Source organism: Thermocrispum municipale DSM 44069 (genome assembly GCF_000427825.1).
Classification (GTDB): Bacteria; Actinomycetota; Actinomycetes; order Mycobacteriales; family Pseudonocardiaceae; genus Thermocrispum; species Thermocrispum municipale.
In genome coordinates, this window is the sequence record NZ_ATYT01000003.1 from 403,529 (window position 1) to 633,499 (window position 229,971).

Annotated in this window: 211 protein-coding genes and 1 pseudogene (2 of these 212 only partly in view); 115 read left to right on the forward strand and 97 right to left on the reverse strand. The window is 69.2% G+C overall.

The genetic code is table 11. The features are described 5' to 3' along the window. The 6 genes from gap to YWM_RS21750 all read left to right on the forward strand — a co-directional run. Positions 1–735 carry the 3' portion of a type I glyceraldehyde-3-phosphate dehydrogenase gene (gene gap, locus YWM_RS0101870; RefSeq protein ID WP_028849280.1) on the forward strand. 270 nt of this gene lie to the left of the window's left edge, so the window shows 735 of its 1,005 coding nt (coding positions 271–1,005); its start codon lies beyond the left edge, outside the window; its stop codon occupies positions 733–735. 16 nt (positions 736–751) lie between these two features. Continuing rightward, positions 752–1,954 carry a phosphoglycerate kinase gene (locus tag YWM_RS0101875; protein WP_028849281.1) on the forward strand — a complete coding sequence of 401 codons (1,203 nt, stop codon included), beginning with the start codon at positions 752–754 and terminating at the stop codon, positions 1,952–1,954. Continuing rightward, positions 1,951–2,736 carry a triose-phosphate isomerase gene (gene tpiA, locus YWM_RS0101880; protein WP_028849282.1) on the forward strand — a complete coding sequence of 262 codons (786 nt, stop codon included), beginning with the start codon at positions 1,951–1,953 and terminating at the stop codon, positions 2,734–2,736. The genes YWM_RS0101875 and tpiA overlap by 4 nt, the downstream gene beginning before the upstream one ends. A gap of 71 nt (positions 2,737–2,807) precedes the next feature. Continuing rightward, entirely contained in the window at positions 2,808–3,038 is a 231-nt protein-coding gene (secG, locus tag YWM_RS0101885) for a preprotein translocase subunit SecG (RefSeq protein WP_028849283.1), read from the forward strand. 61 nt (positions 3,039–3,099) lie between these two features. Next, entirely contained in the window at positions 3,100–3,444 is a 345-nt protein-coding gene (locus YWM_RS0101890; protein ID WP_028849284.1) for an RNA polymerase-binding protein RbpA, read from the forward strand. After that, positions 3,441–4,145, forward strand: coding sequence for a hypothetical protein (locus tag YWM_RS21750; protein ID WP_052344450.1), 705 nt, complete (start codon positions 3,441–3,443; stop codon positions 4,143–4,145). Before YWM_RS0101890 ends, YWM_RS21750 begins: the two co-directional genes overlap by 4 nt. A 62-nt stretch (positions 4,146–4,207) precedes the next feature. Here YWM_RS21750 and YWM_RS0101900 read toward each other — a convergent pair whose 3' ends face one another. From YWM_RS0101900 to tkt, 7 genes are all read right to left on the reverse strand, one after another. Then, entirely contained in the window at positions 4,208–5,320 is a 1,113-nt protein-coding gene (locus YWM_RS0101900) for a sensor histidine kinase (RefSeq protein ID WP_028849285.1), read from the reverse strand. A 607-nt stretch (positions 5,321–5,927) separates the two neighbouring features. Continuing rightward, entirely contained in the window at positions 5,928–6,704 is a 777-nt protein-coding gene (pgl, locus tag YWM_RS0101905) for a 6-phosphogluconolactonase (protein ID WP_043659086.1), read from the reverse strand. Beyond that, the gene (gene opcA, locus YWM_RS21755) at positions 6,701–7,642 is read right to left on the reverse strand and encodes a glucose-6-phosphate dehydrogenase assembly protein OpcA (protein ID WP_052344451.1); all 942 of its coding nucleotides are present in this window, start codon (positions 7,640–7,642) and stop codon (positions 6,701–6,703) included. Before opcA ends, pgl begins: the two co-directional genes overlap by 4 nt. Beyond that, a complete protein-coding gene (zwf, locus tag YWM_RS0101915) occupies positions 7,639–9,177 on the reverse strand; it encodes a glucose-6-phosphate dehydrogenase (RefSeq protein WP_028849287.1) in 1,539 nt (512 codons plus the stop codon). The genes opcA and zwf overlap by 4 nt, the downstream gene beginning before the upstream one ends. Beyond that, the gene (locus YWM_RS0101920) at positions 9,174–10,769 is read right to left on the reverse strand and encodes a glucose-6-phosphate isomerase (protein WP_052344452.1); all 1,596 of its coding nucleotides are present in this window, start codon (positions 10,767–10,769) and stop codon (positions 9,174–9,176) included. Before YWM_RS0101920 ends, zwf begins: the two co-directional genes overlap by 4 nt. A 2-nt stretch (positions 10,770–10,771) precedes the next feature. After that, complete coding sequence (gene tal, locus YWM_RS0101925; protein WP_245565881.1) at positions 10,772–11,896, reverse strand: transaldolase; 1,125 nt, start codon at positions 11,894–11,896, stop codon at positions 10,772–10,774. Continuing rightward, positions 11,893–14,010, reverse strand: coding sequence for a transketolase (gene tkt, locus YWM_RS0101930; protein ID WP_028849290.1), 2,118 nt, complete (start codon positions 14,008–14,010; stop codon positions 11,893–11,895). The genes tal and tkt overlap by 4 nt, the downstream gene beginning before the upstream one ends. A gap of 323 nt (positions 14,011–14,333) precedes the next feature. Between tkt and YWM_RS0101935 the strand changes: the two genes are divergently transcribed. From YWM_RS0101935 to YWM_RS0101945, 3 genes are all read left to right on the forward strand, one after another. Continuing rightward, positions 14,334–15,284, forward strand: coding sequence for a heme o synthase (locus tag YWM_RS0101935; RefSeq protein WP_084612132.1), 951 nt, complete (start codon positions 14,334–14,336; stop codon positions 15,282–15,284). A 152-nt stretch (positions 15,285–15,436) separates the two neighbouring features. Continuing rightward, positions 15,437–17,725: a UvrD-helicase domain-containing protein gene (locus YWM_RS0101940; protein ID WP_084612133.1), complete on the forward strand. Its 2,289-nt coding sequence runs from the start codon at positions 15,437–15,439 to the stop codon at positions 17,723–17,725. 49 nt (positions 17,726–17,774) lie between these two features. Then, positions 17,775–18,347, forward strand: a complete 573-nt coding sequence (locus tag YWM_RS0101945; protein ID WP_028849293.1) for an FKBP-type peptidyl-prolyl cis-trans isomerase — start codon at positions 17,775–17,777, stop codon at positions 18,345–18,347. A 5-nt stretch (positions 18,348–18,352) separates the two neighbouring features. On the opposite strand, the gene YWM_RS0101950 is transcribed toward YWM_RS0101945, so the two are convergent. Beyond that, positions 18,353–19,315, reverse strand: a complete 963-nt coding sequence (locus YWM_RS0101950; protein ID WP_028849294.1) for a quinone oxidoreductase family protein — start codon at positions 19,313–19,315, stop codon at positions 18,353–18,355. 100 nt (positions 19,316–19,415) lie between these two features. On the opposite strand from YWM_RS0101950, the gene YWM_RS0101955 reads away from it, so the two are divergent. Further along, positions 19,416–20,291 (forward strand): ATP-grasp domain-containing protein, encoded by an 876-nt coding sequence (locus YWM_RS0101955; protein WP_043659089.1) that lies wholly within the window; start codon positions 19,416–19,418, stop codon positions 20,289–20,291. A 3-nt stretch (positions 20,292–20,294) separates the two neighbouring features. Here the strand turns inward: YWM_RS0101955 and YWM_RS0101960 are convergent, their stop codons facing one another. From YWM_RS0101960 to mptB (YWM_RS21760), 4 genes are all read right to left on the reverse strand, one after another. Further along, entirely contained in the window at positions 20,295–21,278 is a 984-nt protein-coding gene (locus YWM_RS0101960) for a COX15/CtaA family protein (protein ID WP_028849296.1), read from the reverse strand. A gap of 67 nt (positions 21,279–21,345) precedes the next feature. Further along, positions 21,346–22,131, reverse strand: a complete 786-nt coding sequence (locus YWM_RS0101965) for an ABC transporter permease (RefSeq protein ID WP_028849297.1) — start codon at positions 22,129–22,131, stop codon at positions 21,346–21,348. Beyond that, a complete protein-coding gene (locus YWM_RS0101970; RefSeq protein WP_028849298.1) occupies positions 22,128–23,054 on the reverse strand; it encodes an ABC transporter ATP-binding protein in 927 nt (308 codons plus the stop codon). Before YWM_RS0101970 ends, YWM_RS0101965 begins: the two co-directional genes overlap by 4 nt. Continuing rightward, entirely contained in the window at positions 23,047–24,669 is a 1,623-nt protein-coding gene (gene mptB / locus YWM_RS21760) for a polyprenol phosphomannose-dependent alpha 1,6 mannosyltransferase MptB (protein ID WP_211232419.1), read from the reverse strand. Before mptB (YWM_RS21760) ends, YWM_RS0101970 begins: the two co-directional genes overlap by 8 nt. A 190-nt stretch (positions 24,670–24,859) precedes the next feature. On the opposite strand from mptB (YWM_RS21760), the gene YWM_RS21765 reads away from it, so the two are divergent. From YWM_RS21765 to YWM_RS0102040, 13 genes are all read left to right on the forward strand, one after another. Further along, positions 24,860–25,597, forward strand: coding sequence for a helix-turn-helix transcriptional regulator (locus tag YWM_RS21765; protein WP_052344453.1), 738 nt, complete (start codon positions 24,860–24,862; stop codon positions 25,595–25,597). Continuing rightward, positions 25,594–27,042, forward strand: coding sequence for a Fe-S cluster assembly protein SufB (sufB, locus tag YWM_RS0101985; RefSeq protein ID WP_028849299.1), 1,449 nt, complete (start codon positions 25,594–25,596; stop codon positions 27,040–27,042). The genes YWM_RS21765 and sufB overlap by 4 nt, the downstream gene beginning before the upstream one ends. After that, positions 27,042–28,232 carry a Fe-S cluster assembly protein SufD gene (gene sufD, locus YWM_RS0101990; RefSeq protein WP_028849300.1) on the forward strand — a complete coding sequence of 397 codons (1,191 nt, stop codon included), beginning with the start codon at positions 27,042–27,044 and terminating at the stop codon, positions 28,230–28,232. The genes sufB and sufD overlap by 1 nt, the downstream gene beginning before the upstream one ends. A gap of 61 nt (positions 28,233–28,293) precedes the next feature. Beyond that, positions 28,294–29,064 carry a Fe-S cluster assembly ATPase SufC gene (gene sufC / locus YWM_RS0101995; RefSeq protein WP_028849301.1) on the forward strand — a complete coding sequence of 257 codons (771 nt, stop codon included), beginning with the start codon at positions 28,294–28,296 and terminating at the stop codon, positions 29,062–29,064. A 33-nt stretch (positions 29,065–29,097) separates the two neighbouring features. Further along, complete coding sequence (locus tag YWM_RS0102000; RefSeq protein ID WP_028849302.1) at positions 29,098–30,384, forward strand: cysteine desulfurase; 1,287 nt, start codon at positions 29,098–29,100, stop codon at positions 30,382–30,384. Positions 30,385–30,431: 47 nt separating this feature from the next. Next, positions 30,432–30,896 (forward strand): Fe-S cluster assembly sulfur transfer protein SufU, encoded by a 465-nt coding sequence (gene sufU / locus YWM_RS0102005; protein ID WP_028849303.1) that lies wholly within the window; start codon positions 30,432–30,434, stop codon positions 30,894–30,896. Beyond that, the gene (locus tag YWM_RS0102010; protein WP_028849304.1) at positions 30,893–31,285 is read left to right on the forward strand and encodes a metal-sulfur cluster assembly factor; all 393 of its coding nucleotides are present in this window, start codon (positions 30,893–30,895) and stop codon (positions 31,283–31,285) included. The genes sufU and YWM_RS0102010 overlap by 4 nt, the downstream gene beginning before the upstream one ends. A 488-nt stretch (positions 31,286–31,773) precedes the next feature. Further along, entirely contained in the window at positions 31,774–32,373 is a 600-nt protein-coding gene (locus tag YWM_RS0102015) for a LemA family protein (RefSeq protein ID WP_211232404.1), read from the forward strand. Between the two features lie 44 nt (positions 32,374–32,417). Beyond that, positions 32,418–34,511, forward strand: a complete 2,094-nt coding sequence (locus tag YWM_RS21770; protein ID WP_052344454.1) for a M48 family metallopeptidase — start codon at positions 32,418–32,420, stop codon at positions 34,509–34,511. Between the two features lie 169 nt (positions 34,512–34,680). Further along, entirely contained in the window at positions 34,681–36,240 is a 1,560-nt protein-coding gene (locus tag YWM_RS0102025) for a deoxyguanosinetriphosphate triphosphohydrolase family protein (protein WP_043659391.1), read from the forward strand. Continuing rightward, on the forward strand, positions 36,237–36,914 hold the full coding sequence (locus YWM_RS0102030) for an acVLRF1 family peptidyl-tRNA hydrolase (protein ID WP_028849307.1): 678 nt from the start codon (positions 36,237–36,239) through the stop codon (positions 36,912–36,914). The genes YWM_RS0102025 and YWM_RS0102030 overlap by 4 nt, the downstream gene beginning before the upstream one ends. 180 nt (positions 36,915–37,094) lie before the next feature. After that, entirely contained in the window at positions 37,095–38,723 is a 1,629-nt protein-coding gene (locus YWM_RS0102035) for an ABC-F family ATP-binding cassette domain-containing protein (RefSeq protein WP_028849308.1), read from the forward strand. 409 nt (positions 38,724–39,132) lie between these two features. Continuing rightward, positions 39,133–39,342 (forward strand): helix-turn-helix domain-containing protein, encoded by a 210-nt coding sequence (locus YWM_RS0102040; RefSeq protein ID WP_028849309.1) that lies wholly within the window; start codon positions 39,133–39,135, stop codon positions 39,340–39,342. On the opposite strand, the gene YWM_RS21775 is transcribed toward YWM_RS0102040, so the two are convergent. Continuing rightward, the gene (locus tag YWM_RS21775) at positions 39,323–40,597 is read right to left on the reverse strand and encodes a glycosyltransferase family 87 protein (protein WP_052344455.1); all 1,275 of its coding nucleotides are present in this window, start codon (positions 40,595–40,597) and stop codon (positions 39,323–39,325) included. The genes YWM_RS0102040 and YWM_RS21775 overlap by 20 nt on opposite strands. A gap of 172 nt (positions 40,598–40,769) precedes the next feature. Between YWM_RS21775 and YWM_RS0102050 the strand changes: the two genes are divergently transcribed. From YWM_RS0102050 to YWM_RS21780, 3 genes are all read left to right on the forward strand, one after another. Further along, positions 40,770–42,635, forward strand: coding sequence for an ABC transporter ATP-binding protein (locus YWM_RS0102050; RefSeq protein ID WP_028849310.1), 1,866 nt, complete (start codon positions 40,770–40,772; stop codon positions 42,633–42,635). A 7-nt stretch (positions 42,636–42,642) separates the two neighbouring features. After that, positions 42,643–43,344: an alpha/beta hydrolase gene (locus YWM_RS0102055; protein ID WP_084612135.1), complete on the forward strand. Its 702-nt coding sequence runs from the start codon at positions 42,643–42,645 to the stop codon at positions 43,342–43,344. Positions 43,345–43,644: 300 nt separating this feature from the next. Next, positions 43,645–44,694, forward strand: a complete 1,050-nt coding sequence (locus YWM_RS21780; RefSeq protein ID WP_245565882.1) for an LCP family protein — start codon at positions 43,645–43,647, stop codon at positions 44,692–44,694. A gap of 183 nt (positions 44,695–44,877) precedes the next feature. Here the strand turns inward: YWM_RS21780 and YWM_RS0102065 are convergent, their stop codons facing one another. The 3 genes from YWM_RS0102065 to YWM_RS0102075 all read right to left on the reverse strand — a co-directional run bounded on the left by YWM_RS0102065 (position 44,878) and on the right by YWM_RS0102075 (position 48,777). Then, positions 44,878–45,339: a peroxiredoxin gene (locus YWM_RS0102065; protein ID WP_028849313.1), complete on the reverse strand. Its 462-nt coding sequence runs from the start codon at positions 45,337–45,339 to the stop codon at positions 44,878–44,880. A gap of 14 nt (positions 45,340–45,353) precedes the next feature. After that, positions 45,354–47,174, reverse strand: a complete 1,821-nt coding sequence (locus tag YWM_RS21785) for a diguanylate cyclase domain-containing protein (protein ID WP_043659092.1) — start codon at positions 47,172–47,174, stop codon at positions 45,354–45,356. Between the two features lie 181 nt (positions 47,175–47,355). Beyond that, entirely contained in the window at positions 47,356–48,777 is a 1,422-nt protein-coding gene (locus tag YWM_RS0102075; protein WP_028849314.1) for a cytochrome P450, read from the reverse strand. Between the two features lie 141 nt (positions 48,778–48,918). Between YWM_RS0102075 and YWM_RS0102080 the strand changes: the two genes are divergently transcribed. The 9 genes and pseudogenes from YWM_RS0102080 (at position 48,919) to YWM_RS21790 (ending at position 59,315) form a co-directional block, all read left to right on the forward strand. Continuing rightward, positions 48,919–49,710 (forward strand): TIGR03084 family metal-binding protein, encoded by a 792-nt coding sequence (locus YWM_RS0102080; protein ID WP_028849315.1) that lies wholly within the window; start codon positions 48,919–48,921, stop codon positions 49,708–49,710. Then, the gene (locus tag YWM_RS0102085) at positions 49,707–51,419 is read left to right on the forward strand and encodes an acyclic terpene utilization AtuA family protein (RefSeq protein WP_028849316.1); all 1,713 of its coding nucleotides are present in this window, start codon (positions 49,707–49,709) and stop codon (positions 51,417–51,419) included. Before YWM_RS0102080 ends, YWM_RS0102085 begins: the two co-directional genes overlap by 4 nt. After that, positions 51,416–52,564, forward strand: a complete 1,149-nt coding sequence (locus tag YWM_RS0102090; RefSeq protein ID WP_028849317.1) for an acyl-CoA dehydrogenase family protein — start codon at positions 51,416–51,418, stop codon at positions 52,562–52,564. The genes YWM_RS0102085 and YWM_RS0102090 overlap by 4 nt, the downstream gene beginning before the upstream one ends. Then, positions 52,561–54,159 (forward strand): acyl-CoA carboxylase subunit beta, encoded by a 1,599-nt coding sequence (locus YWM_RS0102095; RefSeq protein WP_028849318.1) that lies wholly within the window; start codon positions 52,561–52,563, stop codon positions 54,157–54,159. Before YWM_RS0102090 ends, YWM_RS0102095 begins: the two co-directional genes overlap by 4 nt. Beyond that, complete coding sequence (locus YWM_RS0102100; RefSeq protein ID WP_028849319.1) at positions 54,140–56,155, forward strand: acetyl/propionyl/methylcrotonyl-CoA carboxylase subunit alpha; 2,016 nt, start codon at positions 54,140–54,142, stop codon at positions 56,153–56,155. Before YWM_RS0102095 ends, YWM_RS0102100 begins: the two co-directional genes overlap by 20 nt. Continuing rightward, entirely contained in the window at positions 56,152–57,312 is a 1,161-nt protein-coding gene (locus YWM_RS0102105; protein WP_028849320.1) for an acyl-CoA dehydrogenase family protein, read from the forward strand. The genes YWM_RS0102100 and YWM_RS0102105 overlap by 4 nt, the downstream gene beginning before the upstream one ends. 30 nt (positions 57,313–57,342) lie before the next feature. Then, positions 57,343–58,203, forward strand: coding sequence for an SDR family oxidoreductase (locus YWM_RS0102110; protein WP_043659095.1), 861 nt, complete (start codon positions 57,343–57,345; stop codon positions 58,201–58,203). Between the two features lies 1 nt (position 58,204). Continuing rightward, on the forward strand, positions 58,205–58,831 hold the full coding sequence (locus YWM_RS0102115) for a TetR/AcrR family transcriptional regulator (protein WP_028849322.1): 627 nt from the start codon (positions 58,205–58,207) through the stop codon (positions 58,829–58,831). Between the two features lie 38 nt (positions 58,832–58,869). Next, a pseudogene (locus YWM_RS21790) lies at positions 58,870–59,315 on the forward strand (MaoC family dehydratase). Here YWM_RS21790 and YWM_RS0102125 read toward each other — a convergent pair. Beyond that, positions 59,288–60,265, reverse strand: a complete 978-nt coding sequence (locus YWM_RS0102125) for a helix-turn-helix transcriptional regulator (protein WP_028849323.1) — start codon at positions 60,263–60,265, stop codon at positions 59,288–59,290. The pseudogene YWM_RS21790 and the gene YWM_RS0102125 sit on opposite strands and share 28 nt — an antisense overlap. Positions 60,266–60,607: 342 nt before the next feature. Here YWM_RS0102125 and YWM_RS0102130 point away from each other — a divergent pair, with 342 nt between their 5' ends. The 3 genes from YWM_RS0102130 to YWM_RS0102140 all read left to right on the forward strand — a co-directional run bounded on the left by YWM_RS0102130 (position 60,608) and on the right by YWM_RS0102140 (position 62,683). Further along, positions 60,608–61,852 carry a hypothetical protein gene (locus YWM_RS0102130; protein WP_169720951.1) on the forward strand — a complete coding sequence of 415 codons (1,245 nt, stop codon included), beginning with the start codon at positions 60,608–60,610 and terminating at the stop codon, positions 61,850–61,852. A 91-nt stretch (positions 61,853–61,943) separates the two neighbouring features. Beyond that, positions 61,944–62,153: a helix-turn-helix domain-containing protein gene (locus YWM_RS0102135; RefSeq protein WP_028849325.1), complete on the forward strand. Its 210-nt coding sequence runs from the start codon at positions 61,944–61,946 to the stop codon at positions 62,151–62,153. Next, the gene (locus YWM_RS0102140) at positions 62,153–62,683 is read left to right on the forward strand and encodes a Clp protease N-terminal domain-containing protein (protein ID WP_028849326.1); all 531 of its coding nucleotides are present in this window, start codon (positions 62,153–62,155) and stop codon (positions 62,681–62,683) included. The genes YWM_RS0102135 and YWM_RS0102140 overlap by 1 nt, the downstream gene beginning before the upstream one ends. Positions 62,684–62,799: 116 nt before the next feature. Here the strand turns inward: YWM_RS0102140 and YWM_RS0102145 are convergent, their stop codons facing one another. The 3 genes from YWM_RS0102145 to YWM_RS0102155 form a co-directional block, all read right to left on the reverse strand. Then, entirely contained in the window at positions 62,800–63,222 is a 423-nt protein-coding gene (locus YWM_RS0102145; RefSeq protein ID WP_028849327.1) for a MerR family transcriptional regulator, read from the reverse strand. A gap of 48 nt (positions 63,223–63,270) precedes the next feature. Continuing rightward, complete coding sequence (locus tag YWM_RS0102150; protein WP_169720952.1) at positions 63,271–65,373, reverse strand: acyltransferase family protein; 2,103 nt, start codon at positions 65,371–65,373, stop codon at positions 63,271–63,273. A gap of 136 nt (positions 65,374–65,509) precedes the next feature. Further along, positions 65,510–66,511 (reverse strand): AraC family transcriptional regulator, encoded by a 1,002-nt coding sequence (locus YWM_RS0102155; protein ID WP_028849329.1) that lies wholly within the window; start codon positions 66,509–66,511, stop codon positions 65,510–65,512. Between the two features lie 106 nt (positions 66,512–66,617). On the opposite strand from YWM_RS0102155, the gene YWM_RS0102160 reads away from it, so the two are divergent. Continuing rightward, positions 66,618–67,571 (forward strand): beta-ketoacyl-ACP synthase III, encoded by a 954-nt coding sequence (locus YWM_RS0102160; protein WP_028849330.1) that lies wholly within the window; start codon positions 66,618–66,620, stop codon positions 67,569–67,571. Between the two features lie 232 nt (positions 67,572–67,803). Beyond that, positions 67,804–68,067 carry a hypothetical protein gene (locus tag YWM_RS0102165; protein WP_156914585.1) on the forward strand — a complete coding sequence of 88 codons (264 nt, stop codon included), beginning with the start codon at positions 67,804–67,806 and terminating at the stop codon, positions 68,065–68,067. Here YWM_RS0102165 and ligD (YWM_RS0102170) read toward each other — a convergent pair. Then, positions 68,053–68,964, reverse strand: a complete 912-nt coding sequence (gene ligD, locus YWM_RS0102170) for a non-homologous end-joining DNA ligase (RefSeq protein WP_028849332.1) — start codon at positions 68,962–68,964, stop codon at positions 68,053–68,055. The two genes, YWM_RS0102165 and ligD (YWM_RS0102170), sit on opposite strands and share 15 nt — an antisense overlap. Next, positions 68,954–70,369: a non-homologous end-joining DNA ligase gene (gene ligD / locus YWM_RS0102175; protein ID WP_043659100.1), complete on the reverse strand. Its 1,416-nt coding sequence runs from the start codon at positions 70,367–70,369 to the stop codon at positions 68,954–68,956. The genes ligD (YWM_RS0102170) and ligD (YWM_RS0102175) overlap by 11 nt, the downstream gene beginning before the upstream one ends. Positions 70,370–70,522: 153 nt before the next feature. Between ligD (YWM_RS0102175) and ku the strand changes: the two genes are divergently transcribed. Next, entirely contained in the window at positions 70,523–71,386 is an 864-nt protein-coding gene (ku, locus tag YWM_RS0102180) for a non-homologous end joining protein Ku (RefSeq protein WP_028849334.1), read from the forward strand. A 9-nt stretch (positions 71,387–71,395) separates the two neighbouring features. Here ku and YWM_RS0102185 read toward each other — a convergent pair whose 3' ends face one another. From YWM_RS0102185 to YWM_RS0102195, 3 genes are all read right to left on the reverse strand, one after another. Further along, complete coding sequence (locus YWM_RS0102185; protein WP_028849335.1) at positions 71,396–71,596, reverse strand: hypothetical protein; 201 nt, start codon at positions 71,594–71,596, stop codon at positions 71,396–71,398. A 60-nt stretch (positions 71,597–71,656) separates the two neighbouring features. After that, positions 71,657–73,291, reverse strand: a complete 1,635-nt coding sequence (locus YWM_RS0102190) for a GAF domain-containing sensor histidine kinase (protein ID WP_245565883.1) — start codon at positions 73,289–73,291, stop codon at positions 71,657–71,659. Positions 73,292–73,460: 169 nt separating this feature from the next. Then, positions 73,461–73,934: a tRNA (cytidine(34)-2'-O)-methyltransferase gene (locus tag YWM_RS0102195; RefSeq protein ID WP_028849337.1), complete on the reverse strand. Its 474-nt coding sequence runs from the start codon at positions 73,932–73,934 to the stop codon at positions 73,461–73,463. A gap of 123 nt (positions 73,935–74,057) precedes the next feature. Between YWM_RS0102195 and fabG the strand changes: the two genes are divergently transcribed. From fabG to YWM_RS0102210, 3 genes are all read left to right on the forward strand, one after another. Beyond that, positions 74,058–74,762, forward strand: coding sequence for a 3-oxoacyl-ACP reductase FabG (fabG, locus tag YWM_RS0102200; protein WP_028849338.1), 705 nt, complete (start codon positions 74,058–74,060; stop codon positions 74,760–74,762). Between the two features lie 20 nt (positions 74,763–74,782). After that, positions 74,783–75,553 (forward strand): enoyl-ACP reductase FabI, encoded by a 771-nt coding sequence (gene fabI, locus YWM_RS0102205; RefSeq protein WP_028849339.1) that lies wholly within the window; start codon positions 74,783–74,785, stop codon positions 75,551–75,553. Between the two features lie 141 nt (positions 75,554–75,694). Then, positions 75,695–76,717, forward strand: coding sequence for a ferrochelatase (locus YWM_RS0102210; RefSeq protein WP_028849340.1), 1,023 nt, complete (start codon positions 75,695–75,697; stop codon positions 76,715–76,717). Positions 76,718–76,793: 76 nt separating this feature from the next. On the opposite strand, the gene YWM_RS0102215 is transcribed toward YWM_RS0102210, so the two are convergent. From YWM_RS0102215 to YWM_RS0102225, 3 genes are all read right to left on the reverse strand, one after another. Continuing rightward, entirely contained in the window at positions 76,794–77,576 is a 783-nt protein-coding gene (locus YWM_RS0102215; protein WP_028849341.1) for a hypothetical protein, read from the reverse strand. A 177-nt stretch (positions 77,577–77,753) separates the two neighbouring features. Next, positions 77,754–77,996, reverse strand: a complete 243-nt coding sequence (locus YWM_RS0102220) for a hypothetical protein (RefSeq protein ID WP_043659409.1) — start codon at positions 77,994–77,996, stop codon at positions 77,754–77,756. A 53-nt stretch (positions 77,997–78,049) separates the two neighbouring features. Beyond that, positions 78,050–79,258, reverse strand: a complete 1,209-nt coding sequence (locus YWM_RS0102225) for a S8 family serine peptidase (protein WP_028849343.1) — start codon at positions 79,256–79,258, stop codon at positions 78,050–78,052. Positions 79,259–79,471: 213 nt separating this feature from the next. Between YWM_RS0102225 and YWM_RS0102230 the strand changes: the two genes are divergently transcribed. Together YWM_RS0102230 and mshC are read left to right on the forward strand one after the other, a co-directional pair. Then, positions 79,472–80,068 carry a TetR/AcrR family transcriptional regulator gene (locus YWM_RS0102230; protein ID WP_028849344.1) on the forward strand — a complete coding sequence of 199 codons (597 nt, stop codon included), beginning with the start codon at positions 79,472–79,474 and terminating at the stop codon, positions 80,066–80,068. 89 nt (positions 80,069–80,157) lie between these two features. Then, a complete protein-coding gene (mshC, locus tag YWM_RS0102235) occupies positions 80,158–81,396 on the forward strand; it encodes a cysteine--1-D-myo-inosityl 2-amino-2-deoxy-alpha-D-glucopyranoside ligase (RefSeq protein ID WP_028849345.1) in 1,239 nt (412 codons plus the stop codon). Position 81,397: 1 nt separating this feature from the next. Here the strand turns inward: mshC and YWM_RS21795 are convergent, their stop codons facing one another. Continuing rightward, entirely contained in the window at positions 81,398–82,639 is a 1,242-nt protein-coding gene (locus tag YWM_RS21795; protein ID WP_052344458.1) for a GDSL-type esterase/lipase family protein, read from the reverse strand. A gap of 4 nt (positions 82,640–82,643) precedes the next feature. Continuing rightward, the gene (locus YWM_RS0102245) at positions 82,644–83,519 is read right to left on the reverse strand and encodes a PAC2 family protein (protein ID WP_028849346.1); all 876 of its coding nucleotides are present in this window, start codon (positions 83,517–83,519) and stop codon (positions 82,644–82,646) included. 50 nt (positions 83,520–83,569) lie between these two features. Between YWM_RS0102245 and metH the strand changes: the two genes are divergently transcribed. Continuing rightward, on the forward strand, positions 83,570–87,115 hold the full coding sequence (gene metH, locus YWM_RS0102250; protein WP_028849347.1) for a methionine synthase: 3,546 nt from the start codon (positions 83,570–83,572) through the stop codon (positions 87,113–87,115). A gap of 6 nt (positions 87,116–87,121) precedes the next feature. Here metH and YWM_RS0102255 read toward each other — a convergent pair whose 3' ends face one another. Further along, entirely contained in the window at positions 87,122–87,904 is a 783-nt protein-coding gene (locus tag YWM_RS0102255; RefSeq protein ID WP_028849348.1) for a thioesterase family protein, read from the reverse strand. Between the two features lie 29 nt (positions 87,905–87,933). Here YWM_RS0102255 and YWM_RS21800 point away from each other — a divergent pair, with 29 nt between their 5' ends. The 6 genes from YWM_RS21800 (at position 87,934) to hisG (ending at position 92,608) form a co-directional block, all read left to right on the forward strand. Further along, entirely contained in the window at positions 87,934–88,635 is a 702-nt protein-coding gene (locus YWM_RS21800) for an HAD family hydrolase (RefSeq protein WP_043659108.1), read from the forward strand. Between the two features lie 34 nt (positions 88,636–88,669). Then, positions 88,670–89,029 carry a hypothetical protein gene (locus YWM_RS0102265; RefSeq protein WP_052344459.1) on the forward strand — a complete coding sequence of 120 codons (360 nt, stop codon included), beginning with the start codon at positions 88,670–88,672 and terminating at the stop codon, positions 89,027–89,029. Continuing rightward, on the forward strand, positions 89,022–90,326 hold the full coding sequence (locus tag YWM_RS0102270; RefSeq protein ID WP_028849350.1) for a hypothetical protein: 1,305 nt from the start codon (positions 89,022–89,024) through the stop codon (positions 90,324–90,326). The genes YWM_RS0102265 and YWM_RS0102270 overlap by 8 nt, the downstream gene beginning before the upstream one ends. Beyond that, complete coding sequence (locus tag YWM_RS0102275) at positions 90,323–91,393, forward strand: hypothetical protein (RefSeq protein ID WP_028849351.1); 1,071 nt, start codon at positions 90,323–90,325, stop codon at positions 91,391–91,393. The genes YWM_RS0102270 and YWM_RS0102275 overlap by 4 nt, the downstream gene beginning before the upstream one ends. A gap of 87 nt (positions 91,394–91,480) precedes the next feature. Continuing rightward, positions 91,481–91,744: a phosphoribosyl-ATP diphosphatase gene (locus YWM_RS0102280; RefSeq protein WP_028849352.1), complete on the forward strand. Its 264-nt coding sequence runs from the start codon at positions 91,481–91,483 to the stop codon at positions 91,742–91,744. 9 nt (positions 91,745–91,753) lie between these two features. Next, positions 91,754–92,608 carry an ATP phosphoribosyltransferase gene (hisG, locus tag YWM_RS0102285; RefSeq protein ID WP_028849353.1) on the forward strand — a complete coding sequence of 285 codons (855 nt, stop codon included), beginning with the start codon at positions 91,754–91,756 and terminating at the stop codon, positions 92,606–92,608. Between the two features lie 34 nt (positions 92,609–92,642). Here hisG and YWM_RS0102290 read toward each other — a convergent pair whose 3' ends face one another. The 3 genes from YWM_RS0102290 to YWM_RS0102300 all read right to left on the reverse strand — a co-directional run bounded on the left by YWM_RS0102290 (position 92,643) and on the right by YWM_RS0102300 (position 95,326). Continuing rightward, the gene (locus YWM_RS0102290; protein WP_028849354.1) at positions 92,643–93,311 is read right to left on the reverse strand and encodes an O-methyltransferase; all 669 of its coding nucleotides are present in this window, start codon (positions 93,309–93,311) and stop codon (positions 92,643–92,645) included. Between the two features lie 59 nt (positions 93,312–93,370). Further along, a complete protein-coding gene (locus tag YWM_RS0102295; protein WP_028849355.1) occupies positions 93,371–94,303 on the reverse strand; it encodes a ParA family protein in 933 nt (310 codons plus the stop codon). Between the two features lie 111 nt (positions 94,304–94,414). Then, positions 94,415–95,326 (reverse strand): RecB family exonuclease, encoded by a 912-nt coding sequence (locus tag YWM_RS0102300; RefSeq protein ID WP_028849356.1) that lies wholly within the window; start codon positions 95,324–95,326, stop codon positions 94,415–94,417. Between the two features lie 187 nt (positions 95,327–95,513). On the opposite strand from YWM_RS0102300, the gene YWM_RS0102305 reads away from it, so the two are divergent. Together YWM_RS0102305 and YWM_RS0102310 are read left to right on the forward strand one after the other, a co-directional pair. Then, positions 95,514–96,683 carry a site-2 protease family protein gene (locus YWM_RS0102305; protein ID WP_156914586.1) on the forward strand — a complete coding sequence of 390 codons (1,170 nt, stop codon included), beginning with the start codon at positions 95,514–95,516 and terminating at the stop codon, positions 96,681–96,683. Between the two features lie 27 nt (positions 96,684–96,710). Then, a complete protein-coding gene (locus YWM_RS0102310; RefSeq protein WP_028849358.1) occupies positions 96,711–97,547 on the forward strand; it encodes a tRNA (adenine-N1)-methyltransferase in 837 nt (278 codons plus the stop codon). A 54-nt stretch (positions 97,548–97,601) separates the two neighbouring features. Here YWM_RS0102310 and YWM_RS0102315 read toward each other — a convergent pair whose 3' ends face one another. Next, complete coding sequence (locus tag YWM_RS0102315; protein ID WP_028849359.1) at positions 97,602–98,294, reverse strand: hypothetical protein; 693 nt, start codon at positions 98,292–98,294, stop codon at positions 97,602–97,604. Between the two features lie 347 nt (positions 98,295–98,641). Beyond that, a complete protein-coding gene (locus YWM_RS25030) occupies positions 98,642–99,391 on the reverse strand; it encodes a hypothetical protein (protein ID WP_052344460.1) in 750 nt (249 codons plus the stop codon). 394 nt (positions 99,392–99,785) lie between these two features. Here YWM_RS25030 and arc point away from each other — a divergent pair, with 394 nt between their 5' ends. Further along, a complete protein-coding gene (arc, locus tag YWM_RS0102325) occupies positions 99,786–101,630 on the forward strand; it encodes a proteasome ATPase (RefSeq protein ID WP_028849360.1) in 1,845 nt (614 codons plus the stop codon). Positions 101,631–102,006: 376 nt separating this feature from the next. Here arc and YWM_RS0102330 read toward each other — a convergent pair whose 3' ends face one another. Continuing rightward, a complete protein-coding gene (locus YWM_RS0102330) occupies positions 102,007–102,753 on the reverse strand; it encodes a GntR family transcriptional regulator (RefSeq protein ID WP_028849361.1) in 747 nt (248 codons plus the stop codon). 101 nt (positions 102,754–102,854) lie between these two features. Between YWM_RS0102330 and dop the strand changes: the two genes are divergently transcribed. The 5 genes from dop to YWM_RS21815 all read left to right on the forward strand — a co-directional run bounded on the left by dop (position 102,855) and on the right by YWM_RS21815 (position 106,937). Then, positions 102,855–104,357, forward strand: a complete 1,503-nt coding sequence (dop, locus tag YWM_RS0102335) for a depupylase/deamidase Dop (RefSeq protein ID WP_028849362.1) — start codon at positions 102,855–102,857, stop codon at positions 104,355–104,357. Between the two features lie 93 nt (positions 104,358–104,450). Next, the gene (locus YWM_RS0102340) at positions 104,451–104,657 is read left to right on the forward strand and encodes a ubiquitin-like protein Pup (protein ID WP_028849363.1); all 207 of its coding nucleotides are present in this window, start codon (positions 104,451–104,453) and stop codon (positions 104,655–104,657) included. A 5-nt stretch (positions 104,658–104,662) separates the two neighbouring features. Then, on the forward strand, positions 104,663–105,505 hold the full coding sequence (gene prcB / locus YWM_RS0102345) for a proteasome subunit beta (protein WP_028849364.1): 843 nt from the start codon (positions 104,663–104,665) through the stop codon (positions 105,503–105,505). Between the two features lie 47 nt (positions 105,506–105,552). Beyond that, positions 105,553–106,344, forward strand: coding sequence for a proteasome subunit alpha (prcA, locus tag YWM_RS21810; protein WP_084612137.1), 792 nt, complete (start codon positions 105,553–105,555; stop codon positions 106,342–106,344). Further along, the gene (locus tag YWM_RS21815; protein WP_043659112.1) at positions 106,344–106,937 is read left to right on the forward strand and encodes a TIGR03086 family metal-binding protein; all 594 of its coding nucleotides are present in this window, start codon (positions 106,344–106,346) and stop codon (positions 106,935–106,937) included. Before prcA ends, YWM_RS21815 begins: the two co-directional genes overlap by 1 nt. On the opposite strand, the gene YWM_RS0102360 is transcribed toward YWM_RS21815, so the two are convergent. Beyond that, complete coding sequence (locus YWM_RS0102360) at positions 106,928–108,418, reverse strand: bifunctional phosphatase PAP2/diacylglycerol kinase family protein (RefSeq protein WP_169720953.1); 1,491 nt, start codon at positions 108,416–108,418, stop codon at positions 106,928–106,930. The two genes, YWM_RS21815 and YWM_RS0102360, sit on opposite strands and share 10 nt — an antisense overlap. 80 nt (positions 108,419–108,498) lie before the next feature. Between YWM_RS0102360 and pafA the strand changes: the two genes are divergently transcribed. After that, entirely contained in the window at positions 108,499–109,857 is a 1,359-nt protein-coding gene (gene pafA / locus YWM_RS0102365) for a Pup--protein ligase (protein WP_028849366.1), read from the forward strand. A gap of 279 nt (positions 109,858–110,136) precedes the next feature. On the opposite strand, the gene YWM_RS21820 is transcribed toward pafA, so the two are convergent. Together YWM_RS21820 and YWM_RS0102375 are read right to left on the reverse strand one after the other, a co-directional pair. After that, on the reverse strand, positions 110,137–111,381 hold the full coding sequence (locus YWM_RS21820) for an LCP family protein (RefSeq protein ID WP_245565884.1): 1,245 nt from the start codon (positions 111,379–111,381) through the stop codon (positions 110,137–110,139). Positions 111,382–111,449: 68 nt separating this feature from the next. Continuing rightward, positions 111,450–112,775, reverse strand: a complete 1,326-nt coding sequence (locus YWM_RS0102375; protein ID WP_028849368.1) for a UDP-glucose dehydrogenase family protein — start codon at positions 112,773–112,775, stop codon at positions 111,450–111,452. A 116-nt stretch (positions 112,776–112,891) separates the two neighbouring features. Here YWM_RS0102375 and YWM_RS0102380 point away from each other — a divergent pair, with 116 nt between their 5' ends. Then, the gene (locus YWM_RS0102380) at positions 112,892–113,902 is read left to right on the forward strand and encodes a glycosyltransferase family 2 protein (RefSeq protein ID WP_211232405.1); all 1,011 of its coding nucleotides are present in this window, start codon (positions 112,892–112,894) and stop codon (positions 113,900–113,902) included. A 183-nt stretch (positions 113,903–114,085) separates the two neighbouring features. On the opposite strand, the gene YWM_RS0102385 is transcribed toward YWM_RS0102380, so the two are convergent. The 5 genes from YWM_RS0102385 to YWM_RS0102405 form a co-directional block, all read right to left on the reverse strand. After that, complete coding sequence (locus tag YWM_RS0102385; RefSeq protein ID WP_028849370.1) at positions 114,086–115,177, reverse strand: glycosyltransferase; 1,092 nt, start codon at positions 115,175–115,177, stop codon at positions 114,086–114,088. Positions 115,178–115,216: 39 nt separating this feature from the next. After that, entirely contained in the window at positions 115,217–116,014 is a 798-nt protein-coding gene (locus tag YWM_RS21825) for an ABC transporter ATP-binding protein (RefSeq protein WP_211232406.1), read from the reverse strand. Next, the gene (locus YWM_RS0102395) at positions 116,007–116,939 is read right to left on the reverse strand and encodes an ABC transporter permease (RefSeq protein ID WP_028849371.1); all 933 of its coding nucleotides are present in this window, start codon (positions 116,937–116,939) and stop codon (positions 116,007–116,009) included. The genes YWM_RS21825 and YWM_RS0102395 overlap by 8 nt, the downstream gene beginning before the upstream one ends. A gap of 83 nt (positions 116,940–117,022) precedes the next feature. After that, positions 117,023–118,465, reverse strand: coding sequence for a glycosyltransferase (locus YWM_RS25035; protein WP_052344462.1), 1,443 nt, complete (start codon positions 118,463–118,465; stop codon positions 117,023–117,025). Between the two features lie 17 nt (positions 118,466–118,482). Continuing rightward, entirely contained in the window at positions 118,483–119,760 is a 1,278-nt protein-coding gene (locus YWM_RS0102405) for a nucleotide sugar dehydrogenase (RefSeq protein ID WP_028849372.1), read from the reverse strand. Positions 119,761–119,850: 90 nt separating this feature from the next. Here YWM_RS0102405 and YWM_RS21835 point away from each other — a divergent pair, with 90 nt between their 5' ends. The 7 genes from YWM_RS21835 to YWM_RS25045 all read left to right on the forward strand — a co-directional run bounded on the left by YWM_RS21835 (position 119,851) and on the right by YWM_RS25045 (position 131,423). Then, entirely contained in the window at positions 119,851–121,215 is a 1,365-nt protein-coding gene (locus YWM_RS21835; protein ID WP_052344463.1) for a glycosyltransferase family 28 protein, read from the forward strand. 125 nt (positions 121,216–121,340) lie between these two features. Beyond that, complete coding sequence (locus YWM_RS25040) at positions 121,341–122,348, forward strand: class I SAM-dependent methyltransferase (RefSeq protein WP_156914587.1); 1,008 nt, start codon at positions 121,341–121,343, stop codon at positions 122,346–122,348. Positions 122,349–122,424: 76 nt separating this feature from the next. After that, positions 122,425–123,516, forward strand: a complete 1,092-nt coding sequence (gene wecB / locus YWM_RS0102425) for a non-hydrolyzing UDP-N-acetylglucosamine 2-epimerase (protein WP_211232407.1) — start codon at positions 122,425–122,427, stop codon at positions 123,514–123,516. A gap of 67 nt (positions 123,517–123,583) precedes the next feature. Beyond that, positions 123,584–125,698 carry an acyltransferase family protein gene (locus YWM_RS0102430; RefSeq protein ID WP_028849374.1) on the forward strand — a complete coding sequence of 705 codons (2,115 nt, stop codon included), beginning with the start codon at positions 123,584–123,586 and terminating at the stop codon, positions 125,696–125,698. A 33-nt stretch (positions 125,699–125,731) separates the two neighbouring features. Continuing rightward, positions 125,732–127,534 (forward strand): glycosyltransferase, encoded by a 1,803-nt coding sequence (locus YWM_RS21845; RefSeq protein ID WP_084612139.1) that lies wholly within the window; start codon positions 125,732–125,734, stop codon positions 127,532–127,534. Positions 127,535–127,595: 61 nt separating this feature from the next. Continuing rightward, positions 127,596–129,794 carry a glycosyltransferase family 4 protein gene (locus YWM_RS21850; protein WP_084612140.1) on the forward strand — a complete coding sequence of 733 codons (2,199 nt, stop codon included), beginning with the start codon at positions 127,596–127,598 and terminating at the stop codon, positions 129,792–129,794. 60 nt (positions 129,795–129,854) lie between these two features. Next, positions 129,855–131,423 (forward strand): glycosyltransferase family A protein, encoded by a 1,569-nt coding sequence (locus YWM_RS25045; protein WP_211232408.1) that lies wholly within the window; start codon positions 129,855–129,857, stop codon positions 131,421–131,423. Between the two features lie 3 nt (positions 131,424–131,426). On the opposite strand, the gene YWM_RS21860 is transcribed toward YWM_RS25045, so the two are convergent. Beyond that, positions 131,427–133,043 carry a glycosyltransferase family 4 protein gene (locus YWM_RS21860; protein ID WP_156914588.1) on the reverse strand — a complete coding sequence of 539 codons (1,617 nt, stop codon included), beginning with the start codon at positions 133,041–133,043 and terminating at the stop codon, positions 131,427–131,429. 153 nt (positions 133,044–133,196) lie between these two features. Here YWM_RS21860 and YWM_RS0102455 point away from each other — a divergent pair, with 153 nt between their 5' ends. The 13 genes from YWM_RS0102455 (at position 133,197) to YWM_RS0102515 (ending at position 146,060) form a co-directional block, all read left to right on the forward strand. Further along, complete coding sequence (locus YWM_RS0102455) at positions 133,197–134,489, forward strand: class I SAM-dependent methyltransferase (protein WP_028849375.1); 1,293 nt, start codon at positions 133,197–133,199, stop codon at positions 134,487–134,489. Between the two features lie 152 nt (positions 134,490–134,641). Next, positions 134,642–135,628, forward strand: coding sequence for a helix-turn-helix transcriptional regulator (locus YWM_RS0102460; protein ID WP_028849376.1), 987 nt, complete (start codon positions 134,642–134,644; stop codon positions 135,626–135,628). Positions 135,629–135,636: 8 nt separating this feature from the next. Continuing rightward, positions 135,637–136,605, forward strand: a complete 969-nt coding sequence (locus YWM_RS0102465) for a helix-turn-helix transcriptional regulator (RefSeq protein WP_028849377.1) — start codon at positions 135,637–135,639, stop codon at positions 136,603–136,605. A 35-nt stretch (positions 136,606–136,640) separates the two neighbouring features. Further along, positions 136,641–137,066 carry a pyridoxamine 5'-phosphate oxidase family protein gene (locus YWM_RS0102470; protein WP_028849378.1) on the forward strand — a complete coding sequence of 142 codons (426 nt, stop codon included), beginning with the start codon at positions 136,641–136,643 and terminating at the stop codon, positions 137,064–137,066. 135 nt (positions 137,067–137,201) lie between these two features. Next, on the forward strand, positions 137,202–138,170 hold the full coding sequence (locus YWM_RS0102475; RefSeq protein WP_028849379.1) for a daunorubicin resistance protein DrrA family ABC transporter ATP-binding protein: 969 nt from the start codon (positions 137,202–137,204) through the stop codon (positions 138,168–138,170). Next, entirely contained in the window at positions 138,167–138,997 is an 831-nt protein-coding gene (locus YWM_RS0102480; protein WP_211232409.1) for an ABC transporter permease, read from the forward strand. Before YWM_RS0102475 ends, YWM_RS0102480 begins: the two co-directional genes overlap by 4 nt. A gap of 64 nt (positions 138,998–139,061) precedes the next feature. Further along, positions 139,062–139,277, forward strand: coding sequence for a hypothetical protein (locus tag YWM_RS0102485; RefSeq protein ID WP_156914589.1), 216 nt, complete (start codon positions 139,062–139,064; stop codon positions 139,275–139,277). Positions 139,278–139,357: 80 nt separating this feature from the next. After that, a complete protein-coding gene (gene tatA / locus YWM_RS0102490) occupies positions 139,358–139,657 on the forward strand; it encodes a Sec-independent protein translocase subunit TatA (RefSeq protein WP_028849382.1) in 300 nt (99 codons plus the stop codon). 27 nt (positions 139,658–139,684) lie between these two features. After that, entirely contained in the window at positions 139,685–140,617 is a 933-nt protein-coding gene (tatC, locus tag YWM_RS21865; RefSeq protein ID WP_043659125.1) for a twin-arginine translocase subunit TatC, read from the forward strand. Positions 140,618–140,862: 245 nt separating this feature from the next. Further along, on the forward strand, positions 140,863–143,613 hold the full coding sequence (locus YWM_RS0102500; RefSeq protein WP_211232421.1) for a DEAD/DEAH box helicase: 2,751 nt from the start codon (positions 140,863–140,865) through the stop codon (positions 143,611–143,613). A 100-nt stretch (positions 143,614–143,713) separates the two neighbouring features. After that, positions 143,714–144,331: a DUF4333 domain-containing protein gene (locus tag YWM_RS21870; protein WP_043659127.1), complete on the forward strand. Its 618-nt coding sequence runs from the start codon at positions 143,714–143,716 to the stop codon at positions 144,329–144,331. 55 nt (positions 144,332–144,386) lie between these two features. Then, positions 144,387–145,598: a GNAT family N-acetyltransferase gene (locus YWM_RS0102510; protein WP_028849384.1), complete on the forward strand. Its 1,212-nt coding sequence runs from the start codon at positions 144,387–144,389 to the stop codon at positions 145,596–145,598. A 51-nt stretch (positions 145,599–145,649) separates the two neighbouring features. After that, positions 145,650–146,060 (forward strand): DUF4333 domain-containing protein, encoded by a 411-nt coding sequence (locus YWM_RS0102515; protein WP_156914590.1) that lies wholly within the window; start codon positions 145,650–145,652, stop codon positions 146,058–146,060. 282 nt (positions 146,061–146,342) lie between these two features. Here YWM_RS0102515 and YWM_RS0102520 read toward each other — a convergent pair whose 3' ends face one another. The 3 genes from YWM_RS0102520 to YWM_RS0102530 are packed head-to-tail and all read right to left on the reverse strand — an operon-like array spanning position 146,343 to position 148,460. Then, a complete protein-coding gene (locus YWM_RS0102520) occupies positions 146,343–146,723 on the reverse strand; it encodes a DUF3037 domain-containing protein (RefSeq protein ID WP_028849386.1) in 381 nt (126 codons plus the stop codon). Further along, on the reverse strand, positions 146,720–147,490 hold the full coding sequence (locus YWM_RS0102525) for a HipA family kinase (RefSeq protein ID WP_028849387.1): 771 nt from the start codon (positions 147,488–147,490) through the stop codon (positions 146,720–146,722). Before YWM_RS0102525 ends, YWM_RS0102520 begins: the two co-directional genes overlap by 4 nt. Then, on the reverse strand, positions 147,480–148,460 hold the full coding sequence (locus YWM_RS0102530; RefSeq protein ID WP_028849388.1) for a 5'-3' exonuclease: 981 nt from the start codon (positions 148,458–148,460) through the stop codon (positions 147,480–147,482). The genes YWM_RS0102525 and YWM_RS0102530 overlap by 11 nt, the downstream gene beginning before the upstream one ends. A 65-nt stretch (positions 148,461–148,525) precedes the next feature. Here YWM_RS0102530 and YWM_RS0102535 point away from each other — a divergent pair, with 65 nt between their 5' ends. Together YWM_RS0102535 and YWM_RS0102540 are read left to right on the forward strand one after the other, a co-directional pair. Next, on the forward strand, positions 148,526–149,677 hold the full coding sequence (locus YWM_RS0102535) for a M24 family metallopeptidase (RefSeq protein ID WP_028849389.1): 1,152 nt from the start codon (positions 148,526–148,528) through the stop codon (positions 149,675–149,677). Further along, entirely contained in the window at positions 149,674–150,129 is a 456-nt protein-coding gene (locus YWM_RS0102540) for an Lrp/AsnC family transcriptional regulator (RefSeq protein ID WP_028849390.1), read from the forward strand. The genes YWM_RS0102535 and YWM_RS0102540 overlap by 4 nt, the downstream gene beginning before the upstream one ends. A 90-nt stretch (positions 150,130–150,219) precedes the next feature. Here YWM_RS0102540 and YWM_RS21875 read toward each other — a convergent pair whose 3' ends face one another. The 4 genes from YWM_RS21875 to YWM_RS21885 form a co-directional block, all read right to left on the reverse strand. Further along, positions 150,220–150,582: a hypothetical protein gene (locus YWM_RS21875; protein ID WP_043659129.1), complete on the reverse strand. Its 363-nt coding sequence runs from the start codon at positions 150,580–150,582 to the stop codon at positions 150,220–150,222. Between the two features lie 92 nt (positions 150,583–150,674). Next, the gene (locus YWM_RS0102550; RefSeq protein WP_052344469.1) at positions 150,675–151,757 is read right to left on the reverse strand and encodes a GDSL-type esterase/lipase family protein; all 1,083 of its coding nucleotides are present in this window, start codon (positions 151,755–151,757) and stop codon (positions 150,675–150,677) included. A gap of 174 nt (positions 151,758–151,931) precedes the next feature. After that, entirely contained in the window at positions 151,932–152,741 is an 810-nt protein-coding gene (locus tag YWM_RS21880) for a DivIVA domain-containing protein (protein WP_052344470.1), read from the reverse strand. Next, a complete protein-coding gene (locus YWM_RS21885; RefSeq protein ID WP_245565885.1) occupies positions 152,738–153,193 on the reverse strand; it encodes a MerR family transcriptional regulator in 456 nt (151 codons plus the stop codon). Before YWM_RS21885 ends, YWM_RS21880 begins: the two co-directional genes overlap by 4 nt. Before the next feature lie 587 nt (positions 153,194–153,780). Between YWM_RS21885 and YWM_RS25050 the strand changes: the two genes are divergently transcribed. Then, on the forward strand, positions 153,781–154,209 hold the full coding sequence (locus YWM_RS25050) for a hypothetical protein (protein WP_028849392.1): 429 nt from the start codon (positions 153,781–153,783) through the stop codon (positions 154,207–154,209). A gap of 59 nt (positions 154,210–154,268) precedes the next feature. Here YWM_RS25050 and cydD read toward each other — a convergent pair whose 3' ends face one another. From cydD to YWM_RS0102580, 3 genes are read right to left on the reverse strand one after another with little or no spacing between them, the layout of a single operon-like run. Next, complete coding sequence (gene cydD / locus YWM_RS0102570) at positions 154,269–157,556, reverse strand: thiol reductant ABC exporter subunit CydD (RefSeq protein ID WP_028849393.1); 3,288 nt, start codon at positions 157,554–157,556, stop codon at positions 154,269–154,271. Beyond that, positions 157,556–158,563, reverse strand: coding sequence for a cytochrome d ubiquinol oxidase subunit II (gene cydB, locus YWM_RS0102575; protein ID WP_028849394.1), 1,008 nt, complete (start codon positions 158,561–158,563; stop codon positions 157,556–157,558). Before cydB ends, cydD begins: the two co-directional genes overlap by 1 nt. 9 nt (positions 158,564–158,572) lie before the next feature. Then, positions 158,573–160,054: a cytochrome ubiquinol oxidase subunit I gene (locus YWM_RS0102580; RefSeq protein ID WP_028849395.1), complete on the reverse strand. Its 1,482-nt coding sequence runs from the start codon at positions 160,052–160,054 to the stop codon at positions 158,573–158,575. Positions 160,055–160,354: 300 nt separating this feature from the next. Here YWM_RS0102580 and YWM_RS0102585 point away from each other — a divergent pair, with 300 nt between their 5' ends. Continuing rightward, on the forward strand, positions 160,355–162,076 hold the full coding sequence (locus tag YWM_RS0102585; protein WP_156914591.1) for a sensor histidine kinase: 1,722 nt from the start codon (positions 160,355–160,357) through the stop codon (positions 162,074–162,076). A 4-nt stretch (positions 162,077–162,080) separates the two neighbouring features. Here the strand turns inward: YWM_RS0102585 and YWM_RS0102590 are convergent, their stop codons facing one another. Continuing rightward, positions 162,081–162,722 (reverse strand): response regulator transcription factor, encoded by a 642-nt coding sequence (locus YWM_RS0102590; protein WP_043659133.1) that lies wholly within the window; start codon positions 162,720–162,722, stop codon positions 162,081–162,083. A 219-nt stretch (positions 162,723–162,941) separates the two neighbouring features. Here YWM_RS0102590 and YWM_RS21895 point away from each other — a divergent pair, with 219 nt between their 5' ends. The 4 genes from YWM_RS21895 to YWM_RS0102615 all read left to right on the forward strand — a co-directional run bounded on the left by YWM_RS21895 (position 162,942) and on the right by YWM_RS0102615 (position 166,104). Further along, positions 162,942–163,586, forward strand: coding sequence for a response regulator (locus YWM_RS21895; RefSeq protein ID WP_043659137.1), 645 nt, complete (start codon positions 162,942–162,944; stop codon positions 163,584–163,586). A 114-nt stretch (positions 163,587–163,700) separates the two neighbouring features. After that, entirely contained in the window at positions 163,701–164,120 is a 420-nt protein-coding gene (locus tag YWM_RS0102600; protein WP_028849398.1) for a hypothetical protein, read from the forward strand. A gap of 290 nt (positions 164,121–164,410) precedes the next feature. Further along, the gene (locus YWM_RS0102610) at positions 164,411–165,292 is read left to right on the forward strand and encodes a PaaX family transcriptional regulator (protein WP_028849399.1); all 882 of its coding nucleotides are present in this window, start codon (positions 164,411–164,413) and stop codon (positions 165,290–165,292) included. Positions 165,293–165,336: 44 nt separating this feature from the next. After that, positions 165,337–166,104, forward strand: a complete 768-nt coding sequence (locus tag YWM_RS0102615; protein ID WP_052344472.1) for a type 1 glutamine amidotransferase — start codon at positions 165,337–165,339, stop codon at positions 166,102–166,104. A gap of 3 nt (positions 166,105–166,107) precedes the next feature. On the opposite strand, the gene YWM_RS0102620 is transcribed toward YWM_RS0102615, so the two are convergent. Together YWM_RS0102620 and YWM_RS0102625 are read right to left on the reverse strand one after the other, a co-directional pair. Continuing rightward, positions 166,108–166,932 (reverse strand): class I SAM-dependent methyltransferase, encoded by an 825-nt coding sequence (locus tag YWM_RS0102620; RefSeq protein WP_028849401.1) that lies wholly within the window; start codon positions 166,930–166,932, stop codon positions 166,108–166,110. A 94-nt stretch (positions 166,933–167,026) separates the two neighbouring features. Continuing rightward, a complete protein-coding gene (locus YWM_RS0102625) occupies positions 167,027–167,605 on the reverse strand; it encodes a helix-turn-helix domain-containing protein (protein WP_028849402.1) in 579 nt (192 codons plus the stop codon). Positions 167,606–167,674: 69 nt separating this feature from the next. On the opposite strand from YWM_RS0102625, the gene YWM_RS21900 reads away from it, so the two are divergent. Beyond that, a complete protein-coding gene (locus YWM_RS21900; protein WP_052344473.1) occupies positions 167,675–168,700 on the forward strand; it encodes an NAD(P)/FAD-dependent oxidoreductase in 1,026 nt (341 codons plus the stop codon). Positions 168,701–168,804: 104 nt separating this feature from the next. Here the strand turns inward: YWM_RS21900 and YWM_RS0102635 are convergent, their stop codons facing one another. The 15 genes from YWM_RS0102635 to YWM_RS0102705 all read right to left on the reverse strand — a co-directional run bounded on the left by YWM_RS0102635 (position 168,805) and on the right by YWM_RS0102705 (position 182,684). Further along, the gene (locus tag YWM_RS0102635) at positions 168,805–169,980 is read right to left on the reverse strand and encodes an acyl-CoA dehydrogenase family protein (RefSeq protein ID WP_028849403.1); all 1,176 of its coding nucleotides are present in this window, start codon (positions 169,978–169,980) and stop codon (positions 168,805–168,807) included. After that, a complete protein-coding gene (locus YWM_RS0102640; RefSeq protein ID WP_028849404.1) occupies positions 169,977–171,128 on the reverse strand; it encodes a CaiB/BaiF CoA transferase family protein in 1,152 nt (383 codons plus the stop codon). Before YWM_RS0102640 ends, YWM_RS0102635 begins: the two co-directional genes overlap by 4 nt. Before the next feature lie 70 nt (positions 171,129–171,198). Further along, a complete protein-coding gene (locus YWM_RS0102645; RefSeq protein ID WP_043659451.1) occupies positions 171,199–172,650 on the reverse strand; it encodes an aldehyde dehydrogenase family protein in 1,452 nt (483 codons plus the stop codon). Then, on the reverse strand, positions 172,647–173,411 hold the full coding sequence (locus YWM_RS0102650; RefSeq protein ID WP_028849406.1) for a sugar isomerase domain-containing protein: 765 nt from the start codon (positions 173,409–173,411) through the stop codon (positions 172,647–172,649). Before YWM_RS0102650 ends, YWM_RS0102645 begins: the two co-directional genes overlap by 4 nt. Continuing rightward, a complete protein-coding gene (locus YWM_RS0102655) occupies positions 173,408–174,193 on the reverse strand; it encodes a phosphorylase family protein (protein WP_052344515.1) in 786 nt (261 codons plus the stop codon). The genes YWM_RS0102650 and YWM_RS0102655 overlap by 4 nt, the downstream gene beginning before the upstream one ends. 2 nt (positions 174,194–174,195) lie before the next feature. Then, entirely contained in the window at positions 174,196–175,059 is an 864-nt protein-coding gene (locus tag YWM_RS0102660) for a carbohydrate kinase family protein (protein WP_028849408.1), read from the reverse strand. Then, positions 175,056–175,622, reverse strand: coding sequence for a cysteine hydrolase family protein (locus YWM_RS0102665; RefSeq protein ID WP_028849409.1), 567 nt, complete (start codon positions 175,620–175,622; stop codon positions 175,056–175,058). The genes YWM_RS0102660 and YWM_RS0102665 overlap by 4 nt, the downstream gene beginning before the upstream one ends. Beyond that, a complete protein-coding gene (locus YWM_RS0102670) occupies positions 175,619–176,518 on the reverse strand; it encodes an ABC transporter permease (RefSeq protein WP_028849410.1) in 900 nt (299 codons plus the stop codon). The genes YWM_RS0102665 and YWM_RS0102670 overlap by 4 nt, the downstream gene beginning before the upstream one ends. Further along, positions 176,515–177,621: an ABC transporter permease gene (locus YWM_RS21905; protein WP_052344475.1), complete on the reverse strand. Its 1,107-nt coding sequence runs from the start codon at positions 177,619–177,621 to the stop codon at positions 176,515–176,517. Before YWM_RS21905 ends, YWM_RS0102670 begins: the two co-directional genes overlap by 4 nt. After that, entirely contained in the window at positions 177,618–179,156 is a 1,539-nt protein-coding gene (locus YWM_RS0102680; RefSeq protein WP_052344476.1) for an ABC transporter ATP-binding protein, read from the reverse strand. The genes YWM_RS21905 and YWM_RS0102680 overlap by 4 nt, the downstream gene beginning before the upstream one ends. Before the next feature lie 4 nt (positions 179,157–179,160). Next, positions 179,161–180,219, reverse strand: a complete 1,059-nt coding sequence (locus YWM_RS0102685) for a BMP family lipoprotein (protein WP_043659140.1) — start codon at positions 180,217–180,219, stop codon at positions 179,161–179,163. After that, entirely contained in the window at positions 180,140–180,991 is an 852-nt protein-coding gene (locus YWM_RS0102690; protein ID WP_028849413.1) for a GntR family transcriptional regulator, read from the reverse strand. Before YWM_RS0102690 ends, YWM_RS0102685 begins: the two co-directional genes overlap by 80 nt. Positions 180,992–181,088: 97 nt before the next feature. Continuing rightward, positions 181,089–181,598: a gluconokinase gene (locus YWM_RS0102695; protein ID WP_028849414.1), complete on the reverse strand. Its 510-nt coding sequence runs from the start codon at positions 181,596–181,598 to the stop codon at positions 181,089–181,091. Positions 181,599–181,709: 111 nt separating this feature from the next. Further along, positions 181,710–182,018, reverse strand: a complete 309-nt coding sequence (locus YWM_RS0102700) for a hypothetical protein (RefSeq protein WP_028849415.1) — start codon at positions 182,016–182,018, stop codon at positions 181,710–181,712. Positions 182,019–182,099: 81 nt separating this feature from the next. After that, positions 182,100–182,684 (reverse strand): D-alanyl-D-alanine carboxypeptidase family protein, encoded by a 585-nt coding sequence (locus YWM_RS0102705; RefSeq protein ID WP_043659142.1) that lies wholly within the window; start codon positions 182,682–182,684, stop codon positions 182,100–182,102. A 198-nt stretch (positions 182,685–182,882) separates the two neighbouring features. On the opposite strand from YWM_RS0102705, the gene YWM_RS21910 reads away from it, so the two are divergent. Genes YWM_RS21910 through YWM_RS21915 form a run of 4 tightly spaced genes read left to right on the forward strand, consistent with a single transcriptional unit; the run spans position 182,883 to position 186,227 of the window. After that, positions 182,883–183,551 carry a phosphatase PAP2 family protein gene (locus tag YWM_RS21910; RefSeq protein ID WP_156914592.1) on the forward strand — a complete coding sequence of 223 codons (669 nt, stop codon included), beginning with the start codon at positions 182,883–182,885 and terminating at the stop codon, positions 183,549–183,551. Positions 183,552–183,559: 8 nt separating this feature from the next. Further along, the gene (locus tag YWM_RS0102715; protein ID WP_028849417.1) at positions 183,560–184,246 is read left to right on the forward strand and encodes a response regulator transcription factor; all 687 of its coding nucleotides are present in this window, start codon (positions 183,560–183,562) and stop codon (positions 184,244–184,246) included. Further along, entirely contained in the window at positions 184,243–185,721 is a 1,479-nt protein-coding gene (locus tag YWM_RS0102720) for an ATP-binding protein (RefSeq protein ID WP_425426455.1), read from the forward strand. Before YWM_RS0102715 ends, YWM_RS0102720 begins: the two co-directional genes overlap by 4 nt. Further along, positions 185,718–186,227, forward strand: a complete 510-nt coding sequence (locus tag YWM_RS21915; RefSeq protein WP_052344478.1) for a hypothetical protein — start codon at positions 185,718–185,720, stop codon at positions 186,225–186,227. The genes YWM_RS0102720 and YWM_RS21915 overlap by 4 nt, the downstream gene beginning before the upstream one ends. A gap of 3 nt (positions 186,228–186,230) precedes the next feature. Here YWM_RS21915 and YWM_RS0102730 read toward each other — a convergent pair whose 3' ends face one another. Together YWM_RS0102730 and YWM_RS0102735 are read right to left on the reverse strand one after the other, a co-directional pair. Further along, complete coding sequence (locus YWM_RS0102730) at positions 186,231–187,709, reverse strand: hypothetical protein (RefSeq protein WP_028849419.1); 1,479 nt, start codon at positions 187,707–187,709, stop codon at positions 186,231–186,233. 56 nt (positions 187,710–187,765) lie between these two features. Next, a complete protein-coding gene (locus YWM_RS0102735; RefSeq protein WP_028849420.1) occupies positions 187,766–188,233 on the reverse strand; it encodes a hypothetical protein in 468 nt (155 codons plus the stop codon). A 265-nt stretch (positions 188,234–188,498) separates the two neighbouring features. On the opposite strand from YWM_RS0102735, the gene YWM_RS0102740 reads away from it, so the two are divergent. From YWM_RS0102740 to YWM_RS0102760, 5 genes are all read left to right on the forward strand, one after another. Then, positions 188,499–189,830, forward strand: a complete 1,332-nt coding sequence (locus YWM_RS0102740; protein WP_028849421.1) for an NlpC/P60 family protein — start codon at positions 188,499–188,501, stop codon at positions 189,828–189,830. A 30-nt stretch (positions 189,831–189,860) separates the two neighbouring features. Further along, complete coding sequence (gene mobA / locus YWM_RS0102745; protein ID WP_028849422.1) at positions 189,861–190,427, forward strand: molybdenum cofactor guanylyltransferase; 567 nt, start codon at positions 189,861–189,863, stop codon at positions 190,425–190,427. A gap of 74 nt (positions 190,428–190,501) precedes the next feature. After that, positions 190,502–191,581: an AAA family ATPase gene (locus YWM_RS0102750; protein ID WP_028849423.1), complete on the forward strand. Its 1,080-nt coding sequence runs from the start codon at positions 190,502–190,504 to the stop codon at positions 191,579–191,581. Positions 191,582–191,587: 6 nt separating this feature from the next. Beyond that, the gene (locus YWM_RS0102755) at positions 191,588–192,523 is read left to right on the forward strand and encodes a DUF58 domain-containing protein (RefSeq protein WP_028849424.1); all 936 of its coding nucleotides are present in this window, start codon (positions 191,588–191,590) and stop codon (positions 192,521–192,523) included. Then, positions 192,520–193,503 carry a VWA domain-containing protein gene (locus YWM_RS0102760; RefSeq protein WP_028849425.1) on the forward strand — a complete coding sequence of 328 codons (984 nt, stop codon included), beginning with the start codon at positions 192,520–192,522 and terminating at the stop codon, positions 193,501–193,503. The genes YWM_RS0102755 and YWM_RS0102760 overlap by 4 nt, the downstream gene beginning before the upstream one ends. A 69-nt stretch (positions 193,504–193,572) precedes the next feature. Here the strand turns inward: YWM_RS0102760 and YWM_RS0102765 are convergent, their stop codons facing one another. Continuing rightward, entirely contained in the window at positions 193,573–194,082 is a 510-nt protein-coding gene (locus tag YWM_RS0102765; protein ID WP_052344480.1) for a winged helix-turn-helix domain-containing protein, read from the reverse strand. 118 nt (positions 194,083–194,200) lie between these two features. Here YWM_RS0102765 and YWM_RS0102770 point away from each other — a divergent pair, with 118 nt between their 5' ends. After that, the gene (locus YWM_RS0102770) at positions 194,201–194,968 is read left to right on the forward strand and encodes an IclR family transcriptional regulator (protein ID WP_028849427.1); all 768 of its coding nucleotides are present in this window, start codon (positions 194,201–194,203) and stop codon (positions 194,966–194,968) included. On the opposite strand, the gene YWM_RS21920 is transcribed toward YWM_RS0102770, so the two are convergent. The 5 genes from YWM_RS21920 to YWM_RS25055 all read right to left on the reverse strand — a co-directional run bounded on the left by YWM_RS21920 (position 194,898) and on the right by YWM_RS25055 (position 200,032). After that, the gene (locus YWM_RS21920; RefSeq protein WP_084612143.1) at positions 194,898–195,548 is read right to left on the reverse strand and encodes a CBS domain-containing protein; all 651 of its coding nucleotides are present in this window, start codon (positions 195,546–195,548) and stop codon (positions 194,898–194,900) included. The genes YWM_RS0102770 and YWM_RS21920 overlap by 71 nt on opposite strands. Positions 195,549–195,657: 109 nt before the next feature. Next, positions 195,658–195,849 carry a CsbD family protein gene (locus YWM_RS0102780; protein ID WP_028849428.1) on the reverse strand — a complete coding sequence of 64 codons (192 nt, stop codon included), beginning with the start codon at positions 195,847–195,849 and terminating at the stop codon, positions 195,658–195,660. Between the two features lie 28 nt (positions 195,850–195,877). Further along, a complete protein-coding gene (locus YWM_RS0102785; protein ID WP_043659146.1) occupies positions 195,878–197,035 on the reverse strand; it encodes an aminotransferase class V-fold PLP-dependent enzyme in 1,158 nt (385 codons plus the stop codon). A 70-nt stretch (positions 197,036–197,105) separates the two neighbouring features. After that, entirely contained in the window at positions 197,106–197,807 is a 702-nt protein-coding gene (locus YWM_RS0102790) for a response regulator (RefSeq protein ID WP_052344482.1), read from the reverse strand. Then, positions 197,732–200,032 carry a sensor histidine kinase gene (locus YWM_RS25055; RefSeq protein WP_052344483.1) on the reverse strand — a complete coding sequence of 767 codons (2,301 nt, stop codon included), beginning with the start codon at positions 200,030–200,032 and terminating at the stop codon, positions 197,732–197,734. The genes YWM_RS0102790 and YWM_RS25055 overlap by 76 nt, the downstream gene beginning before the upstream one ends. A gap of 153 nt (positions 200,033–200,185) precedes the next feature. Here YWM_RS25055 and YWM_RS0102800 point away from each other — a divergent pair, with 153 nt between their 5' ends. The 5 genes from YWM_RS0102800 to YWM_RS25060 all read left to right on the forward strand — a co-directional run bounded on the left by YWM_RS0102800 (position 200,186) and on the right by YWM_RS25060 (position 206,151). Further along, on the forward strand, positions 200,186–200,437 hold the full coding sequence (locus YWM_RS0102800; RefSeq protein WP_028849431.1) for a Smr/MutS family protein: 252 nt from the start codon (positions 200,186–200,188) through the stop codon (positions 200,435–200,437). Positions 200,438–200,713: 276 nt separating this feature from the next. Further along, on the forward strand, positions 200,714–201,187 hold the full coding sequence (locus YWM_RS0102805) for an SRPBCC family protein (protein WP_028849432.1): 474 nt from the start codon (positions 200,714–200,716) through the stop codon (positions 201,185–201,187). Positions 201,188–201,200: 13 nt separating this feature from the next. Further along, a complete protein-coding gene (locus tag YWM_RS0102810) occupies positions 201,201–202,784 on the forward strand; it encodes a phytoene desaturase family protein (protein ID WP_028849433.1) in 1,584 nt (527 codons plus the stop codon). A gap of 338 nt (positions 202,785–203,122) precedes the next feature. Continuing rightward, positions 203,123–204,469, forward strand: coding sequence for an NADP-specific glutamate dehydrogenase (gdhA, locus tag YWM_RS0102815; RefSeq protein WP_043659150.1), 1,347 nt, complete (start codon positions 203,123–203,125; stop codon positions 204,467–204,469). A gap of 254 nt (positions 204,470–204,723) precedes the next feature. Beyond that, positions 204,724–206,151: a S8 family serine peptidase gene (locus YWM_RS25060; protein WP_052344484.1), complete on the forward strand. Its 1,428-nt coding sequence runs from the start codon at positions 204,724–204,726 to the stop codon at positions 206,149–206,151. Here the strand turns inward: YWM_RS25060 and YWM_RS0102825 are convergent. Next, a complete protein-coding gene (locus tag YWM_RS0102825) occupies positions 206,085–207,491 on the reverse strand; it encodes a KamA family radical SAM protein (RefSeq protein WP_043659153.1) in 1,407 nt (468 codons plus the stop codon). The two genes, YWM_RS25060 and YWM_RS0102825, sit on opposite strands and share 67 nt — an antisense overlap. A gap of 124 nt (positions 207,492–207,615) precedes the next feature. Between YWM_RS0102825 and YWM_RS0102830 the strand changes: the two genes are divergently transcribed. The 3 genes from YWM_RS0102830 to YWM_RS0102840 are packed head-to-tail and all read left to right on the forward strand — an operon-like array spanning position 207,616 to position 211,590. Then, positions 207,616–209,223: an amidohydrolase gene (locus YWM_RS0102830; protein ID WP_028849436.1), complete on the forward strand. Its 1,608-nt coding sequence runs from the start codon at positions 207,616–207,618 to the stop codon at positions 209,221–209,223. A gap of 46 nt (positions 209,224–209,269) precedes the next feature. Continuing rightward, positions 209,270–210,841: an apolipoprotein N-acyltransferase gene (gene lnt / locus YWM_RS21935; RefSeq protein ID WP_245565887.1), complete on the forward strand. Its 1,572-nt coding sequence runs from the start codon at positions 209,270–209,272 to the stop codon at positions 210,839–210,841. Then, positions 210,838–211,590, forward strand: a complete 753-nt coding sequence (locus YWM_RS0102840) for a polyprenol monophosphomannose synthase (RefSeq protein WP_028849437.1) — start codon at positions 210,838–210,840, stop codon at positions 211,588–211,590. Before lnt ends, YWM_RS0102840 begins: the two co-directional genes overlap by 4 nt. A 266-nt stretch (positions 211,591–211,856) precedes the next feature. Here YWM_RS0102840 and YWM_RS0102845 read toward each other — a convergent pair whose 3' ends face one another. Together YWM_RS0102845 and YWM_RS0102850 are read right to left on the reverse strand one after the other, a co-directional pair. Continuing rightward, positions 211,857–212,207, reverse strand: coding sequence for an RNA polymerase-binding protein RbpA (locus YWM_RS0102845; RefSeq protein WP_028849438.1), 351 nt, complete (start codon positions 212,205–212,207; stop codon positions 211,857–211,859). A gap of 340 nt (positions 212,208–212,547) precedes the next feature. Beyond that, positions 212,548–213,966 (reverse strand): MFS transporter, encoded by a 1,419-nt coding sequence (locus YWM_RS0102850; RefSeq protein WP_028849439.1) that lies wholly within the window; start codon positions 213,964–213,966, stop codon positions 212,548–212,550. Positions 213,967–214,185: 219 nt separating this feature from the next. Here YWM_RS0102850 and YWM_RS0102860 point away from each other — a divergent pair, with 219 nt between their 5' ends. Then, positions 214,186–214,893 carry a transglycosylase family protein gene (locus tag YWM_RS0102860; RefSeq protein WP_156914593.1) on the forward strand — a complete coding sequence of 236 codons (708 nt, stop codon included), beginning with the start codon at positions 214,186–214,188 and terminating at the stop codon, positions 214,891–214,893. A 30-nt stretch (positions 214,894–214,923) separates the two neighbouring features. On the opposite strand, the gene YWM_RS0102865 is transcribed toward YWM_RS0102860, so the two are convergent. Continuing rightward, complete coding sequence (locus YWM_RS0102865) at positions 214,924–215,703, reverse strand: glycerophosphodiester phosphodiesterase family protein (protein ID WP_043659478.1); 780 nt, start codon at positions 215,701–215,703, stop codon at positions 214,924–214,926. 91 nt (positions 215,704–215,794) lie between these two features. On the opposite strand from YWM_RS0102865, the gene YWM_RS0102870 reads away from it, so the two are divergent. Together YWM_RS0102870 and YWM_RS21940 are read left to right on the forward strand one after the other, a co-directional pair. Further along, positions 215,795–216,175 (forward strand): hypothetical protein, encoded by a 381-nt coding sequence (locus YWM_RS0102870; protein WP_043659156.1) that lies wholly within the window; start codon positions 215,795–215,797, stop codon positions 216,173–216,175. A gap of 348 nt (positions 216,176–216,523) precedes the next feature. Beyond that, positions 216,524–217,228 (forward strand): dihydrofolate reductase family protein, encoded by a 705-nt coding sequence (locus tag YWM_RS21940; RefSeq protein WP_245565889.1) that lies wholly within the window; start codon positions 216,524–216,526, stop codon positions 217,226–217,228. Here the strand turns inward: YWM_RS21940 and YWM_RS0102880 are convergent. The 7 genes from YWM_RS0102880 to YWM_RS0102910 form a co-directional block, all read right to left on the reverse strand. Further along, positions 217,225–217,857: a dihydrofolate reductase family protein gene (locus YWM_RS0102880; protein WP_028849443.1), complete on the reverse strand. Its 633-nt coding sequence runs from the start codon at positions 217,855–217,857 to the stop codon at positions 217,225–217,227. The two genes, YWM_RS21940 and YWM_RS0102880, sit on opposite strands and share 4 nt — an antisense overlap. Positions 217,858–217,869: 12 nt before the next feature. Continuing rightward, positions 217,870–218,316: a hypothetical protein gene (locus tag YWM_RS0102885; RefSeq protein WP_028849444.1), complete on the reverse strand. Its 447-nt coding sequence runs from the start codon at positions 218,314–218,316 to the stop codon at positions 217,870–217,872. 321 nt (positions 218,317–218,637) lie between these two features. After that, positions 218,638–219,897: an SPFH domain-containing protein gene (locus tag YWM_RS0102890; RefSeq protein WP_084612163.1), complete on the reverse strand. Its 1,260-nt coding sequence runs from the start codon at positions 219,895–219,897 to the stop codon at positions 218,638–218,640. Positions 219,898–219,978: 81 nt separating this feature from the next. Continuing rightward, positions 219,979–220,416: an NfeD family protein gene (locus YWM_RS0102895; RefSeq protein WP_043659158.1), complete on the reverse strand. Its 438-nt coding sequence runs from the start codon at positions 220,414–220,416 to the stop codon at positions 219,979–219,981. Positions 220,417–220,521: 105 nt separating this feature from the next. Next, complete coding sequence (locus YWM_RS0102900; protein WP_028849447.1) at positions 220,522–221,331, reverse strand: DUF3097 domain-containing protein; 810 nt, start codon at positions 221,329–221,331, stop codon at positions 220,522–220,524. Positions 221,332–221,388: 57 nt separating this feature from the next. Beyond that, positions 221,389–222,186, reverse strand: coding sequence for an SCO1664 family protein (locus YWM_RS0102905; RefSeq protein WP_052344518.1), 798 nt, complete (start codon positions 222,184–222,186; stop codon positions 221,389–221,391). Positions 222,187–222,188: 2 nt separating this feature from the next. Next, on the reverse strand, positions 222,189–222,767 hold the full coding sequence (locus YWM_RS0102910) for a DUF3090 domain-containing protein (protein ID WP_028849449.1): 579 nt from the start codon (positions 222,765–222,767) through the stop codon (positions 222,189–222,191). A gap of 130 nt (positions 222,768–222,897) precedes the next feature. Between YWM_RS0102910 and YWM_RS0102915 the strand changes: the two genes are divergently transcribed. Further along, the gene (locus YWM_RS0102915; protein ID WP_028849450.1) at positions 222,898–224,838 is read left to right on the forward strand and encodes a S9 family peptidase; all 1,941 of its coding nucleotides are present in this window, start codon (positions 222,898–222,900) and stop codon (positions 224,836–224,838) included. A gap of 1 nt (position 224,839) precedes the next feature. On the opposite strand, the gene mptB (YWM_RS21945) is transcribed toward YWM_RS0102915, so the two are convergent. Next, positions 224,840–226,363: a polyprenol phosphomannose-dependent alpha 1,6 mannosyltransferase MptB gene (gene mptB / locus YWM_RS21945; RefSeq protein ID WP_245565890.1), complete on the reverse strand. Its 1,524-nt coding sequence runs from the start codon at positions 226,361–226,363 to the stop codon at positions 224,840–224,842. Between the two features lie 152 nt (positions 226,364–226,515). On the opposite strand from mptB (YWM_RS21945), the gene YWM_RS0102925 reads away from it, so the two are divergent. Continuing rightward, positions 226,516–227,505 (forward strand): malate dehydrogenase, encoded by a 990-nt coding sequence (locus YWM_RS0102925; RefSeq protein WP_028849451.1) that lies wholly within the window; start codon positions 226,516–226,518, stop codon positions 227,503–227,505. A gap of 48 nt (positions 227,506–227,553) precedes the next feature. Here the strand turns inward: YWM_RS0102925 and YWM_RS0102930 are convergent, their stop codons facing one another. The 3 genes in view from YWM_RS0102930 to YWM_RS0102940 are tightly spaced (at most 38 nt apart) and all read right to left on the reverse strand, a layout consistent with a single transcriptional unit that may run on beyond the window. Next, positions 227,554–228,261, reverse strand: a complete 708-nt coding sequence (locus YWM_RS0102930) for a histidine phosphatase family protein (protein WP_028849452.1) — start codon at positions 228,259–228,261, stop codon at positions 227,554–227,556. Positions 228,262–228,299: 38 nt separating this feature from the next. Continuing rightward, a complete protein-coding gene (locus tag YWM_RS0102935) occupies positions 228,300–229,136 on the reverse strand; it encodes an undecaprenyl-diphosphate phosphatase (RefSeq protein ID WP_028849453.1) in 837 nt (278 codons plus the stop codon). After that, a protein-coding gene (locus YWM_RS0102940; protein ID WP_028849454.1) for an LLM class F420-dependent oxidoreductase crosses the window boundary here: on the reverse strand, positions 229,136–229,971 show its 3' portion. The gene runs 235 nt beyond the window's last position; only the last 836 of its 1,071 coding nucleotides appear in the window; its start codon lies off the right edge, out of view; its stop codon occupies positions 229,136–229,138. The genes YWM_RS0102935 and YWM_RS0102940 overlap by 1 nt, the downstream gene beginning before the upstream one ends.

Below are 229,971 nucleotides of genomic sequence, written 5' to 3' on the forward strand. Positions count from 1 at the left end.
GTCGACGTGGTGGTGGAGTCCACCGGCTTCTTCACCAAGGCCGAGGACGCGGCCAAGCACGTCAAGGCAGGCGCCAAGAAGGTCATCATCTCCGCGCCCGCCAAGGGTGAGGACCTGACCGTCGTGGTGGGTGTCAACCACGACGCCTACGACGGCTCGCAGACCATCATCTCCAACGCCTCCTGCACGACCAACTGCCTCGCGCCGCTGGCCAAGACGCTGCACGACGCGTTCGGCATCGAGCAGGGCCTGATGACCACGATTCACGCCTACACGCAGGACCAGAACCTGCAGGACGGTCCGCACAAGGACCTGCGCAGGGCGCGTGCCGCCGCGCTGAACATCGTGCCGACCTCGACCGGCGCGGCCAAGGCGATCGGTCTGGTGCTGCCGGAGCTGAACGGCAAGCTGGACGGCTACGCGCTGCGCGTCCCGGTGCCCACCGGCTCCACCACGGACCTGACCGCGACGCTGTCGCGCGAGACCACCGTGGAGGAGGTCAACGAGGCGTTCCGGGCCGCCGCCGAGGGCGCGCTGAAGGGCATCCTGCGCTACAACGACGACCCGATCGTCTCCTCCGACATCGTGACCGACCCGGCGTCGTGCATCTACGACGCGCCGCTGACCAAGGTCATCGGCAACCAGGTCAAGGTGGTCGGCTGGTACGACAACGAGTGGGGCTACTCCAACCGACTCGCCGACCTGGTCAAGCTGGTCGGTTCGAAGCTCGACTGACGGGCGTGCGACTGTGCTGAAGACGCTGGACGACCTGCTGAAAGAGGGCGTGTCCGGCCGCACGGTGCTGGTCCGCGCCGACCTGAACGTGCCGCTGGACGGGGACCGGATCACCGACGACGGCCGGGTGCGGGCCGCAGTGCCGGGTATCGCCAAGCTGGCCGAGGCGGGTGCACGTGTGGTGGTCACCGCGCACCTCGGCCGTCCGAAGGGCAAGCCGGACCCGGCGTTCTCGCTGGCTCCGGTGGCCGAACGGCTCGGCGAACTGCTGGAGCAGAGCGTGGTGCTGGCCGCTGACGTGGTGTCGGAGGGCGCCAAGTCCACCGTCGCCGGGTTGTCCGACGGCCAGGTGGCGCTGCTCGAGAACGTGCGGTTCGACCCGCGGGAGACCAGCAAGGACGACCAGGAGCGCGGCGAGTTCGCGCGTGAGCTCGCCGCCCTGGTCGGGCCGGGCGCGGCGTTCGTCTCCGACGGCTTCGGTGTGGTGCACCGCAAGCAGGCTTCGGTCTACGACGTGGCGCGCGAATTGCCGGCGTACGCCGGTGGCCTGGTGCTGTCCGAGGTCGAGGTGCTGCGCAAGCTCACCGCGGACGACGTGGATCGGCCGTACGCCGTGGTGCTCGGCGGCTCGAAGGTCTCCGACAAGCTCGCGGTGATCGAGGCGCTGCTGCCCAAGGTGGACAAGCTGTTGGTCGGCGGGGGCATGTGCTTCACGTTCCTGGCCGCCCAGGGGTATTCGGTCGGTGGCTCGCTGCTGGAAGAGGACATGGTCGACACCTGCAAGGGGCTGTTGGCCGAAGCAGGCGAGAAGCTGGTCCTCCCGCAGGACGTCGTGGTCGCGGACAAGTTCGCCGCGGACGCGCAGACCCGGACGGTGGCGGCCGACGCGATCCCCGACGAATGGCTGGGGCTGGACATCGGCCCCCGCACGGTGGAGGCGTTCGCCGAGGTCCTGGGTGAGGCGCGCACGGTGTTCTGGAACGGCCCGATGGGCGTGTTCGAGATGGCGCCGTTCGCCGCGGGCACCCGGGGCGTGGCCGAGGCGATCGGCAAGTCCGAGGCCTTCTCCGTGGTCGGCGGTGGGGACTCCGCCGCGGCGGTGCGCCAGCTCGGCCTCGCCGAGGACTCGTTCTCGCACATCTCCACCGGCGGCGGCGCGTCGCTGGAGTTCCTCGAGGGCAAGACGCTGCCCGGTATCGACGTTCTGGAGCGTTCGTGAGCCGCAAACCGCTGATCGCCGGCAACTGGAAGATGAACCTCAACCACCTTGAGGCCATCGCCCTGGTGCAGAAGATCGCCTTCACGTTGCCGGAGAAGTACTACGCCAAGGTGGACGTGGCCGTGCTGCCGCCGTTCACCGACATCCGCAGCGTGCAGACCCTGATCGACGGGGACAAGCTGCTGCTCACCCACGGTGCGCAGGACCTGTCCCCGTACGACAAGGGCGCCTACACCGGTGACGTGTCCGGGCCGATGCTGGCCAAGCTCGGCTGCCGCTACGTCACTGTCGGCCACTCGGAGCGCCGCGAGTACCACGCGGAGTCCGACGAGCTGGTCAACAAGAAGGTGCGGGCGGCGCTCAAGCACGAGATCAGCCCGATCCTGTGCGTGGGGGAGAAGCTCGAGGTGCGCGAGGAAGGCCGCCACATCGAGCACACCACCGCGCAGGTGATCGCCGGGTTGAAGGGGCTCAAGGCGGAGCAGGTGGCCGATGTGGTGATCGCCTACGAGCCGGTGTGGGCGATCGGCACCGGGCGGGTCGCCACCCCGTCGGATGCGCAAGAGGTGTGCGGAGCGATCCGCTCGACCGTCGCGGAGAAGTACGGGCAGGAACTGGCCGACGGTCTGCGGGTGCTCTACGGCGGCTCGGTCAAGGCGAACAACATCGCCGATCTGATCAAGCAGCCGGACATCGACGGCGCGTTGGTCGGTGGGGCGAGCTTGGACGCCGACGAGTTCACCAAGCTGTGCGCGCTCGCGGCCGGAGGCCCGCTGCCATAGCGATCAGCGGGTCCCGGTAGCCTGATCGGGCACGTGACCGCAGAGCCGAAATCCGCAACGACGAGGACACCATGAAGCTTTTCCTGCAAATACTGCTGGTGGTCTCCAGCATCATGCTGATCATCGCCGTGTTGCTGCACAAAGGCCGCGGTGGTGGTTTGTCCTCGCTGTTCGGCGGTGGCACCCAGTCGAGCCTTGCTGGGTCCAGCGTGGCGGAGAAGAACCTGGACCGCATCACGCTGTTCATCGGCGCGATCTGGATGATCAGCGTGGTCGGTCTCGGTCTGCTGCTCAAGGTGTGACCTGCCGGCGTCATCCGCTCGGCAGCGAGTCAGCGCGAGAGTAGGGGTGTGAACACCTATGGTGAGTGGCGGTAACGCTATTCGGGGGACGCGAATCGGGGGCGGCCCGAGCGGGGAATCCGAGCGTGGCGAACCGGTTCCGCGGATTCCGGTGTCGTATTGGTGTGCCAACAAGCACGAATCGCGGCCGTTCTTCGCCGTCGACGCGGAAATCCCGGACGAGTGGGAATGCCCGAGCTGCGGACTGCCCGCGGGCCGGGACCAGAACAACCCGCCGAAGCCGAAGCGCACCGAGCCCTACAAGTCGCATTTCGCCTACGTCAAGGAACGCCGGACCGACGAGGACGGCGCGGCATTGCTCGCGGAGGCCCTCGAGCGGTTGCGCAAGCGTCGGGAAGGTGAGTGATCAGACCGGATTCGGTCGCGGATCCGCTCGGGTACCCGGGCAGGTCCCCGGCCGGGTCCGGTTTGCTCGTTGCGGGGCGGTTCGAACCGGTCGCCGACCGGCAGCAGCTGGCTGATGCACTAGCGGCGGCCGGGGTGTCGCCGATGACGTCGCGGCAGCCGGTGCTTGCCGTTGGGGCGAACGGCTCGCCGGAGCGGCTGGCGGCGAAACTCGGCCCGTCGGCGATCGTCCCCATGACCAGCGCGATCGTCACCGATGTGGCGGTCGGCGTCTCGGCGCACGTGAGCCCGGGCCGGTACGTGCCGGCTGCTCCGATCAGTGCGCCGGGGGAGCAGCACCGGCTGGTCATGATCTGGCTCGACGCCGCCCAGCTCGCGGCGGTGGACCGGACCGAACCCAACTATCGTCGAGTTCCGCTGGCTGCGCCGGTCACGGTGCCGCTCGTGGGCGGGACGGTCGACTGCCACGTGTATGCCAGTCGCTGGGGCTGCCTGCTCGACGACGGGGAGCCGCGTCGGCTGGGCGATCAACGACGACTGGTGAGCGATCTGCTGGCCAGGTCGGCTGAACTTCGTGCCCTCTTCGGCAGGACACCCGAAGAATTCGTGCACGCCGCGGGCGATCCGGTCCGGCGGGAGCGGGCACGAGAAATCATGGTCGCGGCAGGCTGGGTGCGCCCACAGCCGGAGTTCGACAGCTAGCAACGGAGATCAGCGCGGCAGGGGTGTACGCCGACGCCGGGAGCATGGGCTGGCCGGGGGCGTCAGCGCCGTACCGGGTAGTGCGCGCGCACTTCGAATCCACCGTCGTCCGTCGAACGGGCGTGGAAGGTGCCGTCCAACAGCATCGCTCGCTCGGCCAGCCCCGCCAGTCCGTGCCCGCCGGACGGCAGTTCGGTGGTCCTGCGCGGGCGCTGCCGCGGTTTGTCGTTGCGCACCTCGACTCGCAGCTCCTCCTGCGCGCAGTGCACATGGATGGTCGCCGTGGAGCCGGGGGCGTGCTTGTGCACGTTGGTCAGCGCTTCCTGCACCGTGCGGTAGGCCGCGGACGACACCTGGGCAGGGATGTCCGCAGGCAGCTGCTCGACCTTCAGCCGTACCGGCACCTCGACGTTACGGATGAGCGTGCCCAGGTCGTTCAGGCCCGGTGACGGCAGGTCGTCGTCCGTACCGGTACGCAGGACCCCGAGCAGTGAACGAAGCTCTTCCAAGGTGCGGCAGCTCAGCGTGCGGATCGACTCGGCTGCTTGCCTCATCGCCTCCGGGGAGTTGGCGCATTCCAGGGCGTTGGCCTGCATCGCGATCAGTGTGACCTCATGGGAGACGACGTCGTGCATCTCGCGCGCGATCTTGGCCCGTTCGTCGGCGCGCACCGCTCGCGCGTGGGCCTTCCGTTCCCGGATGCGGCTGTCCTCCAGCTCGCGGTACCGCTGTGCCAGGTCCTGCCGGGCGGCGATCAACAGGCCGATGGCCACCGGCATGGCGGACACGATGCCGCCGTAGATCATGTCGAGGACGTACTGCTTCCAGGTCAGCAGCACCATCTCGGACAGCGGCCAGGTGACGAAGCGGCACAGGAACACCAAGCCGGCGCCCAGCCACATCTTCCAGGTCATGCCCACCCGGTGCGCCAGGAAACCGACGGCGATCATCGCGGCGAGCTGGGACCAGCCGACGAAGAATCCGGGGACGGTGCCCAGCACGGTCAGCAGTGGGAAGCGGCGGCGGGCGAGCAGCGCGGCGCAGGCCAGCCAGGAGAACCAATGCGACTCCCAGCCGACAGGGACACTCGGCACGGTCAACCAGACGTCGAGGATGGCGACGGCGATGGCGGTGACGTCGATCAGCAGGTGGCGCCCCGTGGGGCGCCGCAGCATCGCTGACAAGTCTGGCCACGTGAGGACCCGGGCGGGTCTTGCATTCCCGAACCGCAGGTGCGGTGTCGAGATGTCCTGGATGCTCATGTGTCCCTGACCTCCAGTGGTCCGTGTCCGGCACAGTCACCGGTGGATCTGGCGGCTGTGTTGCCGCGGGCTGCGCTGGGTGCGGAGCACCGCTTTCACTTCAGGAAGAATGAAGATTCACTCGATCGGGACGCGTGCAGAGAAACTTTCTCGAGTTGTGTGCACGTGCAAAGTGATGTTTCCGGCATCGCGGGACGATGACGAACAAATCGACGGACTGTGATTGCCCGGAAGCGTGTTGTGCCGGTCGTGGATCGTCATCCCGCGGGCTGCGCCGGAACTGGTCTGTCGTCTCGGTGGCCGGCCGAGCGCACGTGACGCTCCGGCGGGACGACGTGCGGGTCCTGCCGCCGCGCGAAACTTACGCGAGCGAGGCGCTGCGTGCGCACTGACGCGTTACAGGCTGCGGGCGCACTGATGCGGGCGGGGGCTCTGCGCGCGCCTCAGGCGAGCGGGGGAGTGGCGCGAGTGACGAGCGAGCTCAGAGCGCAGCAGGGTGGCGTGCGATCCCAGCGCGAGCTCAGGCGAGCAGCGGGAACTCGGCGCGCGGAATCCGGCTGGCCGCCGCGGTGTCGATCAGCCACCGCGTACGAACCTGCCCACTGACGCCGGCCACCGGAATCTGCACTTCGCCCGCACCCGACAACGCCAGTGCCACCGCGTCTGCCTTCGCCTCACCTGCGGTGATGACCCAGACCTCGGCCGCCCGCCGGATGGCAGGCAGCGTCAGCGAGATCCTCGTCGGCGGCGGCTTCGGGCAGTTCCGCACGGCGACCACGGTGCTGTTCACCGCGTACACCGCGGGCGACTCGGGGAAGATCGACGCCGTGTGGCCCTCGCCGCCCATCCCCAGCAGGAGCAGATCGAAAACCGGCACGCCGCGGTGGTGACTGCGCTGGGCGTGCTCGTCGAGCAGCTCGGCGTAGGCTGCCGCAGCCGCCTCGGGATCGTCACCGAACGGACCGTCCGACGGCGCCATCGCGTGCACGCGCTCGGGGTCGACCGGCACATGGTCCAGCAACGCCTGGCGCGCCTGCAGCTCGTTGCGCTCGGGGTCGTCGGCGGGCACGAACCGTTCGTCGCCCCAGTAGATGTCGACGTTGGCCCAGTCGACCGCGTCGCAGGCGGGGGAGCGGCGCAACTGCTCCAGCATCGCGATCCCGACGCCGCCACCGGTCAACACCACCGACGCCGAGCCTTTCGCCGCTTGCACGTCGACCAGTTTGGTCACCAGCCGCGCCGCACTGGCGGCCGCGAGCGACTCGGCATTGCGATGCACCACGATCTGTCGGCTCACGCAGCCCCTGCCTTCCTCCTGGCCTTCAGCAGCCGCAAGCCGGCGAGCGCACGAGCGTAGATCTCGTCGGGATCCAACCGGTGCAGCTCCTCGGTCAACACGTCCGACACGCTGCGTCGCTGCAACGCGATCCGCCGCGTGGGCTGACCGGGCTGGGTCAACGTGCCGATGCGGCCGTCCGGCCGGTACAGCTCGATCGGGCCGGAGTCCCGCTCCAGCCGCACTCCCACGATGCCTTGCTCGCCTTCAGCGGCCTTGACCCGATCCACCGGTACGCGCAGATAGTCGGCCAGCCACCCGGCCAGCAGTTCGGTGGACGGCGAGTCCGCCTGACCGGTGACCGTCGCGCTGGTGACCGGCTCGTACGGCGGCAGATCCAGTGCGGCCACCAACTGGGCACGCCACAGCGTCAACCTGGTCCACGCCAAGTCGGTGTCGCCTTCTGCGTAGTGCTCGGCCCGGGCCCGCAACGCCCGCACCGGTTGTTTCTCGGCGGCCGAGTCGGTGATGCGCCGCTGCGCAAGCGCGCCGAGGGGGTCGGCTGCCGGATTCCGTGGGCCGTGTCCCGGCCACCACGTCACGATCGGGGCGTCGGGCAGCAGCAGCGGCACCACAGCCGAATCGGCTTGGCGGGCCAGCGCTCCGTACAGCCGCAGGACGATCACCTCACCGGCACCGGCGTCGCCTCCGACCCGGATCTGCGCGTCGATCCGTGGGGCAGCCGAGCGCGAGCCGCGGGCGGCGACGATGATGCGGGCGGGATGCATGCGCGAGGCGTCGTTGGCGGCCTCGATCGCATCCTCCAGCTCCACGGAGTCGTCCGTGGCGATCACCAGCGTCAGCACCCGCCCGAGCGCGACCGCGCCGCCGCGCATCCGCAGGTCGACCAGCTTGGCGTTCAGTTGCGATGTCGTGGTGGACGGCAAGTCGATGATCACGGCCGCCTCCAGTGACGTCCGGAACGAGCCAGGATCGCGTCCGCGCTGGGCGGACCCCAGCTACCCGGCGCGTACGGCTCCGGCTTGCCCGAGCGGGCCCAGTGCTCCAGCACCGGGTCCAGGATCTGCCAGGACAGCTCGACTTCCTCGTTCGCCGGGAACAGGGACGGTTCGCCGAGCAGCACGTCGAGGATCAGCCGCTCGTAGGCCTCCGGCGAGGACTCGGTGAACGCGTGCCCGTAACCGAAGTCCATCGTCACGTCGCGGACTTCCATGGTCGACCCCGGCACCTTCGACCCGAAGCGCAGCGTGACGCCCTCGTCCGGCTGCACCCGGATGACCAGGGCGTTCTGGCCGAGCTCTTCGGTCGCGGTGTGATCGAACGGCAGGTGCGGCGCCCGTTTGAAGATCACCGCGATCTCGGTGACGCGCCGACCCAGCCGCTTGCCCGTGCGCAGGTAGAACGGCACCCCGGCCCACCGGCGGTTCTGCACCGCGAGCGTGACCGCCGCGTAGGTCTCGGTGGTCGAGTCCGGCGCGAAGCCTTCCTCCTCCAGCAGGCCGCGCACCTTGACACCGCCTTGCCAACCACCCGCGTACTGGCCGCGGGCCGTGGTCTGGTCGAACGGGCCGACCGCCTTGGTGGCGCGCAGCACCTTGACCTTCTCCGCGCGCAGCTGCGACGGCTCGAACGACAGCGGCTCCTCCATCGCGGTGAACGCCAGCAGCTGCAGCAGGTGGTTCTGGATCACGTCCCGGGCCGCGCCGATGCCGTCGTAGTAGCCCGCGCGCCCGGCCAGGCCGATGTCCTCGGCCATGGTGATCTGCACGTGGTCGACGTAGTTGGCGTTCCAGATCGGTTCGAACAGCTGGTTGGCGAACCGCAACGCCAGGATGTTCTGCACCGTCTCCTTGCCGAGGTAGTGGTCGATGCGGAACACCGACTCCTCCTCGAACACGGCGTTGACCACCCGGTTCAGCTCCCTGGCGGAGGCCAGATCGTGCCCGAACGGCTTCTCGATGACCACGCGCCGCCACACATTCGGCGGCTGGTCCCCACCGGCCAGTCCGTGCTCGGCCAGCTGCTGGGTGACGGTCGGGAACGCCGCCGGCGGAATCGACAGGTAGAACGCGTGATTGCCGCCGGTGCCGCGCTCCTCGTCCAGCGCGGCCACCGTCTTGGCCAGCCGCGCGAACGCCTCGTCGTCGTCGAAACTGCCCGGCACGAACCGGAGCCCTTCGGCCAGCCGGGCCCACACCGACTCCTTGAACGGGGTGCGGGCGTGCTCCCGCACCGCGTCGTGCACCTGCTGACCGAAGTCCTGGTCCGCCCAGTCCCGGCGGGCGAAGCCGACCAACGAGAATCCGGGCGGCAGCAGACCGCGATTGGCCAGGTCGTAGACCGCGGGCATCAGTTTCTTGCGCGACAGGTCCCCGGTCACACCGAAGATCACCAGGCCGCACGGCCCGGCGATGCGCGGCAGCCGTTTGTCGCGCTCGTCGCGCAGCGGGTTGACCCAGTTCTGCGGCTTCACAGCGCCTGAACCGCCCGGACGAGGTCGGCGAGCCCGGCGGCTCGATCGGTCAGATGCAGGCGGAGGACGGGCCGGCCCAACTCGCTGAGCACCTGCCCGTCACCGAGCGCCTGGGCCAGCTGCAGCTCGCCGAGCGAGTACGGCCGGTCGGGCACGTCGATGTCCTCCGGTGACGCGCCGGTGATCTGCAGGAACACACCGTTCGGGTGGCCACCCTTGTGGTACTGGCCGGTGCTGTGCAGGAAACGTGGGCCCCAGCCGAACGTGACCTGCTGACCGGTGCGCTTGGCCAGCTCGCTGCGCAGCAGGGACGCCGACGCGTCGTCCTCCCGGTCCAGGTACGCCTGCACCGCGACGTAGCCGCGCTCGGGGATCAGGTCGACGAACTGGCGCAGCACCTCTTCCAGGCCACCGTCCACGCTCACGCCGGGGCCAGGATGGACCTCGACCGCTCCGTCGGTGAGCGCCGGGGTGGGTTGCTCGGTGCCGGGGGAGTCGAGCAGCCCGCGGGCGGCCTTCTTCGCCGCCTCCACGTCGGGCTGGTCGAACGGATTGATGCCCAGCAGGTTGCCGAGCAGCGCGGTGACGTACTCCCAGAACAGGAACTGCTCACCCAGCTGCAGATTCACCGTCACGGCCGCGGCATCGGTCGGCTCACCGATGGCGACCGTGGTGGCGTCGGCGCCCGCGTCGGCGAAGCCGTGCGACGCCGTCGACTCCACGATGACCGGCAGCACGCCGGTGCCGTCCTTCCCGGTCGACTCGGCGATGAGCTGCTCGATCCAGTCACCGAGACCCTTGACGAACGTGTCGTGGTCGGCGATCACCAACTTCTCGGCACCCTGGTCGTGCGCGGCGCCGAGGGCGGCCGCCAACCGGATCGCCGGATTCTGCGGGTCGTCACTGGCCAGCGTCTCCCGGATGACCGCCGCCTGGTCCAGCAGACGTGCGATGTCGGCACCGGCAAGCCCAGCAGGAACCAGACCGAACGCCGACAGCGCGGAGTACCGGCCGCCCACGTTCGGATCGGCCAGGAAGATCCGCCGGTAGTTCTCCTTCTCCGCCAGTTCCGCCAACGGCGACCCCGGGTCGGTCACCACGATCATCCGGCTCGCCGGGTCGATGCCCGAGTCCTCGAACGCCTTGGCGAAGATGCGGCGCTGGCTGTCGGTCTCCACCGTGGTGCCGGACTTCGACGACACCACCAGCACCGTGCGCGCAAGATCGCCGGCCAGCGCATCGGCGACCTGACCGGGGTCGGTGGTGTCCAGGATGGTCAGCGAGACACCTTCGGTCCGGCTGATCACCTCCGGAGCGAGCGACGAGCCGCCCATGCCGGCCAGCACGACGCGCTCGATCCCTTCACCGGCCAGCTCGGAGCGCAGCGTCGCCACGTCACCGATGAGGTCACGCGAGGTCGCGTGCAGCTTGGTCCAGCCGAGCCGGATCGCCGCCTCGGACTCCGCCTTCGGGCCCCACAGCGTGGGATCCTGCTGGCTGATCCGGGACGCGGCCCGCTGTTCGACCAGCCGCTGAACATGGCCTTCGGCAGCCGCCGCGAGATCGGCGGCGATCGTCACGCTGTCGGACACTCTCACCCCTCGCTGGCCGCAACGAGTTGGTTGTTCACCGTCTCGAGCAGCTCGGACCACGATTTGTCGAACTTGCTGACGCCTTCGTCCTCCAGCACCCGGAAGACGTCGTCGAGGTCGACCCCGACGTCGGCCAGCCGCTGGAACACCTCGTCCGGGTCGCTGTCGTCGGAAGCCTCGAGCTTGGCGTGATCGGCCGCCGCCAACAGCGTCTTCTCCGGCATGGTGTTGACCGTACCCGGATAGATCAACTCGTCGATGTACAGCGTGTCGGAGTAGTCCGGGTTCTTCGTGCCGGTGGAGGCCCACAACGGGCGCTGCGGCTTCGCACCCGCCTTCTCCAACGCCTGCCACCGTTCCCCGGCGAAGACCTCCTGGTAAGCCGCCCACGCACGCCGGGCGTTGGCGACCGCTCCCTTGCCGAGCAGGGCCTTCGCCTCGTCGGTACCGATCTCCTCGAGCCGCTTGTCGATCTCGGTGTCCACCCGGGAGACGAAGAACGACGCCACCGAGTGGATCGTGCTCAGGTCGTGGCCGTTGGCCTTGGCCTGCTCCATCCCGGCGAAGAATGCTTCCATCACCTGGCGGTACCGGTCGATGGAGAAGATCAGCGTGACGTTGACGCTGACGCCCTCGGCCAGCACCCGGGTGATCGCGGGCAGGCCCTCCTCGGTGGCGGGGATCTTCACCAGCAGGTTGGGCCGGTCGATCGTCTTGGCCAGATCGAGCGCCTCGATCACCGTCTTCTCGGCGTCGCGCGCCATGCGCGGGTCCACCTCGATGGACACCCGGCCGTCGACGCCGTGGGTGGCCTCGAAGGTCTCTCGGAACACGTCGCAGGCGTTGCGCACGTCGGTGGTGGTGAGTTCCCGCACCGCCTGCTCCAGGTCGGCGCCGCGCTTGGCGAGCTCGCGGACCTGCTCGTTGTACGTCTCGCCGTTGGCCAACGCGTTGGCGAAGATGGTCGGGTTGGTGGTCACGCCGACGACGTGCTGCTCGCTGATCAGCTCGGCCAGGTTGCCGGACGTGATGCGCTCGCGGGACAAATCGTCCAGCCAGATCGAGACCCCTGCGGCGGACAGGCCGGTCAGGCGAGTGGGGGAGGTCATGGTGGTGTTGCCCTTCATCCGTTGCGCTGCTTGACGTTCTCTACCGACCGCTTGGCGGCCTTCACCACGGCGTCCGCGGTGATACCGAACTCGGTGAACAGCGTCTGCCAGTCGGCCGACGCGCCGAAGTGCTCGATGCCGACGACCTCGCCGGTGTCCCCGACGAACCGGTGCCACGGCTGGGCGATGCCCGCCTCGACTGCGACCCGGGCCCGCACGTTCGGCGGGAGGACCGACTCGCGATAGGACTGATCCTGCGCGTCGAACCACTCCACGCACGGCATCGAGACCACGCGAGCGGCGATGCCCTCGGTGGCCAGCGTCTTCGCCGCCTGGACCGCCAGCTGCACCTCCGACCCGGTCGCGATCAGAATGACGTGCTCGTCCTCCGGTTTGCCGTAATCGCCGAGGACGTAACCTCCCTTGGCGACGCCGTCGGCCGACGTGTTCTCAAGAACAGGAACGTCCTGCCGGGTCAGGGCAATTCCCGTGGGGGCGTCGGTGATCTCCAGCGCGCGCCGCCACACCGCAGCCGTCTCGTTCGCATCCGCCGGACGCGCCACGTTCAATCCCGGGATGGCCCGCAGGGCGGCCAGGTGCTCGATCGGCTGGTGGGTCGGACCGTCCTCGCCGAGGCCGATCGAGTCGTGCGTCCACACGTAGATGACCGGCTGCTTCATCAGCGCGGCCAGCCGCACCGCGGGACGCATGTAGTCGGAGAAGATCAGGAACGTGCCGCCGTACGGCCGGGTGCCGCCGTGCAGCGCGATGCCGTTGAGGATCGAGCCCATCGCGTGCTCGCGCACCCCGAAGTGCAGGTTGCGGCCGTAGGGGCTGGCCTTGAACATCCCGGTGCTGGCCTTCTCCGGGCCGAACGACTCGGCGTCGGAGATCAGGGTGTTGTTGCTCCCCGCCAGGTCGGCCGAGCCGCCCCACAGTTCGGGTAGCACGTCGGCGACCGCGTTGATCACCGCACCGGAGGCCTTGCGCGTGGCGATGCCCTTCTCGTCCGGCTCCCAGCTGGGCAGCGCGTCGGTCCAGCCCGCGGGCAGCTCACGGGTGGCCAGCCGGTCGAACAACTTCTTGCGCTCGGGGTTGGCCTCGGCCCACGCGTCGAACGTCTGCTGCCACGCGGCGTGAGCCTCCTTGCCGCGGTTCACCGCCTTACGGGTGTGCGCCAGCACCTCGTCCTCGACCACGAAGTGCTGCTCCGGGTCGAAGCCGAGGATCTCCTTGACCGCGGCGACCTCTTCCTCACCCAGCGCGGCGCCGTGCGCCTTGCCGGTGTTCTGCAGCTTCGGCGCCGGGTAGCCGATGATCGTGCGCAGCATGATCAGCGACGGGCGACCGGTCTCGGCGCGCGCTTGCGCGAGCGCCTCCTCGATGGCCACGACGTCCTCGCCGCCCTCGACGACCTGGACGTGCCAGCCGTAGGCCTCGTAGCGGGCCGCGGTGTCCTCGGACAGCGCGATCGACGTGTCGTCCTCGATGGAGATCTTGTTGTCGTCGTAGATCACCACCAGGTTGCCCAGCTCCTGACGGCCGGCCAGCGACGACGCCTCCGACGTCACGCCCTCTTCGATGTCACCGTCGGAGGCGATCACGTAGATGTAATGGTCGAACGGGCTCTCGCCCGGCGCCGCGTCCGGGTCGAACAAGCCGCGCTCCCGGCGGGCGGCCATCGCCATGCCCACCGCGTTCGCCAGCCCCTGGCCGAGCGGGCCGGTCGTGGTCTCCACGCCTGCGGTGTGCCCGTACTCCGGGTGGCCGGGTGTGCGGGAGCCCCACTTGCGCAGCTGCTTGAGGTCCTCCACCTCCAGGCCGTAGCCGGCCAGGAAGAGCTGGATGTAGAGCGTGAGGCTGCTGTGCCCGGCGGAGAGCACGAAGCGGTCGCGGCCGGTCCAGTTCGGGTCCGTCGGGTCGTGCCGCATCACGCGCTGGAACAGCGTGTAGGCCGTCGGGGCGAGCGACATCGCGGTGCCGGGGTGGCCGCTTCCGCAGTGCTGGACCGCGTCGGCGGCCAGCACCCGGATGGTGTCCACGGCCCGGGTGTCGATGTCGGTCCAGTCGGCCGGGTAGTTGCGGCGGACCAGAGGGTTGTCGGTGGTCTCGGGGGCTGCGCTGTCGGACACGAAGCCAGAACCTTTTCTCTCTACGGAAAGCGAGGACGGCGGGCATCCGGTGGCCGTGCTCAAGCGGGCGCTTGTGACGCGGATTCGTGCGTCGGGGCACCGATGCCCGGGCCGGTGCCATGCCGTGCCATGGCGGCCGTGTCCAGCCTAATGGAGGTGGGGTGTCCCGCGCAGCGCGCTGGCCCCTGGTGTGGGAAGCATCCTGGCGGGCCGACCCGGGCGGCCGTGCAAAGGCCGGTGGACTACGATCTGTGGTGGTCGCGGGCGTCCGACGACACCCGGACCGTTCCCAACCGACTTGTCACCGCAGCCCAGGGAGCGATATGACGCTGGCGGGCACCACGCAGCGCTCCCGCGCCGAATCCACGCCCGGGCCCATCGGGCTCCGGCGCCGGATAGCTGGCTATCTCGCATTGGCCAAGCCGCGGGTGGTCGAGCTGCTGCTCGTCACCACCATCCCGGCCATGTTCCTGGCCGGGCGGGAGTTCCCCGACCCCCTGTTGGTGTTGTTCACCCTCGTCGGCGGCACGATGGCCGCCAGCAGTGCCAACGCGCTGAACTGCGTGCTGGACGCCGACATCGACAAGAAGATGAACCGCACTCGCCGGCGTCCGCTGGTGCGGGACGCGGTGTCGGTGCGCGGCGCGGCGGTGTTCGGTGTCGTGCTCGGGGTCGCCTCGTTCGTGCTGCTGTACGCCACGGTGAACTTGCTCGCCGCGGTGCTCGCGGTGGCGACGATCCTGTTCTACATCTTCGTCTACACGCTGCTGCTCAAGCGCAGGACGCCGCAGAACGTGGTGTGGGGTGGTGCCGCGGGCTGCATGCCGGTGGTGATCGGCTGGGCGGCCGTCACCGACACCGTCGAATGGCCCGCACTGGTGATGTTCGGCGTGATCTTCTTCTGGACGCCGCCGCACACGTGGGCGCTGGCGATGCGCTACCGCGAGGACTACGAGCGGGCAGGCGTGCCGATGCTGCCGGTGGTGGCCACGCCGCTGGCGGTGGCCCGGCAGATCCTCGTCTACTCGTGGGTCATGGTCGCCTGGACCTTGCTGTTGCTGCCTGCCACGTCGTGGCTGTACGGCACGTTCGCGGTCCTGGCCGGGGCGTGGTTCCTGTTCTACGCGCACCGCCTCTACCACGGCGTCCGGGCGGGCAGGCCCACCAAGCCGCTGTCGCTGTTCCACCGCTCCAACACGTACTTGATGATCGTCTTCGTGGCGATCGCGGTGGACTCGGCCATCGGGTTGCCGGTGCTGGGCCTGCCGTTCTGACCCGGCTGGGAACTCGTCCGCACATCCGATCGTTCGCCTGCAGCGGACCGGAAAAATCGGTACCGTGGATTGTTGGCCGTTCGGCCCCATAACTCGCTTGTCCCGACTCAAAATCCCGCTGCTTGCGCATTTCTCGTGAGGATGGAGCTCTCTTGTCCGAGTCCGGTGAGGTTCGCACGTCAAGCCCAACCGTCGACATCGACTCCGAACTGGCCGCCGAGCAGGCCTACACCGACACCGTCTACGCCAAGCTGGACGCCGAGCGAGCGGACACCGCGGTGCGGTTGTCCCGGGCATTGGCGGATCAACCGGGAAGCTCGCCACAGTTGCGCACCGAGCGCGAAGTGGCGACCACGATGTACCGCGAACGCCTCGCACAGCTGAACGGGGTCGAGGCGGGCCTGTACTTCGGCAGGCTGGACAACACCGACGGCTCGATCGCCCGGATCGGGCGGATCGGGCTGTTCGACGAGGAGAACGACTACGAGCCGCTGCTGCTCGACTGGCGAGCCCCGGCCGCCCGGCCGTTCTACCTCGCCACGGCGGCCTCGCCGCAAGGCGTGCGGCGGCGCAGGCACGTGCGGCTGCGCCTGCGTCAGGTGGTCGGCTACGACGACGAGGTGCTCGACCTGGATTCCGACGAGCAGGGGTCGGATCTCGGCCTGGCCGGCGAGGCGGCCCTGCTGGCCGCGTTGAACCGGCAGCGCGGCGATCAGATGCGCGACATCGTCGCCACCATCCAGGCCGAACAGGACGAGATCATCCGCTCCGGTCTCGGCGGTGTGTTGGTGGTGCAAGGCGGTCCGGGCACCGGTAAGACCGCGGTCGCGCTGCACCGTGCGGCGTACCTGCTGTACGAGCACCGTGAGTTGCTGTCCAGCCGCGGTGTGCTGGTTGTCGGGCCGAACCAGACGTTCCTGCACTACATCGGTCAGGTGCTGCCGTCACTGGGTGAGACCGGGGTGCTGATGGCGACCATGGGCGAGCTGTTCCCCGGGGTCAAGGCCGATCGGCAGGAGTCCCGGGAAGCGGCCGAGGTGAAGGGCCGGGCCGTCATGGTGGAGGTCCTGCGCAACGCGGTGGCCGACAGGGAACAGGTGCCGCCGAAACCGTGGCAGCTGGAGACCGAGGCAGGCGTGGTCACGCTGGAGCCGGACGTCGTGCGCGCGGCCAGGGACCGAGCTCGCGCGGCCGACCGCCCGCACAACGTGGCCCGCAGGCTGTTCGTCGACGCCGTGCTGGACGCGTTGGCCCAGCAGGCCACGGACCGCTTGGCCGACTCCGTGGAAGACGGCCTCGACGAGATCGCCTACGTCGAAGGCGAGGACCCGGACGCGGAACTGCTGGACGACGACGATGTGGCGGACGCCCGCGCCGAACTGGCCGAGGCGCCCGCGGTGCGCAAGGCACTGGAGGCGCTGTGGCCGGACATCAGCCCGCAACGACTCCTTGCCGACTTGCTCAGCGACGCCGACCGCCTGGCGTCCGCAGCGGAGGGCCTGTTGAGCGAGGCCGACCAGCGAGCGATCCTGCGTAAGCGTGGAACGGCGTGGACGCCGTCGGACGTTCCGCTGCTCGACGAGCTGGCCGTGCTGCTCGGCGAGGATCGCACCGAGGCCGACGCGCAACGGGAGCGGGAGCGCAGGGAGCAGCTGGCCTACGCGCAGGGTGTGCTGCACATCCTCGAACAGGACGACGAGATCGCCGACGAGGAGCGGCTGCGCGTCGCCGACTTGCTGGACGCCGAGCTGCTGGCCGAGCGTGAGGCGCTGCGCAGCGCGATGACCGCGGCCGAACGCGCCGCCGAGGACCGTACGTGGACGTTCGGGCATGTGATCGTCGACGAGGCGCAGGAGTTGACGCCGATGGACTGGCGCTTGCTCATGCGTCGGTGCCCCACGCGATCCATGACGCTGGTCGGCGACATCGCGCAGACCAGCGCAGCCGGTGGTGCGAAGTCGTGGCACGAGGTGCTCGAGCCGTTCGTCGGCGACCGCTGGCGGCTCGCCGAGCTGACGGTCAATTACCGCACGCCTGCGGAGATCATGGCCGTCGCGGCCGACGCGCTGCGCAAGGTCGACCCGGAGCTGGAGCCGCCGAAGTCGGTGCGGGAAACCGGGGTGCCGCCGTGGGAGGCCGGCGTCCCGGCGGCCGAGCTGGCCGACCGGCTGTCCGAGCTGGTCGCGCGCGAACTGGACGAGGTGAACGGCGGCACGGTGGCCGTGCTGGGTCCGCCGTCGCTGGTGTCGTCGCTGCGGTCCAAGGTGCACCGGGAGCGCTTGTCGGTGTTGACCGTGCAGCGGGCCAAGGGGCTGGAGTTCGACGCCGTGATCGTGCTGGAACCGGAGGAGATCGCGTCGGCCAGCCCGCGGGGCTACTCCGACCTCTACGTGGCGTTGACGCGAGCGACGCAACGCCTCGGCGTGATTCGTACCGAATGACGGCGAGGCGGTGTCAGTGCCGTCGCAGTGACTGGATAGTCTGCGTGCCATGAAGAACGCACGTGCCGCAGCGGTGCTGGCCGCCGCCGGGGCGATGGTGGCCCTGGTCGCCTGCTCGCCGTCGAAGGAGCAAGACTCGCCGCTGCCCCCAGGGACCGAGCCCGAGTTGACCATCGACGCGCCGAGCAGCAGCGCCGCGCCCGTGGCGGACACCGGGGGCGAGCCGTGCACCATCGACGACTTCACCGTCGAAGGCAGGGCGGGCACCAAGCCGGAGATCACCGTGCCGGACCAGCCGTGTGCCCCACCGGAGAAGCCACTGGTCGACGAGCTCGACGAGGGTGAGGGCGCCGCCGCGAAGAAGGGCGACGAGGTCTCCGTCGACTACGTGATGGTCGGCGTGGCCAGCGGTCACGAAGCCACCAACTGGACCGCGGACGGACCGGAGTCGACGCAGCTCGAGGCCGGTGGCAGCGAGGAAGGCTGGGAGGACGCCCTGGTGGGCATGAAGCCCGGCGCCCGCAAGCTGATCGTGCTGAACGCCGACCAGCTCGCGGACGTCGAGCCCTCGGCCTTCGAATCCGGCGAGGCCGTGGCCATCGTGGTCGGCCGGTCCGAGTAGGCCGGTTACGGCTCCAGCAGCAGCTTGCCGGTCGTCTTGCGGGCGGCAAGGTCCGCATGCGCCTTGGCGGCGTCCGCGAGTGGGTAACGCCCGCCGATGCGCACCCGCACCTGGCCCGCGGCGATGACCTCGAACAGGTCGGCTGCCCGCTGGTCGAGCTCCTCGCGGGTGGCGATGAAGTGCTTGAGCATCGGCCGGGTCAGGAACACCGATCCGGCCGCGTTCAGGCGCTGCGGGTCGACCGGGTCCACCGGTCCACTGGAGGCGCCGAACAGCGCCAGCGTCCCGCGTCTGCGCAGTGACTGCAGGCTGCCGTCGAACGTGGTCTTGCCGACACCGTCGTAGACGGCCGCGACGCCCTCGCCGCCGGTGGCTTCCCGCACCTGGTCGACGAAGTTGTCGTAGTCGAAGACCTCGGTGGCGCCGAGCTCGAGGGCTTCCTGGCGCTTCTCCGGTGAGGTCGTGGCGTACACCGTCGCGCCCAGGTGCTTGGCCCACTGGGTGAGGATGCCTCCGGTGCCGCCCGCCGCGGCGTGGATCAGCACCGCGTCGCCGGGTTGCACCGCGTACACCGAGTGCAGCAGGTAGTGCGCTGTCATGCCCTGCAGCAGGGCCGCGGCGGCGTCGGCCAGATCGACGTTGTCGGGCACCTTGACCGCGGCGGACGTCGGCACCACGACCTGCTCGGCGTAGCTGCCCAACGTCATGGTCCAGGCCACCCGGTCACCCTCGGCGAACCCGGTGACGCCCGGGCCCACCGCGGACACCACGCCGGCACCTTCGACGCCGTTGGTGAACGGAAGGTCGGCGGGGTAGAGGCCGGTCCGGTAGTAGATGTCGATGAAGTTCACCCCGGCGACGGCGAGGTCGACCAGGATCTCTCCTTCGCCCGGCTGACGGACCTCGACGTCGGTGTAGGCCATGACCTCCGGGCCACCGTGCTCGCGTACCTGAACGCCTCTGGGCATACGTGTCTCTCCTCTGCTTCACCGTCGGTGGCTGCAACAGTAGGCAATGCCGGCTTGTTCCGGTCGACCGGTCGACGGCGTGCCTACACTCGGCGGTGTGATGGGCTCTCCGACCGTGCTGCTTGCCGGGTGCGCTGCTCTGCCGCGCGGCGACGGTGACGAGGACGTTTTGCTGGCCGCGCTGGCGGATCTGGGATGCACGGCCGACTGGGTGGTGTGGGGCGAGCCGCGTGCGCGGGAGGCCGACCTGGTCATCCTGCGCGCCACCTGGGACTACGACTCGCGGCGTGACGAGTTCCTGGACTGGTGCGAGTCCGTGCCGCGGCTGCGCAACGACGCCGCCGTCGCACGATGGAACACCGACAAGACCTATTTGCTCGACATGCAAGCACGCGGGGTGGCGATCGTCCCGACCGTGCTGGCCGAACCGGGCGAGCAGGTCGAGTGGCCGGACACCGAGTTCGTGATCAAGCCCACGGTCGGTGCGGGTTCCCGGGGTGCGCAGCGGTTTCCGGCAGGTACCACGCGGCATGCCGACGAGCATCTGGCCGCGCTGCACGCCAGAGGCACCGGCGCGCTCATCCAGCCCTATCAGTCCACCGTGGACCGGCACGGAGAGACGGCGGTGGTGTTCATCGCGGGCGAGCTGTCGCACACGTATGTGAAAGGCCCGCTGCTGGTGCCGGGCTCGTGGCTGGACAGCTCGGGGCTGTTCGCCACCGAGACGCTGATGCCGGTCGAGGCGTCACCCGAGGTCCTGCGCTTCGCCGACAAAGCGCTCGACGTCGCGGCGGATGTGCTGAGCATGGATCGCGCGGAGTTCCTCTACGCCCGGGTGGACGTGGTGCGATCCGACGCGGGAGAGCCGCTGCTGCTGGAGCTGGAACTGACCGAACCGTCGCTCGGGTTCGCGTTCGGCGGCAGGCAGGCGGCGGACCGGTTGGCCAAGGCGGCGCGGGAGATCGCGCTGTCCTGACGGCTATGCCGCGACCGGCTCGCCCGCCTCGGTGGTCGCGGGCTCGGTCCCGTCGGGCTTCGGAACCGGGCCACGGTCACGCGCGGCGCACCACAGCGCGGCGGTGCAGATGACCACGAGTGCGGCACCCAGCACGTGCAGCGAGACCAGCTCCTCCGGCACGCCCAGTTCGTACTGCGCCGACCCGAGCACGCCCTGGGCCACGGCAGCCAGCCACAACAGCGCGTAGCTGCGGGTGAACGGCTTCGGTGTGGGGGAGCGGAGCAGCGAGATCCCGAGCACGACGAGCAGAGCCAGGAACGTGACCAGCAGTGCGCCGTGCACCTTCGCGAGCACCTCGATCGGCAGGGCCAGGCGCGGCGTGTCCGGATCGCCGCCGTGCGGCCCGGCACCGGTGACCATCGTGCCGGCCACCAGTACGGCGGCCAGGGCCACCACGAGCGCCTGCAGCAACCGGTGCGTCACGGAGCCGATCAGCCATCGCGGTTCCCGTTCGCCTTCGCGGAACGCCGTGAACAGCAGCACGGCGAGCCAGATCAGCACGGCCGACACCAGGAAGTGCAGCGCGACGGTCCACCACAGCAGCCCGGCCAGGACCGTGATCCCGCCGATCACGCCCTGGGATGCCGTCCCGGCGAGCACGCCGAGCGCCAGCGCCAGCGGCCGACGCCTGCCGTCCACCTGGCGCAGCCGCCAGGCGATGACCACCGCGGCGAGGGCGGTCGCCCCGACCACGCCGGTCAGCAGCCGGTTGCCGAACTCGATCCACTGGTTGAGCGTTGCGTACTCGGGGTGATCGGTGGGGAACATCGTGCCCGGGTGGCAGTTCGGCCACGCGGTGCAGCCCAGCCCGGAGCCGGTGACGCGGACGACCGAGCCGGTGACACCGATGAGGCTCTGCGTGATGATGACCAGCAGCCCGACGATCCACTGCGTCCGTGTCGACGGATGCGGGACTCGGGCGATCAAACGGGCAAGACGCTGCACGAACCGATGGTATGCAGTGCGTCGTCCCAGCCAGTGGGCGGGCTGCTCGAGGTGCGCTGTGGGCCACTCAGGTCAGCTTGGTGGTGCGCGTCGCCAGGACCGCACCGGCGGCACCCCACACGACGAGCACCGCGACGGAGTCCCACGCGGCGGCGCCGTGCAGCAGAGCCGCGCGCAGGCCCTCCGCCAGCGCCCCGGACGGCAAGTACTCGGCCACGGTGGCCAGGCCCGGCGGGAGGGCATCCGGTGCCAGCACGATGCCCCCGGCAAGCAGCAGCGCGAACCACAGCACGTTGGCCACTGCGAGGACGATCTCGGCCCGCAGCACCCCGCCGAGCAGCACACCCAGTGCACCGAAGCTGACGATGCCTACCAACACCAGCACGACGGCCATGGGGATGCCGCCGAGTACGGGGGAGAAGCCGAGCGCGGCGGCCACCCCGCCCAGGATCAGCACTTGGATGGCGGCGATGCACAGCGCGGCCACGATCCGGCCGGAGATCAGCACCCACAACGGCAGCGCGGTCGCCGCCAGCCGCTTGAACACGCCGTACTTGCGGTCGAAGCCCAACGCTATGGCCTGGCCGGTGAACGCCGAGGACATCACCGCCAGCGCGAGGATCCGCGGGGTCGTCCAGTCGACCGGCGCGGCACCGTCCAGCTGGTCACCGGGGATCAGGTTCAGCACGCTCATGCCGATCAGCAGCGCGAGCGGGATGAGCAGGGTGAGCAGGATCTGTTCGCCCTGCCGCAAGGTCAGCAGCGTCTCCACCTTGGCGTGGGTACGCAGCATGCGCCCGGTGCTGCCGCGGCCCGGCGCGGGCGTGAACGTGCCCTCGGCGAACGTGGTCATGCGCGTAGCTCCCGTCCGGTGAGCTCGAGGAACACGTCCTCGAGGTCCTTCGAGCCGACGTGCAGTTGCTCGGCGAGGACGCCGTGCTGGGCGCACCAGGCGGTCACGGTGGACACCACCTGCGGGTCGATCTTGCCCGTGACCCGGTACGAACCGGGCGAGGCCTCGGCGACCGTGTAGCCCTCGGGCAGCGCTTCGGTGAGCAGCGTGGTGTCGAGTCCCGGCCGGGCGCGGAACGTGAGCTGTTCGGCGTCGCCGTCGGACGCGGTCAACTCCGCTGGGGAGCCCTGCGCCACGACGCGGCCACGGTCGATGATCACCACCTGATCGGCCAGCGTCTCGGCCTCTTCCATCAGGTGGGTGGTGAGCAGGATGCTGACGCCGTCGGTGCGCAGAGCGGACAGCAGCTCCCACACCAGACGCCGCGCTTGCGGATCCATGCCGGCCGTGGGTTCGTCGAGGAACACCAGCTCGGGACGTCCGACGATCGCGCACGCCAGCGACAACCGTTGCTGCTGACCGCCGGACAATCGCTTGAACGGGGTGCGCGCCGACTTCGCCAAGCCGAGAACGTCCAGCAACCAGCGCGTGTCCAGCGGGTTGGCCGCGCAGCTGGCGACCAGCTGCAGCATCTCGCCCGCCCGCACTCCGGGATAAGCGCCGCCACCCTGCGGCATGACGCCGATGCGAGGGCGGAGTTGATCACGGTCACGATGCGGGTCCAGGCCCAGAACGCGAACCGTGCCTGCGTCCGCGCGCTGCAATCCTTCGGCAATCTCGACGGTGGTGGTCTTGCCCGCGCCGTTGGGGCCGAGGAGGGCCAGCAACTGGCCGCGCGGCATGTCCACGTCGACACCGTCCACCGCGACGGTCGAGCCGAATCGTTTCACCAGCCCCGAGATGTGCAGTGCGGGCTCACTCACGGTTAGCCAGCCTAGATTCAGCGGATGGTGCGTCCGAACCACCCTCGTCGGCCGAGACCTGCGACACGGGGTCGCGCCACAGCGGCACCGTCCGGCGCACCACGAACAGCGCCACGGCACAGACGAGCGCGGCAGCGAGATAGGCCTGCGGGAGCACGAAGCCCCGGCCGTCGAACGGGCTGCCGGTCGGGGTGATGACGACGGCGAGGATGGCGCTGCCGATGGTGGCGGCGACCCGGAACCGCGAGGTTCCCGCCGACGCGGCCAGCGGGATCACCGCCCACAGCATCCACCACGGGTGGGTGGCCACGTGCAGGCCCATGAACACGGCCATCCCGACACCCAGCCCGATGATCGGCCGCAACTTCCAGCGGAAGCTGCGCCACAACAGGATCACCGTGATCACCGCGGCGGCGACCATGCCGAGCACGCTGAACACGTCCATGATCGAGTGCACGTGGACACCGAGGTCGAGCGCGATGCCCAGGCCACCGGTCAGGTAGCCGATCAACGTGACGGGGGAGACGAGCGTGCGGCTCTGCCCCGGGGTACCGAGCGCACCGATCCAACCGAAGCCGAGCCCGGTGGCGTAGCAGACCGCGACCATGACGGCGACGAACACCACGGTCAACCCGATGGCCGCCTTCACCAGGTCGCTGAACCGGCCGTGCCAGCGTCTGGCGATCATCACGCCGAAGAAGCCGAGCGCCAACGCGGCATTCACCTTGACCGCAGCGGCCAGCGTCATCACCGCCGCCCCCAGGACGATGAAACCGATCTCACCACGAGCCAACGGCGGTGGGGTGTCCCCGGCGACGCGAATCGGCAGCCTGCGCAGGCCGAGCTCCATCCCGGCCATCATCAGCCCGATGCCCAGCGCCTCGTTGTGCGCGCCTGCCACCAGATGGAAGATCACCAGCGGATTGGCCGCGCCGAGCCACAGCGCGGTCGTCGGCTGCACCCCGAACCGCTTCGCCAGCCGCGGCAAGGACCACACGATCAGGGCAACACCGACCATGGCGATGCCACGTTGCAACAGGACGCCGAACGCCACGTGGTTGCCGCTGATGCCCGACATCCAGCTGCCGATCTCCAGGAACAGCGGGCCGTACGGTGCCGGGGTTTCCCGCCAGACGTTGGACACGCCCATCGTGATGGGATCGGCGACCCCGAGCGCCTGCGCCGGCCCCAGGGTGTACGGGTCCATCCCGCGGTGCACGATCTCGCTTTGCGCCAGATAGCTGTAGACGTCGCGGGAGAACAGGGGCGGGACCAGCAGCAACGGCGTCACCCACATGACGACCGTGCGGAACGTCTGGGCCGGGGTGGCCATCCGTTCCCTGCCGGGACGGGCGTAGCGGCCGTACAGCAGCCAGGCGATGACCATCAGCAGCATCCCGGACAGCGCGATCGCCAGCGACACGGTCGTCGCCCTGGCGAACAACCTGACCACCGGGATGTCGTGGGCGGGATTGAGCACCGGAACGGCCCCGGCGCCGATCGAGCCGATGGCCAGGAACAGGGCACCGATGATGCCCAAGCGACGTGTCGTGGTTACTGCGCGTAGTTCCGCGCCCGACAGGGGTGCGGGTTCCGGGCTCGTCAGCCAGGGCAGAACCTGGCCGGTCCCCGTCTGCTCCCGTTCGCCGACCGCCACCAGGGCAGCGTAGCGAGCCGCGTCGAACGACTTTCCCGGTGGCCGAGTGGTACTCCGTTCGGGACAGCGGCGTACCGTGTGGTGACTGTGATCACCTCGTGTCCGGGGTCTCTTTGCCCTCAGCCGGGAAATACGACACACTTGTGTTGTGAAAAACCGCGAGCTCGCTGAGACCACGTCGCCGCGCCAGTCGGCGAACGTCAGTGTGCCCGCGCAAACCGGACCGGAAGGTCGCACCAGGGTCGAGGTCGCCCGGCTGTTGCTGGAGAAGGGGCCGATCACGGCGGCGGCGATCGCCGAGCGGCTCGGCATCAGCCCGACGGCCGTCCGCAGGCATCTGGACGCCTTGGTCGCCGCGGGAGAGGCCGAGTTCCGGGAGGCTCCGGCCCGGCTTCGTCGCGGTCGTGGCCGGCCGGCCAAGGAGTTCCTGCTCACCGACACCGGGCGCGCTCGGTTCGGGCACGCCTACGACGACCTGGCGGTCGCCGCGATCCGTTTCCTGGCCGAGCATGGTGGCCCGGAGGCGGTGCGCGCGTTCGCCGAGCACCGGGTGGCCACCCTGGTCGGGCCGCACGCGGCGGAAATCACCGCAGCAGGTGATCCGGCACGACGAGCGGAGGCCCTCGCCGCGGCACTGAGTCGCGAGGGCTACGCTGCCTCGACGGAGCAGGTGGGCGCGGGCGAGCAGCTGTGCCAGCACCACTGTCCAGTGGCCCACGTGGCGGCGGAGTTCCCGCAGCTGTGCGAGGCGGAGACGGCGGCATTCGCCGAATTGCTCGGTACGCACGTACAGCGGCTGGCGACCATCGCCCGCGGCGACGCGGCGTGCACCACACACGTTCCCGTGAACAACGCAGGACCCCGAGAAGAAGGGAAGCCCGCATGACTGCCGCTGCAGAGCAGCGCACCACCACCACGCAGCCCCTGTCCCAGGAAGAGACCATCGCGTCGCTGGGCAAGTACGAGTACGGCTGGGCTGACCGTGACGTGGCGGGTGCCAGCGCAAGGCGAGGCCTCGACGAGGACGTCGTGCGCGACATCTCGGCGAAGAAGAACGAGCCCGAGTGGATGCTCGAACAGCGGCTGAAGGGCCTCAAGCTGTTCGAGCGCAAGCCGCTGCCCAACTGGGGCGCGGACCTGACCGGCATCGACTTCGACTCGATCAAGTACTTCGTCCGGTCCACCGAGAAGCAGGCCACCAGCTGGGACGAGCTGCCCGAGGACATCAAGAACACCTACGACAAGCTGGGCATCCCGGAGGCGGAGAAGCAGCGGCTGATCGCCGGTGTCGCCGCGCAGTACGAGTCCGAGGTGGTCTACCACAAGATCCGTGAGGACCTGGAGGCCCAGGGCGTCATCTTCCTGGACACCGACACGGGTCTGAAGGAGCACCCCGAGCTGTTCAAGGAGTACTTCGGCTCGGTCATCCCGGCCGGGGACAACAAGTTCTCCGCGCTGAACACCGCGGTGTGGTCCGGTGGGTCGTTCATCTACGTGCCGCCGGGCGTGCACGTGGACATCCCGCTGCAGGCCTACTTCCGGATCAACACCGAGAACATGGGCCAGTTCGAGCGGACCCTGATCATCGTCGACGAGGGTGCCTACGTGCACTACGTCGAGGGCTGCACGGCGCCGATCTACAAGTCCGACTCGCTGCACTCGGCGGTCGTGGAGATCATCGTCAAGAAGAACGCCCGGTGCCGCTACACCACGATCCAGAACTGGTCGAACAACGTCTACAACCTGGTGACCAAGCGGGCGCGCGCGGAAGAGGGCGCGACCATGGAGTGGATCGACGGCAACATCGGTTCCAAGGTCACCATGAAGTACCCGTCGGTGTTCCTCACCGGTGAGCACGCCAAGGGCGAGGTGCTCTCGGTGGCCTTCGCCGGCGAGGGCCAGCACCAGGACGCGGGCGCGAAGATGGAGCACCTGGCGCCGCACACGTCGTCGACGATCATGTCCAAGTCGGTGGCGCGCGGCGGCGGCCGCACGTCCTACCGCGGCCTGGTCCGGGTGGCCAAGCGCGCGCACCACTCCAAGTCGTCGGTGATCTGTGACGCCTTGCTGGTGGACACGATCAGCCGGTCGGACACCTATCCGTACGTGGACATCCGTAACGACGACGTGTCCATGGGGCACGAAGCCACCGTGTCCAAGGTCAGTGAGGACCAGCTGTTCTACCTGATGTCGCGCGGCCTGGCCGAGGAAGAGGCGATGGCGATGATCGTCCGCGGCTTCGTGGAGCCGATCGCGCGCGAGCTGCCGATGGAGTACGCGCTGGAACTCAATCGACTCATCGAACTGCAGATGGAAGGGTCCGTCGGCTGATGACGGTGGCAGAGAACACGACCGAGAACAACGTCCGCTCGGCGCTGCAGGAGGGCGCCGTCGTTCCCGAGACGTCCCGGGGCGAGCGGTTCACCGGCTACGACGTGGAAGCCTTCGAGGTGCCCAGTGGCCGGGAGGAGAACTGGCGCTTCACCCCGCTGAAGCGGCTGCGTGGCCTGCACAAGGGCGGCGACGCCGCGGTGGCGACCGGCAAGGTGACGCTGTCGGTGGACGCCGCGCCTGAGGTCACCGTGGAGACGGTGAGCCGGGAGGACGAGCGGCTCGGCAAGGCGGGTGCTCCGGGCGATCGGGTGTCCGCACAGGCCTACAGCTCGTTCACCGAGGCCACCGTGGTCAGCGTCGGCGCGGACACCAAGGCGTCCAAGCCGACCGTGCTGACCGTGACCGGCCCGGGCAAGGACCTGCTGGCCTACGGCCACCTGCAGATCCGGCTGGCCCCGTACGCCGAGGCGTCCGTGGTGCTCGACCACCGTGGGTCCGGCACGTACGCCGACAACGTCGAGTTCATCACCGGCGAAGGCGCGCGGCTGACCGTGATCAGCGTGCAGGACTGGGAGGACGACGCCGTCCACGTCAGCGAGCACCACGTCTCGCTCGGCAAGGACTCCTTGGTCAAGCACACCGTCGTGACGCTCGGCGGCGACCTGGTCCGGGTTTCGCCGACCGCGCGGTTCGCCGCGCCCGGTGGCGACGTCGAGCTGCTCGGCCTGTACTTCGCCGACGCCGGCCAGCACCAGGAGCACCGGCTGTTCGTCGACCACGCCCAGCCGCACTGCAAGTCCCATGTGACGTACAAGGGTGCGCTGCAGGGTGACGACGCGCGCAGCGTGTGGATCGGCGACGTGTTGATCCGCGCGGCGGCCGAGGGAACCGACACGTTCGAGCTGAACCGCAACCTGGTGCTCACCGAAGGCGCGCGGGCCGACTCGGTGCCGAACCTGGAGATCGAGACCGGCGAGATCGAGGGCGCGGGCCACGCCAGCGCCACCGGCCGGTTCGACGACGAGCAGCTGTTCTACCTGCAGTCCCGCGGGATCGACGAGCCCACCGCCCGGCGGCTGGTGGTGCGCGGCTTCTTCTTCGAGATCCTGGCGCGTATCGACGTGCCCGAGCTGCGCGAGCGGCTGGAAGCGGCGATCGAGGACGAGCTGCAAGCCGTCGGCCATTGATCAGGCGCTCAGCCGCGTAACCCGACCACCCCGCCACACGACAAGCAACTGAAGGAACACCATGGCCACTCTGGAGATCAAGGACCTGCACGCGTCGGTGACCACCGACGAAGGCACAAAAGAAATCCTCAAGGGCGTCAACCTCACGGTCCGCTCGGGTGAGGTGCACGCGATCATGGGCCCCAACGGTTCCGGCAAGTCGACGCTGTCGTACGCCATCGCCGGTCACCCGAAGTACGAGGTGACGTCCGGCGAGGTGCTGCTGGACGGCGAGAACGTGCTGGAGATGAGCGTGGACGAGCGGGCCCGTGCGGGTCTGTTCCTCGCCATGCAGTACCCGGTCGAGGTGCCGGGCGTGTCCATGTCGAACTTCCTGCGGACCGCCGCCACCGCGGTGCGCGGCGAGGCGCCGAAGCTGCGCCACTGGGTCAAGGAAGTCCGCGACGAGATGGCCAAGCTGGACATCCCGGCCGAGTTCGCCGAGCGCAGTGTCAACGAGGGCTTCTCCGGTGGTGAGAAGAAGCGCCACGAGATCCTGCAGCTGGCGTTGCTGAAGCCGAAGTTCGCGGTGCTGGACGAGACCGACTCCGGTCTGGACGTCGACGCGCTGCGCGTGGTTTCGCAGGCGGTCAACGACTTCACCGCCAGCAACGACGTCGGCGTCATGCTCATCACCCACTACACCCGCATCCTCAAGCACATCCAGCCGGACGTGGTGCATGTGTTCGCCGAAGGCCGGGTCGTCGAGTCGGGCGGCAAGGAGCTGGCCGACGAGCTGGAGGAGCAAGGCTACGTCAAGTACGTCGGCAAGGCGGAGCCGGCGGCGCTGTAAGGGCGTCACGCCGGCAAGGATGGAGGCAGTGCGATGACCGCAACACCGCTCGAGGCGGCGCCGTTGGATGTGGCCGCCGTGCGCGCTGACTTCCCGATCCTGACCCGCACCGTCCGCGACGGCAAACCACTGGTCTACTTCGACTCCGGCGCCACATCGCAGCGGCCGCGGCAGGTGCTCGCGGCCGAGCGGGCGTATGTGGAGACGTCCAACTCCGCGGTGCACCGGGGAGCGCATCAGCTGGCCGAGGAGGCCACGGACGCGTTCGAGGACGCGCGCGAGCGCGTGGCGAAGTTCGTCGGCGTCGATGCGGGCGAGGTGGTGTTCACCAAGAACGCCACCGAGGGCATCAACCTCGTCGCCTACTCGATGAGCAATGCCGCGACGGCGGGCGAGGAGGCGAAGCGCTTCCGGGTCGGTGAGGGCGACGAGATCGTCATCACCGAGATGGAGCACCACGCCAACCTCGTGCCGTGGCAGCAGCTGTGCCGGCGCACCGGTGCCACGCTGCGCTGGTTCGGTGTCACCGACGACGGCAGGCTCGACCTGTCGGACATCGACTCGCTGATCAACGAGCGCACCAAGGTCGTGGCGTTCACCCACCAGTCGAACGTGCTGGGCACGGTGAACGACCCGGCGCCGCTGGTGGAGCGGGCCCGCAAGGTCGGCGCGTTGACCGTGCTGGACGCCTGCCAGTCCGTGCCGCACGCGCCGGTGAATCTGCGCGAGCTGGGTGTCGACTTCGCGGTGTTCTCCGGGCACAAGATGCTCGGGCCGTCCGGCGTCGGCGTGCTCTACGGCCGTCGGGAGTTGCTCGAGGCGATGCCGCCGTTCCTCACCGGTGGCTCGATGATCGAGCTGGTGACGATGGAGCGGTCCACGTTCGCCCCGCCGCCGCAGAAGTTCGAGGCAGGCGTGCCGATGACGTCGCAGGCCATCGGGCTCGGCGCGGCGATCGACTACCTGCGGGCGGTCGGCATGTCCGCGGTCGCCGAGCACGAGAAGCAGCTCACCGAGGCGGCGCTGACCGCGCTGGGCGAGATCGACGGCGTGCGCATCATCGGCCCGACGACCACGGAGTCCCGCGGTGGCGCGGTGTCTTTCGTCGTCGACGGCGTTCACCCGCATGATGTCGGCCAGGTGATGGACAGCATGGGTGTCGCGGTGCGAGTCGGCCACCACTGCGCATGGCCGCTGCACCGCAGGTTGGGAATACCCGCGAGCGTGCGGGCGTCGTTCTACCTGTACAACAGCGTGCACGAGATCGACGCGCTGGTGGCGGGTGTGCGTGAGGCCCAGCGGTTCTTCGGGGTGGTGTAAGTGAACCCGGTGGCGGCGCGCCGACCGGCGAGCGGGCGGAGCCTGCGATGGACCTAGAAGCGATGTACCAGGAGATCATCCTGGACCACTACAAGAACCCGCACGGCCGCGGCTTGCGGGAGCCGTACGACGGCGAGTCGTACCAGATCAACCCCACGTGCGGCGACGAGCTGCAGCTGCGGGTGAAGCTGGACGGCGACCGGATCGCGGACGTGTCGCACACCGGCCAGGGTTGTTCGATCTCCCAGGCGTCGGTGTCGGTGCTGACCGATCTGGTGGTGGACCGCCCGGTGGACGACGCACTGGCGAAGCTGGACGCGTTCGTGGAGTTGATGCAAGGGCGCGGCAAGGTCGAGCCGGACGAGGACGTGCTGGAGGACGGCGTGGCGTTCGCCGGGGTGGCGAAGTACCCGGCCAGGGTGAAGTGCGCGCTGCTCGGCTGGATGGCGTTCAAAGCGGCCTTGGTGCAGGCTGGTGTCGAGAAGGCACGCGAGGGAGCTGAGATTTCGTGACCGAGAACCCGACCCGCGAGGGCCGAACCGCGGCCGACCTGCCGGAGCAGCCCGAGGCGACCTCGGGCTCGGTGGCCACGGTCGAGGACGTGGAGGAGGCGTTGCGCGACGTGGTCGACCCCGAGCTGGGGATCAACGTCGTCGATCTCGGCCTGGTGTACGACGTCCGGGTCGGCGAGGACAACGTCGCCACCATCGACATGACGCTGACGTCGGCCGCATGCCCGTTGACCGACGTGATCGAGGACCAGACCCGCTCGGTGCTGCTCGGCGGGAAGCAGATCGTGTCCGACTACAAGATCAACTGGGTCTGGATGCCGCCGTGGGGTCCGGAGCGGATCACCGACGAGGGCCGCGAGCAGCTGCGGGCGCTCGGCTTCACGGTCTGAGCTCATCCCACGACTTGTCGGCTGCGCGGCCGGTCGTCATCTGCTGCGCGGCCGGTCCGAGCTGTCGCTCGTGGGTCGTGTGGCCGCTGCTCGGCCTGGTCTGACGCGACGCCGTGGGAGCGGCAGCTGGGGAGCTTGGCGCAGCTGCGTGCGGCCTTCGTCGCCTGACCCCATGCCGACGTCGAGTGGCCGACCCACGGGCCGGGAACGTCGAGGCCGAGCGGTGTCGCCGTGAGTGGCGCTCTCGCGACGTCCGGTGCGCTCCCGCTCAGGCTCCGCACTCTGTGCGAAATGCTCGCTTTGCGTGTTCTACCTGCGCTTTTCCGTAGCTTTCCGGCCCAGCTGTTCTCGCGTTGGTGGCACCGAGATCACGATCTGATGGTTTGCCCGCGAGCGTGCCGGCCGGTGAGTATGCTGGCGCCAAATCCGGTAGGCCCGGGGCCGCGGCCTGGGGGATGCCGGTCCACATCGTTCAGGAGGGGTCTTAGTTGAGTACCGGAGCGATCATCGGGATCGTCATCGGCGTGATCGTGCTGCTGCTGATCATCATGGCCATTTCGATCTACAACGGCCTGGTGAAGCGGCGTAATGCGTACCAGAACGCGTTCGCGCAGATCGACGTGCAGCTCACCCGTCGGCACGACCTGATCCCGAACCTGGTGGAGACCGCCAAGGGCTACATCAAGCACGAGCGGCAGACGTTGGAAGCCGTCATCGCCGCCCGACAGGGCGCGGTGCAGGCGCAGCAGTACGCGCGGACCAACCCGGGTGACCCGCAGGCGATGCAGCACCTGGGCCAGCAGGAGAACATGCTGACCCAGACGCTGGGCAGGCTGTTCGCGCTGCAGGAGAGCTACCCGGACCTGAAGGCGAACCAGAACATGATGCAGCTGTCCGAGGAGCTGACCTCGACGGAGAACCGCGTCGCGTTCGCTCGCCAGGCCTACAACGACTCGGTCATGGCCTACAACAACAAGCGCGAGGTCTTCCCGTCGAACATCTTCGCGGGCATGTTCGGGTTCAAGCCCGCCGCGCTGCTGGAGGTCGAGCGTCCGGAGATGCGGCAGGCTCCGCAGATCTCGTTCTGAGCGCGTCCGAAGCGGTCCCGGCTGCCGGGGGTAAGTAGTCCGAAATGAACTTCTTCGAACGCCAGATCCAGGTTCGCAAGGCGTCCGGGCGCCTGGTGTTCCTGTTCGTCGTCGCGGTCATCGGCATCGTCGCGGTCATCGACCTGGCGATGTGGGGGCTGCTGCTGCGGGAGATGCCCGCGGACCAGATGGTGCCCGTGCTGCTCACGATCACGATCGTGGTGCTGATCATCATCGCCTGCGCGTCCCTGTTCCGGCTGGCCAGCCTGAAGAAGGGCGGTGGCGGCAAGGTCGCGCGGTCGCTCGGGGGTGTGTACGTCCCCGAGGACACCAACGACCCGCAACTGCGCAGGCTGCGCAACGTGGTCGAGGAGATCGCCATCGCGTCGGGCACCCCGGTGCCGGAGCTGTACGTGCTGCCGCACGAGCCGGGCATCAACGCGTTCGCCGCCGGATGGTCGCCTGCCGACGCGGCGGTGGCCGTGACCAGGGGAACGCTCGAGCGGCTGAACCGTGACGAGCTGCAGGGCGTCATCGCGCACGAGTTCAGCCACGTCGTCAACGGCGACATGCGGCTGAGCATCCGGTTGATGGGTGTGCTGTTCGGCATCCTGGGTCTGGCCGTGGTCGGCCGGGTGCTGATGGCCACGCGTGGCCAGCGCAATCCGCTGCCCGCCATCGGCCTGGTGCTGTGGATCGCCGGCGGTATCGGCCTGTTGTGCGGCAAGCTGATCAAAGCCGCGGTGTCCCGGCAGCGCGAGTATCTGGCGGACGCCTCCGCGGTGCAGTTCACCAGGCAGACCGAGGGCATCGCGGGCGCGTTGAAGAAGATCGGTGGCCTGCCGGACGGTTCCGAGCTGCGCAGCGGCAAGAAGGACGACGTCAGCCACATGCTGTTCGGCGAGGGCTCGAAGTTCGCGGCGATGTTCGCCACCCACCCGCCGCTGGTGGAGCGCATCCGTGCGTTGCAGCCGCACTTCAACCCCGCCGAGCTGGAAGCGTTGAAGCAGCGCTGGACGGCGGCCCCGCCCGCGGGTCTGCAGGAGGACGCGGCCATGGGCCTGGCGCCCGCCCCGGCAGGACAGGCTCCTGCCGCGCCGCCGTCCGGCCAGCCAGTGGCCGGGATGGCTCCGCCGCCGTCCGGCCAGCCGGCCGCCGGGATGGCTCCGCCCGCGGGTGCGATGCCGCCGCCGAGCGGTCCGCCGGTCCCGGCGCCCCCGCCAGGTGGTCAGGGCCCGGCGGCTTCTGGACCTTCCGGGCAGCAGGGGCCGATCCCGGTACGTCCGGACCAGGTGGTTGCGGGCATCGGTGACCCGTCCGCCGCGACGTACGAGCACGGCGAGAACCTGCTGCGCCGGATCCCGGAAGAGTTCAAGGCCAAGGCCCGGCGGACGGACACGGTCGTGCCGTTGATCTTCGGCCTGTTGATGTCGTCCCACCCGGAGGCCCGGCAACGGCAGCACCAGGTGCTGACCCAGCGGCACGGCAAGCCGTTGGCCGACGCGGCATGGAACGAAGGCGGCGCGTTGCAGAGGCTCGACGCCGATCTGCGGCTGCCGCTGTCGGAGATCGCGTTCTCCGCGTTGCGCAGGCGCAGTCCGCAGGAGCTGCAGCACATCATGGGCAGCCTGGACGCGTTGATCAAGGCGGACGGCCGGGTCGACGTGTTCGAGTACTGCTTGTCGACGCTGTTGCACATCGAGCTGCACGAGGTCATGTACCACCGGCCGCCGTGGCGCAAGCAGCGTCGGACGCTGGCCAACGTGGCTCCGTCGGTGGCCGTCCTGCTGGCCGTGCTGGCTCGGGTCGGGCACGACGATCCGCGTCAGGGCGAGGCCGCGTTCCGCGCGGGCCTGCACAAGGTGCTGCCCGGTCAGCAGATCCCGTTCCAGCCGCCGCAGCAGGGCCTGCTCGCCCTCGATGGCGCGTGGGCTGCCCTGGACGGCCTGGAAGGCAACGAGAAGGCTGCGCTGGTGGAGAGCTTGGTACTGGTCATCAGCCACGACGGCGTGATGACCACGGAGGAGGTCGAGCTGCTGCGTACCGTCTGTGCGGTGCTGCACTGCCCGGTTCCGCCGCTGAGCTCGGCGCAACAGCACCCGGCGGCCCCGGCCCAGGCGAGCACTCGGCAGTCCTGAGCGGCGCGGCCGCACGGGTCGGCGTGGCTCTGCCGGCGGGCCGCTGATGCCGCACTCGATCCCGCGCGTAAGCCGGTCGCCCGCCGGGTGATGTCCCGAAGGGCGGCCGGTGGTGGCGACCGAGCTAAATGTCGTGGCCTTGCCGTCGTGAACTATTACGGTGAACTCCATGCGCATCGACAGGACGCGACGGCGAGATGCGGGAGAAGGTCGCGCGGCGGGCAGCCTCAGCTCCGCCGGCGCCGATGTCGCTACCGAATTCCGGGTGGACCGCGACCGCATCGCCGCGTCCCCGTTCTTCGCCCGGCTGGGTGGCGTCACCCAAGTGGTCAGCGCCGGGGATTCCGGGCTGTTGCACAACCGGTTGACGCACAGTCTGAAGGTGGCGCAGGTGGCGCGCACGATCGCCGAGCGGCTCACGTCGTCGCCGGAGTACGCCCAGCTGTGTGAGAAGCTCGGCGGGTGCGACCCGGATGTCGCGGAGGCCGCGGCGCTGGCCCATGACCTGGGCCATCCGCCGTTCGGGCACCTCGGCGAGCAGGTGCTCGACCGGATCGCCCGGCACCGGCTCGGCCTGTCCGACGGGTTCGAAGGGAACGCGCAGACGTTCCGGATCCTGACCACGACGGATGTGCGCGGACCGTCCGGTATCGGCCTCGACCTCACCGCCGCGGTACGTGCCGGGGTCCTCAAATACCCGTGGCTGCGATTGCCGTTGGTGCGCCCGCACCCGTCGGAGATGGACGTGCCGCCCCGTGGAGCGGCCGAGCCGTCCGATGCGCCCGGCACCGGCTCGAGCAAGTTCTCCGCCTACGTGACCGAGCTGCACGACCTCGAGCAGGCAAGGCAGCCGTTCGCGGACAAGATCGAGTCGTGGCAGCAGACCGTGGAGGCGTCCGTGATGGACACGGCCGACGACATCGCGTACGCGATCCACGATCTGCAGGACTTCCACCGCATCGGCGTGCTTCAGCACGCGCCGGTGGCGGGAGAGCTGCGTGCGTGGGCGGAGCAGGCGCACGACCTGCGTCAGCTCGAGGACGCGCAGCTTGCCAGGTCGCGGAAGCCGGGCCACTCGCTGGAGCGGCTGCGGCGGCGAATGCACGTCAAAGATGCGCCCCTGGTCGACGACGACGCGTTCCATGACGCGGTCGCGCGGGTTCGCGAGACGCTGGTCGACGGCCTGCTGGCGCGGGCGTTCGACGGCTCGATCGAGTCCGAACAAGCCATCGCCGCCTTTTCCGAGCAGTGGACCGAGCGCCTGGTGGAAGGCGTCGAGGTCGTTCCGGACCCGTCGACGCGCAGCGGCCACGTGACGCTGCGGGTGCCGCAGTGGCACGAGGTCCAGGTGTTGAAGTTCGTGCACAAGCGGTTCGTGCTCGAGCGTGCGGACCTGGCGCTGCATCAGCGCGGCCAGGCCTCGCTGCTGTCGACGCTGGTCGACGAGCTGCGGCAGTGGTTGCTGGACGAGCGCGAGGCGCATCGGATCCCACGCAGGCTGCACGATCTGGTCGAGCTGGCCGAGACGGAGTACGCGCTGTTGGTGCGGGAGCGGCCGGAGCTGTTGACGGGGGCGCCCGGCTCCGGGCCGGTGGACATCCGCTCGTTGGCCCGCGGCCGGTCGATCGTCGACTTCGTGGCGTCGCTGACCGACAAGCAAGCCGTGGTGCTGTTGGACGCCCTGGCCGGGCGTTCGACCGCCCCCTGGTCGGACTCGTTCGTGCTGTGAGCCGGGTACGCGAGCTGGCCGGGGGAGGACGGGCCGTCGAAGTCGCCCCGGAGCGGTTGACCAGGTGGTTCGACAACTTCGCCGAGCGCAACGGGGGAATCGCCCGCACCGTGCTGCACTACTTGCACGTGGTGGTCACCGCGGTGAACGGGACTCAGGCGTGGATCGACCTGCCGTTCGAGCGACGCCACGGGGTCGAGTTGCATGCGGGCTTGGAGATCGGGCCGCTGGTGGACTACGCGCTCAAGCCTCGGCGGCTCGGTCTGATCCTGGTTCGTAAAGGCGCGCACTCGGTCGGGATAGCCGAGGGTCCACGGGTGGTGGTGTCGCGCACCGGCCGGCATTACGTGCAGGGGCGTACGGCAGCGGGTGGCCAGTCCCAGCAGCGATTCGCGCGTCGCCGCGAGCAGCAAGGCAGGCAGGCCCTGAACCGCGCGGCCGACGACATCCTGGACGTCCTCGGCCCGCGGCTGACCACGCTGGACTTCGTCGTGCTCGGCGGTGATCGGCGGGCGCTGGAGCAGCTCGCCGCTGATCGTCGGCTGGCATCGGTGTTCGCCAAAGCCAGTGAGCGAATACTCGACGTCGGCGAGCCGCGCAGGGCATTGCTCGACGAGGCCGCCGAGCGGGCGCGCTCGGTGGAGATCCAGATACGCGACCCCCAGCCCGAATAGCGGTGCGACGAAAATTTGCTGGCGCGTACCCCGTACCATCGATGACGTGGTCACGACATCGGAGGCTTGCAGACCGAGCGCGGCGTACCCCGCCGCGTCCGGCTGGCTGACTCGCGCTTGGAGTAGCGCGAGTCAGCCTCTCTCTTCCTTGTCGACTTTCTTCAGACCACGGAGCCCACTGTGATTACGGCTACCGGCCTGGAGCTGCGCGCCGGTTCGCGCACTCTGCTGGCCGAAACCACGTTGCGTGTGCAACCCGGCGACCGGATCGGCCTTGTCGGCCGCAACGGCGCCGGTAAGACCACGACCCTGAAAGTGCTCGCCGGTGAAGGCCAACCGCACGCCGGCGACATTCGCATCAGCTCGGAGATCGGCTACCTGCCACAGGATCCTCGCGAGGGCGACCTGTCGGTGACCGCGAAGGATCGGGTGCTGTCCGCGCGCGGTCTGGACGCCATCGCCCGCGACATGGAGAAGGCGCAGATCGCCATGGCGGAGCTGGCCGACGGTCCGGAGCGGCAGAAGGCGATCAACCGCTACGGTCGCCTGGAGGAGCGCTTCTCCGCGCTCGGTGGATACGCCGCGGAAAGCGAAGCGGGCCGCATCTGCGCGAATCTCGGGCTCGAACAACGGGTGCTGACGCAGCGCCTGTCGACGCTGTCCGGTGGTCAGCGCAGGCGCGTCGAGCTGGCTCGCATCCTGTTCGCCGCCTCGGAGGCGGGGCCGGGCGGGAAGTCCGACCGCATCCTGCTGCTGGACGAGCCCACCAACCACCTCGACGCCGATTCGATCTCGTGGTTGCGCGGCTTCCTCAAGCAGCACACCGGGGGTCTGGTGTTGATCAGCCACGACGTCGGCCTGCTCGCCGACGTGGTGAACAAGGTGTGGTTCCTCGACGCGATGCGCGCCGAGCTGGACGTCTACAACATGACGTGGCAGCGTTATCTGGACGCGCGCGCCACCGACGAGAAGCGGCGTAAGCGGGAGCGCGCGAACGCGGAGAAGAAGGCGGCCGCGCTCAAGCAGCAGGCAGCCAAGCTCGGTGCGAAGGCCACCAAAGCGGTGGCCGCCAAGAACATGGCCCGCCGGGCGGAGCAGATGCTGGCGGCGCTGGAGCCCGAGCAGCGGGCGGACAAGGTCGCCAAGATCAGCTTCCCGGCCCCCGCACCGTGCGGGCGTACCCCGCTCACGGCGTCCAACTTGTCGAAGAGCTACGGGTCGCTGGAGATCTTCACCGGTGTCGACCTGGCGATCGACCGTGGCTCCCGCGTGGTCGTGCTCGGTCTCAACGGGGCGGGCAAGACGACGTTGCTCCGGCTGCTCGCCGGGCTGGAACGGCCGGACACCGGTTCGGTGGAGCCGGGGCACGGCCTGCGGATCGGCTACTACGCGCAGGAGCACGAGACGCTGGATCACCAAGCCACGGTGTGGGAGAACATCCGGCACCTGGCGCCGGACACCGGCGAACAGCAGCTGCGCACCCTGCTCGGGTCGTTCCTGTTCAGCGGCGAGCAGCTCGACCAGCCTGCCGGCACGCTGTCCGGTGGCGAGAAGACCCGGTTGGCGCTGGCCGGGCTGGTCTCCAGCGCGGCGAACGTGTTGTTGCTGGACGAGCCGACGAACAACCTGGACCCGGCTTCCCGGGAACAGGTGTTGTCGGCGCTGCGGAGCTACACCGGAGCGGTTGTGCTGGTGACCCACGATCCCGGTGCCGTCGATGCGCTGGAACCGGAACGGGTGATCGTGCTTCCGGACGGCACCGAAGATCACTGGTCGGACGAGTATCGCGAGTTGGTCGAGCTCGCCTGAGGCCGTGGCTGCCGCTGCAGGCGGGTGGCCCGCTCGGCGGCGGGCGCGACCACCCGTCCGGGCCGCGTGTGCCCGGCTCGTACCCGACCGGGCTCATACCTCTTGTGGGTGACTCTGACCGCGAATTTTCCGGCGCGAAGTCCGGCACCACGGTCCTGTTCGGCCGCCCGACGCCCGGTTCCGGAGCGGACCGTGAACGCGCGTGGTGATCAGTAAGACCCTGCACGGAGCCGCCTTGATCGTTTCGGCGGATGCCTTGATCGTCCTTTCGGCTTCCGGGTTAGGCCGTCCGTGGTGGCTTTGCGCAGATTTCGTCGTCCATCTGGCGTTCTGTCGCCTCCTGTTCGATCATTGCTCCAAGGGGCTGTGTGTGGCCCACACCACTCTCCGGCAAGGAGGCGTGACCATCGTGGCTGACTTGAAGAAGGGCGCGCGCATCACCGGCAGCACGCGCACCAAGCTGGCTAACGACCTCAAGAAGAAGTACGAGAAGGGCGCAAGCATCCGGGCCCTGGCTGAATCGACCGGTCGTTCCTACGGCTTCGTGCACCGGGTTCTGTGCGAATCCGGGGTACAGCTACGCGGTCGTGGTGGCGCGACTACCCGGAAGAAGAAGTAGACCGAGCGCGCCGGAGGGCGCCTTCTTCCTGGGGGAAGCACCACCGCGCGCCGAGCAGGGCGAGCGGGTAGACCACGTAGCCCCAGCGGGTTGCTGGGGTCAGCATGATCGCCGCGCCGAGGCCGACGGCGAGCCGTAGCGCCGCGTCGGCTCCCGTGCGCGGCGGTCGCACCACCACCCACAGGCCGATCGCCACGGCGGCCGTGGCGAGCAGCCCGAGTGCGATCGCGTGCCCGATCGGCCCGGTCTCGGCGATCAAGTGCCCCGGTAGCGGGCTTGCTGCGGGAGACGGCACGGCACCGCGCCCGGCCGGAAAGGCCAGAACGTGCTCGACGAACGCGGCAGGATCCACCAGCGCCGGAACGTGCAGCACGGCCGCTGCGCCGACGAAGGCTGCCGTGAACCGGCCCGCGCATGCCCACCCGCCGCGCGCCACGATCAACACGAACAGCACGACCAGGGCGGGAGCGGCGGTGAGCTTCGCGCTGACCACCACCGCTAGCAGCACGCCGGCCAGCACGTGTTTCGCGCGCACGGCCAAGGTCAGGGACAGGATCAGCAGCCCGATCACGGCCAGATCCGGTGCGGCGACGGCGAACGTCATCGCCGTGGCAGGGCACAGCACGGCGATCTGCGCTGCCGCGATCGGCACCGACGGCTTGTCCAGCAGGCGCAGGCTCAGCCAGACGCAGAGCGCCGCGACGGCCAGAAACCACAGGCGAGCGTCGGTGAGGACCTGCACGAGTCCGACATCGGCGATGCCGAGCTGTGTTGCCAGCGCTCTGGGCAGTCCGAAGAGGGCCATCGCCGGGCCGTAAGGCGTGTAGTCGTTGACCTCCGGCGCCCTGCCGAGCGAGAAGACGTCGACGTAGGGCGTACCGGTCTCCAGCAGGAGCAAGCCGGAGCGTTCGATCACCCAGACTTCCGGTTGCGCCGCCCACGCCGCGGGACTGTCCGCCCAGTCGCCTCCGCTCAGCCGAGCCACGAGCAGCACGGCAAGCGGTGCCACCAGGGCGAGGGCGAACGCCAACCTGGCGCTGGTCCACCGTGAGTCCCACCACCGCGAGCTCGCCCGCCGTGTGACCAGCAGGAAAACCGTGTGGCAGGCCGCCAGCAGATATCCCGCCGTCGCGAACGCGCCCCAGACACTGTGCGTGCGATAGCCCGACGCGAGCGCTGTGATCAGAGCGAACGCCGCGAAGCCCACATACACGGCGAGATCGAGTCGCAGCGGGCGAGAAATCGGCGAGGACATGGTCGCAGCATTATCGCGAACGTCGTTTTCTGCCTGCCGTCGCATCGCCTATTCCGGCCCGCCTGTCGGTTCCGCTCACGGTGAACACGTCGCCCGCGGGGAATGAGCCTGTCGGAGTACGGCGTTACGCTGGGGAGACGGCTGCAAAACCTCCACATTAGGTGAGGTATTGATGGACAACACGTGGAGCTTGCTGCGCAGCAGCATGCGTGCGGACGAGGCGCCGAAGGGGCTGGCGCCGGGGACGGTGCGGCGGGTTGCGGCGTTCGCCCGCCCGCATTGGCGGCGGTTGGCGGTCTTCGGCGTGCTGACCGTGATCGCGGCGGTGCTGGCGGTGAGCACTCCACTGCTTGCCGGGCGCGTGGTGGACGTCATCGTGGACGGCGAGGACGCGGACATGGTGGTGAACCTGGCGCTGATCATCGCCGGGGTGGCCATCGCGGACGCGGCGATCGGGCTCGCCGAGCGCTGGCAGTCGGCGCACATCGGCGAGGGGTTGATCTACGACCTGCGCCGTGTGGTGTTCGAGCATGTTCAACGCATGCCGATCGCGTTCTTCATGCGTACCCGCACCGGCGCGTTGGTGAGCAGGCTGAACAACGACGTCATCGGTGCCCAACGGACGTTCACTGCGACGTTGTCCGGCCTGGTCACCAACGTGATCCAGTTGGTGCTGTCGCTCGCGGTGATGGTCGCCCTGTCCTGGCAGGTCACGTTGCTGGCGCTATTGTTGCTGCCCGTCTTCGTCCTGCCCGCGCGCCGGATCGGCCGTCGCATGGCGGAGCTGCAGCGCGAAGCCTCCAAGCACAACGCGACCATGACGACGCAGATGACCGAGCGGTTCTCCGCGCCCGGCGCCACGCTGGTCAAGCTGTTCGGTCGCCCGAAGCGGGAAGCCGAGGAGTTCGCCGCACGGGCAGGCCGGGTGCGCGACATCGGCATCCGCACCGCCATGCTGACCCGCTGGTTCATGACCATCCTGACGTTGGTGTCCGCGCTGGCGTTGGCGCTGGTCTACGGGCTCGGTGGGTGGCTGGCCATCGCAGGCACGCTGGACGCGGGCACGGTCGTCTCCCTGGCGCTGCTGCTGACCCGGCTGTACTCGCCGTTGACCGCGCTGGCCAACGTCCGGGTCGACGTGATGACGGCGCTGGTGTCGTTCGAGCGGATCTTCGAGGTACTGGACATCGAACCGATGATCACCGAGAAGCCGGACCCGGTGGATGTGCCGGACGGCCCGGTTTCGGTGGAATTCGACAATGTGCGCTTCTCCTACCCGTCTGCGGACAAGGTGTCGCTGGCGTCCCTCGAAGAAGTCGCGACGCTCGACACGCGCGGCGGCGAGGAAGTGCTGCACGGCGTCAGCTTCACGGCCGCTCCTGGTCAGATGGTCGCGCTCGTGGGCTCGTCCGGAGCGGGGAAGTCCACCATGGCGTCGCTGGTGCCGCGGCTCTACGACGTCGACAGCGGAGCGGTCCGCCTCGGCGGTGTCGACGTCCGAGAACTGAGCTTCACGTCGTTGCGGTCCACGGTCGGCGTGGTCACCCAGGACGGCCACCTGTTCCATGACACGATCCGGGCCAACCTCTCCTACGCGAACCCGCGGGCCGACGACGAGGAGATCTGGTCCGCGCTGGAGCGGGCCCGGCTGGCCGATCTGGTCCGCAGTCTGCCGGATCAGCTCGACACCGTGGTCGGGGAGCGGGGGTACCGGCTGTCCGGCGGTGAGCGACAGCGGCTGACCATCGCGCGGTTGCTGCTGGCCAAGCCGCGGGTGGTGGTGCTGGACGAGGCGACCGCGCACCTGGATTCCGAGTCGGAGGTCGCCGTCGGTGAGGCGTTGGCCGATGCGCTCGAAGGCCGGACCGCGTTGGTGATCGCGCACCGGCTGTCCACCGTGCGCGCCGCCGACCAGATCCTGGTCGTGGAGGACGGCCGCATCGTGGAGCGCGGAACGCACGACGAACTGCTGGCGGCCAACGGCAGGTTCGCCGAGCTGCACCGCACCCAGTTCGCCGAGAAGGCGGCTGCGGCATGATGGCGGCATGACCGACGCCGCGATCAAGGCCCCGGATCTGCGGTTGCTGGCCACATCCGGGCGTACCGGCCCGGTCGTGCTGCTGCTGCACGGCGGTACCGAGACCAGTCACGAGCCCGTTCGCCCGTGGTCGGGACCGTATCTGCGGATGATCAGCTTCGGCCTGGACATGCTGCGAGTCGGCCGCACGCACGGCATAGCAGCTGCGATGGTGCGCAACCGGGTGCGCGGCTGGAACAAGCCGCACCTCGACCCGGTGCACGACGCCCGATGGGCATTGGAGCAGATCCGTCGCCGACGACCGGAGGCACCCATCGTGCTGGTGGGCCACTCCATGGGTGGCCGCGTGGCGCTGCACGTCGCCGACGATCCCGCAGTGGTCGGCGTCGCCGCGCTTGCCCCGTGGACCCCGGCTGAGGACGGGGTGGACGCGGTGCGCGATGTGCCGGTGCTGATCGCCCACGGCCTCGACGACACCATCACCAAGCCCGAGGACTCGCTGGCTTACGCACGCCGGGCCGCCGAGGTGACCGACGTCGTCCGGTTCGAACTGCCCGCGGAGACGCACGCCTTGCTGTGGCGCGCACCGACGTGGCATCGGTTGGTACGCTCCTTCGCCCTGCACGCATTCGGGCTGCAGCAGGCCGCGGGCCCCCTGCGGTACGCGCTGAGCCTGGCTGGTGAGCAGCGACTACGCGTGCGGGTGTAATCGGCCGACGCGCGCGGGGTTGTTACCCCAGGCACATGTCGGCGGTGCGATGATGCCTTGCAGTGCAAGCGGTAGGAACGAGAGACGGGCGAGCGCATGGTCGAGCCACAGGGGCCAGGAGCCAATCGTCCTCCTGGCCGGGATCCACGTCGGCCGGGGAGCGGCGGCCGTCCGCCCCACCAGTCGACCAGGATGATGCCGTTGCCGGGCGGTCCTGGTGGGTCGCGGCGGCCAGGAGGCCGGCCGCCGGGTCAGCGGCCACCCGCCGCGGGAAGGAATGCCCAGCAACCCACTGAGCCGATGCACGCACGTCCTCCGCGGCAGGCACAGGCACGGCCTGAGCCGCCGGAGCGGCTCGACCGGCCGCCGCGGCGCCGCCGTCGCCGGTTCGGTCCCGGCAAGATCCTGCTCACGCTGGTCCTGCTGTTCGTGGTGTTCCTGGCGGCCGTCTGGATCTACCTGGACGTGAACATGCGCCGGGTGGACGCCATCGGTGACTATCCCGGTAGGCCTGCGGCGGGCGAGGGGACGAACTGGCTCATCGTCGGTTCGGACAACCGCAACGGTCTGTCCGAGGAGGAGATCAAGCGGCTGCACGTCGGCAAGCCGAACACCAACGCCACCGACACCATCCTGCTGGCCCACCTGCCGGACAACGGCACCAAGCCGACCCTGGTCAGCTTCCCGCGCGACCTGATCGTGACCACGCCGGACTATCCCAACGGCGTGCAGATCAACTCCGTGTACGCGCGGGGGAAGGGGCCGAAACAGCTGGTCAAGACCATCGAGCAGGTCACCAACCTGCGCATCGACCACTACGCCGAAATCGGTCTCGGCGGGTTCGCCACGATGGTGGACGCCATTGGAGGGGTGGAGATGACCATCCCGAAGGACATGGTCGACGGGTCCAACGGCCAGAAGCTGAAGGCGGGCACCTACAAGCTGAACGGCGCGCAGGCGCTGACCTTCGTGCGCATGCGTAAGGGCGAGGCGACCCCGCGGTCGGACCTGGACCGGGTGGCGAACCAGCGCAAGTTCATCGGGGCGCTGGCCGGTGAGATCGCCAGCCCGGCGACGTTGCTCAACCCGTTCGACCTCTTCCCGCTGCTCGGCGAGATCCCGGACGCGCTGAGCATAGACGAGGAGGACCACCTGCACCACCTGTTCTGGCTGGCGTGGGCGGCGCGCGGCATCTCCGACGGCGGCATGGTGAACACGACCGTGCCGGTGACCGGGTGCGACGCGAAGTCGACCGACGAGGAGAAGGCCAAGCAGATGTTCGACGCGCTGCGCAACGACCAGGAGCTACCGGACAGCGTGATCAACGCGACCGACAGCAACTGCGGCTGACGGGCGGCGGCCCAGGCCGACGACGATCGGCTCGCGGCAGGCGCGGCCGAGTAGGTCGTCTCGCGGCGGTGGATGGCGGTGTCGGTCGACTTGCGGCGCCCGTGGCCGCGTAGGTCGGTTCGCGGTGGGTGAAGTCGGCGAAAGTCGACTCGCGGCCTGGGAGAGTGATGCGATTGCGGCCGGTCAGTCGCGGCTGCGCGCCCGGCGCAGCACCGCCAGCGCCTTGTCCGCGTGCACGTTCATCCGGACCTCGCTCTTGATCACCTCGAGCACGGTCCGATCGGTGTTGATCACGAACGTCTGCCGCTTCACCGGCAGCACCGCCAGCTTGCGGTCCACTCCGAACTGCTTCGCGACCGTGCCGTCCACGTCGGACAGCAGCGGATAGTCGAACGCATTCTGCTCGGCGAAGCGCGCCTGCTTCTCGACCGGGTCGCGGCTTATCCCGACGCGCTGGGCTCCGACCTCGGCGAACTCGGCCGCCAGATCGCGGAAGTGGCAGCTTTCCGCCGTGCATCCCGTCGTCATCGCGGCGGGGTAGAAGAAGAGCACGACCGGACCCTCGGCCAGGAACTCCGACAAGCTGCGCGGTTGGCCGGTGTGATCCGGCAGGGTGAAGTCCTCGACGATGTCGCCCGGTTTCATGCCGCCATCATGCCCTAGCCGGTGTGCGACTGCGCGGCGCTGAGATCGCCCACCTTGTCGCCTGCCAGGAATTCCCGCATCGCCGTGGCGCTGAGCGGCTCGTACAGGTGCGGCCCGCGCACGGCACTGATCCCCAGCTCGGCCAGCCTGCGCATCTGCTCGGCGCTCTCCACGCCCTCCGCGGACACCCGGATGCCGCGTTCCAACGGGCGGGCGAGGAAGTCGTGCAGGCCTCGCATGGTGGCACTGGCCTCGACCGGGTAGTCGATCGCCACCAACTCCGCCATCGACTGGGCCAGCACCAGGTCGTGGATGGTCAGATCCTCGGTGAGGACGTCGAACTGAGCCGGATGGGCGATGAGCAGTCCGATGCGCACCCCGAGCTGGCTGAGCAGCTCGAGCGATTCGAGCACGTCGCCGCGCGGATCATCGACGCTGGACGCCTTGGTCAGCAGGCACAGCGAGCTGGCAGGTAGCTCGTGCTGCTCCAGTGCGGAACGCACCATGCCCACCAGATCCTGGTCGATGGCCAGACGGGCGGGCAGCCGCACACCGATGTCCGGCAGGTGCGTCCCCAGCTCGCTGCGCCACCGCGCCAGCGACGCCACCGCCTCGTCGATCATCCAGCGTCCGATCGGCACCGTCATGCCGGTCTGATCGGCCATCGGCACGAAGTCCGACGGCCCGAGCCTGCCGTCCTCGGGGTGGTTCCACACCATCTCGCCGTAGATCAACGCCAGCTCGCCGCTGCCGTCCGGCCGCACGGTCGGGGTGTAGAGCAGCTCGAACTCGCCGGTCTCCAGTGCGCCACCGAGCATCGCGCCGCGCTTGGCGAGGTGGCGCTCACGCCGATCGGCCTCCCCGTCGAACATCATCCACTGCGCGCGCCCAGCCGCTTTCGCCCGATGCACGGTGATCTCGGCGGCGCGTACCAGGTCCGCGGCGGTGCCGTTGCCGACGTTGCGCACCACGATGCCGACGCTGGCGCTCAGTGCGATGCCGCTGCCGTCGAAGTACACCGGCTCGGCCAGTTCCTGCTGCGCCTGCTCGGCCAGCTGGGCCAGCCCCTGACCGGTGAACGAGCCGCGCAGCAGGACGCCGAACCGGTCGCCGATCATCCGGCCGATCACGGCATCGACCGGGAAGATCTCGCGCAGCTTCGTCGCCATGTGCTGCAACAGCTGATCACCGACCTCGGTGCCGAAGCCGTCGTTGATCAGCCGGAATCCGTCGATGTCGAACACCACCAGCGCGAGCTGGGGATGGGTGCGGTCGACCATCGCGGCTTNCAGCTTGCCGTGGAAGCTCGCGGCGTTCGGCAGACCGGTCAGCGGGTCGTGCACGTTCTGGTGGTGCAGGCGCTCCTGCAGCAGGTGCAGGTCGCTAACGTCCCGGACCATGATCGCGGGGTAGCGCCGCGACGGGTCGTCGCTGGGCAGCGTGATCACGCTGACGTCGGCGTGTACCGGGCCCTCGGTCGCATGCTCCATGACGGCGCCGACGTGCCTGCCGGTCGCCGACCGCGTGTCGGGGTCGGAGAGCAGGGCACGCACCATGGCCGCGTCGCCCTGCCCGGTGATCAGATCGACGAACGGCGTGCCGCGCAGCTCCGCGGGGTCCACTCCGAGGAATGCGCCCAGCGCGGGATTGGCTTCGACGATGACGCCGTCGGCGTCGGTCAGCGCGATCCCGAACGGGGCGGCTGTGAAGAGGGCGACGAACCGATCCGTGGCCGGGGTCGCCGAGCCTGGCGGGTCACCAGGAGAAGTCAAGGAAGCACCTCGTGTGCACTCGTCGGGGCTGACACGCGGGCCCCGAACCCCGCGCGTCCGCATGGTCTGGGAAGGGTTCTGACAGTAAACAACCGGCCACCCGTTGCGATCAAGCGGGCAGGCCACCGACGGTAGAACTGGTCGGGCAAATCACCTGAATGTCGCCCGATTCGAGTAGTGCCGTTCACCCGGTGTTCGGTCGGCGAGCACGCTCCGCGTGCGGCCGCTTCGGGGTCGCGGACGCTCACCGGCGGTGCAGCCGGACCGGAAGGCCGTCGGCGGCGACCGGGAGCGCGGTGTGGTCCCAGCGCAGCTGGTAGGAGGCGGGAAGCCGCCAGTGATACCGCATCAGCATGGCGTGCAGCAGGGCCTTCACCTCGTAGGTCCCGAAGTGCATGCCGATGCACTTGTGCGCGCCACCGCCGAACGGCACCCAGGCGAACCGATGCGAGCGGTCCTCCCGGCGGGGCTCGGCGAACCGCATCGGATCGAATGTCATCGGGTCGGTCCAATATTCGCTCAAGTAGTGATTGAGCATCGGGGAGACCGCGACGAGCGTGCCGCCCGGCACGTAGTGACCGACCAGCTCGGTGTCCCGCACCGTCTTGCGCATCAAGCTGGGCACCGGGGCGACCAGCCGCAAGGATTCCTTGATCACCAGATCCAGCGTGGTCAGCGAATCCAGCTCGGCGAGGCCGAGCGGCCCCTCGCCCACCGCGAGCGACTCCTCGCGGGCCTTGTCCTGCCACTCCGGATGCTTGCCGAGGTAGTAGGCGGCGGACGTGGTGGTGATGGTCGACGTGTCGTGCGCGGCCATCATCAAAAAGATCATGTGGTTGATGACGTCCTCGTCGGAAAAACGTGCTCCGTCCTCGTCCGTGGCGTGACACAGCGCGGAGAACAGGTCCGACGAATCGGCGGCTCGCTTCGCGGGCAAGCGCTCGGCGAAGTACCGCTCGAGCAGCGCGCGCCCGCGGAGGCCGGCCCGCCAGCGGCCGCCGGGCACCGGAATGCGCACGAACGACGTGCTCGCCCGCACCGAATCGACGAATGCCTTGTTGATGGCCTTCGACGCGCTGTCCGGGGCGTCCATGAACACACGCTGCGCGACGTCGAGGGTGAGCTGTTTGAGCGCCCAGAACAGCTCGACGGGCCGATCGGTCGGCAGCGCGGCGACTTTGTGGTTCACCACCGGTCCGAACTGTTCGGCGTAGCCGGCGAGGCGTTCGCGGGTGAACGCCTGGTTCATGATCCGGCGGTGCAGCAGATGCTCGTCGAAGTCGAGCAACATCAGGCCACGGTGGAAGAACTTGTCGATCAGATAGGCCCAGCCTTCCTGCGAGAAGGCCTTGTCCTTGTTCACCAGCACGGCCTGGGTGGCGTCCGGGCCCAACGCCGACACCACCCGTTGGCCGAGCATGCCGCCCCATGAGACCGGCCCGAACCGCCGGTAGCGGGGGAGCCCGAAGTCCAGCGTGTGGCGCATCTGGGCGAGGGTGTGCCCGAGGAACGGCAGGCCGAAGTCGCCCATCACCGGGCGCAGGCCGCTGCCTGCCGGTGGCGGCGCCAGTGGGCTGGGGGAGGAGCTCCGGTCGAGCAGTTTGCGGTCGATCACCCGCGGTATCTTGATCGTCGCCAGCGTCGGTTTGTGCTGCCGAAGGACCACGACGGCCTCCCTACCGCGTAGCTATACGAGCGTCTAATCACGGTCCATCGGAGCCGCTCGAGGTGTCAAGACACCAAAGAGGTAACGCTGAAACAATCATGCGTGCTTGATTTTTGCCGGGGTGGGTGCCAGGCTGGCCGCATGGTTGACGTGGCCACGATCGTGAGCGATTTCGAGGCCGAGTCCGCTGAGCTGGACGAGGTCGTGGCCGGCCTGACGGCGCAGGAGTGGGCGTTGGAGACGCCTGCCGTCGGCTGGACGATCACGCACCAGATCGCCCACTTGGCCTGGACCGACGAGGTCGCCGTGCTGGCCGCCACCGATCCGGAGCGTTTCACCTCCTACGCCGAGGAGTCCATGAAGGACGTGGCGACCTACGCCGACGAGACCGCGCGGGAAGCGGCCAAGGCACCACCGGACGAGGTGCTGGCGCGCTGGCGGGCGAGCCGCAAGCGCCTGGCCGACGCGCTGGTCGCCGTTCCGGCCGGGCAGAAGTTGCCGTGGTTCGGTCCACCGATGAGTGCCGCATCGATGGCCACCGCCCGGATCATGGAGACCTGGGCGCACGGGCAAGACGTGGTCGACGCGCTGGGCATCGAGCGCGAGCCGACCGGGCGCATCCGGCACGTCGCCCACCTCGCCGTGCGGACCCGCGACTTCGCGTACATGATCAACGGGCTCACCCCGCCCACCGAGCCGTTCCGGGTCGAGCTGACCGGGCCCGGCGGCGAGCTGTGGACCTGGGGGCCGGAAGAAGCCACGCAGCGGGTCACCGGAGCGGCGCTGGACTTCGCGCTGCTGGCCACCCAGCGCCGTCACCGCGACGACTGCGACGTGCGGGCCGAAGGCGTCGAGGCGCAGCGGTGGCTGGAGATCGCCCAGGCATTCGCCGGCCCGCCCGGCAACGGACGGCAACCGGGGCAGTTCACATGAGTGTTCGCGAGCCTGCCCGGATCGGCAACGCCTCCGGCTTCTACGGCGACCGGTTCGCGGCGATGCAGGAGCAACTCACCGGTGGTGAGCTGGACTACCTGACCGGTGACTACCTGGCCGAGCTGACCATGCTCATCCTCGGCCGTGACCTGATGAAGGACCCCAGCAGGGGCTACGCCAAAACGTTCTTGCACCAGCTACGGGAGAACCTCGCGCTGGCGATCGACAGGGGCGTGAAGATCGTCGTCAACGCGGGCGGGCTGAACCCGGCAGGCTTGGCCGACGCGGTCCGCGCGCTGGCCGGCGAGCTGCAGGTCGACGCCGCGGTCGCCCACGTCGAAGGCGACGATCTGCGAGCCCGCGCGGACGAGCTCGGATTCGGCAAACCCTTGACCGCGAACGCCTACCTCGGCGCGTGGGGGATCGCCGAATGCCTGCGAGCGGGAGCGGACGTGGTGATCACCGGCCGGGTCACCGACGCATCGCTGGTCGTCGGCCCGGCGGCGGCCCACCACGGCTGGCGCCGCGAGGACTACGACGCACTGGCCGGCGCCGTCGTGGCAGGTCACGTCGTCGAGTGCGGCGCGCAGGCCACCGGTGGCAACTACGCGTTCTTCCAGGACCGCGCGGAGGTGCCGGACCTGAGGCATCCGGGCTTCCCGATCGCCGAGGTGCACGCCGACGGCTCGAGCGTCATCACCAAGCACCCAGGGACCGGGGGAGCGGTCACCGTCGGCACCGTGACCGCTCAGCTGCTGTACGAGATCGCCGGCGCCCGCTACGCAGGCCCGGACGTGACCACGCGGTTCGACACCATCCAGGTGGACAGCGAAGGTCAGGACCGGGTGCGGATCAGTGGCGTTCGCGGCGAGCCGCCACCGCCGGAGCTGAAAGTCTGCCTGAACACGCTCGGCGGTCACCGCAACGCGATGACGTTCGTGCTCACCGGCCTGGACATCGAGGCGAAGGCAGCGCTGGTACGCGAGCAGATGGAACACCTGCTGGAGAAGGCGCCACCCGCCGAGGTGCGCTGGACCCTGGCGCGCACGGACAAGGCGGACGCGGCCACCGAGGAGGAAGCCAGCGCGCTGCTGCACTGCGTGGTCAAGGATTCCGACCCGGAACGAGTGGGCCGCGCGTTCAGCGGAGCCGCCGTGGAACTGGCCTTGGCCAGCTACCCGGGCTTTCACGTCACGGCACCACCCGGCAACGGCAGCCCCTACGGCGTCTACCGTCCCGCGTATGTCGAGGCGGGCAAGGTGCCGCACGTCGCCGTCTTGCCCGATGGATCCCGCGTCGACATCGCACCGGCCGGGCAGACGCAGCCGCTGGAGGACGTCCCGGAGCCCGAGCTTCCTGAGCCACTGCCGGAGCAGCCGCATCGACGCGCACCACTCGGCCTGGTGGCCGGGGCGCGCAGCGGCGACAAGGGCGGCGATGCCAACGTCGGAGTCTGGGTGCGCAGCGATGCCGCCTGGCGGTGGCTGGCGAACACGCTGACCGTTGAGGAGTTCCGACGGCTGTTGCCCGAAACCGCCGACCTGCCGGTACGCAGGTACCTGCTGCCGAACCTGCGTGCGATGAACTTCGTGGTCAGCGGCCTGCTCGGGCAAGGGGTCGCCTCGCAGGCCCGGTTCGACCCGCAAGCCAAGGCGCTCGGTGAGTGGTTGCGCAGCAGGCACGTCGACATTCCGGAGGAATTGTTGTGACAGGCCAGTTCGACACCCCGGAGCGCAAAGCGCTGCGGGACATGACGGCGAAGTTCGCCGAGGAGCACATCCTGCCGTTCCAAGACCAGTGGGAGCGCGACGGCCAGCTGCCCCGCGAGCTGCACCGCAAGGCCGCCGACGTGGGCCTGCTCGGTGTGCCCTTCCCGGAAGAGGTCGGTGGCGGTGGCGGCGACATCATCGACGCGATGGTGGTCGCCGAGGAGCTCGGCTATCGCGGCGTCGCGGGCGGTGTCCAGGCTTCGCTGTTCACGCACAGCATCGCCGTCCCGCACATCGCGGCCGCGGGTGATCCCGATCAGATCGAGCGGTGGGTACGGCCGACGCTCGCCGGGGAGAAGATCGGCTCGCTGGCCATCACCGAACCAGATGGCGGGTCCGACGTGGCCAACCTCCGCACCACGGCCCGCCGCGACGGCGACCACTACGTCGTCAACGGCGCCAAGACCTACATCACCTCCGGCGTGCGCGCGGACTTCGTCACCACGGCTGTCCGCACCGGTGAACCAGGGGCGCACGGCATCTCGTTGCTGGTCATCGAGAAGGGCACGCCCGGGTTCACCGTCAGCCGCAAGCTGGAGAAGATGGGCTGGCTGTCGTCGGACACCGCGGAGCTGTCGTTCGACGACTGCCGCGTCCCGGCGGAGAACTTGGTCGGGGAAGAGAACACCGGCTTCATGCAGATCGCGCAGCACTTCGTCACGGAGCGACTGTCGATCGCCGTCCAGGCGTACTCGGCGGCGCAGCGGTGTCTCGACCTGACCGTGCAGTGGTGTCGTGACCGGTCGACGTTCGGGCGGCCGTTGATCAGCAGGCAGACTGTGCAACACCGGTTGACCGAGATGGCTCGTCGCGTCGACGTCGCTCGCGTCTACACGCGTGACCTGGCGGAGCGCTACGCAGCGGGGGAGAACGTGCTGGTGCAGGTGGCCTTCGCCAAGAACACCGCGGTGGAGGCCGGGGAATGGGTGGCCAACGAGGCGGTGCAGTTGCACGGCGGCATGGGCTACATGCGGGAGTCCGAGGTCGAGCGGCAGTACCGCGACATGCGCATCCTCGGCATCGGCGGCGGCACCAACGAGATCATGCTGCAGCTGGCCGGAAAACTGCTGGGGTACTCGGCATGACCGTACTGACCTCGAAGGTGGACACCCGCAGCGACGAGTTTGCGGCGAACCGGGACGCGATGCTGGCCAAGCTCGACGAACTGGCCGCCGAACACGCCAAGGCCGTCGCCGGTGGCGGCGAGAAATACGTCGAACGCCACCGCAAACGCGGCAAGCTGCTCGCCCGCGAACGCATCGAGCTGCTGCTCGACGAGGACTCGCCGTTCATGGAGCTGTCCCCGCTTGCCGCGTGGGGCAGCGACTTCACCGTCGGCGGGAGCGTGGTGACCGGCGTCGGCGTGGTGGAAGGCGTGGAATGCATGATCATCGCCTCCGACCCGACGGTGAAGGGCGGCACGTCGAACCCGTACACGCTGCGGAAGTCGTTCCGGGCCGCGGACATCGCGGCACAGAACAACCTGCCGACCATCAACCTGGTCGAATCCGGCGGCGCGGACCTGCCCACGCAGAAGGACATCTTCATCCCCGGCGGGCGGATCTTCCGCGACATCACCCGCGCCTCGGCCGAGCGGCGACCGACCGTGGCGCTGGTGTTCGGCAACTCCACCGCAGGCGGCGCCTACCTGCCGGGTATGTCGGACTACGTGGTGATGGTCAAGGAGCGCGCCAAGGTGTTCCTCGGCGGGCCGCCGCTGGTCAAGATGGCCACCGGCGAGGAGTCGGACGACGAGTCGCTGGGCGGCGCGGAGATGCACGCCCGCCAGTCGGGACTCGCCGACTACCTTGCCGTCGACGAGCAGGACGCCATCCGACTCGGCCGTCGCATCATCGCCCGGCTCAACTGGCGCAAGCAGGGTCCGACACCCAAACCGGACTACGCCGAGCCGCTGGCCGATCCGGAGGACCTGCTCGGCATCGTGCCCTCGGACCTGAAAGTGCCGTTCGATCCGCGCGAGGTGATCGCCCGCGTGGTCGACGGCTCGGAGTTCGACGAGTTCAAGCCGCTGTACGGTTCGTCGCTGGTGACCGGCTGGGCGGACGTGCACGGCTACCCGGTCGGCATCCTGGCGAACGCGCAAGGCGTGCTCTTCAGTGAGGAGTCGCAGAAGGCCGCGCAGTTCATCCAGCTGGCCAACCAGACCGACACCCCGCTGATCTTCCTGCACAACACCACCGGCTACATGGTCGGCAGCCAGTACGAGCAGGGCGGGATCATCAAGCACGGCGCGCAGATGATCAACGCGGTGTCGAACTCGAAGGTCCCGCACATCTCCATCCTGATGGGCGCCTCCTACGGCGCGGGCCACTACGGCATGTGCGGCCGCGCCTACGACCCGCGCTTCCTGTTCGCGTGGCCGTCGGCGAAATCGGCGGTGATGGGTGCCCAGCAGCTGGCCGGCGTGCTGTCGATCGTGGCCCGCGCCGCCGCGGAGAACCGCGGCCAGCCGTACGACGAGGAGCACGACAAAGCGATGCGGGCGATGGTCGAGGGCCAGATCGAGGCCGAGTCGATGCCCATGTTCCTGTCCGGGCTGCTCTACGACGACGGGATCATCGATCCCCGCGACACCCGGACCGTGCTGGGCATGAGCCTGTCGGTGATCCACAACGCGCCGGTGAAGGGGGCGGACGGCTTTGGCGTCTTCCGGATGTGAGCTGACCTCGGTGCTGGTGGCCAACCGGGGCGAGATCGCCCGCCGGGTGTTCCGCAGCTGCCGGGATCTCGGGCTGTCCACCGTGGCGGTGTACTCCGACGCCGACGCGGGACTGCCGCACGTGCGGGAAGCCGACGCCGCGGTCCGGTTGCCGGGCAACACACCGGCGGAGACCTATCTCCGCCCGGACGCCGTGATCGACGCCGCGCGAGCGGCCGGAGCGGACGCGATCCATCCCGGTTACGGGTTCCTGTCGGAGAATGCCGACTTCGCGCGCGCGGTGCGACAGGCAGGACTGACCTGGATCGGGCCGGACCCGGACGCGATCGCCGCCATGGGGTCGAAGGTGCAAGCCAAGCGGCTGGTCGCGGACGCCGATGTGCCGGTGCTCTCCGAACTCGACCCGGAGACGGTGACCGAGGACGACTTGCCGGTGCTGGTGAAGGCCTCGGCAGGTGGCGGTGGCCGCGGCATGCGGGTCGTCACGGACCTGGCCGCGTTGCCGGACGCGATCAAGGCCGCCGAAGCGGAAGCGGGCTCGGCGTTCGGCGACTCGACGGTGTTCTGCGAGCGCTACTTGGCGGCCGGCAGGCACATCGAGGTGCAGGTCCTGGCCGATGAGCACGGCACGGTGTGGGCCGTCGGCGAACGCGAGTGCTCGATCCAGCGACGCCACCAGAAGGTCGTCGAGGAGGCGCCGTCCCCGCTGGTCGACGCGGCGTTGCGGGATCAGCTGTACGAGGCGGCCAGGGCCGCGGCCAAGTCGATCGGCTACGTGGGTGCGGGCACGGTCGAGTTCCTGGCCGCCGAGCGCCAGGGACGGGTGGAGTTCTACTTCCTGGAGATGAACACCCGCCTGCAGGTCGAGCACCCCGTGACCGAAGCGACCACGGGCCTGGATCTGGTGGCCTGGCAGCTGCGCATCGCACGGGGCGAGCGCCTGCCCGCCGAACCGCCGGCCACCCGCGGTCACGCCATCGAGGTCCGGCTGTACGCCGAGCACCCCGCGCGCGACTGGCAGCCGCAGAGCGGCACACTGCATCGCTTGTCGGTGCCCGGCGCCGTGGAGTTCACCAACCCCGCCGGTGCGGGAGTTCGGCTGGACTCCGGCTTCGCCGGCGGCGAGCAGGTCGGCGTGCACTACGACCCGATGCTGGCCAAACTCATCGCCGTCGCACCGAGCCGCGAGGAAGCCGCCGCCCGGCTCGCCGGCGCGTTGACCAGGGCCCGGATCCACGGCCTGACCACCAACCGCGACCTGCTCGTCCGGGTGCTGCGACACCCGGCGTTCCTGGCGGGCGAGACCGACACCGCCTTCTTCACCAAGCACGACCTGGCCGCGCTGGCCGAACCGCTGGCCGGACCGGACGCGCGCCGTCTGTCGGCCCTGGCGGCCGCGCTGGCCGATGCCGCTCAGAACCGGCGCGACGCTCGAGTTCTCGGTCGGTTGCCCAGCGGATGGCGGACCGTCCCGTCGCAGCCGCAGCGCAAGACCTACACCGACGGCGAACAGGACATCGAGGTCACGTATCGGTGGGGCAGGCACGGCCTGGAGGACCTCGGCGAGCTGGCCGACGGCCGACGCATCGAAGCGGTGTCGGCCGAGCCGCACGAGGTGGTGCTGGTCGTCGACGGCGTCCGGCGCACCTTCTCGATCGCGCACTATCCGGACGGTCTGGTGTGCGTCGATTCACCGCTCGGGTCGGTGACCTTGCGCCGCCGGCCTCGGTTCGCCGACCCGGAGCACGCCGTACCGCCGGGCTCCCTGCTGGCACCCATGCCGGGATCCGTGCTGCGGGTCGCGGTGACCGAGGGGGAGAGCGTCACCGCAGGTCAGCCGCTGCTGTGGCTGGAAGCGATGAAGATGGAGCACCAGATTTCCGCTCCGCACGACGGAGTGGTGACCGAATTGCACGTCGCACCGGGCGAACAAGTCGACGTCGGCACGACCCTCGCGGTCGTGGCGGAAGCCGAACAGGAAGGGGCGGACACGTGAGTTTCGTCGAGAGCGAGGAGCGCCAGGCGCTGCGGGCCGCCGCGTTCGAACTGGCCAGCAAGTACGGGCACGAGTACACGCTCAAGCAGGCGCGCTCGGGCGGGAAGACGGACGAGATGTGGGCCGAGGCGGGCAAGCTCGGCTACCTGGGCGTCGCGGTGCCGGAGGAATACGGCGGTGGCGGCGGTGGCATCGGCGACCTGGCCGCCGTGCTGGAGGAGTTCTGCGCCGCCGGCGTGCCGCAACTGCTGATGGTCGTCTCCCCGGCCATCTGCGCCACGGTCATCGCCCGGTACGGCACCGAGGAGCAGAAGCAGCGGTGGCTGCCGCGGTTCGCCACCGGCGAGCTGAAGATGGCGTTCGCCATCACCGAGCCGGACGCCGGCTCGAACTCGCACCGGATCACCACCACGGCACGCCGCGACGGCAGCGACTGGGTGCTCAACGGCCAGAAGGTGTTCATCTCCGGCGTCGACGAGGCGGAAGCGGTCCTGGTGGTCGGCCGCACCGAGGACGCGCGGACCGGCAAGCTGCAGCCCGCGCTGTTCGTGGTGCCGACGGACACGCCAGGCTTTGTGGCGCGCAAGATCGAGATGGACATCATCTCCCCGGACTGGCAGTTCGAGATCTTCCTCGACGACGTGCGGCTGCCGTCGGACGCGTTGATCGGGGAGAGCACCGAAACCGCGCTGCTGCAGCTGTTCGCCGGGCTCAACCCCGAGCGGATCATGGGCGCGTCGTTCTCCGTCGGCATCGGCAGGCTGGCGCTGAAGGCCGCCGTGGACTATGCGGGTACCCGCAAGGTGTGGGACGTCCCGATCGGCGCCCACCAGGCGATCCAGCACCCGCTGGCCCAGGCGAAGGTCGAGATCGAGCTGGCCAAGCTGATGACGCAGAAGGCCGCCTATTTGTACGACTCGGGTGACGACATGGGGGCAGGCGAGGCGGCCAACATGGCCAAGTACGCCGCCGCGGAGGCGGCCGTGCATGCCGTCGACGCCGCGGTACACACCCACGGCGGCAACGGACTGACCGCGGAGTACGGGCTGGCCTCGCTGATCACCGCGACGCGCGTCGGACGCATCGCGCCGGTGAGCCGAGAGATGATTCTCAACTTCGTCGCGCAGCACTCGCTCGGCCTGCCAAAGTCGTACTGATCGTCCTCGACCGCGCGAAGGAGCGTGCCCATGACGTCAGCGAAATCCCTGTCCGGCAAGACGTTGCTGATCTCCGGCGGTAGCCGTGGCATCGGTGAGGCCATCGCGGTGCGCGCGGCCCAGGACGGCGCGAACGTGGCACTGATCGCCAAGACCGCCGAACCGCACCCGAAGCTGCCGGGCACCATCTACACCGCGGCCGAGGCCATCGAGAAGGCAGGCGGCAAGGCGCTGCCGATCGTCGGCGACATCCGCAACGACGAGGTGGTCGAATCGGCGGTGGCGCAGACGGTCGAGCGCTTCGGCGGGATCGACATCGTGGTGAACAATGCCAGCGCGATCAACCTGGCGCGCACCGACCAGATCCCGATGAAGGCCTACGACCTGATGCAGGACATCAACTGCCGCGGTGCGTTCCTGCTGTCCAAGGCCAGCATCGAGCACCTGCGCAAGTCGGCGTCGGAAGGCCGTAACCCGCATATCCTGACGTTGTCCCCGCCGATCAGCACCGACCCGAAATGGTTCGGCATGATCGGCACGGCCTACACCATCGCCAAGTTCGGCATGAGCCTGGTGACGCTGGGCCTGTCGGAGGAGCTGCGGGCGGACGGCATCGCCGCCAACTCGCTGTGGCCGCGCACCACGATCGACACCGCCGCGGTGCGTAACATCTTGTCCGACATGGCCGCGACGTCGCGTACCCCGCAGATCATGGCCGACGCCGCGCACGCGATCCTGACCAAACCGTCGACCGAGGTCACCGGGCAGTTCTTCATCGACGACGAGGTGCTGCGCGCGGAGGGCGTCACCGACTTCGCGCAGTACCGGCTGTGCGAGCGCGAGGAAGACCTGTCCCCGGACCTGTGGGTCGACCCACCCACGAAGTCGTGACGTGACCAGAGTTCGCGAACCCCAGCAAGAGCGCAGCATCCAGACGCGGCGCCGGCTGCTGGAGGCTGCCGTCGCCGCGCTGGGCGAGCTGGGCTGGTCCGGCACGACCGTGGCGGTCGTCGCCGAGCGTGCGGGCGTCTCGCGGGGCGCGGCGCAGCACCACTTCCCGACCAGAGAGGATCTGGTCAACGCGGCGATCACGTACGTGTCGGAGGCGCAGCACGAGGACCTCGAACGGCGCGCGGCCGCCCTGCCCACCGGCCCGGGCAGGCGCCGCGCGGTCATCGAGATGCTGCTCAACCTCTACGCCCAGCCGTCCTTCGTCGCTGCGTTGCACCTGTGGGTCGCGGCCTCCACCGACGACCAGCTGGCGGCCAGGATCAAGCCGCTCGAGCGCGAGGTGGGCCGCCGCGCGCACGTGAAGGCGGTCGAGTTGTTGGGGGTCGACGAGTCCCGGCCGGGGGTGCGCGAAACCGTGCAGGCCACGCTCGACCTGGCCCGCGGACTGGGGCTGGCGAACCTGCTGACCGACGACACCGCACGCCGGGCCCGCATCGTGCGGCAGTGGACGGCGATGGTGGAAGCGGAGCTGTACGGCGGCGAAACGACTGAGCAACGCGGAAAGTAGGTTCTGGCGGTGGGTGTACCTTCGGCACCCCGGACGAGTTGCTGAACGCGGTGGGCGAGCAGCTCGGCACCAGTGAGTGGCTCGACATCACCCAGGACCAGGTCGACCGGTTCGCCGACGCGACCGGCGATCACCAGTGGATCCACGTCGACCCGGAGCGGGCCGCGCATGGCGCGTTCGGTGGCACCATCGCCCATGGCTACCTGACGTTGTCTCTGCTGCCGGTGCTGTCGCGCCAGCTGTACCGGGTGGAGAACATCCGCATGGTGGTCACTACGGCTTGAACAAGGTGCGCTTCCCCGCGCCGGTACCGGTCGGGGCGCGGATCAGGGCGTCCGCGACGCTGTCGGAAGCCAAGCCCGTAGACGGCGGTGTGCAGGCTGAGCCGACCACGACCGTCGAGCTGGACAGCCAGCTTGTCTGGCGGTCAACCTGGTGCGGATCTACCGCTGACGGTCAGATCCAGCCGTTCCGGCAGGCGTAGACGGCCAGCTGGAAGCGGTTGACCACGCCCGCGCGGGTGGTCAGGTTCTCCAGGTTGCGCGACAGCGTCCTGCGGCTGATGCCGAGCAGCTCGGCGATCGCGTTGTCGGTGATCCCGCTGGCCAGCAGCTCGATGATCTTGCGCTCGATGGGCCGCAGCGAGGACGGCTCCTTGGTGCCCAGGTGCATCGGCAGCGCCGAGCGCCACGACGTCTCGAACAGCCCGATGAGCGCGTCGAGCAGGCTGGACTGCCGGATCACCAGCGACGAGCGGCTGATCTCGGCGTTGGAGTCGGTGAGCGCGACCATGGCGACCTGGCCGTCGAAGATGCTGAGCTTGACCGGCACCTCCGGCAGCACCCTCGCCTGCTCACCCGCGGCGATGCACGGCTGGATGTTCTGCGCGTAGTAGTCCGGTTGCTGCACGGCGGCGCGGGCGTACACGCAGCGATAGCGCACACCGCGCTTGAGGTTCTCCACCTCGATGTCGTTCGGGCCACGCTGGGTGCTGTACGGCGGGGAGTCGAAACGCAGCACCTCGGTGGTGGCGGCGGCTTCCTCCAACTGCACGCGCTCGGCGATGTGCGGAGCGGAGATGACCTCGACCAGATCGTCCGGCGACTGTTGCCACACGGTGCGCCGGTACACCCGGTAGGCATTGGCTGCGGCCAGCTCCGCCGCCTTGACCTCGGCCTCTCTCGCCCTGGCCAGGCGCTGCAGTCCGGTGGTGGGTTCGATGGGCGCGACGTCGTCGACGTTGGTCATGCCCACCATGCCGAACCGGGTCAGCGACTCGACCTGCTCGGCGACCTGCTCGGCGGTGAGGCCGAGCTCGTCCGCCAGGGCCTGATGCGACATCGGCCCCTTGTCGAGCAACAGCAGATACATCTCAGTCTCCGCCGCAGGCAGGCCGAGACGCTGCAAATGCTCCGGGAGCTGCTCGTCAGCCATGCACCTCACCACGCGTAGCGGGTCCGATGCGGCAAATACTACGTGGTGCGGCAAGCATGCGGATATCGCCCCGGCGGCGTGCCGCCGTCGGAGCTGGTGGGCGCGGGTGGTTCCGGTGCGGGCCCTGCTGGGTACCTGTCTACCTCCGGCTCGGCCGCCACGGTGACCATGCGCGGTCAGTGGCCCGCATTCGCCACTTCGGGGCGCGCCGCATCCCGGACGGCGGGTCGGCTACCCGAGTTGTGCGCGGTACGGAACGATGGACGGCGGAGCGGAGTCGAAAGAGTGACTCTTGTGGGAGGGCAGGGGAGAAGATGTCAGCGGTCCCCATGAGGACGCCGTGTGAGTGAGGATCGCGCGGGTGTCCTGGTGTGGCTGCGGCGGTGCGGGAGTGAAGCGATGATGACACGGGTGGGTCGTGGGATGCGGGCGGCGGCCGTTGCGGCGGTCTTCGGACTGGCCGTGACGGCGTGCGAGTCCCCGGTGCCGGGATCGCCCACCGCGGGCGAGGACCAGTTCGAGTACGCGGCCCAGCAGGCGTTCGACCAGGCCGTGTCGGCGTTGGCCAGCCGCCCGGTGATGCGCTACACCAGCACCGTCGCGGGTGCGACCGACGAGAAGATCAGCATTGCGGTCACCAAGTCGGGCTCGGTCTACGGCACGTCGAACGTGGACGGTCGCAAGATGACGCTCGCGGTTCTCGGCGGAAAGCTGTACGTGCGCACCGACAAGAAGGCGTGGGGTCAGCTGGGGGCCAAGCCGAGCGAGGCGAAGGAGTTCGCCAACCGTTTCGTGGTGACCGACCCCGAGGACGTCGGCTTCGACCCCGGGACGTTGCTGACTCCGCAGAAGGTGGCCGATCGCCTCAAGGACGAGGCGACCACCGAGCCGGGCGAGGAACGGGCACCGTCCCCGCCGTCCTCGACGGAGCCGCAGCTCAGCCGCGGCAAGGTGGAGCGGCTCAAGCTCGACGACGGGACCGAGGTGTATCGGGTGCCGGTCGGCGACTACACCGCGGACGTGACGGTCAGCAAGCCGCACACGCTGGTGAGCACGAACGTTCCGCTCGGCCAGACGGGCAGCGACCCGCTGGTCCCGTCCGGTGCCCGCACGTCGTTCGACGATGTCGGCGAGAACCAGCTGCGCACGCTGTTCAAGTCGCTGTCGAACGCGGTGAAGGGCTTGCGCAACGCGGGCGTGCTGGTTCCGAACTTCCAGCTGCGTCAGGGTTCGGGCAAGCTCGACTGCGCGGTGGGTGGCAAGTGCACCGCGAAGGTGAAGGTCTCCAACTCCTACCCGAGTGGCGCCGAGTTGCCGGTGACCCAGTTCGACGTGAAGCTGAACGTCACGATGGTGGCCACGGGCCTGGGTACCAAGCGGTGCAGTGACAGCGCCGGGATGCGGCCGAATTCCAGCATCTCGATGTCGTGCAGTGCGAACTTCAACCTGGCGCCGAGCTACACGCCACGCTCGTACCCGGTGCGGGCCACGTGGGCGATCAGCGCGACGGCCAAGTACAAGCCGCAGGTGGCGAAGCTGCGCGCGGCCGTCGACCGGGAGCTGGACGACCTGCTCGACGAAATCTGAGTCTCCGGTTCACCGACCCCACCGCGCCTCCGCACGGCCACATGTGTCAACTGAGGTTGACATCGTCGTTGAGTCAACGTAAGTTGACACCATGACGGAAGCAACGGACTTGGCGACGGCCGCAGGCAGCGAGGACCCGCGCGTGGGACTGCGTGCCGTGGCCGCGTTGCGCAAGCTGCTGGAGCGCCTGGAGGCGGTCCAGGTGCGCAACGCCAGGGTGCAGGGCTGGTCCTGGCAGGAGATCGCGGACGAGCTCGGCGTGACCAGGCAAGCGGTGCACAAGAAGCACGGGAGACGGTGATGTTCGAAAGATTCACCAAGGCCGCGCGCGGGATCGTCGACGAGGCGGTCCGACAGGCGGAGCAGGCCGCAGATGTCGAGGTTCGGCCTGCGCACATGCTGGCGGCGATCGTGGCGATGCCCGAGTCCAGAGCCGCGACGATGCTGCACGCCCACGGCCTGACCGTGCAGGAGGTGGCTGCCGCAATCGCCGAGGCCGAGCGCCGGGGTGGCTTGTCCGACGAAGAGGTCGAGTTGCTGAACGGCATGGGCATCGATGTGGCCCAGGTCGTGGACCGCGTCGAGAGCGTGCACGGTGCGGGCGCGCTGCAGAAGCGGTGGGGGAGACCGAAGAGCCCGCGTTTCTCCCAGGCGGCGAAGGCGGTGCTGCATCGCTCGTTGCGGGAAGCGATCGATCTCCGCAACAACTACATCGGAACCGAGCACCTGCTGCTCGCTCTGGCGGCCGAACCGGGTCTGGCCCGGGAGATCCTGTTCGAGCACGGCGTGACGTATCAGGTGCTGCGCGCCGCGAACGCGCGGGCGAGCTAGCTGGGGTCGGCCCGGTGGGCGCCGCACCGGGCCGGAGCATCCTCAGCAGCAGTCGCAGTCGCAGCAGTCGTCGCCGCCGCGGTAGTTCCACGCGATCATCGTCGTCTCACCCCCTCTCAGAAGGGTTCTGTGCCGGGACACCATGTGCCGGGACTGATGTCCGGGCAGCGGCCCTGGGGCAGCTCCTGCACCATGCCTGCCAGCGTTTCCCGCAGCGCACCGAGACGTGCCAACTCGGCGTCGAGTTCAGCGATCCGGCGGTGCAGCAACGTCTCCGCCGGTTCACAAGGGCAGACGCCGGTGTCGCGCACGGCCAGCAGGTCGGCGATCTCCCGCAGCCGCAAGCCGAGCCGCCGGCAGCCTTGGATGAAGCGCACGCGCTCAGCGGTCGACGGCGGATACATCCGATACCCGGCCGACGTGCGCGGGGGTGGTGCCAGGAGTCCGACGCGTTCGTAGTAGCGGATGGTGTCCGGCCGGACACCGGTCGCCCGAGCCAGATCGGTGACCCGCAAGCCCGTTGTGGTGCCTGTGCTCATGTCCGCGACGGTAGACCTTGGAGCCGACTCCAAGGTCAAGCCGGAACGTCAGCTGCGGGAAACCAGCGGCTCCAGCTTCTCGGCCAGGCGCGGCTCGAGCGTCTCCACGTACGTTCGCGTCAAGTGCGTGCCCTGCCGGTACACCAGCACGTCGCCGATCACCGGAGGGCAGCTCGAGCCGGGGCAGATGTAGTCGTTCATGTCGACGATGTGCACGCCACGCAGGCCGCGCGCCGCGGCGGTCTGCGCCGGCTGCCCGCTGCCTTGCTCGCCGACGGACCGCGGGAAGACGCACGGCGTCACGTCGTCCCGGTTGGCGTCGACGCACTCGTAGACCGGCTGCACGCTCTCCGGCGGCTTCGGATTGTCCCGCAAAACCCCGATCTTGCTGCCGGCGTCCACCAGCCGCGACCACCGCTCCCGCAGCGCGGAGGCCATCTGCTCCTGGGTGGCCTCCGAGTCAGGATCGGTCGGATCGGTCAGCGCCGTCGACCGGAACTGCGAGGTCAGCACCAGATCCGGCGGATCACGCAGCAACTCGGCCTCGACGTTGCGTCCCCACTGCGTGCAGCTGGTGTACGGCTTGCCGTGCAGGGCGATCGTGGCGGGGGTGAACGGGCAGGACGACTTGGTGAACGTCCGTACGCGCCAGCCGCGTTGTTCGCCGATGGTGTCCAGAGCGGAGATCCACTGCAACGCCTTCGAGTCGCCGACCAGCACGATGTCGACCTTGCCGTGCGGGTCGCCGTACTCGCAGGAGACCGGCTCGGCGGACGTCTGGTCGACCTGGCAGCCGCGTGCGTAGGCGTCGGGGACGTCGTCGACGGCCTCGAGCGGGTCCGGATTCGCACCGTCGGCGACGGTGTCGATACGGAAGTTGTCGACCGAGCGGATGGCTGCCGCACCGAGCGGGTTCGCCACCGGTTCGTCGGTGGCCAGGGCGGTCGCACCGATCAGCCCGAACCCGCATGCCAACCCGATCGCGGACAACAGCGCGCCGAGGCGCAGGGCGAGCCAGGGGCGGGCGGAGAACGTCGGGTTGAATCGCACCGGGTTCTCCACCAGCCGCAGCGTGGCCCAGGCGGGCAGCACGCTCAGCAGCGCCACCGCCAACCCCTCCAGCTGGGTCAGGCCGTCGAAAGCCACCGTGGCGATGACGATGAGCGGCCAGTGCCACAAGTACAGCGAGTAGGACAGGCCGCCGATCCACGTCCAGGTGGGCCTGCCCAGCAGCGCGATCGGCCCGCGCGGCCCGGCGGCGGGTCCGGCTGCGATGACCGCCGCGGTGCCCAGGGTCGGCAGCAGCGCGTGATATCCGGGCCACGGCGTGTCGGCGTTCAGCACAACAGCGGATGCGACGATCGCAGCCAGTCCGGCCCAGCCCAGCACGAGCGCCACGGGGTGCGGCAGCTTCGCCAACCGTGCCGCGCCCAACGCGACGGCGGCGCCGATCGACAGCTCCCACATGCGCGTGGTGGTGACGAAGAAGGCCTGCTGCGGTGCGGCCACGGTGTAGTAAACCGACCACGCCAGCGAGGGCACCGCGACGACGGCGAGCCCGGCGCACAGCGTGCGGCGCAGCCCGCTGCCCAGCTTGCGGGCGACGAGCATGGCCAGGATGAACAGCACCGGCCAGACGAAGTAGAACTGCTCCTCGACGGCCAGCGACCAGAAGTGCTGCACCGGCGACACACCGGCGTCCTCGGCGAGGTAGTCGACCTCGTTGGCGGCGAGCCGCCAGTTCACGAAGTACAGAGCGGCGGCCGCGATGTCGCCGCCGAAGCCGGTCCACTGCGTGCGGGGGACGACCAGGAACACCAGCAGCGCGGTGACCGCGAGAACGAGCGCGGCCGCCGGCAGCAGACGCTTGGCGCGGCGGGCGTAGAAGCCGGCGAGCGAGATGCGGCCGGTGCGTTCCGCTTCCTTGACCAACAGACCGGTGATCAAGAAGCCGGAGATGACGAAGAAGACGTCGACGCCGACGAAGCCGCCGGGCACGAAGGTCAACCCCGCGTGGTAGAGCAGAACCAACCCGACGGCGACCGCCCGCAAGCCCTCGACGTCGGGGCGGAATCCTCGTACCGCGCGCGTGCCCTTGGTGGGGGTTGCAGGGCCACGCCCGGTGGTGACCTGGGCGGATTGGGCGACCACAACTCTCCTTCTGCTGCGTGGCGGCACGGCGACGTCCGCTGCGAGGCACTGATCCCACGGTAGCGCCGCGGGGCACGTCTTCGATGCTCAGGGGTACCCGCTGAAGGCGGCGGCGAGGCCTGGCGACGGCCGGTGGTCAGCGGTATTCGGCGCGATAGGACCCCGGTGAACGACCGGTCCAGCGTTTGAACGCGCGGTGGAACGCACTGGAGTCGGCGTAGCCCAGCCGCGCGGCGATGTCCTCCACCGTGTCGTTGGTGCTGGTCAAGGCGTCGATGGCGATGTCACGACGGACGTCGTCGCGGTGCTGCCGGAACGACGTGCCTTCCTCCGCCAATCGCCTGCGCAGCGTCTGCGGGCTGATGGACAGCCGGCCGGCGACGGCCTCGACGGAGGGCAGATCGGACGGCGGCGAGTTGGCCAGGATCCGGCGCACCGACTCGCCGGCCGACGTCGTGTAGTCCGGTGGCGAGGCGAGATCGGCCGGCGCGTGCCGCAAGAACTCGGTCAGCCCCCGACCGTCCCGGATCACCGGCATGTCCAGGTACTTGCGGTCGAACGTCGCGGCGGTGACCGTGCTGCCGAACTCCGAGCGGCAGCCGAACGCCAGGTCGTACTCGACGGCATGCGGCGGCCGCGGATACCGGAACTCCATGCGATGCAGCGGAATGCGCTGCCCGATCAGCCAGCTGGAGAACCCGTGCCAGATGATCATGATGCCTTCGCACATGAAGTGGTCCGGGTCGCGCACGCCGCGGATGTCCAGCTCCACTTGCGCTTCGCTGCCCGCGTAGCGGATGCGGAAACGAGGCGTGCCGGGGAACAGCTCGTAGAACTTCGTGGCGCGGAGCAGCGCCGAGCGCAGATCCTTCGAGTGCACCGCGGCGTGGCACATCATCGCGAACGTGCCGCGCTTGCTCGGGTACGGACCGAGGCCCATGAACTCGTCGTCCAGTGCCGCGATGAGCACGCGCACCAGCCGCGCGGCCTGCTCACCGGTCACCCGAGCGCGCGAATCGTCCAGCAGCGCCGGGGCGATTCCCGCGGCGTGCAGCAAAGGGCCCAGGTCGAGCCCGGCACGTCGCGCACCCGCGAGAGCCCCCCGGATGTGGTGGATGGATATCGTGCGCGCGTGCATGTCAGGGATGAACGGTACTCATCGCCGTTCGGTGAGCGATTTGGACACCAATACCGAGCAGTAGCGTCGTGGTCGCGCGCGTGCGGGTTCGGTGAGAGTTGAGATCATGCGGATAACCCAGGGGAGCAGGGCTGCCCGGATGATCGGCGTCGGGGCCTACGTTCCCGAAGGCGTGGTGGACAACGACGAGCTCGCGGCGCGCTTCGGCAAGCCCGCCGAGTGGTTCGAGTCCAGGACGGGGATGTCCACGCGGGCGCGGGCCGGTGCGATGACGCTGACCGAGATGGCGGTGCGCGCCGGAGCGGCCGCCCTGACCGACGCCAAGGTCGAGCCGGAGCAGATCGACCTGGTGATCACCGCGACGTGCAGCGCGGACGCCCCGATCCCCGCGGTGGCGTTCGAGGTCATCCGTGATCTGGAGATCAAGTCGGCGGCGGCGTTCGACCTGAACACCGCGTGCTCCGGGTTCTGCTACTCGCTGACCGTCGCCAACGACCTCATCCGGGCGGGTACGGCACACACGGTGCTGGTCACCGCGGCCGAGCAGATGACGGCCATCACCGATCCGACCGACTTGGGGACCTCGGTGGTCTTCGGTGACGGCGCGGGCGCGGCGGTCGTGACCGGTTCGAACGAGCCCGGCATCGGCCCGGTGGTGTGGGGCAGCGACGCGTCCGGTGCCGATCTGATCGTGCAGGATCCGAGCGATCGCTTCCTGCGGATGCAGGGCCAGAAGGTGTTCCGCTGGGCCACCACGGAGATCCACCCGGTGGCGTTGAGCGCGTGCCAGCAGGCCGGGGTGGACCCGAGCGAGCTGGCCGCGGTGGTGCCGCATCAGGCGAACCTGCGCATCGTCGACGCGCTGGCGAACAAGATCGGCGCGACGAATGCCGTCGTGGCCAGGGACGGAGCCGAGACCGGCAACACCTCGGCGGCCTCGATTCCGCTGGCGTTGCGGCGGTTGATGGATTCGGGTCAGGTGAGCACCGGCGACCTGGCGTTGCTGGTGGGTTTCGGTGCCGGCTTGTCGTACGCCGCGCAGGTGATCCGGGTTCCTTGACCCGAGCGGGCCGCGAGCGCGCATGAGCAGCCCGGCTGTGTGATCGTCGCACCCGGTCCGGTTCGCCATAAAGGCTGCGAGGTCCGGGCGCGGGACCACGGGCCGGGCCCGCGCGATCCGGCAAGGTTTTGGCTCGGCGAGCCGACCCCGCCGGGCGCCCGTGAGATCCTGACCGGTTTTCTTCTCGCCGCAAGTCGGGCATTCTTGACACGTCCGGCGGAAGGAGGCGGCGATGTCGGCACTACCTGCGATGTCGGCTGCCGCGGTGCAGCCCACGTCGGCTGACGCCGTGTCCGTGCGGTATGCCCGCGAGCAGTACGCGATCGGCTATCTCCAGGGCAGGCAAGAGGCCACCTGCGACCCCGACGCGGCGGAATTCGCCCGCTTCTACAGCGCACGATGCGACCGGGCAGGCAGGCTCGTGGACGTGGCCGAGGCGTACCGCCAGTGGCGTGCTCAGGCGGAGGCTGCCCAGCTGGAGCTATTCACCGAGTAGCGGCTTGAGCAAGTCACCGCGCTCGGCCACGCGCTCGAGCACCTCGTCGCTGGTGAACTGCAACTGATGCGCCTTCGTGCAGCCCTCGACCTCGTCCCACGTCACCGGTGTGGACACGGTCGGCTCGCTGCGGGCCCGCAACGAGTACGGCGCCACGGTCGTCTTGGCCGCGTTGTTCTGGCTCCAGTCGATGAACACCTTGCCCTTGCGCAGGCTCTTGGTCATCTTCGCGGTGATCAGATCAGGATGCTGGGCCGCCAGTTCCTCGGCGACATCCTTCGCCAGGGCGCTGGCCTCGGCCGAACTGTGACCGCTGATGGCGGCCAGCAGTTGCATACCCTTGTTGCCCGACGTCTTCGCCAGTGGTTCGAGCCCACGATCGCGCAGTACCGGGCGGAGCAACTCGGCGACCCGGCAGCACTCCACGATCGTGGCCGGTGGCCCGGGGTCCAGGTCGAACACCAGCAGGTCGGGGTCCGGGGTCTCGTCGACCGCGCGGCCGTCGCCGGGCAGCCGCCATTGCGGAGTGTGGATCTCCAGGTTCGCCAGGTTCGCCGCCCAGATCAGCGTCGGCAGATCGTCCGCGACGACGTATTCCACTTGCTCACGATCCTTGGTGGACCCGGGCGCCGGGACCCGCGCCGTCCGCACCCATGTCGGCGTGCCCTGCGGGACGTTCTTCTGGTAGAAGAACTCGCCGTCCACGCCGTCCGGATAGCGCTTGAGCGTCAGCGGACGGTCGGCGATGTGCGGCAGCAGCACCGGTGCGATCTTCAGGTAGTACTCGATGACCTGCGCCTTGGTGAAGCCATGTTCCGGGTAGAGCACCTTGCTCAGGTTCGACACCACGAGCCGGCGGTCGCCCACCCGCACGCGGACCTTCTCCTCATTCGGCACGGCGCACCTGCTTCGGGTCGATGTCCGGCCGCAATCCGCGGTAGGTGGTGTGCCGCAGCCGGTCGTCCGCGGTCCACGAGCCGTAGACGACCTCGGCGACCAGCTCCGGGCGGACCCAGCGCGCGTCCCGCAGGTGTTCCCGTGGCACCGCGTTGGTGAACGGGTTCGTCTTCGTGGCCAGCGGCTCCAGTCGTGCGTACAGGTCGGCGAGCGTCTTCTCGTCGAACCCGGTGCCGACCCGCCCTGCGTACGCCAGGCCGTCGTCGGTCTGCACGCCCACCAGCAACGATCCGATGCGGCCGGACCGGTTGCCCTGGCCGGGACGCCACCCGCCGATCACGACCTCCTGGTGCTTGGCGTGCTTGATCTTGCGCCAGTCGGGGGAGCGGACGCCCGGCAGATAGCGGGAGGACAACCGCTTGGCCACGATGCCTTCCAACCCCTGCTCCAGCGATGCGGACAACACCGCCTGCCCGCCGGCGTCGGTGAACGTCGGCGGCGTCAACCAGGACGGCCCGGCGAGCTCGAGCCCGCCGAGGATCTCGCGGCGCTCGGCGAACGGCAGGTCGACCAGCGAACGGCCGTCCAGGAACAGCACGTCGAAGATCAAGTAGGTGGCCGGGTAGGCCTGCATCAGCCGGGATGCCTCGCCGGGGGAGGAGTTCATCCGATGCTGCAGCGCGCCGAAGTCGGGGCGGCCGGAGACGAACACGACCACCTCGCCGTCGAGCACAGCCGTTCCGGGCAGCGCGCGTCCCAAGGGCGCCAGCTCCGGGTAGGTGGCGGTGATGTCGCGTCCGGTGCGGGACTGCAGTTTGGCGCGCACGCCGTCGACGAACGCCAGCACGCGCTGACCGTCCCACTTCATCTCGTAGGCCCAGCCGTCGTCGTCGGCCGGCATCCCGCTACCGCCCGTCAGCATCGGAAGCAACGAGGTCGGCAGCGGTTCCCGTTCGCGATGGATCATCCACGTGTCGCCGTCGGTCCGGAACAGCGCCCAGCCACCGCGCAGCTTGCGGCCGTGCAGCCGGAACTTCACGTCCTTGTCGGACCACTTCACGCACTCGTAGCGGCCCTTGTCGTGGATCCACATCCGACCACCGCCGTACTCACCGGCCGGGATCTCGCCCTCGAACTCGGCGTAGGCCAGCGGGTGGTCCTCGGTGTGCACCGCGAGGTGGTTGACGGCCGGGTCGAGCGGGAGCCCTTTCGGAATGGCCCACGACACCAGGACGCCGTCGCGCTCCAACCGCAGGTCGAAGTGCTTGCGGCGGGCGTGATGCTCCTGCACGACGAAGATCCCGCCTGCCTCGTCGCCGGCTGAGCCGGCCGGCTCGTCGTCGGACGGCCACGGCTCCGGGGTACGGTCCCGATGCCGTTTGCGGCGGTACTCGTGCAGGCTCACAGCGTCCAAACTAGTGAACCGGCCGCCCGCAGCGCAGCACTCCGGCGCCCGTGTTCGCGCCTCGATCCCCGCTGTGCGCTGCAGTAACGTCGTGCCTAGGTGGTTCACCTGGCGTACGGTGATCACCAGCGACTCCGGCTGGAGGTGGGCGCGGTGCGCGCGATGTGGAAGGGCAGCATCAGCTTCGGTCTGGTCACGATTCCGATCAAGCTCTATGCCGCGACCGAGACCAAGAACGTGTCGTTCCGGCAGGTGCACGCCGCCGACGGTGGCCGGATTCAGTACAAGCGGGTCTGCACGATCTGCGGCGAGGAAGTGCCGTACTCGGACATCGCCAAGGGTTACGAGTTGTCCAACGGCGACATGGTGGTGCTGGACAACGACGACCTCGCAGGTCTGCCGCTCGCCTCGACCAGCGGCATCGACGTTCTGGAGTTCGTCCCGCTGGAGTCGGTCGACCCGATGTACTACGACCGCGGCTACTACCTCGAGCCGGACAAGGGAGCCGCCAAGCCGTACGTGTTGCTGCGCGACGCGTTGCACAAGTCCGGGCGGGTGGCGATCGTGAAGGTCGCGCTGCGCCAGCGCGAGACACTGGCGCTGCTGCGGGTGTGGTCCGACGTGCTGGTGTTGCAGACGATGCTGTGGCCGGACGAGGTACGCGCGGCCGACTTCGACTTCCTGCACGAGGACTTGCCGGAGGTGCGGCAGGAGGAGATGTCGATGGCCGGGATGCTCATCGACTCGCTGTCCGAAGAGGTCTTCGAGCCGGACAAGTTCCACGACGACTACCGCGAAGCCGTGCTGGAGCTGGTCGACGCCAAGGCGGAGGGGCAGACGATCACCCAGCCCGCGAAGGAGACCACCGGCGAGGTGGTCGACCTGATGGCTGCGCTGCAAGCCAGTGTGGAAGGCGCCAAGAAAGGTTCCGCCGGGACCAAGCCCTCGTCGTCCGACGACGAGAAGCCGGCGAAGGCGGGCAAGCGTGGCGGCGCGAAGAAGAAGGAATCGGCCTGACGAGCCCGTTCAGGCGGCGATCAGCTGCTCGGCTTCGGCGCAGTCGCAGCCGCCGATGATCGACCGGCAGTCGATGCGCAACTCGTGCCGGGCGCTGTCGGTGTCGGCGCAGTCCGGCAGGGTGCAGTCCGCGGGGCCGGTGGCGTGCACGACCAGCGTCCCGTGGCAGTGATCAACCCCTGCCGAACAGTCGGTACACAGCGTGCTCATGAATCCTGGGTACCACCGATGCGGCGGCGAGTGTGGGACGGTCGCAGGCGTGTCGGCCCTTCAGGGCAGCGGCGCCGACCAGATGAGCCGGGTACCGCCGTCGGCCGGGGAGTGCACGTGCAGCGTGCCCTGCATGGCGCGGGCGCGTTCCTCCAGGTTGTGCAGCCCGGAGCGGGCGACCTTGTCCGGGATGCCTTGGCCGTCGTCGGTGACGTCGATGGTGAGGTCGTCGCCGACGGAGATCGTGACAACCACGCTGCTGGCTTTGGCATGCCGCACGACATTGCTCACCGCTTCCCGCAGCACGGCCTCGGCGTGCTCGGCCAGATCCGGACTGACCACCGACAGCGGCCCGGACATCCGGACCGTGGCGCGCAGGTCGCTGTGATCGGTCAGCTCGCTGACGGTGTCGGTCAACGTGTCACGAAGCTGCTTGCCCTCGCCGCCTTCGTGCAGGTCGAAGATCGTGCTGCGGATGTCCCGCACGACGTCGTGCAGGTCCTCCACCGCGTTGCCGATGCGTTCGGCCAGCGCGGGATCCTTGGTGCGCTGCAGCGAACCGTTCAGCGACAGGCCGACCGCGAACAGCCGCTGGATGACGTGATCGTGCAGATCGCGCGCGATCCGGTCCCGGTCGGCGAGAATCTCCAGTTCCCGTGCGCGGCGTTGCGCCGAGGCCAGCTCGAGTGCGATGGCCGCCTGGTCGGCGAACGTGACGATCAACGGCAGCTGATCGTCCTCGAACGGCGTGGCGGTCGCCGCGCGGAGGGCGATGAGCACACCGGTGACCTTGTCGCCCGTACGGAGAGGAATAGCGAGAGTGGGGCCGAACTCGGCGGCGATCTCGGGGGTGAGAGCGAACGCGAGCCGGTCGGCGCGCAGGGGCGTGCGCTCCCGGTACGCCTGGCCGGATGTCGAGGCGTCGACCGGGACATGCTGCCCGACGATGACATCGGACAATCGGCCGGAGGCCACGCGGATGACCAGCTCGGTGACCTCTTGCGACGGCGTGGCAGGCGGCTTGGGGACCGCGAGCGCGGTCGTTGTCGCTCCGGTGAGTTCCAGTGCGCTGTCGGCGATGAGCCGCAGCACGTCGACCGGATCGGCACCGGAGAGCAGTTCTGTCGTGATGCGCCCGGTCGCCTCCAGCCACATCTGCTGGGTCAGCGCCGTCTCGTACAGCCGCGAGTTCTCCACCGCGATCGCGGCGGCCGCTGCCAACGCCTGCAGCACCAGTTCGTCGTCGACGGTGAAGAACGCGCCGTGTGCCTTCTCGGTGAGGTAGAGGTTGCCGAACACCTCGCCGCGAATGCGGATCGGCACGCCGAGGAACGTCCGCATCGGCGGGTGGTTCTCCGGGAAGCCTGCGGAGTCGGGATGGTGGGTCAGATCGTCCAACCGCAACGCTTCGTGCTGCCGGGACACCGTGCCGAGCAGCCCCTTGCCTTCCGGCAGGTGACCGATGAGCCGCCGGGTCTCCTCGTCCATTCCTTCGTTGATGAACGCGGTCAGTTTTCCGTCCGGGCCCCGGATGCCCAGCGCCCCGTAGCGGGCGTCGACCAGATTGATGGCCGCGCGCACGATCCTGCGCAGCGTTGCGTCGAGCTCCAGTCCGGAGTTGATCGCCAGCATGGCCTCGGTCAATGCGTCCAGCTGGTCGCGCGTGTCGGAGATTTGATCGATCCGACGTTGCACCCCGGCAAGCAATTCGCGCAGGCGCGGCTCAGTCAGTGGGCTCCGTGACGGCGCCCCTTCCTCACTCGCCCCACCGGTCACCCCAACGATGCTGGCATTGGTCACCGTGCGTTGCAACGATTTGCGGCTGTGTGGGCGATTTGGGTGCTTCTCGGGCAGGTCGGACGGGTCACCCCGAGGTGCTCGCTCCCGAGAACCCGTGCTGCCGCCACGCTTCGTACACGGCCACGGACGCGGCGTTGGCGAGGTTGAGCGAGCGGGATCCGGGCACCATCGGGATCCGGACCCGGGCGGTGACGCGCGGGTGCTGAAGCACGTCGGGCGGCAGACCGACGGACTCGGGGCCGAACATCAGGACATCACCGGGCTGATACGCGACCGAGGTGTACGCCACGTCGGCATCGGTGGTGAAGGCATAGACCGCGGCGTCGCCGCAGGCATCGAAGGCGGCATCGAGCGTGGGATGGACGTGGGTGGATGTGAGATCGCCGTAGTCCAGCCCGGCACGTCGTACCGGCTTGATGTCCAGTGAGAAGCCGAGCGGCTCCACCAGGTGCAGCTCGCAGCCGGTGTTGGCCGCGAGCCGGATGACGTTGCCGGTGTTCGGTGGGATCTCCGGGCGGTAGAACAGGATGCGAAACATGCCGTTCACCGTCGTGATCCTGCCAGGTTGGTGCTGCTCACCACTCGCTGAGCCCGACCCGTCGGTAACTCGATAGCCTCTGGCTGAACAGCAGCGCAGACGAAGCGGCGGAGGAGAGCACACGTGGCACGTTCGGTACTTGTCACCGGGGGAAACCGGGGGATCGGCCTGGCCATCGCCCGCAGTCTGGCCGAGGCGGGCCACCGGGTCGCGGTGACGCACCGGGGATCGGGCGCCCCGGAGGGGTTGTTCGGTGTGCAGGCCGACGTCACCGACAGCGAACAGATCGATGCCGCGTTCAAACAGGTGGAGGAGCACCAGGGGCCGGTCGAGGTGTTGGTGTCCAACGCCGGGATCACCGACGACACCCTGCTGATGCGGATGTCCGAGGAACAGTTCACCCGGGTCGTCGACGCGAACCTGACCGGGGCGTACCGGGTGGCCAAGCGGGCCAGCCGGGGGATGCTGCGCGCCAAGTGGGGCCGGTTCATCTTCATCTCCTCGGTGATCGGGCTCTCCGGCGGCGCGGGCCAGGTCAACTACGCGGCCAGCAAGGCGGGCCTGGTGGGTATCGCGCGGTCGCTGGCGCGTGAGCTCGGTTCGCGCAACATCACCGCCAACGTCGTGGCGCCGGGGTTCGTCAAGACGGACATGACGGATGCGCTGACCGACGAGCAGAAGGCCGCCGCGTTGGCGCAGATCCCCGCGGGCCGGTACGCCGAGCCCGCGGAGGTCGCCGCCGCGGTCGCCTTCCTGGCGTCGGACGAGGCGGGCTACATCAACGGTGCCGTGCTGCCGGTCGACGGTGGCCTCGGCATGGGTCACTAAGCGGCTGAGAACGGAGCGACATGTCAGGACTTCTCGACGGCAAGCGGTTGCTGATCACCGGCGTGATCACCGACGCGTCCATCGCGTTTCACGCCGCGAAAGTGGCGCAGGAGCAGGGCGCGCAGGTGGTGCTCACCGGCTTCGGGCGCCTGCGCCTGGTGGAGCGGATCGCGCAGCGGTTGCCGGAACCGGCTCCGGTGATCGAACTGGACGTCACCAACGACGAGCACCTGAACTCGCTGGCCGAGCGCGTGAGCGAACACGTCGACGGCCTGGACGGGCTGTTGCACTCGATCGGCTACGCCAACCCGGAGACCTGCCTCGGCGCGCCGTTTCTGGACGCACCGTGGGAGGACGTCGGCCCCGCGCTGCAGATCTCCGCGTACTCCTACGCCTCGCTGGTCAAGGCGGTCGCGCCGCTGCTGGCCCCAGGGGCTTCGGTACTCGGCATGGACTTCGACGCACGTGTGGCGTGGCCCGCTTACAACTGGATGGGCGTGGCCAAGGCGGCGCTGGAGTCGGTGAACCGGTACCTGGCTCGCGAACTGGGACCGCGCGGGGTGCGGGCGAACCTGATCGCGGCCGGACCGGTGAAGACCATGGCGGCCAAGTCCATCCCGGGCTTCGGTGAGCTGGAGTCCGGCTGGGGCGAGCGGGCGCCGCTCGGCTGGGACAGCACCGACCCGACGCCGGTGGCCAAGACGATCGTGGCGCTGCTGTCCGACTGGCTGCCGGCGACCACCGGCTCGATGATCATGGTCGACGGCGGGGTGCACGCGCTCGGGCAGTGACGTGGGCCCGTGGCCCCTCGCGGCGTCCTTGGCGGGCCGGCCATCGCGCCGGGCGCCGGCGCCGCCCTGCCCATCGGACGTGCGTCACGTCCAGGTCGGACACCGGCAGGAGCGAAACTCCCGTCGAGTAACGTCGGCACCATGAAGTTCGACGCGTTGCTCTGGCTGTCCTTCGGTGGCCCCGAGGGCCCCGACGACGTGATGCCCTTCCTGGAGAACGTGACCAGGGGCCGCGGCGTTCCGCGGGAGCGATTGCTCGAGGTCGCCGAGCACTACCACCATTTCGGCGGGGTGTCGCCGATCAACGAGCTGAACCGCGCGGCGATCGCCGACGTCGAGGCGGAGCTGGCCAAGCAGGGCGTCGAACTGCCGATCTATTTCGGCAACCGGAACTGGAAGCCGTACGCCGAGGACGCCGTGGCCGGGATGAAGCGGGACGGTGTGCAGCGAGCTCTGGTCTTCGCGACCAGCGCCTACGGCGGCTACTCCTCGTGCCGTCAGTACGACGAGGACATCGTGCGCGCTCGTGCGGCGGTCGGAGACGGCGCGCCCGAGCTGGTGAAGCTGCGCCACTTCTACGACCACCCACGGTTCATCGAGCTGTTCGCGGAGTCGACGCGCAACGCGCTGGCGACGCTGGAAGGTGACGCCAGGTTGGTCTTCGTCGCGCACTCGATCCCGACCGCGGCGGACCGCGCCGCCGGTCCGCCGGAGCTGGGCGGACACTTGTACTCCCGGCAGATCGCCGATGCCGCGGCCAAGGTCGCCGAGGCGGTGGGCGTGGCCGAGTTCGACGTGGTCTGGCAGTCGCGGTCCGGCCCGCCGTCGGTGCCGTGGCTGGAGCCGGACATCGTCGACCACATCGAGGCGCTGCACGCCGCCGGGGTGCGCGCCGTGGCGGTGTGCCCGGTCGGCTTCGTCTCGGATCACCTCGAGGTGATCTGGGACCTGGACAACGAAGCGGCCGACCGCGCCAAGGAGCTCGGCATGGGCTTCGCCAGGGCCGCCACGCCGGGCCAGGACCCGCGGTTCGCCGAGCTGGTGGTGGATCTGATCCGTGAGCACCTGGACGACGCGGAGTCCGCTCGTGGTTTGGGATGCACCGTGAATGGCGAGCTGTGCGCTGTCGGGTGCTGCGCTCCTGCTCGCCGCCCTCGCGATTAGCGGCTCAGCGCCCTCGCCTGCGCCCTCACGACCAGCGGCTCAGCGTCGGTTCGCCTGCGCCCTCACGACCAGCGGCTCAGCGTCGGTTCGGCTGCTCGGAGAGGATCCGGGCAGCCTCCGCGACGGCGGCCGTCCGCGCCGTGCGGACGGCCGCGGCCGGACCGCGTAGCGCAGCCGCTCGGTGAGCAGCCGCGCTCGCCGACAACGCACCGCCCGGGTCGTCCGCGTTCGCCAGGGACAGGATCGCCGCTACCTCGTCCGCGCGCTGCAGCACGCGCAGACTCCGTCCCGGCATGCCGTCGGGCCAGTTCAGGGGCGGCCGAGCGCGTAGATGTGCCCGCAACGCGTCGTCCGCGTCCGGGCGTTCGTTGGCGACCTGCAGCTCGGCAAGTGCAGCGGCACTGTCGCGAACAGCGGTGGTCAACTCCTCCTCCGCCTGCGCGAGACCGACGTGCTCGATGACCGGTGACGACACCAGGTGGTGCACATGCCACCGCAACAAACCGTCCACGTCCCTCGGCGTCAGCCCGATGCCTGCGTCGGGCAACACGACGGCTTCGCCCGCCTGCAATGCGGCTTTGGTGAACGGCCCGCCCGCGTCGAGCCCGCGCGGATCCCCGGGTGCCGGCAGAACGAGCGCCATCGGGCTCGACAGCCGGCGCAGGACAGGCAGCAGATCGGTGAACGGCACCGGACAGTTCGCGGCCAGCTCGGTGAGCTCGGCGGCCCGGGGATCGGCGACCTCGAGTTCATGACGCTCGGCCCAGACCTGCATCGCGTCCAGCACGTCGTCCGCGGCGGCACGACCAGCCAGCCAAGCGGAGGACCACACCACGAGAGTGGCACTAGCTACGCACACGCCTGCCCACGTTACCGATCGAGAGCGGGCCGACGTCAGGGACCGGTCGAGATCCGGCTGCTGTCAGGGATACCGGTCGGGATCTGGTTACCGTCCGGGGTACCGGTCGACGAGGACGGGCAGCGCGGTCGTGGATCGGCGCAGCCGGACCGAACGGATGCGGCGTGTTCGACGTGGCTACTGCACGTCGCCGCCGGGTGGGGCGACGTGCACCGTGCGCTGGCGCTCGACCTCCACCACCCCGGGGACGCGCTGCAACGCGCCGATGACGTTCTCGTCCGCCTTGCCGGTGATGACGGAGATTGCGTCGTGAACCGCGGATACGTCGAGCCCTGCCGCCGTCAGCCTGGCGGCGATGTCACTGATCTCGTCGGGTTCGTCGGTGTCGACCGAAATCAGCACTTCCAGCTGCGCGGCCACCACACCTCCTGACTGTCGGGGTGCGGGGGCGGCGGGAGCCGCGGCGGGCGCTGCTACTCGGGCGCCTGCACCAATCCCGCCCCAACGTCGGTCGAAGGCAATGGTAACCGCATTGCGGACTGGGTCAATCGTGCCCAAAGCGCCCAACCAGTGCTGTTGTACTTCTCCGCGGACAGCGCGGCCACCCCGGAGACGTGCGGCGTCGCCATGCTCGTGCCGCTGATCGTGTTGACGCGTTGCGGCATGGGCCAGCTGGACAGCACGTCGACACCCGGCGCGACGACGTCCACCGCGCCGGTTCGGTCGACCGTGCCGCTGGAGAAGTCGGCGACCGTCAGCTCGGCGTCGATCGCCCCGACCGCCATGATCGACGGGCAGTTGGCCGGATGGCTCACCGGCGCGATCATCCCGTCACCGCGCTTGCTGTCGTTGCCTGCCGCGGCGATGATCAAACAGCCTTTGTCCAGGGCCCGACGCGCGGCACGCTCGAACGTCACCGAGTGCGGTTGCCCCGGCCGGACCGGAGCGCCGAGCGACATCGACACCACCGCACAGCCGTTCTGCAGTGCCCATGCGATGCCCGCCAGGATGCTGCCGTCGGTGCCCGCTCCGCTGTTGTCCAGCACCTTGCCGACGTAGATCTCCGCGCCGGACGCCACGCCGTAGCCAGGCGGCTGGGAAGGCTGCCGCGGCCCGCACGCGGTGCCGACGACGTGCGTGCCGTGTCCGTGCACGTCGGTGATGTCCTCGCCGTCCACGAACGATTTGGTCACGATCGTGCGGTCGGCGAAATCCGGGTGGTCGACGTCGAACCCGGTGTCCAGCACGCCGACCCGAACGCCGGCACCCGTCGCCGTGCTGGTGTCCGCGTGCACCGCACGCAGACCCCACGTGTACGGCTCGTCCAATGCCGGGGTGGTCGGTGGATCAGGAGCGGCGAGCGCGAGCGCATAGACCGTGCGCTCCGGCTCCACGATGGTGATGGGCCCACGCGAGCCGGTGACCCCACTCAAGGCGTCGATCTGGTCGGTCGCCGCGCTCACCACGGCCACGCCGAGGTCCTCCCACAGCACGCCGTCGATGTCGGTGTCGATCTCTTCATGCGTCTGAACAGCGAAATCCCCGCCACGCACGGTCTTGATACCGGCCACCGACGTCATCGTGCGGGCGCCTTCGTCCACCGCGTCGTCGGCGAACAGCACGAGGTAACGCCCAGGTTCGTTCGCCGCCGGTTGCGTTGCCGACCCCATTGCCGTCGTCATCCAGCCACCCCCGTCGTCAGGCTGTCACCGGCAGTGCGCCGTCTGGACCTGGTGCGCCAGGCACCACCCGCCGGCCGTTGTCAGGTCGCGCAGCTTCTCCGTCCGACGGGACCCCTCCCGGTGCCAATTTCACTACAAAGAGTAAGTTTACCTCAGCTCTGAGTAATCATCGGTCACGTCTGAGTCACTCATGGGGCGGTTTACTCTGGGCAGGTGGGACATCGCGAACAGCTGCTCGCCGCTGCTCGGCGCCTGCTCGAGGACAAGGGCTACGCGCACATCACCGCGCGCGACCTGGTGGCCGCCTCGGGCACCAACCTGGCGTCGATCGGCTACCACTTCGGCTCCAAAGCCGGCCTGCTCAACGAGGCGATCGGGGAGATCTACCGAGAATGGGCCGAGCAGTTGACCGAGATCGCGCTCGGCGCCAAGGTGCGCAGCCCGGTCGAGCGCGCGCACGTGACGTGGTCGGCGTTCCTGCAGACGCTGGACGAGAAGCGAGCGCTGCTGGTGTCCTTCCTCGAGGCGTTCGCCCAAACCGAGCGCAATCCCGAGCTGCGCGAGCAGCTGGCCGGCCACTACCGGCGGATCCGCGAGCACGTCGCCCAGCTCGTGGCGAACGAACTCGGTGGCGACGTCTCGCCGGACGACCCGCGCGCAGCGGCGGTGGCCAGCTTCGTGATCGCGGTGTGCGACGGCCTTGCCGTCCAGTGGCTGCTGGACCCCTCTCGCACGCCTGATCCGGACGAGCTCGTGGCGGGGCTGGACATGATCTGGGCCTTCTCGACCGGTCAGGAGGACAACGGCTGATGTGACGCCCGTCACGATTAGTGAGGGTCACAGAACTGACCGTCAGCGACGACGGCGCGCGAGCCTGGCGTGCAGATACGCTCGGAGTCATGCAGACATGGGCTTCGACCGCGGTGCCGCGGATCCCCGGGCAGCCGCGTCCGCTACGGCTCTACGACTCGGCGAGCGGATCGGTGCGTCCGACGGCTCCCGGTCGGGTCGCGCGGATGTACGTCTGCGGCATCACGCCGTACGACGCGACACACCTCGGCCACGCCGCCACGTACTTGGCGTTCGACCTCATCCACCGGCTCTGGCTGGATGCCGGCCACGAGGTGGAGTACGTCCAGAACGTCACCGACGTCGACGACCCACTGCTCGAGCGGGCCGAGCGCGACCAGCAGGACTGGACGGTCCTGGCGATGTGCGAGACCGCGCTGTTCCGCGAGGACATGGAGGCACTGCGCGTTCTTCCGCCGCACCACTACGTCGGTGCGGTCGAGTCCATCCCGTCGATCGCGGAAGCGGTCGAGAAGCTGCTCGCCAGCGGGGCGGCGTACCGCATCGACGATCCGCAGTACCCCGATGTCTACTTCGACCACACCGCCACCGGCCGCTTCGGCTACGAGTCGAACTACGACGAGAAGACCATGCTCACGCTGTCCGCGGAGCGCGGGGGAGACCCGGACCGGCCGGGAAAGCGGCACCCGTTGGACGCGCTGCTGTGGCGGATGGCGCGCGAGGGGGAGCCGTCGTGGCCGTCACCGCTGGGGGAGGGCCGCCCGGGCTGGCACGTCGAGTGCAGCGTCATCGCGCTGGAACGCCTCGGTACCGGGTTCGACGTCCAGGGCGGCGGCTCGGATCTGATCTTCCCGCACCACGAGTACAGCGCCGCGCACGCCGAAGCCTTGTCCGGCGACTATCCGTTCGCCCGGTTCTACGTGCACGCGGGCATGATCGGCTTGGACGGCGAGAAGATGTCCAAGTCCAAGGGCAACCTGGTGTTCGTCTCCAAGCTGCGCGCGCAGGGTGTCGAGCCTGCGGCGCTGCGGCTGGCGCTGTTCGCCGGGCACTACCGCAGTGACCGTTCCTGGACCCAGCAGCTGCTGGAGCAGGCGCAGGCGCGGCTGGCTCGGTGGCGCGAAGCGGTGGCATTGCCTGCTGGGCCGCCCGCAGAGGACACGATTGCCCGGTTGCGTGACCGGCTGACCGACGATCTGGACACCCCGCGGGCGTTGGATGTCATCGACGCGTGGGCGTCGGCGGCTCTGACCCGGTCCGGCACGGACACCGAGGCACCGCGGGCGATCCGGGAAGCGGTCGACGCTCTGCTCGGCGTGGACCTGTAGTTCATCGCCCGACCAGCACGCTGAGCGGCATTGCGTCCGCTATCCGGCGCATGCCCTCCTGGTTCGGGTGGAGCCCGTCGCCGGAGTCGTAGCGCGGATGCAGGCACGTCGGCGCTCCGGGGTCGCGCATGACGGGTTCCAGGTCCACGACGGCGTCGAAAGCCGGCGTTGTGCGGATCCACCGGTTGACGGCCTTCCGGTGCTGTTCGGCGTCCGCCGTCCAGAACTCGCCGCAGCCCCTGGGCAGGATCGTCGCGCCGACCACGGTCAGGCCCGCTTGTCGTGCACGCTGGGCGATGAAACGCAACCCGTCGATGACGTCCGCGGCCGTGGCTTTGGTGGCGAGATCGTTCGTCCCTTCCAGCACGACGAGCGCGCGCACGCCGGACTGGCGGAGGACGTCGCGGGTCAGCCGCGCCATGGCGGGGTCGCCACCTCCCGGCCGGCTCCCGACGGGCGTCACCGCATTCGCCGAGATGCCCGCGTTCAACACGCCCACGTTGTGCTTGGCGAGCCGGCGCGCCAGCACGTCCGGCCATCGTCCGTAGGTGCCCGGGGTCGACGAGGAGCCGTCGGTGATGGAGTCGCCCAGCGTCACGATCGCCCCGCGGGCATGCGGCGCCCACACGTCGACACCAGTCAGGAAGTACGTGGTGTGCACGTGTGCGGTGAACCGCTCGCCACGAATATCTGCCGTGACGTCGCCCGAGCCCGGTGGACTGGCGTAATGCGTGGTGAATGCCAGTGGATGCCTGGTCGCCACACCGTCGACGACGTGGAACGACACCGCGACGTCGGTGCCCGGCCGCGTCGGAAAGCTGACCTCGTCGCTGACGATCTCTCGGCCGGCCGGGACAGTCACCCGCGGTTTCCCGCCGAAGCGCACCTGGTGATCGGTGGCGGGGTCCACCGCGGGCCCCGACACCCGTAGCGCGACCCGCACCTGGGTGAACGTCACGGGATCGGAGCCGTACACGTTCGACAGCCGCGCCCGCAATCGTGGACCGCCGAGGGTCAACCGGGCGACCATCCGGAAGGACTGGTCCCGGACGACACGACGTTCGTCGTGCCGTTCCCTGACCGGCGCCGTCGCCCAGGCGCCGACCCAGTGCCGTTGCTCGGTGGCGCCGAGCGGCGGGGGATCGGTGCGGGCCACGAGGCTCGGTGCCGGGGCGGGCCCGGCCGACGTGGCCAGCAGCGCCACGCTCGCCACGACGGCGAGCAGCCATCCGGCACGAGCCACCGGCTCAGCGGGAGCCAGGGCGCCGCCGGCGCAAGTACCGTTCGATGTCGGCGGCGATCTGCTCCCCGGACGTCTGCGACAGGTCCAGCTCCGCGTCGTCGCGCTCTTCCAGCGTCCGCACGTACTCGATGACTTCCTCGTCGTCCTCGGCGAGCTCGGTCACCGTGCGCTGCCACTCGTCGGCCTGTTCGGGCAGGTCACCGAGCGGGACCTCGCGGTCCAGGATGTCCTCGAGCTTGCGCAGCAGGGCCAACGTGGCCTTCGGCGACGGCGCGTGCGACACGTAGTGCGGCACCGCGGCCCACACCGAGATCGCCGGAATCCCGGCTTGCACGCACGCATCTTGGAACACGCCGGTGATGCCGGTCGGGCCTTCGTACTTGCTGTGCGCGATGCCGAACCGCTCAGCCGCTTCGGCGTCGTAGGCCGTGCCGGTCACCGGGACCGGCCGGGTGTGCGCGGTGTCGGCCAGTAGCGCACCCAGCGTGATGACGGTACTGACGCCGAGCCGGTCGGCGTGCTCGAGCAGCTCGTCGCAATAGGCACGCCAGCGCAAGTTCGGCTCCGGCCCGCACACCAGCACGACGTCGTCCTCGCTGCCCGGTGGACGGCAGATCGACAAGGTGGTGGTCGGCCATTCCACCCGGCGCGTCACCCCGTCCACCATGTGGACCGTCGGCCTGGTGGCCTGGAAGTCGTAGTAGTCGTCCGGGTTGAGTTCCGCCACCTTGGTGGCCTGCCAGCAGCGATGCAGGTGCTCGATACCGGAACTGGCCGCTTCACCAGCGTCGTTCCAGCCCTCGAACGCCGCGATCAGCACCGGGCCGGTCAGGGCCGGTTCGGGGGCGGCTTGCTCGGGTCGTGGATCGGCATCAGTCACTTGACTAGCGTACGACCCCGCCACAACGCGGGAGACCGTACGCTGAGCGTATGTCTTCCTCGTTGCTGGACACGCTCGCTTCTCGCGTCGTCGTCGCCGATGGTGCGATGGGGACTGCGCTGCAGGCACACGACTTGACGCTGGACGACTTCGCCGGCCTGGAAGGCTGCAACGAGATCCTCAACGTCACCCGACCGGATGTCGTGCGCGGCATCCACCGCGGGTACCTCGAGGTCGGCGCCGACGCGGTGGAGACGAACACGTTCGGCGCGAACTACGCGAACTTCGCCGAGTACGACATCACCGACCGGATCTACGAGCTGGCCGAACGCGGAGCGGCGCTGGCCCGTGAGGTCGCCGACGAGTTCAGCACGCCCGACCGGCCCCGGTTCGTGCTCGGTTCGGTCGGGCCGGGCACCAAGTTGCCGACGCTGGGCCATGCCCCGTTCGCCACGCTGCGCGACGCCTATCGCGAGCAGGTGCGCGGCCTGCTCGACGGCGGCGTGGATGCGGTGCTGGTGGAGACGTCGCAGGACATCCTGCAGGCGAAGGCGGCGCTGATCGGTGCGCGGCGTGCGATGAAGGCCGCGGGCCGCACCGTGCCGTTGCTCGCCTCGATCACGGTCGAAACCACCGGCACCATGCTGCTGGGCACCGAGGTCGGCGCCGCGCTGGCCGCGCTCGAGCCGATGGGCATCGACGTCATCGGCCTCAACTGCGCCACCGGGCCCGCGGAGATGAGCGAGCACCTGCGGCAGCTGTCGCAGCAGGCACGCATCCCGTTGTCGGTGATGCCGAACGCGGGATTGCCGGAGCTCGGGCCGGACGGAGCGGTGTATCCGCTGACGCCCGAGGAACTGGCCGAGTCGCTCAGCATGTTCGTCACCGACTACGGGGTGCAACTCATCGGCGGCTGTTGCGGCACCACGACCGAGCACATCCGGCAGCTGGTGGAAGCCGCCAAGAACCTCACCCCCGCACCGCGCAGGCCGCGCCCGGAGCCGGGCCTGTCGTCGCTGTACCAGGCGGTGCCGTTCCACCAGGACGCCAGCGTGTTGATGATCGGCGAGCGGACCAACGCCAACGGCTCGAAAGCGTTCCGGCAGGCGATGCTGGACGGCCGGTTCGGTGACTGTGTGGAGATCGCCCGCGAACAGACCCGCGACGGCGCCCACGTGCTGGACCTGTGCGTGGACTACGTGGGCCGCGACGGCGCGGCGGACATGGCCGAGCTGGCCAAGCGCTTCGCCACCGCGTCCACGCTGCCGATCATGCTCGACTCCACCGAGGTGGACGTGCTGCGGACCGGTCTGGAACACCTGGGCGGCCGGTGCGCGATCAACTCGGTCAACTACGAGGACGGCGACGGGCCGGACTCGCGCTTCGTCAAGGTGATGGACCTGGTCGCCGAGCACGGCGCCGCGGTCGTCGCGTTGACCATCGACGAGGAAGGCCAGGCGCGTACCGCCGAGCACAAGGTCGCGGTGGCCGAACGGCTGATCGCCGACATCACCGGCAAGTGGGGCCTGGCCAAGTCGGACATCATCGTCGACACGTTGACGTTCACCATCGCCACCGGTCAGGAGGAGTCCCGGCGAGACGCGCTGGAGACGATCGAGGCGATCCGGGAACTCAAGCGCAGGCACCCGGACGTGCAGACCACGCTGGGCGTCTCGAACGTCTCGTTCGGATTGAACGCCGCCGCCCGGCAAGTGCTCAATTCGGTGTTCCTGCACGAGTGTGTGCAAGCCGGCCTGGACACCGCGATCGTGCACGCCTCGAAGATCCTGCCGATGAACAAGATCCCGGACGAGCAGCGCGAGGTGGCGCTCGACCTGATCTACGACCGGCGCCGGGACGGCTACGACCCGCTGCAGAAGCTGATGCAGCTGTTCGAGGGCGTCACCGCCGCAGCGGGCAGGGAGTCGCGCGCGGCCGAGCTGGCCAAGCTGCCCCTGTTCGAACGACTGGAGCGACGCATCGTCGACGGCGAGCGCACCGGCCTGGAAGCCGACCTGGACGAAGCACTGCAGGAAAAGCCGGCACTGGACATCATCAACGACACGCTGCTGTCCGGCATGAAGACGGTCGGCGAACTGTTCGGCTCCGGTCAGATGCAGCTGCCGTTCGTGCTGCAGTCCGCCGAGGTGATGAAGGCCGCGGTGGCCCACCTCGAGCCGCACATGGAGAAGTCCGACTCCGGCGGCAAAGGCAAGATCGTGCTCGCCACGGTCAAGGGCGACGTGCACGACATCGGCAAGAATCTGGTCGACATCATCCTGTCCAACAACGGCTACGAGGTCGTCAACCTGGGCATCAAGCAGCCGATCTCGGCGATCCTGGAGGCCGCCGAGCAGACCGGCGCCGACGTCATCGGCATGTCCGGCCTGCTGGTGAAGTCCACCGTGGTGATGAAGGAAAACCTCGAGGAGATGAACTCCCGCGGGGTGCACGCCCGGTGGCCGGTGCTGCTCGGCGGCGCCGCGCTGACCCGCTCCTACGTGGAGAACGATCTGGACGAGCTGTACCTGGGCGAGGTCCGCTACGCGCGGGACGCGTTCGAGGGACTGCGGCTGATGGACGCGATCATGGCGGCCAAGCGGGGGGAGAGCCCGCTGATCGACGAAGCCGAGGAGGCCAAGCGGGCCGAGCGCAAGGCGCGCCGGGAACGGTCGTTGCGGATCGCCGCCAAGCGCAAGGCGGAGGCCGCGCAGCGAGAGGCCGAAGAGCTGCCCGCGCGGTCCGACGTGGCCACGGACGTCCCGCTGCCGACCCCGCCGTTCTGGGGCACCCGCGTGGTCAAGGGCATCCCGCTCAACGACTACGCGTCGATGATCGACGAGCGCGCGACGTTCATGGGCCAGTGGGGCCTGCGCGGCGCGCGAGGTGGCAACGGCCCGACCTACGAGGAGCTGGTGGAGACCGAAGGGCGGCCCCGCCTGCGCTACTGGCTGGACCGCCTCACCGCGGACGGCGTCCTGGCGCACGCGGCCGTCGTCTACGGGTACTTCCCGTGTCTGGCGGAAGGGGACGACGTCGTCGTACTCTCCGAGCCGCGGCAGGACGCCGACGAGCTCCTGCGCTTCACGTTCCCACGGCAGGCGCGGGACCGCAGGCTGTGCCTGGCCGACTTCTACCGGCCGCGCGAGCAAGCCGCACCGGGCGAGGTCGACGTGCTGCCGCTGACGCTGGTCACCATGGGCCAGCCGATCGCCGACTACGCCAACGAGCTGTTCGCGTCCAACGCCTACCGCGACTACCTGGAGGTGCACGGGCTCGGCGTGCAGTTGACCGAGGCGCTGGCCGAGTACTGGCACCGCCGGGTGCGGCAGGAGCTGCGCTTCTCCTCCGGGAAGGTGGTGGCCGACGAGGACCCCGACGACATCGAGGAATTCTTCAAGCTCGGCTACCGCGGCGCCCGGTTCTCCCTCGGCTACGGCGCCTGCCCGAACCTGGAGGACCGGTCGAAGATCGTCCGCCTGCTGGAGCCGGAACGCATCGGCGTCAAGCTGTCCGAGGAGTTCCAGCTGCACCCCGAGCAGTCCACGGACGCGATCGTCTGCCACCACCCGGAGGCGAAGTACTTCAACACGTGAAGCGCGTCAGTGGCGTTCGCGCACCATCAGCGCCTGCGCGCCGGTACCGACCGGCCCGTTCACGTCGTGAATGACGGTGTTGGCGCAGCCGATGCCGTGCGGGCCGATCGTGGTGGCGGCGTCCAGGCCGATCCACTCGCCTTCCGGCGGGCGCACGACGTGCACGGTGAGCTCGGTGTTGATGAACCACCACTGCATCGGGTCCAGGCCACCCGAGACACCGTTGCCGGAGTCGGCGACCGTCATCAGTCGCTGCAGCGGGCTCGGCTCCTCACCGCTCACCAGCGGGATCCGCTGACGGGCCCACACCGTGGCCGGACCGGGTTCGCCGAGCCCACCCTTGATCGAGTGCCACTGCATCGCGTCGATGTAGCCGGCGTGCCAGCCTTCCGGGCGGCCGAACTCGCGACCGGCGTCCGGACCGGGCAGCGGGTCGGCGTGCGTGCTGCGCACGGACGTGGTGTCGCTGCGGATGATCCGCCATGCCCTGGCCAGCGCGACCGCGCGGCCGTTGGCGCTCATCGTCGCCTCGAGCATTTCCACCGATCGCCCAGGGCGGACCAGCTCGGCCTGGACGTGCAGCTCGGCGACCGGGACCGGGCCGAGGATCTCGACCGTGACCCGGGCGATCGACCGGTCCTGCGCGCCGTCGACCCGCTCGAGCGCGCGGGTCAGCAGCGCCGACGGCGGGCCGAGGTGCTGCATCCCCGGCCCCCATGGGCCGTTCGTGTGCTCGGTGGAGGCGTAGGTCTCATCGTCGGTTTGCTGGTAAAAGGCCGCATCGCTCACGCGGTTAGTCTGCCAGCGAAAGGAGCGTGATGGAGTTCGAGCTGCCCGACGCGGTGCTGTGGGACATGGACGGCACTCTCGTCGACACGGAGAAACTGTGGGAGATCGCGCTCGGTGAACTCGCCGAACACCTGGGCGGCCGACTGTCGCGCGAGGCGCGGGCGAAGATCGTGGGCACCAACAGCCTGCAGACCATGCGGCTGCTGTTCGCCGATCTCGGCCGGGAACTGACCGACGAGTCGTATGCCGAGGCGAACGGATGGCTCGAGGCGCGCATGCACGAGCTGTTCTCCGGCGACATCCCGTGGCGTCCGGGCGCCGTGGACGCCTTGCAGATGGTGCGCGAGACCGGTCTGCCGACCGCGCTGGTGACCTCGACGGTTCGGCCGTTGGCCGAGCGCGCGCTCGACCACATCGGCCGCCGCTGGTTCGACGTGACCGTGGCGGGCGACGAAGTGGACGGCAAGAACAAGCCACACCCGCGGCCCTACCTGCGAGCAGCCGAACTGCTCGGCGTCGAGCCGGGCCGGTGCGTGGCGATCGAGGACTCTCCGGTGGGCAGCAGCGCGGCGGCGGCGGCCGGTTGCGGGGTGATCGTGGTGCCCAACGACGTACCGGTCGAGCCGGGCCCGTCGCTGTTGGTGCTGGAGACGCTGGCCGGGCTGCGCCCGGACGACCTGAGCGCCGCGTTCCGGTTGGCCCAGGACGGGCGTCAGGCCCGCTCTGCCTGAGCCGCCATGATCGGCCTCTCCTAGAGTCGTCGCCATGCTGCCGATCATTCCGTTGGTCATCGGCGTCGGTGCAGTGGTGGCCGGCGCGGCGGTCCCCGCGGCGCGCGCTTCGCAACGGCGCCAGCGTCTTGTCCAGGCGAAGGCACGGGCCCGCGCGGTCTACCGCAGGCTCGAGTTCTGTGTCGAGACGATCGATCCCGGCGCCGACCTGACCGCTGCCGACGAGCTGAGCCGGGCGAGCGAGCGTTGGCACACGGCGGGTGCGCTGCTGGCCGAGGCGGTCAGCGAGGAGCAGTGTGCGGTGGCCGAGGACGTGGCGCAGGAAGGGCTCGACCATGTGGCGGCCGCCTGCCGCAAACTGGGCATCGACCCGCCGGTGATCAGCGGTGCGTAAGGCGCTCGCGCTGGTCGTCCTGGTCTGGCTGATCGCCGCGGCGCTGCCGGCCCATGCGCAGGACACCAAGCCGGAACTGGACGGTGAAGCGATCTGGCGTCAGCTGCAGCACGAGCCGATCGCGGTGCTGCCCGGTGCGGTGGCGCGGTTCGACGAGGACCGGGTGCGGGCGGAGATGCGGCGCAGCGAGCCCGCGGTGAAAGGCACCATCTACGTCGTCGTCGCGCCGTTCCGGACGAGCCGGTTGGACATCGCCGAGCCGCTGGAGAAGTATCTGAGCGACGACGATGTGCTGATCACCGTCGGTGGCGTGGAGGTCGACACCGACTGGTTCGAGCTCGCCGACGGCAAGTACTACGGCAAGGGCCCGGAAGGTAGCTACGACGCCGCGATCAACCGCAGGCACGCCCCGACCGTGCTGCGCACGTACGACGTCACCGCTCCGCTCGTGGACGTGTTGCGCCTTGCTCGCGGCGACGGCCTGGGCAAGCGGCAACGGCCGCCGCGCGTGGTCGAAGCAAGTGACGAGCTGGTGGACCGCATCGAGAACGGCATGCGCAAGCGTCTGTTCGTGGATCCGGCGCTGGCGACGACCGAGGACGAGCTGGCCCGCTTCCGGCTGTTCGAGCCCGATGAGTCGGTCGGCCGATACCGCGTGGTCTACCTGCCTCCGGCGCGGCCCGGACGGCCGGTACCCGACCCGCTGCCCGGGCTGACCGAACGCTTCCCGAACGACACCGTCGTCGTCGTGCGGGGACTCTGGTTGGACGCGGCCGGGCCGGGTGACCAGCAGGCATTGGCGACCTCGCTGCGTTTCGGCCGCGCGGCGGAAGCGGAGTCGATCCTGTGGACGGGCCGCCAGGTCGGCATCGTCAAGGCCTTCTTCGACCGGCTGAGCTTGATCCGCCGCGGGGTGCTCGATCCCCGGGGCATTCCGGTCCGGCCACCGAGCGTCGAGGAGACCGGAGGCCTGGTGGGACCGTGGGCGTTCGCCGCGACCGGCGTGGTGCTCGGCGGGGCGTCCGTCGGCGGCTGGTGGTGGCGGCGCGTGCGACGTCAGCGTGCCGAGCAGCGCGCGATGAGGCTGCGCAGTGCCGAGGTGGCGGCCGAGCTGGCGCGGCTGGCGGCCGCCGTGGCGAAAGCCGAGGAGGAGGCCGGCTCTCGCCGTAGGGCAGAGGCGGCCGAACGGTACGCGACCGCGGTCGACCTCAGTGAGCAAGCGACCACCAGCGCGGAGCTGCTCATCGCCCGGGACGTGATCAAGGAGGCGCACGCGATCTTGGACGGCAAGCAATGAAGCGTGCTCTGCGGTTGCTCCGGGCGGCCGGGCGTTGGCTGCGGCGCCGATGGCTGGCGTTGGCGCTCGTCATCGGCGTCGGCTACACGGTGGTCGCCTTCGCGGTGCCCATGCTGTTTGCCACCGAGAAGGCTCGCGTTCCGCTCACCCCGGAAGCGAAGCTGGCGATACCCGCGCTGCGGGAAAGCAGCGTGTACGTACAGCGCAGCGACGACGCCGCATGGGAGCTGGACGTCCAGGCTGCGCGGAAGGTCATCGGTGACCGGCCGCTGCTGATCGCCGGTTTCACCGACCCGAAAGCGTTCGACCCGGAACGCGCGCCGTATCCGGAGATGATCGCCCGCGACGACAAGGCCTACGCGGCCGAGCACGGCGACTCGAACCCGCTCAAGGAGTACGACGTCCCGATGGGCCGGACGTGTGAGGCCATCGCCGCCGAGTATCCCGACACGATGGTCGTGGTGATTCACCCGCGCCCCAATTTCGCCCGTGCCTGCGTCGGCCCGGACTTCCCGCGCGACAAGTACGACGATGAGCCGCCGCACTGGCCCGAAGGGGTGTTGGCGTCGGCGATGGTGGACACCAGACCGCACGTGGAAGCCGGACGGCTGCTGCCCATGGTCGAAGAGCTGGTGCCCAATTACGAGGAGAGAATCGCCTTCTTCGAGGACCCGCCGGGTGAGCGCGACCTCGGCGGCCCGTACCGCGAGCTGCGGATCTCGGGATACGTCGTCGGCGGAGCGGTCGCCGCGGCATTGCTGTTCCTGCTCCTGCGGCGCGGCTTCGGCACCGCCTCCCAGCGGGCGGACGAACGCCGCGAGCGGGCAGGGGCGCGAGCGGCCGCCCAGGCCGACGTCAACGCGCTGGCCGACCGCGTGCTGGCCCTCGAGCGGGATCAGGCCCGCGTGCTGGTCGGCGGCGAACAGCCACCGGACCCGGACCAGGTGGTCACGCTGGCCGAGGGCTATCTGCACCTGGTACGCGACTTCGACGCCGCGGAGTCGACGGAGGAATACCGGGCGATCTCCCGACGGGCCGAAGACCTTCTGCGCAGGGCGCCGGACTGATCAAGATTGACGCGACGGTGTGACTCCGGACGCCGACCGTGTGGCCCGCACGGGTGCGCGCGCCGCTGTGGTGCGAGGATTCTTGGCGTGAAGACCTTCGACGAACTGTTCGCCGAGCTGACCGAGAAGGCCCGCACCCGGCCGCCCGATTCCGGCACGGTGCGGGCGCTCGACGCAGGCGTGCACGCCCAGGGCAAGAAGGTTCTCGAAGAGGCCGGAGAGGTGTGGCTGGCGGCCGAGCACGAATCGGACGAGGCGCTGGCCGAGGAAATCTCACAGCTGCTGTACCGGGTGCAGGTACTGATGCTCGCCCGCGGCCTGACACTCGACGACGTCTACCGGTACCTGTAGGGGAGAGCCATGCTGAGAGTCGCCGTGCCCAACAAGGGTGCGCTGGCGAACGCCGCGTCCGAGATGCTCGCCGAAGCGGGGTACCGGCAGCGGCACGAATCGCGCGACCTGACGGTGCTCGACCCGGCCAACGAGGTCGAGTTCTTCTTCCTCCGGCCCAAGGACATCCCGATCTACGTCGGCTCCGGCGAGCTGGACCTGGGCATCACCGGCCGCGACCTGGCGCTGGACTCCGGCGCACCGGTCAGCGAGCGGCTGGCTCTGGGCTTCGGCGGGTCGACGTTCCGGTACGCCACCACGTCGGACCGGCAGTGGGAGATCGCCGACCTGCACGGCAAGCGGATCGCCACGTCGTATCCGCGCCTGGTGGCCGACAACCTGGCCAAGCACGGCATCGAGGCGGAGATCATCCGGCTGGACGGTGCGGTGGAGATCTCCATCCAGCTCGGGGTCGCCGATGCCATCGCGGACGTGGTGGGCAGCGGCCGCACGCTGCGGCAGCACAACCTGGTCGCCTTCGGCGAGCCGATCTGCGTCTCCGAGGCCGTGCTCGTCGAGCGGGCCAACGGCCGCCGGAGCGAGTACGAGAAAGCCAAGGCGCAGCTGACCGCGCGGGTGCAGGGCGTGGTGTTCGCCCAGCAGTACCTGATGTTGGACTACAACTGCCCGCGAGAGAAGCTCGACGCCGCCACGGCCATCACGCCCGGTCTGGAGTCGCCGACCATGGCGCCGCTGGCGGACGAGAACTGGGTGGCGGTACGCGCCATGGTGGCACGCCGTGAGGTCAACCAGATCATGGACGCGCTGGCCGAGGTCGGCGCGAAAGCCATCCTGGCGTCGGACATCCGGTCCTGCCGGCTGTAGCGCCGCGCGCCGGCCGGCCACCGCAGGTGGGGCGCTACTTCTTCACCGCCATGGTGAGCCCGTCGGCGACCGTCAGCACCACCGCGTCGACCCGTGGGTCGGCCGCGACGTGGTTGTTGAATGCGTCGATGTGTTCGGTCATCGGGTTGTGGTCCGGGTCCTCGCCGGGCACCACCCGGCCTTTCCACAACGTGTTGTCGGCCAGCACCACGCCCCCGGGACGGGTGCGCGGCACCAGTGCCTCCCAGTAGTCGATGTAGGACTCCTTGTCCGCGTCGATGAAGGACAGGTCGATGATCTCGTCGCGGGGCAGGGACTCGAGCGTCTGCCGGGCAGGACCGATGCGCAACTCGATGCGATCGGAGACCCCGCCCATGTCCCAGTGCTTGCGGGCGATGGCCGTCCACTCCTCGCTGACGTCACAGCACAACATGTGCCCGCCGTCGGCCAGGCCCCGCGCGATCGCCAGCGACGAGTAGCCGGTGAAGGTCCCGACCTCGACCGCGTAGCGCGCACCCATGATGCGGGCCAGCAGCGTGAGGAAGGCGCCCTGATCGGGTGCGACCTGCATGGTCGCCGCGTTGCCGGTAGCTCGCGCCGTCTCCTCGATCAGCGAGCGCTGCACCGCATCCGGCTTCTTGCTGTGCGCCAACACGTACTCGTGCAACTGGCTGGTGATGTTCAGCGTCGGTCGCGGCGTCATGAATAGACCCTACTGCTGAATTCGGGTCTCCACCTGTGGTTCTTCCGGATGATCCCGCGTCATCGCCTGCTGCGTCTGGGCATCAGGTCGTACAAGCCGGAGCGGTGCTCGGCCTCGGTGCGCCTGCGCACGCCCGCCACCTCGGTGATGAAGTCCTCGAACTCGAAGTCGGCGTTCGGCACGTACGTCCTGCGCTGCTGCTTCCGCCTGGCCAAGTGCCCGTCGACCACTCGCGCGACCTGACGCATCGCCACCGCCTGCGGGCTCTGCGGGGCATACGTGGTCACCGGCATGCCGCGCTCGGCCGCCTCGTTCACCACCACGCCCATCGGGACATGCGCCAGGATCGGCATCCCGACACCTTGGAAGGCACGCAGCACCGCCTCCGAGTACGCGCTCAGCGGGCGGCGATACAGCCCGGGCACCAAACCGAAGTACTCGATCGGCGGCCGGTCGATGCGCTGCTCCAGATGGCGCACCTGCTCGGTGAGCAGCCGCACCGCGCGAATGCTGGTGCGGTCGGGTTGCACCGGCACCAGCACACCGTCGGTGGCGGCCAGCGCGTTGTTGGTCAGCAGATCCAGCGCCGGCGGGCAGTCGATGATGATGTGCTGGTAGTCGGCGAACTGCAGCACCCTGGCCAGCTCCCACGTGGGCACGCGCACGTGATGCTGCCTGCGGATGAGGTCGAACATGCCCGGCGCGGTCGGTATCACGTGCAGGCAGCCGCCCGGCCCGATGTTGCTGCGCTGATGCGGGACCGCGAGCTCGGAGACCGGCCCCTTCCACATCTTGCTCAGCGCCATCGGCAGGCTCGGCCTGCCGGGTGGCACCTCGGGCAGCCCGAGGAACTCGGTGGTGGCGTGCCCCTGTGGGTCCAGATCGATCAACAGCACACGACGGCCCTGTTCGGCCAATGCGGCGGCGACGCCGACGGACAACGCCGTCTTGCCGACTCCGCCCTTCTGATTGATCACCGAAGTGACCTGCATCGTCACAATCGTCCCGATCTTTCCTCACGGTGACAGCGCGTGCTGACCCGCTCACAGCTGAGGTTATCGACGCTAGCCGATCATGATCGCGCGCGGGGTTACACCCTGGCCTCAGTCTGCCCGGTCGAGCGCGGTCTCGGCGCCCAGATCCGGGTCCGGCCAGCCGGGGTACTCCGGCGGCGAGCCCCCGAAGGCCGGGCAGTGCGCCTTGTGATCGCACCAGTCGCACAGTTTGCTCTTCGACGGCCGGAAATCGCCCGTCTCGCCCGCGCGCAGGATGGCCCGCCAGATCGCCTCCAGGGTGCGTTCGAAGCGCACCAGTTCACCCTCGTCCGGGGCGTAGGCGAGCGCTTCGCCGTCCCGCAGGTAGATCAACTTCAGTTGGCGGGGTACCACACCGCGCAGCCGCCACAGCGCGACGGCGTAGAACTTCATCTGGAACAGTGCCCGCATCTCGCCGATCTGGCGGGGCGCCGCGCCGGTCTTGTAGTCCACCACGCGTAGGTCGCCGTTGGGCGCGACGTCCAGCCGGTCCACGAACCCGCGCAGCAGCACGCCGTTGCCGATCTCCACCTCGACGCGCAGTTCGCACGCCTCCGGCTCGAGCCGCCGCGGGTCCTCCAGCTTGAAGTAGGTGTCGATCAGCTTGCCCGCCGACTCCAGCCACGCCGTCTCCGGCTTGAGCTCGTCCTCTCGGAATACTCGGGCCAGGTCGGGCTGCTCGGCCGCCAGTTCCTCCCACGCGGGCACCAGCAGCGCCTTGGCGCGCTCGGGGACCCGCTCGGCCGCGGGCAGCGAGTACAGCCGTTCCAGAACGGAGTGCACCAGCGTGCCGCGGACCTGCACCGGGGTCGGCTGCTCCGGAAGCTTGTCGACCACGCGGAAGCGGTACAGCAACGGGCACTGCTTGAAGTCGCCTGCCCGGGACGGGGACAGCGCGGGACGGCGCACGACGGTGGACGCCTCGCCGGCCCCTGGCGCGCCTGCACCGGACGGCCCTGCCGAGTCCGTGGCGGTGATCATGCGTCGACCATAGGGGAGGGCACCGACGATGTGCCGACCCGACACGGCCGCCGAGTGAGCTTGCCACCAACCGGCGCAGTGCCCGCCGCGCCACCGGGGTAGGCCGCGCCACCGGGGTAGGTGACGAGCACGACCAGGGGCATGCGCGCTCACTGGCGCCCCACACGGCGGGCTCTAAGCTCGGGGCATGGCAGCGCAGCACGGCTCGGCACCGGGGGGCTCTCCCAGCGGCGCGCGCACAGCCCCGCCTGGGGAGGCCGGGGACGGGCTGCGGCTGTTCTCCGTCAGCGGGGTCCCCGTCTACCTGGCGCCGTCGTGGTGGCTGGGCTCGCTGGTGGTCGTCGTGCTCTACGCCCCGCTGGTCGAACGAATCCTGCCCGGCACGGGCGCGGGGCTCTCACTGGCGTTGGCCGCCACGTTCGCCGTGTTGCTGGGGGTGTCGGTGTTCGCGCACGAGCTCGGGCACACCTTGGTGGCGTTGCGGCTCGGGATGCCGGTGCGGCGGCTGAAGCTGTACCTGCTCGGTGGCCTGTCCGAAGTGGTGCGCACGCCGCGGCGCCCGCGTGAGGAAGGGCTGGTGGCCGCGGCCGGGCCGGTCGTGTCGCTGGTGCTGGCCGCGGGCTGTGGGCTGCTGTTGCTCGTCGTTCCGCCGGGTGCCAGCTGGCTGCTGGTGGCGCAGTGTGCCGTGGCCAACCTGGCCGTGGCGATCTTCAACATCCTGCCCGGCCTGCCGCTGGACGGCGGACGAATGCTGCGCGCGGGCGTGTGGGCGATGACCGGGAGACGCTCCCAGGGCACCCGGGCCGCGGTGATCGGTGGCTGGGTGGTCACCGTCGCGCTGGCCGTGTGGGCCATGTGGGGCCTGGTGGAAAGCAGCCAGGACAGGTGGCTGCGGCTGGCGGTGTGCGTGATCACCGGCTGGTTCGTGGTGACCGGGGCGCATGCCGAGCTGGCCGCCGAGCAGCGGCGCTACTGGCCGACGGAGCTCGACGTGCAGGAGCTGATGCTGCCGGTGCTGCAGCTGCCCGCGGAAAGCCCGGTGTCGGCCGCGTTGGAAGCCTCGGCGGGCAGGGGAGTGGTCCTGGTGCGGGCCGACGGCGTCGCGGCCGGACTGCTGGACGGCGTGATCGCCCAGCGACTGGCCGCCGAATCACCGAACGCGCCCGCGGAACTCGCCGCCGAACCCGTGCGGCCGGAGTCGGTGCTGCTGCAGTCCGAGCCGGGTGACGAGATCGCCGCCCGGGTGCGGGAGACCCCGGCGGCGCAGTTCCTTGTCGTCGACGACGACGGGCGGCCCGCGGGTGTGCTGCGCCGCGAGGACGTACGTGCGGCGATGTTGACCGAGCGAGGGCACTGACATCGCGGGCAGTAGGCTGGCGCGGCGATGAACGTCAATGCGGCCCACGGGCGTTTCCAACTCGGCGACCGAGTCCAACTGACCGACCCGAAAGGGCGGAAGTACACCGTGGTGCTGGCCGAGGGCGAGTTCTTCCACACCCACCGCGGGGTGGTCGCGCACGACGACCTGATCGGCCGGCCGGAAGGGTCGGTGGTCACCTCATCGGGCGGGACGGAGTTCTTGGCGCTGCGGCCGCTGCTGGCCGACTACGTGCTGTCGATGCCGCGCGGGGCGCAGGTGATCTACCCCAAGGACGCCGCACAGATCGTCATGTGGGGCGACATCTACCCGGGCGCCCGGGTGCTCGAGGCCGGAGCGGGATCCGGCGCGCTCACCTGCTCGCTGTTGCGCGCGGTCGGGCCCGAGGGCGCCGTCACCTCCTACGAGGTGCGCGCCGACCACGCCGAGCACGCCGAACGCAACGTGCGGCGGTTCTTCGGTGAGGGGCCGGAGAACTGGACGCTGCACGTGGCGGACGTCGACACGCACAGCGGTGAGGTGGACCGGGTCATCCTCGACATGCTGGCACCGTGGGACGTCCTGCCCACCGTGGCGAAGAACCTGCGACCCGGTGGCGTGCTGGTGGTCTACGTCGCCACGGTGACGCAGCTGTCCCGGGTCACCGAGGCGCTGCGGGAACAACAGTGCTGGACCGAACCCCAGGCCTGGGAGACGCTGCACCGCCCGTGGCACGTGGTCGGTCTCGCGGTGCGGCCGGAGCACAAGATGCAGGCGCACACCGCGTTCCTGCTCACCGCCCGGCGCCTGGCCGACGGCGTGACGCCGCCGCGAGTGCACCGCCGCCCGTCGGCCAGCAGGTAAGACGCAACAAGGCGGCGAGAGCCCCGCGCTCCCGCCGCCTTGCTCGTCAACTGATCAGTTGTCCGAGACGCACCAGCCGCCGCTCTCGTTGCGCAGCGGCATGCGGCTGTCGTCCGACTTGCCGCCCTGCGAGATCTCCACCGGAACCTTGGCGGTGTCTCCGGTGACGTTCGCGTCACCGGTGATGGACATCTTCGCGTCCGACGGCAATCCCTTGAGGTCGAAGCTGCGGATCTTGCTCGCGTCCGAGCAGGTGGTGGCGACCATGGCCTCCTTGTTGCGGGAGTTGTAGGCGTCAACGAAAGCCTTCGCCTTCGCCAGCACGGCTTCCGCGCCACCTTCCCCGCCCGTGGGCGGCTCGCCCTCCGGCGGCAGCTGACCACCACCAGGCGTCTGGATGTCCGGCTTCGGTGGCTGTCCGTTGCCCTCGCCCTGGGGCTCGGAGCCCGCCGGCGTCTGCGGAGCGGACGAGGTGGTGTCCTCCTTGGAGTCGGACTCGTCGGCCAGGAAGAAGCCCGGCTGCCAGAAACCGGTGATGCCCACCGCGGCCAGGATCACCACCACCGCGACGACGACGGCGATGACGGGGCCGGTCTTCTTCTTCGGTGGTTCGCCGCCCGGGTAGCCCGGCTGCTGGTATCCGCCCTGCTGGTGGGGCGGCTGCGGCGGGCCGTAACCCGGCTGCTGCTGCGGCGGCGGGCCGTAGCCCGGCTGCTGGCCGTACGGGCCCTGTGGTGGGTAGGTCATGTTCGTCCTCTTGTGTTCTCACGTGCGCGCACGCACGGCGCGCTGGCGTTTCGCGCAGGACAGTGGGGTGATGGCCAACCGACGCTGCGATGTGCTGTTGTGCACCGGCACCGCCATGGGACGACGATCCGCGTTCGGCGGTTCGCAATGAGTGCATTCGTGCCGGTGTTGCGCGCTCCGTGGGCGCTGGCCCCCTTGATCGAAGTGCGGTCTGCACTCTACGACGTGCGGCGCGACGCCGTGGATCCACCCAAATGTTCTGTTCGCCGAACGAGGTGCGGCCCGGACAAAAGCGACGGCCCCGCTCCCGCGCGGGGAACGGGGCCGTATCGCCTCGGACCTGGTGGCTACTTGACGGTGGCGGCGCACCAGTCGTTGTCGTTCTTGCGCAGGTTCAACGTGGCGCCCTGCTCCCCGCCGGGGCCAGAGGCCTTGAGCGGCACCGTGGCCGTCGTACCGGTGACGCTGGGGTCGCCTTCCACGCTCCAGGTGACGCCGTCCGGGAACGCGTCGTAGTCGGACTGGTTCTCGTTCTGCGGGTTGCACGACACGGTCTTGACGGTGTCGGCGCTCTTGTTGTTCAGGCCGTCGACCACGGTCTGAGCAACCTGCTTGATCCGGTCCACGTCCGCGGCCGGTCCGCCGTCAGGGCCCTGCTCCGGCTGGTCACCGCCGGGCAGGGTCGGCTCGGTCGCCGGAGGGGGCGCCTGGCCCTCGGACTGTTGCGGCTGTTCCTGCTGCTGGCTGGACTGGGCCTCGTTGCTGGAGTCCTCGGAGTCGTCGCTGTTGAAGAAGCCGGGTGCGACGAAGCCGGTGAACAGCACGGCGCCCGCGATCAGCACGACGACGCCGGCGATGATGCCTGCGATCAGGCCGGTCTTCTTCTTCTCGGGTGGCTCACCGCCCGGATAGCCGCCGCCACCACCGGGATAGCCGCCGTGCTCGCCGTAAGGACTGCCCTGCCCGTAACCGGGCTGGCCGTACTGCTGGCCGTATTGCTGTCCCGGCTGTCCGTACGGCCCCCCAGGTTGAGAGGGGAACCCACCGCTGTGCGGCTGCTGACCGTACGGGCCGGGCTGTTGTGGTGGGTAAGACATGGTGCCCCTATCTGCTCGTCACGGAACCCCAGTGGGAACCCTCGAAACCGGTGTTGCCAACCGCCCCCCAGCAAGCGTTACCGAATGTTATCCGGGCGGTGTCCGGATGAGGTGAAGTCACCAGGATACGGATACCACCAGTGGTCGGCGTCACGTGGAGCGCACCGATTCGGACCATTGACCTCCGACGCTCGGCCGGGTCCGGTCCGGACGCCGGCGGTCGGGGTGAACGGTGGGTAGCGAGGCCGTGTTGCGGCTGTGTACCGCAACGGAGGATTGCGTTACGGCCCGATGATCGTTCCGCGACGCGCCGGGGAGATTCCTTCTGCTGAGAAGTCTTTGCATGTCGTCGGTCGCCGGTACCGTGGTAAGCAAGAACGCGAGGAGGTGCCGCATGCAGAACGAGCGCCCAGGTGGCCAGCACGACGAAGGCGGCGGCCTGACAGCACACGAGGACACGGCCGGCGAAGCACAGGTGGCGGCCGAGGACTCCGACGGCGCGCTCAGCGGCGAGCAAGCCCGCCAGGTCCGGTTCCTGGAAGAGGAGGCGTCCCGGCTTCGGCGTCGCGCCGCTGCGGCGCCGAACAGTGATCGGGTCCTCGAGCAGCGCTTGGCCGAGGCGTCCGAACGGATCGCCCAGCTGACCGAGCGCAACGCCAAATTGGTCGAGACGCTGCGGGATGCCCGCAGCCAGCTGCTCGCGCTGCGCGAGGAAGTGGATCGCCTCGCCCAGCCGCCGAGTGGTTACGGCACGTTCCTGCGAGCGTTCGACGACGGGACGGTGGACGTGTTCACCTCCGGCCGCCGCATGCGCGTGGCGGTGTCGCCGACGATCGAGATCGACCAGCTGAAGCGGGGGCAGTCGCTGCGGCTGAACGAGGCGCTGACCGTCGTGGAAGCGGGCGACTTCGAGCGCACCGGTGAGGTCTGCACGTTGCGGGAGCTGCTGCCCGCGGCGGCCGACGGTGAGGCCGAGCGCGCCCTGGTGGTCGGCCACGCGGACGAGGAGCGTGTGGTCTGGCTGGCCGACCCGTTGGCGGATTCGCCGCTCAAGCCCGGCGATTCGCTGCTGGTCGACCTCAAGGCGGGCTACGCGTACGAGCGGGTGCCCAAGGCCGAGGTCGAGGACCTGGTCCTGGAAGAGGTGCCGGACGTCAGCTACGAGGACATCGGTGGCCTGCAGCGGCAGATCGAGCAGATCCGCGACGCGGTCGAGCTGCCGTTCCTGCACGCCGACCTGTACCGCGAGTACCAGCTGCGTCCGCCGAAGGGCGTGCTGCTCTACGGCCCGCCCGGCTGCGGTAAGACGCTGATCGCCAAGGCGGTGGCGAACTCGCTGGCCAAGCAGGTCGCCGCGGGCAAGGGCGACAACCCGAAGGAGGCCAAGTCCTACTTCCTCAACATCAAGGGTCCGGAGCTGCTCAACAAGTTCGTCGGTGAGACCGAGCGGCACATCCGGATGATCTTCCAGCGGGCACGGGAGAAGGCGTCCGAAGGCACGCCGGTGATCGTGTTCTTCGACGAGATGGACTCGATCTTCCGCACCCGTGGCAGCGGTGTGTCCTCGGACGTGGAGACCACGATCGTCCCGCAGCTGCTGTCGGAGATCGACGGTGTGGAGGGCCTGGAGAACGTCATCGTCATCGGCGCGTCCAACCGCGAGGACATGATCGACCCGGCGATTCTGCGACCGGGCAGGCTCGACGTGAAGATCAAGATCGAGCGGCCGGACGCCGAGGGCGCCAAGGACATCTTCTCCAAGTACCTCAAGACCGGCTTGCCGATCCACGCCGACGACCTGGCCGAGTTCAACGGCGACGCACAGGCGTGCCTGGACGCGATGATCCAGCACACCGTGGAGCGCATGTACGAGGAGTCGGAGGAGAACCGCTTCTTGGAGGTCACCTACGCCAACGGCGACAAGGAAGTGCTGTACTTCCGCGACTTCAACTCCGGCGCGATGATCCAGAACATCGTGGACCGGTCGAAGAAGGCGGCCATCAAGTCGGTGCTGGAGACCAACCAGCCCGGCCTGCGGGTGCAGCACCTGCTGGACGCCATCGTCGACGAGTTCGCCGAGAACGAGGACCTGCCCAACACCACGAACCCGGACGACTGGGCGCGCATCTCCGGCAAGAAGGGCGAGCGCATCGTCTACATCCGGACGCTGGTGTCGGGCAAGAACCAGGATTCCGGCAGGGCGATCGACACGGCGACCAACACCGGCCAGTACCTGTAGAAGCTCGGCTCGGGGCACGCCCACGAGCAGTGTTGTCGGTAGGCGGAAGGGAGTCCGGCGCGGGCCGGGCTCCCTTCCGGTATCTGCGGATCGGCAGCCGCGCAGCGGGCCGGCGGAAGCGTCTGCCGGGGCGCGAGCAGGGAGCTGCCAGGGCTACGAAGGCGAGCCTGTGCGCCACATCGGGTCGGTCGACATGATCGACGCCGAAGCGGAGGAGACGCGTGCGAAAGCCGGCCGGCGGGTCCGGGCCTCGGCTGGTTTCACCAAGTTGCCGCGGCTGGGCGCCGTCCCGCTCGGTGCGATCCGCACCGCGTCCTGGACGCGCCGCTCCTCCAGCTTTGCGATCCGGCGGGACCGTGCCGGGGAACGCGACCGCTCAGGAGCGCGGCCGGTCCAGCGTGGCGACGAACTTGTACCGGTCGCCGCGGTAGATCGAACGCACCCACTCCACCGGGTTGCCGTCGGTGTCGAACGAGTGCCGGGTCAGCAGCAGCATCGGCATGCCGATGTCGGCGCCGAGTTCGTGGGCCTCCTCCGGGCCGGCCAACGCGGTCTCGATGGTTTCCTCCGCGTGACCGAGCTCGACCCCGTATCGCTCGCGCAGGGTCTGATACAGCGACTTGCCCGCGCGCAGGTGCCTGCGCAGCCCGGAGAAACGCGAATTCGCCAGGTGGGTGATCTCGACCGCCATCGGCTCGTCGTCGGCCAGCCGCAGCCTGCGCACCCGCAGCACGGTCTCGCCGCGTCGGATGCCCAGCCGTTCGGCCAGCTCGGTGTCCGCAGGGAGGTCGTCCACGGCGAGCAGTCGGGAGGACGGCTCGCGGCCCTGCGCCTGCATGTCCTCGGTGTAGGAGGACAGCTGTAACCGCTGGGCCACTTTCGGTTCGGCCACGAACGTGCCGCTGCCCTGGACGCGACGTACCCGGCCCTCCACCGTCAGGTCGGCCAGCGCCTGCCGGACGGTGGTGCGGGAGGCTCCGAACTGCATCGCCAGCGCCCGTTCGGTCGGGATGGCGGTGCCGGGCTCCAGCGTGTCCAGCATGCGCAGCAGCCGCTGCTTGAGGCCCCAGTACTTCGGGGCGCGGGCCCGCCCTGCGGCAGGCGCGGCTTCGTCGGACGTCAACGGCTCTCCCGGTGGTGCGGAATTGTCGTAGCACAGAATGCCCTGTCCGTCCCGGGCCGTCGCTACGTGTCCCCCTGGCGGACAGGCCGTAGGGTGGAGGCATGCGCCGGATCATGGGAACCGAGGTGGAGTACGGCATTGCCGTTCCGGGAGATGCCACCGCCAACCCGGTACTGACCTCGACTCAGATCGTGCTCGCCTACGCGGCGGCGGTGGACATCCCACGGTCACGCCGTGCGCGCTGGGACTACGAGGTGGAGTCCCCGCTGCGTGACGCGCGTGGCTTCGACCTGACCGGGCCCGGTCAGCCGCCCCAGGAGCCCGATGTGGACGACCTGGGGGCGGCGAACGTGATCCTGACCAACGGGGCCCGGTTGTACGTCGACCATGCGCACCCGGAGTACTCCACGCCCGAGGTCACCAACCCGCGCGACGCGGTCATCTGGGACAAGGCGGGGGAGCGGGTGATGGAGACGGCGGCGATCAAGGCTGCGTCCGTACCCGGTCAACCGCGCCTGCAGCTGTACAAGAACAACGTCGACGGCAAGGGCGCCAGCTACGGCACGCACGAGAACTACCTGATGGCGCGGGCGACGCCGTTCACCGCGGTGATCAGCGGGCTGACCCCGTTCTTCGTCTCCCGGCAGGTCATCGTCGGCTCCGGCCGGGTGGGGATCGGTCAGCAGGGCGAGGAGGACGGCTTCCAGCTGTCCCAGCGCGCGGACTACATCGAGGTCGAGGTCGGGCTGGAGACCACGCTCAAGCGCGGGATCATCAACACCCGTGACGAGCCGCACGCGGACGCCGACAAGTACCGCAGGCTGCACGTCATCATCGGCGACGCGAACATGTCGGAGTACTCCACCTACCTCAAACTCGGCACCACCGCGCTGGTGCTGGACATGATCGAAGCCGGTCTGTCGTTCGAGGACCTGCGCCTGCGCGAGCCGGTGCGGGCGGTCCGGCAGATCAGCCACGATCCCACGCTCAAGGCGACCGTGGAGCTGGCCGACGGCCGGTGGTTCACCGGGCTCGACCTGCAGCGGGCCTACCACGAGCGGGCGTCGGAGTGCGCCGAACGCGGCCAGATCGAGCAGTCCGAGGAGTCCCGCACCGTGCTGCGAATGTGGGGCGAGATCATCGACGCGCTGGCGCGCGACCCGAACGAGTGCGCCGACCGGCTGGACTGGGTGGCCAAGCTCCGCCTGCTGGAGGGTTATCGGGAGCGCGACGGGCTGAACTGGGGCGCGCCCCGGCTGCACCTGATCGACCTGCAGTACTCCGATGTGCGGATGGACAAGGGCCTGTACAACCGGCTGGCGGCCCGCGGGTCGATGAAGCGGCTGGTGGACGAGCAGGACGTGCAGGCGGCGATGACCAAGCCGCCGCACGACACCCGGGCCTACTTCCGCGGCCGGGCGCTGGAGAAGTACGCATCGTCGATCGCGGCCGCATCGTGGGATTCGGTTATTTTCGACATCGGGCGCGAATCGCTCGTCCGGATCCCGACCTTGGAGCCGTTGCGGGGCACGAAGTCGCACGTCGGGCAGCTGCTGGACACCTCGGACACGGCCGAGGAGCTGGTGAAGGCGCTGACCACGTGATGTGCGGATGGCCAACCGTGATCAGTCGGATGGTCCGCTTCGACGGTCCTCGTAGGTAGTCTGACGTCAGGACCATTCGTACCGGGAGGCGCAATGGCTCAGGAGAAGATCGAAAAGCACCGCGAAGAGGAAGACTACGATCCGGGCCCGGAGCCCGGTGGTGAGGGTGGCTCCGCGGGGCAGGAGCGCCTGGAGAAGATTGGAGAGGACGTCGACACGATCCTGGACGAGATCGACGACGTCCTGGAGGAGAACGCCGAAGACTTCGTGCGGGCATACGTGCAGAAGGGCGGACAGTAAGACGCATGGATCAGCCGCAAGCCGGGCCGCTGTCGCCGGCCTATTTGAGCATGTCCACGTCGTCGTTCACCGAGTTCCTGCGGGCACAGTCGCCGGACTTGCTGCCGGCACGCAGGCAACTCGGTGACGCGACGGCGTTGCAGGCTCCGCACGGCACCACCATCGTCGCGTTGACGTTTTCCGGCGGGGTGGTCATCGCCGGCGACCGGCGGGCGACCGCGGGCAACACGATCGCGGCACGCGACCTGGAGAAGGTCTACATCACGGACGCCTATTCCGCGGTGGGCATCGCGGGTACCGCGGGCATCGCGCTGGAGATGGTGCGGTTGTACGCCGTCGAGCTGGCGCACTACGAGAAGATCGAGGGCGTCTCGCTGTCGCTGGACGGCAAGACGAACAAGCTGGCCAACATGGTCCGCTCGAACCTCGACGTCGCGATGGCGGGGCTGGCCGCGGTCCCGATGTTCGCCGGGTTCGACACCGACGCCCCGGATCCGGCCAGAGCGGGCCGGATCATCTCGTTCGACGTCACCGGCGGCCGGTACGAGGAGCGGGCAGGCTTCCACTCCATCGGCTCGGGTTCGCCGTATGCCAAGTCGGCGCTGAAGAAGCTCTACGACCCCGACGCCGACGCCGAGAAGGCCGTGAAGACGGCCGTGGCCGCGCTGTACGACGCAGCGGACGACGACGCCGCCACCGGCGGGCCGGACACCGTGCGCAGGATCTACCCCCAGGTGGTCACCATCACCGGCGAAGAGGGCGCGGCCTACGTGCCGGAGGAGCAGATCGAGGCGGCCTGTGAGGCCGTGCTGGCCGAGCGGCGGGCCGCTCGCGAGGCGAATCGGTGACAGCACGGGCCAGGGTCGCAGCCAACGGAAGAACGGAGTAGCACGCAGTGACGTTGCCGATTTACGCCTCGCCCGAGCAGTTGATGCGGGACCGCTCGGAGTATGCCCGCAAAGGCATCGCGCGTGGCCGGAGCGTGGTGGCGCTCAAGTACGCCGACGGCCTGCTGTTCGTGGCCGAGAATCCGTCCACCACGCTGCACAAGATCTCGGAGATCTACGACCGGATCGGGTTCGCCGCCGCCGGCCGGTACAGCGAGTACGAGAGCCTGCGCCGGGCGGGTATCCGTCACGTGGACCTGCAGGGTTATGCCTACGACCGGCGGGACGTGTCCGCGCGGCAGCTGGCCAACGTCTACGCGCAGACGCTCGGTGCGATCTTCACCGAACAGGTCAAGCCGTTCGAGGTCGAGCTGGCCGTCGCCGAGGTCGGCGCGACCCCGGAGGAGGACCAGCTCTACCGGCTGACCTACGACGGGTCGATCGTCGACGAGCCCAGCTTCCTGGTGATGGGTGGTCAGACCGACCCGGTGGTCAGCAAGCTCAAGGAGGTCTACACCGAGGGCGCGCAGCTGACCGAGGCCTTCGCGCAGGCCGTGCAGGGGCTCAAGGCCGGCCTGTCCAACGGCAACGAGCTCGGCAAGCTCGAGGTCGCGGTGCTCGACCGGCACCGTCCCGGCCGGGCGTTCCGCCGCATCAGCGGTGCCGCGCTGGACGCGTTGCTGCCGGGGCCCGGTCCGGAGTCCGGTGGGCCCAAGAAGGAGCCCGACCAACCGAAGGGCAAGGAGCAGTCCAAGCAGAAGGACGGCCAGCAGCAGGAGAACGACGGCCAGAGCAGCTGATGCACGACCTGGCGCCCGCGGCGCAGCGCATGGCGACGATCGTCGACGGGATCGCCGACGACCAGCTGTCCGCCCCGACGCCCTGCGAGAGATACCTGGTCAGCGGGCTGCTGTCGCATGCACTCGGGTTGACCGTCGCGTTCCGGCTGGCGGCGGAGAAGGATCCGCGCGCCTCGGACAACCCGCCACCGGAGAATCCGGCGCCCGCGGCCGAGCTGCCCGACGGCTGGCGCGTCCATCTCGCCCGGCAGCTGGACGACCTCGTCGCGGCGTGGCGGGAACCGTCCGCATGGCAGGGCGATGCCGAGGTCGGTGGCATCTCGCTGCCTGCACAGGCAGCGGGAACCGTCGCGCTGCAAGAGTTGATCGTGCACACTTGGGATCTGGCCAAGGCCACCGGTCAGCGCTACGACATCGATGACCGGAGCCTTCGTCCGCTGTTCACCTCGCTGGACGGCACGGTAGACGAGAACGGCACGCCGGGCCTGTTCGGGCCGCCGGTGCCGGTGCCGCCGGACGCACCGCTGCTGGACCGCACCATCGGCCTGACCGGTCGCGATCCGCAGTGGAGCCCGGCGCAGCGTCAGCGGTAGATCGTCAGCGCGTCGGAGTGCGACTGGAACACGAAGTGGTTCCCGAGCGGCCCGACTTCGCCGTCGGTGGCGACCCGCCGGTTCCCGTCCAGCAAGCGGACTTCCAGCTCGGGCAGGTCGTACTGTCGGTAGACGTGGCTGGTGGCCAGCGTGTTGGTGATGCTGGCCAGGACGAAGCGAGCGCGTGAGTAGGGCAGGTCGGCCCGCAGATACCGCACGTCGAGCTTGCCGGAGTCCAGCGCGGGTCTGCGGCTGGGCGCGAAGCCCTTGGGCAGGTAGCTGCCGTTGCCGACGAAGATCATCCAGATCAGGTGCTCCTGGCCGTTGAGCAGCACCCGCATCGGGGTGGCGTGCCGAAGCGTGCGGACCATCGCGATCATCCCGGAGAGCCACTTGGGGTAGCGCTTCTCGAGCACCTCGCGCAGCCGCACCATTTCCGGGTAGCCGCCGATGCTGGCGGTGTTGATGAACCAGCGACGGTTGACGCCCTCGTCGCTGAAGGCCGTGACCTCACCGAGGTCCACTCCGACAGCGGTGCCTGCTTCGGTGGCGTCGTCGGCGTCACGCACCGACTGGACACCGACGTCTCGGGCGAAGTGGTTCAGCGTGCCCGCGGGAATCAGCACCAACGGAAGCTTGTTGTCGGCAGCCACCGACGCCACAGCGGCAACCGTGCCGTCGCCCCCGGCGACAGCCAGCGCGCGGACCGGACGCCGCTGCGCCGCCCGCTCGTCGATCAGCCGCTGGATCTGCTCGGTGATGTCCTGGTCCTTGTCCGGCTCGATGAACGTGGCCAACGGCCACGCGACCCGCGCGAGCGCGGTCGGGTCATCGTCGTCGTCGCCGGAGTTCCGGTTCACCAGGGCGATCATGTCCTCGCCGTCCGGCATCACCGGCGCATCCGCAGGGTGTTCGCTGTGGGCGGGGTCGGTGGGGCGCACCGGCCACCAGTGGCGCGTCCCCAATGCCGCCGCGCTGCCGATCAGAGCGCCGACCGCCACGTCGCTCGGCCAGTGCACGCCGGTGTGCACCCGGGAGTAGCTGACTGCTGCGGCAAGCGGCGCAGCGACTGCGCCGGCGAGGGGAGATTCCATCGCGGCCGCGGTCGCGAATGCGGCCGCCGAAGCACTGTGACCAGATGGAAATGAGGACGACGTGGGCCGCTTCCGCAGCCTGCGCCGGGTCGGCAACAGCACGGCTGCCGGCCGCCTGCGCGGGAACATCGGCTTGGCCACCACGTTGGCCAGGAAACTCGCGCCCGTCACGGCCACCGCGCCGCGCAGCCCTGCTTGCCGCAACGGGCCCTTACGCAGGGCAAACAGCCCGGCGAGCCCGTACCACAACAGCGAATGATCGGCGGCCCGGGACAGCCCGCGGAGGACTTCGTCCGCCGGTCCCTCCGGGAGTTGCGCGCTGCGGCGCATCAACGATTCGTCGAGGGATCCGACGCGGCCCAGCCGCCGTCGCAGGTGGAGTTTCACGCTGAGCAACATAGCCCAGGAACCGAGACTCCCCCCCAACAGCGCACCGCAAAGTCGGTGACAGCGCCTAGCATGAAGAAATGCAGCGTCGGATCTTTGGCATCGAGACCGAGTTCGGGGTCACGTGCACCTTCCACGGTCAGCGCAGGCTTTCCCCGGACGAGGTTGCCCGGTATCTGTTCCGCCGGGTCGTCTCGTGGGGCCGTTCGTCCAACGTCTTCCTGTCCAACGGTTCACGCCTCTACCTCGACGTGGGTTCGCACCCGGAGTACGCCACCGCCGAGTGCGACGATCTGGTCCAGCTGGTCACGCACGACAAGGCGGGCGAGCGGATCCTGGAGGATCTGCTGGTCGACGCCGAGCGCAGGCTCGCCGACGAGGGCATCGGCGGCGACATCTACCTGTTCAAGAACAACACCGACTCGGCGGGCAACTCCTACGGGTGCCACGAGAACTACCTGGTCGGCAGGTCGGGCGAGTTCTCCAGGATCGCCGACGTCCTGCTGCCGTTCTTGGTCTCGCGGCAGCTGATCTGCGGTGCAGGCAAGGTGCTGCAAACGCCGCGCGGTGCGGTGTTCTGCCTGTCGCAGCGTGCCGAGCACATCTGGGAGGGCGTGTCGAGCGCGACCACGCGCAGCCGCCCGATCATCAACACCAGGGACGAGCCGCACGCCGATGCCGAGCGGTACCGCAGGCTGCACGTGATCGTGGGCGACTCGAACATGGCGGAACCGACCACGCTGCTGAAGGTCGGCACGGCGAACCTGGTGCTGCGGATGATCGAGGAAGGGGTGCAGTTCCGCGACTTCACGCTGGACAACCCGATCCGCGCGATCCGCGAGATCAGCCACGACCTGACCGGTCGTCGGCAGGTGCGGCTGGCAGGCGGCCGGGAGGCGTCGGCGTTGGAAATCCAGCGCGAGTACCACGACCGCGCGGTCAAGCACGTCGAGGCCGCGGGCGCCGATCCGACGACTCACCGGGTCGTGGAGTTGTGGGGCCGCACGCTCGACGCGGTGGAGGAGCAGGACTTCAGCAAGATCGACACCGAGATCGACTGGGCGATCAAGCACCGGCTGGTCGAGCGCTACCGGCGCAAGTACGACCTGGACCTGTCCAGCCCGCGGATCGCGCAGCTGGACCTGGCGTATCACGACATCCGACGCGGTCGCGGCGTGTTCGACGTGCTGCAGCGCAAGGGGCTGGTCAAGCGGGTCACCGACGACGGCGAGATCGAGCTGGCCAAGGACACCCCGCCGCAGACCACCAGGGCGAAGCTGCGCGGGGACTTCATCGCTGCCGCGCAGGCCGCTCAGCGTGACTTCACGGTCGACTGGGTGCATCTGAAGCTGAACGACCAGGCGCAGCGCACCGTGCTGTGCAAGGACCCGTTCCGGCACGTCGACGAGCGGGTCGAGCGGCTGATCGCCAGTCTGTGAGGACAGCCGCCCGCAATCGGCCGGCGGAGGGCCGGCGCACCCACCGGCTGCGCCGCGCCCGGGGAGTGCCCGCGATCGGCGGAACGCCGGCGGAGGGCCGGCGCACCCACCGACTGCGCCGTGCAAGGGGAGTGCCCGCGATCGACCGAACCCCGTCCGGGGGCTGAGCGCGCCTGATCGGTTCTGCGAGGGGAGGGCCCGCGCTGACCGACGTCGTCGGCGGACCGGGATCGTGTCGCGCCTTCGCCGTTGTAAGACCGCAGCTGCTCGGCTGAGCGGTCAGTTCACGCAGGGAACCTCGTCGGCCGTGATCGGCTCGCTGCCACCGACTGGCGGCTGCTGTTCCTGCTCGGGCGGCGCGGAGCTCGGCGGAGCGTCGCCGGGCGGAGCGGATGACGGCGGAGCGGACGGGCTGGACGGCTGAGGGGGCCGCGAGGACGCATCCACCTGCGGGATTACCTCGCCGTCCTCGTCCTCGGACAGCGACGCGATGAACTGCCGAACCTGCTGCGGATCGACCTCGACGGCGGCCCCGTCCATCGGTGTCGGCAGCGCAAGGCTGCCGACCGGGATGGTGCGGAACTCCACCTGACCGCCCGAGAGCGTGCTCATCCGCTGCGCGAACGCCATGATGTCCCAGCCCCGGCTCAGCACGACCGAGCGGGTGATCGCCTCGATGAGGTTGTTCAGCTTGGCCGGATCGGTCAGCGTGCCGGTGGACAGCGTCTTCCGGACCAGTCCGGTCATGAACACCTGCTGACGGACGACCCGGTCGAGGTCGCCGCGCGGCAGGCCGTGCCGCTGGCGGACGAATGCCAGCGCGTCGCGCCCGGAGATGACCTGGCGACCCGCTGGGAAGTCCGCGTGCGACTTGACGTCCTGCACCGGCTTCTTCAAGCAGACCTCGACGCCCCCGATCGCTTGGGTGATGTCGTAGAAGCCCAGCAGATTCAGCGACGCGTAGTGGTCGATGGTGCGCCCGGTGAGCTTCTCCACCGTCTTCAGCAGTACCCGGGCGCCTGCCTGGTGGGCACGACGTTCCAACTCCTGGCCCGGCTTCATCCCGGCGGCCAGCAACCGCTCCCGCTCGACGTTCCGGCCGCGCGGGTACGCCGAGTTGATCTTGTGCTTGCCGTATCCGGGAATGTCGACGTAGGAATCCCGCGGGATCGACACGGCTACCGCGCGGCTGGTGTCGCTGGGCACGTGCAGCAGGATGATCGTGTCGGTGTTGACCTCACCCTCGTCGGCGTTCACCCGCAGCATCTTGCGCTGCTCGGCCGACAACGGCCTGCCGCGCGCGTCCGTCCTGCTGTCCATGCCGACCAGCAGGATGTCCACCGTGCCGTCCAGTGGACGCTCCCCGCCGGCCTCCGGGCCCAGGACGTCCGTGACGACCAGACGGTCGTTGAAATGGCGCACGACATACCAGGCGTAGCCCGTGACGCCGAGGACAGCCACGGCTACCAGGGCGACGATCACCCTGCCCGCCACACCCGCGAAGACTCCAGCGCCCCGACGCACCGGTGCTCCCTCCGCCTGCTTCGGTCCGGATACGCGTCAGCGTCACCGCCGGCGCAGGACCGGACGGATCACCTGCCGAGACCGTGATAAGTCCATCCTGCCGCGCGCCACCGCTCCGCGTCGAGCACGTTCCGTCCGTCGAGGATGACGCGGTTGGCCACCACGTCGTTGAGGATCTCCGGATCCATCTCCCGGAACTCGGCCCACTCGGTCAGGTGCAGCACGATGTCGGCGTCGCGGCAGGTCTCGATGGCGGAGGCGCCGTAGCCGAGCGTGGGGAACGCCTTACGGGCGTTGTCCATCGCCTTCGGGTCGTACACGGTGACGTGGCCGCCCTGCAGCTGGATCTGCCCGGCGATGTTCAGCGCGGGCGAGTCCCGGATGTCGTCGGAGTTCGGCTTGAACGCCGCACCGAGCACCGCGACGCGCTTGCCGATGAATGTGCCGCCGACCGACTCACGTGCCAGATCCACCGCACGCACCCGGCGGCGCATGTTGATGGCGTCCACCTCACGCAGGAACATCAGCGCGTGGTCGGCGCCGAGCTCACCGGCCCGGGCCATGAACGCCCTGATGTCCTTGGGCAGGCAGCCGCCGCCGAAGCCGACACCGGCGTTGAGGAACTTGCGACCGATGCGGTCGTCGTGGCCGAGCGCGTCGGCCAGGATCGTCACGTCGGCACCGGCGAGCTCGCAGACCTCGGCCATGGCGTTGATGAACGAGATCTTGGTGGCCAGGAAGGCGTTCGCGGCGACCTTGACCAGCTCCGAGGTGGCGAAGTCGGCCACGATGAACGGCGTGCCGTTGCCGATGGCCTCCGCGTACACCGCGCGCAGCGTCTGCTCGGCCTCGGCGGACCGGACCCCGACGACCAGCCGGTCCGGGCGCAGCGTGTCGTTGACCGCGTAACCCTCCCGGAGGAACTCCGGGTTCCAGGCCAGCTCGGCCTTGACGTTCTTCGGCGCCAGCTCGGCCAGCTTGCGGGCCAGCCGGTCCGCGGTGCCCACCGGGACGGTGGACTTGCCGACCACCAGGCTGTCCTTGCTCAGGTGCGGAGCAAGCGCCTCCAAGGCGGAGTCGATGTAGCTGAGGTCCGCCGCCAGTTCGCCGTGCCGCTGCGGCGTGCCGACACACAGGAAGTGCACGTCACCGAACTTGCCCGCCTCCTCGTAGGAGGTGGTGAACCGCAGCGTCTGCGACTCCAGGTGCTTGCGCAGCAGCGGCTCGAGGTCGGGCTCGTAGAACGGCACCCGGCCCTCCTGCAGCGCAGCGACCTTGGCCTCGTCGACGTCCACGCCGAGCACTTCGAATCCGAGTTCGGCCATACACGCCGCATGTGTCGCGCCGAGGTAGCCGGTCCCGATTACCGTGATCTTGAGCTTTCGCGGTGCCAATACATCTCCCTAGGTCTGCTCGCGCGCGATAGTATCTCCGCCACCCTTGGTCACCATGCGCCCGGGGTGGGTCGTGCCGCGAAACTCGGCTACGGGCAGGTATGGTTCGTGACACCATGAGCAACCAACCCGAGCAGCGCGGCGCCGCCGGCAAGGACGCGGTGGAGTATCCCGGTGTTTCGGTCATCATGACCGTGCTGAACGAGGAACGTCACCTCGCCTCTGCGGTGCAAGCGGTGCTGCAGCAGGACTACCCCGGTGAGCTGGAGCTGGTCGTGGCGCTGGGTCCGTCGACCGACGCCACCGACGCCATCGCCGCCGAACTGGCCGCCGCGGACGGCCGCATGCGCACGGTGCCGAATCCCGCGGGCGCTACTCCGGTTGGGCTCAATCGCGCGATCAAGGACGCCAAGTACGACATCATCGTCCGTGTCGACGGGCACGCCGTGCTCCCGCCGGACTACGTGCGGACGGCCGTCGAGGTGCTGCAGGAGACCGGCGCCGACAACGTGGGCGGCATCATGTTCGCCGAAGGCACCACACCGTTCGAGAAGGCCGTCGCGTGCGCCACGAACAGCTGGTTGGGCGTCGGCGGTGCTCGCTTCCACGTCGGTGGCGAGGCGGGCCCCGCGGAGACGGTGTACCTGGGTTCGTTCCGCCGTTCGGCGCTGGAGCGCGTCGGCGGCTTCGACGAGGGTATGCGGCGTGCCCAGGACTGGGAGTTGAACTACCGGCTGCGGCGCTCAGGCGGGACGGTGTGGTTCACGCCCAGGATGAAGGTGTCGTACCGGCCACGGCCGAACGTGAAGGCGTTGGCGAAGCAGTACTTCCGCACCGGGCAGTGGCGCCGTGAAGTCGTGCGGCGGCACAGCGACACGGTGAACCTGCGCTACCTCGCGCCACCGCTGGCGCTGCTGGGCATCGTCGGCGGCACGATCGCCGGTGCGGCCGGGTTCTGGCCGGGCTTTCTGATCCCGGGCGGCTACGTGGCGGCCGTCGTCGCGGGTTCGCTGATCGTCGGTCGGAAGCTGCCGCTGAAGTCCAAGGTGATGCTGCCGGTCGTGTGCGCGACCATGCACACGTCCTGGGGTGCAGGGTTCATCTTCAGCCCCCGCGATCTCAAGTAGGGCAGTACGGGCAGTCGGCCGACGTCGCAGGCGCGATGGACCGGACTGTCGGTCGGCCGGCTTGACCTCGCAGGCCGGGCAGCTGCGAAGGGTGGTCGGGATCCTGGCCTCAGTCACGGCAGTCGCAGTGAGCGAGACCACCCGCCTCACCGGGCCCAGATCTCCGAGCTGAAGTCGGCCGCCTCAGCGGGCCCAGGTCTCCAGCTGGGCGACGAACGCCTTCTCGTCGACACGCCAGTTGTACTCCGCCAATGCGGCGTCGTGGCCCCGCTTGGCCATCCCCACCCGCAGCTCGGCGTCGTCGCGCAGCCGCAGGACCGCCTCGGCGGCCGCCTTCGGGTCGTCGAACGGCGTGACGATGCCTGCCTCGAACTTCTCCGCGAGTTCCGGGGCCGGAGGAGTGGGCGTGGAGACCCACGGCACCCCGTGCGCCATGTATTCGATCACCTTCGTCGCCCACGAGTTGCGGTAGTTCGCCTCGTCGTGGCGCAACGACAGGCCGGCCAGGGAACCCTGGACCAGCTCGAGCGCCTGCTTGTTCGGCAGGAAGCCGTGCCAGACGACCGCACCCTCGTCGTGCGCCCGCTGCACCAGCGGCTTCATCTCGCCGTCGGCGTCACCGACCAGCTCGACCCGCACCTTGCCGCGCAGCAGCCTGCCGACCTCGATCATCTCCTCGGTGCCGCGTGCCCTGGTCAGGTGCCCCACGTAGATCACGCGCTCGTCGCCGGGCTCCGGCACGTCCTCGGGCACGTAGGTGGTGTTGGGCACGACCGGGTGCTCGCCACGGAACAGCTCCCGGTACCCGTCGTCGGCCAGGATCAGGTGGTAGTGCTGCTCGGCGTATCGCTCGATGTACTTGGCCAAGCGCACGCCGAGCGGCCGCAGCGGCTTGGGCAGCCACGGCTTGAGCGTCATGGTCGCCGCGGTGTCCTCGTGCACGTCCCACACGACCGGCGGCAGGTTCTTCAGCCGCGCCACCGCCAGCACCAGTTCCGGGTCGTGCATCAACACGATGTCCTTGCCCGGCGCGTGCTCGGCCACCGCAGCCCGCGCCGCCTGCAGCGCGCCGACCCGCTTGCGCCCCTCGGCGCGAGGGATCGAGACGCCCGTCAGGTTCTCGACGCCCTCGTCCTGCGGCAGCGGGGTGCCGAAGCGCTCGAACGGTGCCAGGTACGTGACCTGGTGGCCTGCCTCCAACAGCGCGCGGATCTGGCGGAAGCGGATGCGTGCGTCCGACGGGTTGTGGACCACCGTCACGACCAGAACGTGCACGAACTCTCCTGAAAACGTCTGCGGAAACTTGTCGCTCGATCAGGCGTCGGCGAGATAGGCCTTGACGACTTCCTTGGTCGGGCCGTCCATGCGCAGCTTGCCGTTGTCCACCCAGATCGTGCGATCACACGTATCGGTGATGCTCTTCATGCTGTGGCTGACCAGGAACACCGTGCCCGCCGCGTCCCGCAGCTCGCGGATGCGCTGCTCGGACTTCTTGCGGAACTCCTTGTCGCCGGTCGCCAGCGCCTCGTCGACCAGCAGCACGTCGTGCGTCTTGGCGGCCGCGATGGCGAACCGCAGGCGCGCACCCATCCCGGAGGAGTAGGTCCGCATCGGCATGTCGATGAACTCGCCGAGCCCGGAGAACTCCACGATCTCGTCCCGCTTGGCCTTCATCTCCTCGCGAGTCATGCCCATGGCCAGGCAGCCCAGTTCGATGTTCCGGCTGCCGCTCAACCCGCTGATCAGCGCCGCGTTGACGCCGAGGAAGGAGGGCTGCCCCTGCGCGTAGACCGCGCCCTTGTGCGCGGGCAGCAGGCCGGCGATGGCGCGCATCAGCGTGGACTTGCCGGAGCCGTTGCGACCGATGACGCCGATGGCTTCGCCCTCGTAGGCGACGAACGAGATGCCCTTGAGTGCATGCACCTCGCGGACACCAGCAGGCTTCGCGCCCCGCAACAGACGGCCGAGCGCGCTCGCGGCGTTGCCGTTGTTCTGCTTGCCCGCACCATAGACCCGGTAGACGACGTGCAGGTTGTCCACCACGACGGTCGGGCGCCGCTCGCCGGCGGGGGCCGACTGCTTGCCCGCCCGCTGCTTCTCCCGCTCAGCCACGACCATAACGCTCCTCACGCCGCCAGAAGAAGATGAAGCCGCCGACGAAGAACAACACGGCCCATGCGGTCGACACTTGCCACACGTTCAAACCCCACGGTAGCTCCAACGGGCGGTGACTATCGATCAGCACGCCGCGGTAGAGGTCGAGGAAGACCGCGCCGGGGTTGAGCACCAGGATGTGCTGCACGGCTTCCGGCGCGCTCTTGATGTAGCGGGTCATCTCGAAGAACACGCCGGACAGGTAGAACCACACGCGGGTGATGAACGGCAGCAGCTGGTTGATGTCCGACGCGCCCGCGCCGATGCGGGCCATCAGCAGGCTCAGGCCCATGTTGAACAGCATCTGCAGCAGCATCGCGGGCACCACGAGCAGCCACGTCACGCTGATCGGCACCCCGACCGCGAGGATGAACGCGAACAGCACGAACATCGACACGATCAGCTGCTGGAACTCGACCAGCACGAACGACAACGGCAGCACCGCGCGCGGGAAATGCAGCGCGCGGATCATCTGCAGGTTGCCGCTGATCGATTTGGCCCCGTTGTTCATCGACCGCTGCATGAACGTGAACACGAACACGCCGGTGACCAGGAACGCGGGGTAGTCCTCGATGCCGCGGCTCAACCGCAGCAGCAGACCGAACACCAGGTAGTACACCGCCGCCTGCATCAGCGGGGTGAGCACCTGCCAGAGCTGGCCGAGCCGGGAGGAGGAGTACGTCTGGGCCTTGCGCGCCGCGGAGTAGGCCAGGATGAACTGGCGCCGCTGCCACAGTTGCTTGATGTAGGCCGTCAGGCTGGGGCGAGCGGTGCTCTGCACCAGGCCGTAGCGCGCGGCAAGCGCGGCGCCGTCGACCGGGTCGGTATCGGCCTCACTCGCCGCGTCCGCCGACTTGGGCGCGCTCTGCTCCGTGTCGGGCATCTCCCTCTCCTCGATACTGCAAGCACTTTACGGGGCTGGGTGGGCGCGGCCGCGGTGGACCCGCGGGCGTGCCGCGTGGGTCACTACGCCCCGATAGCCCGCACGTCGTAATACCTCCGCAGGATCGCCTGGCGTCGTTGCCGGTACTCGGCGGACGCCCCGGCGATCAGGTGTTCCACCGGGTCCGAGCTCTGTCGCACCGGATCGAAGTCCTCGGTCATGCGCACCAGACGAACGCCGGGCGGTGTCGCCGGCGCGGCGTCGTCCGAGCCGTCGACCGGGTCCGTCACGACGGCTACGGGCAGGCGGGTGGTCGGGCCGGTCGCGGGCGGCCGCCGGAGCGCCTTCTTCGCGATGGCCATGCCCTTCGGCCCGATCGCGCGCACCACGGCGGACTTGGCCCGCAACCGACGGAACGCAGCCTGCTTCACCTCGCGCGGCTCACGCTTCAGCAGGTCCGCGATCTGCTCCGCCGTCTGCACCGACCCTTCCGGCTTGGGCAAGCCTGCGCAGGCCTTGCGCAGGCGCTCCCGCTCCTGCTCGTCGTGCAGCGCCCGCGCCTGCGTGCGCACGTCGTCGAGCTGGGCGGCGTCGGCGTAGCGCGCGAACCCCTGGTCGGCCAGCCACCGGGTGCGGGCGGGCTGATCATCGGTGCCCGAGGTCGGGTTGGGCACGAACAGGGTCGGTATGCCCGCGGTGAGCAGCTCGTGTACCGAGTTGTAGCCGCCCGCGGCCACCGCGGCGTCGAACGCCGCCAGGTAGCGGGAGAGCGGATACACCCCGGCGAGTTCGATGCAGCGGGACTCGTCGGCGAGCGGGATCCGGCCCATCGCGATGTGTGAGCGCACCACGGCCACCTGCCACTCGGGGTCCTCCAGCAGTGCAGTCACCGCGGCCGCGCCGGGCGTGACCACGTCGTTGAGCACGCCGGACGACAACGTCACCAAGGCGGTCGGCCGAGTCGGGTCCAGACCCAACTCCGCGGCGGCCTCCTCGCGCGACAGCAGGTCGAGGTGCTCCAGCTGCGTGATCGGCGAAAGCCGGACGGCGTCCCCACGGTCCGCGGTGGCGCCGGTGTCACCGGCTTCGGCGAAGTCTCCGGGCTCGAGCACCAGGTCGAACAACGGCGCGGCGGCCAGGGGAGTCGTGCGCGCGCCGGGCCGCCAGAACCCCCGCCTCATCCACACGAACCGGACGTTCGGCAGCTGGGCGCGAGCCAGCAACAGACCTTCGTACGGCACGACGCCGTCGAACACCACGGCCTCGGCCTTCGTCTCGGTGACGAACGCCGTCAGACGGTCGCGCAAGTAGTTGTGCCAGATGTGCTCGGGAATCCACGCTCGCTCGCGACTCGGCGCGTATTCACCGCGGCGGTCCATGTGCCGGATCACACCGACGGCCCTGGACAGCGAGAAGTAGACCGGCTCGGCGTACTCCTGCAGCGCCTGGCCCACCGCCAGCTGACGGCTCAGGTGACCCATCCCGGTGCCGTTGCTGGTGGCCAGGACCACCACGGGTTTCGTCATCGCGGTTCGTCAGGCGCTCAGAGCTTGGCGATCGACGCGGACTCCTCGGCGTCGACCTTGCCCTTGGTGTCGAACAACAGCCGGGCCTGCTTGGTGATCGCCGCCAGGTCGTAGCTCGAGTGCGGCTGCAGCAGGATCGTCACGTCGGCCGACTCGAGTGCCGCGTCCAGATCCGGAACGCACTGCAACCGTTCGCCGTTGACCTGCCAGGTCGGCACGTACGGGTCGTGGTAGAGCACCTCGGCGCCGAAGTTCAGCAGGTGCTTGGCCAGCGGCTGCGCAGGCGACTCGCGCTGGTCGTGGATGTCCGGCTTGTAGGTCACGCCGAGCAGCAGCACCTTCGACCCGCGCAGCGCCTTGCCCTTCTCGTTGAGCAGATCCTGGGTGCGCCGCACCACGTAGCCGGGCATCGACGCGTTGATCTCCTGCGCCAGCTCGACGAAACGGAACGGGTAACCCAGCGTCTTGACCTTGTAGGACAGGTAGTTGGGGTCGATCGGAATGCAGTGACCGCCGACGCCGGGGCCGGGGTAGAACGGCTGGAAACCGAACGGCTTGGTGGACGCGCAACGGATGACGTCCCAGATGTCCACGCCCAGCTCCTGGCAGAACTTGGCCATCTCGTTGACCAGCGCGATGTTGATGTGCCGGTAGGTGTTCTCCAGCAGCTTGGCCATCTCGGCCTCGCGCACGCCCCGCGCCCGCACCACGGTGTCGACGATGCGCGAGTAGAACTGGACCACCCGCTCGGTGCACGCCGGTGTGAGGCCGCCGACCACCTTCGGGGTGTTCTTCAGGCCGAACTTCTCGTTACCCGGGTCGATCCGCTCCGGAGAGAAGGCCAGGTTGAAGTCCTTGCCCGCGACCATGCCGCCTGCTTCCAGCACCGGGCGCACCACTTCGTCCGTGGTGCCCGGGTACGTGGTGGACTCCAACACCACCAGCATGCCCTCGTGCAGGTGGTCGGCCACCGCTTTGGTCGCGCTGTTCACCGCGCTCAGGTCCGGGCCACCGGAGTCCGACAGCGGGGTCGGCACGCAGATGACCACGGTGTCGGCGGTGGCCAGCACGGACGGGTCGGTGGTCGCCCGGAAGCCTTTGTCGACCATCTCTGCGATGTCGGCGTCGCTCAGGTCGTCGATGTGCGACTTCTTGGCGTTCAGGCCGTCGACCGCGGACGGGTCGACGTCCAGCCCGACGACCTTCAGGCCGGCATGCACGGCGCCCTGCGCGAGCGGTAGCCCGACGTAGCCGAGGCCGATGATGACGAGATCTGTGGTGTTCTCGGTAGGCACGAGCGGATGCTACACCGGTGCCCACGGCGGTCACGTCAACACCGGGCCGGGGTGCGTTCGCCGAGGCCCGACCGCCTACAGTGCACGGTCATGCCCACGGTCATCCTGGCCACCAGCAACGGCACCGGTATGGGTCATCTGGCCCGGGCGGCGGCCACCGCGCTGGCCGCCGGTGAGCAGTTCGACCCGGTGCTGTTCTCGTTGTCCCAGGCGTTGCCGCTGGTGCGCACGTCGCTCGGCTTGCGCGGCGAGTACTGCCCGAGTTCGCAACGCCGGTTCATGACATCGGTGGACTGGCACGAGTATCTGGCGGCACGCATCACCGCGCTGATCGACGAGACCGCAGCCACGGTGTTCGCCTTCGACGGCGCCTTCCCTTACTACGGAGTGGCGCTGGCGCGCAGGCGCAGGCCGGACGTCGCGTTCGTGTGGGTGCGGCGGGCCATGTGGAAGCCGGGCGCGAACGTGGCGGCGCTTCGCAAGCGGCTGATGTTCGACGCGGTGCTGGAGCCCGGTGACCTTGCTGCCGAGGCCGACCGTGGCGCGACGGCAGGCGCGACCGATGTGATCCGCGTTCCGCCGGTGACCCTGCTGGAGCGGGTCGAGCGCTTGCCCAAGGAGCAGGCCAGGGCCGAGCTCGGCCTGGACCAGCAGCGGCCCACCGCGCTGGTGACGCTGCGGACGCAGGGTTCCGAGGCGGCGATGGCCGCGGTGCGGGCGATTCTGGCCGACGAGAACTGGCAGATCGCGCTGACCCGGTCGCCGATCAGCGGGGGAGACCTGGGGCTCGACGATCGCCTGGAGAAGCGCGTGACCCGGCTGCACGGCGTCTTCCCCCTGGTGAGGTATCAGGCGGCCTTCGACATCGCCGTCACCGAGACGGGCTACAACTCTTTTCACGAGATGCTCCTGGGCGGCGTGCCGACGGTGTTCGTGCCCACCGACGCCGCGGTCACCGACGACCAGGCGGCCAGGGCGTGCTGGGCGGCGGAGCACCGGTTGGCGTTGACCGCTCCGGAGAAGGATCCCGGCCGGGTGGGCGGGGCCGTGAGCAGGCTGCTCGACGCCTCCGTGCGCAGCGAGCTCGCCCGCCGACTGGCCGACCTCCCGGAGCCGGACGGGGCTGCCGCGGCCGCTACGGCGTTGGCCGACGTGGCAGGCAATTTCTCCGGTCACCGGTTCTCGGCCGGGGAACGCGCCGAAATGGCCAGGGCCGCGGTGCGTCCGGTGGTGGAGCGAGTGGCAGGTGCCCGGGCGGTGGCGACCGCCAGGAGACTGCTCGGTCGCAGGCAGGAGCCCGTTCCGCGGCTGAAAGGGCGGGTGGCGTTCGTCGAGGCGGCCGAACGTGAGGTGGTCTCCGGGGCGAGCCCGGTCGAGGACCTGCTGCCTGGGGCGTCGGGGGAGTATCGACGCCGTCGGGAGGACATAGCACGCGACTTCTATCCCTCGCTGTGACACGGTGAACACCGAGGCGATGTGACCGCGGACACTCTTCGGCGTGCTTGTGGTCCCGCGATCGTGGGTAAATCCCGCTCGTTGCCGGCAGGGCACTGGTCACGGACACGGCGAGAGGAAGCGGAGTGCGACTCGTTGGCCTGATTGCAGTGGTACTAGCGGCAGCCGTGCTCGGCGGTCTCGCCGGATGGCGGGCCGACTGGGCGGCCTCGGCGATCGCCGCGGCCGGGTTCGCCGTGCTGATCGTCGGCCTCTGGTGGGTGCGGGCACGGCTCAACGCCGTCCGCAAGCACCAGCGGACCATGCTGCGACTGATCGAGTCGATGCAGCGGCAACAGAAGGCGGTCGCATCCTCGGTGGCCGCCGCTGACCGGGCGCATCGGGTGGAGACCAAGCACGCGTACCGGTCGGTGTCGAAAGCGGTGGAGAGCCGGACGAACACGCTGGCCAAGCAGATCGAGCAGACGGCGGAGGCGGAAGCCGACCGTTCGCGGCGCCAGGCCGACCGGATGTTCCGGCAGCTGGAAGCGCTGCAGAACCTGTACCACCTAATCCAGGTACGCCACGAGATGCCGCCGAGCCGTGGGTGGGCCCTGTCGCCGGACGTTCTGCTCAGCTATGTGCAGGAAATCCTCGATCGGCATCCGCGCACCGTCCTGGAATGCGGTAGCGGCGCGTCCACGATCTGGGCCGCGTATGCGGTGGACAAGCTCGGCGCAGGCCGTGTGGTGGCGCTCGAGCACGACCAGCAGTTCGCCGACCAGACCCGGGCGATGCTCGACGATCACGGCCTGTCCGAGATCGCCGAGGTGCGGCTGGCGCCGATCGCGCCGGTCGAGGTGCCCGCGGGTACCTGGCAGTGGTACGACACCGCCGCGCTGAAAGATCTGCACGACGTCGAGGTGGTGCTCATCGACGGGCCGCCCAAACCGACACACGAACAAGCCCGTTACCCGGCGGTCCCGGTGCTGCGCGACATACTGGCACCCGGCGCGGTGTTGCTGCTCGACGACGCCGATCGGCCCGACGAGCAAGCGATCCTGCGCCGCTGGCAGTCCGAGTGGCCGGAGCTGACCTGGACCAAGCTCGCGCACGAGAAAGGCACCGCCCGGCTGGTCGTTCCGACCGCCTGACCGTTTTGTCCCGACACACCGCCGAGGGCGTGGGCCCGCACATCGACACCGAATGGACCAAGTACGCTTGCAGACCATGTCAACCGCCAACCCGCTCATTTTGCACGTCACCGGGGCGCGTCCGAACTTTCCGAAGGCCGCGCCGGTCATCAAGGCGCTCACCGGGCGGGGCGTCGGGCAGAAGCTGGTGCACACCGGACAGCACTACGACAAGCACATGTCCGATGTGTTCTTCACGCAGCTCGGGCTGCCCGAGCCGGACATCAACCTGGGTGTCGGGTCGGGGACCCACGCCAAGCAGACCGCCGCGGTGATGACCGCGCTGGAGGACCTGGTCGTCGCCGAGCAGCCCGCGCTGGTGATGGTCTACGGCGACGTGAACTCCACCGTCGCGGCCGCCATGGTGACGTCGAAGCTGGGCGTGCCGATCGCGCACGTCGAGGCGGGGTTGCGCAGCTTCGACATGACGATGCCGGAGGAGGTCAACCGGATCGTCACCGACCGGCTGGCCGACCTGCTGTTGTGCACCAGCCCGGACGCCATCGCGCACCTGGGCAACGAGGGCATCGATCCGGACAAGATCCACCTGGTCGGCAACCCGATGATCGACACGCTGCTGGCCAACATGGATCGGTTCGACACCGAGAAGGCTGCCGCGCTGGCCGACGTCTCCGGCGACTACGCGGTGGCCACACTGCACCGTCCGAGCAACGTGGACGACCCGGCCGACGCCGCCGAGCTGGTCAAGGCCATGCACGCGGTCGCCGACCAGGTGACCGTCGTGCTGCCGTTGCACCCGCGGGGTCGCGCGCGCCTGCGCGACGCGGGCCTGTTCGACCACCCGAAGATGAAGATCATCGACCCGCTCGGCTACGTGGAGTTCATGGGCCTGGTGCGCGGGTCGAACGTGGTGATCACCGACTCGGGCGGCGTGCAGGAGGAGACCACGATCCTGGGCGTTCCGTGCCTGACCCTGCGGCCGAACACCGAGCGTCCCATCACCATCACGCACGGCACGAACCAGCTGGTGACGCGTGAATCGCTGCCCGGCGTGGTATCCGATGTGCTGGCTGCCGGGCGTGCCTCGGAGTGGCCGGTGCCGCCGCTGTGGGACGGCAAGGCCGGTGAGCGTATCGCCGACGTCGTGGTGCGGTTCCTCGGTGTCTAGCCGGCAACCGGACTGGTTGCGGCCCGCATAGAGCCAGACACGCCGACGTATGTGGAGGAAACACCCTGTGGTCACCGAGGTGAGGCTCGGCGAGAAAGCCGGGACCCGGCAGCCGCCCGCTCCAGGTGAGGCCAAGTCGCGGTCGCCGATCTCCGGATTCCGGCCGGACGTGGAGGGCCTGCGCGCCATCGCCGTCGGACTGGTGCTGCTCTACCACGCCGGACTGCCGTTCATCCCCGGTGGTTTCGTCGGCGTCGACGTCTTCTTCGTCATCTCCGGCTTTCTGATCACGGGCCTGCTGGTCAAGGAGGTTCAGCGCAGCGGAACGATCTCGCTGGCCGGCTTCTACGCCCGACGGGCCAAACGACTGCTCCCCGCCGCCGCCACGGTGCTGGCCACCACGGTGGTGCTGGTGCTTGCGGTGGTGCCACGGATCTCGTGGGAGGAGATCGGTGGGGACATCGTCGCGGCGGCGCTGTACGTGGTGAACTGGCGGCTGGCCGACCGATCGGTGGACTACCTGGCCGAGGACAGCGAAGCCTCGCCGGTGCAGCACTTCTGGTCGCTGGCGGTCGAGGAGCAGTACTACCTCGTGTGGCCGCTGCTGTTGCTGTTGGTCGCGTGGATGGTGCGCAAGCGTGGCCGCGAGCTGCGCCACCACCTGTGGATCGGTCTGGCGATCATCGCCATCCCGTCGTTCGCGTGGTCGGTCTACTACACGATGGAAGAGCCGCCGGTGGCCTTCTTCGTGACCACGACCCGGATGTGGGAGATGGCCATCGGTGCCGCGGTCGCGCTGGCCGCGGTGTGGCTCACCAAGGTGCCGCAGCTGTTCGCCGTCGCGCTCGGCTGGCTCGGCGTGGCGGCCATCGTCGCGTCGGCCCTGGTCTACTCCACCGATTCCGAGTGGCCGGGTTACGCCGCGGCGCTGCCCACACTGGGCACGGCGGCGGTGATCGCGGCCGGTTTCTCCGCCGGCCCGCGCGGTCCGGTCGCCATCCTGGGCACCCGGCCCTTCACCTGGGTCGGTGGCCTGTCGTACTCGCTGTACCTGTGGCACTGGCCGCTGATCGTGGCCGCGGCCGCCTACTGGGACGGCCTGACGCCGACGCGCGGTCTCGCGGTGGCGTTGCTGTCGTTCATCCCGGCCTGGCTCACCTTGAAGTTCATCGAGAACCCGATCCGGTTCTCCCGCACCACGTTCAAGGTGCCGCGGAACTCGCTCAAGCTGGGTGCCGCGCTGTCCGTGCTCGGTGTCGTCCTGGGCTTCAGCCTGATCGGGATCACCGCCGTGGTCAGCGGTGGCGGCGTGGCGAACGCCAAGGGCGCGGCCGCGATCACCGGCAAGTCGTTCCAGGCGCAGAAGTCGGCGGACGCCATGGTGCCCGACCCGCTCGAGGCGACCGACGACGTGCCGGACGCCTACGACAAGGGCTGCCAGGTCGACGTCACGTCCGCCCAGCCCGCGGCGTGCACCTACGGTGACCCCGACGGGGACAAGACGGTGGCGCTGGTCGGTGACTCGAAGGCGCTGCAATGGATCTCCGCGCTGGACACCATCGGCAAGGAGCGCGGCTGGAAGGTGGTCACCTACACCAAGTCGGCCTGCACGTTCGCCGACGTGACCATCTCGCAGGACGGCAAGCCGTACGCGTCGTGCACCGAGTGGAACAAGGCCGTCACCGACAAGCTGCTCGCGGACAAGCCCGACGTGGTGCTGACCTCGCAGGGCAAGAACAAGGCGCTGGACGACCCGACCGACGCCAAGGGGGGCGCCAGCGAGGAAACCATGATCAAGGGCATGAAGGCCCGGTGGAACGAGCTGACCAAGGCAGGCATCTCGGTGGCCGTGCTGCGGGACAACCCGCACCCGGACGAGGACATCAGCCCGGTCTACGAGTGCGTCGACGACAACCGGGACAGCCTGGACAAGTGCGCGTTCGACCGTTCCGGCGGCGAGGAGAAGGGTGGCGGCCCGGTGCAGGTCGAGGCCGTCAAGCAGGTCAAGGGTGTCGAGCTGATCGACATGAACGACTACTTGTGCCCCGGTGACGAGTGCCCGCCGGTGATCGGTGACGTGCTGATCTACCGCCAGGGTTCGCACCTGACGAAGACCTACGTCGACACGCTGGCGCCGCGGTTGGAGCGGGAGCTGGTTCGAGTCGTCGACCAGGCGAAGTAGAGCCTGCCGGACCACAGAAGATCTGGAGAAGTCATGACCGGTCGGCCCACTTCCCGCGCGAAGTTGGGCAGTGCGTTACGCGTGCTGCGCAGAAGGTCCCGCCAGCAACAGGGGGAACAGCCCACCTCACCGACGTCCGCACTGGTGACGTCGGGCAGGCAGCCGGAGTCCGAGGAGCAGTTGCCTGAGCCGCGCCCGCGCCGCGCGGAGGTGACCGCAGCGGTGGCAGCCGGGCCGAGGCTGCGGACGGGCCTGGCGTGGGAGTGGCAGCAGCGCGACCTCGAGCCGGCAGGCTGGCGTGAGGTGCTCGCGGCCAAGCCCGACCTGGTGCTGGTCGAGCTGACCCGCTCCGGTGTTCCCGGCTGGAAGCAGGTCGACGAACTCGTTGCCGGCATCACGGAGTCCGGGGTCGACCTGGTCGTCTGGGTGACCGACGCCGTGGCGCCGTCCTCCGCCGCCGCGCTCGCCGGCGCGGCGAAGGCGATCTTCCTGCACGACGCCTCAGCCGTGGAGACGTGGCGCGCCGAGTACCCGGACGTGACCGTCGAGGTCCTCCCGCCCGCGGCGCAGCCGTTCGTCCACAACCCGGTCAACGGTGGCCCGGGCGACCGGCGGCCGACCAAGGGCGTGCTGCTCGTCGACGAACAGGGCTTCGGTGCGGCCGAGGCGAAGACGTTCACCGAGGTCGTCGCGGCGGCGCTGAAGCCGATCAAGTCGGCCGAATTCGACGTGTGGACGACCGGTCAGCGCCCGGAGGAGCTCGACGGCGCCAAGGCCAAGGTTCGCGAGACGGTCGACCATGCCCGCTCGGTCGGCCTGGCGAGCTCGTACCGCGTTCTGCTGGACGCGGGCCGGTCCCACCCGGCAGCCGCATGGACCGCGCTGGAGGCCGGCGCTGCGCAGACGGCGGTGGTGTCGCTTCCGCAGTATCGGGAGGCCATGCCGCCGGAGGTTGCCGAGCACGTCGCCGCTCAGAGCACGGAGAAAGAACTCCGCGGAGAGGTGAATGCCCGCATCTGGCAGACCGAGCTGCGTGACCGGGAAGCGCTCCGGCTGCACCGTGCGGTCCTGGCCGGGCACACCTACGACCACCGCGCCCGCAGCATCCTCGGCGCCTTGGGGAAGACGACGGAGCGCCCGTCGCGCAGCGTGTCGGCGGTCGCGCCGACGAACCGGGCGCACGAGATCGGCAACATCTTCGACAACATGGGCCGCCAGGCCTACCCGGAGCTCGAGCTGGTGCTGGTGCTGCACGGACTCGACGTCGACGACGCGGAGCTGCAGGCACAAGCGGCCGACAAAGGGGTCAAGAACCTCACCATCGTGCACGCCGACAAGTCGTTGACGCTGGGCATGTGCATGAACCGGGGCATCGAAGCCGCCTCGGGTGCTTACATCGCCAAGATCGACGACGACAACTTCTACGGCAAGCATTACCTGACGGACTTGATGGCCGCGTTCGACTACACCGACGCGGGCGTCGTCGGAAAGTGGGGTCACTACGTCTGGCTGCGCTCCACCGATGCCGTCGTGCTGCGCTACCCGGATGCCGAGCACACCTACGAGCGTCGGATCCAGGGCGGCTCGATGCTCATCGAAGGCGACCTGGCCCGCAGCCTGAAATTCAGCGACATCCCGCGCGCCGTCGACAGCGACTTCCTGGATCGCGCGATCGCCGACGGGGTGCGCATCTACTCCGGCGACCGGTTCAACTTCGTCAGCGTGCGGGGTTCGGACCGGACGTCGCACACCTGGCAGGTACACGACGTCACCTTCATGACCAAGACCGGGCGGCTGGTCTTCTTCGGTGACCCGCGTGTCCACGTCGAGGTCTGAGCACATGTACCGTCTGGCCGGTCACGCAGAGTCCGGCGACACCTAGGGGAGCTCTTACACGATGTCCTCACTGAAGCGCCGCATGAAGGAGACCGTGCTGAAAGCCGCCTACCCGGTGGCGGTACGGATCCCGCCGACCGTGGGGCCGGCGAAGGTGCGCAGGCTCAACGCGCGCATGCGGGTCAGCAAGGCGTTGCGCCTGATCCGGCAGAAGCAGGATTACGCGAAGGCCGAGGCGATCGCGCAGCCGTTGATCGGCACGCCTGCCGAGGCGGGCGCGTGGCACGTTCGGGCGGTGGCGAAGCAGAAGCAGGCGGATCTGACCGGCGCACTGGAGGACATCCGCAAAGCCATCGAGCTCGACCCCACGGACCTGGATGCACAGCTGGTGCACTTCCGTCTGGCCGGGCAGACGCAGCGCACCGCCGAGCAGCGCGAGGTGCTGGAGCGGCTGGCCGTACGTCCCCCGCGGCACGGCGGCGAGGTGCGTAAGACGCTCGACGCACTGGCCGAGGGTGAGGACGCCGACCTGGTGGCGCAGTACGACAAGGTGCTGCAGGGTTCGGCGGTGTCGTACGAGTCGGAGCGCGTCCGGGAGCTGGAGGAGCAGCTGCGGCTGATCCAGCTGTACCGATCCGATCAGGATGCCTACCGCAAGCGCATCGAGCAGATCAACAAGGAGCGCGAGCGGCCGGTGCACATCGTGACCCGTGCACTGTTCACCTTGGAGCAGTGGCAGGAGCTGGCCAGGTACCTGGAGGAGAACACGGCGGGTACACCGACCGAGGACGGTCGTCCGCTGTCGCTGCGGCAGTTGCGTACCGCGGCGCGCAAGGCGCAGGGTGCCGGTTACCTCGGCGCGGCGATGTCGCTGGCCAAGCGGGTGCTGATCGACGAGCCCGACGACGAGAAGATGAACGAGATCGTGGCCGGTGCGAGTGACCAGCTGGCCATCGTGGCCAACGGCTGGCCCGAGCTCGCCCCGGCGGCGGACAAGACCGACCACCAGCCGCGCGACCGCTCGGTGTTGTCGGTGCTGGCCCAGTCGCTGCCGATGACTTCCGGTGGCTACGCGACGCGGTCGCACGGCATCCTGAGCAGCCTGCACCGCCGCGGCTGGGACGTGCGCGCGGTGACCAGGCTGGGCTTCCCGTTCGACTGGTGGCGCGGTATCGGAGAGCGGACGGTCAACCGGGTCGACGTGGTCGACGAGATCGAGTACCACCGGCTCTACGAGGACGGTGTCACCCAGTACCCCAAGCATCCGCTGGACTCGTTCACCGAGAAGTTCGCCGACGGTATCGCCTCCGTGGCGCGCGAACACGGCGCTTCCCTGATCCACGCCTCGAGCTTCTACTTCAACGGCCTGGCTGGTGCGCGGGCGGCTCGCAGGCTGGGCATTCCGTTCATCTACGAGATGCGCGGCCTGGAGGACCTGATGAAGGTCTCGCGCAGCGACACGTTCGCCCAGACCGAGCGATACCAGTTCCTCACCGCGATCGAGAACGCGGCCTGCCGGGACGCGGACGTCGTCTTCGTGATCACCGAGGCCCTGCGACGGGAGATGATCGACCGCGGCATCCCGGCCGAGCGGCTCAAGGTGCTGCCGAACGGTGTGCACGTCGACCGGTTCGCGCCGCGGGAGCGGGACGCCGAACTCGCCGCCGAGCTCGGGGTGACCGACAAGACCGTCATCGGCTACGCAGGCGGTCTGGTCGACTACGAAGGCTTGGACCTGCTGCTGGAGGCCACCGCGGCGTTGAAGCAGAAGCGGTCGGACTTCCACGTACTGATCGTGGGCGACGGACACCACGAACACGTGTTGCGCGGTATGGCCGAGGAGCTGCGCCTGGGGGACGTGGTGACGTTCACCGGCCGGGTGCCACACGCCGAGATCGGCCGCTACATCTCGCTGTTCGACATCGCACCGTTCCCGCGGCTGCCGCTGCCGGTGTGCGAACTGATCTCGCCGATCAAGCCGTTCGAGTCGATGGCGATGGGCAAGGCCGTGGTCTCGTCCAGCGTCGCGGCGCTCACCGAGATCGTCGACGACGGCAAGACCGGTTTGGTGTTCGAGAAGGGCTCGTCGGAGGCGTTCGCGGCGGTGCTCGGCAAATTGCTCGACTCGCCGGAGCTGCGCGCGGAGCTGGGCAAGGCGGCCCGGGAGTGGGTGCTGGCCGAGCGGGACTGGTCGCAGATCACCTCGATCGTGGACGAGACGTACCACGAGCTGCTGGACCGCAAGACCGGGCAGGCGTAAATGACCGGTGGGGCGGCTACCTCGCGGGTAGCGTCCTTCGCCCGCGCCACGCTGCGCCGGTTGCGATCGGCGGTCGGCGGACCGGATTCCGTGCGGCGGGCGGACCTGCGCGCCGCACAGCGCGCGTACCAGCCACCCGCGCCGGCGCCTGCGCGCCCGGAGCTGCGCGTCGCGGTGGCCGCTGATCGTCGGCTGTCATCCCTGCTGGCGTGGGAGTGGACCCAGCGAGAACTGACGCCGGAGAACTGGGACACGGTCCTGGTCGACGGGGCGGTCGACCTCGTCCTGGTGCAAGCACCGCACGGCCGATTGGACGGCTGGGACGGCGCGCTGGACCGGTGCGCCGAGATGTCGCTGCCGCTGGCGGTGTGGGTGACCGGCACGGTTGACGCCGACACCTCGTGGGCGGAGCGGGTCGAGCACGTCTTCGTCGACGACGAGCGCTCCTTGACCGCGCTGCCGGGCGCCGAGCTGCTTCCACCCGCGGTCCAGCCGCGGTTGCACAACCCCTCGGTGGGACGGCCGCGTCAGCAGGCAACCGCTGTGCTGGGGCCTGCCGTCGACCAGTTCGACAGCGGCAAGCAGGATGTCTGGGACGCGGGCAGCCTGCCGGTGTCCGGACCGCAGGTGTCCGGCTACCCGGTCGTGGTTCAGCGGCAATCGCACCCGTGGACGGTGTTGTCCGCGCTGGCGGGGGGCTCCAGCCTGCTCACCACGAGCACCGAAGGCCTGCCCGCCGACGTCGCCGAGCACGTGACCGTCGTCGAGGACGACGACGCGCTCCGCACCCAACTGACAGCGCACCTCTACCAGCCGGAACTGGCCGAGCGGGAGGGTCATGTGCTGGGCCGCATCGTCCGCAGGCGGCATTCCGTGGCCCGCCGGGTCGAGACCCTGGCCGGACTGACCGGCCGGCCCGCGGGCTCGCCGGAGCGGACCGTGTCGGCCGTGGTCCCGACCAATCGTGCGCACGAGCTGGACAACGTCTTCGCCAACGTGGCCCGCCAAGCCCACAAGGCGGTGCAGCTCGTTCTCGTGCTGCACGGTTTGGACGCGGCAGCGCTCGAGGTGGAGGCGCGCGCCAAAGCCGCTGGGCTGACCGAGGTGACGGTGGTGGAGGCGGACAGTTCGTTGCCGCTGGGTGCATGCATGAACCTCGGCCTGGAAGCGGCCGACGGTGACTTCGTCGCCAAGATGGACGACGACAACTTCTACGGCACCCACTACCTGGACGATCTGCTCGACGCGTTCGACTACACCGACGCCGGGATCGTGGGGAAGTGGGCGCACTACGTGTGGCTGCGATCCAGCGGCGCGGTCGTGCTCCGCAGCCCGCGCTCGGAGCACCGGTACGAACGGCTGGTCCAGGGTGGGTCGATGATGCTGAAGGCCGACGTGGCCCGCTCACTGCGGTTCGGCGACGACCTACCGCGCGGCGTCGACACCGACATCCTGAACCGGGCACAGCGGGAAGGCATCAAGACGTACTCGGCGGACCGCTACAACTACGTCAGCGTTCGTGGTACCGACCGCACCGCGCATACCTGGGCCATCACCGACGCGGCCTTGATGAACCGCGCCGGGCGCCTGGTCTTCTTCGGTGACCCGCGCGAGCACGTCGATATCTGACCGTCAGCTTCGGCGCAGCGAGGTGTACAGCTCGGCGTAGCGGTGGCCGTTGGCCGACCACTGACGCTCGGCGACGACCCAGTCGCGTGCCCGCTGCGCCATCGCGGACCGCTCGGCCGGGTCGGCGTGCAGCTGAGCAAGCACCTCGGCCAGTCCGTCGGCGTCGCCGGCCGGGAAATAGCGGCCGCGCTTGCCGTCGCCGGTGATCTCACGCAGTGCAGGGAGGTCGGACGTGACCAGCGGTATGCCCGCGGCCATCGCCTCGAACGGTTTGAGCGGCGTCACCAACCGGGCGGCCCGTTCGTCGATCCGGGGGATGACGAAGACGTCGAGCAGTGCGTAGTAGTCCAGCACCTCGTCGTGCGGGACGCGCCCGGTGAAGATCACCGCGTCGCCTGCCTGCCGCTGCTCGGCCAGGCTCTCCAGCTCGGCACGACGCTGCCCGTCACCCACGATCAACGCGGTCGCCGGTATCCCTCGCCGACGCAACACGACCGCGGCCTCGATCAGCAGCTCCTGCCCCTCGCGGTAGTGGTCCAGGTTGCTGACGTAGCCGAAGGTGAACCGGTCGCGCAGACCGAGTCGGCTGACGAGCTCGGGAGAGCGCTCCCGCGGCTGGAAGGCCTCGCCGTCGACGCCGTTCGGCACGACGTGCACGCGATCAGCCGCCACGCCACGCTGAACGATCTCCTCCCGCATCGACTCGCTGAGCGTGACGACCGCGTCCGCCTCGCGCATGCAGCGGTTCTCGGTGTCCCGTCGCCGCCGGTAGATCTCCGACGACTCCGCCAGCGCGGTGTCGGACGTCCACAGCGACTCGAAGAAGCCGCGCACCTCGTAGACCACCGGGATGCCGAAGTGTTTGCCCAAGGCCAGCCCGACGAGGGCGGCCTCGAAGCCTCGATGCCCGGAGTGCACATGGATGATCGCCGGTGCCTCGGTGCGGACGACTTCGGCGGCGGCCTCGGCGTAATCCTGCAGGTATTGGTCGGCAGGTTTGTCGAAGTCGTAGTCCGGCCCAGGGTCGAGCCGCAGGTAGCGCACCCCGCCGATGGTCTCCTCCGGCGCGGCGTCGGAGACCCCGATCTGCCGCGGGAAGCCCAGTGCAGTGACGACCACGGGCTCGAGCCCTGCCGCCAGCTGGCCCTCCACCGTGTATTTCGAGCGCACGCTGTAGCCGCTCTGCCGGTACGGCAACGAGATCTTCAGCAGGTGCAGCACCTTGGCCGGGCTTGCGGGGGTCACCTGCTCCGGCTCGCCGGGAACCGTCGGCCGCCACGACGGCGAGGTCTCCCGGATCCGTCCGTCCAGCTGGTCGGCCTTGGCCGTCATGGCCGGGTCGAACTCGGCGAGCAGCCGTGCGGCATCCCGTTGACTGGTGACGGCGCCCGCCTTGCCGCACGTGGCCACCGCCTGCCGCAGCCATGCCTCGTCCCGCGGAAAATCGGTCAGGTGGCGTTGCGCCAGCTCGACCGCCTCGGTGTAACGCCGCTGCATGGTCAGACGCTTGAGCAAGGCGAGCTGGCTGGTCGACGCTCGCGGGCCGGGCCTGCGAGGGCTGCGGGCACGATCCCGGACCGCCGCCAGCCGGGCGCGCACACCTACGGGCAGCGGGCTCATCGGCGGGTTGTCCCCGGATCGCGGTCGGTCACGGCGCAGGATCCTACGGCACCGCCGGGCCGGCGCTGTTACGCGATGTGCCACCAACCCGAATGGGTAACGCAGGGGGCGAGCTAGGCTACCGCCTACACCGAGGGGAAACCGGGAGTAATCATGGCCGAGGACGCGGCGGCGATGGAGAAGGCGCTGGTCAGAGCTGGCTGGGAGCTGGTGGACGTGCTCGGCGCCCTCGGTTCCGGGCAGTCGCAGCGGCTGTTCGAGCGGCGATGGGCTGCGGAGCGTGATCGCGCGGCCGACGAGCTGACGCCGCTGAAGGCGGGCCCGTCGATCCCCGACGGGATCCACAAGCTGTACCGCTCGCCGGCGAACTGGACGCGCTTCCGCCGGACCATCGACTTCGTCCGGCCCGGCGATCGACTCTTCGAGGTCGGCATCGGCCGCGGGTACCTGGCAGGCATCTTCCTGCGCGACGGCAAGGTGGGCGCTTATCACGGCATCGACCTGGTACCCGAGAACGTGACCGCGACCCGGCAGACCCTCGAGCACAACGGGTTGGCCGACCGGGCGGAGGTACACGAGGGCAACCTCTACGACCTCACGCGCGAGCAGGTGGCGGAGTTCGGTGCGGACCTGGTGGTCTGCTGTGAAGTGATCGAGCACGTGCCCGATCCCGAGGCGGCGCTGAAGACACTGGCCGCAGCGCTGCCGGAGGAAGCGGACCTGCTCATCTCGGTTCCGCTGCTCGGCCGCCTGGAGAACGTGTGGGGCCACGTCGCGTTGTTCGATGCCCAGCGCATCAAGGCCATGGTCGAGGGTGCTGGGTTGACCACGCACCTGGTCGACGTCGTGGACAACACGTGGGTGTTCGTACTCGCCTCGCGCCGACCCGGCCCGAACGACCGCGCCATGGCCGCGGCGGCTGCACTTGCCGATCCGTGGGTCGACGTGCCCGCCGACCCGGAGTTGCCGCGGGCGTTGCGGCCGCTCGACCTGCACATGGCGAGCCCGAGCCGGTGGAACAGGCGGTTGGCGCATGCCGAGGTTCGTCCCGACGACGGCACTCTGCTGTGCTCGTTCACCGGCGAGGACCGTTCGGACGGGCCGGGCCAGTACGGCGGCGCGGCGATCCCGGTCACCGAACCGTTGGGGATCCGGCTGGAGCTCGCGCTGGACGAGATCGACGACGTCGAGGTCTTCTACGTCGACGCGTATGCCGAGTCCAAGCGCGTGGCGCGGTGGAAGTGGGAGCCCGGCACGCGACGCCCTCGATCGAACCCGGCGACGTTCGTTCTCCGCAAGGGCCGCAAGGGCTTGCACTTCGTGCCCCTGCACGTCGACGACCTCGCCTCGGCCGACACGTTCGAGGTGTTCGCGCGCATCAAGCCGGGGGCGACCGTGCAGTTCCGCATCACGCGGGCGTCCCTGTTGACCAACGCTGCTTCCTGACGCCTCGGCGTGCACGCCCGGTGGTCGCGTCGATGCGGATGGTGGCGATGAGGCGCACGGCGGCGGGGGAACGGCAAACTTCGCGACAACCGTGCCGATGAACCCGGCGGGCCTGCACAAACTCACTGGCCAAGCGAGCTACTCTCGGCAGAGTGTCCACCGCGCGCGCAGAACGACTGGTCAACCTTGTGCTCGCGCTGCTGTCGACGCGCCAGTACCTGACCGCGGAGCGGATCCGCGCGATCGTGCCCGGTTACGCCGACGCGCCGAGCGACGAGGCGTTCTTCCGCATGTTCGAGCGGGACAAGATGGAGCTGCGCGAGCTGGGCATCCCGATGGAGACCGGCAGGAACTCCTCGTTCGACCCGGTGGACGGCTATCGCATCGCGCGGCGGGACTACGAGCTGGGCGAGATCGAGCTGGCCCCGGACGAGGCCGCCGCCGTGGGGCTTGCGGTGCGACTGTGGGATTCGCCGGAGCTGACCGGTCAGGCCGAGGCCGCGCTGGTGAAGCTGCGCGCGGCCGGCGTCGAGGTCGACCAGCAGGTGCCTGCGCCGGTGCAGCCGCGGGTGCGCGCCGATGCCTCGTTCGGGCCGATGCTGTCCGCCGTGCAGCAGGGTCGCGCGGTGCAGTTCGACTACCGCCGTTCCGGCTCTCCGGAGCGGCGGACAAGGACGCTGGAACCGTGGGGTGTGGTGTCGTGGCGCGGACGTTGGTACGTGGTGGGCCATGACCGGGACAGGAACGCGCCACGGTGTTTCCGGCTGTCTCGTGTGCAGGGTGACGTCAAGCTGATCGGTCGGGCCGGGGCCGTGCAGCGACCCGACGGGGTGAACCTGCTCGACTTCGTCGCGGCGAGCGGTGAGCCGGAGTTCGACGCGCCCGCGTCGAAGGCACGGTTGTGGGTGGCCGACGGCAAGGCCGCCGGGATCCGTCGCGGTGCGCGGGTGATCGGCCGGCGCACGGTGGCCGGGATCGAGGGGGACGAGATCGAGCGCAACGTCTACTACCCGGACAGCATGGCGAAGTGGATCGCAGGCTACGGGCCGGACGTGCTGGTGCTGGAGCCGGATGTGCTCGCCAAGGCGGTACACGAGCGGCTCAGCGCGCTTGCTCACCCGGGCGGTGATCGGCGATGACGGCGGGCATGCGCGGCGTCAGCGCTCGGCTGCCGCGCCTGCTGGCGTTGGTGCCGTACTTGCTGGCCAGGCCGGGAATCAGGATCGAGGACGCGGCGGCCGATTTCGGGGTCACCGCCAAGCAGCTGCGCAAGGATCTCGAGCTGCTGTGGATGTGCGGCCTTCCGGGGTACGGGCCCGGTGACCTGATCGACCTGTCGTTCGAAGGTGACACGGTGACCGTGACGTACGACGCGGGCATGCGTCGGCCGTTGCGGCTCACCGGGGGAGAGGCGACCGCGCTGTTGGTCGCGCTCCGGGCATTGGCGGAGACCCCAGGGGTGCTCGATGCCGATGCGGTTCGTCGTGCCATCGCGAAGATCGAGGCGGCCGCCGGCGAGGCGCAGCCTGCCGGCGTGGTGGTCGACGCCGGGCTGCGGGAGGCCCGCCGCACGGCGGAGACCAGGCGCGTGGTGCAGCAAGCGCTCGGGGCGCAGCGAGCAGTGCGGATGCAGTACTACACCGCCTCGTCGGACCGGCTCAGTGAGCGGGTCGTCGATCCGATGCGGATGCTCGTGGTGGAAGGCCGCAGCTATCTGGAGGCGTGGTGCCGGCGCGCCCAGGACGTGCGGCTGTTCCGGGTGGATCGCATCGACGCCATCGAGGTGCTGGACGAGCCCGCACGTCCGCCGCAGGATGCCGAGCCGCACGACGTCTCGGCCGGCCTGTTCGCGCCCAGCCCGGACCAAGCGATCGCGACGCTGGTGCTGGAGCCGGACGCCCGCTGGGTGTCGGAGTACTACTCGTGCGAGGAGCTCGAGGAGCTCGACGGCGGGCGGCTGCGGGTGGCGATGCGTTACAGCGACGAGTCGTGGATGGTGCGGTTGATCCTCGGGCTGGGCGGCGACGCCGTCGTCGAGGAGCCTGCCGAGTTGGCCGAGACGGTACGCGAGCGAGCGGCCGCGGCGCTCGAGCTGGCCGCCGCGCACGCGGGGTAGCCCGAACTGTCGGTGCCGCCGCGTACGGTGCCGCCATGGCTCTGACACGACAGGAGCGGGAAGAGTTTCTGGCCGAGCCGCACGTGGCGGCTTTGTCGGTGAACGCAGGCCCTGATCGGGCGCCGCTGACCGTGCCCATCTGGTACCAGTACCAGCCAGGAGCGGACCCGTGGATCCTCACGCCCGCCGAGTCGCGTAAGGCGAAGTTGATCGCTGCGGCAGGTCGGTTCTCGCTGATGGTCGACACGGTCCACCCACGGGTGCGGTACGTGTCCGTGGAGGGGCCCGTGGCCGGGGTGGAACAGGCAGGTGAAGCGGCGCACCGCGAGCTGGCCGAGCGCTACCTCCCGGCGGAGGCTGTCGACGGTTACGTCGCGATGGCGATGCGCGAGTTCGGTGCGCAACAGGTCATTCGCCTGCGGCCGCAACGGTGGCTGTCGGCGGACTTGACGGCCGAGTGACCCGCTGCTTGACCTCGAGATAAGTCGAGGTTCTAACGTGGCGAGCGGCGGCGGCGAAGAGAAACCGAAGGCAAATTGTCGGTGTGCTCCGGCATCCTGTTCGTGCACATCATCCCTGGTGAGTGGAGTCCGGCAGTGGATCACGCGATTTGGGCCGAAGGCTTGGTCAAGCGTTTCGGCGAGACGACGGCATTGAACGGGGTCGACCTCGCCGTGCGGACCGGTTCGGTTTTCGGCCTGCTCGGCCCGAACGGCGCGGGCAAGACGACCGCGGTGCGCATCCTGGCGACCCTGTTGCGGATGGACGAGGGGAGGGCGACGGTCGGCGGGTACGACGTGGCCACCCAGGCGCACCAGGTGCGGCAGCTGATCGGGTTGACCGGGCAGTACGCCTCGGTCGACGAGACGCTGACCGGCGTGGAGAACCTGCTGCTCATCGGCAGGCTGCTCGGCATGCCGAAGCGGGAAGCGAAGGCGCGGGCCCGCGAGTTGCTGGCGGACTTCGGGCTGACCGAGTCGGGTGGCCGGGCGGCCAAGACGTACTCCGGGGGCATGCGGCGCCGGTTGGACCTGGCCGCCAGCCTGGTGGGCCGTCCGCGCATTCTGTACCTGGACGAGCCGACCACGGGTCTGGATCCCCGTGCTCGACTGGAGCTGTGGGATCTGCTGCGCGACCTGGTCGCCCGCGGTGTGACCATCCTGCTCACTACCCAGTACCTGGACGAGGCGGATGCGCTGGCCGACGAGATCGCGGTGATCGACCACGGCCGCGTGATCGCGAACGGCACCCCGGACGAGCTGAAGGCGAAGACCGGGGCGCAGACGCTGGCGGTACGTCCGGCGGACGGGGCCGGGCTGCCGGTGGTGCAGCGAGTGGTCACCGAGCTCACCGGCATGGAGCCGGAGGTGCAGGGTTCGTTGGTCACCGCACCGGTCACCGAACCGTCCGTGCTGTCCGCAGCGGTGCGCAGGCTGGACAAGGCCGGCGTGCTCCTGGCCGAGCTGCAGCTGCGCAGCTCCAGCCTGGACGAAGTCTTCTTGTCGTTGACCGGGCGACCCGCCGAGGAAGCACCTGCGACCGAGTCCGAGGAGGTGTCGGCATGACCGCCACGACGATCGAGGCGGCCGGCGGCCCGCAGCAAGCGCCCGACCTGGCCGTCCGGGTCACGCCGCTGGAAGGCGTGCGGCAATCGCTCACACTGGCGTGGCGCAGCGTGGTCCAGGTCCGGCACAACCCGTGGGAGCTGGGTGACTTCAGCATCCAGCCGATCATGTTCGTGCTGTTGTTCACGTTCATGTTCGGCGGCGCCATCATGGGCGACTGGCAGGCGTACCTGCAGTTCATGCTGCCCGGCATGCTGGTGATGAACATGCTGTTCGTGACCCTGTACGTGGGGCAGGGGTTGAACACCGACATCACCAAGGGCGTGTTCGACCGGTTGCAGTCGTTGCCGATCGCGCGGTGGGCGCCGCTGGCCGGGCGCATCCTGGCCGACCAGGTCAAGCAGGCGTGGTCGATCTTCCTCGTGCTGGTGGTGGGCTTCGTGCTCGGCTTCAGCCTGACCGGCAACGTCGGGGGCCTGCTTGCCGCGATCGCGCTGCTGCTGGGCTTCGCGCTGTGCTTCTCGTGGGTGTCGGTGCTGGTCGGCATCACCGCCAAGGACCCGGAGCGGGTGCAGATCTTCGGCTTCACCGCGATGTTCCCGCTGACGATGGTCAGCAACGTGTTCGTGCCCGCGGCGACATTGCCCGGCTGGCTCGAGGCGTTCGTGAACGTCAACCCGGTGAGCATCATTTCCGACGCGGTGCGCGGACTGCTGCTCGGCGGACCGGTGGCCGATCCGCTGCTGTGGTCGGTGGTCTGGGCGCTGGCCTTCCTGGTGGTGTTCGCGCCGCTGTCGGTGTGGGCGTTCAAGCGCCGGGTCGTGTAACGATTCGTCCCGGCATGGCCGAGGTGCTGCCTCGGCCATGCGGCGGGGCGGCTACGGTAGCGACGTGACGTACTACTGGGTCAGCGCCGGGCTCGTCGTCGTGAGTCTCGTGGTGCTCGTCCTGGTGGCGGCACGCCTCCGCCGCGCGCTGCGACAGTTCAGTACGCTTCGCAGCGCCACTCAGGCCGTGTTGGACAGCGAGCTCGGGCTGCTGCGAGCCCGGCGCGCCGCGCTGGCGGTTGCCGCCCGGCGCCGGTCCGAGGAGCCGGAGGGGCACTGACGCTACTTGTGGTTCGTGACACGATGGCCGCGGACCGTAGACTGGTTGCTGACAGGCATATGCCGTGAAGGGAGGCCCAGATGGGTTCGCTGTCGCCTTGGCACCTGCTCATCCTGGTGGCCGTGCTGGTGCTGCTGTTCGGTGCGAAGAAGCTGCCGGACGCCGCACGAGCGGTGGGTCGTTCGCTGAAGATCCTCAAAGCGGAGACCAAGGACATGCGGGGCGAAACCGATGAGGACACCTCGAGTGAGCAGCCCGCGGCCAAGGCGCTCCCGTCCGCCCAGGCATCGTCCAACGGTGCGCAGTCGGCCGAGGACAAGGTGGCCGAACTGCAGCGTCAGCTGGACGAGCTGAAGCAGCAACAGAAGAACGCGGGCTGACGCGCCACGAGAGAGAACGAGGCGTAGGTGGCCGAGCCGACGAATTCGCGTCGCGCCCGTCGTCGCGAGCTGCGGCGGATCCGGAGTCGCAGGCACAATCCCGACGGGACGATGACGCTCATCCAGCACGTCTACGAGTTCCGTCGACGGCTGTCGTATGCCCTGCTGGCTATCGTGGCCGGCGGGATCATCGGCTTCATCTGGTTCGAGCAAGCGATCGGACCGATCCCGTCGCTCGGGGAAATGATCCGCGGACCGTACTGTGCGCTGCCGGATTCCATGCTGGCCGACTTCAACGGCGACGGTGAATGCCGGCTGCTGCAGACCAAGCCGTTCGAAGTGTTCATGATCCGGCTGAAGGTCGGTATCGCGGCGGGTGCCGTGCTGATGGCGCCGGTGTGGCTGTACCAGTTCTGGGCGTTCGTGGCGCCCGGGCTGTACGAGAAGGAGCGCAAGTACGGCAAAATCTTCGTCAGCATCGCGACGGTGCTGTTCGCGATCGGTGCGGCGCTGGCCTACCTGCTGGTGCCGGTGGCGCTGCGGATGCTGGTCGGTTTCGGCGGAGACAACTTCACCACCGCGCTGACCGGTGACGACTACATCTCGTTCATCATCACGCTGCTGGTGATCTTCGGCGTGAGCTTCGAGGTTCCGCTGCTGATCATCATGCTGAACCGGGCGGGTGTGCTCACCTACGAGCAGCTGAGCAAGTGGCGGCGCGGCATCATCATGCTGCTGTTCGTCTTCGCCGCGATCGTCACCCCGGCGGACCCGTTCTCGATGCTGGCTCTGGCTCTGGCCCTGACACTGCTGTTCGAAGGCGCGATCCAGGTGGCCAGGTTGCACGACCGCAAGAAGGCCAAGCAACGCAAGGAGCTCGGCTGGGACAACCTGTCGGACGACGAAGCCGCGCCGTTCGAGTACACGCCGAGCAGCGCCGACGGCGAGGACGTCACCTAGCAGGCCGCGCCCGCGCGCCGTCGCGGGCCATTGCGCGGGGCAACTCCGCCTCCAGCCGCGGCTCCGGCGCACGGCTTTCCTGCGTCACGAGTGGGCCGGGCAGCAGCGAGCCCGGTGGTCGGCGCTCGCTCGTCCTGCCTGGCTTCGACCGCTCGCACGGCGCGCCGGTGCGCGGCGGGTGTGACGGGGGTTTCCTGCACGTTCCACCCACGATGTGAAACCCTGGCACTGTGGCAGAGAGCCCGATGACCCGGACGACATCGCCGGCCGAGCGGTACCAGGCGGCGAAACAGCGTTCCCGCTACCCGCAGCTCACCGCATTCGCCGCCGAGATGGCCTTCGAATTCGACGACTTCCAGATCAAGGGGTGCCGCGCGCTGGAGGACGGCCACGGCGTACTGGTCTGCGCGCCCACCGGCGCGGGCAAGACGGTGGTCGGCGAGTTCGCCGTGCACCTGGCGTTGGCAGAAGGCCGCAAGTGCTTCTACACCACGCCGATCAAGGCGCTGTCCAACCAGAAGTACACCGACCTGGTCGAACGCTACGGGTCCAGCGCCGTAGGCCTGCTGACGGGCGACACGTCGATCAACGGCAGCGCCCAGGTGGTCGTGATGACCACCGAGGTGCTGCGCAACATGCTCTACGCGGGCTCGTCCACGCTCAACGACCTCGGCTATGTCGTCCTCGACGAGATCCACTACCTGGCCGACCGATTCCGCGGGGCGGTGTGGGAGGAAGTCATCCTGCACCTGCCCGAGCACGTGCGCATCGCAGGCCTGTCGGCCACGGTGAGCAACGCCGAGGAGTTCGGCGAGTGGCTGGTCGCGGTCCGCGGCGACACCACCGTCGTGGTCGACGAGCACCGGCCGGTGCCGCTCTGGCAGCACATGATGGTCGGTGGCCGCCTCTACGACTTGTTCGCCGACGACGGCCGCGGCGATCGGCCGCGCATCAACCCCGGCCTGTTGCGCCGCACGGAGGAAGTCGGCCGCTACTACGGCAACGGCCATCTCCGCGGGCCGCGTGGCCGCAAGCGCTCCTACCAGCGGCAACCGCGGTTCCGGCCGCCGTCACGCGTCGACGTGCTCGAGCGGCTCGACCGCTCCGGCCTGCTGCCCGCGATCGTGTTCATCTTCTCCCGCGCCGGGTGTGACGCCGCGGTCGAACAGTGCGTGCGAGCAGGTGTGCGGCTGAACACCGACGAGGAGCGCGCCGAGGCCAGGGAGATCATCGACCGGCGCACGGCCGAACTACCCGAGTCGGATCTGAGCGTGCTCGGCTTCTGGGAGTGGCGCGAGGCGTTGGAACGTGGCATCGCCGCCCACCACGCGGGCCTGCTGCCTGCGTTCAAGGAAACCGTGGAGGAGTTGTTCGTCCGCGGCTTGGTCAAGGTCGTGTTCGCCACCGAGACGTTGGCGTTGGGCATCAACATGCCCGCTCGCACCGTGGTGCTGGAACGGCTGGTCAAGTACAACGGCGAGGCCCATGTCGACCTGACGCCGGGGGAATACACCCAGCTGACCGGGCGTGCCGGGCGGCGCGGCATCGACGTGGAAGGCCACGGTGTGGTGCTGTGGCAACCCGGGGTCGACCCGAGGCAGGTCGCCGGTCTCGCCTCGACGCGCACGTATCCGCTGAAGTCGTCGTTCCGGCCCGGGTACAACATGGCGGTCAACCTGGTCGACCACTTGGGTGCCGACCAGGCCCGCGAGCTGCTCGAGCAGTCGTTCGCCCAGTTCCAGGCGGACCGATCCGTGGTCGGCTTGTCCCGCACCATCGAACGCAACAGCGAGGCGCTGCGCGGCTACGCCGAGGCGGCCGGGGACAAGGAGAACTTCGAGCAGCTGGTCAGCTACGCCGAGCTGCGCCGCAAGATCTCCGCCAGGGAAAAGGCGCTGGCCAGGCAGAACAGCTCCGCTCGCCGACTCGACACGATCGCGTCGTTGGAGAAGCTGCGCAAAGGCGACGTCATCGCAGTCCCGTCCGGTCGGCGGGCAGGCATCGCCGTGGTCGTCGACCCCGGCCTGGACCCGGTCCGTGACCCCCGTCCGGTAGTGGTCACCGAGGACCGCTGGTCCGGCGCGCTGTCCGTCGCGGACTTCACCGGCCCGGTGGAGCCGCTGGGCAAGCTGCGCCTGCCCAAGCACGTGGCCACCCGTTCGCCGAAGGTTCGCCACGACATCGCGTCGGCCCTGCGGGAGAAGGGGATCACCCCACCGGGGCGCAGGCGCAAGAAGATCGACGTGAACTCCGACCCGGAACTGGCCGGCCTGCGCCGCGCCTTGCGCGCGCACCCCGTGCACGGCATGGCCGACCGGGAGCAGAAGTTGCGTTGGGTGGAGCGCTACGAGCGCCTGGCGGCGGAGAACGAGAAGCTTCGCCAGCGGGTCGCGGCGACCACCCACTCGCTGGCCCGCTCGTTCGACCGGATCCGTGGGCTGCTGACCGAGCGCGGCTATCTGACCGATCGCGGCGAGCGAGTCACCGAGCACGGGCGCCGACTGGCGCGCATCTACGGTGAGTCCGACCTGCTGGTCGCCGAGTGCCTCCGGCATGGCGTGTGGGCGAACCTGGGCGCGCCGGAGTTGGCCGCGGTGGTGTCGTCGCTGGTGTTCGAGTCGCGCAGGGACAGTGCGGGTGAGCCGCGTATCCCGTCCGCCATGAGCACGGCGTGGCGGGAGACGGCGCGCCTGTGGTCGGAGCTGATCGACGACGAACGTCGGCACAAGCTCGAGCGCACCCGCGAGCCCGACCCCGGTTTCGCGTGGCCGGTGTACCGCTGGGCGCGCGGGGAGAGCCTGGAGAGCGTCATGACCGCGGCGGAGATCAACGGCCAGGAACTCTCCGCGGGAGATTTCGTGCGCTGGTGCCGTCAGGTGATCGACCTGCTCGAGCAGCTGCGGGACGTGCTGGGGCGGGATCATCCGGTCGGTGCCGCCGCAGCGGAAGCGACACGGTCGTTGCGGCGCGGCGTGGTCGCGGCCGGGACGGTGTAGCGGGAAGATTACGGCTCGGAACCGTCGGCGCCGCCGGTGAGTCGTCTCGACGGTCGATGTGGTTTGATCCTGCGCAGAATGCGGTCCGACTGGAGGCACGATGAGCACGCCCTATGGAGGCAATGACCCACAGCAGTGGGGCCAGCAGCCTGGCGGACACCCCCAGCAGGGTGGCTACCCCGGGCAGCAGGGTGGGGGCTGGGGTCAGCAGTACCCACCGAGCGGTCCACAACAGCAGCAGTACCCACCGAGTGGACCGCAGCAACAGCAGTACCCGCCCAGCGGCGGACTGCCACAGCAGCAGCCAGGCGGCTACCAGCAACAGCCGTACGAGCAGCAGTGGCAGCAGCCTGGCCAGGCCTACAGCCAGTACCCCGGCGGGTACGAGCAGCAGGAGAAGAAGTCCAAGACGTGGCTGTGGGTCACGCTTGGTGTCGTGGTCGTGGCGGTCGCCGCGGTCGCCGTGCTCGGTTTCCTCACGCCCGGGTGGTTCGTGACCAAGACGTTCGACTCGGCCGCGGTCGAGGAGGGCGTGGTCAAGATTCTCGGCGAGAACTACAAGATCGAGAACGTGCAGTGCCCGGACGGCCAGGAGGTCAAGCAGGACCACTCGTTCACCTGCACCGCGACGGTCGACGGTCAGGAGAAGAAGATCCCGATCACCGTCACCGACGCGGAGGCCGATCCGCCGGTGTACCGGGTGGGTGGACCGCAGTAAAGCGGTGGCGTTAATTCGGTAGCCGCGCGGTGGACCGTTCCGCAATCATGCGGTGGTGACCGACTACCAGATCAGGATTGCGCACGAATCGGAACACCGCGCGGCCGCTGACATGTTCCGCGGCACGATGCACTCGCTGCCCGTCGACGACGAGCAGTGGGCGAAGCTGTCGTCGAGGGTCTACCAGCCGAATCGGATGTGGGCGGCCTTCGAGGGCGACGACGTCATCGGGATAGCGCGGTCGGTCGACTCGGCGATGGTCGTGCCTGGTGGGGCGCAGGTTCCTGTCGCCGCGGTCACCGCGGTCGGTGTGCGCGCCGATCGGACGCGCCGCGGGATCGCGAGCGCCCTGCTCCGTCGCCAGTTGGTCGAGGCTGGGGAGCGCGGCATGCCGATCGCCGCGCTGCACGCCAGTGAGGCGGTCATCTACGGCAGGCACGGTTACGGGGTGGCGACGCAGGAACGCACCCTGGTGATCGACCGCAAGCGGGCCAGGGTGCGGAACCCGGTCACGGCCGGGCGGGTCGAGTTTCTCGAGCTTTCCGAGGCCACGCGGGTGCTGCCGGAGGTCTACCGGCGTTTCGAAACCCAACGCGTCGGCATGATCCAGCGACCGTCGTATCTGTGGGCGACCTGGGAGGGTGTGTTCTCCGACCGACCGCAGGCGCCGGTGCGCGTCGCGGTCTACCACGGCGAGGACGGCGTGGAAGGCTTCGCGGCGTACCAGGTGAGCAACCCGTGGCCGGAGGACGGCGACGCGGTGCTGCACGTCACCGACCTGATGGTGGGCACGGACGAGGCGTTCCGCGCGCTGTGGCAGCACCTGCTGGGCGTGGACCTGGTCGACAAGGCGAAGGCGTGGGCACGTCCGCTGGACGAGCCGGTCGAGCCGATGCTGGTGGACTCGCGGGCCTGCACCACGCAGGGTATCGGCGACGAGGTGTGGGTACGGCTGATCGATGTGCAGGCGGGCTTGCAGGCGCGCAAGTACACGCCGGGCAGCAGCGTGGTGATCGAGGTCGTCGACAAGGTCCTTCCGGAGAACAACGGCCGGTACCACGTGTCTGCCGAAGGCGTCGAGCGCACCGACGCGCCCGCGGGCCTGTCGATGGACGCCGAGGTGTTGGCGATGCTCTACCTCGGTGGATGGCGGGCATCGGCCCTGGCGCGCGCCGGCCGGATCGAGGTGGCCGACCCGAAGTCCCTCGCGGCTGCCGACGAGGTGTTCGCGGCCGAGCACATTCCGTGGTGCGGGACTTTCTTCTAGCGCTCTACTCTGCAGTAGTCTGCCCTCGCGCAGGCCACGAAAGGAGCGCTGGTGAAGTTCGGGGGCATATGCGGTGCTGGACTGGCCATGGTGGCGGCGCTGCTCGCGGCGGGCTGTGAGCAGCAGCAGCAGGACCCGGGCGCGGAATCGGATCCCGCTCCACCGACGAGCACGAGCGCAAGCCCGTCCAGTGCGATGAGCCCGGCGCCGCCGACGCCGGCCACGTCGTTCGAACCGGCGCCGCGCCAGTTCGATCACGCGGCGATGCAGGATGCGGTGCATCAGATCCTCACCGAGTACCACCAGGTGGAGAACCTCGGGACGGTGATCTGCCCGCCGCGCAAGCCGGTGGAGGAGGGCGTGAAGTTCAGCTGCACCGCCACCATCGACGGGGAGCAGAAGAAGGTTCCGATCACGGTGACCAGCGACGACGGCGACTATCGGGTCGGGGCCCCACGCTGACGGTGAGGTGACGGCCAGAAGGTTGCTACTCGCGACACCGGGTGGGCGATCGACGGGTGCACCACCTGTGATGCGTCGAAAGTGGAGCCGGCCCGACGTCGACCAGAGCGTCGGGCCGGCTTTACCGAACTGTGGGTCGCCCGGCCGGAACGACCTGCGGCGCGAGTAGCCGGCGAGGCGGCCGGGCGGTTCGCGGACAGCGACGGCCGTGCGTGACGTGGCTCGGCGTGTCAGGCGGTGGACGAGCTCGGTGCGTGGCCGTGACGCTGTGCTGTGGTGGACCTATTTCGGTGGAAGCACCAGGCGGCGGACCAGCCGATCCAGCTCGGCGGCCGGGTCGGCGGTGACCCCGGTGTGCACCGGCCCTGGCTGGACCACGGTCGAGCGGGGCGCGGTCAGCCAGTGGAACCGCTTGCCGATGTCGTCGCTGAGCCCGCCCGCGCTGCCGTCGCACGCCTTCTCCACCGCTCGCAGCGCACGCTCGACCTCCGTGACGTCGACAGCCGGATCGAGCGCGCGCAGGCGTTCGGCGTCCAATGCAGTACGGCAGCCGAGAAAACGCAGTGGTTTGCAGTAGAGCACCGCGCCGACGTTGATGGCCTCGCCCCGGTCGACGCGCGGCACGGCTCGCAGCAGTGCGTAGACGAACGGATGACGGTTCACCGGGAAATCAGCTCCGTGACCCACTTCTCCCGGGCCGCCAGCCGCTGGCCGAAGAACCGCACGTATCGCTCGCGCAGCTCGGCCGGGCCTGCGCCCGGCTCGTACAACCACTCGTCCGGCACGTCGTCCACCGCGGCCCGCACCGCCTCCTCGGTCAGCAGCGGTGCCAGCTCGGCGTCGGCGGCGGCCACGTCGGGCGCAGGCTCATCCTCGTCGTTCAGCAGCACATACCCGTCCGGATTGAACGGCCGCTCGGCGTGCTTGTCCATGGATGGCCAGTTGTAGTGGAACGTCAACGACGAACCATGGTCGATCAAGTACAACTCGCCGTGCCACCGCAGCAGATTGGGGTTGCGGCGCGTGCGGTCGACATTGCCGATCAGCGCGTCGAACCACAGCACCCGGCCGGCCAGTGCGGGATCGGTGCGGAAGCCACCGGGGTCGTAGTCGACCGCGCCGGGCAGGAAGTCGACCCCCAGATTGAGACCACCACTGGCCTTGAGCAGGTCCTGGATGTCCGGATCCGGTTCGCTGGCGGCCATCGCCGCGTCCAGATGCACCGCCACGATGCGCGGAACCGGCAGCCCCAGCGTGTGCGCCAACCGGGCCGCGATCACCTCGGAGACCAGTACCTTCGCCCCCTGGCCCGCGCCACGGAACTTCACCACATAGGTGCCGTCGTCATCGGTTTCCATCAACCCCGGCATCGACCCGCCCTCGCGGAACGGGGTCAAGTACGCGGTCGCGGTCACTTCCTCAAGCGCCACCGGCGCCTACCTCTTCCAGCGCCGCCAGCAACCTCTTGGTCGACTGGCCCAGATTCCACTTCTCCGACAGCTCGCCGATGCGCTCCGGATCGGCCGGCACAGCCGGAACCGCGTCCGGGCCGGAGGCTTCGACCGGCGCGTCGGAGGCTACCCGCACGACCTGGGGCGCGGCGACCAAATATTCCGCGGCCGCGACGATGGAGGACTTCGCTCGCTTCGGCATCGCCGGGTCGTCGGCGTGGGCCGCGCGTACCACGGCGTCCAGTGAGCCGAACTGGCTGATCAGTTTGGCCGCGGTTTTCTCGCCGATGCCTGCCACCCCGGGCAGACCGTCGGACGGATCTCCACGCAGCACGGCCATCTCGGCGTATCCCGCGCCGGCGCGCTCGACGGGCACGCCATAGCGTTGCGCCACGTCCTCCGGCCCGAGGACCTCCGCCTTCGCCCAGCCCTTGCCGACATAGATCACCCGTGTCGGGGTGGGCTCGTCACGCACGAGTTGGAACAGGTCCCGGTCACCGGTGACGACCTCCACCGGGTCGTCGTCCTCGCGCGCGGCCAACGTGCCGATCACGTCATCCGCTTCGAAGCCGTCGGCCTGGGCCACACACAACCCGAACGCGTGCATCAGCTCGATGATGATCGGCACCTGAGGGCTGAGCGTGTCGGGCACCTCCTCGGTGGCCTGCCCGAGCCCGGCGGCCAGCAACACCGGATCGGGTTCTTCCGCCACGCGGTGCGCCTTGTAACTGGGGATCAGATCCACCCGGAACTGTGGTCGCCAGTCGGCGTCGAGACACACCACCAACCGTGACGGGCGCCGGTCGGTGATGATGCGGGCAACCGTGTCGGTGAACCCGCGCACCGCGTTGACCGGCGTGCCGTCGGGTGCTCGCAACGATTCCGGCAACGCGTAGAAGGCCCGGAAGTACAACCCGGCCGCGTCCAGCAGGGCGAGGGGAGCGCTCATGGATGCGAGCCTGCCACACCTCGCCTGGAACCAGCCGGAAATCCGGCGCGAAGTACGCTCGAGGCATGTCGAGGCGCTCACTGCACACTCCGGCTCCCGCTCCCGCCACGCTGCGCGCTCGCCTGGACAAGGCGCGCACCGCCGCAGCCGATGCGGGCACCGACGCTCTGTTGATCTCGCCGGGTTCGGATCTGAAGTACCTGCTCGGCCAGGCGGGCGGTTCGTTCGAGAGGCTGACGACCCTGGTGGTACCGGCCGACGACGCTCCGCCCGCGCTGGTGCTGCCCAAGCTGGAAGCTCCGGGATTCGACGACGTCCCGCTCGACGACCTCGGCGTCGAAGTGGTCACCTGGGTGGACGGGCAGGACCCGTACGCCATCGTCGGTGAGCTGGCCGGACGCAAGGGCAAGCCCGGACGGGTGGCCGTCAGCGACGCGATGATCGCGCTGCACGTGCTCGGCCTGCGCGGCGCACTGTCCGCGGAACAGGTGCTCGCCGGACCCGTGTTGCGACAGCTGCGGATGCGCAAGGACGCCGAGGAGGTCGCCGCGCTGCGCGCCGCCGCCGAGGCGATCGACCGCGTGCACGCTCAGGTCCCGCCGTTGCTGCGGGCGGGCCGCAGCGAGGCCGAGGTGGGTGAGGACCTCGAGCAGCTCATCGTGGAGGAAGGCCACCTGGCGGCGGACTTCGTCATCGTCGGCTCCGGTCCGAACGGGGCGAGCCCGCACCACGACGTCTCGTCCCGCGTACTGCAGGAGGGCGACGTCGTGGTGGTCGACATCGGAGGCCCGCTGCCGAACGGGTACAACTCCGACAGCACGCGCACCTACAGCCTCGGTGAACCCGCGGAGCCGGACGTGCGTGACACCTATGCGGTGTTGCAGGCAGCGCAACGGGCGGCAGTGGACGCGATCCGGCCGGGGGCGACCGCGGCGGAGATCGACGCGGCGGCGCGCAAGCCGATCACCGAGGCAGGCTTCGGTGAGCACTTCATCCACCGCACGGGACACGGAATTGGTCTGGACGTGCACGAGGAGCCCTACATTCAAAGCGACAACGATCTCGAGCTGGAGCCGGGCATGGCGTTCAGCGTCGAGCCGGGTATCTACCACCGTGGCCGCTGGGGCGCTCGGATCGAGGACATCGTCGTGGTGACGGAGGACGGCGTGGAGCAGCTCAACCGACGTCCGCACGAACTGCTGGTGGTCGAGCCATGACAGCATCCCCTCTCGAACCGATCGACCAAGCCATCGCCAGGGAACTCAACGCCAACGGGCGGTGCAGCTTCACCGATCTCGCCGAGCGGGTCGGACTGTCGGTGTCCGCCGTGCATCAGCGGGTCCGGCGGCTGGAGCAGCGCGGCGTGATCACCGGCTACACCGCTCGCCTGGACGGAGAGCAGATCGGACTGCCGCTGACGGCGTTGATCTCGTTGACGCCGAACGACCCGGCGGCGCCGGACGACTATCCGCAGCGCATCGAGCACATCAGGGAGATCGAGTCCTGCTACTCGGTGGCGGGCGAGGAGTCGTACGTGTTACTGGCCAGGGTCGCCTCACCGGCCGGGCTGGAGGACTTGCTGCGCCGGATCCGGGAGGCGGCCAAGGTGTCCACCCGGACGACCGTGGTGCTGTCGACGCCGTTCGAGGGGCGGCCCGCCGCGATCTAGCCCGCACTGCGGGCGCGAGATGGTGTGCGGAGGCTGGGTGCGGACTGGCCGGTGCGCGCCGACGGTTGCGATGCCTTACGCCGACGCGTTCTAGTCGGTGCGCGGGGGCTCGATCGGCCGCCACCGTTTGGTCGGCTCGTCCGCGGCCGAGCGTCTGCGCGGGTTCCCCGTCTGCAACAGCACGCTCAAGCGGTGGAACGCGGCCAGGAACTCGCTGCGCGCCTCGTTGTGCTCCGCCGCCGTGGCGTGCTTGAGGCCGGCGCGCACGGCCTGCAACGCGAACGGTTCCGCGGCGGCCAGCAACGGCTCGATCCTCGCTGCCGTGTCGCCGAGCCTGCTGAGCAGCAGGTCGATGTCCGGGTGCTGTTCGGCCACGGTCAGCACCGGGACCAGCAGCCGCAGCTGTTCGTGCAGGCGGGAAAGATCGTCGAACGGCCGGCGGGACAGGTTCATGGCGGGCTCCGGGCGATCGGTGGTGGCGGCTGGCCAGGAGACGGCGGCCGGAGTGGTCGGTGACGTGCCCTGCCCACCACGGGGGAGGTAGCTCACTCGGATGGTGCAGCGTGCAAGGTGCCGTCCGGCCCGGCAAGGCAGGCCGCACGGGGTTCCGGCATGGCCAGGAATTCCGTCAGGCACTGTCCGATCTGCCGGTGTCCTTCCTTGTTGGCGTGGTAGGACTCCTGGGTGGCGTGGCTGGCGCGAACTTCATCGCGAAGATCATCCCAGCGCACGGTCAGCCGGGTAAACCATTCGGACGACGGGTCGTCCCCGCCGGTGCAGGCTTCGTGGCCTTCCCCGGCGCGTGAGAGGTCCAGAAACCGCGCTCCTGCTTCCTCGGCCGCCTGCCGCAGGCCCTCGCTCAGTTCGCGTACGCCGGTGGTGTGGATCCACTTCAGGTCGCTGACGCGGAACGGGCAGCCGTCCAGCGAGCGCAGTGATTCCGGGATGTCCGGGCTGACCGGCGACGGATAGGACTGCAGCACAAGCTGGTAGTCGCCCCGCCGGTAGCCGGCTTCGGCGAGCACGGTGCGGATGTCGTCGAGGGCCTGGACCACCTTCGGGCGCATGCGGTCGATGATCTGCGGCCAGTCGCGTGCCATGGCCTCCGTGCACGGCGTCGTTCCCCAGTAGGCCTTGGCACATTCGGTCAGTCGCGCGGAGAAGCGGGGATCGTCGTTCGCGCCGATCGCGACGACGACCGCGGCCACACGGTGCGTCTTGGCGATCTCGCGTAGCTGCGCGGCTTGGGAGCCTTCGGTGTATTTGCGGGCTTTGGTCAGCCGCACGTGCTCGGTGTTGGCGCCGGAGCAGGCGAGGTTGATCTTGCGGCGGACACCGGGCAGGTCGGTGTGGTGGATGGTGGCGTCGGGGGAGCGGTGGCACCAGTTCCCGCCGCGCCCGTCGGTGTCCGGCGTGTAGGTGCCCGTGCCTTCCCCGGACAGGGTGCTGTCGCCGATGCTGACGATGGTCAGCGGCCCGGTGCCGGGAGGGCCTTGCCTGCGCTGCTGGGCCGGCTCTTCGCCGGGCAGGAAGAACACCGCGGCAAGGATGACGGCGAGCAGCACGAGCGCCAGGGCGGTGTGCCACCAGCGGACGCGGCGACGACGTGGCGCGGGCGTATCGGGCATTGCCGGAATCTTACGCAGCCGGCCGGCCTGTCCGACGGGCTGCCGGGGCGTTCAGCGGCGACGCTGAAGAGGAAGGGACTTCGCGGTCGCGGCGCCGAGCCCGGGCAGCCCTTGGTGTGCGGTTGTCCGGTCGTCACGTGGCGACGCAGTCGTCAGGCAGCGGCTGCCCAGTCGTCACGCAGCGGCGACACTTTCCTCCACGGACTCTTCCTGCCGCATGGCCGGAACGTGCACCTCGGTCTCCGGTTCGTCGCTCTGCGGACGCATCAACGCATCGGCCTTGTCGAGCAGGCGCATCGTCTCGCCCAGCATCATGCTCACCTGGGCGCGCCGCTCCTCCAGCTCGGCGACCCGACGCTCGGCCTCGGACACCATCTTGCGGCTCTGTTCGGCCGCCTCCTGCACCAGGCGCTCCGCCTCGGCCCGTGCCGCCGCCTTCTCCTCGGCGATCTCGCGGACGGCTTCGTTGCGTCGCTTGTTCAGTGCGATACGGAAGTCCTCGTCCATCTGCTTACGCAGCTCGGCCGCCTGCTCGTCCAACTCGCGACGGCGCTGCTCGGCCTCGCTGATCAGCTCGCCGGCCCGCTTCCGCGCGCGGTGCATCAGTTCCTCCGCCGATCGCGCGGTGTCCCAGCCCTGCTGTGCGGCCGCCTGCGCGCGCTCGGTGATCTCCTTGGCTTCCTCCTGAGCCAGCTCCACCATCCGCCGCAGACGCTCGGTCAACGCGTCCGGCGACAGCGGTTCCCGGGAGATCCGGTCGACCTTCTCGTTCAGCGCACGGATCTCGGCCTGTGCCTCGTTCAGTCGGTCTGCCAGTGAGTCCGCCCTGGTCAACGCGGCATCCCGGTCGATGGTGAGCATGCGCAGTTCCTGCTCAACCGCGGCCACGTAATGACGCACCTGTTCCCGGTCGAAACCGCGCCACACCACGTCGAAGTCCGTCTGCAACGGAACAACTTCGGTGTTCGCCTCGGGCGTCGTCACCGCCGTCCCTCCTCCTCTTCCTCGTCGTCCGGCCGGTGTTCGGCCGCATCCTCACTGCCGGCGGACGCTTCGCCGCCGGACTCCTGGCCGGCTTGCCCGGTCACGCGGGCGAGCTGCGCGCGCAGGTCGGAGATCTCCTGCCGCGCGGCCTGCAGGTCACTTCTCGCTTCCGCGAGGTCGTCCCGCGTGGCGGCCAGTTCGTTCTCCAGGTCGAGGATGTGCGACGCGGCGGACAGCGTGTGTCCGTTGTCGAGCTGTTCGCGAAGCCGGGACACCAGCTCCAGCTGCCGGCGCGAGTAGCGTCGATGCCCACCCGCGGACCGGTACGGGGAGACCACGTCGGCGGTGTCCAAGCTGCGCAGGAAGGCCTGCTGGACGCTCAGCAGCTCAGCGGCCTGGCCGATCGTGTAGGCCGGGTAGTCCGGATCGTCGAGCTTGGAAAGCTCAGACACCTTGTCCCTTCCTCTCGAACCTTCGGCTCCGCGCTCCAGCCTAGTGTCGCCCATCCTTGACAGAAGTCTATAGTATCTGATGTAAAAATCTGAGAGTCAGCGGGTCACGGTACCTGTGGACTCCGGCGGTGAGATTGATGAATGTCTGGGTTGAACGGCCGCCGCAGCGCGCCAGATGTGTCTGCTTTGCCGCGTCCCTCCCCTTGTCAGTGGCCGTCGTACGGCCGATTGTGCGCGGAGTCTTCGTGGCGAACTCCACAAGATCTTCAGTCGCGGGAACAAAAAAGCTTTCTTCCAGGTTCACTGGTTGACGGCCTTGGTACGGCTGTCTCACGTAGAGCAAGGAGGATCGTGCCGATGGTGATGCGTACGGATCCACCCGGTGGATTCACGCACCATGGCTTCGGCAGCGTCCGGCCTACCGTGATGCCCGACGATGCTGACCGTGGTGACGACACGGCCGATGAGCGACGGCCCGGCAGCGTTGCCGACCGAACGCGGGCGCTCTCCGCGCACCTGGGGCTGGGGAGTTGACGACGTTGAGCAGCACAGTCGCTTCACCGACACCGGATACCTCGGATGACGCCATGCACCATGTGCACCGCGCGATCGGGCGCGCGGCCAAGGAATTGACGCGAACGTCCGACATCGACCACCTCCGCACCGTCGCCGAAGGTGTGCAGAAGGTGGCCACGGCGCTGACCGGCCTGGTCGACGCGCTGGCCGAGCGATCACCGGCGGCGGTCGCTCGTGCCGGACACGCAGACATCGGCGAGGAGCTGGTCCGTGACCTGCGGGCGGCGCGGGGATGTCTCACCACCGCAGGATTGTTGCTCGCCCCGGCCGTGAGTGACTTACGCGAGATCGCCAACGGCAGGGTGCCGCCGAAGGACAAGAAGCGGCGACGCCTCTACGAGGACGTGACCACGCCGAAGCCGACGGCGGCGACCGTGATCGACGGCAAGACGGTGCCGCGGGAGATCACCGCGGCGCCGGAGGCCGCGAAAGCCTCCTGACGGCGGCCCACATCCGAGCAGAGCGGCCGTGTGGGCCCGCTGGGTGTCCCGTCGCGGTGTCAGGCGATCGCCGGTTCGGATCGCCCCACGACGGGATTCGCGGCGGGCCGTACCCGGCCGTCTCGGACTTCCAGGATCACGTCGGCCGCAGCCGCCTCGTCCGGCCGATGCGTCACGTGAATCACGGTGTGGCCGCGGAGCATCACGCGCAGTCGATCGAGCATGGCCGCCGCGGTGGGGCGATCCAGGTGCGCGGTCGGCTCGTCGAGAAGCACGACCCGTGGCCCCGCGGGACGCAGGGCGGCCAACAACGCCCGGGCGACGGACAGCCGCCGGGCTTGTCCGCCCGACAGTCCAGCCCCTGCGCTGCCCAGCACGATGTCCAACTGGTCGGCCAGTTCGGGCAGCTGAGCCGCGCGCAATGCGGCGGCGAGCTGCTCGTCGTCGGCCCGCGGATCGCCCAGGCGCAGGTTCTCCGCGACCGATGCCGAGATCAGCTGCGGGTCTTGCGGCGCCAACGCCACCGAGCCCGGGACGATCGCCGTGCCGTGCTCAGCTGACAGGAATCCGGCCAGTGCCGCGACCAGCGTGGACTTTCCGGCACCCGAGCGTCCGACGACCGCGACGTGCGTGCCGGGTGCGATGTGCAGGTCGACGTCGCGGAGCACGGGCGCGGCCGACTCCGGCCACCGGAAGTCGGCGGCACGGAACTCGATCGACCCGTCACGGCTGACGACCGGCGCCCGGGCAGGCTCGTGGCCGAACAGGTCCGCCAGTCGCCGCCGGGCCGCCTGCAGCACCGGTGCATGCACCGCCACCGGAGGCAGCAACGCCATCGCTTCGACGAGCGCCAGCGGGATCAGCCCGATCGGCACCGCGAGCAGCGGATCCAGCTGACCTGCGCTCACCGCTCCGGCTGCGAACCACGAGCACAGTACAGACGCGACCCCGGTTGCCGCCGTGACCACGGCCGTCGCCAGCCCGTCGGCCAGCGCAGCCCTCCGGCCAAGCTGCGTGAGTCGTTCGTCGGCGGCCGTCAGCGCGGCATGATGCCGACGCAGGCGACCGAATGCCATGAGTTCGGCTGCGCCGTCCAGGAGCGCCAGCACACGGTGGTGCACGTCTCGTTGCGCGTTGGCTTGCAGAATGGTGGCGCGACGGTCGGCGTACCACTGCGCGAGCACCGCCACGAATGCGCCGACGATCGCCAGCGCCGCGAGCACCACACCGGCCGAGGGAAGCAACACCCACTCGACGACGACCGCCGTGGCGATCACGACCATCGCCACCGCGGGAGGCGTCACGACGCGGGGGAGCAGATCGCGGATCTGATCGACGTCCTCGGCGGCCCGCGCGCTCATTTTCGCCGCCCGCGCCGGACCGATGCGGACCAGGGCATTCCAGAACCGCTGCCGCAATCGGTTGGCCACGGCGAAGGCGGCATCGTGCACCGCGAGTCGCTCGACGTAACGCAGCGCCGCACGCGCCAGGCCGAACGTGCGCACCCCGACGATGGCCACGGTCAGCGTGAGAATCGGCGGCTGGTCGGCGGCCTTGGCGATCAGCCATGCGGAGACGGTGGTCAGCCCGATCGCCGACAGCAGGGCGAGTGCACCGTAGAGCGTTCCGGTCACCAGCTTGCGATGGAAAACGTCGCGCAGCGGCAGCAGCCGGCCGGCTCGCGACGCGGTGGCTGGTCGTTGTTCCGTGGCCTGCGGAGCATCGAGCTTGTCGGGATCGGCGGCGGTGGCGCGATCGTGAGCCGCGATGATGACGGTCGCTCCGTCGTCCGCGGCCGCCCTGACCTCGGTCATGACCCGGCCGGCGTTCGCCGGATCGAGATGAGCCGTCGGCTCGTCGAGCAGCAACACCCGCGCGCCGAGCCGCACCCGGAGCAAAGCGCGGGCCACCGCCACCCGCTGCCGTTGTCCGAGTGACAGCGTGTCCGGTGCCCGGTCGAGCAGGTCGGCGCAACCCAGCGCTGCGGCGACCCGTTCTATGTCGGCCTCCGACGGATCACGGTCGTGGTCCTCGGCCGCACGACGGAGCTCGGCGTGCACGGTTGCTTCGGTGAAAACCGGGAACTGCGGGACCCAAGCCACGGCTCGCCGCCACTGCTCGGGAGCGAGATCCTGCAGCGGGCGGCCGTCCACCGTGACCGAGCCCGCCGAGGGCTGGGCGAACCCCAGCAGCACCGCGAACATGGTCGATTTCCCGCCACCGCTCGGCGCATCGAGCCACGTGATCTGCCCAGGCACTGCGCGGAACGACTCGCCGTCGGGGGAGAACCGGCCACGCCGTCGCACCCGGAGGCCGTCGACCTCGATCACCGCACCAGGATCGGTGAAGCCCTCCCGGCCGGTCAGCGCAGGCTCCTGCGTCAGGACCTCGGCCACTCGCCGCACCGCTTCCGTCCCGTCGGCGCTGGCGTGGAATGCCGCGCCCACGGCCCGTAGTGGCTGGTAGCACTCCGGTGCGACGATGAGCACGGCGAGCCCGACCGACAGGTCCAGATCCCCGTTGACCAGCCGGACACCGATCACCACCGCGATCAGCGCGACGGACAGCATCGCCGCGAGTTCCAGCACGAACGACGACGAGAACGCCAGCCGCAGGGTGGACATCCCTGCCTGACGGTGTCGTTCGCCGATCCTGCCGATCGCGACCCCCTGAGCCTTCGCCTGGCCGAACGCGCTCAGCACGGGCAGTGCCCGGACCAGCTCACGCAACTGGCCGGACTGGCGCTCGGTGGCGTCCATCGACGCTTTCGTGCGCTCGGCCGTGTGCATCCCGACGAGTGCGCCGAACACCGGCAACAGGGGAACGGTCAGGACGAGGATCAGCGCGGACGGCCAATCCACCATGAGCACCGCGCCGCCCACCACGGCCGGGACCACGGCGGCGGTGACCAGCGCGGGCAAGTACTCGGTGAAGTACTTGTCGAGCGCGTTCAGCCCGTCGGCCGCCACCACCGCCAGTTGGCTCGTGCCCCGCTGGGCGATCCACTCCGGGCCGAGTGCGAGCGCGCGGGTGACCAGCCGAGAACGCAACTCCTGTTTCGTGCCTGCGGATGCCCGGGCGGCCACCGTGCGGTGCGCCCATGCGACGACCGCACGCCCTGCCGTCGCCCCGGCCAGCAGCCACCACACTGTCGCCGACACCGGCTGCCGCTGCACGATGGTGGCCAGCACATCGGCCAGCAGGAAACCCTGCGCGACCAGGAGCCCGGCGGACGCCAGCGACAAGACGGCCAGGATCGCCAGCGCCCGCCGAGCGGTACCGGACAAGGCGGGCAGCGCGCCCAACGGGCCACGCTCCCGCCGCGCCCGCGGATTTCGGTGCAGCATCACGGCACCTGCACCGGCGGCATGTGGTGCACGGCGATCCGCTGCCGGAACACCCAGTAGGTCCAGCCTTGGTAGATCAGCACAGCCGGGGTGCCGAACAGCGCCACCCAGCTCATCACCTCGAGCGTGTACGGGCTGCTGGCCGCTTCGGCGATGGTCAGCGAGAAGGCCGGGTCCACGGTCGACGGAACCACGTGCGGGTGCAGCGCGGCGAACAACGCGACCACCGTCCCGATCACGGCCAGCCCGAGCAACGCGAACGCCTGCCCTTCCTGCCAACGGGCCAGCCGCAGCCACGCGAGCACCGCCGCCGCCAGCGCGATCGTCGTGGCGGCCCATCCGAACGTGCTGCCTTCACGGGCACCGACCAGCAGCAACAGCGCCACCAGCGGCGCCGCGGCGAACGGCCCGACCCGCAGCGCCAGCCGCCGAGCCCGCGCCCGGATGTCGCCCTCGGTCTTCAACGCGATGAACACCGCGCCGTGGATCAATGCGTAACCGGCCACCGCCAGGCCGCCGAGCACCGAGTGCCAGTCGAGCATCGCCAGCGGCCCACCGACCCGGTTGCCCGCCTCGTCGATGGGCAGGCCGAACACGTTGGTCACCAGGACGGCGCCCACTCCGAACGTGGCGACCCACGAACAGACGACGAGGATCCAGTCCCACGTGTTGCGCCAGCGATCCGAGTCGACCTTGCCGCGGTACTCGAACATCACGCCGCGACCGATCAGCGCGAGCAGGAAAATCAACAGCGGGATGTAGGCGGTGGAGAACAGCGACGCGTACCACGCCGGGAACGCGGCGAACGTGGCGCCGCCCGCGACCAGCAGCCACACCTCGTTGCCGTCCCACACCGGGCCGATCGTGTTGATCAGTACCCGTCTTTCGGTGTCGGTGCGGCCGAGCACCCGCAGCAGCATGCCGACGCCGAAGTCGAAGCCTTCCAGAAACAGGTAGCCGAGCCACAGCACGGCGATGATCACGAACCACAGGGTGGCCAGGTCCATGGCAGCCTCCTAGTAGGCGAACGACAGCACGTTCTCGTCGTCGGCTTGGTCTTCTCGGCGCGGCGGCATGACACCCTCGACGCCACCGCGGACGTACTTGCGCAGCAGGTAGACCTCCACCACGGCGAGCACGCCGTAGACCGCGGTGAGCGCGATGAGGGAGGTCCAGACTTCGCCCGCGCCCAGTCGCGAGACGGCCTGTGCGGTGTACATCCACATGCCGTCGATGCCGGTCGGGTTGGGCACCACCACGAACGGCTGGCGGCCCATCTCGGTGAAGATCCACCCGAAGCTGTTGGCCGCGAACGGGAGGGCGATGCTCAGCAGCGCCAGGCGGACCAGCCACGGCGACCGCGGCAGCCGTTGGCCCCGGGTGAGCCACAGCGCCAGCAGACCGATCCCGGCCGAGAGGGCACCGAACCCGATCATCAACCGGAAGCTCCAGTACGTGACCGGCAGGTTCGGCACGTAGTCGATCGGCTTGCCGGCGAGCTCACCGAGCGCGGGATCGTTCGGGTAGAACTCGCCGTAGCGCTCCTGGTACTCCGCCACCAGATCATCGACGCCCTTGACCTCGCTGGTCAGGTCGCCGTTGGCGAGGAACGACAGCAGAGCGGGCACCGTCAGGCTCTTCACCGACTCGCAGTCCTGACCGGTGAGCTCACCGACGGCGAACACCGAGAAGCCTGCCGGTTCCTCGGTCGCGCACAGTGCCTCCGCGGCGGCCATCTTCATCGGCTGTTGCTGGAACATCAGCCTGCCCTGCCAGTCGCCGCTGACCAACAGCACCACGAACGACACTGCGCCGACCCACGCGCCGAGCTTGATCGAAGCGCGCCACACCGGCCGGTGCTCGTCGTCGGTGTTGCGCCGCCGCCACAGCCACCACACGCCGATCCCGACGAGGAATGCGCCCGCGACGGCGAATGCGCCTGCGATCGTGTGCGGGTAGGCGGCCAGCAGCGTCGAGTTGGTCAGCACGTCGCCGATCGAGGTCATCTGCGGCTTGCCGTCGACGAACCGCACGCCGACCGGGTGCTGCATCCACGAATTGGCGGCCAGGATGAAGTACGCCGACACCATCGTGGCCAGGGAGAACGCCCACGCACACGCCAGGTGCACCTTCTTCGGCAACCGGTCCCAGCCGAAGATCCACAGGCCGAGGAAGGTCGACTCGACGAAGAACGCCAGCAGACCCTCCATGGCCAGCGGCGCACCGAACACGTCGCCGACGAACCGGGAGTATTCGTTCCAGTTCATCCCGAACTGGAACTCCTGCACGATGCCGGTGACCACGCCCATGGCGAAGTTGATCAGCAGCAACTTCCCCCAGAACTTGGTCATCTTGAGGTACTTCTCGTTGCCCGTGCGTACCCATGCGGTCTGCATGCCTGCGACGAGCAGCGACAAACCGATCGTCAACGGCACCATCAGGAAGTGGTAGACCGTGGTGATGCCGAACTGCCACCGCGCGAGATTCAGAACATCCACGTGAGCTCCCCTCAGTGAGTCCTTCCCGGTGCGTCGAGCGCGCGGGAGGTGAACGAGACCGCCACGTCGGGTCCGTCGGCGGGCGGCACGCTTGTGGTGGTCACACGGCGAAACTAAGTTCGGAGTGATCGACTCGGGCAGGTACACAAGTCCCGGCCGGATAGGGACACCTGGCGCGTTCATGCCCTTTGAGCAGCGAAAAGGTTGTCTGCGTCACGCTTGGCACCGCTCCGGCGTTGCCGCCGGACATGCTGGGTGTAACCCTGGAAGCGGGATCGTGCGAGTGAATGGCGGGGCATGATGGCCGACGACGTGCAGCCGGACGTCTCCTCCTCGGGCAGCGTCGTGCCGTCCCGGCTTCGGCTGGACGAGCTGATGCGCGAGGTCGCCGACCGGCTCGACGAGATCATGCACACCCGTGACGCGTTGAAGTCCCTGCTCAACGCGGTGGTGGCGATCGGAACCGGGCTCGATCTGGATGCGACGTTGCAGCGCATCGTGCGGGCCGCGGTCGACCTGGTGGACGCCCGCTACGGAGCACTCGGCGTGCTCAACCCGGACGGCAACGGCCTGTCCGAGTTCGTCTTCGAAGGCATCACCGAGGAGGAGCGCGCCAAGCTCGGTGACCCGCCGGAGGGGCACGGCCTGGTCGGGCTGCTGGTCAAGAACCCGAAACCGCTGCGGCTGAAGGATCTCACCAAGCACCCGGCGTCGGTGGGCTTCCCGCCGAATCATCCGCCCATGTACAGCTTCCTCGGCGTGCCGATCCGCGTCCGCGACGAGGTGTTCGGCAATTTGTACCTGACCGAGAAGCGCGGGGCGGCGGAGTTCACCGAGGACGACGAGGCGATCATTCAGGCGCTGGCGTCGGCCGCCGGCGTCGCGCTGGAGAACGCGCGACTGTTCGCGCAAGCACAGGACCAGGCACGGTGGCTCAGCGCCAGTGCGCGGGTCAACGCACAGCTGCTGGGCGGCGCGTCGGAGAACGAATCGCTGACCGCGATCTGCCGTCTGGTGCTCGAGCTGGCGTCGGCGTCCTGCGTGGCCGTGTTGCTGGAGGATCCCGCGGACAGCGACTCCTTGGTCGTGCGGGCGGCGGCGGGGGAGGACGCCCTGGGCACCGAGGGCACCATGCTGCCGAAGAAGACGCCGGTGGTGGCCGACGTCCTGGCCAGTGGGGCACCCCAGCTGACCGACGATCTGGGCAAGTACCTGCCGGACGATCTCGCGCTGCCGTCAGGCCTGTCCGGGCCCGCGGTCGTGGTGGCCATCCACAACACCGCGCAGGCCAACGGGGTGCTGCTGGCCGGTCGTCAGAAGGGCGCGGAGAAGTTCAGCCGGGACCAGGTGCAGGTGCTCGCCTCGTTCGCCGACCAGGCGTCGGTGGCCATGGAACTGGCCGACAAACAACGGCAGCAGCGCATGCTCGACGTGCTCGCCGACCGGGACCGCATCGCCGCGGACCTGCATGACCACGTCATCCAGCGGCTGTACGCGGGCGGTATGCGTCTGCAGAGCATCCTGCCGCGGATCACCGACCCGGTCGCGCACAGTCGGGCCGAGGCGCTGGTCGCGGAGCTGGACGAGACCATCAACGAGATTCGAACGTCCATTTTCGACCTGCACACCTCCGGCGATCAGCGACCCGGCCTGCGCAGACGGGTGCTGGACGTCGTCTCCGAAACGACCAGCGACACGGACCTGACGCCTTCGGTACAGATACACGGCGCCATCGAAACCGTCGTGCCGCGGGAGATCGGGGAACACGGTCTGGCGGTGCTGCGCGAGGCCTTGTCCAACGTGGTCCGGCACGCCAACGCCTCGGTCGTCAGCGTGACGGTCTCGGCCGACGAGTCGTTGCTCGTCGAGGTCGTCGACGACGGCGACGGAATGGCGGAGGTGCCGCACCGGCGCGGGCTGGCCAACATGCAGCGGCGTGCCGCGCACTGCGGCGGGTCGTTGCAGGTGACCAGCGAGCCGGGTGCGGGGACGACCGTGTCGTGGCGCGTTCCGCTGCGCTGACGGCTCAGGTTCCCGCCTCCCGGCGTGGTCCGTCCAGCTCGGCCGCCATCGCCGCGATCTGTGCGCGCCGCTGCAGATCGAGTTTGCGCAGGATCTGCGAGACGTAGTTCTTCACCGTCTTGTCCGACAGATACATGCGCTGGCCGATCTGCTTGTTCGTCAGCCCTTCGCTGATCAGCTCGAACACCTCGCGTTCCTTGGCGGACAGCTCCGCGAGCGGATCGGATCGCCTGCCCCGCATCCGTTGTCGCAACGCGTCGACATCGCGCGGCTGGAGCAGGGACTTGCCCTCGCCGATCGCGCGCACCGACCCGATGAGATCCACGCCGAGCACTTGCTTGAGCACGAACCCGGATGCGCCGGCGAGCACCGCGTCCAGCAGAGCGTCGTCGTCGGTGTAGGAGGTCAGCATCAGGCACTTCAGCGTCGGCATCCGATTGCGCAGCTCGCGGCACAGCTCGACGCCGTTGCCGTCCGGCAGACGTACGTCCAGGATCGCCACGTCCACATCCTCGGGAATGGTGGCCAGTGCGTCGGCGACGGACCCCGCCTCGCCGACGATGTCGAGATCGGGGTGGTCGGCGAACAACTCCCTGATTCCTCGCCGCACGATCTCGTGATCGTCGACAAGAAACACGCGCGTCATGCCACCCTCCCGTGCGGAGTTCACAGCCACACCCGCGACGGTATGCCGCGTGCCGGGACGAGGCCAGCCCGAAGGGCCCCGTCCGGCAGGGCCTTTCGGACGTTGTGCGTGATCGGCGGGGTCCGGCGGCATAGCTGTGTGGGGCGCAACTCGGCGCCGTGGGCCTGTCGTCGGCGCCGGTAGGCTGGCTGGGGAAGGGGCGGGCGCAGGAGGCCACCGATGATCGAAGTGTTCTTGGTCGACGATCATGAAATCGCCCGGCTCGGCATCGCGAGCCTGCTCGAGGAACAGCCGGACATGACGGTGACCGGTCAGGCCGCGACGGCCCGGCAAGCCCTTGCGCGGATTCCCGCGCTCCGGCCGGATGTCGCGGTGTTGGACGTCCGTTTGCCGGACGGCGACGGTGTCGAGGTGTGCCGGGATCTGCGGGCCAAACTGCCCGACCTGAAGTGCCTGATGCTCACCTCGTCCACCGACGAGCAAGCGATGCTGGAAGCGGTGCTGGCCGGTGCGGTCGGCTACGTGATCAAGGACATCCGGTCGGCCCGGCTGGTGGAAGCGATCCGGCTCGTCGCGGCCGGTCAGTCGCTGCTCGACGCGCGCGCCACCGCGGTCGTGCTGCGTCAGCTGCGCGGCGACGAGCCAGGCCCGCTGAGTGAGTTGTCCGACCGGGAACGAGAGCTGCTGGAGTTGATCGGCGAAGGCCTGACCAATCGGCAGATCGCCGAGCGCATGTACCTGGCCGAGAAGACGGTGAAGAACTACGTCTCCCGGATGCTGAGCAAACTGGGCATGCGCGGGCGGGCGCAGCTGGCGGCACTGGCGGTGCGGCAGCGCCCCGGCGCGCACCGACCGCCCGGATGATCGTCACGACAGAAGGCCCCATGATCTTGTGACGATCGGACGCGTCGGCCGCGGCGCCATGGACCGCAGACTTGCGGTGAGGAAACCACCAAACGCACGTCAGGACGGTGAACGATGACGCAGCTTGCGATCGCGGTGACCTTCGTATGGCTGGGCATGGTGCTGGCGATCTCGTTCCTGGAGGCGCCGCTGAAGTTCCGCGCCCCCGGGATCACCGTGCCGTTGGGCCTGGGTATCGGCCGGATCGTCTTCCGCGCGCTGAACACCGTCGAGGCTGTGCTGGCCGCGGTGCTCGTCGTCGTGGCGCTCCTGGGTGAGACCACCGGGGTGGAGATGGCGCTCGGTGCCGTGCTGATCGCGGTCCTGCTCGTCCAGCTCCTCGGAATCCGTCCCCGGTTGACCCGCCGGTCGGACGCGGTGCTCTCGGGCAAGGCCGACGGCACCCAGCGGTCACGCACCCACTACGTCTACGTCGCCTTCGAGGTGCTGAAGGTCGGCGTGCTCATCGCCCTCGGGGCCGCCCTTCTGGCGTGAGCACCTACGGCTGAGCGAGCTTCGCCCGGGCGTCGGCCACCATGCTGTCGCGACCGACGACCATCGAGGGAGCCACGAACACCTTCGGGACGACGTTCGGCGAGCTTCAGGACTGTCTGGCGGTGCCGCTCGCAGCCGCTTGATCGACACCCAGAGTGGTGCATCCGCTTCGCCCGGATGCACCCGGTTGGTGATCGGTAGGACCATCCTTGCCCGTGTTCCGCTTCGCGCTAGGCCATATGGAGTAATGTCCGGGCCCGGCGAGGCAGAGACACGGGAGTTCGGACTCGATGGTTTCCGGAGCGAGACAGCGCAAGCGGCCTGGGCGCGGCGAAGGGGTGATTGCGGATCTGCGCGACATCGCGTTACGCAGTGCCCCCGCGCTGTTGCTCGTCATTCTCGGCGAGTTCGTGCTGCCCCGACGGCAGTCGGTCTGGTCGATCACCTTGATCCGCGCGCTGGGGGAGTGCGGGGTCGAAGCGGTCGCGGCGCGCAAGGCCATCCAGCGCACGGCCGAGCGGGGGACGATCTCCGACACTCGCCACGGCCGGAAGGTGCGGTGGTCGCTGACCGAGTCCGGCGAGCGGATACTGACGCTCGGCGCCGACCGGGTACTGACCTTCACCGGAGAGAGCCGCGAGTGGGACGGCAACTGGCTGATTCTGAACACCACGGTGCCCGAGTCGCAGCGCAACCTGCGCTATCACCTGCGGACGCGGCTCACATGGGCCGGGCTCGGTTCGCCCGCGCCGGGCAGCTGGATCACGCCGCACGTCGACCGGGCCGCCGAGGTCGCCGAGATCATCACCGACCTGGGGCTGACGGAGACGTCGATGTCCTACATCGGGCGGTTCGGCCCGGTCGGTGACGAGCGGCGTACCGCGCAGCGGGCTTGGGATCTGGACGACCTCGAGCACCACTACGTCGAGTTCATGGAGCAGTTCCGCAGCGCGCGGGCCGCCGACGAAGCGGAGGCGTTCCGGTATCAAGTCGAGCTGGTTCAGGCCTACCGGCGGTTTCCGTACCTGGATCCGGCGCTGCCTGCCGAATTGACCTCGGGCGCGTGGATCGGGGTGGAGGCGGCGGACCTGTTCCGCCGTAAGCGGGCCGAGTGGTCGAAGCCGGCGGACGGGTACTGGGAGCGATTGTGCGCCGAGACGGATCAGCCGTAGTCCGGTCGTGGTCGAGCGCCCGAGCGCTTGGTTAGCCTGCGAGCATGACTTTCGCTTCGCCGCAACGCACTGAGCGACCGACCGTTCTGGTCGTGCAACCCGATGAGCTGGTGGTCGTCGACCGCTTCGGCACGTGGTTGGCCGAGGCGGGCGTCGACCTGCGGTTGGTGCGTCCCTGGGCCGGTGAAGACGTTCCCGAGCAGGTGACCGACGCCGGCTTGCTGGTGCTGGGTGGCCGGATGAGCGCCAACGATGACGACGAGCATCCGTGGCTGGGCGACATCCGTCGGTTGCTGCGTCATGCGGTGGCGTCCGCGCGCCCCACTCTGGGCATCTGCCTCGGTGGCCAGCTGCTCGCCAAAGCCATGGGCGGCACGGTGGAACTCGGCGACCGCGGCGTGGAAGCCGGGGCGGTCCGCGTCCACTGGCGGCCGGAAGCCGAGGACGATCCGCTGTTCACCGGTTTGCCCTCGCCACTGCTGGCGGTCTCCGGGCACCGCGACATGATCTCCAGCCTGCCGTCCGACGCGACCTGGCTCGGCTACAGCGATCTGTATCCCCACCAGGCGTTCCGGGCGGGCCCACGCGCGTGGGGTGTGCAGTTCCACCCGGAGGCGTCGGTCGCCGCGTTCCGGACGTGGCGGAAAGCCAGGGCGGACTCCGACCCCGAAACCGTGGAACGGATGCGGGTAGGGGAGCGGGAGCTCGAGCGTCTCGATCACCTGGTAGCGGCACACTGTCGCCGGCTCGCGACGCGGTTCTGCGACCACGTACAGGCACAGTGGCGCCAGGACGCTCCGGCACGAGTCTGAGCGTCAGGGGCGCCGAGCCGCCCACACCAGACGCCGCGTGCGAACGGCGAGGTCGGGTCGGTCGAGGATGCACCGCGGGCTGTCGGGGTCGAGCAGTTCGTCCAATGCCGCAAGATCGGCGGAGGAGGCGTCGTCGGCCACCGCCTCCCGCAGGCTGCGCAGCCCCATGAGTGCGTAGCGGCCGACCCCCGGATCGTCCGAGACATCGACATGGATGTCGACGGTTTGAAAGTCGGCGATCTCGAACCCGGCCGTGGTGAGCGTGCTTTCCCAGTCGGCGCCCCGGTGGGGCAACTCCTTGGCCTGTTTCCGGTCGTTCACGGCATGGCACCGCTCCTCGACGCCGGGACAGAACTCCGGCGCGTCCGGCGGCAGGAAGCGAGCGAACCCGTTCAATTCGATGACCGCGAACAGCCCGCCGGGTGGCAACGCCCGGTACACGCGCTGCACCGCTCGGTGCGGATCGGCCAGATGGTGCAGGGACTCCGAAGCCCACACCAGGTCGGGCGTGCCCAGGTCCGGCCAGGTGTCGTCCAGATCCGCCTGCACGATCCGGATTCGGGCGAGAAGCCCACGGGCATCGGCTTCCTGCTTCAACCGCTGCAAGTGCTCGGGCGAGGAATCGACGGCCACGACCGCGGCGTCGGGGAACTGCGTGAGCAGCGTGAACGTCCCGGCGCCGGTACCGCACCCGAGGTCGACGATGGTGCGCGGTCGACCGGTGACCGGTAGCCATGCGGCGAGGGATGCGGTGTGCCGCGCGAAAAGCTCCGCCTTGAGCGCGAGCATGTCGGCGTGGTTGCCGCCGTGGTGGTGGCCGTGGCTCATGCTGTCGACGGTAGCGGCGGCGGGGTCAGCTGTGGGCCTTCTTGCCTGCTCGGCACCCGATCCGTTCCTCGTGCTGCCGATCGCGCAACCGGCATCAGTTGTCGCGGGCTCCGTCGGTGTCGTCACGATGCCCGCGCCGGGCGTCGCGGTCGAAGATGCCGAGTACGTCGCACGGGCCACCGACCGCGCCGAATGCGTGCGGCAGCATCGTCGGGAACTCGGCCGCCTGGTTCTTCTCCAGCTGGAAACGCCGGTCGCCCAGCAGCAGCTCTGCCGTGCCTGCCAGCACGAGCAGCCATTCCCGGCCGGGGTGGGCACGCATGGTCGCCGGATCACGCACGGGTGCGGTCAAGCGCATACGAATCACGGTCATTCCCGGGTCGGCCTTGATCGGCCACCGCCACGCGTCGTGCGTAGCGTCGCGCACGGGGCTGACGACGACGTCGTCGGTGTCGGACTCCACGAGCTGATCGAGTGTGGTGTCCAGCGCACGCGCCAGGGCGACGAGCTGGTCCAGCGCTAGCCGGCGTTGCCCGTTCTCGATCCGGCTCAGCGAGGATGCGCTGATCCGGGCGCGCGAGGCGAGGTCGTCCAAGGACCAGCCGTGGGCGATACGCAGGGCGCGCACGCGCTTGCGCACCAGGCTGTCCAATGCGCGATCTTCTTGCGTCATAAGCATGATCTTATGCGTTCGACGCAAGGCGGGCCTAGCGTCGAGTACAGACGGAGAGAAGGGGACGCCATGGATGCCACAGCGGAGTCATCGTTGCGGAAAGACGCAGCCGACGTGATCGTGATCGGCGGTGGGCCTGCCGGATTGAACGGGGCGTTGATGCTCGCTCGGTCCCGCCGGTCGGTGTTGGTCGTGGACAGCGGCAGCCCGCGCAATGCCCCCGCCGAAGGCGTGCACGGTCTGCTCGGCCACGACGGCACACCACCTGCGGAGCTGCTGCGTCGCGGCCGCGAAGAAGTGGTCCGATACGGCGGACGAGTCGTCGACGGGGAAGTGGTGTCGGCCCGACGCGACGCACCCGCCGGGGCAGATCCGCGGTTCAGCGTGACGCTGGCCGACGGCAGTCAGCTGACAGCACGGCGACTGCTGATCGCCACCGGTCTCCGCGACGTCCTCCCGGACGTTCCCGGGCTCGCCGAACACTGGGGCCGCGGCGTGGTGCACTGCCCCTACTGCCACGGCTGGGAAGTCCGCGACGAACCCATCGGGGTTCTGGCCTCCGGCCCGGCCTCGGTCCACCACGCATTGCTGTTCCGGCAGCTGACCGACGACCTGGTCTACTTCGTCCACGGCACCGATCTCGACGACCAAGCGCGGGCGCAGTTCGTGGCTCGCGGGATCCGCGTCGTCGACACCCCGGTGGCCGGGGTCGAGTCCGACGCCGACACGATCACGGGTGTCCGGCTCACCGATGGGCAGCTGGTGCCCCGTCGAGTGCTGGCGGTCGCCACCAGAATGCTGGCGCGCACGGACGGTCTGGAGGAGCTGGGCCTGCCGATGGAGGACCTGCCGGACGGTTCGGGTCGCCGCTTCGCCAGCGGGCTCGCGGGGGAGACCGAGGTCCCGGGAGTCTGGGTCGCGGGCAATGCCACCGACCTGTTCGCGCAGGTCGGCCCGTCCGCGGCTGCCGGAGCGCTCGCCGGGGCACGCATCAACGCGGACCTGGCTGCCGCGGAAGCTGCCGCAGCGACCACCCAGCACGCGGCGAGTCAGCCGAACGCCGACGGTCCGGTGGCTGAGCGGCAGGCCAGCTGAGTGCCGAGGGTGCCGTCGCCGACCGCGAGTCAGCTGAGTGCCGAGGGTCCCGTCGCCGACGGCGAATCAGCTGAACGCCGAGTGGCGCCGTCGCCGACCGCGAGTCAGCTGAACGCCGAGTGGCCGGTCAGCGCCCGGCCGAGCACCAGGGTGTGCATCTCACTGGTGCCTTCGTAGGTCAGCACCGACTCGAGGTTGTTCATGTGCCGGATCACCGGGTACTCGAGCGAGATGCCGTTGGCGCCCAGCACGCTGCGGGCCGTCCGGCAGATGGCCAAGGCCTCCCGGACGTTGTTCAGCTTGCCCATGCTGACCTGCTCGGGGCGGAGCGTGCCGGCGTCCTTGCGGCGGCCGAGGTGCAGCGCGAGCAGCACGCCCTTGGTGTACTCGAGCGTCATGTCGACCAGCTTCTGTTGGGTGAGCTGGTAGGCGGCGATCGGCTTGCCGAACTGTTCGCGCTGCGTGGCGTAGGTCTGCGCGGCGTGCAGGCACGTGCGCGCCGCGCCCATCGAACCCCACACGATGCCGTAGCGGGCCTCGTTCAAGCAGCTCAGCGGAGCTTTCAAACCCTCGGCCTCGGGCAGCATCGCGTCCGCGGGCAGCCGCACCCCGTCGAGCACCAGCTCGCTGGTGACCGACGCGCGCAACGAGAGTTTGTGCTTGATCACCGGCGCCGAGAAGCCGGGGGTGTCGGTCGGCACGACGAAGCCTCGGATGCCCTCGTCCGTGCGGGCCCACACGATCGCGACGTCGGCCACGCTGCCGTTGGTGATCCACATCTTCCGGCCGTCGATGATCCAGTCGCTGCCGTCGCGGCGCGCCCTGGTCCGCATGCTCCCGGGGTCGGAACCGACGTCCGGCTCGGTCAGCCCGAAGCAGCCGATGGCTTCACCCGCGGCCATGGCAGGCAGCCACCGGGTCTTGTGTTCCTCGCTGCCGAAGGCCCACAGCGCGTACATGGCCAGCGAGCCCTGGACCGACACCAGCGAGCGGACGCCGGAATCGGAGGCTTCCAGCTCCATGCACGCCACGCCGTACGCGGTGGCCGACATGCCGGCACAGCCGTACCCGGACAGGTGCATGCCGAGCAGACCCATCGTGCCGAGTCGCTTCGCGAGGTCCCGGATCTGCGGGATCTCGCCTTGTTCGAACCAGTCGACGACGTACGGGTCGACGTGTTCGGCGCACAGCCTGCGCACCGAGCTGGCGACGTCCTGCTCCTCGGGGGTGAGCAGTTCGTGCAGGCCTGCCAGGTCTCGCGGGTCGGGTCGGGAACTCATCGGGTCTCCTTGGTGGTGAGCCATCGGCGGATCTCGTCGGTGTGTTCACCCAGGCGGGGAGGTGGACAGTAGCGGGTGACGGGGGAGTCGGAGTACTGGATCGGATGCCGGACCTGCGGGGCGTGACCTTGTCCGACGGACACCGTCGGTGCCAGGCCGAGCCGTTCGGCCAGGGAGAAGGCGTCGGCGAGGTCTCCGACCTTACCCGCGGGCACCCCGGCCTTCGTGAGCCGTTTGATCCAGGAGTCCGCGGTGTCGCGGGCCAGCAGCGATTCGAGTTCGGCGACGAGTTCGGACCGGTGCGCGACGCGGTCGGCGTTGGTGGCGAAGCGGGGGTCGTCGGCCAACGCGGGCGCACCGAGCTCGGTGACGCAGCGGCGGAACTGACCGTCGTTGCCGCAGCACACGGCGATGATCCCGTCCCGGCAAGTCAGGGTCTCGTACGGGGCGATCGACGGGTGCCGGTTGCCGAGCCTGGTGGGAGCACGCCCGGTCCACAGGTAAGCCGAGGCCTGGTTGACCAGGGAGCCGAGCAAGCTGGACAGCAAATTGACCTCGATGTGCTGTCCTTGGCCGTCCCGGTCCCGCGCGGCGAGCGCCGCCAGCACGCCGATCACGGCGTCCTTCGACGTCAGCACGTCGACCAGGGCCACACCGACCTTCATCGGCGGTCCGTCGGCCGGGCCGGTGATGCTCATCAGCCCACCGACGGCCTGCACGAGGAAGTCGTATCCGGGCAGGTCAGCACCCTCTCCGGAGCCGAAGCCCGAGATCGAGCAGTACACCACGCGTGGGTTCGTCCGCTTCACCGACGGGTAGTCCAGGCCGAATCGGGCCATGGTTCCGGCCTTGAAGTTCTCCACCACCACGTCCGCGCGAGCGGCGAGCTCCCGTGCGGCGGCCAGGTCGTCCGGGTCCTGCAGGTCGAGCGTGATCGACTTCTTCGACCGGTTGGCGCACTCGAAGTACGTGCTCGATTCGTCGGTCCACGGCGGACCCCAGGCCCGCGTCTCGTCCCCGGTTTCCGGACGCTCCACCTTGATGACCTCGGCACCGAGATCGGCCAGCATCACGGTCATCAACGGACCGGCGAGGACGCGGCTGAAGTCGGCGACCAGCACGCCCTCCAGCGGCGCCGGTCGGGTCACCTGGCCTCCCGGCGGGGCGAGTACCCGTCGTCGATGATCACGGTGATCCGGGTCCCGAAGCGTTGCTCGCTCAACGTTCCACCTCCACGGTCGGGCGGCGCACCTTGGTGTGCCGGACTTCCAGATAGGCGTGCAATCCCTCCGGTCCGAGCTCGCGGCCGAGACCGGACTGCTTCCAGCCGCCGAACGGCGCTTGCAGCTCGGAGACGTCGTTGACGTTGACCCCGACACCGCCTGCCTCGATGCGCTCCGCCACCGCCAGCGCCTGGCCGAGGTCCTCGCCGTAGACGTAGGCGGCGAGGCCGTATTCGGTGCCGTTGGCGACGTCGATCGCTTCCGCGATCGAGCCGACGCGATGTACCGCGACCACCGGGCCGAACGTCTCCTCGGTCATGACCCGCGCATCGAGCGGCACCTCGTCGAGCACCGTCGGCAGGTAGTAATGGCCGGCGGCGAATTGCGCGCCGTCCGGCCGCTTGCCGCCGATGACCAGCTTCGCTCCCCGAGCCAGGGCGTCCTCGACATGCGCACGCGCTCGCTCGACCACCGCTGCGGTGGTGCACGGCCCGTAGCCGACGCCGGGCTCGAGCGGATCGCCGAGAACGTACGAGGCGACCTCGGCCCGGAGCGCGTCGACGAAGGCGTCCGCGACGGTGTCGAGCACGACGATCCGGTTCACCGCGATGCAGATCTGGCCCATGTTGGAGAACGCCCGGCGCGCGGCCGCCTTCGCGGTGAGCTCGAGGTCGGCGTCCGGCAGCACGATCAGCGGGCACTGACCGCCCAGCTCGAGGCTGACCCGGGTCAGGTTGTCCGCGGCCGCGCGCATGATGGCCTTCCCGGTGGCCGTCGAGCAGGTGGCGGTGACCATCGCGACGCCGGGCCGCGACACCAGCCGTTGGCCGACCTCGGCGCCGCCGGGCAGGTCGAACAGCGTGCCGGGCGGCAGGCCCGCGTCGATCAACAGCTGCGCGACCATGCCGATGGCCAGCGGCGCCTCCTCGGGCGGCTTGACGACGACCGGGCAGCCGGCGGCCAACGCGGGCGCGACCTTCCACGCGTAGAGGTCGACCGGGTAGTTCCACGGGACGATGCCCGCCACCACGCCGACCGGGTGGTAGCTGACCATGCTGACGGTGTCCGGGCTGGTGTTCGGCCGCAGCGACCCGTGCACCCGGCGACCTTCCTCGGCGTAGTACTCGAAGACCGAGGCGCCGAAGAGGATCTCCTTGACGCTGTCCGGCACCGGCTTGCCCTGTTCGCGCGTGAGCACCTCGGCGATCTCGTCCACATGGGCGCGGATCGCCTCGGCACCTGCCCGCAGGATGCGTGCCCGCTCGTCCGGGTGCAGCCGCATCCACTCCTGTCCACGCTGCCGGGCTTGTGTGACCGCCCGGTCGACGTCGGACGGCGCGGCTGGGACGTAGCGCGCCACCAGCGACCCGTCCGCCGGGCTGCGCACTTCCCGCAGCTCATCGCGACGGAGCGTCTCGCCGCCGAAGATCAGCCCGCGATCGCTCACCGCTTGCACAGCAACCGCCACAGTTCCTCGTAGTTCTCCTCGTTCTTGCGGTGGGCTTCCTCGACGCTCGCGGTGTTGGTGTTGACCATGACGTACGGCTTCTTGCCGCGCCGGACGATCTCCTCGGTGGTGGCCGACACGATGGCGTGCCCGGCGGCGATGGCGATCGAGGTCGAGGTCGGCCCGACCGGGTGCTCGAGACCGTCGATGAACTGCGCGGCGTCCAGCTTCGGCACACCGGTGTCCACCACGATGTCGGCCACCTCGTACAGCCGCTTGCCGGAGGAGTGCCTGCTGGGCACCGCCGAGGAGTGCGGGACGCTGGTGATGGCGATGACCGGGCGGCCGGCCTGCTTGAACTCCAGTGCCATGTCGAGGATGACGTTGTTGATCCCGGAGTGGGAGAACAGCATCAGCGCGTCCCCGTCGCGGGCCCGGTTGGCCTTGAGAATCACCGGGCCGTAGCCGGGGCGGGTGTGCAGGAAGCGGTACTGGAACGTGCCCATGTCGCCCCACACGTGGTGCATGAGCGCGATGGGTGTGTCGACGATCGGGCGGAAGCCGGTGATCGTCCCGGTGCGCGGGAACATCTCCAGCGCCGCGAAGCCGCCGTGCCCGGTGCCGAAGGTGAACACCAGGTTGTCGCCGAGGATGGTGTCGGCGCAGACCCGCGCGGCTTCGGCGATGGCGTCCAGCTGCGTGTCGCGCATCGTCTGCAAGCGCTCGATCATGGTGTCCAGATACGACCTGCTGACGCTCATGACGTCGCTCCTTTCCTCGGGGTCAGGTGGTCGGCCCCGGTCGCGCACAGTGCGTCGAACCCGGCGATCAACAGGTCCCGCTCGGCCGTGGTCCGCTCGTCCTCGGCAAGTTTTCGGTGGTCCCGACCGTCGACGCTGGCCAGGCACAGCACGCCAGTGCGGACTCCGAGGGCACGGCCGACCGCCAGTACCGCACTGCTTTCCATGTCCAAGCCGACGACGCCGTGCTGGACGAGCCGGTCGAGGTCGACCGTGTGGGAGGACGGCATCGTGGGGTGGGCGAACAGCTCGGAGTAGAAGCCGTCGTAGCTGGCGATCATGCCGACGACGGTGCGGCGTTCGGTGCGTTGCGCGGCGTCGCGGAGCGCAACGGTCAGGTCCAGGTCCGGCGCGGCCGGATAGCCGTCGGGGACGTAGGTACCGGACGTGCTTTCCCCGCGCAGCGCGCTGTCGGCGACCACGAAGTCACCCAGCTTCGCTTCACCGACCGCGAGCGCGGTACCCAGTCGGACCACCGACCGCAGGCCCAGCGCGGTCAGTTCGTGCAGCACGACCGCGGCGATCGCGGCGCCCATCCCGAAGGCGCTGACGGTGATCGGCGTGCCGTTCCACGTGCCGGTGGCGGTGGTCAGTCCGCGATCCTCGTTGAGGATGCGCGCGTCCGCCATCAGTTCCGCCGCCAGCAGGACCCGGCCGCGGTCGCCGACCAACACGCCGCGTTCCGCGACGTCGTCGGCCGAGCACTGCAGGTACCAGGCCCGCTCGGAGTAGTTCTCAGACATCGTCATCCCCTGTTCGTGCGGGACCGGAGCAACGCGCACGCATCGGCACATCCCCCTTGGACCGCGTCGGCAAGTTCCGTGCGCCGCAGCAGGCGCGCCATCAATCCGGCGGCGAACGTGTCCCCGGCGCCGGTGGTGTCCTCCGCCGCCACGGGTTCGGGCGGCTGGATGACGAGTTCGCCGTCCGGTATGCGTAGCACCGCGCCCCGCGCCCCGCGGGTTTCCACCACGACCCGGCCGTCGGCCACCAACTTGTCGACGTCGAGACCGCAGGAGCGGTGCAGGAATTCGATCTCCGCCCCGCTGTGACAGACCACGTCGGCGCGGGCGGCGAGCTGGGCGGCCAATTCGGGCGTGACGGAACGCGGGTCGGCCTTGACCACCCACATGACCTTCGCGTCCGCGGGAATCACCGACAGTGCGTCGGCGGTGGCCTCGGTCGGCCCGACGGCGACGATCACCGCGTGCGCGTCCGCCAGCAGCTCACGCTGGACGGCGGTCAGGGACTGGTCGAGCTCACCGGGGTCGAAGAACACCAGCGGCTCGCCCTGGTGCGGCCAGAAGATCTGCGTCGTCGGTGAGCGGGATCCGGCAGCTTCGATGCCCGCCACGCCGACGCCGAACTGGCGGTGATCCTCGCGGAAGACCTCCCCGTGCTCATCGGACCCGACCCACGTGACGACATCGGCCACGATGCCGTTGCGTGCCAGGCCGCGTGCGAAGTACGCGACAGCGCCGGGATCACCGCCGGGGTCGTGCAGCGGACGCCGGATCAACGTGGTCCGGCCGGGCCCTTCGAACGGCTCGGTGGCGTACTTGAAGTCGAGGCTGGCGTAGCCGACCACCACACACCGCAGCGAACTCACGGATGCTCCTTCAGCAACGCGGCCGCCTCGGTGGTGGCCACGACCGAGCCGAAGTAGCGCTGGATGTCCTCCAGGGACGCCTCCTCAAGGTGCTGGCGATTGGAATTGGTGGCCTCACGCGGCACCACCACCGCGAACCCGTGCGCGAACCCGTCCTGGCAGGTCGCGCGAATGCACACGTTGGTCTTCACACCGGCGACGACGATGCGTTCCACGCGCTGCTCGTGCAGGGTCAACGCCAAGTCCGTGGCGAAGAAGCCGGAGTAGCGCCTCTTGGGCACCACGAGCTCGCCCGGTCGGTCGGCCGGCTCGAAACCGGGAAAGAAATCCGCTTCGAACGAGCCTTCCAGGCAGTGCACCGGCAACTTCGGCTGCTCGGCGTCCGGCACGTCCCGGCGATGGCGCTCCACCGCGTGGATCACCACCGCTCCGGCCTCGCGCGCCGTCGTCAGCAGCTGGGTGAGCGGTTCGACCGTCTGGCGCACCCGCGGGTAGTAGTTCGGTCCGGCGGGATCGAAGAAGTCGTTGATGACGTCCACGAGGACGAGCGCGGTCTTGCTCATGCGGTGGGCATCCTTTGTGCTCGGGCCCGTTGCTGGGCGGCGGACAGGGCCAGCGCGACCACCACCACGACGTACGGCAGCGTGGTGAACAACTGGCCGATCGCGGTCCCGGTCTGCAAGCTGTGCTGCCAGGCGTCGAAGAAGGCGAAGATCAGGCAGGCGATCGCGGTGGGCACCGGCCGGTTGCGGCCGAAGTAGAACGCCGCGAGCGCGATGAACCCGCGCCCGGCGATCATCTGGTCGTTGAACAACCCCACGTGGGCCAGCGACAGGTACGCGCCACCGAGGCCTGCCATGGCCCCGGCGATCATGCCCGAGTACTCGCGCATGCGATTGACCGGAACGCCCAGGCTGGCCGCCGCCGCCTCCGCGTCACCGCACGCGCGCAAGCGCAGACCGAACGACGTGTTGCGCAACATCCACGCGGTCGCCGGAATCAGCGCCAACGCCACGAAGAACAGGACGTCCTTGTGGTTGAGCAGCTCATCGAGGACGGGGATGTTCTCCAGCGCGGGAATGGTCCAGCGCGGCACCCGGTCCAGGCCCTCGATACGCAGCGTCCCGGAGACGCCGAGCTCCCACTTGAGGACGAACCCGATGATCCCGGCGAGCAGAATGTTGACGCCCAGACCGACGATGATCGGGTTGGCCCGCAGGCGGGTGATCACCAGCGTCATGAGCAGGCCGGTGACCGACCCGACGAGCATGGCGCCGACGATGCCGACGAGCCAGCTGCCGGTGAGCCCGCTGAGCAGGATGCCGACCAGCGCCCCGGCCAGCATTTGTCCTTCCAGGCCGATGTTGACCACGCCGGATGCGCGGTGCACCAGCCCGCCGATGGCGGCGAACAACAACGGCACCACCAGCAGCAGGGCGGAACTGATCACGGTGCTCATGCCGCCGTCCTCCTGCGCTTGAGGTGCAGCGTGAAGCTGGCGACCGCGAACACCATCACCGTGCCCTGCAGCACGTCGACGATGTCCAGCGGGATGTTGTCGAACAGCTGGATGGTGGTGCCGGCGTTGGCGAACGCGCCGAACATGATCGCCGCCGGGATCAACCCCCACGCGCTGCGCCGGGCCAGCAGCGCAACCGCGATGCCGGTGAAGCCGTACTCGGCGGAGAACCCGCCGACGACGAACTTGCCGACCACGCCGAGCGCGTGCACGGCGCCACCCAACGCGGCGATCGCTCCGGTGGCCACCATGGCGGCGAACACCACTTTGTTGACCGCGATGCCCTGGGCAGCGGCGAACCGCGCGTTGACGCCGACGTGGTGCAGATCCGCCCCGACGCTGGTGCGGCGCAGGAAGACCCAGTACGCGGCGACCAGCGCCACCGCGATCAGGAAGCCGATGTTGAGCGACGACGGCGGCAGCAGCCGCGGCAACGAGAACGGCACGCTCTCGGTCGACGAATTGGCCTGGCCCGGAGCGAGCAGGTAGGCGTTGACGATCCAGCCGACCAGACCGGTCGCCACGAACGTGAACATCAGGGTGGAGACGACCTCGTCGACCCCGAGCTGCGTCTTGAGCAGGGCCGGGACGACGGAGAACAGCCCACCGGCGACCACCGCCCCCGCCATCGCCACCAGGGTCACCACGACGACCGGCCCGTCCACGGCCACGGCCAACCAGGCCGCGGTCAGTCCGCCGAGCACGAAACCGGCTTCGGCGCCGAGGCTGAACACGCCCGCGCGGAACGAGATCGCCGTGGCGACGCCGGTGAACAACACCGGGGTGGCCGAGGTGAGCGTTCCGGCCAGGCCCTCCCGGGTGCCGAACGCATGCGTGAGCATCAGCTCGTAGACCGCCAGCGGGTTGATGCCGCTCACCTGCAACACCAGGCCACCGACGATCAGCGCTACGAGGACCGGCGCGAGGGTGCGCAGGACGGCGAGGGCGGCGGTACGGGCACGTCCTTCTTTGCGCGTGCCGGCTTCCGGTGGTGGGGCGGCAGGCTCGAGGGGAGTCGCGGTGGTCGCCGTCGGTGTGCTCACGATGCCACCTCCGCACCGGACTGCTGGCCGAGCATGGCCCGGCCGATGCGCGCCCTGGCGTCGGTCTCGGTCGGGTCGAAGATGCCCGCGGGCGTGCCGTGGAACATCACCAGCACGCGATCGCTCAACGTCAACAGCTCATCGAGTTCCTGGCTGACCAGCACGATCGCGGTGCCGTCGTCACGGGCGTGCACCAGCTCCTGCTGCAGTTCCTTGATGCCACGCAGGTCGACACCCCGCGTCGGCTGCGCCGCCACCAGCAGTCTCGGGCGCTTGCTGATCTCGCGGCCGAAAACCAGTTTCTGCTGGTTGCCGCCGGACAGCATCGACGCCGGGTCGGTCACCTGCCCGTGCCGTACCCGAAATCGGCGGAGGACGTCCGCGGCGTGGCGCCGCGCCGCGCCAGGGGAGAACCAGCCGCGGCGAGCCAGGGGAGGGGCGTGGTGCGAACCGATGGCGACGTTGTCCACCAGCGGCTCGGTGATCGACAGCCCCTCGTGGCGGCGGTCGCCGGAGATGTAGCCCACGCCCGCTGTGCGCCGCGCACCGACGGAAGCGGTGGTGATGTCGCGGCCGTCGAACCGGATGGTGCCCTCGCGACACGGCCGCAGCCCGATCAGAGCCTCCACCAGGTCTTCCTGACCGTTGCCCGCGACGCCCGCGACACCGAAGATCTCACCCTCGCGGACCTGGAAGCTCACCGGGCCCACCGCGCGCTGCCGCCCGGCGAGCTGCACCCGGTCGACATCGAGCACGACAGCGCCCAACGGTGTCGTCCGCGGCGCGCGAACCTGCTGCAGGTCCTCGCCGACGATCAGCTGGGACAGCGTCGACCGGTCGAGTTCGGCCGCCGCCTGGGTCGTCACCACGCGGCCACCACGCAGCACGGTCACCTCGTCGGCGACGCTCAGCGCCTCCTCGAGCTTGTGCGTGATGAGGATGATCGTGTTGCCTTGCTCGCGCAGCTCCACCAGCAGCCGCAGCAACCCCTCGATCTGTGAGGGCGCCAGCACGGCGGAGGGCTCGTCCAGGATCAGCGTGTCCGCACCGCGGTACAGGCAGCGGATGATCTCCAGCTGCTGCTGGGTGCCGATCTCGACGTCGCCCGCTCGCCGATCCCACGGCACGCGGGCGCTGATCGACTCGGCGATGTCCTCCGCGCGAGCGCGTGCCTTCCGCCAGTCGATCACGCCGCCGCGCGCGGGCTCGGTGCCGAGCACCAGGTTCTCCAGCAGCGTGAGGTCCGGGCTGAGGGCCAGTTCTTGCTGCACCACGGCGATGCCGGAGGCGAATGCTTCCCGGGGGCCGGAGAAGCGGACCTGCTCGCCGCGGTTGACCACCCAGCCTTCGTCCGGCTGGTCGAGTCCGGACAGCGCCCGGATCAGCGTGGTCTTGCCCGCGCCGTTCTCGCCGAGGAGCGCGTGGATGGTGCGCTCGGCGGCGGAGAACGTGACGTCGGACAGCGCCTGGACCGCGCCGAACCGCCGGGAGATGTGCTCGGCGCCGAGCCGTGCCGTGGTCATCGCCGTGGCCATCGCGCTACTTGGCCCAGCTCGGGTAGCCCTGCTCGGTGACGTCCCAGACCTTCACCTTGCCCGCGATGATCTCCTGCTTGGCCTTGTCGACCTCGGCCAGCACGTCGGCCGGGACGTCCTTCTTGGTGTACTTCATCGGCGACAGGCCGACGCCGTCCTCCTTCAGGCCGTACGAGATCGTCTCGCCGCCGGACAGCTTGCCTTCGGCGTAGTCACGCACCAGGTTCGACATCGCCAGGTCCGTGCGCTTGATCATGGAGGTGAGCACGTAGCCCTTCGCGATCGAGTCCTGGTCGGTGTCCACGCCGATGGCGTAGTGCTCGGTCTCCTTGGCTGCTTGGATGACGCCCGCACCGGTGCCGCCCGCGACCGTGTAGATGATGTCGGTGCCGTCGGCGTACATCTGCTTGGCGATCTGCTGGCCCTTGGGGGCGTCACCGAACGCGTCGGCGTACTTGATGTCGAACTGCACGTCGGGGTTCACCGACCGCGCACCCTGCATGTAGCCGACCAGGAACTTGTCGATGCCGGTGCTCTTCGTGCCGCCGATGAACCCGATCTTGTTCGCGCCGTTGATCTTCGGGTTGTCGGTGTCCTTGGTGACCAGCCCGGCGAGCACACCGGCGAGGTAGGAGCCTTCGTGCTCCTTGAACACGATGCTGGTGACGTTCGGGCCCTTCACCTCGACGTTGACGATGGCGAACTGGACCTTCGGGAAGTCCTTGGCGACCTTGCCGAGCATGTCTGCGTGCGAGAACTCCAGGTCGGCGACCAGACCGTAGTCCGAACCCGCGGCGGTGCGCACCAGCTGCTCGCCCTCGGCCACGATGTCCTTCGACTCGATCGGCCGCCCGGCCACGCCGTGCTTCTCGGTGGCCTCCTTGAAGCCTTGGTAGGCGAGGTCGTTGTACGCCTCGTCGCCCAAGCCGCCCTGGGCGATGATCAACGCCGCCTTCTTGCCGGATTGCTCGGTGGAGCCGTCGTCACTCTTGCCCGGCTCCACGCCGCACGCGCTCAGCAACAACAGCGCGGACATCGCCGCCGCGATCCATGGTGCTCTCATGGCCTGGACCTTCTTTCTCGTACTTCGCCGGATGCGAGGACAGCTCGGTGTGGTACTCGTACAGCGAGCCGACGTAGTGGGCGTCGACCGCCTCGATCAGTTCCCCCGTGCGATTGCGCGTCAGCCGCCGGACGTGCATGAGCGGAGCACCTTCCGCCACGGCCAGGTGCTCGGCCAATTCGGCAGGGCAGCCGACGGCTCGTAACGACTCCTCGGCCGACCACGGGCGTTGACCGATCGACTCCAACGCCTGATACAGCGAGAAGTCCTCGGCCGCCACCACGTCCTTGGCCAGACCGGCTCGCTTGACCAGGTCGGCGGGGAGCGCGGTGCGGTGGTACCCGACCGCTACGTCGTCGACGTAGCGCACCCGCTCCAGCACCACCAGTTCCTGGGTGACGGGGAAGACGGACTCCGGTTCGCCACGGTCGTCGCCTGCGCCGATCTCCACGTAGTCGATCAGTCGGTGGGACGGCACACCGTGCCCGGCACGGGTCACCGAGGTGAAGCTGGTGAGTTCGGAAAGGCTGTGTCGCTTCGGCCGAGGAGCCACGAACGTCCCGCGGCCCTGCTGGCGCTGAATCAGGCCTTCCCGGTGCAGGGTGTCGAACGCCTTGACGATGGTCGCGCGCGAGACACCGAGCTCCTTGGCCAAGCCGGGCTCACTGGGCAGCAGGTCGCCGGGCTCGTACTTGCCCTCGTTGATCTGGCCTGCCAGCAACCGCGCCACTTGCGCGTACAGCGGAGGGGCCTCGACACTACGGTCCAGCATCGGTATCCGTCCGGTTGATCGGTTGACCGGTCAAGTGGAGACGGTAAGGGATGCCGGGCGGGGGATCAAGGGGTGTCACGCGGGATTTTCGCGCGGTTCACCGGAGCACGTGGTACAGCCACGCAGAAGCGCGCTCGACGACCTTGTCGACCGGCAGGTCGAACCGCACCGTCACGCCCGGCTCGTCCGCGGTCAACGGTTCGAGCGTGGCTTGCTGCGAGTCCACCAGCGATGCCGGCATGAAGTGATCAATGCGCCGACGCACACGCACGCGGGCGACCTCGAGGTCACCGTCGAGATGAACGAACACCGCCCGCGGTGCGGCCTGACGAAGAACGTCGCGGTACAGACGGCGAAGCGCGGAGCACGCCACGACGGCGCCGTCCTGCTGAGCGAGCCACGTGCCGATCCTGCGGAGCCACGGCAGCCGATCGGCGTCGGTCAGCGGGGTTCCGCCTGCCATCAGCGACTTCGCCTGCTCACTGTGAAAGTCGTCGCCGTCGGCGAACGGCACGGAGAGCCGTTCGGCAAGTGCTCGTCCGACGGTCGACTTACCGGAACCGGTAATGCCCATGACCACCACCAGGGGTGCCGGCTTTTCGGGCATTACTGGCTCTCCCTTCGTCGTGCCTGGCAGGTCCCGAGGCTATCCCGACGAAGGGCCGGTGTTGTCCGCTGCTCGCGCCACGCCGGGTCGCGGCAGCGGATGAGCTGCGGCTCAGGCCTCCGGGTGGTCGGTGTCGGTGGCCTGCGTGCCCAGCACGAAGCTTGCCTGCCCCTGCTCGTCGACGGTGGCGTCCAGCACCTTGTCGTCGAGCATCAATGCCGCCTGCGGGTCCAGAAAGACCCGTGCCCCAGCGCTGTCCAGCAGTTGGTCGTCCACCTCGGGTTGCGACGCGATCTCGACGTGCAGCCCGGGCGCGGGTGCGTCCGGATGCGACGAGATACGCAGCCCGGCGTTCTCCTCGCCCACCGCGCTGGTGAGATTGTTGACCACGGCGACGGCGGTCGGCGTGAGTACCAGCATTTTTCCTCCTGCATGGGTTAGTGGAGTCCGCCAGGGTAGTCGCGTTGTGCGGTGTTCGCTCGTCCCGCGATGAGGCGCGTGTCACGCCCGCCGGTGGCCGCCGGTGTCCGACAGCGCACGTTCGGTGCGCGCGAACCGCGGGGAGGGTAGCCGCGCGGGCGCTGCGGTGTGGAACTCGAAGTGCCACCACTCGTTGTCGTAGATCCGATAGAGGCGGTATCCGGCGCCGTGCTGGTCCAGCCAGCGCGCACCTGCGCGGGGACGGACGTCGACAGCGATGCCTTGCACGTGTGCGGACTCGTCCGGCGGCAGCACACGACTCCGCGCCGCCCAGGACGACCCGGTGCGGCCGACCTCGCGGGAGAACAGCTGCCACTGGTAGGTGGGATCGCGGTAGCCGGACGTGACCCCGATAAGCACACCGTTCCGCCACAGCGCTGCGCTGCGCGCCTCCTGTAATGCCTGGCGCGTCTGGTGTGTCAGGCCGGTCAAGGACTCGGCGGGGAATCGCATGGCCAACGCCCAGTTCGCCGCCACACGCAACGGGTGAGCCGGGTTGCGTAGCAGCGCCACCGGAACCAGCAGCACGGCCAGGACTCGGGTCAGCACCGCGAACAGGTGCAGGCGACGCAGAGCGCGGGTGGGCAGGTCCTGTGTCTCGGTCATGCTTGCCACGCTGGACCGGCGATGTTCGCCCGCCGCGCGGATCGTGTGCTGGTGCCGTCCCGGTTGTGTCACCGTTTCGCACGATGTCCCGGCGTACCGGTCGAAACGGGCAAATCAGCTGGTGGGTCCGGGGAAGCTGTGACAAAACCATGACAGTCGACGAACAGCACGCGGACATGGCGTCGTGACCATGACGGTGTGACGACTGACTTGGCATCCGCGGTGACGACTCCGCTGCACAGACCCGGCTCCGACCGTGGCTGGTGGGGACCGCTGGGCGCGGCGGTGTGTTGTGCACTGGGCGTGGCGATGGTCTGCGTGATGTTCGTGTGGACGCCCGGTGGTCAACGTATCGACGACGAGCTGATCCCGGGACCGGAGCTCAGCGCGTCGCTGTTCGATCCGGCGGTGACCGGCCTCCGGCTGGTCGGCAACCCGCTCCACGTGGCGGTCTTCGTCGCCGGGCTGGCCTTGGTCGGACTGGTGACCCGCAGGATCCCCATGGCGATGGCCGGGGTGGCGGTACTGCTCGGCTCGATCGGACTGGCACGCCTGTTGAAGACGTGGATCGTGCGGCCCGATCTCGACCTGATCGGCTCGACCGTGCACAACAGCTTCCCCAGCGGCCACGTCGCCGCCGCGGCGGGCATGGTCTTCGCCGTCGCGCTGCTGCTGCGGCCGCGGTATCGGGTAATGGTGCTGTTGCCGGGCGCCGTCGGAGTCGCTGTGACGATCGGCGCGACGATGGTCGCCGGGTGGCATCGCCTGTCCGACGGGCTGGGCGCCGTCCTGGTCGCGGGCACCCTGTATTCCCTGGCAGTAGCCATCGATCGGGTGATCAGCCCGAATCGGGAAGGCCTGCAATAGTTGTGGCCATGGCGCGCGTGCTGTTGATCGAGGACGACGAGGCCGTACGGGACGGGCTGTCTTTGGCGCTGGGACGGCAAGGTCACAGTGTGCAGGCCTGCGAAAGCGGGGAGAAGGCACTGGCCGAACTCGACGCGCTGCGGCCGGACGTCGTCGTGCTCGATCTGATGCTGCCCGGGATGGACGGTTTCGAGGTCTGCCGTCGCATCCGCGCCGACGGCGACCTGCCCATCATCATGCTGACCGCACGCAACGACGACATGGACGTGGTCGCCGGGCTCGAGGCCGGAGCGGACGACTACGTCGTGAAACCGGCGCAGCCGCGCGTGCTGGAGGCCCGCATCCGAGCCGTACTGCGCCGCGTGGTGAGCGAGCCGAAGCAGCCGGAGCAGGGCGTCGAGGTGCACGGCGACCTGACCATCGACAGGGTCGGCCTGGTGGTGAGCAAGCACGGCAGTCCGATCGCCCTGGCGCCGACCGAACTGCGCCTGCTGCTGGAGTTGTCCCGCGTGCCCAGGCGGGTGCTGAGCAGGCAGCAGCTGCTGGAAGCGGTGTGGGAGCACGACTACCTCGGCGACTCCCGGCTGGTCGACGCCTGCGTGCAACGGCTGCGCGCGAAGATCGAGGACGACCCTGCTACGCCGGTCTACGTGCAAACCGTGCGCGGATTCGGCTATCGCTTCGGGCCACTGTGACCGCTCCTGCGCTGCGGCCGGAACACGACCCGGGCAGGCCGCCGGGCCGGATGGGGCTACGCACCCGCCTGCTGCTGGCCTTCGCGGTGTTGGCGCTGGTCACGACGACGATCACGGCGGGCGTGCTGTACTGGCGTGCCCGGACGGCGATCCTGCAAGCGACCCAGGACGCGGCCGCGACCGCGCTGACCGACCGCATGAAGACCCTGCTGCCGCTGTCCAGCTTGCCGCCGCGCAGTCGGCAGATGGAGGATCTGGTGGAGGCGCTGACCGAGCGCGGGTCGGCGGCGCTGGTGTTGTTCCGCGGTCAGCAGGTGGCGTTCGGCATGCACCCGGATTCGGTGCCGGACACGTTGCGCACGGCCGTCCAGTCGGGGCGAGTGGTGTGGCAGCGCGTGGAATGGGGAGACACGCCGATGCTGCTGGTGGGCACGCAGTTGCGACTGAAGGCGCAGCCGGGTTTGAGCGTTCCCAGCGGGCTGGAGGTCTATCTGGCGCGCAACCTGTCGGCCGAGCGCAGGTCGATCAACGAGCTCACCTGGTGGGCGGTGGCCGTCGGAGGCGTCTCGCTCGGCCTGGCAGCCGTGCTGGCGTGGCTGGCCGCCGCGGGGGTGCTCCGGCCGGTGCGCGAACTACGGCAGGCAGCGCGACGGCTCGGCGAAGGCGACTTGAGTGCCCGGGTGGCCGTTCGCGGCAGTGACGAACTGGCGGAGGTCGGCCGGACGTTCAACTCCACCGCCCGGGTGCTCGAGCACCAGGTCAACGAGCTCCGACGGATGGAAGCCGACGCGCGCCGGTTCGTCGCGGACGTCTCGCACGAGCTCCGCACACCGTTGGCCGCGATGACTGCGGTGACCGACGTGCTCGACGAGGAAGCCGGCCGCCTGCCCGGTGATGCGGGCCGCGCCGCCCGTCTGGTCAGCGGCGAGACGGCCAATCTCACGCAGTTGGTCAACGACCTCATCGAGGTCACCCGCTTCGACTCCGGCTCGGCCGCGCTGGCACTCGACGACGTCGACCTCGCGGCGGTGATTCGAGCCAGCCTGCGCTCGCGGGGCTGGGTGGACGAGGTGGAAGCGGACCTGCCCGAAGGAATCACCGCACGAGTGGATCCGAGGCGGGTCGACGTCATCGTCGCCAACCTCGTCGGGAACGCCCTGCGGCACGGCGAACCACCGGTGACGGTGCGGCTGCGAGCCGACGAGGCGTGGGTGACGGTCGAGGTCGCCGACAACGGGCCCGGCTTGGCCGAGGACGTGCTGCCGCACGTGTTCGACCGGTTCTACAAGGCCGACACCGCGCGAACCAGGTCGCAAGGCAGCGGCCTCGGCTTGGCGATCGCCTGGGAGAACGCGCGATTGCACCGGCAGGGGAGGCGAACCGGCACGCTGGTGGCGGACAACCGGCCGGAGGGCGGCGCGGTGTTCACGCTGACGCTGCCGCGTTCCAGCGATGAACCAAGGGAGGGGGCGTGAAGCGCATCATCAGCATCACCGGCGTGTTCTGCCTGGTGCTGCTCGCCAGTTGCGGAGTCCGGCCCAGCGGTGTGATCGCCGGGGGCGAGGCGCCGCAAGGCGACATCACGCTGCCGATCGTCTTCTTCGTCTCCAACGAGCAGCTGGCACCGGCGACCAGGAACGTCAAGGCCGTCGACGCGTTGCTCGATCGTCTTGCCGCCGGGCCGACGGCGCAGGAACGACGCGAAGGCTTGACGACCGAGTTGCCCGCCGGCATCACCGTGCGCGCGGAGATGGATTCCACCGGACCGGTGATCGTCACGTCGGTGGACCCGCAGACCTTGTCGTCGACCGCGCTGGACCAGATCGTCTGCACTGTTGCGTTCGCCGGCGGTGGCGCGGACGGCGGGATCACCGTCACCGGGCAGGGGATCACGCTGCAGCCGCGCCAGTGCGGCTACCCGCAGCCGGTCAGCCCGCCCCGGCCCGCGGCGGAGCTGACCGCGGACCGGGGCGCACCGTGAGGATCAGCGCGGCCCGATGGCGTCCAGCAGGGTCTGCACGTGGTGCGGCTCGATCGACTTCAGAACGGTCAGGCCGAGGTCGCCGTAGGTCCGCAGCGGGCTGACGTAGTGCTGGCCGTCGACCTCGACGGTGACCACGCCCAGGCTCTTGGTGAACAGGTTCTGCACGACCTCGATGATCGGCTCGACGGCCTGCGGCGGAATGTCCGACGGCACGTCGGCCCGCATCCGGTCGGCCAGATCGTTCGCGCACAGCCGCTGGCTGCGGCCGTCGGCCTGCACCGTGTAGCAGTCGCCGTCCTTGGTCACCGAGATCTGCCGGGTCACGCCGTCGTCGTTGATCACGACCTCCAGCTCACGCAGCGTCAGCCGGGTGCCGCCGCTGACCGACTCCTCGTCGGTCTCCAGCTTGGTCACCTCGAACGGCAGCGGCGGTCGGGGTGGGCCGGCCTTCTCGATCAGCAGCGGACCGAGGTCGTGCAGCACTCCCATCTCGTCCGGCGGCAGTACCTCGATGACTTTCTGCAGGTCGGACGTGCGGACACCCTCGATCAGCTTCTTCACCGCGGCGTTGGGCGAATCGGCACCGACCGCGGGCGTCGACGACGAGGGCCACTGCTCGCCTGCGTCCTGCAACGCGTAGTAGGCGATGGTGTAGAACAGGCTCGGATACCACTCGCCGTCGACGTTCACCGTCGCGATGTAGATCGGCTCGCCGCCGCGCTGGACCACTTCACCGATGTCCAGCGTGCCGCTCGGGCTCTCCGCCTCCAGCTCGGCCTGGTCCTGCGGGTCGATGACGGCGTCCTTGAACTTCTTCGCCAACGGGATCTGGTCGAAGTCACTGCTGAACCTGATCGTGCCGTCGGTGAGCGCGGCCATCGTGACGTGGTCGTTGATCTTCTTGGCGCGCTTGTCGTCGAAAACCAGCTCCTCGGTGGCCTCCATGGTGACGCCGGACAGCTTCTCCGGGTCCGCGCTCGAGTCCAGGATCTCGAGGCGCTTCAGCTCGTCGACGTAGTCGGTGACCATGTCGGACAACACCGCGGACTCGGCCGGTGCGAGCGAGTCCATCATGCCGACGACATCGCCCTGCTGGACGGCGGCCAGCATCGTGTTGGCCGCCTCGCTCGGCGTCTCGGCACCGGCCGGGCTGCTCAGCGAAATGGCCAGCCAGGTCGCCACGCCGCCCGCCACCGCGATCAAGGCGACGACGAGCCCGACGATCAGGCCGCGCTTACGGCGACGGGGTGGCCGGCCACCGGGGTAGCCGCCCGGCGGGAACGGTCCGTAATGCCCTTGCCCCTGGTAGGGCTGCTGGGGGAACTGAGCGGTCTGCGGATAGGGGCCGCCCTGCCACTGCTGCTGTTGCTGCTGCCAGTCCTGCTGTCCTGGCGTGGGCTGCCCTGGGACGGGCGGTTGCTGCTGCCACTGGGGATAGTTCCCGGGGTCGTTCGGGCCCCCTTGTCCTGGATACGTCATCCCGTGGTCCTCTCCTCATGCCGCAGGCGACGCCCTCGGCCGTCGGTCTGCCGGCGCTACCGGTGTGCCGGACGAGCGGCGGAGCGGCGCGCCAGCAGGGCCGCAACCGACCCGACGAGCGCGACCGCTGCGCCGAAGCTGGTGGTCAGCGGGCCGGCGGCGACGACAGTGACGACACCGGAACCGCCGGAACCTAGGACGTAGGCAGCCAATGCGACGGTTCCCGCCAGAAAAGACACGATAACGGCGAATCCGGCAGCCGTTCGAATCAATCCGATTACGTAGACCGCGATACAAATCGCACACAAGAGTGGAATCGCGATCCAGCCGGCGAGTGCGACGTCGAGCAGCGGGGCGTCCCACGGCCCCAGCCTGCCCGCCACGCCGGCCGCTTCGAAACTGCTGCGCAGCACGGCGCCGGAACGGAGCCAGGGAAGAAACCCGCCGATACCGACCGCGAGCAGGCCCGCGATCGCGAACAGCGCGCTGACCAGGACCGGTGCGGGATAACGAGCTATCGACACGACGCGTTCCGGCTTCCTTCCTCAGTGGCGGGGGACTTCCGGATGACGATCAACAGTAGCCGCCACGGCCGAATTTCCGCGGCGTAGTACGCCATCCGGATGTGCGCTGCGTCGGCCAACCCGCCGTGGTAGCTGGGGCTGAAGTGTCCAGTTCTGTCTGAGTGACGGGTGGCAACAGAGAGACAAATGTGGCAGAGTCAGCCTACTGAGGTAGGCGGTACGCGCATGTGGAGGGCAGCGGGCCGCCGATCGGGAGGTGGAGACCGTGACCACGCACTCGCCCGCTCAGGGCCGGCGTCGACGGTGGCTGGCCGCGGTGGCGATCGGTGTCGTCCTCGCCGCAGGCAATCCGGCCGAGGCCACTGCCGTTCCGCCACCCCCGCCGAACCCGAGTGACGAGGAGCTGCACAGCAGCCGCTGGCAGGAACGCAACAGGGCGAACAAAGTCGGCGAGCTGACCAACCGGCTGGCGTGGGCGCAATCGCGGTTGAACCGGCTGCGGGACGAGGTCGCGCGCAAGCAGGAACTGGCCAACAAGGCTCGCGTCGACGCCCAGACGGCGAAGGACAAGGCGAAGCAGGCCAAGCTGGCGGCCGCCGACGCACGTAATGCGTCGAAGTTGGCCGGCCGAGAGGTCAAGCGGGCGGAAGAGGCCAAGGACCGCTTCGTCGCCGGCAGCTACCGGCAGGGCAGCACCATGGGTGGGCTGTCGGCCTACCTCTCCTCCGACAACCCCGCTGAGGTGCTCGAACGGGCCCAGGTGTTGTCGGCGGTCAGCGACAGCCAGCTGGACGCCATCGCGGAGCTGAAGAAGGCGCGTATCGCCAAGGCGAACGCGGAAGCCGCGGCACGGAAAGCATTACAGGTCGCCAAGCAACGCCAGGCGGAGGCCGAGGAGGCCGAGCAGGCCGCGAAGCAGGCGTTCGACGCCGCGGTCGAGGCCCGCAAGTCCCAGTACTCCCGCACCGCCGACCTGCAGGCGGAGAAGGAGCGCCTGGCCAAGCTGCTGTGGCAGGCCCAGAAGAAGGTCCGTGGGCTGGAGGGCCAGCGGCAGCGCTACGAGGAGTGGAAAGAGGCCAAGCGCCGCGAAGAGCAGCTGAAGGCGCAACAGGCCGCGCTGAACAACTCCGGTGGAGGCGGCGGTGGCGGGATTCCGTCCGGCTCGTCGGCGCCGGCTGGTGCCACCGTCGAGGCGGTCATCGCGCGGGCGATGTCGCAGATCGGCGTGCCGTACGCGTGGGGCGGAGGGAATGCCAACGGCCCCACGTACGGCATCCGCGACGGCGGCGTGGCCGACTCGTACGGTGACTACAAGAAGATCGGCTTCGACTGCTCGGGCCTGATGATCTACGCCTTCGCCGGGGTGAAGGCACTGCCGCACTACAGCGGTTACCAGTACCACGCCGGTCGGCACGTGCCGCTGTCCCAGGCCCGGCGAGGCGACATGCTGTTCTGGGGCAACGGCGGCATCCACCACGTCGCGCTGTACCTGGGCAACGGGCAGATGATCGAAGCGCCGCAATCGGGCATGCACGTGCGCGTCACCGCGGTGCGCTACGACGACATCCTGCCGTACGCGACGCGACTGATCGGCTAGTGGCCGCAGCCCGGCGGCCATACTGGAGCCATGGCTGACCGGCCGCTGTACGCGGTGATCCTCGCCGGCGGCGCCGCTCGGCGCATGTCCGGCCAGGACAAGCCGATGCTGCCGATCGCGGGCAAGCCTCTGCTCGAGCACGTCCTCGACGCAGTCACTGCAGCCAGTGACGTCGTGGTGGTCGGCCCGCGTCGTGACGGCATCCGCGACGTCCGGTGGACGTGCGAACAGCCGCCCGGAGGCGGGCCGGTAGCCGCGCTGACCGCCGGGCTTGCCGCGTTCGCGGATGCTGAGAGCGCCGATGTCGCCGTCCTCGCCGCGGACCTTCCCGGCTTGCGCCCGTCCACGATCGGGCGCCTCCGTGCGGCCATGCGTGGGGCCGACGGCGCGGTGCTGGTCGACGAGACGGGACATCGACAATGGCTGACCGGCGTGTGGGACGGCCAGGCGCTGGCCAGAGTGCTTCCTGCGGAGCCAGCTGGGCGCTCGATACGTCGAACCCTGGGCCCGTTGCGTGTGATCGAGGTGCCCGCGCACCCAGGGGAGGCGGTCGATGTCGACACGCCGGAGGACGTCGCACGGCTCCGCGCGCGGTGATTGTGTGACCTTCACAGCGGTCACACCGGTGATCACGCACGCTTGACGGTGCAGAGGTCTACGAGGAGGCAGTAGTGATCCAACCCGGCCAGTCGTCCGACGAGCGGCAGCCGACTCCCGCGCTCGATGCCGAGCAGCTGGAGCGCACGGTGTTCGAGGTCAAGCGGATCATCGTCGGTCAGGACCGGTTGGTGGAACGCATGCTGGTCGGCTTGCTGGCCAAGGGGCATCTGCTGCTGGAAGGTGTGCCCGGCGTGGCGAAGACGCTGGCGGTGGAGACGTTCGCCCGGGTCGTCGGTGGCTCGTTCGCGCGCGTCCAGTTCACCCCGGACCTGGTGCCCGCCGACATCCTCGGTACCCGGATCTACCGCCAGGGCGAGGAGAAGTTCGACGTCGAGCTCGGCCCGGTCGTGGCCAACTTCGTGCTGGCCGACGAGATCAACCGGGCCCCGGCGAAAGTGCAGTCGGCGATGCTGGAGGTGATGGCCGAGCGGCATGTGTCGATCGGCGGCAAGACCTTCCCGATGCCCGACCCGTTCCTCGTGCTGGCCACGCAGAACCCGATCGAGAACGAAGGCGTCTACCCGCTGCCGGAGGCGCAGCGCGACCGGTTCCTGTTCAAGATCGTCGTCGACTACCCGACGGCCGAGGAGGAGCGGGAGATCATCTACCGGATGGGTGTCGAGCCGCCCACCCCGACGCAGGTGCTCACCCCGGCCGAACTGGTCCGGTTGCAGGGCGTGGCCTCGCAGGTGTTCGTGCACCACGCGCTGGTCGACTACACCGTCCGGCTGGTCATGGCCACGCGGACCCCGGCAGACCATGGCCTGTCCGACCTCGCCGGCTGGGTGTCCTACGGAGCTTCGCCGCGCGCGAGCTTGGGCATCATCGCCGCCGCGCGCGCTCTGGCGCTGATCCGTGGCCGCGACTACGTCCTTCCGCAAGATGTGGTCGACGTGGCCCCGGACGTCCTCCGTCACCGCCTGGTGCTGTCCTACGACGCGCTGGCCGACGGCGTGCCGCTGGACCACATCATCACCAGGGTGTTGCAGACGGTTCCGTTGCCGCAGGTGTCCGCGCGTCCGCAGGGCAACGGCGCGCCGGGCGGCCAGAACGGCCCCGGGCAGCCGTTGCCGTCCAGCCCGGGACGGTAAGGCGCCGTGGCTCGACGTGAAGAGCACGCGTGGGCTCCGCCGGTGCTGCAGGGCGACCGGCTCGAGGCGGGCTTGCGCATGCTGGAGCTGGAGGTCCGGCGGCGGCTGGACGGGCTGCTCCAGGGCAACCACCTCGGCCTGGTTCCCGGTCCGGGATCGGAACCGGGGGAGGCCCGGCCGTACCAGCCGGGCGACGACGTGCGCCGGATGGACTGGGCCGTCACGGCGCGTACCACGGTCCCGCACATTCGCGACACGGTCGCCGATCGCGAGTTGGAGACGTGGGTCGTCGCGGACCTGTCCGCCAGCCTCGACTTCGGATCGGCGGTATGTGAGAAGCGCGATCTGGTCGTCTGCGCCGTCGCCGCGATCGCGCATCTGACCGGTGGGGGTGGCAACCGCATCGGCGCGCTGATCTCCAACGGTGAGACGACCAAGCGGATCCCGGCGCGTGGCGGATTGGCGCACGCCCGGGGCCTGGTCAAGACGGTCGCGCAGACGCCGCGCGCTCCGGAAGGCACTCGGGGCGATCTGGCCGAGGCGATCGAGCAACTGCGGAGACCGCCGCGCCGCCGCGGGCTGGCCGTGGTGATCTCGGACTTCCTGGGGGAGCAGGACTGGCAGCACCCGTTGCGGGCGCTGTCGCAGCGGCACGACTTGATCGGGGTGGAGATCGTCGATCCGCGGGACATCGACCTGCCGGAAGTGGGCACCGTCGTGCTGTCCGATCCGGAGACGGGCAAGCAGCGCGAGGTGCACGCCTCACCGCTGCTGCGCAGGGAGTTCGCGGCGGCCGCGCGGGAGCATCGCGACGAGGTCGCCGCGGGCTTGCGCCGGGCGGGAGCGGCGCACCTGGTGCTGCGCACCGACTCGGATTGGATCGCCGACATGGTGCGGTTCGTGGTCGCGCGGAAAAGACGCTGGTCAGGAGCGGTCCGATGAGCTTTTCCGACTTTTCCTCACCCGCGTGGTTCCTGTTGCTGATCGGTGTGGCGCTGCTCGTCGTCGGCTACGTCCTGGTGCAGCGCCAGCGCAAGAAGCGGACGATGCGGTTCGCCAACCTGGCGTTGCTGGAGAAGGTCGGCGCCAAGCGGCAGGGCCCGGTGCGGCACGTGCCCGCCGCGTTGCTGACCGTCTCGTTGATCCTGTTGATCACCGCGATGGCCGGCCCCACGGCGGATCAGAAGGTGCCACGCAACCGGGCGACGGTCATGCTGGTGATCGACGTGTCGCTGTCGATGGAGGCCGACGACGTGAAGCCGACCAGGCTGGCAGCCGCGCAGGAGTCGGCCACGTCGTTCGTCCGCGGCATGACACCCGGCATCAATCTGGGGCTGATCTCGTTCGCGGGGACGCCGAGCCTGCTGGTCCCGCCGACCACCGAGCGGGAAAGCGCGGTTCGGGCGATCAAGAACCTCAAACTCGCCGAGTCGACCGCCACGGGCGAAGGCATCTTCGCCGCTCTGGACGCGATCGAAGGGTTCTCCTCGGTGACCGGTGGAGCGTCCGGGCCGCCGCCCGCGCGCATCGTGTTGATGGCCGACGGCAAGCAGACGGTGCCGACCACGGACATGAACGACCCGCGTGGCGCCTACACCGCGGCCCGGGAGGCCAAGAAGGCGAACGTGCCGATCTCGACGATCTCGTTCGGTACCGAGCACGGCACGGTGGACATCGGCGGCCGGACGTTCGACGTCGAGGTCGACGACGAGGCGATGCGGCGGATCGCGGAGATCTCCGGCGGCGACTTCTACAAGGCCGCGACGGGGGAGGAGCTCAAGCGGGTCTATGACGACCTCGGCGAGCAGATCGGCTACGAGATCAAGAAGGCCGACGCCAGCAGGCCGTGGTTGACGTTGGGCACGCTGATGCTGCTGGGCGCCGCCGGCACCTCGCTGTTCATCGGCCAGCGGCTGCCGTAGCCCCGGCGCCGGCCGCCGCAGCGAAGTGCTCCTGTTGGAGGCGCTCGGACTGCGTGGAGTGCGGCCGGATCAGGCCGACTGCCGAACGGGCGGTTCTTCGTCGATGCGCACGAGATCGACGTCGTCCACGCGGTAACCGACGCCGCGCACGGTGTTGATCAACGGCAGGTCGTCGCCCAGCTTGCGGCGTAACCGACGGATGTGCACGTCGATGGTGCGGGTTCGATACGGCGCGGACAGCTTCCACACGGTTGCCATAAGTGCGTCGCGTCGGTGTACCTGGCCGGGGTTGCGGCACAGGAAGAGCAGCAAGTCGTATTCCAGTCGCGTCAGAGGGACGTTCTGACCGTCGCGCAGGACGCGGCGCTGGGCGCACAGGATGCGCACCGGCGGCTCACGCCGCAGCCGGGTCGGCACGAGCTCGGGAGCGGGCGCTGCGCCGTGCACGGTCATCTGGAGCCCGGGCAGCTCGGCCGCGGAGCGGATGGCTTCGGCGAGCTGTGCCCCGACCGTGTATACGCGCTCCGCAGGAACGGTGAGCTGCAGAACGACGGTCAGGCTGGTGTTTGTGCTGGTCACAAAGCCACTGTCGCAGATCCGAGCAGTTGTGGAAATGCTTCCTGCTATATGGAAAGTTCTGGCCAGGGGTGGCGAGGTAGTTCGCTCGGCCGGAGCTGGTGTGTGCCAGGATTGACCCGTGCCTGATCAGCGCAGCCGCACCGGAGCCCAAGCCATCGAGCGTGCACTCGGCGTGCTGCGCTGCTTCGAATCCGCGACCGACCTGGGTATCACCGAGATCGCCCGCCGCACCGGTCTGAGCATCAGCACGGCACACCGCGTCACCAAGGCGTTGACCGAAGGGGGGCTGCTGACGCAGGACCCGAAGACCGAGCGCTATCAGCTCGGTCCGACGCTGGTGGTGCTGGGCAACAAGGCGGCCAGGGGACTGGGCTACGACCCCGCGCTGCCGTCGCTGCGGGCGCTGTCGACCGACACCGGCGAGTCCGTGAACCTGGGAATCCGGGCCGGCACCGACGTGCAGGTGGTGCTGGACGTCGCCTCGGCACAGCCGTTGCGTTTCGCTCAGCAGCCGGGTACGCGGGTGCCGCTGCACACGTCCGCGATGGGCAAGTGCCTGCTCGCGTTCGCCGGGGACATCGAGGCCGAGATCGCGGAGCTGGGGGAGCTGCCGCCCATCACCGAAAAGACGATCACCGACCCGGCGGAGCTGGCGGACGAGCTTCGGCGCGTGCGCGAGCGTGGCTGGGCGCTCAACGACGAGGAGCGGCACGCCGGCGTGCGCACGGTGGCCGTTCCGGTACTGAGCTCCGACGGCGGCGTGGTCGCCGCGATCGCGGTGCAGGGACCGACGGTGCGGATCACCGACGAGAAGATCAGCGAACTGACTGAGCGATTGCGGGTTGCGGCGGAGGAAGTGGGCCCGCTGCTGCTCGCCACGCGGTGACGCCGTCCGGCGGGACGACCTGAGCTCGCACCACGCCCGGCACGGACTCGGCCAGCACCCGCACGATGTGCCGATCGATCGCATCGTCCTGCGTGTCGGTGATCGTCGCGACGCCGTTGTGCACCGAGACCGTCCACCGACCACGGCCGCCGTAGCGCTCGAGTCGCTTGCGAATCTCACCGCAGGCGATGGCCTGATCCTCGGCGACCGTGTGCACCAGATCCCGGCGCGTGATCACCCCGACCACTTGGGGGCCGTCGGTGACCGGGACGGTGCGCACCTGTTGCTCGAGCATGGTCGCCACCAGATCGGCTAGATCGGCGCCCGCATCGGCCGTGGTGACCTCGGTCGTCATCACCTCACTGACCGGCCAGGTCCGGCGCAACGCCTCGCGCTCGGGGTAGGCGAAAAGGTAGGTGTCGATGGTGTTTGCAGTGACCAGACCGATGAGCTGGTGACCGGTGTCCACCACGGGCAGAGCCCGGAAGCCCGTTCGGGCCAGGGTGCCCGCGGCGGTGCCGATCGGGGTGTCGCGATGAACCGTCACCGCAGGGCTGGTCATGATGTCTCGTGCCCGCATGCCGTGCTCCCGACGTCGAATCTCGAGAGACGATGCCGGAGCCGGGGCCGTTGCGCTGCGGTCCTAGGTCCCCGACCGCGATGACCGTGGTCCTCGCCGCGGTCACCCGTTACCGGTCGCGGTTGGTCATGTCCCGGGCAGCGTCCTTCACTTTGCCTGCGGCATCCTTCACGGCGTCCTTCGCCTTGGCCACACCGTGCTGCGTCCGGCCCTCGTTCTGCAGGTCCTGATCGTCGGTGGCCTTGCCCAGGCCTTCCTTCGCCTTGCCCGTTACCTTGTCGATCTTGTCGCCGGTGGCCATGGCCATTCCTTTCGTCGGATGACCACGGTTACCCAAGATCGCGCTCGCCGATACCTCGCAGCGTGCTCAGTAGCCGATCGACGTCCTCCTCGGTGGTGTACAGGTACGGGCTGATCCGAAGACCGGCGCCCCGGGCACTGACGTAGACGCCGGCCTCGGCAAGGCGCTTGACGTAGTCGTCCTGCGTCCCCGGTGGCAGCGACACACCGAACATGTGCGGGCCGCGAGGCTCGGTCGTGGCCAAGCCCATCTCGCGCAGCTCACCGCTGATGTGTGCCGTGATGGCGCCTAGCGTCTCCGCGATCGCCGGAACGCCCCACTCGGTGATCCGCTCCAGTGCGGTGAGCGCGACCGGGGTGAGCTCGAACGCCGCGCGCTGGCCCATGTCGAACCGCCGCGCCCCCGGCTGATACTCCGACGGATACTCGGTGAGCCGCGTGAAATCCTCCGAACCGAGGCGGTTGACCCAGTTCTCCTCGATCGGCGTGCCGGACTGGCGATCCGGGGCGACGTAGAGGTAGCCGAGCCCGAACGGTCCGAGCAGCCATTTGTGGCCGACACACACGAGAAAGTCCGGCTGAACGGCCCGCACGTCGAACGGCATGGCGCCGACCGACTGACTGGCGTCGACCACCAGAGCAGCGCCGACGGCGCGGGCGGCGGCACCGATGGCTTCCAGGTCGAGCAGAGCGCCGTCGAACCAATGCACCTGAGGCACGGACACCACGGCCACGGAGGAATCCAGCGCGCCGAGCACGGCGTCGGTCCACGTCTGCCCCTCAGCCGGCCGCACGGTGAGGATGTCTGCACCGGTGCGTTCGCTGAAGCGACGCCAGGTGTAGATGCCGGAGGGATACTCGTCGGCAAGCACGAGCACGCGCTGCGCCGGCTCCGCCGTGAGGTTGGCCGCCGCCGTGGCCATGCCGTAGCTGCTTGCCGCGATCAACGCGACGTCATCCGGCCGGGCGCCGATCAGGCCGGCGAACAGCTCGCGGCGGCGCTCGGTCGCGCGGGGCCACGCATCGCCGGCCGTCCACGGCCGGGCGCGCCGCCGCAGAGCCTCGTCACCGGCGACGAACCCCTCCCGCAACGTCGGCGCCAACCCGGCGAGGTCGAAGAAGGCGACATCGGCAGGGATGTCGAACAGACTTCGCACGGACGGAATACGACGAGCAGCGATGCTCATGGCGACCTTTCTCTCCTGATCAACAGCCGCCAGATGATAGCCCGGGTGGCCGACATCCCCCGGCCGTCGATCAGAGCTCCTCGAGCGTGATGATCCCGTCCTGGATCGCCCGCACGACCAGCGCGGCCTTGGTCGGGGCCGGACGTCCGACGTTGGCGTACTTCAACCGCACACGGTCCAGATAGGTGCCCACGGTGTTGGTGGTGATCCCGATGCGCTTGGCGACCAGCTGCTTCGACTCGCACTGGAACCACTCGATGAGCACTTCCTGTTCCCGCGCGGACAGCTGTGGTCGATGTGACTTGGTGTCGGCGGCGAAGGCCCCGGCAAGCGCGGGTGCGATGTAGGGACGATCGTGCGCCGCGGCGATGGTGGCGTCGACCAGGTGCTGCTGTCCCTCCGCCTTGGTCAGGAACGTGAAGGCACCCAGCTCGAGGCAGGTCAACGCGACCTGCTCGTCCTCGCGCATGGTGTAGACGATGACGCGACGGCCCGCGTCGGCGAGCCTGCGTAGATCGCCGAAACACTCCGGATGGTCGGGGGCGAGGAGCAGATCGAGCACCACGACGTCGGCGTCCCTGCCGGGCGGCAGCCAGGCCGTTTGAGCGGTCGCGCCGGAGGCCACGACGCGGATCGGTGGGTCGCTGGCGGCATACCAGGCCTGGATCCCGGCGGCGACCGCCGGATGATCGTCGATCACTGCGACAGTAATGTCCTCGGTGGCGCCTCCGCCGAGGACGCTGCCGGTGGTCGCGGTGCTGTTCTCGGCCATGTCGCCTGGACCCACAGGGCACCCCCTTCGGAATCGGTGCTGACGTCCACGTCCGGGTGCGACGGCTGCGGGATCCCGGTGTCCACCGCGTCGTCGCAGTAACTGCTGAGCCGTACGTGGGATTCGGTCCGCAGGACCGTGATGCGCGCCTTGGACCGTGCGGTGAGCACACCGTTGAGCACCGCCTGCAGCAGGGCGCGGCGGACGTCACGCGGCATCCCGAGGGGTTTGCCACGCACTGCCAGGTGCACCGTGACGCCCCGCCGCTCGGCCACGTCGATCGCGGCGCGCAGCTCGTGGATCAACGTGTCGTCAGCGGCGTCGCGCTCGGCGAACAACACGCGCATCCGCGCGGCCTCGATGGCGCAGCGGGTCCGCGTCTGCTCGTCGTTCGGATCGAGCGTGCCGTCGGCCAGCCCGGTCAGCAGCGGCACGGCTTCCCGGCTGAGTTCGGCGTAGCGGCGGGTGTGGTCGGCGTGCGTGTGTGCGGCGACCGCCGCCTGCCTGCGCATCGCTTCGTCGCGCTCGGCTACTTCGGCGGCCTCGTTGGCGGACTGGCGGATGAGCACAAGGGCGGCGGCGACCGCGAACTGGAATCCGGTCACGCCGACTGCGACGAGCGCGACGGCAGCCAGATCCTGGACGCCGCCTCCGCTGGAGGCGATCAGGCCGAACAGCCACGCAGCGTGGGCAGCGAGCACGGCACCGATGATCGGCAGCCGCAGGTCCAACAACAGCACCAGCACGTACCAGCCGATCAGGCCGAGGCACCAGTGTGACCCCAGCGCGGGCGGATCAACCGGCATTGCGGGGGTGAGGATGACGCTGCAGGCAGCGACGACCGCCAGCCCGATCCAGCGCAGCGGGCCGGCGATCGGCCGCCGGAGCAGCGTCAACGCGGACAATCCGGCACCGACCACGGCGAAGAGCGCCCACGCGAGGATGTCGCGGCTGCCCGCACCGATCATTCCGGTGACGCAGGCGATGGTGAGCTCGACGAGCACCACGCACAGCAGCCCGGCCCGGTAGCCGTCGAACATGCGCTGCTGAATGAACCGAGCGAGGTTGCTCGGCGGCGGGGGAGCAGCGGGTGAACCCGCAGCGGTGACCTCCCACCGGATCGTCGTGCCGGTCCCCGGTGCCGACGACACCGCCGCGGTCGCTCCCGCCATGGCGCACCGCCCCTGGATGGAATCGGCGATACCGCGGTGACGGGCGGGAAGATCGGACGGATCGAAGCCACGCCCTTGGTCGACCAGTTCGACCCACACGGTGTCGTCGTCCCGGCCCGCGCGGAGCACGGCAACATCGGTTCCGGCATGCTGGGCGACGTTGACGACCGCTTCCCGTAAGCCGTAAAGAATCGCCGAAGCGGCCCTGGCGGACGTAGGCAGCGGCCCGGACACGTCGATGTCGAGCCGCACACGGTGATCGAACTCCGCTTCGTGCAGCAGATCCGCGAGATCCACCACGCCGGTGACCTCCGTGCGTTGCTGCAACGCCTCCAGATCTCGCCGGGCACGGGCAGGCAACCACGAGGAGTCCGACTCGGCGGCCCCGGTCGAGACCATCATCAGCGTGGTGCACGCGGTGTCGTGCAACGTCGCCAGCGATTCGCGTTCGGCCAGTCGTCGGGCGGTGACCACGGCGGCTTGCCGTTGTTGCTCTGCGACCCGCTCGTGCGCCTGGTCGACGGCGCGGGCGGTTGCGCGCAGGACGATGAACACCACCCGGGCCAACGTGGTCTGGATGACCAGCAAGACGGTGAGACGAACGGCTTCCGGGGTCGGCGTCTGGACGAGGGCGCCCGCGGCGAAACCGCCGATCGCCGACAGCGAGACCGCCCACGCCGAGCGGGCTCGGCGCGGCCAGTCGTAGTGGGCGATCACGGCGCACAGGAACGCGGTCCGTAAACCCCAGCTCACCGCGCTCGGTGGACCGAGCCATGCCTGACTGGCACCGGCGAGTGCGGCCATCAACATGTCACCGAGCAACGCGGTCGAGTCCGGCAGACCGCGCAGGCGGAGCAGGTACCACGCGACCAGGCTGGTGCCGATCAGCCCGACGGCAACCTGTGCGGTGCCGGTGGCCGCCACGACACCCAGCACCGTGCACAGGCTGATGGTGGACAGCTTGGCCAGCAGGCCGAACCGGATGGCAACCGCGAACAGCCGGGACTCGCTCGACCCCGGCGTCCGGATGTCACCGATCAGCCCTCGCCACATCGATCCACTCCCGAGCACGGATCATTCGATTTGCGCACAGTACCTCGCCGCGCCGTGGTCGGGCTGATTTCGAGCGGTTACCGTGGCCGCGAAGCGAACCGTGCACGCCGGCGGTTCGTGTTCGTGACAGCACACGAATCGCAGGGGTAGGAGATGCCGGAGAAGCTCACCGTGGATCTGCACCCGGTCTTCCGCAGCGACCGGGACATCGACCGAGCGGTCCGCCAGATCATCTTCCGGGCCAAACAGGGCAAGGTGCCGTTGGCCGAGATCATCGTCGGCAAGGGAGACGGCAAGCTGCAGCACCGCGTCATGCGGATGCTCGGCGCGAAGCACATGAAAAACCTCTACCGGTCGGCGGAGATCGATCCGGAGAACGCCGGCCGCATCCTCGTCCATTTCTGACCGGCGGCCGCTGCCGGCGATTCGTCCCGTGAACGGTGTCGCCGTGCCGGCAAGCATGGGTCGCCGCCGTTCCCGCCCGGACGCCCTCCTTCCGGGTGAACGGAGCACATGCGCTGCGGGGCCGCATGCCTGACGCTTCATGTGTGTCAGTCGCAGGCGCGGGGTAGTTCCCCACCAGGCTGTGTCGCGGTGCGCTGCCGCGACGCGGGTTGGGCTGACGACGATCGTGGTTGCCACGGCCCGCCCGCAGGGGCAGGCCGACGACGGAGGGAAACGATGGTGGAAGTACGGCGGTTCATCGCCGCGGAACCCAAGAAGGTTTTCGACGTACTGACCGACGGATGGCAGTACGCGAACTGGGTGGTCGGCGCCGCGCACATTCGCGCCGTCGACCGTGAGTGGCCCGCCGTGGGCGCGCGGATCCACCACAAGCTCGGCCCGTGGCCGGTACAAATGGCCGACGTGACGCGCGTGCTCAAGGCAGAGCCGCCGTCACTGCTCGAGCTCGAAGCCGAGGTGCGCCCGCTGGGCACCGCGCTGGTCACCATGGAACTGACCCCGGTGGAGGGCGGGACCGAGGTGCGGATGGCCGAACAGATCGTCTACGGACCGATGGCTCGCATCCCCGTCGGGTTGCAGGCACTGGTGCTCAAACCGCGCAACACCGAGTCGTTGTCGCGGCTGGCGGATCTCGTGCAGGGGCGGGTCGCACTGGCCGATGCGGCGACACCGGCCCCCGGCCGAGGGTGACCTGCGGAGAACCATGGATTCAGCTGATGCCGTGGTCATCGGGGCAGGGCCGAACGGGCTGGTCGCGGCGAACATGCTGGCCGACCGTGGCTGGGACGTCCTGGTGCTGGAGGCCACCCCGCATCCCGGTGGGTCGGTTCGCACCGCCGAACTCACCAGGCCGGGCTTCCTCAGCGACTTGTGCAGCGCGTTCTACCCATTGGGCATCGCGTCACCGGTGCTGAGCGCGCTCGACCTGGAGCAGCACGGGCTGCGCTGGCGACACGCACCGGAAGTGCTGGCCCATGTGCTGCCGGACGATCGGTGCGCTCTGCTGTCCCGCGACCTGGACCGCACCGCCGAGTCGCTGGAGGCTTTCGCTCCCGGCGACGGGCAGGCCTGGCGGCGTTGCTTCAGCGACTGGCAACGCGTGCGCGACGAGCTGCTCGAGGCGATCACCGCTCCGTTCCCGCCGGTCAAGGCGGCGGCACGCATGGTCCGGAAGCTGGGCCCGGCGGACACGCTGAGGCTGGCCCGGACGGTGACGCTGTCCGGCCGCCGGTTCGGGGTGGAGAACTTCACCGGCATCGGGGCGCAGGCCTTGATCGCCGGCTGCGCACTGCACACCGACCTCGGCCCGGACAGTGCGGCGAGCGGTGTGTTCGGCTGGCTGTTGTCCATGCTGGGACAGGATGTCGGGTTCCCGGTGCCGGAGGGCGGAGCAGGATCGTTGACCCGGGCACTCGTCGATCGCCTGACCGACCGAGGTGGACGCATCGAGTGCTCGCGGCCGGTCACCGAGGTGCTGATCGCGCAGGACCGCGCGATGGGCGTCCGCGATGCCGGTGGTGGGCTCGTCCGGGCTCGCCGCGCGGTTCTGGCCGACGTGCCCGCACCGACCCTGTACATGAACCTGGTCGGCCTCGATCGGTTGCCAGCCCGGTTCGTCAGTGATCTGGAGTTCTTCGAGTGGGACGACGCCACGGTGAAAATCGACTGGGCGCTGTCCGGGCCGATCCCGTGGAAGGCACCGGAGGCTCGCGCCGCGGGTGTCGTCCACTTCGATGCCGACGTCAACGGCCTTGCCGACTTCGCCACGGATCTGGCGTGCGGCCGGGTGCCGGAACGGCCGTTCGTGCTGTTCGGCCAGATGACCACCTCGGACCCGGCACGGTCACCCGCAGGTACCGAGTCGGCGTGGGCCTACACGCACGTCCCGCGCGACTCGCACGACCCGGACAACGCGGTGAAGCAGGCCGACCGGGTGCAAGCTCTGGTGGAGGAGCACGCGCCGGGATTCGGTGACCTGGTGCTGGATCGCGTGGTGTCCGGCCCGCACGATCTGCAGCGGCACAATCCGAGCCTGGTCGGCGGCGCGGTCAACGGCGGCACGGCGGGCATTCATCAACAACTGTTCTTCCGGCCGGTTCCAGGGCTCGGTCGCGCCGACACCCCGATCGACGGACTGTTTCTCGCCAGCGCGTCCGCTCACCCCGGTGGCGCGGTGCACGGGGCGCCGGGCGCCAACGCGGCGCGTGCCGCTCTTGCCAGGAGCGGCGCTTTCGGGGGCGGCTACGGCAAGACCATGCGCTACCTGCACCGCAAGCTGTACGGATAGCCTGCCCGTGCCGTCACCCGCTACGATTCTGCGCCGCCGAACGATGTCGGCGGAGGTCTCGCCTCACGTTCGCAGCGCCGCGAACGGTCGACGTGGGCAGTGCGCTCGCTCATGTCCGCGACCGCCGGCAGTTGGCACGTCGGTGAGAAGTCGGTCGCAACAAAGGCGTTGGCGGCATGCCGGTGGGTTACCGTCGATCGTGCCCACGCCTGCGTATTCGCCCGGTGGCGGACCGCGACGGGGCAGGAAACACCACACGCCAGAGAGCCGGTCCGCGTCCGGCGGATCGAGCACGGCATCGGTGCCCGCGGGCGCTATTGGGACGATTGGAGTCATCGTTGACGACGTCGTTGGACGACAAACTGCTTGACGTATACCGCGAGGTCGTGCGTCGCAACCCGAACGAGAGCGAGTTCCACCAGGCCGCCCACGAGGTACTGGACAGTCTCGGGCGAGTGGTCGGCAAGCACCCCGAGTACGCCAGCGTGATTCAGCGGCTGTGTGAGCCCGAGCGGCAGATCATCTTCCGCGTGCCGTGGGTGGACGACAACGGAACGGTGCAGATCAACCGCGGCTTCCGAGTCGAGTTCAACTCCGCGCTCGGTCCGTACAAGGGCGGCTTGCGGTTCCACCCCAGCGTGAACTTGAGCATCGTCAAGTTCCTCGGGTTCGAGCAGACGTTCAAGAACGCTCTCACCGGCCTGCCCATCGGGGGCGGCAAGGGCGGCGCGGACTTCGACCCCAAGGGCCGCTCCGACGGCGAGGTGATGCGGTTCTGCCAGTCGTTCATGACCGAGCTGTACCGCCACATCGGCGAGTACACCGACGTCCCGGCCGGTGACTCCGGCGTCGGCGAGCGGGAGCTGGGCTACTTGTTCGGCCAGTACAAGCGGATCACCAACCGCTACGAGTCGGGGGTGCTCACCGGCAAGGGCCTGTCCTGGGGCGGGTCCCAGGTGCGCAAGGAGGCCACCGGCTACGGCACGGTCTTCTTCGTCGAGGAGATCCTCAAGACGCGGGGCGACTCGTTCGACGGCAAGAAGGTTGTGGTGTCCGGCTCCGGGAACGTGGCGCTGTATGCGATCGAGAAGGTGCAGGAGCTGGGCGGCAGGGTCGTCGCGTGTTCGGACTCGACCGGCTATGTCGTCGACGAGAAGGGCATCGACTTCGGGATCCTCAAGGACATCAAGGAAGTCCGGCGCGGCCGGATCTCCGAGTACGTCGACCGGCGGGCGGGATCGGCCCGGTACGTCGAAGGGCGCACGGTGTGGGAGGTGCCGTGTGACATCGCCTTGCCGTGCGCGACCCAGAACGAGCTCACCGGTGCCGACGCCGAGGTGCTGATCAAGAACGGCTGTTCGGTGGTGGCCGAGGGTGCCAACATGCCGTGCACGCCCGACGCAGTGCGGTTGTTCGCTGACGCAGGCACGGCGTTCGCGCCGGGTAAGGCGGCCAATGCCGGGGGAGTCGCCACCAGTGCGCTGGAGATGCAGCAGAACGCTTCCCGCGATTCGTGGGACTTCCAGTACACCGAGCAGCGGCTGGCCTCGATCATGCAGGGCATCCACGACCGGTGCCTGGAAACGGCCGAGGAGTACGGCGCGCCGGGCAACTATCTGGTCGGAGCGAACATCACCGGTTTCACGCACGTGGCCGACGCGATGCTGGCGCTGGGTGTCATCTGATCGCAGCGCGCATTCTCCACGCCGGTCGGCGGCCAGGGCAGTGACGCCTCGGCCGCCGATCTGCATTCATGCCCCGGCAACCCTCACGACAAGTTACGTTCCGTAACCGGTCGTGTCGCGTCACCCTACTAATGGCTGTACTGGTGTTGGAAACTCACGAGTATCTTTCGGAACTTACTCGTCGTTAACCGGAAAATCCGCCAAATTCGCCCGCTCCTAAACCCCAACGGGTGAACGCGAGAAGGGTTGCCAGCATGAGTGCACGCAGATGGCGTTCCGCCGTCGTCGTCGCGGCGACAGCGGGACTGGCCGCAGCCGCGTTGTCCATTCCCTCCACCGCGGTGGCCGAACAGCAGGCGGCAGCCGCGCCGCCGCCGAGCAAGGCGATCTCCACCGACTCGGTCATCGTGAAGTTCAAGTCGTCGGCGTCGGCCGGCCAGCGTTCGGCGGTGCAGAAGCTCGCCGGGGTGGTGGGCAAGGTCGCCAACATCGCCGGGACCGGGGCGATGACGCTGCGCGTGGCCGGCGACCCGCGCAAGGCGGTGGAGCGGCTGAACAAGTCGGCAGTGGTGGAATACGCCGAGGTCAACGCGGTGATGACCACCCAGGCGGTGCCCAACGACCCCGACTTCGACCAGCTCTACGGTCTGCACAACACCGGCCAGACGGGCGGTACGGCGGACGCCGACATCAACGCGCCGGAGGGCTGGGACAACGCCGGGCTCGGCAGCTTCCCGAACAGTGGCGGGGTCAAGGTCGGCATCGTCGACACCGGCATCCAGACCTCGCACGAGGAGTTCCAGGGCGGCAAGATCGTCGACTGCGGTGGTGTGACGAACTTCGGCATCAGCCTGATCATCATCGTGATCGGCGCCGACCCGACGATCTCCGACGACCCGGCCAAGTGCGAGGACGACAACGGGCATGGCACGCACGTCGCGGGCACCATCGCGGCCAACGCCAACAACGGCAAGGGTGTCACGGGCGTGGCGTTCAACTCGGAGCTGGCCATCTGCAAGGCGCTCAACGGCAGCGGCTCCGGCACGCTGGACATGGTCGCCAACTGCATCACGTGGCTGAACGAGAAGGGCGCGAAGATCATCTCGATGTCGCTGGGCGGCGCGAGTGGTTCGCAGACGCTGCAGACCGCGGTGCGCAACGCCTCCGACAACGGATCGTTGATCATCGCCGCGGCCGGTAACGGCGGGAACTCGTCCCCGAACTACCCGGCGGCGTACGAAGAGGTCGTCTCGGTGGCGGCGACCGACCACAACGACCAGAAGGCGGACTTCTCCACCTACAACGAAGATGTGGAAGTTGCCGCACCTGGTGTCGACGTCCTGTCGACCTGGAACGACGGTGGGTACCGGAAGGCGTCCGGCACGTCGATGGCCACGCCGCACGCCTCCGCAGTGGCGGCGCTGATCGCGGCGCAGGGCGGCACGCCGGAGGACTGGCGGGCCAAGCTGACCGCGTCGGTCGACGATCTCGGCGATCCGGGGCGTGACGTCAACTTCGGGTACGGTCGCGTGAACCTGGGGAAAGCGACGGGTAGCACTGACACAGAACGCCCCGCCTCGGTGGTTTCCGAGGCGGGGCGTTCTGGTTGTGTGGGTCAGTCCTCCGAGTGTTCGGCCCACCATTGCTGCCCTTCGGCGGGCAGCGTGCTGATCGGGTCGTAGTACTCGTAGCGCCTGCTCAGCGCGTCCGGGTCGTCCCGCTCCAGCGCGGTGCGGTAGTTCTTCGTCCAGTACGAGATGCCGCGCGTGCGGTCGTAGTCGGCCAGCTGGTGTACCCAGCGCTTGCCGACGTACGGCACGTCGCAGATGATCCGCGGCGTCGCGTAGCCGGGCAGGTAGCCCATGATCGCGTGCTGCAGCGCCTGCGCCTCCCAGACCGCCAGCCGCCAGTGCTCGGAGTTGGGGATCATGTCGCACATGTAGAAGTAGTAGGGGAGGATGTTCGCCTCGCCCTGCAGGGCGAAACACAGGTCGAGCAGCGCCTCGGGGGTGGCGTTCACCCCGCGCATGAGCACGCCTTGGTTCCGCACGTCGCGCACCCCGACCTCCAGCGCGGTGCGAGCCGCCTCCGCGACCAGCGGGGTGACCGACTGCACGTGGTTGATGTGCGTGTGAATCGCCAGGTTGACGCCCCGGCGAGCTGCGGTGCGGGCCACTCGCTCCATGCCCTCCACCACTTTGGGTTGCAGCCAGTGCTGGGGAAGCCCGGCCAGCGCCTTGGTCGCCAGCCGGATGTCCCGCACCGTCTCCACGTCCAGCAGCCGCATCAGGAACGACTCGAGCTGGTGCCACGGCACGTTGGCGACATCGCCACCGGAAACCACGACATCACGCACGCCGGGCGTGTGCTGCAGGTACTCGATGATCTTGTCCTGGCGGTCGGCGGGCTTGAGTTGCAGCTTGTGTTTGTCGATCAGCGGTGTCGAATTGCCGACCAGGTCCATCCGGGTGCAGTGGCCGCAGTACTGCGGGCAGGTGGACACCAGCTCGGCGAGCACCTTGGTGGGGTAGCGGTGGGTCAGTCCTTCCACCACCCACATCTCGGCCTCGTGCAGCGAGTCCCGCTGGGCGTGCGGGTGGGACGGCCACTTCGGGTCGCGATCGGACTTCACCGGAAGCATGTACCGGCGGATCGGATCGGCCAGGAACGCGTCGGTGAACTCCTTCGGAGTGGTCGCCGCGGTCGGCGCCATCGTGTTGAGCATCTGCGGCGTGATCAACATCGACATGGTGGCCAGGTTCTTCTGGTCGGCCTCCAGGTCGGCGTAGAAGCGGTCCTCGAGCAGATCGCCCATGACGGCGCGGAGCTGACGGATGTTGCGCACGCACTTGACCCGTTGCCATTGCGCGTCACGCCACTCCGCCTCGGTGACGTCCTTCCAGCCGGGCAAGCGACGCCAGTCGGGCTCGACCAGCTCCTTGCGCCGGTAGACGTACGGCTGGTCAAGGTCGGTCGCCGGTTGGCTCGCCAGGTTCTCCGGCGGGTTCACGACGGCGGTCATCTGATCTCCTCACGGTGGCCAGTCCAGTACGGTAAAAGATCCTGCCACATCGCGGTTCCTCCGTAAATCTTACGCTAATCGACGGCTGCAACCGCGGATACGCGAACCAGGCAGACTGCACAGCGTGGGATCAACGACGACTTTGCTCACCGGCGGCCGCGTCTACAGCCCGGCCGCGCCGGACGCCACCGCCATGGCGATCAGCGGCGACACGATCGTCTGGGTGGGACAGGACGGACCGGGACGGGCGCTGCACCCCGACGCCGAGGAAATTCCGTTGGACGGCGCGTTCGTCACCCCGGGCTTCGTCGACGCGCACGTGCACGCCACGTCGTCCGGGCTGCACTTGGCCGGCGTCGACCTGACCGGGACACTGAGCGCGCAGGAGGTCCTGTCGGTGCTGCGTGAGGCGGCAAGGAAGGAGCCGGACGCGAGCGTGCTGATGGCGCACGGCTGGGACGAGTCCGGTTGGACGAGCAGCCGTTTGCCGACTCGTGCCGAGATCGACGAGGCCGTGGGTGGGCGTCCCGCGTACATCAGCCGGATCGATGTGCACTCCGCCCTGGTGTCGAGCGCGCTGGTCGACCTCGCGCCGCAGGCACGCGACGCCGACGGCTGGTCCGCCGAAGGCCCCGTCACCGCGGCATGCCACCACGCCCTGCGCGGCGCCGCCCGAGCTGCGATCAGCCCGCAGCAGCGTGACGCCGCCCAGCGCAGCTTCCTCGCGGCGGTCGCGGCCCGTGGTGTGGTGAGCGTGCACGAGTGCGCCGGACCGGACATCTCCAGCTGGGACGACGTGGCAGCTCTGCTGGACAAGACCGGGCCGGACACGCCCGAAGTGGTCGCGTACTGGGGCGAACTGGCCAGTGACGCCGTCTTCGAACGGGCCAAGCGCCTCGGGATTCGCGGGCTGGCCGGCGACCTTTTCGTCGATGGTGCGCTGGGGTCGCGGACCGCGCGCCTGCGCGCGCCGTACGAGGACGACCCAAGCCATCGCGGACGCCTGTACGTGGACTCCGACGCCATCGCCGCCCACCTCGTCGCGTGCACGTCCGCCGGGATGCAAGCCGGATTTCACGTGATCGGGGACGGCGCGCTGGACGCCGTCATCGACGGATTCACCCGTGCCGAAGCCGAGGTGGGGCTGCGAGCACTGGTGGCGGGCAGGCACCGGCTCGAGCACGTCGAGATGATCGGCACGCGGGAGGCCGAAGCGTTGACGCGATGGAACGTCACCGCATCGGTACAGCCCCTGTTCGACGAGCTGTGGGGCGGCCAGGACGGCATGTACGCCCAGCGGCTCGGCACGGAACGGGCGGCCGGCCTCAACCCGTTCAGCATGCTGGCCGCGACCGGTGTGCTGCTGGCCGGAGGATCCGATTCGCCGGTCACTCCGGTCGACCCCTGGCGCTCGGTACGCGCGGCGGTCAACCACCGCACCGAGGGAGCGGGCATCTCGCCGCGCGCCGCCTTCACCGCCCACACCAAGGCTGGGTACCGCGCAGCAGGCGTCAACGACGGCGTCTCGGGCACGCTCGTTCCTGGTGCGCCCGCCGACTACGCGGTCTGGGAAGCAGGCGAACTGGTCGTTGCCGCGCCGGACACCCGCGTGCAGCGCTGGTCGACCGATCCTCGCTCGCGCGTGCCCGGGCTGCCGCCACTCGATCCGGACGCGCCGCTGCCGACGTGCCTGCGCACCGTGCGCCGCGGGGTAACGATCTACGCGGCGTAGGCGGACCTGACACGGAGAACACGCAGCGGAGACATAGGCTTCGACCGTGACTGTGACCGCGTCAGAGGACGTCGGCGTCGCCGGGCACGCCCGAGGTGGCTGGCGCGGCATGCTGACCCGGGTGCCGGGGCGAATGGCCCTTGCCGTCGCCTCCGGCGTGCTGCTTCAACTGAGCTTCCCACCCCGCGAGTGGTGGTTCTTGTCGCCGCTGGCCTTCGCCGGGCTCGGGGTGGTGCTGTACCGGCGCCGCTTCCGGGCCGGCCTGGGCTACGGGCTGCTGTTCGCGGTGTCGTTCTTCCTGGGGCATCTGGTCTGGATCGAAGACTTCCTCGGCGACGGTTTCGGCTCCGCCCCGTGGTTGGCGTTGTCAGTGGTCGAGGGCCTGTACGTGGCGTTGGCCTGCGCATGTGCGACGGTGGTGCAACGGTTGCCCGCCGCCCCGGTGTGGATGGCCGCGCTGTGGGTCGGTCAGGAAACCCTGCGGTCGTCGTTCCCGCTCAACGGGTTTCCGTGGGGGCGCGTAGCGTTCGGCCACCCCTCGGGCGCTTTCACCTCGCTCGCGTCCGTCGGCGGGGCGCCGCTGGTCAGCTTCGCCGTAACGCTGTGTGGCTTCGGCATCGCGTGGCTGCTGGTCCGGATCCGTCACCGCGAAGTGCGGGTCGTTCCTGCCGTGGCGTGCGCCGTGGTGCCGCTACTGGCCGGTCTCGCGGTGTGGCCCGCCGTCGGCGTCGAACCAACTCGCGGTGAGGTCACCGTCGCGGTGGTGCAAGGCAACGCGCCCGACATCGGCCTGCGGCTGCTGGGCGCGCGGGAGGAGATCCGTGCCAACCACCTCGCCACCAGCGAGCGCCTCGCCGACGACCTCGCTTCCGGGCGCATCGCCCAACCGGACCTCATCATCTGGCCGGAGACGGCGACCGGACTCGCGGGCCCGGATCCCGAGCTGGACCGCCTGGTGGATCGTTTCGACGCACCCACCCTCATCGGCGCGCTCTACACCCGCCCGGACGGCCTGAGCGAGAACTCGGTGTTCGTGTGGCAGCCGGGTTCGGGACCGGGCGAGCACTACGTCAAGCAGGAACTGGTGCCGTTCGCCGAGTACGTGCCCTGGCGGCCGATCGCCGCGTGGTTCACGCCGTTCCTCGGCAAGACCAAGGACATGCGCTGGGGCGACGAGCCGGGTGTGCTGACACCCGGAGGCATCAAGGTCGGCATCCAGATCTGCTACGAGGTCGCCTACGACTACGTCGCGCGGCAAACCGTCGACCGCGGCGCCGAACTACTCGTCGTGCCCACGAACAACGCCTGGTACGGGCCAGGGGAGATGACCTACCAACAGCTGGCGATGTCCCGGCTGCGGGCCGTGGAACACGGGCGTGCGGCCGTGGTGGCCGCGACCAGCGGGGTCAGCGCCATCGTCCTCCCGGACGGGAGCGTGGTGCGCGACTCGGAGCTGTTCACCTCCGAAATCCTGGTCGGGACGCTGCCGCTGCGTGACACCACGACCGTCGCGAGCATCGTCGGCCCGTGGCCGGAGCGGGTACTCGTCGCCGGGGGGATAGCCGCTCTGGCGCTTTCGATAGGGTGGCGAATCCGTGACCGGAGGAGGGCCGCATGACTGATCGCCGCGTGCTCGTGGTGATCCCGACCTACAACGAGCGGGAGAACATCGAGCAGCTGCTGCGTCGTTTGCACCAGGCGCTGCCCACGGTGCACGCGCTCGTGGTGGACGACGGCAGCCCGGACGGCACCGGAGAGCTGGCCGATGAACTGGCCGCCGCCGACGAGCGGATCGACGTGCTGCATCGCAGCGAGAAGGCCGGGCTCGGTCCGGCGTACATCGCCGGTTTCCGCTGGGGGCTGGATCGCGGCTACGACGTCCTGGTGGAGATGGACGCCGACGGCTCGCACGCACCGGAGGACCTGCCACGGCTGCTCGCCGCTTCCGAAAGCGCGGACCTGGTGATCGGCTCGCGCTACGTGCCGGGCGGCAAGGTGGTCAACTGGCCCAAGCGCCGGGAATGGCTCTCCCGCATGGCCGGGGTGTACTCACGCACCGCTCTCGGCGTTCCGACCAGGGACATCACGGCGGGCTTCCGTGCCTACCGGCGCACGGTGCTGGAGAAGCTGGAGCTGGACGACGTGGCGTCGCAGGGCTACTGCTTCCAGATCGACCTGACCTGGCGCACCATTCGTGCCGGCTTCTCCGTCGTCGAGGTGCCGATCACGTTCACCGAGCGCGAGCTCGGCAAATCGAAGATGAGCGGCTCGATCGTGCTGGAAGCCATCGTGCAAGTGGGCCGGTGGGGCCTGAAGCACCGCCTGTCGCAGGTGGCCGGGCTGGTCAAGAAGCTGCTTCGCCGCTGAGCGCGACCGCTCCTGCGGAGCGAGTGAGTCCCAGGCGGAGCGACGCCGCAGAGGCGGTGGCCGCACGAGCCGATTGACCGGATACGAGAACAGTCCGGTACCGCAAAGGGCTTGGCCCGCCGGCCCAGGCGGCAGCACGCGCTGCAGGCGAGATCCCGCCCAGGCGCCACAGGCTCACCGCGATCACCCACCTGCACAGCCGAAAGCCCCGCGGACGGGGGAGGCCGTCGCGGGGCTTTCGGACTGGTTACGTCAGCAGCAGGCTGTCACGCCGAGCGCGACGCAGAACGGCGCGCCCGGAGCTCCTCCAGACGCTCGTTGAGCAACTCTTCCAGCTCGCTGATGCTCCGGCGCTCGAGCAGCATGTCCCAGTGCGTACGCGCCGGCTTGGTCTTCTTCTGCTCCTGCTGCACGCCGTCCACGATTTCGGACTCGGTGCCGTGCAGACGGCACTCCCACGTAGCCGGAACCTCGGCGTCGTCCGAGAACGGTACCTCGAACTCGTGGTCCTTCGGGCACGCGTACCGGACGGTACGCCGAGGCGCCAGGTCGTGGTTGCGGTCCGTTTCGTAGCTCACCGCTCCCAGCCTGCTGCCACGGAGAACCCGATCGGCCATGTGCATTCCTCTCTCTGTACGGAAGCCGGTCCCCACTCCCGGGCCCCGAACTTGCTCACACTATGCAACGAACGTGCGGCCCCCAGGATTCCCGGATTCCCCCGTTCGTAATCCTCGTCCCACGTCGCCGTGCTGCTCACCAGCTTGCTCCAGTGGGAGTCAGATGCTGGTGTGACGTGACGGAGATAGCCCCACGACGTGGGGATTTCCCTCGAACGGTGCAACGAGCCCATCGGCAATTCGGCTCAGGGTGTTACACCGACGCGTCCGGGCGAGCCGGTACGCGATCGGGCATGATGAAGATCACGCTGCGTAACGTGCCTGGACGACTCCGTACGGTTCACAACCGTTGCGGCGGTTGATTCCCCGCCGCGATGATCGCCCGGCGTGCCGGCACCAGCGCGACCAGAGCGATACCGACGACGAAGAACCCGATGAGGGCGAGGATCGCCGGCCGGAACGATCCGGTGGCCGACCCGATGGCGGCGAACAGCACCGGTCCGAGCCACGCCGTGCCGCGCTCGCTGATCTCGTACAACGAGAAGTACTGGGCCTCCTTGCCCGCCGGGATCATCTGGCTGTACAGCGACCGTGCCAGCGCGACGGTGCCGCCGAGGACGAGGCCGATGCCCGCCCCGACCAGGTAGAACGGGACGGGCTCGTCCGGCTCGAGGAAATACGCCGCGATGATGACCCCGATCCACAGCGTCAAGCTGCCCATGATCGTGCGCTTGGCGCCGAGCCGGCGTGCCACGAGACCGTGCAGCCAGCCGCCGATGAACGCGACGAACTGCACCATGAGGATCGTGGCGATGAGCGTGTCCTGGGAGAAGTGCAATTCCTCCCGGCCGTACTGCGCCGACGTGGTGACCACGGTCTGCACACCGTCGTTGAAGACCAGGTAGGCGCCCAGGAAACCCAGCGTCAGCGGGAAGGCCCTGGCCTCCCGAAGCGTGCCTGCCAGTTCGCGGAAACCGGCACGGACGACGCCGACCTCCGGCTCGATGGGGCGGGCCTGTCGCCGGTCGGCGAGCCTGCGCAACGGAATGATGGTGAAGCCCGCCCACCACAGGCCGGACATCAAGAAACACGCGCGCACGGCCTGACCTTCGGTGAGCCCGATCGCCTCGTGGCCCAGATAGATGCCGAGCTGCACGGCCAGCGCGACACCGCCGCCGAGGAAGCCGAATGCCCAGCCGCGAGCGGAGACCTCGTCGCGCTCGTCCGGCTCGGCGATCTCGGCCAGGAAGGCGTAGTAGACGACGATCGAGACGCCGTAGCCGATCTGCGCGATCATGTAGAGCGGGATCGCGAGTTCCCAGTTCGTGCCGGCGACGAACACCAACAGGCAGGTGGCTCCTGCGCCGGTGAAGGCGGCCGCGGCCAGCAGCGGGCGTTTCGACTGGCTGCGGTCGGCGATCGCCCCTGCCACGGGCATGATGAAGACCTGGATCACGGTGGCCACGCCGATCAGGTAGCCCCACAGGGCGCCGGCCGGGAATTGCAGGCCGAACAGGGAAATGTCGCAGTTGGTCAGCTTCGCGGTGAGCTCGGGACCGCCGCAGGCGTTCGGCCCGTTGGCCGGATCGGTGCGGGCGTCCTCGGCGGCCACCGAACCGACGTACGCGGCGCCGAAGACGGTGATCACCGAGGTGTAGAACGTCGAGTTCGCCCAGTCGTAGAAGTACCAGCCGCGGCGTTCACGGCGACGGCTCGCGGCATCCGGCGCCGGGGCGGGGCCGATGTGGTCGGTCGTCATGCCACCTCGATCTGCTGTCGTGTCCGTTGCCCGGAAGCCGGGTGAATCGTGGTCGATCCTGCGGAGGCTACTGCGTTTCTCCGCCCGTTCGAGGGCATCGAGATGACGATTTGGCCGCAAACCGCGTGTCGCTACCGCCTAACCCGGCAGGGGCATGTGATTCTGTTGTGTTTGATGGTGCACTTGTGAATAGTGCGCCCGTTGTTTACTGTGCTTTTCATGTGGCTTGAGAGGGTTACGGTACAGCGTCTGATCGCCAGGCTTGCGGTGGTCGCCTGTACCGTGGCCGTCGTTCCAGCAGTCAGCTCGGCCCCTCCGGCGGCGGCGGACCCGTCGCGGCAGGCGTGGGCGAAGCTGCGTATGTGTGAGTCGAGCGGCCGGTACACGATCAACACCGGCAACGGCTATTACGGCGCTTACCAGTTCGATTTGCCCACGTGGCGCAGCGTCGGCGGCAAGGGATACCCGCACCAGGCCAGTCCGCGCGAACAGGATTACCGCGCGTTGTACCTGTACCGCATGCGTGGCTGGCAGCCGTGGGAATGCGCGCGTCCGTATTTCCTGAATCTGCGCGAGGACCGGCACGCGCGCAGCAAGATCAAGCCGACGTGGGCAGAAGCGGCCTACATCGGTGGCTCGGCCGCGAAACCGTCGAAGCCGAAACCGTCGCGGCCGAATACCGGCCCGAAGACGATGCCGAAGTGGCCAGGGGTGGTCTACTTCGTCGGTGACTGCTCACCGCACCTGCGCAAATTCCAGCTGCGGATGAACAAGTTCGGCTATCACTTCCGCGGCACCGGGTGCTACTACAGCAAGACCAAGCGTGCGGTGTTGGACCTGCAGCGGGCCAACGGCATCAACGACTCCGGGCGTCTCGGTCCGAAGACGTGGAAGGCAGCCTGGAAGGGCAAGCCGCCGCGGCGCTGACGGCCGAACCAGGGGAGCGGGGGAGATCCGCTAGTTCGACGCGTGCCACGCGCCGCGCTCGCGGAGCACCTCGCGCAGGACGTCGGGGCGGTCGGTGACGATTCCGTCGACGCCCAGGTCGAGCAGCTGGCGCATCTGGCCGGGTTCGTTGACCGTCCAGACGTGCACTTCGGCTCCGAGCCGGTGGGCCGCTCGCACGAAGCCACGGTCGACCAGGGTGAACCGACCGAAGCGGTGCGGCACCTGCGCCATCAGGCCGCGGATGAGCTTCCGTACCGGCATCGACGGCAGCCTGCCGCTGAACTTCATCGTCGCGATGTGACTCGGACCCATCGCGGTGGCCAAGGTCGCGCCGGCGAGCTTGCGCAGGCGGGCGAGCCTGCGCGAGGAGAACGAGGCGAGTGCCACGCGATGCGCCGCACCGGTGCGCTGGATGGCGCGGACGACCGGCTCGGCGGCCGAATCAGCCTTCACGTCGATGTTGAAGTGCGCGTCCGGAAGTTCCTCGAACACTTCTTCGAGTCGACTGATCGGCTCGACGCCGCCGACTTTGGCGTGCCGCACCTGGGACCACGGCATGGACGCGATGGGGCCGGTCCGGTCCGTGGTTCGGTCGAGGGTTTCGTCGTGATGCGTCACGACGACGCCGTCGGACGTGGCGTGCACGTCGGTTTCGATGTACGTGTAGCCCTCGTCGGCCGCGCGACGGAACGCCGCCATGGAGTTCTCCAAGCCGGCGAGATCACCGACATGCCATCCGCGGTGAGCGAAAGCCCGCGGATTCGGAAACGACAAATACGGATGCACTATCTGGGTGTGCTTGTCTCGATGCACACTTCTTAGTGTGCCTGTTCGGCGCGCCGTTGTGTGACAATCACGCGAAGGAACTAACGTCCCTTCCATGATCGTCAAGACTGGCGGCAATTCGTCACGTGACGAATTGAGGGCTGTACGCCGGGAACCCGAGGTTCGCCACTGCGGGTGGTGTGGGGCGCGATTGGATGACCGAGACCGGGTGGGCAGGCGCAGGAGGTACTGCGGGCACTCGTGTCGGCAGCGTGCCTACGAGCAGCGCATCGCCGTTCAGCGTGGCGGGCTGCCGGAGGACGCCGTGGTGCTGTCGGCCGATGAGATCGCGGCGTTGCAGGACAAGTTGTTCCAGTTGCGGTGTGCCGCCGAGGATGTGGTCACCGCGGTGTCGGACGGAGCGAAACCTGCGGAGCTGCAAGCTCTGGCGAGCGCGCTGGCGAGTGCGGCGAAAGACGTCGAGCAGCTGCGCTGACCAGGTCCACGGGGCGGGAGTTGCTGACCACTCCTCGAACACGAGCATGATCCGATAATGCACATTATGTTAAGTAGATCAATGGAGCTGTGACGGTAGCGCTCCCCTCCGGTCGCTCCTGAGGTCGCCGTGTGAGCCGAGCGGCTCGACTGTGGGGCTCTGCAGCGGATTTGCTCGCGGCCTCACCTGAACGCGCGGTGTGGCACGACTTGTTGTGCTCTCGGAGCTGCCGTGCCGGAAATGCGCCACCGCGCTCGGGTCTTCCCCTGCAAGTTGTCTCGGGACCGATGAGTTTGCCGACCCCGACCGGTCCAACAAGGGACAGCTTCCAGGAAGGGAATGGACACCATGGCAGCAGAGGTTCTCGTCGACTTCATCACGTCGCTCGACGGCTACGCATCAGGTGAGGGCTGGCCCGGCTTCTGGGGCCTGGAAGGGCCGGAGTATCTCGCCTGGCTCGGCGAACAGCCCGAGGTCACGTATCTGATGGGTGCGAACACCTACCGGTTGATGTCCGGCTTCGCCGCTGGCATCGTGCCGGAGGGTCAGGACGAACTCAGGAAGGAAGAAGAGGAAACCGTCGACGAGCTGACCAAGGCTCGCAAGATCGTGTTCTCCTCCACCCTCGAGGAACCGCTGAAGTGGGCCAACTCCACGTTGGTTCGTGGTGATGCGGTCGAGGCCGTCCGCAAGCTCAAGGAGACGGAGTCCGGCATCCTGAGCACGATCGGCAGTCTCAGCCTGGCACGAGACTTGATCAGAGCAGGCGTGGTCGACCGCTTCCGGGTCGTCATGTTCCCGGTGATCACCGGCGCCACCGGGTCGGAACGTATCTACGACGGCTACCCGGACGTTGCGCTGGACATGACCGAGCACCGCACGTTCGACGGCCGCATCCAGCTGGTCGAGTACAGGCCCGCGTGCTCGAGCACCCACCTGTCGCCTCCCCGCCCTGACAGAAGCCTTCGCCCGGAGCTCGTACAAATGTTCGACTCCGGGCGAACTTCTGCGCTGATGACTGTGGCCCGCGGCCGCGTGTCCCCTCTCCCCTAGCTTGTGGTGCGGGTGAACGTCAGGTGTGTGACCCCACTGGGCGAGGAAATCGCCTCGACGGCGAAGTTCCGTTCAATGCCTTCCAGGCCGTCCCACAGGTTGACGCCGCGACCCAGCACGATCGGCACCACCGCCAGGTGCATGTGGTCGACCAGTCCCGCGGTCAGGAACTGTCGAATGACGGTCGCTCCGCCGCCAAGACGGACGTCGTGACCATCGGCGGCTTCCTTGGCCATCTCCAGCACCTTCTCCGGAGGCGCATCGACGAAGTGGAACGTGGTGCCGCCTTCCATCTTTAACGAGGGCCGAGGGCGACGGGTCATGACGAACACCGGGGTGTGGAACGGCGGGTTGGCGCCCCACGGGCCCTTCCAGTCGGGGTCGTCGTGCCAGCCCGGGTAGCCGAACTTGCCCGCGCCCATGATTTCCGCACCGAAGCCCTGTTGGTACTGAGCGGCGAACGCGTTGTCCACGCCACGGCTGCCTCCCTCCTGCCAGACGGCCGTGTCGATCATCCACTCGTGCAGGCGCTCTCCGGCGTGACCGAAGAACACGCCTTTGGCGCGTCCTTCGCCGGTGCCGTAGCCGTCGAGCGAGATGGCGAAGTTGTGTACCCGTAACTGCTGCATGGTGCTTGCTCCCTAAGTCGTGATTCGTTCGAGCACGAAGTCGAAATCCGTACGCCAGGTGGCGCCGTGGTCGTCGGATGCGTCAGCGCGGCCGACGATCTTGTCCGGCTCCACGGTGGCGATCAGCCGTTGATGCATGTCCGAGTCCGTTCGGAACATGTCCCAGGTCGTCCCGTCGAACGTGGTGGGGAAAACCCGACACACCCCACGTTGATCGTGGTAGAGCGTCGTGAAGGCGCCGCCCACGTCGCTACGGCCGATGACCAACGTCAGCGCGTTCGCGGCCCCACCGGTCTCTCCCGGCATCTCCCAGTGGAAGACGACGAACGACTCGCCCAACCACGACCCGGTCGCTGTGCCGGGCACTTCCGTCCCTTCGGGCAAAAACCACGCGTTCTTCATCGTGGATCGCCATGATCCGACCAGGACGTCGAACCGCTGGATGGCTTCGTTGCGCATGCGGACTCCTCACCCTGACGGATGCCTCACTTGCTCTGACCTTCTTCGCGGGCAGAACTCATCGGTTGTGGGGGCGGAAAATCTGCGGGAGAGGTGGATACGGAGCCGAGCCGTTCACACAGAAGGGAGCGAGTGCTTGCCGACGTGGCCCCTCGGCGCAGCCGCGCGCCAGATGCGGCGCGAGAGAACGGCAGGCCCACCGTGCCCAACCTGCCGCCGGGGCCGGCTGGCCAACCTGCCGCGAGCTTGCCACGACTCGGCCCAAAAAACAGGACGCCGTGGCTGGCGAGCCACGGCGTCCTGCTTGGTTGTTCGGGTCGATCACTGCGGTGGCGGACCACCCACCGGCGGCCCAGCGGGCGGCGGTGCCTGCGGCGGAGGCGGCGTCTGCCCACCAGGACCGGACGGCGGCGCCGGAGGCGCAGGCGGCGTCGCCGGCGGAGCCGGTGGTGTGGGAGGCGTGCTCTTCGCCGACGGCGGCAGGTTCGACGGGTCACCCTTCAGCGCGGACGACGCTGCCGGCGGCGGGGTCGCCCGACCGGGGGTGCTCAACGGGCCTGCGACCTGCCGGCGAGCGACCTCCTCGGCCTCGCGCACGGCCTCGGCCACCTTCGGGTCCGTCGAGGTGTCGAACCACGACTTGACCTCTTCGTCGTCCAGGGCGGGAGCAGGACCGCTCTCCTCCGGAGGCTCGTAGCGGAACACCCCGTCCTCGCCGGGAGCACCGAGCATCCGGGCGAAGCCTTCCAGCGCCTTGCCGTAGTCGCTGGGCACCAGCCACACCTTGTTGGCGTCGCCCTGCGCCATCTGCGGCAACGTCTGCAGGTATTGGTAAGCCAGCACCTCGGGCGTCGGCCGGGCGGCCTTGATGGCGGCGAACACCTTCTCGATGGCCTTCGCCTGACCCTGTGCCTGCAGGTAGCGGGCGGCGCGCTCACCCTGGGCGCGCAGGATGCGGGACTGCCGCTCGGCTTCCGCCTGCAGGATCGCCGCCTGCTTGGCACCTTCCGCGGCGAGGATCTGCGACTGCTTCTGACCCTCGGCCTTCTTGATGGACGACTCGCGGTCACCCTCGGCGTTGAGGATCATCGCGCGCTTCTCACGGTCGGCGCGCATCTGCTTTTCCATCGAGTCCTGGATGGACGGGGGCGGGTCGATCGACTTCAGCTCGACCCTGGCCACCCGGATGCCCCAGCGGCCGGTCGCCTCGTCCAGCACGCCACGCAGCTGCTGGTTGATCTGGTCACGGGAGGTCAGGGTCTCCTCCAGGCTCATGCCACCGACCAGGTTGCGCAGCGTGGTGATGGTCAGCTGTTCGACACCGACGATGTAGTTCGAGATCTCGTACACCGCGGCGCGGGCGTCGGTCACCTGGAAGTAGACGACCGTGTCGATCGAGACCGTCAGGTTGTCCTCGGTGATGACCGGCTGCGGCGGGAACGACACCACTTGCTCCCGCAGGTCGATCCTGGCACGCACCTTGTCCAGGAACGGCACCAGGAAGTTCAGACCGGGCGCGGCGACGGACTTGAACTTGCCCAGGCGCTCGATCACCGCGGCTTGCGCCTGCGGCACCACCATGATCGCCTTCACCACCGTGACGACAACGAACAAGATGATGATGGCGATGACAATTAATGCCTCTGTTGCCAAGTCACTCTCCTACTCCAGTAACGGATCGGCGGCCACGATGGCGGTAGCGCCGGAGATCTCCACCACGGTCACCGTCTGACCGGGTTCGATGACGTGACCGGGCACGTTGTTGCGCGCGGTCCACTCCTCGCCTGCCAGCTTCACCAGGCCACCGTTGTCGTCGACCGCGGACAACGCGACCGCCTTGGCGCCGATCAAGGCCTCGGTGTTGGTCTTCATGCCGGTGCCGTGCAGAAAACGACGCTTGAGCGCGGGGCGGGCGAAGATCAGCAGACCGAGCGAGGCGACACTGAACACCGCCACCGCGATCCATTGGTTGTCGGTCAATGCCGATGCGCCCGCGGCCGCGATCGCTCCCCCACCGACGAGAACCAGCCAGAAGTCGCCCGACAGCATTTCCGCGGCCATCAGGGCGATGCCCGCGCCGAGCCAGATCCACGCTGCCATGCGGCCTATCGTGTCAGATCTCGGCCGACAGTCACCGATGATAAGCACCGGCGTGATCTTGCCGTGATGTTTCGGCCCGATTGCGGACCGTGATCATGTCCGATCTCAGCCGGATGTCCCAGTTGTCACGAAGTCGATCAGCCGTTCGACCGCGCCGATGAGTGGGGTCTCGACGTCACGGTAGCTACTGACCCTGGACAGGATGTGCTGCCAGCCTTCGTAGGTCTCGCCCCAGCCGAGGGCGGCGCACACGCCTTCCTTCCACGGTTGGCCCGGCGGGATGACCGGCCACTCCGCGATGCCGACGGACGCGGGCTTGACCGCTTGCCAGATGTCGACGTAGGGATGCCCGGTGACCAGGACGTTGTCGTCGTCGAGCGCGTCGACGATGCGGGATTCCTTGCTGCCGGGGACGAGGTGGTCGACCAGCACGCCCAGCCTGCGGTGGGCAGCGGTGCCGAACTCGGCGACCGCGCGGGGAAGGTCGTCGATGCCGTCCAGCGGCTCCACGACGACTCCTTCGACCCGCAGGTCGTGACCCCAGATGCGCTCGATGAGCTCGGCGTCGTGCTTGCCTTCCACCCAGATACGGGAGGCGCGCGCGGTGCGAGCCCGCAGGCCTTCCACGCGAACCGAGCCTGACGCCGAGACCTTCCTGGTCCTCTGCGGGGCCGGCCGGGGCTTGACCAGCGTCACCGGTCGGCCTTCCAGCAGGAACGCGGCGGGCGCGAGCGGAAAGACCCGGTGGTTGCCGTGCCGGTCCTCCAGGACCACGCTGTCGGGTTCCAGGCGGACGACGGCTCCGCAGAAGCCGCTGACCGGATCTTCGACCACCAGGCCGGGATCGGCCGGGACTTCGGGGACTCGGCGGCGGGGCTTGCCGGACAGGATGTCGCCGTAGGAATGGGCACGCACGCTGCAGAGGTTATCGGTGCGAAGGCCGCTGTTGGCGCGATCTCCGCCCGCGAGTCGTCAGAACAACGGCCACGGGATGGCGCGCACTTGCTCGGTGGGCGTCGGGAACACCCCGGCGGCGAGCAGCTTGTCGGTGCGATCGGCCAGGGCGCGTATCTCGGCCACCGTGATGTGTTCGGCCAGGAGCTCGCCGAGCTCGCCGTCCACCGCCGAACGCAGCTTGGTCAGCTTCTCCTTGGCGGATTCGGGCAGCGGCTCGCCCGCCCAGCCCCACAACACGGTGCGAAGCTTCGGCTCCTGGTGCAGGCAGATGCCGTGGTCCACGCCGTATGCGCGGTCGTCCGGCCCGTGGAGTACGTGCCCGCCTTTGCGGTCGGTGTTGTTCACCACGACGTCCAGCATCGCCAGCTCGGCGACGTCGGGCCGATCCGCGTGCGCCAGCACGACGGGCTCGCCGGTGCGATCGCGCGCCACGAGGACTTGCCGCCACCCTTCGGGTATCTCGTCCGGGTGGTGCACGTCGACCAGCTCGTCGGCGTCGGTTTCGATCCACAGCTGCACCATGCCCGGGCCGAACGGTCCGTCGCGCAGCACGGTCGGCGGGACCAGGCCCAGCCCGCTGTGCTGCGCGATCTCGTACGTGGCGACCTCACGGCCGGCGAGCGTGCCGTCCGGGAAGTCCCACAGCGGACGCTCGCCCGCCACCGGCTTGTACACCGCGTGCGCGGTCCGCCCGTCCAGCTCGACCGTGCAGAACAGCGTGGCGTTGGATGCGTCGACCAGGCGCCCGGACACTTCCAAGGTGCCGCGCGTGATGAGAACGAGGTCGTCCGGCTCCGGCTGGGGCGGCGCCACGATCACTCGCCGCCAAGCAGACCGGACTCTCGGCGGTAGCCGTTCTGGCGCGGGCAGATGTGGCCGTCCGGGTCGAGCGGTTCGGCGCACAGCGGGCACGGCTTGCGGCCCGCCGCGATGACCCGATCGGCGCGCTCGGCGAAGGCCCGCGCGTACGCAGGGGACAGGAAGACCCGCACCGCGTCCGGACCCTCCTCGGTGTCGTCGAGGACGACGGTCTCGTCGACCTCCTCGTCGGTGACCGCGAGCAGCTCGATGACCACCGAGTCGGTCTCGGCGTCCCAGCCCAGGCCCATCGTGCCGACCCGGAACTCGGCCTCCAGCGGCACCTCGAGCGGGTCGTTGTCGATCATGTCCGCCGGGGCCTGCGCGGGCACGTCGGCGTCGAACCGTGCGGCCACCTCGTCCAGCAGCGTGCTCAGCCGTTCGGCGAGCACCGACAGCTGCTGCTTCTCCAACAACACGCTCACCAGCCTGCTGTCGGAGCTGGCTTGCAAGTAGAACGTGCGGTCGCCAGGCTGCCCGACCGTGCCGGAGATGAACCGGTCGGGATGGCGGAATACGTGTATGACCCTCGACATGACAGCTCGAGACTAGGCTACCCAAAACCGCCCGGCATGATCGGCTCGTTCGCCGGTGGCGTACACGCACCCGACGAACCGTGCGGAAATCTGTCACCGTCGGCCGCTGGCCCGTGGCAAGGTGACTGCCGTGACGACAATCGCACCTTACGGAAGCTGGACATCCCCCATCAGCGCAGCGCAGGCCGCCGAAGTCGGCAGGCCACCACAATGGACCGACTTCGTCGGGGACGAGGTGTGGTGGGTCGAGCCGCGAAGCGCCGAAGGTGGCCGCACCACGGTGATGCGTCAGACCGCGGACGGCCCGCAGGAGCTCCTTGCGGCCCCGTGGAACGCACGGAACCGAGTCCAGGAGTACGGCGGTCAACCGTGGACGGCCATCGACGGCGTACTCGTCTTCACCAACTGGGACGACCAGCGGGTCTACGCGCTCCGGGTCGGCGAGGACACGGATCCGCGGCCGCTGACTCCCGAGCCGGACGTCCCGCACGGCCTGCGCTACAGCGACTTGCGGCCAGGCCTGCCCCGTGAAGCCTGGATGGTGCGCGAGACGGTCACCGGCGCGAAGCCGACCGACGTCGTGCGTGATCTGGTGGCGGTGACCTTGTCCGGCCAGGTCCGCTCGCTCGGCGCCAGCCACCACTTCATGACTGCGCCGCAGCTTTCCCCGGACGGTCGGCTGGCGGTGTGGATCGGCTGGGAGCACCCGAACATGCCGTGGGACTCCACCGAGCTCGTCATCGCCGAAGTGCAGGGTGACGGCACATTCGGCCCGCACCGGGTGATCGCGGGCGGCGGTGGCGTCTCGGTGTGCCAGGTGGCCTGGGACTCCGACGGCTCGCTGGTGGCCCTGATGGATCCCGACGGCTGGTGGAACCTGCACCGCATCACCCTCGCCGAGAACGCCGTCACCACGCAGTGCCTGTACGCGGCGGAGGAAGAACACGGCGGCCCGATGTGGATGCTCGGATCCCGGTGGTTCGCGCCGCTGGGCGGCCGGCACGCCGGGAAGTACGTCATGCTGCGCAAAGGGCGGCCCGCCGTGCTCGATCCGGACGCCGGCACGCTGACCGATGTCGACGTCGACCTGCCGTCGTGGGCTCCGGCGATCGCGGCTCGCGACGGTCGGATCGCCGGCGTCGGCGCGGGCCCGAAGAACACGGCTCGGGTCGTCACCGTCGACTTGGACGCCGGGTCGGTGGAGGCGCTGAGCGTGCCGACCAGCGAGTTACCCCCGGCGGAATACCTGCCCGAGCCGGAGGAACGCTGGTTCCCCGGCTCGGAGGGAGACATTCCCGCGTACGTCTATCCTCCGACGAACCCGGACTTTGCGGCTCCGGAGGGTGAGCTGCCGCCGTACGTCGTCCACGTGCACGGCGGCCCGACGGGAGCGGTCTCGCCGACCGCCGACTTGCAGATCGCCTACTTCACCAGCCGCGGCATCGGCGTCGTCGCGGTCAACTACGGCGGTTCGTCCGGTTACGGACGGGCATTCCGGGAGCGGCTGCGCGGCAACTGGGGCGTGGTGGACGTCGCCGACTGCGAAGCGGTGGCCAAGGCACTCGCGGCCGAAGGCACGGCGGACGGCAAGCGCCTCGGGATTCGGGGCGGCAGCGCGGGCGGCTACACGTCCGCGCTCTCGTCGGTGACGTGCACCACGTACGCGGCCGCCACCATCATGTTCCCGGTCATCGACATGCTCACCTTCGTCGAAGGCGGCACCCACGACTTCGAGTCGCAGTACCTGTTCGGCCTGGTCGGCGAGCTGCCCGAGGACCGGCAGCGATACGTCGACCGCTCCCCCATCACCCACACGGACTCGCTGGCGTGCCCGGTGCTGTTGTTGCAGGGCCTGGAGGACGAGGTCTGCCCACCTGAGCAGGCCGAGGCGTTCGTGGCGGCCATCCGCGGGAAGGGCATCCCGCACGCCTACGTGGCGTTCGAAGGCGAGCAGCACGGGTTCCGGCGCGCGGAGTCGATCATCACCGCGCTGGAGTCCGAGCTGTCCTTCTACGGGCAGATCTTCGGGTTCGAACCGGTCGGCGTGCCGCAGCTGTCCTTGGACAAGTAGGTCACGCCTGCGGCGTGCTGTGCCGCCGCGGGTCGTCGGGCTCCGGTTCGGCGGCCCGCGGTGTGCGCTGCGGCCGGAGTTCCCGCCACGCGCGGGACAGCTGGTCGCGCAACGCCAACGGCTCGGGGTGGACCAGCGCCCGCGCGGCCACGTAGCTGGCGGCGAACACCATGGCCATGTACCACCAGTTGTAGAGCGCCTGCTCACCGGTGGGATAGAAGGCCAGCACGAGGAAGACCGAGCCGCCGATCACCACCGCCATGGCGCGCGCAGTCCACGCGAATCCGGCCGCGACGACCAGCGCCCAGGAGAAGTACCACGGCAGCGTCGGCGGGGCCAGCAGCGCCACCGCCAGCAGCGTGATGGCCAGGTGCTTGACCGCGGTCACGCCACCGTTGCGCGCCTGCCACCACTGCCAGACGCCGAAGCAGGCCAGCGCCAGCCAGGCCACGCCGCGGGCGCCGGTGATGAATGGCGACTGGGTGACCGGGACGAACAGGTCGGTGACGAGGTGAACGAGCTGGCCGATCCCGGTCGGGAAGTTCAACCAGTTGCGAATCTGCTGCGGGCCGTCGAGCGCGCCGAGCCATCCCAGGTTGACCGTGCCGAGCGACAGCCACGTGCCCGCCACGTAGACCACGCCGAACAGGCCGACGGCGGGCACCAACGCGGTGAAGAAGTTGCGTACCTTGCCGCGGTCGGCGGGCAGATGGTTGGCCCAGATCCACACGATGAACGGGAGCACGAGCGCGCCGGTCGGTTTGATCAGCATGGCCAGCGTGCCGAGGAACACCGCGAGCAGGTGTTGCCGCCGCAGCGCCGCCAGCACACCGCCGGCGAGGAAGGCGAGCATGAACAGCTCGTTGTGCGGGCCGCCCCACAGGTGCACCACCATCATCGGGCTGGCGACGGCGAGCCACATGGCGACCGGCACCCGGCCACCGAGGTGCTTGGTGAGCCGGGACAGCACCCACGCCAGGGCGAGCAGGCCGGGCAGCATCGCCAGTCGCATCCCGATGACACCGAGAATCGCGTTGTCACCGGTGATCGTGACGACGCCCTTGGAGATCACCAGGAACAGCGGGCCGTACGGCGACGGGGTGCTTTGCCACGCCTCGTAGACGTTCTGCACCACGGTCGGCAGCCCGGTCACCATGTTCGGCGCGCTGGTGTAGGGGTCGAAGTCGTACAGCAACGCACCCTGGGCGAGGTAGACGAACGCGTCCCGGGTGAACAGCGGCGGCGAGATGAGCAGTGGCGCCATCCAGCAGGCCGCTGCGACCAGCACCGCGGGGGTGTCCACCTTGCCGCGCAGGACGTACCGGCCGAGCCGGATCCAGGCGAACACGGTCAGCCCGAAGCCCGCGTAGAGCACCCAGGTGGCCAGCCACCGGCCGTGGCCGTAACGGATCCACGACAGGGGGCCCGCCCCGATGACCGGGTCGGAGATCAAGATGCCGCCCGCGCCGAGCGCGGCCAACATCATCAGCACGCTGCCGACCGTGCCGGCGGCTATCGTGCGCATCGGTAGGCGCGAGGCAACTACAGTTGCGCGCACCTCGCGTCGCGAGTGGTCCATATCGGAGATGAACGCTACACCGAGGCGCTCGGGCGCTGACCGGGCGCTACGGGTGGGATAGCATCCGCAACGATTCGACGTCGCGCATAGGAGTGCTCATGACCAACGCCCCTGTCAACGTCACCGTCACCGGTGCGGCCGGCCAGATCGGCTACGCCTTGCTGTTCCGCATCGCCTCGGGCCAGCTGCTCGGTGCGGACACGCCGGTGCGGTTGCGACTGCTGGAGATCCCGCAGGCGGTGCGGGCGGCCGAGGGCACCGCGCTGGAGCTGCAGGACGGGGCCTTCCCGCTGCTGGCCGGGGTGGACATCTTCGACGACCCGCGCAAGGCGTTCGACGGCGTGAACATCGCGCTGCTGGTCGGCGCCCGCCCGCGCACCAAGGGCATGGAGCGCGGTGACCTGCTGGAGGCCAACGGCGGCATCTTCAAGCCGCAGGGCGAGGCGATCAACGCGGGCGCGGCCGACGACGTCAAGGTGCTGGTCGTCGGCAACCCGGCGAACACCAACGCGCTGATCGCGCAGCAGCACGCGCCGGACGTGCCCGCCGAGCGGTTCACCGCGATGACCCGGCTGGACCACAACCGCGCCAAGGCGCAGCTGGCCGCGAAGCTCGGGGTGTCGGTGACCGACATCAAGAAGATGACCATCTGGGGCAACCACTCGGCCACCCAGTACCCGGACCTGTTCCACGCCGAGGTGAACGGCAAGGTCGCGGCCGAGGCGGTGAACGACCAGGAGTGGCTGGAGAACGAGTTCATCCCGCGGGTGGCCAAGCGTGGTGCGGAGATCATCGAGGTGCGTGGCGCATCGTCGGCCGCTTCGGCCGCGTCGGCCGCCATCGACCACATCTACGACTGGGTCAACGGCACCCCGGAGGGCGACTGGGTGTCGATGGCCGTGCCGTCCGACGGCTCCTACGGTGTGCCGGAGGGCCTGATCTCGTCGTTCCCGGTGACCTGTGCGAACGGTGAGTACTCGATCGTGCAGGGCCTGGAGCTCAACGAGTTCTCCCGCGGCAAGATCGATGCTTCGGTGCAGGAGCTGGCCGACGAGCGTGACGCCGTGCGCAAGCTCGGGTTGATCTGACCGGCAGGACGCGCGAAAGGCCCGGCACGTGCCGGGCCTTTCTGCTGTTCAGGCCCCGGTGGAGCCGCCGACGACGGCGTCGGACGCACCGGGTGAGCCGGTCCCGCCGGGCTTCTCCTCGGGCTTGGGCACGATGGACTCCAGCGATCCGCCGGAGTCGTTCACGCGCAGCACGAACGTGCGCATGCTGCTGTAACGCACGACCGAGATGGACGCCGGGTCGACGACGATGCGCTGGAAAGAGTCCAGATGCTGGCCCAACGCGTCGGCGAGCAGCGCCTTGATCACGTCACCATGGGAGCACAACAGCCAGACCGCGTGCTCGCCGTGCTCCCGGGTGATTTCCGCGTCGAGCCGGCGTACGGCCGCGACGGCACGGGCCGACACATCGGCCAGACCTTCGCCGCCCGGGAAGACCGCTGCCGACGGGTTGGCCTGCACCACCCGCCACAATGGCTCGTCCACCAGGTCCTTGAGCTTGCGCCCGGACCAGTCGCCGTAGTCCACCTCGGACAGCTGGTCCTCGACGATCGGCTCGAGGTTGCGCTCGCGGGACAACGGCTGCACCGTCTCCGCGCACCGTTGCAGCGGTGAGCGCACCACGGCGGCCAAGGGCACCTGGGCCAGCCTGCCGATGAGGTCGGTCGCCTGCCCGCGACCGGTTTCGTCCAGGCCGATGCCCGGTGTGCGGCCGGCCAGCACGCCCGAGCGGTTCGCGGTCGAGCGTGCGTGCCGCAACATGATCACAGTGCCCACGTGGTTCAGGTTAGCCCGCCGCGGCGGGTGCCGGGCGGTCAGATGTTCGGGCCTGCTTGCGGGTCGAGTGCTCCGGTGAACACCAGCACCAGCAGCAGCACGCCGAGCGCGATGCGGTAGAGCACGAACGGCGTGAAGCTGTGCCGCTTGATGTAGGCCATCAGCCACGCGATCACCGCGTAACCGACTGCGAACGCGACCACCGTGGCCAGGATCGTCGGACCCCACGCCGGCGAGTCGCCGTTGCCGATCTCGCGCAGCTCGTAGATGCCGGAGCCCATTACCGCCGGGACGGCCAGCAGGAAGGCGTATTCGGCGGCGTCGGCGCGGCGATAGCCGAGCAGCCGGCCCGCGGTGATGGTGCCACCGGAGCGGGACACGCCGGGGATCAGCGCCATCGCCTGGGCGAAGCCGAACCCGAGGCCGTGCGGGACGGTCAGGTGGTCCAGGTCGCGCTCCTGCCGCCCGTAGCGGTCGGCGATCCACAGCAGGATGCCGAAGACGATGAGCACCAGCGCGGTGAGCCGCAGGTCGCGGAACACCGAGTGGATCTGGTCCTTCAACAGCAGGCCGAGCACCACGATCGGGATCGAGCCGACGATGATCAGCCAGCCCAGCCGAGCGTCCGGATGGTGCCGGTAGTCGCTGCGGTACAGCGAGAAGAACCAGGCCCGTAGGATCCGACCGATCTTGCCCGCGAAGTAGATCACCACGGCCAGCTCGGTGCCGATCTGCGTGACAGCGGTGAACGCCGCACCCGGGTCACCCCAGCCCGCCAGGGCCGCGGTGATCCGCAGGTGCGCGCTGGAGGAAATCGGCAGGAACTCCGTCAACCCCTGCACGATTCCCAGAATCGCCGCTTCCAACCACCCCACTACGCAACTCCTGCCTTGTTGAATGCTTCTGCGGCCGCGCGCAGCGTCGCGACCGTCTCGTCGTGTGAACCCTGGTGTGCCGCGAACGGCTGAATGTTGAGCGTGCCGACACCGGCCTCGGCGTAGGCCTGCAGCCGGTCGGCGATGCGATCGATGGGACCGAGCAGCGACGTGGCGTCCAGGAACTCCAGCGGCACCGCCTGCGCTGCGTCGTCGTACTTGCGCTCGAGGTAGAGCTGCTGGACCTGGTCCGCTTCGCGTTCGAACCCCATGCGGCGGGCTTGCGCGTTGTAGAAGTTCTTCTCCCGGCTGCCCATCCCGCCGAGGTAGAGCGCGGCGTTGTCGCGTACGGCGTCCGCGCATTCGCGCCAGTCGTCGCCCACCACAAGCGGCACCGACGGAGCGATGTCGATGTCGGCAAGTGACCGCTGTGCACCCTCGGCACCGGCGCGCACGTGGCGCAACTGGTCGTCGGCATGCTCCGGCGAGAAGAAGATCCCGAGCCAGCCGTCGGCGATCGCGCCGGTCAGCTCCAGGTTGCGGGGGCCGATCGAGGCCAGATACACCGGTAGGTGCTCGCTCGGCGGGTAGACCTGCAGGTGCAGCGGCTTGCCCGGACCGTCCGGCAGCGGCAACGGGTAGTGCTTGCCCTGGTGGTGCAGCTTCTCCCGGCGAAGCGCTTGCCGGACGATCTCGACGTACTCGCGGGTGCGTGCCAGCGGTGCGTCGAACCTGACGCCGTGCCAGCCCTCGGAGACCACTGGCCCGGACACGCCCAGGCCGAGCCGGAAGCGTCCGTTGGACAGGATGTCCAGCGTTGCCGCCGTCATGGCCG

Coding starts and splice junctions, on each gene's coding strand:
- YWM_RS0102395 (WP_028849371.1), bottom strand. CDS start 116,939: ATGCCCGACACGGAGCAGAGCGCGCCCAAGTCGGCGGACGCGGCGAGT.
- sufC (WP_028849301.1), top strand. CDS start 28,294: ATGGCCACTCTGGAGATCAAGGACCTGCACGCGTCGGTGACCACCGAC.
- YWM_RS0102275 (WP_028849351.1), top strand. CDS start 90,323: ATGAAGCGTGCTCTGCGGTTGCTCCGGGCGGCCGGGCGTTGGCTGCGG.
- YWM_RS21850 (WP_084612140.1), top strand. CDS start 127,596: ATGTCCTCACTGAAGCGCCGCATGAAGGAGACCGTGCTGAAAGCCGCC.
- YWM_RS0102185 (WP_028849335.1), bottom strand. CDS start 71,596: ATGAGCACGCTGTGTACCGACTGTTCGGCAGGGGTTGATCACTGCCAC.
- YWM_RS0102885 (WP_028849444.1), bottom strand. CDS start 218,316: ATGCGCAACGAAGCCATCCAGCGGTTCGACGTCCTGGTCGGATCATGG.
- YWM_RS0102610 (WP_028849399.1), top strand. CDS start 164,411: ATGGTTTCCGGAGCGAGACAGCGCAAGCGGCCTGGGCGCGGCGAAGGG.
- YWM_RS0102760 (WP_028849425.1), top strand. CDS start 192,520: ATGAGCTTTTCCGACTTTTCCTCACCCGCGTGGTTCCTGTTGCTGATC.
- pafA (WP_028849366.1), top strand. CDS start 108,499: ATGCAGCGTCGGATCTTTGGCATCGAGACCGAGTTCGGGGTCACGTGC.
- mshC (WP_028849345.1), top strand. CDS start 80,158: ATGCAGACATGGGCTTCGACCGCGGTGCCGCGGATCCCCGGGCAGCCG.
- YWM_RS0102910 (WP_028849449.1), bottom strand. CDS start 222,767: ATGTCGAGGGTCATACACGTATTCCGCCATCCCGACCGGTTCATCTCC.
- YWM_RS0102680 (WP_052344476.1), bottom strand. CDS start 179,156: ATGGCCACGGCGATGACCACGGCACGGCTCGGCGCCGAGCACATCTCC.
- YWM_RS21895 (WP_043659137.1), top strand. CDS start 162,942: ATGATCGAAGTGTTCTTGGTCGACGATCATGAAATCGCCCGGCTCGGC.
- YWM_RS21860 (WP_156914588.1), bottom strand. CDS start 133,043: ATGAGCCCGCTGCCCGTAGGTGTGCGCGCCCGGCTGGCGGCGGTCCGG.
- YWM_RS0102380 (WP_211232405.1), top strand. CDS start 112,892: ATGAGCAACCAACCCGAGCAGCGCGGCGCCGCCGGCAAGGACGCGGTG.
- YWM_RS0102065 (WP_028849313.1), bottom strand. CDS start 45,339: ATGAAACCGGGCGACATCGTCGAGGACTTCACCCTGCCGGATCACACC.
- YWM_RS0102850 (WP_028849439.1), bottom strand. CDS start 213,966: ATGACGACCGACCACATCGGCCCCGCCCCGGCGCCGGATGCCGCGAGC.
- YWM_RS0102625 (WP_028849402.1), bottom strand. CDS start 167,605: ATGACGCAAGAAGATCGCGCATTGGACAGCCTGGTGCGCAAGCGCGTG.
- YWM_RS21920 (WP_084612143.1), bottom strand. CDS start 195,548: ATGCGGGCACGAGACATCATGACCAGCCCTGCGGTGACGGTTCATCGC.
- YWM_RS0102925 (WP_028849451.1), top strand. CDS start 226,516: ATGACCAACGCCCCTGTCAACGTCACCGTCACCGGTGCGGCCGGCCAG.
- YWM_RS0102805 (WP_028849432.1), top strand. CDS start 200,714: ATGGTGGAAGTACGGCGGTTCATCGCCGCGGAACCCAAGAAGGTTTTC.
- YWM_RS21800 (WP_043659108.1), top strand. CDS start 87,934: ATGGAGTTCGAGCTGCCCGACGCGGTGCTGTGGGACATGGACGGCACT.
- YWM_RS0102225 (WP_028849343.1), bottom strand. CDS start 79,258: ATGACGACGGCAATGGGGTCGGCAACGCAACCGGCGGCGAACGAACCT.
- YWM_RS0102600 (WP_028849398.1), top strand. CDS start 163,701: ATGACGCAGCTTGCGATCGCGGTGACCTTCGTATGGCTGGGCATGGTG.
- YWM_RS0102300 (WP_028849356.1), bottom strand. CDS start 95,326: ATGATCACCGCCACGGACTCGGCAGGGCCGTCCGGTGCAGGCGCGCCA.
- YWM_RS0102310 (WP_028849358.1), top strand. CDS start 96,711: ATGAACGTCAATGCGGCCCACGGGCGTTTCCAACTCGGCGACCGAGTC.
- YWM_RS0102780 (WP_028849428.1), bottom strand. CDS start 195,849: ATGGCCACCGGCGACAAGATCGACAAGGTAACGGGCAAGGCGAAGGAA.
- prcB (WP_028849364.1), top strand. CDS start 104,663: ATGGATCAGCCGCAAGCCGGGCCGCTGTCGCCGGCCTATTTGAGCATG.
- YWM_RS0102550 (WP_052344469.1), bottom strand. CDS start 151,757: ATGCCCGATACGCCCGCGCCACGTCGTCGCCGCGTCCGCTGGTGGCAC.
- YWM_RS0102155 (WP_028849329.1), bottom strand. CDS start 66,511: ATGCACGCGCGCACGATATCCATCCACCACATCCGGGGGGCTCTCGCG.
- arc (WP_028849360.1), top strand. CDS start 99,786: ATGCAGAACGAGCGCCCAGGTGGCCAGCACGACGAAGGCGGCGGCCTG.
- YWM_RS21835 (WP_052344463.1), top strand. CDS start 119,851: ATGCCCACGGTCATCCTGGCCACCAGCAACGGCACCGGTATGGGTCAT.
- YWM_RS0102705 (WP_043659142.1), bottom strand. CDS start 182,684: ATGACCGAGACACAGGACCTGCCCACCCGCGCTCTGCGTCGCCTGCAC.
- YWM_RS0102110 (WP_043659095.1), top strand. CDS start 57,343: ATGACGTCAGCGAAATCCCTGTCCGGCAAGACGTTGCTGATCTCCGGC.
- YWM_RS0102455 (WP_028849375.1), top strand. CDS start 133,197: ATGGCCGAGGACGCGGCGGCGATGGAGAAGGCGCTGGTCAGAGCTGGC.
- YWM_RS0102535 (WP_028849389.1), top strand. CDS start 148,526: ATGTCGAGGCGCTCACTGCACACTCCGGCTCCCGCTCCCGCCACGCTG.
- YWM_RS0102670 (WP_028849410.1), bottom strand. CDS start 176,518: ATGAGCACCGTGATCAGTTCCGCCCTGCTGCTGGTGGTGCCGTTGTTG.
- YWM_RS0102785 (WP_043659146.1), bottom strand. CDS start 197,035: ATGAGCATCGCTGCTCGTCGTATTCCGTCCGTGCGAAGTCTGTTCGAC.
- YWM_RS0102800 (WP_028849431.1), top strand. CDS start 200,186: ATGCCGGAGAAGCTCACCGTGGATCTGCACCCGGTCTTCCGCAGCGAC.
- YWM_RS0102085 (WP_028849316.1), top strand. CDS start 49,707: ATGAGTGTTCGCGAGCCTGCCCGGATCGGCAACGCCTCCGGCTTCTAC.
- YWM_RS0102305 (WP_156914586.1), top strand. CDS start 95,514: ATGGCAGCGCAGCACGGCTCGGCACCGGGGGGCTCTCCCAGCGGCGCG.
- YWM_RS0101965 (WP_028849297.1), bottom strand. CDS start 22,131: ATGACCACGTTCGCCGAGGGCACGTTCACGCCCGCGCCGGGCCGCGGC.
- YWM_RS0102690 (WP_028849413.1), bottom strand. CDS start 180,991: ATGCTGGACCGTAGTGTCGAGGCCCCTCCGCTGTACGCGCAAGTGGCG.
- YWM_RS0102025 (WP_043659391.1), top strand. CDS start 34,681: ATGCGCATCGACAGGACGCGACGGCGAGATGCGGGAGAAGGTCGCGCG.
- YWM_RS0102730 (WP_028849419.1), bottom strand. CDS start 187,709: ATGACGTATCCAGGACAAGGGGGCCCGAACGACCCCGGGAACTATCCC.
- YWM_RS21845 (WP_084612139.1), top strand. CDS start 125,732: ATGACCGGTCGGCCCACTTCCCGCGCGAAGTTGGGCAGTGCGTTACGC.
- YWM_RS0102465 (WP_028849377.1), top strand. CDS start 135,637: ATGCGCGGCGTCAGCGCTCGGCTGCCGCGCCTGCTGGCGTTGGTGCCG.
- YWM_RS0102295 (WP_028849355.1), bottom strand. CDS start 94,303: ATGCAGGTCACTTCGGTGATCAATCAGAAGGGCGGAGTCGGCAAGACG.
- YWM_RS0102210 (WP_028849340.1), top strand. CDS start 75,695: ATGAAGTTCGACGCGTTGCTCTGGCTGTCCTTCGGTGGCCCCGAGGGC.
- secG (WP_028849283.1), top strand. CDS start 2,808: ATGAAGCTTTTCCTGCAAATACTGCTGGTGGTCTCCAGCATCATGCTG.
- YWM_RS0102635 (WP_028849403.1), bottom strand. CDS start 169,980: ATGAGTTCCCGACCCGACCCGCGAGACCTGGCAGGCCTGCACGAACTG.
- YWM_RS0101900 (WP_028849285.1), bottom strand. CDS start 5,320: ATGCTGCGGCGCCCCACGGGGCGCCACCTGCTGATCGACGTCACCGCC.
- YWM_RS0102095 (WP_028849318.1), top strand. CDS start 52,561: ATGACCGTACTGACCTCGAAGGTGGACACCCGCAGCGACGAGTTTGCG.
- metH (WP_028849347.1), top strand. CDS start 83,570: ATGTCTTCCTCGTTGCTGGACACGCTCGCTTCTCGCGTCGTCGTCGCC.
- YWM_RS0101945 (WP_028849293.1), top strand. CDS start 17,775: ATGAAGAACGCACGTGCCGCAGCGGTGCTGGCCGCCGCCGGGGCGATG.
- YWM_RS0102125 (WP_028849323.1), bottom strand. CDS start 60,265: ATGGCTGACGAGCAGCTCCCGGAGCATTTGCAGCGTCTCGGCCTGCCT.
- YWM_RS0102825 (WP_043659153.1), bottom strand. CDS start 207,491: ATGACCGCCGTCGTGAACCCGCCGGAGAACCTGGCGAGCCAACCGGCG.
- YWM_RS21940 (WP_245565889.1), top strand. CDS start 216,524: ATGGCAGCAGAGGTTCTCGTCGACTTCATCACGTCGCTCGACGGCTAC.
- YWM_RS0102055 (WP_084612135.1), top strand. CDS start 42,643: ATGACCGACGCCGCGATCAAGGCCCCGGATCTGCGGTTGCTGGCCACA.
- YWM_RS0102165 (WP_156914585.1), top strand. CDS start 67,804: ATGTCGGCACTACCTGCGATGTCGGCTGCCGCGGTGCAGCCCACGTCG.
- YWM_RS0102895 (WP_043659158.1), bottom strand. CDS start 220,416: ATGGCAGCGTGGATCTGGCTCGGCGCGGGCATCGCCCTGATGGCCGCG.
- YWM_RS0102695 (WP_028849414.1), bottom strand. CDS start 181,598: ATGCCCGAAAAGCCGGCACCCCTGGTGGTGGTCATGGGCATTACCGGT.
- YWM_RS0102160 (WP_028849330.1), top strand. CDS start 66,618: ATGCGGATAACCCAGGGGAGCAGGGCTGCCCGGATGATCGGCGTCGGG.
- YWM_RS25060 (WP_052344484.1), top strand. CDS start 204,724: ATGAGTGCACGCAGATGGCGTTCCGCCGTCGTCGTCGCGGCGACAGCG.
- YWM_RS0102810 (WP_028849433.1), top strand. CDS start 201,201: ATGGATTCAGCTGATGCCGTGGTCATCGGGGCAGGGCCGAACGGGCTG.
- YWM_RS0102655 (WP_052344515.1), bottom strand. CDS start 174,193: ATGTCTGAGAACTACTCCGAGCGGGCCTGGTACCTGCAGTGCTCGGCC.
- YWM_RS0102700 (WP_028849415.1), bottom strand. CDS start 182,018: ATGCTGGTACTCACGCCGACCGCCGTCGCCGTGGTCAACAATCTCACC.
- cydB (WP_028849394.1), bottom strand. CDS start 158,563: ATGGACCTGGCCACCCTGTGGTTCGTGATCATCGCCGTGCTGTGGCTC.
- YWM_RS0102870 (WP_043659156.1), top strand. CDS start 215,795: ATGATCGTCAAGACTGGCGGCAATTCGTCACGTGACGAATTGAGGGCT.
- YWM_RS0102000 (WP_028849302.1), top strand. CDS start 29,098: ATGACCGCAACACCGCTCGAGGCGGCGCCGTTGGATGTGGCCGCCGTG.
- YWM_RS0102540 (WP_028849390.1), top strand. CDS start 149,674: ATGACAGCATCCCCTCTCGAACCGATCGACCAAGCCATCGCCAGGGAA.
- YWM_RS0102135 (WP_028849325.1), top strand. CDS start 61,944: ATGACGGAAGCAACGGACTTGGCGACGGCCGCAGGCAGCGAGGACCCG.
- YWM_RS21775 (WP_052344455.1), bottom strand. CDS start 40,597: ATGTCCTCGCCGATTTCTCGCCCGCTGCGACTCGATCTCGCCGTGTAT.
- YWM_RS0102845 (WP_028849438.1), bottom strand. CDS start 212,207: ATGGCCGATCGGGTTCTCCGTGGCAGCAGGCTGGGAGCGGTGAGCTAC.
- YWM_RS0102620 (WP_028849401.1), bottom strand. CDS start 166,932: ATGAGCCACGGCCACCACCACGGCGGCAACCACGCCGACATGCTCGCG.
- YWM_RS0102470 (WP_028849378.1), top strand. CDS start 136,641: ATGGCTCTGACACGACAGGAGCGGGAAGAGTTTCTGGCCGAGCCGCAC.
- YWM_RS25050 (WP_028849392.1), top strand. CDS start 153,781: ATGCACCATGTGCACCGCGCGATCGGGCGCGCGGCCAAGGAATTGACG.
- YWM_RS0102890 (WP_084612163.1), bottom strand. CDS start 219,897: ATGGTGGTGCCGCAGGCGCAAGCCGCGGTGATCGAGCGCCTGGGCAAG.
- YWM_RS0102140 (WP_028849326.1), top strand. CDS start 62,153: ATGTTCGAAAGATTCACCAAGGCCGCGCGCGGGATCGTCGACGAGGCG.
- YWM_RS0102080 (WP_028849315.1), top strand. CDS start 48,919: ATGGTTGACGTGGCCACGATCGTGAGCGATTTCGAGGCCGAGTCCGCT.
- YWM_RS0102685 (WP_043659140.1), bottom strand. CDS start 180,219: ATGAGAGCACCATGGATCGCGGCGGCGATGTCCGCGCTGTTGTTGCTG.
- YWM_RS25055 (WP_052344483.1), bottom strand. CDS start 200,032: ATGTGGCGAGGGCTGATCGGTGACATCCGGACGCCGGGGTCGAGCGAG.
- YWM_RS0101955 (WP_043659089.1), top strand. CDS start 19,416: ATGGGCTCTCCGACCGTGCTGCTTGCCGGGTGCGCTGCTCTGCCGCGC.
- YWM_RS0102650 (WP_028849406.1), bottom strand. CDS start 173,411: ATGAGCGTCAGCAGGTCGTATCTGGACACCATGATCGAGCGCTTGCAG.
- fabI (WP_028849339.1), top strand. CDS start 74,783: ATGTCAGGACTTCTCGACGGCAAGCGGTTGCTGATCACCGGCGTGATC.
- YWM_RS25035 (WP_052344462.1), bottom strand. CDS start 118,465: ATGACGAAACCCGTGGTGGTCCTGGCCACCAGCAACGGCACCGGGATG.
- tatA (WP_028849382.1), top strand. CDS start 139,358: ATGGGTTCGCTGTCGCCTTGGCACCTGCTCATCCTGGTGGCCGTGCTG.
- YWM_RS21870 (WP_043659127.1), top strand. CDS start 143,714: ATGAGCACGCCCTATGGAGGCAATGACCCACAGCAGTGGGGCCAGCAG.
- YWM_RS0102715 (WP_028849417.1), top strand. CDS start 183,560: ATGGCGCGCGTGCTGTTGATCGAGGACGACGAGGCCGTACGGGACGGG.
- mptB (WP_245565890.1), bottom strand. CDS start 226,363: ATGCGCACGATAGCCGCCGGCACGGTCGGCAGCGTGCTGATGATGTTG.
- hisG (WP_028849353.1), top strand. CDS start 91,754: ATGCTGAGAGTCGCCGTGCCCAACAAGGGTGCGCTGGCGAACGCCGCG.
- sufU (WP_028849303.1), top strand. CDS start 30,432: ATGGACCTAGAAGCGATGTACCAGGAGATCATCCTGGACCACTACAAG.
- sufB (WP_028849299.1), top strand. CDS start 25,594: ATGACTGCCGCTGCAGAGCAGCGCACCACCACCACGCAGCCCCTGTCC.
- YWM_RS21815 (WP_043659112.1), top strand. CDS start 106,344: ATGCACGACCTGGCGCCCGCGGCGCAGCGCATGGCGACGATCGTCGAC.
- YWM_RS0102480 (WP_211232409.1), top strand. CDS start 138,167: ATGACCGCCACGACGATCGAGGCGGCCGGCGGCCCGCAGCAAGCGCCC.
- YWM_RS0102880 (WP_028849443.1), bottom strand. CDS start 217,857: ATGCAGCAGTTACGGGTACACAACTTCGCCATCTCGCTCGACGGCTAC.
- YWM_RS0102585 (WP_156914591.1), top strand. CDS start 160,355: ATGGCCGACGACGTGCAGCCGGACGTCTCCTCCTCGGGCAGCGTCGTG.
- cydD (WP_028849393.1), bottom strand. CDS start 157,556: ATGCTGCACCGAAATCCGCGGGCGCGGCGGGAGCGTGGCCCGTTGGGC.
- YWM_RS0102840 (WP_028849437.1), top strand. CDS start 210,838: ATGACTGATCGCCGCGTGCTCGTGGTGATCCCGACCTACAACGAGCGG.
- YWM_RS0102195 (WP_028849337.1), bottom strand. CDS start 73,934: ATGTTTCGCATCCTGTTCTACCGCCCGGAGATCCCACCGAACACCGGC.
- YWM_RS0102500 (WP_211232421.1), top strand. CDS start 140,863: ATGACCCGGACGACATCGCCGGCCGAGCGGTACCAGGCGGCGAAACAG.
- YWM_RS0102860 (WP_156914593.1), top strand. CDS start 214,186: ATGTGGCTTGAGAGGGTTACGGTACAGCGTCTGATCGCCAGGCTTGCG.
- YWM_RS21770 (WP_052344454.1), top strand. CDS start 32,418: ATGAACTTCTTCGAACGCCAGATCCAGGTTCGCAAGGCGTCCGGGCGC.
- YWM_RS0102290 (WP_028849354.1), bottom strand. CDS start 93,311: ATGACGCCGCGACCGACGCTGAACATCACCAGCCAGTTGCACGAGTAC.
- YWM_RS0102315 (WP_028849359.1), bottom strand. CDS start 98,294: ATGACCTACCCACCACAGGGCCCGTACGGCCAGCAGCCGGGCTACGGC.
- YWM_RS0102050 (WP_028849310.1), top strand. CDS start 40,770: ATGGACAACACGTGGAGCTTGCTGCGCAGCAGCATGCGTGCGGACGAG.
- YWM_RS0102530 (WP_028849388.1), bottom strand. CDS start 148,460: ATGAGCGCTCCCCTCGCCCTGCTGGACGCGGCCGGGTTGTACTTCCGG.
- YWM_RS0102590 (WP_043659133.1), bottom strand. CDS start 162,722: ATGACGCGCGTGTTTCTTGTCGACGATCACGAGATCGTGCGGCGAGGA.
- tal (WP_245565881.1), bottom strand. CDS start 11,896: ATGAAGGGCAACACCACCATGACCTCCCCCACTCGCCTGACCGGCCTG.
- YWM_RS21900 (WP_052344473.1), top strand. CDS start 167,675: ATGGATGCCACAGCGGAGTCATCGTTGCGGAAAGACGCAGCCGACGTG.
- YWM_RS0101935 (WP_084612132.1), top strand. CDS start 14,334: ATGACGCTGGCGGGCACCACGCAGCGCTCCCGCGCCGAATCCACGCCC.
- wecB (WP_211232407.1), top strand. CDS start 122,425: ATGTCAACCGCCAACCCGCTCATTTTGCACGTCACCGGGGCGCGTCCG.
- YWM_RS0102265 (WP_052344459.1), top strand. CDS start 88,670: ATGCTGCCGATCATTCCGTTGGTCATCGGCGTCGGTGCAGTGGTGGCC.
- YWM_RS21780 (WP_245565882.1), top strand. CDS start 43,645: ATGCACGCACGTCCTCCGCGGCAGGCACAGGCACGGCCTGAGCCGCCG.
- dop (WP_028849362.1), top strand. CDS start 102,855: ATGCGCCGGATCATGGGAACCGAGGTGGAGTACGGCATTGCCGTTCCG.
- YWM_RS0102340 (WP_028849363.1), top strand. CDS start 104,451: ATGGCTCAGGAGAAGATCGAAAAGCACCGCGAAGAGGAAGACTACGAT.
- YWM_RS0102665 (WP_028849409.1), bottom strand. CDS start 175,622: ATGAGCAAGACCGCGCTCGTCCTCGTGGACGTCATCAACGACTTCTTC.
- YWM_RS0102615 (WP_052344472.1), top strand. CDS start 165,337: ATGACTTTCGCTTCGCCGCAACGCACTGAGCGACCGACCGTTCTGGTC.
- YWM_RS21875 (WP_043659129.1), bottom strand. CDS start 150,582: ATGAACCTGTCCCGCCGGCCGTTCGACGATCTTTCCCGCCTGCACGAA.
- sufD (WP_028849300.1), top strand. CDS start 27,042: ATGACGGTGGCAGAGAACACGACCGAGAACAACGTCCGCTCGGCGCTG.
- mobA (WP_028849422.1), top strand. CDS start 189,861: ATGGCTGACCGGCCGCTGTACGCGGTGATCCTCGCCGGCGGCGCCGCT.
- YWM_RS25030 (WP_052344460.1), bottom strand. CDS start 99,391: ATGTCTTACCCACCACAACAGCCCGGCCCGTACGGTCAGCAGCCGCAC.
- YWM_RS0101950 (WP_028849294.1), bottom strand. CDS start 19,315: ATGCCCAGAGGCGTTCAGGTACGCGAGCACGGTGGCCCGGAGGTCATG.
- YWM_RS0102145 (WP_028849327.1), bottom strand. CDS start 63,222: ATGAGCACAGGCACCACAACGGGCTTGCGGGTCACCGATCTGGCTCGG.
- YWM_RS0102790 (WP_052344482.1), bottom strand. CDS start 197,807: ATGGCCGAGAACAGCACCGCGACCACCGGCAGCGTCCTCGGCGGAGGC.